This window comes from Arthrobacter sp. 2RAF6 (assembly GCF_052115205.1).
Lineage (GTDB): Bacteria > Actinomycetota > Actinomycetes > Actinomycetales > Micrococcaceae > Arthrobacter.
Window position 1 is genome coordinate 1 of sequence record NZ_JBFRGF010000001.1, and the last position, 227,908, is coordinate 227,908.

Consider the following 227,908-nt stretch of genomic DNA (forward strand, 5'->3'; position numbering starts at 1 on the left):
CCATGACGCCGTCGGACTGGGACAGCGGCTTCGGCCGCTCGGTGGGGGTGTTCCTCAACGGTGACGGGATCCGCGGCCGGGACAACCAGGGGCGCCGCATTACGGACGTCAATTTCCTGCTCTACTTCAACGCCCACGACGACGAAGTCRRKTTCARGSTGCCCTCGGACGAATATGCGCCTGCGTGGGACATCATCATCGACACCGCCGGCGGCGGCGCCAACACCGAGCTCGTTCCGGCGGAAGCAGTCCTCGGTGTCGGGGCCAAATCGCTCGTGGTGTTGAGGGCACACAGCCTCCCGGACACGGAACCGGATCACTCCGTGGCCGCCTCCCTCGCCGCGCTGTCGCAGACAACCACCACCGAAACGGCTTCCCTGACCGCACCAGCCACGCCTGCACGCTCCACCCCGGCTCTCCGGGCTGTACCGGCGGCAGCGCCTGAGGCGGAGGAGCAGCCGGCCTCGGAGACCAAAGCCGCCCCCAAAACCAAACCTGCCGCTGCGCCGAAGAAGCCCAGGAAGCCACGCGCCCACAAGAACGGGGGATCATGAGGACACCCGTCTCCACCTACAGGCTTCAGATCAGGCCTTCGTTCACGCTCCAGGATGCGGCGGCCCTCATGGGTTATCTACGCGAGCTCGGGGTGGATTGGGTGTACCTGTCCCCCATCCTGACGGCGGAGGAGGGCTCGGACCACGGTTACGACGTCACCGACCCCTCCACCGTTGATGCTTCGCGCGGCGGCGCCGAAGGGCTCGTCGCACTCTCCAAGGCTGCACGGGAGGCCGGCCTCGGGGTCCTGGTGGATATCGTCCCGAATCACATGGGCGTTGCGTCGCCCCCGCAAAATGCCTGGTGGTGGTCCCTCCTCAAAGAGGGCAAGGCCTCCCGCTATGCGGAAGCGTTCGACGTCGACTGGGACTTCGGCGGCGGAAAGCTCCGGCTCCCGGTCCTCGGCAGTGACGCCGACGTCGACAAACTGGAAGTGGTCGACGGCGAATTGCGCTACTTCGACCACCGCTTCCCGCTGGCCGAAGGCAGCTACACCGCGGGTGAGAACGCCAGGGACGTCCATGCGCGCCAGCACTACGAGCTGGTCGGCTGGCGCCGGGCTGACGACGAGCTGAATTACCGCCGGTTCTTCGCGGTCAGCACGCTGGCCGGGATCCGTGTCGAAGTCCCCTGGGTTTTCGAGGAAGCCCACGCGGAGATTGCCCGATGGTTCCATGACGGGCTTGTGGACGGGCTGAGGATCGATCACCCGGACGGGCTCGCGGATCCTGCCGGGTACCTGGAGCGCCTCAAGGAAATCACGTCCGGCTCCTATCTGCTCGTCGAGAAGATCCTCGAGCCGGGGGAGGAGCTTCCGGAGAACTTCGATTGTGAGGGGACCACAGGCTACGACGCCCTCGCCGACGTCGACCGCCTTTTCGTGGATCCCGACGCCGAAGTGCAGCTTGACGCCTTGGATGCGAGGCTCCGGGGCGCCGGCTCGGCCGCCGATTACCAAGCCATGATCCACGGCACCAAGCGGCGTATCACGGACGGCATCCTGCACTCGGAAATCCTGCGGCTCGCGCGGCTCGTCGCGGAGTCTCCGGAGCTGTCCAATCCGGCGGTGGCCGACGCCCTCGCTGAAATCATCGCTTCGTTTCACGTCTACCGGAGCTATCTCCCGTATGGCAAAGACACCTTGGTAGATGCCGTTGAACGGGCGGCACGCAGCAGGCCGGAGTTGGCGCAGGTCCTCAAGGCGCTGCTTCCGCTGCTGCTCGACGCCGGCGGTGAACTGGGCCGCCGCTTCCAGCAGACATCCGGCATGGTCATGGCCAAGGGCGTGGAAGACACCGCGTTCTTCCGCTACACGCGCCTTGGCACGCTGACTGAAGTGGGAGCAGATCCCACGGAATTCGCCTTGTCCACGGCTGGATTCCACGAGCGCATGGCGCGTCGCCAGGCACTGCTGCCGCTGTCCATGACCACCCTGACCACACACGACACCAAGCGCAGCGAAGACACCCGGGCCAGGATCTCCGTTATCTCAGAGGCAGTCCCCGAATGGAAAGCGTTCGTGGATCGCATGCAGGAACTGGCGCCGATTCCCGACGGGCCACTCGCTGTCCTCGTCTGGCAAGCCATCGCGGGTGCCTGGCCGGCCAGCCGTGAACGCCTCCAGGGTTACGTCATCAAGGCGGCACGAGAAGCCGGCAACTCCACCAACTGGACCGAGCCGAACGAGGCCTTCGAAGCGAAGCTCGCCTCCGCCGTCGACGCCGTCTTCGACGTGCCGGAGGTGACGTCCGCTCTGGAGGAGTTCGTTGCCCTTGTAGACCCTTATGGGACGTCCAACTCACTGTCGGCAAAGATTGTCCAACTGACAATGCCGGGCATACCGGACGTCTACCAGGGCACCGAGTTTTGGGACCGTTCACTGACTGATCCCGACAACCGGCGCGCCGTCGACTTCGCACGGCGCAGGGCCGCTCTCGCAGCCCTCGACGCCGGTGTCCAGACTGAAGCGCCGGACGAATTGGCCAAGCTGCTGCTGACTTCCCGGGCACTGCGCTTGCGCCGGGACCGGCCGGAGCTTTTCCGTGGTTACAGTCCCATCGACGCCGAGGGTCCGGCAGCCGAACATCTGATCGCCTTCGACCGTGGCGCCTCTGCCGCCGGTGGCGGTGCCATCACTTTGGCCACCAGGCTTCCGCGGAAGCTTGAGCGAAACGGCGGGTGGCAGGACACTTTCATTCGTCCTGGGAGCGCGGTCCAGGATGAGCTCACAGGCAACAGCTACCCTTCGGGCGTGGTTGACCTCGCAAGGCTTCTGCAGAGATACCCGGTGGCCTTGCTCGTACCCATTGGCTAGCCAGAGCACCGACAACTGCGGGCAAACGAAGCCCGGACGAGACGATTGAGGGGGAGCGATGGCAGAGAAGTCCAGCGCGGGGAAACGGTTCGACGTGTGGGCCCCGTTTGCAGAGTCCGTGACTCTGCTCGCGGAGGGTCAGCACCACGAAATGCGGTCGCACGACTGCGGCGCCGCGGGCTGGTGGACGACGGACGTATCCCGGCGGGCAGGGACTGACTACGGCTATCTGGTGAACGGGGAGGGGCCATTTCCCGATCCGAGGTCTCAGCGGCAGCCCGACGGGGTCCATGCTCTCTCCCGCACCTTCGAGGCCTCGTCCTATGCGTGGAACGACGCGGATTGGGAGGGGCGCGGGCTCGGCGGCGCAGTCATTTATGAGCTTCACCTCGGTACCTTCACTCCGGAAGGCACACTGGACGCGGCCGCGGAAAAACTGGACTACCTTGTTGGACTGGGAATCGACTTCGTGGAGCTCCTGCCGGTCAATGCCTTCAACGGTCCCCACAACTGGGGCTATGACGGCGTGCTGTGGTTCGCCGTCCACGAGGCCTACGGGGGACCGGAAGCCTATCAACGATTTGTGGACGCCGCTCATGCTGCCGGACTAGGTGTGATCCAGGATGTGGTCTACAACCATCTGGGGCCCAGCGGGAACTACCTGCCGAAATTCGGCCCCTACCTGAAGTCCGGCGAAGGAAACACATGGGGCGACTCAGTGAATCTGGACGGCCCCGGCTCCGACGACGTCCGTCAGTACATCCTGGACAACGCCGCTATGTGGTTGAGCGACTTCCACGTGGACGGGCTGCGCCTCGACGCCGTACACGCCCTCCGCGATGAGCGGGCCGTCCATATCCTGGAAGACCTGGCCAGCCTCGCGGATGGCATCGAAGCCGAAACAGGCGTCCCCAAGACCTTGATCGCGGAATCGGACCTGAATAATCCGCGCCTCATCTACCGCCGGGACACCAATGGCTACGGCCTGGAAGGGCAGTGGAGCGACGACTTCCACCACGCAGTGCACGTGAACCTCACCGGGGAAACAGCTGGCTATTATGCGGATTTCGATTCCTTGGGCGCACTGGCAAAGGTGCTTGAACACGGTTTCTTCCACGACGGGAGCTACTCAAGCTTCCGCGGCAGGCATCATGGCCGCCCTATTCGGCCGGGGCTCGTTCACCCTGCCGCTTTGGTGGTCTGCAACCAAAACCACGATCAAATCGGCAACCGCGCCGCCGGCGACCGCTTGAGCGCGAGCCTGTCTTACGGAAGGCTGGCGCTTGCCGCCGTACTGACCATGACGTCGCCGTTCACCCCGATGCTCTTCATGGGCGAGGAATTCGGGGCGTCCACGCCTTGGCAGTTTTTCACATCGCATCCCGAGGAATGGCTCGCTGAGGCCACGGCAACGGGCCGGCTCAAGGAATTCGAACGGATGGGCTGGGACCCCGCGTTGGTACCCAACCCCCAGGACCCGGAGACGTTTGAACGCTCCAAGCTCAAGTGGGAGGAAGCGCATGACGGCGATCACGCCCGATTACTGGAACTTTACCGGGGATTGGCGAACCTCAGGCGCTCGACGCCGGAGCTCGCAGACGGCGGGTTCACTGACAGCCACGTCGACTTCAGCGACGAGGACAAATGGCTTGTTCTTAGCAGGGGCGCCGTGAGGGTTGCCTGCAACTTCGGGGACCGGACCCTGACGAAGGCCATGGATGGCGAAGTCTTGCTCGCCACTGACTCCGCGGCTGCCGTCGGGAACGGAAAGCTGACACTCCCGCGGGAGAGCGCCGCCGTCGTACGCCTTAAGTGACCGTACGCCTTAAGTGACCGTACGCCTTAAGTGACCGCGCGCCTTAAGTGATCGCGCCCACATGACGGACATCGGACTTCGAGGCTCGAAGGCGGTGGCAGGATGGTAGGTATGACTTATTCGGCTGCGGAAAACCGCTATGAAACCATGCCCTATCGCCGCGTCGGACGCAGCGGCCTCAAACTTCCCGCGATCTCGCTGGGACTATGGCACAACTTCGGCGACGACAAGCGTTTCGAAGAGCAGCGCGCCATCCTGCGCCGGGCCTTTGATCTGGGAGTCAACCACTTCGACCTTGCCAACAACTACGGCCCGCCGGACGGATCGGCTGAGACGAACTTCGGCCGCCACCTGAAGGACGACTTCAAGCCGTACCGCGACGAGCTCGTCATTTCGACCAAGGCCGGCTACTACATGTGGCCCGGTCCCTACGGAGAATGGGGCTCCCGCAAATACCTGCTCTCCAGCCTGGACCAGTCGCTTGAGCGCATGGGACTGGACTACGTGGACATCTTCTACAGCCACCGTCCCGATCCCGAAACCCCGCTGGAAGAAACCATGGGCGCCCTGGACCACGCAGTCCGTTCCGGCAAGGCGCTCTACGCAGGAATCTCTTCCTACACCCCGGAGCAGACCCTCGAGGCCGCACGGATTCTCAAGGAGATGGGCACGCCGCTTCTCATCCACCAGCCCAGCTATTCCATGCTCAACCGCTGGACCGAGAATGGTTCGCCCAACCTCTACGAAACGCTTGACCAGGTTGGCGCAGGATCCATCGCCTTCTCCCCGCTTGCGCAGGGGATGCTCACCAACCGGTACCTGAACGGCATCCCCGCGGACTCGCGCGCCGCCAAGGAACGGTTCTTGTCCGAATCAGCGCTGACCGAGGAAAAGCTGAACCGGGTACGTGGTTTGAATGCCATTGCCGAAGGACGCGGCCAGACCCTCGCCCAGATGGCTATCGCCTGGATCCTGCGCGATCAGCCCAAGGGTTCGCCTGTGACCTCGGCCCTGGTGGGCGCGTCAAGTGTCACGCAGCTGGAGGACACCGTGTCTGCGATCAACAACCTCGACTTCACGTCAGAGGAACTGACTGCGATCGACGAATTCGCCGTCGAATCCGACATCAATCTGTGGGCGCAGAAGTAGGTTCGGAAACTTAATACACTTACGGGGCCGGCTGGGAACAAAGCCGGCCCCGTTCGGGTTGGTTACAATGCAAAGAGCGCCGAATGGCGCTGTGCCTTTAAGACGCCGTCGTACATTCAGGTACGGACGCGCTAGGCACCTGAGGTTAGTTCTCAAAGGAGTTCCGTGTCTTCACATCCGATTCGTGTCGCCATTGTCGGCGTAGGTAACTGCGCTGCTTCGCTGGTCCAAGGTGTCCACTACTACCGCGATGCCGACCCCCAGGCCACGATTCCGGGTCTGATGCATGTTGAGTTCGGCAAGTACCACGTCAACGACGTCCAGTTCGTCGCTGCCTTCGACGTCGACAGCAAGAAGGTCGGCCTCGACCTCGCTGACGCCATCGGCGCCAGCGAGAACAACACCATCAAGATCGCCGATGTCCCCTCCACCGGTGTGACCGTGCAGCGCGGCCACACCCTGGACGGCCTGGGCAAGTACTACCGCGAGACCATCGTCGAGGCTCCGGAAGAGGCAGTGGACATCGTCGCCGCACTGCGCGAAGCCAAGGCCGACGTCATGGTCTGCTACCTGCCGGTCGGTTCCGAGGAGGCCGCGCACTTCTACGCGCAGTGCGCCATCGACGCCGGTGTTGCCTTCGTCAACGCCCTGCCGGTCTTCATTGCGGGCACCAAGGAATGGGCCGACAAGTTCACCGCGGCCGGCGTGCCGATCGTCGGCGATGACATCAAGAGCCAGATCGGCGCCACCATCACGCACCGTGTCATGGCCAAGCTCTTCGAAGACCGCGGCGTCACGCTGGACCGCACGTACCAGCTCAACGTCGGCGGCAACATGGACTTCAAGAACATGCTGGAGCGCGACCGCCTGGAATCCAAAAAGATCTCCAAGACCCAGGCCGTGACCTCCAACGTCGAGGCCAAGCTCCACGCCGACGACGTCCACATCGGCCCCTCCGACTACGTCGCCTGGCTCGATGACCGCAAATGGGCGTTCGTGCGCCTCGAAGGCCGTAACTTCGGCGACGCCCCTGTGTCGCTCGAGTACAAGCTTGAGGTCTGGGACTCCCCGAATTCCGCCGGCGTGATCATCGACGCCATCCGCGCCGCCAAGATCGGCCTGGACCGTGGCATCGGCGGCCCGCTGCTCTCCGCTTCCAGCTACTTCATGAAGTCCCCGCCGGAGCAGTTCAACGACGACCTCGCCCGCGAAAAGGTCGAGGCCTTCATCCGAGGCGACGTCGAGCGCTAACCCCGCTTCCTCCCTCCCGGACGCCCGCTCACTTATGTCGGGTTTTGGCCGGACGCCCGCTCACTTATGTCGGGTTTTGGCCGGACGCCCGCTCACTTACAAGTGGGCGGGCGTCTGTCGTCTACTACACGGCGCTTGCAAAGCCGGATGCGACGGCGGGATCGACCCACGCTGATCGCAGTGCCTTCTTGATCTTTTTGGTTGCCAGCTCGAAACCATCTGCCAAATCGTCCTTGCGAAAGACGAGGACCGTCCATCCGGCTGCTTCGAAGGCTTTGTTCCGGCGTCGATCGCTGAGTGTCTGGGCCTCCGCGAGGTGATGGCCGCCGTCGTACTGAATGGCGACCCGCCTTTGGCGGAACCCCAAATCCGCCGACGGCGAGAACGGATCGTCACTTCGCAACTTGAGTTGAAGTTCGGGTTCGGGGATTCCAGCGTCCAGCATAGCCAAGCGAAGCAGGGACTCAGGCGCGGAATCCGCGCCTACCCGCATCAGTTCGAGCGCCTGCCGGGCACGCACGACGCCTTGTAAATTTGGATGCCGGTCCACCAGGACACGCAGTTCTTCAAGGGTCGCGAACGGTGTGTCTCGTCCTTCCAGCGCCTGGCGGGGCACGCGAATCAGCTCGTCGCCCATACAGACGAGGTCGTTCAAAGGAAGCAGCCGGGCCATGTCCAGCCAAGTACGGGAGCGCGTGCTGATCCATATTCCATCTACGGATTCGACCTCGTTCACGGCCGTGATCACCCTATGCGCGATCACGCCTTTGCGGCGGGTTCCAGGCAACGATCGCGGCTTGCTGAGGTGCAGCTCCGTCGAATCGGCAAGCCACGGCGGAAGGCAGGAGCAACGAAGGCGCGCTGCCGTCACATGGGAGATCCAGGCCCCGGGAGTAGCCGCCGACAGCGCACGGGCGGCGGACTCAAGATCGAAGTCCCAGCCGATCGGACGGTAGAGGCTACGGCTGACGCGTTCGACGTCGGCGCGAAGGAGGCGGCTGCGCGGCACACCTTGGGCTTGGGCCTCGGCAAGCGTGAACGGTCCTGAAAGCAGTTCAGTGGGAAGGGCAAACTCGTTTCGCATACCCGCATTGTTGCTCAAATGGGAGGGTGCCTGCAGAAGTTATCCACAGGCTCGGGTTTCGGCTCTAGATCTTGTCGTCCTCGGGGGCCGTAGGTGAGCGAGCGTTTCCCGAAAGTGCCCTATAGGTGAGCGAGCGTTCTGCGAAAGTGCCACTTACGTGAGCGAGGGTTTCGTAAATATGGCATATACGTGAGCGAGCGTCAGAAGAGGCCCACCGGATTTCCGTGCTCATCGACATCCATTCGCATCGCGGCGGGCTCCTTGGGCAATCCGGGCATGGTCATGACTGCACCTGTCAATGCGACAATGAAGCCCGCCCCGGTCTTGGGAATCAGCTCGCGCACGTGCACCGTGAATCCCTTGGGGGCACCCAACTGGGATGCGTCGTCGGTGAATGAATATTGCGTCTTGGCCATGCAAACCGGCATTCCGCTCCAGCCGTTTCTCCGGATGTCCGCGAGGCGCCTGAGCGCGGGGACGGAAAATTCCACGCCGTCGGCGCCGTAGATTTCCTGCACGATCGTGCGGATCTTGTCCTCCACAGACAGGCTCAGAGGATACAAATGTCGGAAGTCCGACGGCGCTGCTGCCGCCACCGCCGCGGCGACCTTCGCCGCGAGCTCATCACCGCCGTCGCCCCCTCCACCGCGGCCCCAGACATCCGCGACCGCCGCCTGCACTCCCTCCTGGGCGCACCAAGCCAGCAGCCATTCGAGCTCTTCTGTTGTGTCCGATGCGAATCGATTGACTGCAACAACCGGTGCGACGCCAAACTTCTCGACGTTGTGCACATGCCGTTTCAAGTTCTCGACGCCGGCAGCGAGTGCCTCAACGTTCGGCTCCTTGAGAAGCTCCTTCGGGACGCCGCCCTGCATCTTCAGCGCCCTGATAGTCGCGACCACGACGACGGCGGACGGCGCCACGTCCGCGATGCGCGACTTGATGTCCATGTACTTTTCGGCCCCGAGGTCGGCGCCGAATCCCGCTTCCGTGACCACAATGTCCGCGAGCTGTTGGGCGGTTCGAGTGGCGATGAGCGAGTTACAGCCGTGCGCGATATTGGCGAACGGGCCGCCATGCACCAGAGCCGGGGTTCCCGCGATGGTCTGCACGAGATTCGGTTTAATGGCATCCTTCAGCAGCATGGTCAGTGCACCTTGGACACCGAGATCGGCCACCGTAACCGGCCGCCGATCATAGGTGTAACCGAAAGTGATGCGGCCGAGGCGCTCGCGGAGATTATCCAAGTCCGTCGCGAGGCAGAAGACGGCCATGATTTCGGAAGCCACGGTTATGTCGAAACCGTCCTGCCGCGGCACTCCTTGGGCAGGCCCGCCCAGGCCGATGATGACCTCGCGCAGCGAGCGGTCGTTCATATCGAGGACCCGTTTGAACGTCATGCGGCGTGGATCAATGTTGAGCTCGTTGCCTTGGAAGATGTGGTTGTCCACGAGCGCCATGAGAGCGTTATTGGCCGAAGTGATTGCGTGGAAGTCTCCGGTGAAATGCAGGTTGATCTCGTCCATGGGAAGAACCTGGGAGTAGCCGCCACCGGTCGCTCCGCCCTTCATGCCCAGGATCGGCCCGAGGGACGGTTCGCGCAACGCGATCATCACGCGGTGGCCGGCCCGTGCCAAGGAATCGGCAAGTCCTACCGTGGTTGTGGACTTTCCCTCACCCGCCGGCGTCGGGGACATGGCAGAGACGAGGACTATCTTGCCCGCGCGTTTGACGTCCGGGAGACGGAGCTTGGCGGGATCGATCTTCGCCTTGAACCGGCCGTACAGTTCCAACGCATCGACGTTGATCCCGGCACGCTCCGCGATCTCCTCGATGGGACGTATCGCTGCATTCCGGGCAATTTCAAGGTCGCTCAAGATTTTGTTTTCAGACATCCTTGTCCTCAACTCCGTGGGAACACTGTCCGCGACAATCTACCAGTCACGCCTTTATAGGTGAGCGGGCGTCGTCGGGAATGCCTTCATAGGTGAGCGAGCGTCGTCGGGAACGCCTTTATAGGTGAGCGGGCGTTTCCCGAAAGTGCCCTATAGGTGAGCGAGGGTCGTCGGGAATGCCTTCATAGTTGAGCGAGGGTCTAGCTTGGGCGGACGAGGACAGCACCGATGGCTGCGTGGTAGCTCTCAAGCGTGATGGCCGCGGTCCTCTGCCAGCCGAAGGCCTCCGCGTGCACGGCTGCGGCACGGCCCATGTCTTCGCGGGTGCGGGGATCGTCGTACAGGGCTTCGATGACGTCGGCCCAGCGGGAGGGATCGTGGCCGTCAACCAAAATACCCGTCCGTCCGTCGGCAACGGCGCGGGACAGGCCGCCCACGTTCGTAGCCACCACCGGAGTGCCGCAGGCCTGCGCCTCAAGGGCGACAAGCCCGAACGATTCGCTGAAGGATGGCATCACCACGACGTCAGCTGAACGGAACCAGCCCGCCAGCTTCGGCGCCTTGACCGGCGCACGGTGCGTTACGACGTCGTCGAGCCCTGCGGCCGTGATGAAGGACTGCAGATTGAAGTCCTTGGCGCCGCTCAAGGCGCCAAGGATGGTCAGCTCGAGATCGATGTCGGGCCGCCTCTTGCGGAGGATGCCAACAGCTTCGATAAAAACCTGCGGGCCCTTGAGCCGCTGGATGCGTCCGGCGAAGAGCAGATGGAAACTGACGGGCCGCACGCCAAGCTCGGCGCGGGAGCGGGCCCGGAAGGCTGGAGTGAACACGGTCAGGTCAACGCCGGGGGGAGCGATGTCGATGTGGTCGAAATCGGCGTTGTAGTGCGATACAAGCTCCTGGGCTTCGGCGGGAGTGTTGGCCACGAGGCGCGTGGCTCCATCCACGATCCTCTGTTCGCCGTCTTCGCGCAGTCGCGGTTCGGGTCGCTCGCCCGATTCGAGCACCAGGTTTTTGACCTTCGCCATCGTGTGCATCGTGTGGATCAGCGGCACGTTCCACAATGCGGAGAGTTCAAGGCCGGCCACGCCGGACACCCAGTAGTGCGAATGGATGGCGTCGTAACGGCCGTGCGGTTGCCGCTGCCGGATTTTCTCGATTTCGGAAACCATGGTGTGGAGGAGCTCGGGAAGTTCCTCCTTGGGCAATTTGCGGGGCGGGCCTGCCAGGACGTTATGGACGCAGACTCCGGGACCGGGATGCTCGACGGCGGGCTGCCCGGCGGACGTCGAACGCGTGAAGATCTCTACCTCCACGCCAAGATCCGCCAACGCCATGGCCAGCGCCCGGACGTAGACATTCATGCCGCCGGCGTCGCCCGACCCCGGCTGCTCCATGGGGGAAGTGTGGAGTGACAGGAAGGCCACGCGACGGATCAGCGACACCGCTACCTCCTGTATCCAACGCAATTCAACAAGTACCGCAAAGTGAAAATCCTCTGCGTCCCAGCGAAAACACTACTCCTGACCTCCCTGGCATTGCAGCCGGCCCAATAGGCACATCAGTTCAGGCCGGGCTGATACCGTAACGGACGTGAGCCACTCAAACAGCGAAGCAGGAACGTCGGCGGCCGTTAGCTATGAGATCCGGCCCGCCCGGGCAAGCGACTGGCCCGGGATCTGGGCAGTCCTGGAACCGGTGATCCGGGCAGGGGAGACCTTCACCTGGGACCGCGACACTTCCGAAGAAGCTGCCCGCAGCAAATGGTTCAAGGAAGCGCCCGGCCTGACCTTTGTGGCAGTGCGCGACGGCGAAGTGCTGGGTACCGGTGAACTACACGCCAACCAGGGCGGTGGCGGAAGCCATGTGGCCAACGCCGGCTACATGGTCCATGCTGATCACGGCGGGCAGGGAATCGCCCGAGCACTTTGTGCCTATTCCTTGGTGGCCGCCCGGGAAGGCGGGTTCAAGGCGATGCAGTTCAACGCCGTCGTCGAAAGCAACGTCCGCGCGGTGGGCCTGTGGCAGTCCCTGGGCTTCCGCATCCTGGCGACTATCCCCGAGGCCTTCCAGCATCCGAGCCTTGGCTATGTGGGGCTGCACGTCATGTATCAGGAGCTGTAAAAGCTATGCACAATCGTGGCCGCGGCGTAGTCTGCCGTGCATGGACGCAACGCCCAGGGCACGATTCGACCCCCTTGCCGCTATCCGAGGGGATGTGCTGCTGGACGGGGCCGATTCAGGCTGCGATCTCCTGCTGACAGGCACCGTGTTCCAGGACATTATCTTTACCGGACTGGACCGCAGCCCTGAACCAGGGACCGAAGTGTGGAGCCAAGGCATGGGGACCTGCCCCGGCGGCGTGGCCAACCAAGCCATCGCGGCTGCCCGGCTCGGGCTGCGGACCAGCCTCGCCGCGGCGTTCGGCGATGACGGGTACGGGGACTTCAACTGGCGGATCCTGGAAAGCCAAGAGCACGTGGACCTCTCCCTGTCCAGGCGGTTCGAGGGCTGGCATTCCCCGGTCACCGTCTCCTTGTGCGTCGATCAGGATCGTTCCATGGTCACTCACGGACACCCCTCGCCCATGAGCGCTTCTGAACTGATTGGCGATCCGCCCAAGGCCCTCGCCGCCGTCGCGGATCTCGGCGAGGAGCCGGAGCCCTGGATGCTGGCGGCGAGGAAAGCCGGCGTCAAACTCTTTGGCGATGCCGGATGGGATCCGACTGGAGAGTGGTCGTCGAAGCGGCTGGACCAGCTCAGCAATTTCCACGCCTTCATGCCGAACCAACGGGAAGCAATGGCCTTCACCGGCAAGGACAACCCCTGGTCTGCGCTCTACACGCTCGCCGACCGCGTTCCGGTGGCTGTGGTGACGCTGGGAGCGCAGGGAGCCATGGCCGTGGATTCCGAAACCGGCGAGGAGGAATGGGTGCCGTCCCTTCCCGTGACGGCATACGACCCCACGGGAGCCGGCGACTGCTTCGGTGCGGCGTTTGTTGTGGGCTGTCTGGCCGGATGGCCTTTGGGAGACCGGCTCCGTTTTGCCAATCTTTGCGCCTCGCTGGCGGTGCAGGAAGTGGGTGGCTCGCTTGCTGCGCCTGGTTGGGGAGACATTGCCGATTGGTGGCAGCGAGCCAACGCCCGGAGGGAGCGGCAGTCCAGCCAGTGGCTCAAGCGGTTCGCGTTCCTCGAGGACATTGTGGCGGATGTCCCTCCCGGGGCCCAACGTCGTGCAACAGCCACCATCGCCCACAACTCGGACGCCTGAGAGGGTTCACCCCAGTCAATCCGCCCACCCCCAGTCAACCCGCACGCCGTCGCGGCACTAGAATCGTGAGGGTGACTTACGAAGCAGCTGCCAGTTTCGAACCCTCGACGAAATCGGGTTCGGCAACGGTCCTCGAACGATCAGCCGTCATCGACTTGGACGCCATCCGGCACAACGTACGCCAATTCGTGGCTATCGCCTCGCCCGCGAACGTCATGGCCGTGGTCAAGGCCGACGCCTATGGGCACGGTGCGGTGCAGGTGGCGCGGGCAGCCCTTGAAGCCGGCGCCCGATGGCTTGGCGTTGCCCATATTTCGGAGGCTTTGGCGCTGCGCGCTGCTGGAATTGACGCCCCCATGCTCGCCTGGTTGCACACCACCCAAAGCAATTTCCAGGCGGCAGTTGCCGCGGGCGTCGACGTCGGGATATCCGGCTGGGAGCTGGACGCGGTGGTCGCCGCGGCACGCGAACAGGAACGACCGGCCCGCATCCACCTCAAGGTGGACACCGGCCTGGGGCGCAACGGCTCCACCATCGCCCAATGGGACAAATTGGTGGGCCAGGCCATGGAGTACCAGGACGAGGGCCTCCTGCGCGTGGTGGGTATCTTCTCGCACTTGGCCGTGGCGGATGAACCGCACCGTCCCGAGACCGATGAGCAGTTGGCAGCCTTCCGGGAAGCAATTGCCGTGGCCGAGGACGCCGGAGTGGACACCGAAGTCCGGCATCTGGCCAACACTCCCGCCACGCTTTCGCGCCCGGATGCCCACTTCGACCTCGTCCGCGTGGGGCTCGGGCTTTACGGACTGTCCCCTTTCGAAGGACAAAACTCCGCGGAACTTGGTCTCCGCCCTGCCATGACAGTGCGCACCCTCATTTCCAATTGCAAGCGGGTGCCCGAAGGCCAGGGGGTGTCCTATGGACTCAACTACCGGACGTCCAGCGAGAGTGCCTTGGGCCTGATCCCGCTCGGATACGCCGACGGCGTGCCGCGCGTCGCCACCGGCGCACCGGTGCGGGTCAACGGAGTCAACTACCCCGTTGTGGGCCGGATCGCCATGGACCAGATGGTCATCGACCTTGGGAACGCTGTGACGGACGAGGCCGGCTGGCTGGGTGCCGAAGCCGTCATGTTTGGTGACGGCGCCGACGGCGGCCCGACGGCGGACGACTGGGCCGCCGCCGCGGGGACCAACAACTATGAGATTGTCACCCGGATCAGCCCGCGCGTCCCGCGCATCTACATCAACGAGAACCCGGGGGCGGATGCCCGGTGAGCGGGGCCCCGATTGACAAGTCCCCGTTGAGTGAGGCCTTGTGGGAGCGGACCATCAAGGTCGCGACGGCGGAGCAGACGCACGCCTTGGGCTCGGCGCTTGCCGGGGTCCTTGAGCCGGGTGACCTGCTGGTCCTGACCGGCGAACTCGGTGCCGGCAAGACCACTTTCACCCAGGGTCTCGGCGAGGGACTGGGTGTCCGTGCCGGCGTCATCTCGCCCACGTTTGTCCTGGTGCGCATCCACCCCAACCTGCCGGACGGACTGCGCCCGGGCGGCCCAGATCTGGTCCACGTTGATGCTTACCGGCTGGCGTCCGCAGCGGAAATCGACGACATCGACCTCGAAAACACCATGGACAACTCCGTGACAGTGGTCGAGTGGGGGCGCGAGCGCGTGGAACACCTTTCGGATAGTCGCCTGGACATCGAGATGCACCGGACGGTGGGCGGCGCGGAGAGGGCGGCACCCCGCCCGGAAGCTGGCCAGGATGCCGTGTTGGATTTCGACCCGGAGGACGACGACGAACCCCGCACCATCGTTTTCCGCGGCTTTGGCCCTCGTTGGAGCGCCGTGCCCGAAATACTGGAGGAGGACGCCTGATGCTGATCTTGGCCATTGATACTTCGGCCGTGGCGAGTGCGGCGCTCATCTCGGACGTTGCCATGGAGGGCGTGGTGGAGTCCTTCGCCACGGAGGACACCCGCAGCCATGCCGAGGTCCTGGCGCCCGGCATTGAGAAGCTTCTTGCCGATGCCGGAGTAAGCGGCGCGGACATCGACCTCATCGTCACCGGTGTTGGCCCTGGGCCGTTTACGGGCCTTCGTTCAGGGATTGCAACCGCCCGTACTTTGGCATTTGCCTGGAACAAACCTCTTTTCGGTCTCATGAGCCTGCATGCGATCGCTTTGGAAGTGGCCGGGTCAACGGAGGCGCAGGCCGAGTTTCTCGTGGCCACGGATGCCCGTCGCAAGGAGGTCTACTGGGCGCGCTACACGCTCAATGATGGCCAGCTACCGCAGCTCGTGGACGGTCCGCACGTCGGGTTCGCCTCGGAGTTGCCCGGTCTCCCGGTCTTCGGTGCCGGCGGCGGCATCTACGCGGACGTCGTCAACGCTAACGAAGAATTCAGCACCACCCAGCCCGACGCGGCCTCGCTGGGCCAGTTCGCCATGGCCCTCTTGGCGGCCGGCGCGGAACTGCCGGATTCCACTCCGCTGTATCTGCGGGAATCCGACGCGCAAGTACCCGGCCCTAGAAAGCGTGCCCTGTGAACCCCTCGTACCAGTTCAAGCTCGACGGCGTGACCTTGCGGGACATGACCGCCGACGACGTCACCGTCGTCGAGGTACTTGAACGTCGGCTCTTCCCGGCGGACGCGTGGCCGATGCAGATGTTCTTCGATGAACTTGCCCAGGTTGATACCCGCCGCTATGTGGTGGCCGAAGCCGACGGGCAGATTGTGGCCTACGCAGGGCTCATGTGCATCGAGCCGATCGCGGACGTGCAGACGATCGCCGTCGTGCCCGAATTCGAAGGCAGGGGAATCGGCTCCGCGATCCTCACGGAACTGATCGAAGAGGCCCGGCGGCGCGGCGCCGTGGAAGTGCTCCTGGAGGTCCGTGCCGACAATCCACGGGCGCAGGCACTCTACGTGCGGTTCGGCTTCGAGCAGATCCACGTCCGTCGGCGGTACTACCGCGACGGCACGGACGCCCTCATCATGAGGCTGACATTGACTGAAGGAACACCGGCATGAACCCACCCGGCCCCATGAACCCGCCCAGCCCCGCCCAGCCGCTCGTCCTGGGGATCGAGTCTTCCTGCGACGAAACCGGCGTCGGGATTGTCCGGGGCACCACCCTGCTGACCAACACGGTCTCCTCTTCGATGGATGAGCATGTCCGTTTTGGCGGCGTCATTCCTGAGATCGCTTCCCGTGCGCACTTGGACGCCTTCGTACCCACGCTGCAGGAGGCCTTGCACGAGGCCGGAGTGACACTGCAAGACATCGACGCCATCGCCGTGACCTCCGGACCTGGCTTGGCCGGCGCGCTCATGGTGGGTGTCTGCGCGGCCAAAGCCCTCTCTGTTGCCACGGGCAAGCCGCTCTACGCGATCAACCACTTGGTGGCGCATGTCGGCGTCGGGCTCCTTGACGGCGCCGCTGCCGGCACCCGGGGCGGCGCAGCGGGACTCGGTTCCGGCGGTCGGCTGCCGGAAAATCTCGGTGCGTTGCTGGTTTCCGGCGGACATACGGAAATCCTGCGCATCCGCAGCATCACCGACGACGTCGAGATGCTCGGCTCCACCATCGACGACGCCGCCGGCGAGGCTTACGACAAAGTGGCGAGGCTCCTGGGCCTTGGCTACCCGGGCGGACCGGCCATCGACAAACTCGCCAAGCAAGGAAACGCCAAGGCGATCCGCTTCCCGCGCGGCCTGACGCAACCCAAGTACATGGGGACCGCGGAGGAGCCGGGACCCCATCGCTACGATTGGTCCTTCAGCGGGCTCAAGACCGCCGTCGCGCGCTGCGTTGAACAGTTCGAAGCGCGCGGTGAGGACGTTCCGGTTGCCGATATCGCCGCTGCATTCCAGGAAGCTGTGGTGGATGTCATCACCTCTAAGGCTGTGCTGGCCTGCAAGGAGAACGGGATCAAGGATCTCCTGCTGGGCGGCGGAGTCGCAGCCAACTCCCGGCTCCGTGAGCTGACAGGCCAACGCTGCGAAGCGGCGGGGATCACCCTGCATGTGCCGCCGCTGGCACTGTGCACCGACAACGGCGCCATGGTGGCAGCCTTGGGCTCGCAGCTCATCATGGCGGGAATCGGCCCGAGCGGCGTCGCCTTCGCTCCCGATTCCTCCCTGCCGGTGACGACGGTTTCGGTATAGGCGCGGGAACCCGGCGGGAGGCTAGACGGTCAGAGGCTAGGCGGTCGGAACGGACCGCATTTGCTGTACGAGATCCTGGACGACCGCGTGAAGATCGCCGTCGTGCTGGGCTGCGACGCGGCGCTGGCGCTGGTAGCCGGCTCCGCGGGCAATGATCTTTTCGACGTCGGCCAGTTCCGCCGAGCACCCGAGCTTCTCAGCGACAGGAGCCAAGCGCAGCAGCGTTTCCTTCAGGTGCTCAGTGACGAGCTGCTCATTGCCCTCGGCGTCGAGGATGATGATCGCTTCCATTCCGTAACGGGCGGCGCGCCACTTGTTTTCCTGGATATGCCATGGCGGCATGGTCGGAATGCTGCCGCCGTTGTCCAGGATCGTGGAGAACTCGTCCACGAGGCATTGGGTCAGGGCTGCAACAGCACCGACTTCCTCGAGGGTGGCCAGGCCGTCGCAAATGCGCATCTCGATAGTGCCCAAGTTCGGCACGGGCCGGATGTCCCAGCGGATTTCAGACAGGGTGTCGATCACTCCGGTAGTGAACATGTCCTGGACATAGGACTCGTATTCGGCCCAGCTGGGGAACTGGAAAGGCAATCCGGCCGTGGGCAGCTGCTGGAACATGAGGGCGCGTTGTGACGCATAGCCAGTGTCTTCGCCACCCCAGAACGGGCTCGAAGCGGACAACGCCTGGAAATGGGGGAAATAGTTGACCAGCCCATCGAGGATGGGAAGCGCCTTGTCCCTGCGGTCCAGACCGACGTGGACGTGGACTCCGTAGATGACCATTTGCCGTCCCCACCATTGGGTGCGGTCGATCAGCTTGGCATAGCGTTCTTTGTCCGAGACCGGCTGGAGCTGCGGCGGGCTGAAAGGATGGCTTCCCGCGCAGAAAAGCTCGACGCCCATGGGGTCGGTGACTTCCCTGACGGCTTTCAGCGAGCGGGCCAGGTCTTCCTTGGCTTCCTTGACGGTGTTGCACACGCCCGTGACAAGTTCCACGGTATTCAGGAGCAATTCCCGCTTGATGTGCGGATGCTCGTCGTCTTCGTTCAAGTCGGGATGCCGCGATGCCACCCCCCGCAGGACCTCATTCGCCACCGAGACCAATTCGCCGGTGCGTGCATTGACGAGCGCAAGCTCCCATTCCACTCCCAGGGTCGACTGCCTGGATGAAGCGAAATCAATCTGCACGTGGGTCCCCTCGGTATTTGCCAAAAATGCCCTGAGCAACGCCCGCCGTGGGGCCGTCAGCGGTTGGCTCAAGTCTAATGCAGGGGCGGTACGGTACCGCATGGGGGAATCCTGAGGAAAACGAGTCCGTTTGCTAATGAGAATGATTTGCATCTATGCTGGTTGGTATGCATCTTTCTGTTGTCAGCTCACTGGACAGCCAATGCCGCGAGGCAGCCACCACCAGGCTTGGGCGGACCCACCGTGATTCGGTGGTGGTCCTGCACGACCTTCTGGACGGGTCCATTGTCCTGCGAAGAATCTTCCGCAATGGCGAACTGGTGGAGCAAGCGCAAACCGCTTTGGAGCACGGCTGCCTCAGCTGCACGGTTCGCCTCGATGTTGTCCCGACGGCGGAACGCCTCGCCGTCTCAGGCCATGACCACATCGTCCTGGGCCTGCCGCCGGGTGTCTCCGTGGACATGGCGGTGGCCGAACTCAAACGGGGGCTTGAGCGGCCTGCCGTCATCGACAACGCCGTGTTGGCGATCGATCCTTCCGGGCTGGAAGACCATATCTGGGACAAACACACGCTGTATGAATCCGGGTTTACGGCCATGCCCGAGGATGAGCGCACCAGTGGAGAATTTCTCATCGGGGAATTGAGCCACGCGGATACTGTCATGGTGCACGCCGGTCTTGGGGCAGAGCTCACGGGCTTGCGCCCGGACTCAAGCGAGGCTTGGTCCCAAGGCCTGGAACTGCTTGGGCAGCTTGCTCCGCACGCCGCCGTTTCCGCGAGCGACGACGACTTCCGGCCCGGCTGCTACGACGGCGCCGAGGCTCTCGCGAGAGTCCGTCGTGGCTCCGTGAGGGTGCCGCTTGAGGAGGAGTCGGGGAGTTTCCGGACCGTGCTCCACAAAGTGGAGCGTCCGCTTCATCCGGGGCGCTTCCAGGAGGCGCTCCCCAAGTTGGCCGAGGGATGCCACTGGATGCGGGGCCGCTTGTGGATTGCCTCGGCGGCCAAGGTCCGGATCGCGGTGCAGGGAATCGGGCCACGCGTGTGGCTCGAAAGTACAGGCGAGTGGCTTGCGGACGCCGGCACCGGCCCTGTCCTCGACGGCAAAGCCTTGCAACAAGGAAAGGGACTGCCCGACGTCGACGCCGTCCTCGACTGGCATCCCCGCTTCGGCGACCGGGGGACCGTGCTGGCCGTGACCGGACGAGGGGAGGACCTCGACGCCGCAGAAATCCGGGCCCTGCTGGACGGATGCGCGCTGAGCGAAGCGGAGATGAGGCTCGGCTTCGTTGGACTTGAGGATCCTTTTGAACTCGAATCCACGCTTTAGCCGAGCTCGAGCCTCGGTGGAACAAAGCCCCGATAAAACAAGTCAAAACCCGAGAAGGAGAACCCCATGAAAGTCAGGAATTCGCTGCGTGCCCTCAAGAAGATCCCCGGCGCGCAAGTTGTCCGCCGGCGCGGCCGCACCTTTGTCATCAACAAGCTGAATCCTCGCTTCAAGGCGCGCCAAGGCTAGCTCCCCGTCTAGGCTGGGCAGAGAACCCGCTACGCGAAGGAAACCCCGTTATGCCGATCCTCAATAAAGACATGACGCTCTGCATTTCTCTCTCTGCCCGGCCGAGCAATAACGGAACGCGTTTCCACAACTTCCTCTATGAGGCGCTCGGCCTGAACTGGATCTACAAGGCCTTCGCTCCTACCGACCTCCCGAACGCGATCGCCGGTGTTCGCGGCCTGGACATCCGCGGCTGCGCCGTCTCGATGCCGTACAAGGAAGACGTCATCGCCCTCGTCGACCGCATGGACGCTTCGGCGGCTGCTATCGACTCGGTCAACACGATCGTGAACGACGCCGGCGTGCTGACGGCGTACAACACGGACTACACCGCGATCGCCCAGTTGATCGAGCGCAACGCTATCGACCCGGCGTCGTCGGTGCTGCTCCGAGGTTCCGGCGGCATGGCCAAGGCCGCCGCGGCTGCCTTCCGCGACACCGGATTCTCGCGCGTTACCGTGGTTGCCCGGAACGAAAAGCTCGGGCAGTCCCTTGCCGGGCTCTATGGCTTCGGCTGGCAGGCCGAAGTAGGGGAGTCGACGGCGGACGTGCTCGTCAACGTCACACCGATCGGCATGGCCGGCGGACCTGACTCCGGCTCGCTGTCCTTCCCCGAAGCGGCGGTGGCGGCCGCGCACGTGGTGTTCGACGTCGTCGCCCTCCCTGCAGAGACGCCGCTCATCAAGGCCGGCCGTGCGGCAGGAAAGACCGTGATCAGCGGCGCTGAAGTGGCCACCATCCAGGCACTCGAACAGTTCGTGCTCTACACGGGCATCACGCCGACACCGGAGCAAGTGGCCGCGGCCGAGGAGTTCACGCGCGCACAATAGGGCGCCGCGGTTCAGGGACCAGCTCAGGCGGCTGCTACCGGCTCGACCACAACAGCCACCTTTTCCTCGCCGATCCTGGTGAGGACCAGGGTGGCTGTTTTGTTGCCGCGGGATTTTGCCGAGCCCTTTCCGGCCGGCAGCAATTGTTTCCGCAGCTCTTCGGGGGTAACGGAGGTGCCGCGCTTCTTGATGTCCAGGACGCCGACGCCGTTGGCCTTCACCCAGGCCTTGAGGGCCTTGACGTTCAGCGGCATGACCTCCAGGACTTTGTAGGCGCGGGCGAAGGGTGTCGCCATCAGTTCCGGAGCGCAGATATAGGCAATGTGTTGGTCCACCAGGTGGCCGCCCAGCCGGAGCGCGACCTCGGCAACGAGGCCCGCACGGATCACCGCGCCGTCCGGTTCGTAAAGGTATCCCTCCACGGGCCCGACGTCGGGCACCGGGCCGCCGTCGAACCCTTCGCCGCTGGTGATCTCGGCTGCGCCCTGCGGCCCGAGCACCAGGGCAGCGCGGCGGATGCCGGGACGGGCGACGTCGTTGAACCACAGCGTTACTTCCGTAACGTCCCCTCCCACCGAAACCCACTGTGCCTCGCAGCCGGCCGGAACCGAATCATGGGGAATCCCCGGGCCCATCTTGACCCCGACGGACCGGCCGGTAGCGGCCAATGATTCAACGAAGGACAACGGCGGCGAGAACGCCTCCGGGTCCCAGATCCTTTTCGTTCCCGACGACGACGTCGTGCGGCGCGCCGGATCGAGCCACACGCCGTCGACCCCGTCGAGGGGCACCGACATGGCGTCGGAGTGCACCACCGTTGCGTGCGGGAAAGACATGAGGTTGATCGTGGCGCACGCGGCGGTGGTCTCGTCGAGTTCCACGGCGGTGACCTTGATGTCCATGGAGGCCATGGCCATGGAGTCGGCTCCAAGCCCGCAGCCCAGGTCCGCGACGTGCTGCGTGCCCGCCTTGGCGAAGCGTTCGGCATGCCTGGCTGCAACATTGAGCCTGGTGGCCTGTTCCAGGCCGGCCTGGGTGAAAAGCATCTGCCGGGCGAATTCGCCGAACTTGGCTTCGGCCCGGGTGCGGAGCCTGGACTGGGTGAGGACGGCGGCAACGAGTACGGGGGAGTGGCCGTCCTTGCGCAGGCGCGCATTCAGTGCGAAGGCTTCGCCATCGCTGTACGGTCCCAAGGACGCCAGCAGTTCCCAACCTTCCGTTGTCAGCAAGGGGGCAATCTGGTCCGGGGATGTGTCAGCCATGGGAACTAGCCTAGTGCTCGCCCGTCATACGGGGTCGGGAGGGATCCGGGACCACTCGGGCCGATAGGGTTGATGCCATGGAAGACAACCCAGTACGCCAGCCTGACGACGCCAATGGTTCTCCCTCTGCCCCCGATAGACATCCCTTCCCCGGAAATCTCTCCAAGTATGCCCGCCCCGCGCTCATCGTGGGTGCTTTGATTGCCATTGTCTGCATCGCGCTGTTGATCATTATTTTCTTCCTAGACTCTTTCAACGCGGCCACCTACTCGATGACTGGAAAGAGCGTCCAGGACGCCACGGATGAGGCCCGGGACATCCGTGACACCTACGCCGGTGCCCGCATCGGAGCGATCGTCGGGCTGGTGGTGTTCGGCGTCGTCGCGCTCGCCGGCGGCGTAGTCCTCTACCTGAACCGCGGAACCGGACCGAAGGAAGAGTACGACGACGGCGAGGACGTTGACTTCGACGACCTCACCGGGCAATGAGCGTGTGACCCGGAAGCGGCCCTTCGACGTTCACCCATGACGGAATTCTGGCACTCGCCTTGACCGAGTGCTAATGCTTACATAGAGTCTTGATTAGCACTCTCCCTAGGCGGGTGCTAATCATGCCGCCAGGCACTTACCGGCACCGCGACGACGGTAAGCCCGCCACGGCACCCCTGGTTTGATAGTCCATGTACTACCTCACGTAAAGGAGAGATCCGAGTGTCGGTCTCCATTAAGCCTCTCGAGGATCGCATTGTTGTCCGCCCGCTCGAAGCAGAGCAGACCACGGCTTCCGGCCTGGTCATCCCGGACACTGCACAGGAAAAGCCGCAGGAAGGCGAAGTTGTTGCAGTTGGCCCCGGCCGCTTCGATGACAACGGCAACCGCGTCCCCGTCGACGTAACCGTTGGCGACGTCGTCCTCTACTCCAAGTACGGCGGAACTGAAGTCAAGACCGGCGGCAACGAATACCTCGTTCTATCCGCCCGCGACGTTCTGGCGATCGTCGTTAAGTAATTCCCTGGATCCCGCATCGCAGATCGAGTCGGACTTCTTCCGGTCGGATCAGCGGTGCGGGTTTTCCGTCTTGAAAGGACACAACCATGGCAAAGCAGCTTGCGTTTAACGACGCTGCCCGTCGCTCGCTCGAAGCGGGCATTGACAAGCTCGCCAACACCGTCAAGGTCACCCTTGGCCCGCGTGGCCGCAACGTCGTTCTGGACAAGAAGTGGGGAGCTCCCACCATCACCAACGACGGTGTGACGATCGCCCGCGAAGTCGAACTCGACGACCCGTATGAGAACCTTGGTGCGCAGCTGGCCAAGGAAGTCGCCACCAAGACCAATGACGTCGCAGGCGACGGCACCACCACGGCCACCGTGCTGGCACAGGCACTCGTCAAGGAAGGACTGCGCAACGTTGCCGCCGGAGCCGCCCCTGGCGAAATCAAGCGCGGCATCGAAGTTTCGGTCCAGGCCGTGGCTGCCCGCCTCCTGGAGAACGCCCGCGAAGTAGAAGGCACCCAGGTTGCCAGCGTTGCGGCGATCTCCGCCCAGAGCGATGAGGTTGGCGAGCTCCTCGCCGAGGCTTTCGGCAAGGTCGGCAAGGATGGTGTCATCACCATCGAAGAGTCCTCCACCACGCAGACCGAACTGGTCCTCACCGAGGGCATGCAGTTCGACAAGGGCTACCTGTCCCCGTACTTCGTCACTGACGCGGAACGCCAGGAAGCTGTTCTGGAAGACGCGCTCATCCTGATCAACCAGGGCAAGATCTCCTCGCTGCAGGAATTCCTGCCGCTCCTCGAGAAGGCCCTGCAGGCTGCCAAGCCGCTCTTCATCATTGCCGAGGACATCGACGGCGAGGCACTGTCCACGCTGATCGTGAACCGTATCCGTGGCACCCTGAACGTCGTTGCCGTCAAGGCTCCGGGCTTCGGCGACCGCCGCAAGGCCATGCTGCAGGACATTGCCACACTGACCGGCGCACAGGTTGTCTCCCCGGAGCTCGGCCTGTCCCTGGACCAGGTTGGCCTCGAGGTCCTCGGCAGTGCCCGCCGGATCACCGTCACCAAGGACAACACCACCATCGTTGACGGGGCCGGCACGGCTGAGGACGTCGCAGCACGCGTCGCCCAGATCCGTGCCGAGCTGACCCGCACCGACTCCGACTGGGACCGGGAAAAGCTGCAGGAACGGCTCGCAAAGCTGGCAGGCGGCATCGGCGTCATCAAGGTCGGCGCAGCCACCGAGGTCGAGCTCAAGGAAAAGAAGCACCGTATCGAGGACGCAGTTTCCTCCACGCGTGCTGCCCTTGAAGAAGGCATCGTCTCGGGCGGTGGATCCGCCCTCATCCACGCCCTCAAGGCACTGGACGAGGACGCTGCCGTCAAGGCACTGGAAGGCGACGCGGCTGCCGCCGTCGGCATCGTACGCCGCGCCCTGACCCAGCCCCTTCGCTGGATCGCCCAGAACGCCGGCTTCGACGGCTACGTCGTCGTCGCCAAGGTTGCCGAGCTGGAAGACAACCACGGCTTCAACGCGAAGTCCGGTGTGTACGAGGACCTGATCGCCGCAGGCGTAATCGACCCCGTCAAGGTCACCCGCTCCGCGCTCCAGAACGCCGCGTCCATCGCAGCCCTGGTTCTCACCACCGAGACCCTGGTTGTCGAGAAGCCGGCCGAGGAAGACGAGCACGCAGGCCACAGCCACTAATACTGGTTGATCGATGCAGGAGGCCCGGTCCCCTTTTGGGGGCCGGGCCTCCTGCATTTGCGGTGGTGCGGGATGACGACCGGACGCCGGCAAAACGGCATGGAGGATCGACCCAGAAAACGTTCCGGAAGCTCCCAGCCGCTTGTGTCCTAATGGATCATAGGAAGTTGGTTGAACGCGGTCTCAATTGACGATGAACATTTCGAATCAGTAGGGTAGACGGTTTGAGTAGCACCCTGGAGGCAAGACTTTGACAACCACGCGCCCGATAGCGCCAAGGCGAACTAGCGGCGACACGCAGAATTCGGCACCCAAATCGACGTTCCGTCCTGAAATCCAGGGGCTTCGATCTGTTGCCGTCCTCATGGTTGTCACATACCACATCTGGTTTGGCCGGGTCTCCGGCGGGGTGGATGTCTTCCTTCTGGTCTCGGCATTCCTCATGGCCTTGCAGTTCACTCGGCGGCACGCGAACGGTCGGCAGACTGCCCTTATCAAGCACTACCTCCACCATTTCCGGCGGCTCGTTCCGGCCGCCGTGACCGTTATCGTCGGAACCCTGGCCGCAACCTACCTCTTCATTCCCGGCACGCGCTGGGTGGACACGATCCAGCAGGGCTGGGCCTCGCTCTTTTACGCAGAGAATTTCCTGCTGCAGTCCCAGGCCGTCAATTACTACGCCTCGGACCACAGTGCGGCCAGTCCGTTGCAGCATTTCTGGTCGCTGTCCATCCAAGGGCAGGTCTTCATCATCTGGCCGCTTATTTTTGTCGGGGCCGGCCTCTTGGCGAGGCGCTTCAAGCTCTCATATGTACCCCTTCTTCGGTACTTTTTCGGCGCGATCTTCATCGCTTCGCTCATTTACTCAGTGGGGTTCACCGCAGCCAACCAGTCGCAGGCGTACTTCTCAACCCTGGCAAGGCTGTGGGAGTTCGCCCTCGGCACGCTCCTCGCTCTCTATTTGCCGTCGTTGAAACTCCCCAAGACAGTGCGAATCGTCCTTGGCTGGGTCGGTATCATTGCCATGCTCAGTTGTGGCCTGATCCTCAATGTCGAGGCGGCGTTCCCCGGATGGGTGGCGTTGTGGCCTACGCTGGCGGCAGCTTGCGTTCTCGCGGCTGGCAAGACGGGGAGCCGTTTCGGTGCGGACCGCATCCTTAGTTCCAAACCGCTCGTCCGCATGGGAAACAACTCCTACGCACTGTATCTATGGCACTGGCCGCTCCTGGTCATTTATCTGGCCTGGTCGAACAAAACCCACGCGGGCTGGTTGTCCGGAACCGTGATCATCATCGCCGCCTTCGTCCTGGCAGTCCTGACCACGAGGTTCGTGGAGAAGCCGTGGCGGGAATGGCGCTGGCCCGAGGCGAACCGGCGGCGAAGCGCGATTGCGCTTGTGGTCGCCATGACGGTGGCGATTGTTCCGCTGGCGGGATGGCGCTTCCAAATAGACCAGACCAACAAGACCCTGCTTGCCAACATGGACGCCCGCAACCCTGGTGCGGCTGTCGTTGGCGGGGCCTTCGCCTACACCCCGGATCCGAGTGTTCCCCTCGTTCCGGCCATGACAGCCATCGACGCTGACTGGCCCGTATTCCCGAAGGCCTGCACCGGCGGCGGGGACCCGAACGACTTCGTGAACCGATGCACCAACGGGATTACGAATGGAACCAAATCCGTGGTGGTCATCGGCAATTCCCACGCCCACGTGCTGAACACGCCGCTGCTCACTATGGCCCAGAAGAACAACTGGAACCTCACCTCCATTACCAAGGGCTATTGCCCGCTGAGCGAGAACACCTCGGACGACATCACGCAATCGTGTGTTGACTTCAACAAGGCCACGCTCACGGAGGTCCTGAAGATGAAGCCTGACGTCGTCGTGACCACCAGTACGCGCACGAATGTGGATCCCAAGGTGCCAGAGCGGCTCGATCCCGGCTTTGTGTCGGAGGTCAAGACCCTCAACGACGCCGGAATCGAAGTTGTTGCCCTCAGGGATACGCCACGTCCAGCGCAACCGGTCCCGGCGTGCCTTGAGAAAGACCCGACGGCCTATGTCGCCTGCGGATCGCAGCAGGACCAGAACTATGCCGAGGATTCGCCGACGGCAGCAGTGGCCGCCCAGCTGCCGGACACCAAGTTCCTTGATCTCACGAAGTACTTCTGTCCGGACGCGAATTGCCCTGCCGTGATCGGCAACGTGATTGTCTACAAGGACGACAACCATGTGACGGCCACCTACATGAAGACTTTGGAGCCATACTTCGAGAAGGCGTTCATGACCGCGACCGGGTGGAGCTAGGCGGCCGGGCGGCTCGACGGCGGTTGACGGCTCGAAGGCGGCTGCAGGGTGCTGTTGCTCACATTGCCCTCGCGGAATATGGGGATCGGCGGCGAGGTTCTACTATTTATTCAGAACCTTTCTGCACAGGCCAGTCCCGTAATGACGGGCTGGTCATCAGCTGCAACCCCTACCAGAGCAACCCCCAAGAACCAAGGTAAGAGGCGCACTCATGACCCAGCCCGAACACGATCCCTTTGGCTTTGTCGGCCTGACTTATGACGACGTCCTGCTGCTGCCGGGCCACACCAACGTCATACCGTCCGAGGCTGATACATCCTCCCGGATCTCCAAGCGAATTTCGGTCCAGACGCCGCTGCTGTCCGCCGCCATGGACACCGTCACCGAGTCGCGCATGGCCATCGCCATGGCCCGCCAGGGCGGCCTTGGCGTCATCCACCGCAACTTGTCCATTGAAGACCAGGCCGACCACGTCGACCGCGTCAAGCGCTCCGAGTCCGGGATGATCACCAACCCCCTGACCATCCACCCGGAAGCCACCCTCCAGGAACTGGACGAACTGTGTTCGCGTTACCGGGTTTCCGGCCTGCCTGTCATCGACCCGGACGGCCGTCTGCTGGGTATTGTCACTAACCGCGACACCCGCTTCGTGCCGGAGTCCGACTTCCCGCTGCGGCTTGTCAGCGACGTCATGACCAAGATGCCGCTCATCACGGGCCACGTCGGCATCAGCCGCGAAGAGGCCTCGCACAAGCTGGCCACCAACAAGATCGAGAAGCTCCCCCTCGTTGACGAGCAGGGACGCCTCAAGGGCCTTATCACCACCAAGGACTTCACCAAAGCCGAGCAGTACCCGCTCGCGACGAAGGACGAGGAAGGCCGTCTCCGCGTCGGAGCCGCCATCGGGTTCTTCGGCGACGGCTGGGAACGGGCCATGACCCTGATCGACGCCGGTGTCGACGCACTGTTCGTGGACACCGCCAACGGCCACTCGCAGGGTGTCCTGGACCTGATCACGCGCCTGAAGTCCGATCCCGTTGCTGCGCACGTTGACATCATCGGTGGCCAGGCTGCCACCCGGGAAGGCGCCCAGGCACTGATCGACGCCGGTGCCGACGGCATCAAGGTGGGCGTGGGCCCGGGCTCCATTTGCACCACCCGCGTTGTTGCCGGTGTGGGCGTCCCCCAGATCACGGCCATCTACGAGTCCTCGAAGGCGGCCATCCCCGCCGGTGTTCCGCTGATCGCCGACGGCGGCCTGCAGTACTCGGGCGACATCGGCAAGGCCCTCGTCGCCGGTGCCGACACCGTTATGCTCGGCTCTTTGCTGGCAGGCTGCGACGAGTCGCCGGGTGAACTGATCTTCGTGAACGGCAAGCAGTTCAAGAGCTACCGGGGCATGGGTTCCCTGGGGGCCATGCAGTCCCGTGGGAAGAACACGTCCTACTCGAAGGACCGGTATTTCCAGGCGGACGTTTCCGGCGATGACAAGCTGATCCCGGAAGGCATCGAAGGCCGCGTCGCCTATCGCGGCCCGCTGTCCTCGGTGGCATACCAGCTGGTCGGCGGCCTGCGCCAGACCATGTTCTACACGGGTGCTCCAACCATCGCCGAGCTCAAAGCACGCGGCAAGTTTGTTCGTATCACTGCGGCCGGACTGAAGGAATCCCACCCGCACGACATCCAGATGACCGTCGAGGCTCCGAACTACGGTTCCCGCTAGGCGTAAGTCCCAGGCAGTTTCAAGCGGGCCCGGCACCTTCATCATGAAGATGCCGGGCCCGCTTATTTACGCGGCCAGCCCATCGCCATCCTGTACGTCACCCTGCCGGAACATCGCGCCGCACTGGGATAACCTAGAGCAGTGACTTACGAGATTGAGATTGGCCGTGGCAAGCGTGGGCGTCGTGCCTACTCCCTGGATGACATCGCGATCGTCCCCAACCGCCGGACGCGCGACCCCAAGGACGTTTCCGTCTCATGGCAGATTGATGCCTACAAGTTTGAGATGCCAGTGATCGCCGCACCCATGGACTCCGCGATGTCGCCTGAAACGGCGATCGCCCTTGGCCGGCTGGGCGGTCTGGGCGTTCTGGACCTCGAGGGCTTGTGGACGCGGTACGAGGACCCCCAGTCCGTGCTGGACGAGATCTCTGCCCTTGCGGATGAAACGGCCAGCCCGACGGTCACGCGGCGCATGCAGGAGCTCTACAAGGCCCCCATCCAGCCCGAACTGATCACCACCAGGCTCGCGGAAATCCGTGCTTCCGGTGTGACCGTGGCCGGCTCGTTGACGCCGCAGCGTACGCAGGAGCACTACAAGACCGTGGTGGCCGCCGGCGTCGACATTTTTGTCATTCGGGGCACCACCGTCTCGGCCGAACACGTCTCAAAGAACCATGAACCGCTGAACCTCAAGCAGTTCATCTACGAACTCGACGTCCCGGTGATCGTCGGCGGGGCCGCCGGCTACACCCCGGCCTTGCACCTCATGCGTACCGGAGCGGCCGGCGTCCTGGTGGGCTTCGGCGGCGGCGCAACGACCACCACCCGCCGTGCGCTCGGCATCCATTCGCCCATGGCTTCCGCCATTTCCGATGTCGCTGCTGCTCGCCGCGACTACATGGATGAGTCCGGTGGACGGTACGTGCACGTGATCGCCGACGGCGGCATGGGTTCTTCGGGTGACATCGTCAAAGCCATCGCCATGGGCGCCGACGCAGTCATGCTCGGCAGTGCTTTGGCCCGCGCGGAAGAAGCCCCAGGCAAAGGCTGGCACTGGGGCCAGGAAGCCCACCACCTTGAGCTGCCCCGCGGCGACAGGGTCAACGTCGGCACTGTCGGTCCCCTCGAGGAAGTGCTCTTCGGGCCGGGCCACCACACCAACGGCACGTCCAACCTGATCGGCGCGCTTCGCCGTTCCATGGCGACCACCGGCTATTCGGACCTGAAGGAGTTCCAACGGGTCGACGTCGTCGTCTCGCCTTACTCGGGCCGGTAGCTTACGCTCGGGCCGCTTTAGCGGGCCTGCGAAAACCCTGCCCAAGCCGCTGGACAAGAAGTAGTGTGGGGAACTACGGGCTTTGTGCGATGGGAGGCGTCCAATGAGCAGTGTTGCAGATGGTTCGCAAAGGGATGATGCATCAACCGGTGCGTTGAGTCCGCAGGCACGGGCCAGGTCCATCGAAGTTCTCAAGGGCACCACTGAGCCTGGAAAGGAACTCGACATCCTGATTGTCGGGGGAGGCGTGGTCGGGGCCGGTGCGGCTTTGGACGCGGTGACCCGCGGTTTGTCCGTGGGCATTGTCGAGGCCCGGGACTGGGCTTCGGGAACGTCGTCAAGGTCCTCGAAGCTGATTCACGGGGGGTTGCGATACCTGGAAATGCTGGACTTCGCGCTGGTCCAGGAGGCTCTCCAGGAACGCGGATTGTTGATCCAAGTGATCGCACCCCACCTTGTCCGGCCAGTTCCGTTCCTGTACCCGCTGACCCGGCGATTCTGGGAACGGCCCTACGTTGGTGCCGGGATCTTCCTCTATGACACGCTTGGACTCACCTCCGGCCACAGCCGCGGTGTGCCGATGCACAAACACCTCTTCCGGCGCGGAACACTGAGGGCAGCACCCAGCCTCAAGAGCGATGCTTTCGTCGGCTCCATCCGTTACTACGATGCACAGGTCGATGACGCCAGGCTGGTGGTCAACGTCGTCCGCACTGCGGCACATTACGGGGCGCACGCCGTGAATAGGATGCGCGTGGTGTCGTTCGTCCGCGAAGGCGAACGCGTAGTGGGGGCGAAGGTGGAAAACCAGGAAGACGGCAGCATCATCGAGGTCCGCGCCAAGCAAGTGCTCAATGCCACGGGTGTCTGGACGGACGAGACCCAGGCCATGGTGACGGATCGCGGCCAGCTCAAGGTCCGCGCTTCCAAAGGCATACACCTTGTGGTCCCGCGCGACCGCTTCCAGTCCACGGTGGGATTGATCCTCAGGACCGAAAAATCCGTGCTGTTCGTCATCCCCTGGGGGCGGCACTGGATCATCGGTACAACGGACACCGACTGGAAGCTCGACAAGGCGCACCCTGCCGCGTCCACGAAGGACATCGACTATGTTCTTGAACACGTCAACCGTGTCTTGAAACGGCCCCTGACCCGCGAGGATGTTGAGGGCGTATACGCGGGCCTGCGTCCGCTGCTGGCGGGGGAGAGCGACTCCACGGCCAAACTTTCACGTGAACACGTGGTGGCTCACCCGGTTCCGGGCCTTGTGGTGGTTGCCGGCGGAAAGTTCACCACGTACCGGGTCATGGCGAAGGACGCGGTGGACGAAGCGACCCGGGCCATGGACGAGCGCGTACCCGCGAGCTGCACCGATACCATCCCGCTCCTGGGCGCCGAGGGGTTCAAGGCTGCTTGGAACCGGCGGGCAAGAAGCGCTGATGAGGCCGGGGTCCACGTCGCAAGGGTGGAACATTTGCTCAACCGCTATGGCTCCATGACCCCGGAAGTCCTGGCGATCATCAAGGACAACCCGGCCATGGCCGAGCCGCTGCCGGGGGCCGACGACTATCTTTCAGCAGAAGTCGTGTATGCCGCGACCCATGAGGGTGCCCGGCATGTCCATGATGTCCTGACCCGACGCACCCGTATCTCGATCGAGTCATGGGACAGAGGTGTTTCCGCGGTCCCTGTTGTCGCTAAGCTGATGGGAGAAATTCTTGGCTGGAGCGACGCGCAGCGGGAAAGCGAAATCAAGCACTACCTGGCCCGGGTGGAAGCTGAACGGCTCAGCCAACAGCAGCCCGACGACGAATCGGCCGATGCTGCGCGCATGGGTGTCGATGACATCGTCCCCCTCCGCTAAGCGGCCCGGGTTGGCTGGGCACACTGGAGGGAAAACGACTTGGCGGAACCACTGGACCCGTATGATGCCGAACTAACGACGCCGGAGACCGTCATCCTGGAGATGGAAGCGGTCGACAAAACAGATGCCGCGGGGCAGCTCGCGGAAAGGCTGTACGCCGCCGGGCGCATCACGGACCTTGAAGGCTTCCTCGAAGTCGTCAACTCCCGTGAGCACCAACTTGCCACCGGGCTGCCGGGCGGCATTGGCCTTCCGCATGCCCGCAGCGAGTTTGTCTCCCGGGTCTCCATCGCTGTTGGTGTCACGAAGTTCGGACACTCCTTGGATTTCGGCGCAAGCGACGGACCGGCCACCCTGGTGCTGCTCATCGCTACGCCCGCCAGTTCATTCTCGGACCACTTGGAAGTCCTCGCGACCTTGGCCCGCTCGCTGTCCAAGGAATCGTTCAGGGAATCCCTCCGGCGCGCCCACGATCCCGAAGTCATCGCCGAACTGATCAACTCCAGCCTGGTGTTCTTCGACCACTGATTGGGGCAGGCCCTTTCGTGTTGCGTTCCGCGCCACGTAGGGACCCTGCTGCCTCACTCTAGGGGGCAGGCCCTTTCGTGTCGCGTTCCGCGCCACGTAGGGACCCTGCTGCCCCACTCTAGGGGGCAGGCCCTTTCGTGTCGCGTTCCGCGCCACGTAGGGACCCTGCTGCCCCACTCTAGGGGGCAGGCCCTTTCGTGTCGCGTTCCGCGCCACGTAGGGACCCTGCTGCCCACTCGAGGGAAAGGACCTTTCGTTTAGCTGTTCTACAGCTTGACGAAGTACGGTTAAGGGGTGTTGAAAACCGCTCTGAAGCCCCGCTGGATCGCAGGACTTGTCTTCGCGCTCCTGCTCTCCGGGGTGTTTGTGCTGCTCAGTCAGTGGCAGTTCGGCAGATCCACCCAGAGCGACGTCCCGGTTGACGAACCCGCGGTGGAGCAAGTCAAGCCCCTTACCGGGGAATTGCAGCCTGGAACGTTCTTCCCAGGTTCGGCATCAGACCAAATGGTCAGCGCCAAGGGTAGTTACGACCCCGCCAAGCAGGTCCTTGTGGAGGGCCGGTTGCTCGCCGGGCAAAAAGGGTACTGGGTAGTGACCGCGTTTGCTGTCGACGGCGCCCCCGTCCTCCACGGCGTAGCCGCATCCGCGAAGACCTGGATCCCCGTGGCCCGCGGCTGGGTTGCCGATCCAGCCCAAGCCGGGCCGCCGCCGTCGGGCACGATTGAGCTGACCGGACGGCTCCTGCCGTCCGAGGCACCAGTGCCAAACGTCGACGCCGGAGCGGGCCGCGCGTCTGCGGTTTCGGTCGCGGAACTCATCAACACGTGGGAAGTCTCAAGCTATCCCGGCTTCGTCGCCGCTACCTCGGAAGTATCGGCGGGCAAGACCCTCGCACTTCCCGCGCAGCTGAAGCCCTTGAATATCCCGGCCCAGCCCCCCAACCAACAGATCAACTGGCTCAACCTTTTCTACTCCGTGGAATGGGTGGTCTTTGCAGGATTCGCCCTCTACATTTGGTGGCGCATGGTGGCCGATGACTACCGGCGCACCCTCGAAGAAGACGAGGAAGAGCCCGAAGACGAATTCCCGTCAGACGATTTGCCAGCAATTACCAAGCCAGAACAGGTAAAGCCATGATTGAGCCCAAACCGGCCATCCAGCCCGAACAGTCCGGAGAATCCGCCGCAAAGCCAAGCGCGGCCAAGAAACGCCGTTTCGGCGGAACGACGGCCCAGATCCGTTCGGCCCTGAAGTTCTATAAAGTCATGGCCTACCTCACCGGCACCATGCTGCTGCTCCTGTGCGCCGAGCTCGTTGCGCGCTATGTGTTCGGCGTGTATCTCTTCGCCGGCGGGACCAATGCAATCACTGGTCAGCCGTTCGGTTTCGGATTCGCCGACGCTGAGTCCAAAGCGGTCCTCGGCGGCGTCAACGTCTCCGTGGGCGTCCTGATCGTCCACGGCTGGATGTACGTGCTGTACCTCATCTCGGACTTCCGCTTGTGGTCGCTCATGCGCTGGCCGTTCACGAAGCTCATCCTGCTCGCCTTGGGCGGCGTTGTCCCTCTCATGTCCTTCATTGTGGAGAAGAAGTTCCACTCGGAGGTAGAGATGGAACTCGCCGCGAATCCGCAGGCTTCCAAGCGCTACTGACGGGCGTGTCCCGGCGGGCATTGTGAGATCGCTAACGTCGGACAGTTTCCGGGCTGATTTCGGGGCTTCACGACCGGTTTCAAGGTGCACCGGGGCATCCCGGCAAAGTAGGCTGTTACGGTGACTACTCCCACCGCACCCTTCAGTTCTGAAGCTCAGACTTCCCAGAGGCCGGTGCTGGTTGTTGACTACGGTGCCCAGTACGCGCAGCTGATTGCCCGCCGCGTCCGTGAAGCGAATGTGTACTCGGAAATTGTTCCGCACACGTTCACCACCGAGCAGCTTCTGGCCAAGAACCCGGCAGCGATCATCCTCTCCGGCGGACCTTCAAGCGTTTATGCCGAGGGTGCCCCGAGGGTTGGCGCGGACCTTTTCGAGGCCGGCGTCCCGGTCTTCGGTATTTGCTACGGCTTCCAGGCCATGGCGAATGCGCTCGGGGGCAAGGTCGCGCAGACCGGCTTGCGGGAGTACGGCGCCACCGAGGCCACCACAGTTGGCGAGGCGCGCTCCATCCTTGCGGGGCTTCCGGACTCCCAGAACACCTGGATGAGCCACGGAGACTCCGTTCATGAGGCTCCTGAAGGTTTCGAGGTCCTGGCGACCACTGCGGGCGCACCTGTGGCTGCTTTCGCGAACGAAGAGAAGCATCTCTACGGCGTGCAGTGGCACCCGGAAGTCAAGCACTCTGTCCACGGACAGCAGGTTCTGGAGAACTTCCTGTTCAACGGAGCCGGCCTGAAGCCGAACTGGACCACCGGCAACATCCTCGAAGAGCAGGTGGACCGGATCCGCCGGCAGATCGGCGACTCCAAGGTCATCTGCGGCCTCTCCGGTGGCGTCGACTCGGCCGTGGCCGCAGCCCTCGTGCAGCGCGCCGTGGGCGATCAACTGACCTGTGTATTCGTGGACCACGGCTTGCTGCGCGAAGGCGAAGCCGAACAGGTCGAGCGTGACTTCGTTGCAGCAACCGGCGTGAAACTTTATGTCGCCAACGAGCAGGAGCGATTCCTGTCCGCCCTGGCCGGGGTCAGCGATCCCGAGACCAAGCGTAAGATCATCGGCCGCGAGTTCATTCGTGCGTTTGAGGAAGCAGAGCGGGCCATCATCGCCGAAGCTGCGTCCGAAGGTGAGAGCATCAAGTTCCTCGTGCAGGGCACCCTCTACCCGGATGTCGTCGAATCCGGCGGCGGCGAAGGTGCCGCGAACATCAAGAGCCACCACAACGTGGGGGGCCTGCCCGAGGACCTGCAGTTCGAACTCGTTGAACCGCTCCGCGCCCTGTTCAAGGACGAGGTTCGTGCCGTGGGCGCGCAGCTCGGCTTGCCACAGGAAATCGTCGGACGCCAGCCGTTCCCCGGACCCGGCCTGGGTATCCGCATCGTCGGGGAAGTGAACAAGGAACGACTCGACCTGCTTCGCAAGGCAGATGCCATCGCGCGGGCAGAACTCACTGCAGCCGGACTCGACAACGACGTCTGGCAGATGCCTGTCGTACTTCTGGCCGACGTCCGCAGCGTTGGCGTGCAGGGCGACGGACGCACCTACGGACACCCGATCGTACTGCGTCCCGTTTCCTCCGAGGACGCCATGACCGCCGACTGGTCGAGGCTCCCGTATGACCTCCTCGCCCGGATCTCCAACAGGATCACCAACGAGGTTGACGGGGTCAACCGCGTGGTACTTGATGTCACCAGCAAGCCGCCGGGAACCATCGAGTGGGAATAGTATTCTGAGTGACCGGCCCCTGTCCCAGGGGCCGGTCACTTTGTATTTCCCCTGAAATCAGGGGTAATTTGCCTTTCCACCAGTGTTGCGGTGCGGACTGCCGGTCGATTCCCGCTACCCTCGAAAGTATGCCGATTTGGTCCAAGTCGTCTCGAGCTATAACAGAAAAGAAGGCAGCGGTGTCAGTAGGTCAAAGCCACGAAGAGAGCTCCGTAGAGCTCCGGAAATGGCTGTCCGGGCTCAAGCCCGTGACTGGCGCAGACACCATGCTGCGCTTCGTCAAGACGCCGGAAGGGTCGATAGACCTTAGCAACGGCCACCCCTCAGGCCTGGCACAGCTCCTCGCCGGGCGTCGAACCCGGCTTTCCACTCTGATCCGGGATCGCCAGCAGTATCTTGTTGCCGCGCGTGCCGCCAGGAATCTTCGTTCCAAGATTTTCGAACTGGGAAACGACCGGGGGATCGACGCCGGTTATCTGTCCTGCGGCACGGTCGTGTGGACGTCGGCGGTCGGAGGAAAACCCCAACGAGTCTCCGCGCCTGTTATGTTGGCCGCCATCTCACTCACGGCGCGGCCGGGCGAAGACGACTACGAGCTGCAACTCACCGAGCAGGCGGGCATCAACCCCGCGTTGGTCCGGCACTTGAAGACCGTCCACGGAATTGTCTTTGACGTCAACGCCGTGAGCCGCATGGCGTACAACACCGCGCGGCTTGATCCCCAACCGGTCCTTGAGCGACTGGCCACCTTGGTACAACCGATCCACGGTGCCGAGGTAACCCCCAATCTGCTCATAACGACGTTGGCGGATCTGTCCGGGAACTTGGAAGACCCCTGGATCAACGAGAACAGCAGCGTCGTGGCCTCCCTTTTTGAAGCGGCCAACGGCGGGGACGTGGAACCCGAACCCATCAAGTCCGGACGGTTCCCGAGCCTCGACGAGCGCGACCCCGCCGAAGAATCGCTGCTCCTGGATGCGGACTCGGATCAGCAGTACGTCGTGGATGCCGTGCGGGCAGGCGATTCGCTGGTGGTGAGTACCCCGCCAGGCAGCGGTCAGACCCAGACGGCCCTTAATGCCATCGGGGCCATCGTCAACGAGGGAAAATCGGTGCTTGTAGTGGGCGACCGGCGGGCGAGCCTCAACGGTCTGGCGGCCCATTTTGAAGCCCTGGGCCTTGAATCGATGCTGTTCAGGCCGGGCAATGGTGCCACGCCCCAGCAGCTCAAGGGCCAGCTGGTCAGCGCGATCATCCGCAACGAAAAGTCGCTGGAGCCGCAACTTGGGAATCTCCACAAGACCCTGACCGAGCACCGCCATGCCCTCATGGACCATGTCGCGTCTTTGCACAATGTACGCCAGCGCTGGGGATGCTCGCCCTATCAGGCAATGCAGTCGCTCGCGGAGCTGACCTCGATCCAGCCTGCCCCCGCCACGACGGTGCGCTTGAAGCGCAGCGTGCTGGACAATATCAAAGACCGGGCTGAGCTGGCTGAAAGACTCCGACGCGCTGCCGAGCTTGGCAGTTTCAGCCGTGCATCGACGTCGAGCCCCTGGTACGGGGCGCGTCTGGTCACCCGCAAGGAGACCGAGGAAGCCCAGCAACTGGCCAGTGGTGCCGCCGAACAGCTTCCCCGGTTGCGCGAGCGGATGAACCAGGTTGCGGAGCACTCCGAAATCCGGCTTGGGGCGAACTTCGCCGAATGGGGCGCGCAGCTTGAGCTCTTGATGGCGGTACGGGAGAGCTTGGACAAATTCACCCCGGATATTTTTGACCGGCCAGTCCACGATCTGATTTCGGCCACCGCTACCTCCACTTGGCGTCGTGAGCGGGGAGTCGAGATGCCCTCGATGCAGCGCTCCCGCTTGCGTCGCGTGGCAAAGGAGTATGTCCGGCCCGGTGTCCACATTGCGGATCTCCACAGCTCCTTGGCGCTCGTTCAGGAACAGCGGGCGCTGTGGGCCCAGTACGCGACCACACAGCGCCATCCGGCAGTGCCCTCCGGACTGGCGGACCTGGGCGCCAGCTACCGCGAACTGGACCGGGATCTCCGCCGTCTGGGGGATTGCCTCAAACACACTGCCGGCGGCGGCGACCTCCACGCGACCCGTTACGAAGATCTCATGCAGCGTCTTGAGCGCCTTGTGGCCGACACGGGAACCCTGGAAACGCTCCCGGAGCGCACACTTCTGGTCGAGAATATGCGCGAGCATGGACTCGCCGAGCTTCTCGCTGACTTGGCCGAACGCGAAGTGCCTGCCGAATCCGTTGCCGCGGAACTGGACCTTGCCTGGTGGCAGTCCGCCCTGGAGGCGATGATCAGCGGTGACGACTACCTCGCCATGTCCGACGGCGATTCCCTCCGCCGTCTCGAAGCGGAGTACCGCCTGGCAGACCACGCGCACATTGCCAGCGGAGCCGCCCGGCTGCGTTGGAGACTCGCCGAAATGTGGCGGGCCGGAATCGCTGAACATCCTCGCCAATCGGACCTCCTGCGGAACCTGATCAAGGATGGCCGCGTTACCCTCTCGGCGCTCAGTGCCCAGGCGCCTGCCCTTGTCTCCCGCTTGGTTCCCGTGTGGTCCATCAGTCCGTACCTGCTGACCAGCCTCTTGCCTGCAGAGCAGAAGTTCGATGCGGTGGTGATTCTCGATGCCGAGAGCACATCCTTGCAGGCTGTACTGCCGGCCATCGCCCGGGCCCAGCAAGTGGTTGCCTTTGGCGACGCGAAGACCGCCAATGCCCGTACCTTCAGCGTTGCCGTGGAGCCTCCCATGGCCGGTGCCGCCAGCCAAGACACAGTAGACAGTGCTTTCAGTGCCTTGGCCCGGGTCCTGCCCACGTGGCAGTTGAACTGGGTGTATCGCGCGGTTGACGAAGATCTCGTGCTCCAGCTGAGCAAGAACTACTACAACGGCGGCCTGCGTCGGCTGCCGGACGGCCAATCTGTAACAGGGCTGGACCGCTCGGTGGTAGTTGAGTACATCCCGGATGGTACCGGCCTGCCCGGGGCGGATCACGAAGGGGTTGAATCTGTCGCCGCCGAAGTGAACCGTGTTGTTGACCTGGTGTTTCAACACGCCAGCCTTAGGCCGCGGACCTCGCTCGCCGTGGTCACCGCAAGCCTGCGCCATGCCGCAAGGATCGGCGAAGCCATCAGGCTCCAGCTTCCTAACTATCCGCTGTTGTCGGGTTTTTTCAACGCCGGTGCAGAGTCCTTCCGCGTGGTGGATTTGGAGCGCGCGCAAGGACTGGTCCGCGACCACATCATCTTCTCCCTGGGCTTTGGGCGCACTCCGCACGGCCGGGCGCTGCACAGTTTCGGACCCCTGTCCGTCGAAGGCGGGCGAAACAAATTTGCCTTGGCAATGACCCGCTCCCGGAGATCGTTGCATGTCCTGAGCTGCTTCCGTCCGGAGGACCTCGACCTGGACAGGTTGGCTCACGGCGCCGTTGATTTCCATGAACTCCTTGACCGCGAACTCTCCGGGAATTCGGATCTGGGAACACCGGCCACCAGGGCCGCGGCCAGCGAGCAAGCCCTCGGAGAGGATCCCTTGGTAGCGGATCTGGGCGAGCGACTCCGTGCCCGCGGAGCCCGGGTGTGGCACCACTATGACGGAGCCTTGGACATCGCTGCGGCGGCCGATCCCGTGCACACCATAGGCCGGGATGACACCGAAATGCCCACTCCGGTGGCCATTGAGTCGGATGGCACGGAACGATACCGCCGCATGAGTGTCAGGGAGCGCAGCAGGCTCCGGCCCCAGCTCCTCGAACGCCTTGGCTGGCGTTACATGTCCCTGTGGACCATCGAAGTATTCACGGATCCCTCGTCCTGCGCTGATCGCATCGGCTCCTATCTGGGACTGGAGAAGCCGGTAGCACCCTCGTATGGTGCCGTCCAGGATGGATTCCTGGACATCGATGTTGAACAATTGGAACTGAACAGCCAGGCGGACCCGGCCGCGGCCGGGCCTGGCGGTACGCAAGGCCTTGGCTCGGGACCGGCCATCTCCTAAGGAAGCGCAATGGCGGAAAGCAAAAGCCCTCAATCCAAGCACCCTGCGGACACCGGTGCCGATGCGGTAGGCGTTGACACCGAGTTGGACGAGCAGGAGAAAACAAAAGTGAAGCCCGTGCCGGAGCGGAAGCAGGCGGGAGAAAGCATTCTGCCCAAGAAAGCCTCCGAAGATGATCCACGCCGTTGGGGTGATGAGCCCGGCTACGACCACGACGCCTGGCTGAAGGAGCAAAGGCCCCCGCACTGGGGCTGAGCGTTCCATCATGGTCGTGACTCTCCGGCCGAGGTCTGGATCTGCCGCTTGTCAGGGGGATTGACGAGGACAAAGAACAGTTTCCCGCGAGTCGAAGCTCCGGCGAGAATTTCGGCCTGTTGCGGAGTGGCAGCGACAACCACGAGGCCGTCCGCCTCGTTCGTGCCCAACCATTGGCTGGCCTTGCCTCCTTGCGCTGACGTCCACAGAACCGGGACTGCAGCTGCCAGGAGCTCGGATTTCTTGCCGGGCCCGTCAAGTCCATCGGTTGCGGTGAGCACAACGTTGACCAACTGGCCCGGCGAAATGAGCTGAATTGAAGCGGGATCGGCCATGCGAAGCGGAACGGCCGCCGTCGCGGGTGCGGTGCCGGTCAGCAGGCCCGGTCCCAGAAGTTGGGCGTCCGTGGGGATCTGCCCCTTCTGCAGGGGCGAGGCAAGCTGCTTCCCGCCATATCCAGCCCGGGAGGTGAGTGCGCCGGCTGGAACTCCATCAGGAAGGACTTCGAGGGGTTTGAGGTCGGAATCCGTCAAAGTGGACCCGGCAGGAAGATCCCGCGCGGCGGCCAGGACCGTGGCTCGCTCCTCCGAAGCGGGAGTCAGTTGATGGACGACGATCCCGACGGCCACGCATAGCAGGAGAGTCACTGCGAGGCGGCGGTTGCGGTTCAACCAGTTACCGAAGCTGCGCTGCCTGGATTGTCCTGCGGCAGCGCCCAGGTGCCCGCCAGCCTTGAAGGGACCAGCCTGAAGACGGCGGGTGCGGACCCTGTTGATCGGCGCGAGGAGTTTATCGCGCGGAATCGACGAAGGTCCGGCAGACGTGGAGCCTTTGGATACGTTCGGGGTTGCTGACATGGTGCCACGCTAACCGGGCACGCAGGCCCGTGGCAGGGCAACGTTGGGCTATGTGGAAAACAGTCAGCTATGTGGAAAACCGAGGGCAGTTGGAAACCGCAATCAGCTCGCGGCAGCAGCCGGAACCGATGCTGGAGCGGGAGACGCAGCTGGTGCGGCGGGAGCGGCCGAAACGGTGCTTCCCTTGGAGTCCCGGGAGTCGGTGCGGTAGAAGCCCGATCCCTTGAAGACGACGCCCACGCTGTTGAACTTCTTGCGCAACGACCCTTGGCATTCAGGGCAGTCGGACAGGGAGCTGTCCGTGAAAGCCTGAACGATGTCAAAGGCATGTCCGCAGTCTTTGCAGGCATAGGCATATGTGGGCACTGGTGATCCTCCTCCGGGACGAACTACAGGTCCGGTGCTGCCGAGAAGGATTGTTCCCTCTATTAGCAGTCCCAGGGCCTGAGTGCCAATTCTATCATCCGGAGCCGGGGCCGCTACCACGGAATGTGGCGGAGTAGACAGGCAGGAAACCCCGGTCAATCGACCGGAACCAGTCGGATGATCCGATGGGGGGTCAGTGCCTCCGCCACGGGCTTGTCGAACGGTTCGGCCGGGATCGTCCCCGCGGGCAGCACTTCGTCGTCATATACAACGGCGACAGTCGGCGGACGCTGCCCGTCGGCGTCGAGCTTGTCGAGGAGCCGGTCGTAGTATCCGCCCCCTTGGCCGATACGGTTTCCGCCTTCATCGACGGCGGTGGCCGGGAGGAAGATTCCAGCCGCATCCTTGATGACGTCACTTTCGAATCGTTCGCCCAGGGGTTCGTCAATCGGGGCGTACTTCGAGCGGACAAATGTTGTCTCTGGTGTCCAATAGACCCAGCTCAGACGCCGTTCCGGTTCACAGACGGGAAGAAGGATCCTGTGCCCGGCGGCATGGAGCGCCGCAAGCAAGGGCATCGTCGGCGGCTCGGCGGCCACTCCGACATAGGCCGCGAAGGTCGCCGGTTTCCCCTGGGCGACGGCATCCGCCCATTCGACGCCTCGGCGTGCAATCCTCGTTCCAGCATTAGCGCGCTGTTGGACGGTCAAGGCGAGCCGGCGCTGCCGGTTGTCCCGTCGGATATCGTCTTTCAAAGTCATCTTTGCTCCAGTTCTGACTGCTGCGGCTCGAGACCGGGGAAGGAACGGCGGGTTCCCTTCTGTCCGCTCCGGGTTCGTTTTGCCCAATGTCCAGCTCCTTCCGTTAGATTAGTCCGGTGACTTCCAATAGCTGCGCCGTCCGCAAGGCCGTGATCCCCGTTGCGGGGCTCGGTACCAGATTCCTGCCGGCTACAAAGGCCATGCCCAAGGAAATGCTGCCGGTCGTTGACAAGCCGGCCATCCAGTACGTGGTTGAGGAGGCCGTGGGCGTTGGCCTCAACGACATCCTGATGATCACGGGACGCAACAAGCGCGCATTGGAGGACCACTTTGACCGTGTCCCCGCGCTTGAAGCGACCCTTGAGGCCAAGGGAGACATCACAAAATTGGACTCGGTGCAGGCTACCAGCAACCTCGGCGATATCCACTACGTTCGTCAGGGCGACCCCAAGGGACTGGGGCACGCAGTGTTGCGTGCAAAGCAGCACGTCGGGTACGAACCGTTCGCGGTTCTTCTCGGTGACGATCTGATCGATGCCCGCGACACTCTCCTCAGCGACATGATTGAGGTCCAGCAGAAGACCGGCGGATCCGTTGTCGCCCTCATTGAGGTGGAGCCCGCCCAGATCAGTGCCTATGGCTGTGCCGACATCGAGGATATCGGTGAAGACGGTTACGTCCGGATCAAGCAGCTTGTGGAAAAGCCAGCCGCAGATGAGGCTCCATCCAACCTTGCCGTGATTGGCCGCTACGTGCTTCACCCCGCCGTATTTGACGTCCTTGAGCACACCGAACCGGGACGGGGCGGCGAAATCCAACTGACGGATGCCCTTCAAGTCCTGGCCGCCGGGCAGGGCGAAGGCCGCGGCGTCTATGGAGTGGTCTTCCGCGGCCGTCGGTACGACACCGGAGACAAGCTCAGCTACCTCAAAGCCTGCGTCCAGCTGGCCTGCGACAGCGAAGACCTCGGTCCCGGTCTGCGTGAGTGGTTGCCTGGCTTCGCCGCCGGCCTCAGCAAGTAGCCCATTGTGTGGGGGGCGGCCATTTGGCCGGTGACGCTCGAGTGCGGGGACCTCATCTTGCGTCCCATTCATTATCGGGACAAGAAGGAATGGACCGAAGTCCGCTCGCGCAATAGTGATTGGCTGGCGCCTTGGGAAGCCTCCAACCCGGCCCCAGGTGGTCGACTACCGAACTACCGGCAGATGGTGGCTTCCCTTAACGCGCAGGCTCGTCAAGCGAGTGCCCTTCCGTTTGTGATCACGGAGCGTATTCCCGGGTTCCCGGAGCCCAGGATCGTCGGGCAGCTGACGGTTTCCTCGATTATGTGGGGATCGGCCATGACGGCCACGCTTGGCTACTGGGTCGACCAGGCTCGGGCCGGTCGTGGAATAGCTCCCACTGCGGTTGCCATGGCGACCGACCATTGCTTTGAGGCCCTTGGACTGCACCGTATGGAGATCAACATCAGGCCCGAGAACGGGCCGAGCCTACGAGTCGTCGAGAAGCTGGGATTCCGCGACGAAGGCCGTCGTGAGCGATTCCTTCACATCAACGGAGAGTGGGCTGACCACCGGAGCTTTGCGTTGACCTCGGAGGAGGTCCCCGGAGGCTTGCTGGCTGCTTGGCTGAGACGCGGAGCCAACTAGTTCGTTCGGGTGAATGAGAGTCGGTAAATCCATTGATTTGCCGACTCTCCGACGACACACCGGGGGCAATGCGGTGGCCTCTGCGTATTTGCTTCTACGGTTTTGATTGTGGACTTCCCTCTCAGCAGCTCGGTGATATTGGTCATTGCTGTCGCGCTGTGGATTGTTTGGGTTGCGCCATACATACTGCGGAATCGTCGCCACCATGTCCCAGTGGCCGGTGACATCCCAGCGGATGTTATCGACGAAGACGCTCATGAACTGCAAGCCGGGGTGGTTCTGTCAATCACCCCTCGGCAGGAGAAAGCAATGGAAACCATGCAGAGCACCGCAACCGCATTGCCCGAGGTATCGGCTGACGCCGGCGAACGGCGTGATGCTGCATCGGATGCAGCGGTCTTCAAAGTCAGATATGGGCGCTGCGCTCTTGCTCTCGCCGGCCTCCTCCTTCTGCTCGCGGCAGCCGTTTCCGGCGTGCTGCGCATCCTTGGCCTCGTTTCGGGCTGGCTGCCAGTGGTATCCATCGTCGGCGTGGTGGGGACCGTCTTCCTGCTTCGCGCGCTGGCCATCAGGGACCGCCGGGCGAAGATGAACAGGGCCTTCCGCAGCGCAATGGGTCCCACAGTTGAGAGTCCCCGCGTGAGTCCTCCGTCATCGGACCGCCCGGCTACCAAGATCTTCGACGCGGAAGCCCATGCCCGTGAGGCGACGCGCCTGACCGCCGTCGAACTTCGTCAGGCGGCCCTCAACGTTGCTGTCGCCGCTGGCGACAACACGGTCCGGTTTACGGCGGAATCCAAGGAATCTGAATGGCAGCCGGTGGACGTTCCCAAACCAACATACGTCGACGCCGCCAAGGCGCCCCGGCCGGCACCCGAACCCCTCGACCTGCCTGAGGCTCCCAAGCCCCTCGGCAAGCCGACATTGAAGCCGGCCAGCGCGCCTTCCACGGGCCCGTCGGTCCAGGCGCAGCACGGGAAGCCTCAGAGCGCCCTCAGCAACCTCGACGACGTTTTGCAGCGCCGCCGGGCATAGCCTCCCTTGACTACTGTCTGCGTCGCAGGGGGCACGGGACAGGTGGGCCGTGAAGTCGTCCGTGTGGCGCTCGACGCCGGACTTGATGTGACGGTCCTGAGCCGCCGCCCGCCGTCGGGCACCTCACCAGTCCATCACGACGGCGCCCGCTACTTTCAGGCTGACGTCACCACAGGCGCCGGGCTGGCGGAAGCCCTGCAGGGCGCCGACGTCGTGATTGATTGCTTGGAAGGGCAGTTCGGGAAGGCCCGCAAGAATTTCGCCGACGGCGGCGCGCGCCTGCTCGCCGCGGCGGCCGGTGCCGGTGTCCGCAAGGCGGTTCTCCTCTCGATCATCAACTGCGACCAGAGCAACGCGGCATTCTATGTCTCCAAAGCCCGGAAAGAACGGGTGTATGAACGGTCGGGTCTTGAGACGGTGGTTGTGCGGGCCACCCAGTTCCACAGCCTCGTGACGGCGGTGTTCCAAGCCGGGGCGAAGGTTCGCCTCATCCCGGTCTTCAAGGGGGCACGCTTTCAAACGATTTCACCGTCAGATGTGGCGTCCGAGTTGCTGACCGAAGCGGTGGGGGAGCCTTCAACAGAGCGACACCGGACACGTACCATCGGCGGACCGGACATCCGGACCATGCGTGAACTCGCTGAGATCTGGCAAAAAGTTACGGGACACGCCGGGCGGATCGTGGAGCTGCCGTTGCCGGGAGCGATGGGTAAATATCTTCGGAACGGACTGAATTTGGTGCCAGACCAGCGGACGGGAACAGACACGTTCGAGTCTTGGTTGGCAAAGCGCGAAGATAGTTTGTAGCCTAGGGACACTGGCAACGCACGGTTGACCAGGGGCTATAGCTCAGTTGGTAGAGCGCTTCGTTCGCATCGAAGAGGTCAGGGGTTCGAATCCCCTTAGCTCCACAGTGAAGGCCCTTTGACCTGCGGAAACGCTGGGTGGGAGGGCCTTCGTCTTGTCTAGCGTGGGGTGTACCCATCGTTTACTCATCGTTTTGGCGTTGAAAACGTATGGATGGGCATGAGCACTGGTGGCGTATTTCGGTAGCTGTGGTTCGCGGTGTTCCATACGAAGGTGAGTGGTGCAGCCATGGCATTGGGCAGCTTGGGATGCGGTTGAACGCCACCGCATCCCACCGCGGGGCTGACTGGCTTCTACCTGGTGGGGCCCTCAGGGTGTTCTTGGCCGCCGAACTGCTCAAGCGCTTTTGCGAGGTCAGGGGATTCCGTTGCTTTGGCTATGTAGTGCTTCTCAGCGATGGCAGTGCCCGAGTGACCGAGCTGGGCTGCGGCGTGTTTGGAGTTGTATTCGCGGTCGATCAATGTGGCAACTGACTTTCGGAAGACGTGGGGTGTCACCCATTCGTATGCGGAGCCGGACCGCGCGTCCCGCCATTGGCGCCGGAAGTTGTTCGGATTGCGCACGGTTCCCGCTGAGGATGGAAACAGCATGGCGTCGTTTGCTGAGGTGGCCATCCGGGCGATGTTGCGGTTCTCCTCGCCGGCGCCGTTGGCGTTGCCGAAAACCACTTCGTCGATCCGCTCGGGGTCCAAATCCGGCGTGCGCTTCACGGCCTCGCGCACTACGTGGGCCGCGAGGTCATCCGGGCGTACCCCGGCAGGCCGGAGCCGAACTTCCCGAAAGGCGAACGGCGTCGTACACAATAGCCTGATTCATGGTTCTTCCTTCGTTGGCGCGAACAGAGGTTGCGGGGTCTAGGCTGCCGCAGCCGCGGCCCTGCGCGGAGTCGGCTGGTACGCCAGGAACTTCCAGGTCTCGCCCTCTTTGATCCATACCGAGAGTGCACTGTTGGCAAGTGTCTTGTGGGTTCCGTTGACGGTGAGGTCCGAGTTCATTTGTCCCAGGACGAGCGCGGTGTCCCCAATCAGGACGATGTCTTCGATGGGATGGTCGATCCGGTGGTACCTGTAGAAACCCTTGCGAAGCTTCTCCAGGTAGCTGCTCAGCGTGTCACGATCACCCAGCGAATGGGTGTACACGAGGCGCTGGTGGCACAGGCTCTCGAAGGCGTCGTAATCACCATCGACCACGGCTTGGTAGCGCTTTTCTTCCAAGGCTACGATCTTGTCTTTCTCGGCTTCAATGGCGTTATCCACGGAGCACTCTCCTTGCTCAAAATGTTGGCGACTATAGGCCAGGAGTCTGATTCCGCCTGCTATCCACGCCCAACGCTGCTTCTTCACGACGTTGAGCCGGGCTTCGTTAGGGAAAGCCGAACCTGAGCTAATGATTCTTGGCCCAGCTTCATTCCACGGTAAGGGGCAGCAGGCTTGGCCGTCAACTGATAGTTGACACAATTCGCGGGACTGGTTGCGCGACAGGGCCTGCGTCCAGCATCCTCTTACCGCGTATTCGGCAGAATAACGGCCTTAATCGGTAGGAGAACGCGTTTTCTAAGCACTCCTCCGTGATCCGTTGGCCGACGGCGGTGGTTTACGGGAATAGTGCACGTGTAATCTTTTACTTGACACCTGTGTGTTGGATCACTTAACGTCGTCCTCGAACCAATCAAACGGAATGAGGTCAACGTGGTCCTTAGTACCGAGGTCCTGCTTTCTGTGAGCAGGATCAGCAAAAGCTTCGGCGGGGCGAAGGCGCTCAACGACGTTTCGGTGGACTTCCGGGCGGGCGAAGTGCACGCGCTGCTGGGAGAAAACGGTGCCGGAAAGAGCACCCTGGTCAAAGTGATAGCCGGTGTAGTTACCGCCGATACCGGCGAGGTGACATTCCCGGGAGGCTTCGAATCAACTGATGTCGCCATGGTGTTCCAGGAACTCTCAGTGATTCCCGAGCTCTCCGTCCGGGACAACATGGCTCTGAGCATGCGCCGGACCTCAGGTCTTCTGGTGCGCAGGGAAAAACTGCAGAAACGGATGCAGTCCGCGCTGACTTCTGCGGGTCTTGAAGACCTCGATCTGGACATGCCCGTGGAGGCATTGCCGCTGGCCAAACGCCAACTGCTTGAGATCGCCCGCGGGCTCGTCGCCGACGCCCGCACCCTGATCCTGGATGAGCCCACCGCCACCCTGTCCGACATTGAAATCTCACGCGTTCATCAAGTTGTCAGGTCGCTTGTGTCAGGCGGACGGTCGATCGTCTACATCACCCACCGGATGGGCGAAGTCTTCCGGCTGGCAGACCGGATCACCATCATGCGTTCCGGCAGCGTGGTGGCCAGCGGCCCGACGGCCGAATTCACGATGGATTCGGTTGTCACGCACATGCTGGGCGAAGAACACGCAGCGGGGGAGGCAATCCACGTCGCGGAAAACTTTGCCCCGGAAAAGCGCAGGAGGCTGAACGTGCGCGGACTGGCCTCCGGGCACCGCTTCTCGGACGTCTCTTTCACCGCACAGGCCGGGGAAGTCACCGCACTCTTTGGCCAGATAGGCTCCGGAGCTGATGACGTTGTTCGAGCCCTGGTCGGCCTCATCCCCGTGACCGCGGGGGACATTCAACTCAACGAGATTCAACTCTCAGCCCTGACAAGACCAAAGTCCCAGAAACACGGAATTGCCTACGTTTCCGCGGACCGCGTCCTGGAGGGTGTCTTCCTCAGCGGCAGTGTCGCCCAGAACGTCAGCTCGGGCGCACTGGCCGGCGTGAGCCGGCTGGGCACCATCAGGACAGAACTGGAAACGAAACTCGCCCGCTCCATCGCCTCAAAGGTGGCCTTCGACCCGTCACGCATCCGGGTTCCCGTCGGATCCCTCAGCGGCGGCAACCAGCAGAAGATCGCAATCGGCAGGGCCCTTGCCACTCAACCCGACGTTCTGGTCCTGAACGAGCCAACCCGTGGCGTGGACATCGGTGCCCGCGCGGAAATCTATCGCGCGCTACGGCAGCTTTCCGCGAACAACGTCATCGTCATCGTTTATTCGAGCGACATCGTAGAGCTTCGCGAACTGGCCGACCGTGTCATCACCATGTTCCGCGGCCGCACGGTCAGCAGCCACCGTACGACCGATGTCAAGGACTCCCGGATCCTCACCGAAATCCTTCATGGAGCCAAAGCATGAACACTAAAATCGCGACACGGTCGACAGAGCAAAAGCCGGCAGCACCGGCCAGACCCCTCGCTGCGACCATCAAACGGATCACGACGGACAGCTCAGCCATCATCGCCGTGACCACCGTCCTGTTGTTCATCCTTGCTTGCATCTTCGTCAACGAGTTCGCCACGGTCACCAACCTGCGTGCCCTGTTCCTCTCAGTTGCCCTGGTGGGAATTGCCGCGGTCGGCCTGAGCATCATCACCATCGTCGGCAGACTATTCGCCCTGTCCGTCAGTGCGATGGTCGCGGTGTCCACCATCGTCTTCGCCTCCCTCCTTCACACCGGTCCATGGAGCGCCATGGCGGCCGCTGTCCTGTTCGGGGCCCTCGCCGGTGCAGTGCAGGGGTTCTTCGTTGGGCGCCTCGGCACCGACCCCATCGTCACCACCATCGCAGCCGCAGCGATCCTCATTGGCATCGCGCAAATCATGACCGGTGGACGCAACGTGCAGGGCACAGGCGACGCCAGCGTCTTCGGGCAAACCATCTTCGGCGTCATGCCCGTCCAGGTGCTTGCCTTCTTCGTCCTCACAGCTCTCGCCTGGTGGATGCACCGCTACACCGTGCTGGGCCGGCAGGTAACCCTCGTTGGCCTGAACGAAAAAGCAGCCCTTGTTTCAGGAATGCGCGCCTGGCCGGTGGTCCTGTTTGCCTTTATCGCCTCGGGCGCCATGGCAGGCCTGGCCGGCGGACTGCTGTCCTCCGAGTCGGGGCAAGGAAACCTCCAGCTGGGCGGCACTTTTGGCTTCGACGCCATCACAGCTGTCGTTGTCGGCGGCGTCAGCGTCAAAGGCGGAACAGGCAATCCCGTCGGGGCCGCAACCGGGGCCGTCCTCGTCGGCCTGCTCGGCAACGCACTGGTCCTGCTCGGGCTCAGCTACGAAGTCCAGCTCATCTTCAAGGGCGTCCTCGTCCTGCTGGCCGTCGTAGCAACCGGCATCGCATCCAACCGTCAATCAGGAAGAAAGCGCTGATCCCGTGATCAAACTCTATTGGCACTTCCGGACACTGCTGGCATGGTCGCTGGCAATCCTCGCATTCATCGCCTTCACGGTAACCAACCCGGCCTTCATCAACACCGGCAACCTCTACTCTCTCCTGCAGTCCTTCGCCGTCCTGGCTCTGGTCGCAACCGGTCTTGCGATCGTCATGATCGCCGGTGAATTCGACCTCTCCATTGCCGGGAGCATTCCTTTGGCCGGGCTCATCGCGGTCAAAGTAGGTGAAACCGCCGGGATTCCCCTCGGTGTGGCTGCCGCGGTCAGCGTCGCCGTCGCCGTGGGCACCCTGAACGGCTGGCTGACTGCCCACTACGCCGTACCGTCCCTGGCCGTCACAGTGGGAACGCTGGTGCTGACCATTGGTCTGGGTTTCGCCGTGGCCGGCGGCAAGATCGTCACCCTCAGCGACTTTGAACCCGGGCTCTGGCTGGACCAGGCCGTCGCCGAAATCATCGCGCCCCGTGCACTGATCTACCTGGTTCTCGTCATTGCGGCGGGTTGGTTGATGGCCAAGACGTGGTTCGGCATGAAAATCCGTGCCGTCGGGAGTGATCGCCAGCGCTCCGCAGCGTCCGGCCTTCCGGTGACCCATGTCCTGATCCTGGCGTTCGTTGTCTCCGGTCTTTTCGCCGGAGTGGCAGGCGCCCTTCAGGGACTGACCCTGGCATCAGGGGCGCCCGGATCAGACGAAGCGACCCTCCTGCAGGCCGTCACCGCAGCAATCATCGGCGGTGTCGCGCTGACCGGAGGTAAAGGCAACATCCCCGGTGTCGCCGCCGGAGCGATGCTGCTCGCAGTGGTCGGCAACGGGCTCAGCCTCCAAGGCACATCAACCGCCATCATCCAGCTCATCAACGGCGGCATTCTCCTCTTCATTGTCGTCATCGACCGGCCACTAAACCGCATCGTCAACAAGTCAGTGGAAAACACCATGACGGCATCCAAGCACCCCGTATCAACCACCCACTAAAGGACTCCCAATGAAAACCACCTCAATGAAGAGACTGGCCGTCGCCCTCTCCCTCTCCTCTGCGCTCTTCCTGGCAGCCTGTGGATCGACTCCGACCGCTGCCCCGAACGCCAGCGGCGGGTCTACCGACGTCAAAGGCAAGAAGGTCACCCTGCTGACCGTCGCCCAAAGCTGCGACTACTGCGCCAAACACACCGAAGAATTCAAAAAGGAAGCTGAGGCCGCCGGTATTCAGGTGACGGTCGTCGTCAACGACTTCAACGCCGCCGAACAGGCCCAACAGGTCAACCAGGCCATCAGCACCCACCCGGATGCCGTCGTATTGTGGCCCGCCGACGCGACAGCCATCATGCCCTCCCTGCAGCGGCTCAAGCAGTCCAAAATCCCCGTGGTCGTCACCAACTCCCACCCACAGTCCGACGACGACAACCTCTGGAACACCTTCACCGGGCCTGATGACTATGCCAACGGCCAGGAGGCCGCCAAGGCCATGATCGCCGGTTTCAAAGAGAAAGGCTTCGGCGACTCGGGCTCGGTCGTTATCGTCGAAGGTGTACCCGGAACCCCGCCGGCCATCAACCGCACCAAAGGCTTCAAGGACGAACTGGCAAAGGAAGCCCCCGGAATCACCATCGCCGGTTCACAGCCTGGCAACTGGGACCAGACCCAGGCTACATCCGCAGCTGCCAGCCTCATCACCCAGTTCGGCAACAAGAACCTTCGCGGCATCTACGCCCAGGCAGACAACATGCTCGCCGGCGCCATCGTCGCCGCTGACCGGGCCGGCCTGAAATCCACGGACCTTGCCATGGTCGGATCCAACTGCTCCATCGAGGGCTACACCGGCATTGAAAAGGGAGTCCAGTACGCATCGGTTCTGCAGAGTCCTATCGAGGATGGCGAGTTCGCCGCAAAGGCTGTCATTGATGTCCTCGAAGGCAAGAGCGTGGAGAAGAACAACTACCTGACCCCCAAGACGATCACCAAAGCCAACCTTGCTGACTGCGCCGCAGCAGTAGGCAAGTAACGGAGAAACTTCATGACTGACTGGACACTCACTCTTCCCGACCATGTCATCGTCACGGGCACGGCCAGCGGTTTGGGCCTGGAATGCGCGAAGACACTGCTGTCAGCGGGAAGCCACGTCTTAGGTGTGGACCTCGGGGACAGCCCCGCAAAGCTGAAGGACCACCCCCGGTACCAACACATTGTCGGTAACGTCGCAGAAGAGGCGACCTGGAAAGAAGTAGCCAAAACGGCCGCCGCAGGGGCCAATGGATCCCTGGGGCTGATCGCAGCAGCGGCCATCCTTGGCGTCGGCACGCTCGAGGAAGAAACGTTGGAGTCGTGGAAGCGTACATGGGAAGTGAACGTCCTCGGCAACGTCATCGCCCTCAAAACGCTCATGCCGCACCTGCAGAAAGCAGAGCACGCTTCCGTCGTCGTGGTCACCAGCGTGGACGCGCACTTCGCCGAGCAGCAGCTGGCCTCCTACGCGTCATCCAAGGCCGCCCTGACCGGAGCCGTCCGCACCATTGCTTTGGACTACGCCCGCACAGGCATCCAATTCAATCTGCTGGCACCGGGGCCCATGCGGGCGGGACTTTTTGAACGCCACCTGGCCTCGGCCAGCGACCCGGAGAAATTCCTCGCCACCCGCCAGGCACGCCAGCCCCTCGGACGGATCACCGGAGCAGACGAAGTCGCCAACTCTGCACTATTCCTGCTCTCCAAGGAGTCCTCGGCCGTCTTCGGCACGACGGTCATCGCCGATGGAGGCCTGACCACCGGTTTTGATTTCCGAACCGGCTCAGAAGGTTCCTCCGCCCATCAGAACTAAAGCACCACAGGAACACCGAACCATCGAAAGGTACTACTCATGGAACTGGAACTGAACGGCAAAAAAGCCGTCATCACGGGCGCTGCCTTGGGCATTGGCCGTGCCACCGCCCTGCTGCTCACCGCCGAAGGAGCCACGGTGGCTGCCCTGGACATAGACAAGTCGGCTCTGACCGAACTTGAGGAACTGGCCGCTGACCACCCTGGCCGGATCGTCCCGGCCGTCGTTGACTTCACCCAGGGCGAGGCAACGAACAACGCAGTTACCGAGGCCATCGCCCAGCTCGGCGGCCTGGACCTTCTCATCAACAACGTCGGCTCCGGAGCAGTTCGGACCTTCGAGCAGATCACCGACGAGGACTGGGCGCGGACCATGGAGTTAAACTTCATGAGTTACGTGCGCGCCATCCGCGCCGCCTTGCCTGCCCTGCGCGAGTCAGCGGCCCCGTGCATCGTCAACAATGCATCCGACCTCGCCCGACAGCCTGAGGCCCAGCCTGTCGACTACTCCGCCAGCAAGGCTGCCGTCCTGGCCCTGACGAAGTCCATCGCCCGCGCGGAGGGCCCGAAGATCCGGGTCAACGCCGTGGCACCAGGACCCATCTGGACACCGTTCTGGACCAAGCCGGGCGGATTTGCTGACACGTTCGCAACCCTCCACGGGATGGAACGCCAGTCAGCCGTCGAACACGAAATGAAGCTGCGCCAGCTGCCCCTGGAACGGCTCGGCACCCCGGAGGAAGTAGCACGCGTCATCGCGTTGCTTTGCAGCCCGGTGACCAGCTTCGTCACCGGTTCCGTCTGGGGCGTGGATGGCGGCAGCATCCGTGGACTTATCTAACCTTCAGCCCGACCTGGATCGGAAGGAGCACCACGTGCCCGATCACCATTCTTCAAACGAACAGGAGATCCTGTCCCTCGAAGACCGCCGCTACGAGGCCGTGCTTAGGTCTGACTTCGACGCCTTCGCTGAACTTTGCCATGAGGACCTCGTCTACGCGCATTCAAACGGGGAACGCGATGACCTGAGGAGCTACATCGACAAGTGCCGGCAGGGTGTGTACGTCTATCACCGGATCGATCATCCGGTGGAGCAGATCAAAATAGTGGGCGATGTAGCCCTCGTGATGGGAGAAATGCATGCTGATCTGACCATCCGGGGCACGCATACCACGTTGGACAACACCGCCCTGGCCGTGTGGATCCGCGTGGGTTCATCCTGGAAGCTGCTGGCCTACCAGCCGACGCCCAAGCCTGGGCAGGCTGCCCTCGGTCAGGAAGGCACAATCGCCTCCGCGGGCTCAGCTGTCTAAAGTGCATCGGACCGCAAAGCCAAAAGAGGGCCGGCGACACCCCTCGCCGGCATCTTTTGGCGTCCACCGCGTCCACGTCTTGGCAGGCGGCCCAATGCTGCGAGGAGCGTGCTCACTTGTATTCCCCCGGTTGACACTTACAAACCAAAGCTTCCGCATTGACGGCACGACACTGCGTCAGGACCGGGACGGCGCTAAGAGTGGGAGTGTTCCATCGCCCCGGAGTCCTCACCGTTCGATCCCTGTCCGGCTCTGGCCAGATCCAGGGGATGGGCGAAGCCCTGACGGCCAACCACGGCCCAGATGGCGACACAGTCTTCAGCGGAGGTGTTGCTGAGACGGTGCGGCACGTTCGAATCGAAGTTCATGCTGTCTCCCGGCCCGAGAACATCGCTGTCGAAGGCGACCTGGACGTTGAGCCGGCCGGAAAGGATGTGGAGGTACTCCCATCCGGGGTGGCGCATCAGGGCGTCCGCGGCGCAGGACTCGCTCCCGGGCCCGTACGTAACCCGTAGGAACTCGACCAAAGGGTCGGCCCGTTCCGTGAGCCGCTCCCAGCGGACGCCTCCCATGTTGATCTCGGGACGATCCCCGGCCCTCTGGATTCCCGGAATTGCCGTGCCTGCAGACGGGGCTAAGACGGAAAGGCCCGCCGGCTCGCTGACGGCTCCATCAACGGTCGCGCCATTTCGTTCCGGAGCGGGGGCCGAGTGCTCACCACTCATCAGGGTGTCCAGGGACAGCCCAAGCTCCGAAACGATGGTGTAGAGAGTTCCGATGGAAGGGACGGCACGGCCCAACTCGACCTGGGACATGAAGCTCGCGGAGATACCGACCCTGCGGGAGAGCTCCCTGAGGGATATCTTCGCCTCCGTCCTGGCAGCCCTGAGCTGACTGCCCAGCTGGGCACGACTCTCCGGGGTAACCGGTGCAGTGGCTTGAATGCTCATCCTCGGCCTTTCCGGCGATCCAACCCGGCAAAAGAGGGGACCGCTGATCTGTCTGTCCACCAAAGGGCCGGGGAACCAGCCATAAATGTACAGTGCGCGTACACATCAGTTTAGCTTCTCTACCGCATTATTGCCCAGAACTTCACAGTTATTGCGCCGGAATGGATCATGGAAGGGTGCGGAGAGGCCGAACGTAAAGTGGCATGTGCTGTATTACTTGACAGTGTGCGGTGTATCACTTTACATTTGAAGGGTGCTGAAGCCGCGTGAGCTGATAACGGCGGGGGATCTCCCAGCCAGTCGGCGCATCGGCGGAAGCTTCGGGAAGTGCCGGACTCGAAGTCGAGAACAGGCAGCACCGGAGCAAAAGTTCCACTGTGTATATCTACCTTCTAACTAGGAGCAACTGATGGTGCAGGATCGCAAAGGCGCCTCCTCATTCAAACTGAGCCGCCGCCACGTTGGCGTCGTCGTGCTCGCCGGCGCCGCGTTGGCGCTCTCCGCCTGTTCCGGCGGCGCCTCGGGCAGCGGCGGTGACAAGCCGACGGTTGGTTTCTCCGCTGGCGTCCTTGACAACCCTTTCACCGCCGGGCTCGTGGATTCCGTTGTCAGCCAGGCCAACTCAAGCGGCCTGAACATGCTTCCGGCCTCCAACGCTGAGGGCGACCCGGCAAAGCAGGTCACGGACTTCAACACGCTGATCTCCCAAGGCATCAAGGGCCTTGTGACGATTCCCCGTGACAGCGATGCGATCATCCCCGCCATCCAGGCCGCGAACGCAGCCAACGTCCCCGTCGTGACGGTGGATACCGCGGCTAACGGCGGAAAGATCTACATGAATGTCCGTGCAGACAATGTAGCCATGGGGACCAGCGTCTGCGAGCAGATGGGCAAACTCACCGGCGGGAAGGGAACAGTTCTCGAACTGCACGGTGCCCTCTCTACCACCTCGGGCTTCGACCGCGACAAGGGCTTCAGCGACTGCATGAAATCCAAGTTCCCGGGCATCTCGATTATCAAGAAAGACACAAACTGGGAGTCTGCCAAGGCCGTCGAGAACGCCCAGACCGTGCTGAGCACCTCCAAAATCGACGGCGTATTCCTTGCCAGCGACTCCGTCATGCTCTCCGGGGTCCAGACTGTACTTCAGGGCCAGGGAAAGTGGATTCCGGCCGGACAGCCCGGGCACATTCCGCTCGTGACCATCGATGGTTCAGCCGGTTCGCTGGACGCGATTCGCTCCGGCAATGTCGATGCCGTCATCTCGCAGCCGGTGGATCTCTACGGCAAGTACGGCGTCCAGTACCTGAAGGATGCGATGGCGGGCAAGGTGTACAAGGTCGGCCCGTCCGAGCACGGCAGCCAGATCGTTGACTATAAGGGAAACCTTGCAGACATGCTTCCGTCTCCGGTCATCACCAAGGCGAACGTTGACGACCAGAACCTCTGGGGCAACAAGAAGAAGTGACAGCGGTCCTTCCGGCCGGGCCAGTGCCGACTGGAACTGAACTTGGAAAGGGTGACATCGTGGTCACAGCTGATTCGCAAAATGCCATCGAGATTCGAGGGCTACAGAAGTCCTTCGGATCAACCCAGGCTCTGACAGATGCCAACCTGATCGTCCGTTCAGGTGAGTCCAGGGCCTTGCTCGGCCGGAACGGTGCCGGTAAATCAACCCTCATCGCTATGCTGACCGGGCTGATCCATCCAGACTCCGGCAGCATCCGGATCATGGGCGCAGACGGGGAAATCACCGAGGGGCCAGGGTCTGATTCGATCGCCTGTGTGTACCAGAAGAGCACGCTCGTTCCGGAGCTGACGGTCGCGGAAAACATCAGCCTTGGCGCCTACCCGCGCAAACGGTGGGGAGGCGTCGACTGGCGGGCTATCCGGCGTTCCGCGGCAGAGCAGCTCAGGGAATGGGGCTACGAGGGGATTGTCGATCGGACAGTGGCCGATCTTGAACCCCTGGAGAAAAAGATCGTGGAAGTTTGCCGGGCGCTTTCACGGGGTCCGCGGATCCTGCTTCTGGACGAACCGACCGCCGGGCTCGATGAAGGCGGATCGCACGAATTGTTCGCCCAGATCGACAGTTTGCGAAAACGCGGCGTCACTGTGATCTATGTCTCCCACCACTTGGAGGAAATCTTCAGGGTGTGTGACTCGGTCACGATCCTGCGCGACGGGCGGGACGTGCTGACGGCTCCCACGTCCGAGCTCTCCGTAAGCCGCATCGTCAATGTCATGGCCGGCGTCAGCGACGCAGAAGCAGAAGCAGCCAGGGTGGACTCCGAGAAGGCTAAGCGGAGTCCCGGGAATTTTGGCGACAAACGTCTCACGGTATCGGGCGCCGTGGTGGGATCACGCGTCTCCGACGTCAGCCTGACCATCCGGGCGGGCGAATGCGTCGGGCTGACAGGCCTCGATGGCGCAGGCCACGTCCAGCTCGCCCAGGCCATCGCCGGGCAGATCCCCCTGGATCAAGGAACCATGGAGCATAACGGGCGCCGACTCGGCACAGGCAACGTCATCGAAACCATTAACGCGGGCGTGGGATTCGTCCCGGAAGACCGCCACGTCAATGGTTATGTCCCTGAGCTTTCCGTCGAAGAAAACGCCACACTGACCATCGTGGACCGGCTCCGTGGCGCGGGTGGATTGATTAATCCGGCCCGGCGCCGCAAGCGATTCACGGAACTGTCAGGCGCATGGGCCATCAAGTGCGACGGGCCCACCCAGGCCGTCGAGGAACTCAGCGGCGGGAACCAGCAGAAAGTGGTCCTGGCAAGGGCTTTGGCCTCGAACCCGGACACCCTGGTGCTCGTGCACCCAACCGCGGGCGTTGACGTGACCGCAAAAGAATCGATCTATGAGTCCCTGCGGTCCCTGCGCGAAAGCGGCCGGTCCCTGCTGATCGTCTCGACAGATGACACGGACCTGGAAATCTGCGACAGGGTGATCGTGATGTACAAGGGCGCAGTCCACACCGAATTAAGCGCCGGCTACGAAGAATGGGAGCTTGTCAGCGCAATCCAGGGCGCGGAGGAAGCCGCATGACAACCACCGCAGGCTCCCGCACTTCTGCATCCAGCGAGCAACAAAATCAAGGAGAAGTTCCAATGTCCACGCATACTCCCACCGTTGCGGGTACGCCCACAAGCCGCCGGCCCGTCACCCTGATCGACCAGGTCCGGTCGTCCGGCTGGGCCAGGGAACTGGCACTTTTGCCGGCCATCATCGTGGCCATGGTGATCGGTGCCGTGCTGTCCCCGCAGTTCCTCACCGCGAACAACCTGCTCAACAACGTGCTGGTCACTTCTGCCGTGCTGGGGATCGTCGTCATTGCCGAGAGCATCATACTGATCTCCGGCTATTTCGACCTCTCGCTCGAATCCACGGTCGGCCTGGCGCCCATGCTGGCAGTGTGGCTGGTGCTGCCGGCCTCTGTCGGAGGCTCGGGCTGGGGATGGTCGCCGTGGGCTGCGTTTGCCGCGATGCTGGTTCTGGCCATCATTGTGGGCCTTGTCAACGGTTTCCTCGTTGGCAAGCTGAAGCTGAACGCCTTCATGGTCACCTTGGCGATGCTCACGCTTCTTCGAGGCCTGACCATGGGCCTGTCCGGGGGCAAGACGCTCTCCGGGTTGCCGGCTGAATTCCTGGCACTGGGCAACACCAAATGGTTCGGCATCTCCATCCAGATCTGGCTTTTCGTCATCTTTCTGGTGGCAGCCGCGATCTTCATGCGAAGCCACCCGGTCGGCCGCAAGCTCTACGCGATGGGCGGCAACAACGCCGCCGCAGCCGCAGCAGGCATCAAGACGCTGCGCCTCACCATCGGTATCTTTGTCGCAGGTGCCATCATTGCGGCCTTCGCAGGCCTGATGCTGACCGGCCGCATCGCATCGGTAACGGCGAACCAGGGAGACGGGCTCATCTTCACCGTGTTCGCCGCTGCTGTCATCGGCGGAATCAGCCTCAACGGCGGAAAAGGATCGATGATCGGGGCACTGAGCGGCGTGCTGCTGCTGGGTATTATCCAGAACATCCTGGTCCTGTCCGAGGTTCCTTCGTTCTGGATCAAAGCCATCTATGGACTCATCATCCTCAGCGCACTGATCTTCAACTACTTCGCCGGTTCCCGACGAACCCGCCGCGTAGTGTGACGATCATTTAGTCCGCCAATCCCCGCCGGGCAGCCGGCACAAACCAAGGAGCAAACGGAAATGACTCCACAAAATTTCGCAGGCAAGATCGCGATCGTCACGGGGGCAGCCAGTGGCATCGGCCACGCCGCGGCGGTGGCGCTTGCAGAGCAGGGCGCCACGGTCTACGGAGCGGACATCGCGGCACCAAGCAGCGACAACGCCCACGAATCCGTCCAGTGGCGAAAACTGGACGTCGCCGAAGAAGCAGGCTGGAAAGCCCTCGCCGCGGAAGTGCTCGGAGAGCACGGCCGGATCGACATCCTGGTCAACAACGCCGGTCTCGTCGGCTCCTACGACTCAATCACGGACATCGACATAGCGGACTGGCACCGGATCATTTCCGTCAACCAGACCGGCGTGTTCCTGGGCATGAGGACCGTTGCCCCGCCATGCTCGCTCAAGGCGCAGGGGCTATCGTGAATGTCTCTTCGATTTGGGGCTTGGTTGGGGCAGCCGGCGTCGCGGCATACCAGGCATCCAAGGGAGCCGTCACGCTCATGACCAAGAACGCCTCGGCCACCTGGGCCGGCCAGGGCATCCGCGTGAATTCCGTTCACCCGGGCCTGATCATCACACCGCTGACGGAAAACCAAGATCAGGAGATATCCGACGATCTGATCGCCAAGACCCCGATGGGCCGTGCCGGCAAGGCCTCCGAAGTGGCCGACGCGATCCTATACCTCGCCTCTGACCAAGCCTCCTACATCACCGGCGCACAGCTGGTGGTAGACGGCGGATTCACCAGCGTCTGAGGCCGCAGCATCCAACCCCATCGACTAGAAAGAGATCCTCTCATGACTACGGATTTGGGTCCCGGAACACTAACCAGCGCCGTCATCGACAGCTTCCGGAACACGCCCTACGAGCGGTTGAAGGACATCCTGACCAGCCTCACCCAGCACCTGCACGAATTCGTCCGGGACATCGAACCTTCCATTGAGGAATGGGAGACGGCCATCGATTTCCTGACCGCGACCGGTCAAAAATGCGATTCGGTCCGGCAGGAGTTCATCCTCCTGTCCGACGTGCTGGGCGTCTCCATGCTGGTCGAAACGATCAACGACGCCGAAACTCCGGACGCCACCGACTCCACCGTTCTGGGCCCGTTCCACATGGTCGAATCCCCAAAGCGCGAACTGGGCGAGAACGCCTCCCCGGAAAGCGAAGGAGACATCTGCCTGGTCAGGGGGCGCATCCTCTCTGTCACCGGTGAACCCGTCCCCAATGCCGCCATCGACATCTGGCAGGCAAACACCAAGGGCTTCTACGATGTTCAGCAACCCGGCATCCAAAGCATCGGCAACGGCCGCGGCCTGTTCACGTCCAACACCGCCGGAGAGTTCTACTTCCGCAGCGTCATCCCCAGCTATTACCCGATCCCGACCGACGGACCTGTCGGGGACCTGCTGCACGCCACTGCCCGGCACCCGAACAGGCCAGCGCACATCCACTTCATCGTCACCGCGCCGGGATTCCGGGAACTGACGACCCACATTTTTGTTGCCGGCAGCGACTACATCGACTCAGACGCCGTTTTCGCCGTGAAGCAGAGCCTGATCGCCGAATTCGTGCCCAACACCTCAGAAGCCGACGCGGCCCGCTACGGGCTCACCTCACCGTTCATGGAGGCAGTGATCGACATTGTCATCCACCCCGACCTCGTCGACCCGGACATTATCAACACCGCCGTGATGTCCCCGTCCACCGCACGGATTATCGAAGCACAGGAGAACACCCGATGAAGGATTTTCAGTACCAGGCACTTCCGATGCGCGTCCGCTTCGGAGCCGGCTCACTTGCCTCACTTAACGACGAAGTCGTCAACCTTGGCCTCAAGCGGGTCCTGGTCCTGGCTACACCCTTCCAAGCGGATATGGCCGAAAGGGTTTCGCAACAGCTGGGCGAGCTCAGCGCCGGCGTGCACGCAGAAGCAGAAATGCATGTGCCCATCGAATCAGCCCACAAAGCGCGCGAAGTAGCTGCTGCTGCCCAAGCCGACGGGTACGTTGCGGTCGGCGGCGGGTCCACCACCGGCCTGGGCAAGGCCATCGCGCTGGAGTTCGGCCAGCCCATCATTGCCGTACCCACAACCTACGCCGGCTCCGAAATGACGCCCGTATGGGGCCTGACCGCCGACGGCGAGAAAAAGACCGGACGCGACTCCAAGGTTCTGCCCACCAGTGTCATTTACGACCCCGAACTCACCGTGTCCCTCCCGGTGAAAATGTCCGTCACCAGCGGATTCAACGCCATCGCCCACGCCGTGGAAGCGCTGTACGCGCCGGACGGTTCGCCCATCATCTCCCTGATGGCCGAGGAGGGCACACGCGCCCTCCTCGAAGCGATGCCAAAGATCGTCGAAAACCCGTCCAACATCGACGCGCGCTCCAATGCCCTGTACGGGGCCTGGCTCTGCGGAGCTACTTTGGGTGCGACAACGATGTCCTTGCACCACAAGTTGTGCCACACGCTCGGCGGGACCTTCAACCTTCCCCATGCCGAAACCCACACAGTGGTGCTGCCATATGCCCTGGCCTACAACGCCCAGCACGCCCCGCAGGCGGTCGCGGCCCTGCAGCGCGCCACCGGGGCAGACAACCCGGCGGCCCACTTCCGGAAACTAAGCCTCGCCCTCGGCGCACCGTCGTCCTTGGCTGAGCTGGGCCTGAAGGAATCCGACATCGACAAGATCGTTGAAATCGCCACCAGAAACCCGTATGCCAACCCGCGGGAAGTAACCCCCGAGGGCATCCGCGAACTTGTCACGGCCGCCCTTCACGGCAGCGACGTCTAACAGCGTCCTCATTCCTGCCCGTTTGCCTGAACCTACAGAAAGAACACACCATGTCTGAGACCGTCAACGACGTGCGTTCGGTGCCCGCGGTAAACCCGCTGGGAACTGTCCCGGCAGTCCTGGTCCGGAAAGACGCCGGCGGCACCGTCACAGTCGAACCCGGCACCGCAGCCGTCACTGCACCCAAGCCCAACGAGCTTCTGGTCCGGCCCGCTTACGTGGGGGTGTGCGGCACCGATATCGAAATCCTGCACGGCAGCATGCCGGAATCCTTCAAGATCAATTACCCCCACGTCCTGGGCCATGAATGGTCAGGCATCGTCGTGGAAGCCGGCACAGCTGTAGAAGGATTCCATCCGGGGGACCGCGTTCTTGGGCACGGACACCTGGGCGGCAACGACTGGTTCGGGGTCACCCACGATGGGGCCGCCGCCGAGCTGTTCACCGTCCCGGCCGACATGTGCTTCCACATCCCTGACGAGGTGGACATGCTCACGGCCGCAGTTATTGAGCCTTTCGCCTGCGTATTGAACGGACTTAGGAAGATCGGCGGCATCAGTGCCGCCGACACGGTCCACGTGCACGGGCTCGGAGCAATCGGCCTGAATGCAGTGATCCAGGCTGTCACCGCGGGAGCGGAAGTGGTCGTATTTGATCCCAGCCCACTTCGTCGCGAAACTGCGATGAAACTGGGGGCTGCGGCTGCCGTTAATCCGGTCGAAACCCCGGACACCACCGGTGCTGCGGCAGCAGCCACGGGGCGGCCCTTCGCCGACGTCGTCATCGAAGCCTCAGGAAACTCCGCAGCGCAAGCAGCAGCCCTTGAAAGCGCAGACCACAACGGACGCGTCCTACTCATGGGTGTCTCCACACCAAAATTTGCCCCTGCACGCCTGGGCCTGGTCCAGGAACGAAACCTCTTGATTACCAGCTCCACCGGGGCGCCTGTAGCAGTATGGCCCGCAGCAATCCGCTACGTGGCAAACACCCGCCTCAACCTCGGTGAGATCGTCTCCACTGTCGTCCCGTTCTCCCGCGGAGACGAAGCCCTCCAAAGGGCGCAGGATTCAAGCCGGGAAACGAAGGTCATGCTGGCTCCAGATAGCACTCATCCCGACGACGTGCCTGCCTCCTCAACCCACAAAGCCAACTAACAAAGGACGAACGTGAACGACACGAACATCATTCAGAACCGGGACCTCCTGGCCTCCTGCTGGACCTGGGCAGGAAACGCCGCCCCGCTTCGGGGCGATGAAACGAGCCCGATCGATGTGCGCACCCGGGTTGAAGCTGCCGCCAAGGCAGGCTGGAAGGGACTGGGCTTTATCCATGCCGACCTTCCGGAGATTGAAAAGACCATCGGTCTCAAGGGGCTCCGTCAGCTGCTGGACGACAACGGCATCATCCACGTCGAGATGGAATTCCTCGCGGACTGGTGGAAGACCGGCCCCGAACGCGAAGAATCCGACCGCTGGCGCAAGATCCTGTTCAACGCCGCAGAAATCCTCGGCGTCAAGACCATCAAGATCGGCGCCGAACTCGCCCTTGTAGGCGAGCCGGCGCCTGTCGATGAAACCGCATTCCACCAGGAATTCGACAGGCTTGCCACCCAGGCCGGAAACGTGGGCACGCGCGTGGCTCTGGAACCGATGCCCATGAACAACCTCAAGACCATCGAAATCGGTGCGAAGTTCATCAGCGAGGTCAACAACCCGCACGGCGGGCTCACCGTTGACACCTGGCACACCAGCCGCGGCGGCACCCGATACGAAGACCTGGCCGCCATCCTGCCGATGGACAAAGTCTTCATCGTCGAGATCGATGATGCCCGCAAAGACGTCATCGGTTCACTGTGGGAAGACACCATCAATGAACGTCTATACCCCGGTGAAGGTGACCTCGACACGGTTGCCTTCGTCAAAGCCATTCATGAAGCCGGATGGCGCGGACACTGGGGCGTGGAAATCCTCGCTGAATCACACCGCGTGCTGCCGTTGGATCAGGCGTTGGCACGCGCCCACGATTCCGCCGCGGCAACACTTGAGGCAGCGTCCCAACTGATCGCCGCGGAACAGTCCGAAAAGGTCTAACCCGAGCCGATCCACACTAAGCCTGGCCCACGCGCTACCCGGCAGGGGATGGTGCGTGGGCCGGACCGCACTGAGCACAGAAGAGAAGCGGAACACCATGAGCGCACCAGCCCCCGAGGCACGATCGGATGCTGCCATCCAGCTTGGGATGCGTCTTCGTGGAGCCCGGCAGAGCGCCCGGCTCTCCCTGCGCGAGCTGGCGCGCCGTGTGGACGTCTCCGCCAGCCTCGTCTCACAGGTCGAGCTGGGCCGCACAACACCGTCTGTCGGAACCCTTTACGCCCTCGTATCAGTGCTGGGCTTGTCCCTTGATGCGGTACTGCAGGATGGGGCGCAAGTAAACATTCCGTCGGCAGGCACCGGTCTTCGGGTTGTTGAAACTCCAGCCGTCATTGACGACGGGCGGTCGTGGTCATCCGAAGGTGCCGTGACACCTCTGGTGCCATCTGCAGGGAGCCACGGACTTCCCGGACTCCTGGAAGCGAAGGACCGTCCAAAACTCCGCGTCGACGGTGTCCTCTGGGAGCGGCTCACCGCGGAGAACGACCCCAACGTGGAACTGCTCCGCGTCACGTACCGAAGCGGCACCGAATCATGCCCGCCGGACAACCTCATGCGGCACGGGGGACACGAATACTTCCACATTCTTGAAGGAAGACTCAACGTGGAGGCCGGCTCCTCCGCGGGAACCCTTAGCGCCGGTGACAGCATCAACTTCGTCTCTTCCGCTCCTCACCGGCTCAGCAATCCTTTCAACGAAGATTGCATCGCAATTTGGGTGGTGGTCGGCCGGCGAAGCCATCAGCTGGACAAGTCTGTCTCACCGGTCCCATAACCCTGGCGGAGACTGCCCGTTCGCAGCGGATTTACGCTTTGGCTCTGCATGCATACAACACAAATCAGCAGCTGAAAGAGAACGACACCTGCTCTCACGGATTATGGAACGGAGTCCCCAGTTGAATTCTTCATCCGCTCGCTACCGTTGGCGGGGACGTTCGGGTGAGGCGCAGCCAAGCACTGCGACCACTCCTGTCCACTGGAACGAACTGAGCCCGGGCGACCTTGTGTTGGTGCTGTCCGGGAAGGCTTCGCACACCGGAAAGGTCGACACCGTATCCGCTGACGGCGAGTACCTGTGGCTGCTCCTGAGCGACGGCACGGGCCGCCGACTGTTCACCAAAACCGAGGTTCACAGGACCTACGCCGATCCGATAGACCTGGCCAAGCGCTCAGGACCAGACCTTTGAATTCACTCACTTCACTTTGGGGAGGACGATGAAAATGCTGCTCAACCTCTTTTCGGTTCTGGTCGATGGGGCCGGTTACGGAGGCGACGGCAACGCGTCGTCCCATGACCCGAAAGCGGCGGGGTTCCCCCAGGGAGTCCTTGCTTCCTTCGCTTGGGAAGGCTGGTGGCAGGAGGAGCCGGATAAAGTCCCGACGCCTGGTGGAGCCGCGCCCTGCCACACAGCACTGAAAATCAGCTGCTCACGGAATAGGACACCTCGCCTGGAGCACAATCCGGTGAGCCGCCCGGATCGATCATGACCGATGTCTTGTTACAAGAACCGATAGGAGATAGCCCGTTGGAACCGCTCGTCGTAGGACTCCTGGGAATCACCCACCCGCACGCTTCCGCACGGGTTCGTGCCCTTCGCGAAATCGAGGGCGTCGAGGTGGTGGCCGCCGCAGACGACGATCCGCGGCTGCAGTACTTCACCGACAAGTACGACATGGAGCCCCGCGACATCGACGGTATAATCCAGGACGACCGCATCAACGCAGTCATGGTGCATTCCAAGAGCAAGGACATGGTCGCCCATGCCCTGCGGGCCCTTGCCGCCGGAAAATCTGTGGTCGTAGAGAAGCCGGGCGGCGGAACCGTCAATGACCTGCTGAAGCTGGCCGAGGCGGAGACCCGGGCCGCTCCGGGTTTGGTAATCCAGGTCGGCTACAACGTTCGCCTGGCGCAGTCGGTCACTCGGGCGAAGGAGCTCATAGACGCCGGGACCATCGGGAATGTGGTCAGTGTGTCGGCCCGAGGTGCCGCCCTGGCCGGTGAGCATCTCACTGCCCATCTGAACCAGCCGGCGGACATGGGAGGAGCGCTGTGGATCATCGGGTGCCACATGATCGACTCCCTGGTCAGCATGTTTGGGGTCCCGGAGTCCGTCAATGCGCGGGTGCGCAAGTCCGCGATGCTCTCCGACGAGTCGAGCCGCGAGGACTCCGCGGCTGTGCTGCTGAATTATCCCGACATGTCCGCCACGTTCAGCTTCGACAGCCACGACCGTCTCGAATGGTTTGAAAGCTCCGGTATATCCGTCTACGGCACCGCTGGCATGATCGAAATCGGCGTCCTTCCCCAAAAGCTGAGGGTCTACGTCGAGAAGGACCGGGCCGGTTGGTCAGCTGGCTGGACTGAATGGACGCAGAGCTACTTCACTCCGCCCTTCGCCCGTACTGATGCGAACAAGTTCTCTGAGCTGCCCGAGTTGGAGAACATCAGCAATTTCCGCACGGAAATGCGCGGATGGATCGACAGCATCCGCACCGGTGCACCTGTGGTGGCACCCGTCAAGGATGCCCTTGCCGTGGCGCGGATTATCGACGCCAGCTACCGGTCCGAGAAAGAGCTGGGGGCTTCAGTTCAAATGGCTCAGGATGAGTGAAGGGGCTACGAGCTGTGGCCGATTTGCCGTCAAACCGCCGCGGGGAAACAGCGCCTGCCCGAGTCCGGCCAAGCTGCTGCCTAGACTCACCGTGGGCGACGTGTGAGCGCGGACGTCGACACGGCGATGAAAGCCAGCATGCTCGGCCACCTCATCGCGGTCTCCCGGGCCACGGCTCGGGACAGCGTCGTGCCCAATCAATGTCCGAGCTGGCGGATAGAGTCACCTCATCTGGGTAAAGGAGGAGCAGCATGGCGCTCCCTACATCACTGGCGGGGCGACTCCGCATCATGAGTCTGCTGAAGAGCCACGCCCTCCTGCCTCTCCCGGAGGCCGTCGTTTAGAAGTCTCCAAGCCGCCGTGATCGATAGTGGTCTCGATGCTTGCCCACACGGGATCCCTTACCGCCCGCGGCAGTCCCGGACCTAAGCGGCGGGCTTATCTGAGGTGGAGATGGATTATGAATTTTGATTGTGTGCGCTGGGCAGCGTTGGAACGGCGACGGTGAAGCCGTCACGCTGGGCCGCGATGGCCTTGATGCGGTCCCGGCAGGCGAACCATTCCCACGGTCATGAGGGCTACGGCCACGACAGTGACGAGGAGCGTGTGGGGTGAGTCGATGAAAATTATGATTAGCACGGCGGGCAGGAAGAGAAGCGAGAGGTAGCCCGTGTAGGGTGCGCCGAACATCCTGAAGGAGGTCGGCTGAGCCGGCCTTTATCAGCCCAGCGCTTGAGCTGAATCTGGCACAGGAGGATTGTAGCCCAGGTCGTGATAATGCCCACCGCCGAGACGCTGAGGACGATTTCGAAGGCCTCGCCCGGGACCAAGTAGTTCAGGGGACGCCGAGCAGGGAGACCATCGCGGTGATGGCGGGCGTCCTGGCAATGCACAAGCTGGCAAAAACCGAATCCCAACTTAAGGAAATACCCGTAGTAACACCCATCTAGACCCGCGCTGGCCGGGAGCAGAAGGGGTCTGCTGAAAGACTGCCGGTCCGGCAGATTATGGAAAGCGCATCGCCGGGCCCGCTCAAATCCGACCTTGCATCCCGAATACCAGCCGGAACGCAAAGTGCAAAAGGCCACGAACCCACCGCGTTACTTTGGTCGTGCCAACACCGGCCGGTCGCAGGACGGGTCGATGCTTCCCAGCGCGAGCGGGATATCCAATGCCCTGCCGCTGGCTGCTAGGTCAGGAAACGGCTGCCATGCCCTCCTGTTCCCAGAATTCGAATCCAGTCTCGAACCGGCGTCCTCGTTCGGCCGGGCTCAGCCGGCAGTCATGCGAGTGAAAGCCCGCTTGTAAGCAACGGCCACTGAATCTAGTTGATCGGGACTGAGGGCAGTAGACAGGGCAATGAGTCCCCGTGGCGCAGCGGAAAACGCCCTCCAATAAAAGAGCAAGGTGTAACGCTGCTACGTCAAGCGGGTCCGGCCTGACTTCGCTGGCGTCGGCAGGCCCCTGGTCTTGGAGATGAACATGAAGCATTGACCCGAACCTGGTCACGATCGTAGGAACTCTGCTGTTCCGGCCGACTGCCTCGATGCGATCGGCCAGTTTATCGGCCGATGCGTTCATCTCAACGGGGTTGTCTGCACCGCTGCCTAAGTATGCCACCGTGCTGCCTTTTCGTTGAAGTGAAGGGACCTACAGCGGGAGTCTAGCGCGGCGTAACCTGAACATCGTTCCGCGGCGAGGTCGACGACTTGGTTTCCACGGCCAAAGCCACATAGGGGCATGCTGGTTCGATGATCGGCATGGCCATGTCGCCCTACGGCCCCGAGTTCAACAACCGCCCCTCCCGCAATCAGTCCGCCGAGGGGCGTGTGGAGTCAGGCAAAGTCCGGCGTTGGCCTGGAACCCTTACCCAGCGCCGGCGTAGGCGTCGATGGGGTAACGATGCTTCATTGTAACTTGCGGTACTTGGGTACTTCGAGGATCATGGAGTCATCACCGCGAATACGCAAGTAACGCACATTAGAAAAGACGTGGGTGAAAAACGACATGACGACAACCGCCACACCAATCAAAGTAGACCAGCACACCGACCGCCTTATTTCGCATGCAGCACACTTCTTCGGTAAGACGAAGAAGGCTGTAGTAGACGAAGCAATGCGCGAGTACATCGACAGCCACCGCGCCGAGCTGAGCGCCGCAATTAAGGACACTATGTCGCAACTCGACGGAACCAACACATCCGTTGTGTCAATGATGACCGGACTTTCCGCCGAAGAGCTCGACGAGCTCGGCGGCGTTCCCGAGAAGTAACGAGAGTAAGCACCCATGACCTCTGAGCTTCGAATCGTACGACCTACACTCGAGTGCTTGGAGGTTTTGGCGTTAAAAGGCCACCTTTGAACGTCCAGCTTGAGAATGTTGAACATCCGTTGGTTGCCAAAGCCCAGAAAATCCCGGAGCTGCTTGCTTGCAATGAAGCGGAACCCATTCTTTCGCTTGGCGACCGTCGGTGGCTGAAAGTAAAGGTTGGGGATTTTCGGGGAGGCGTAACCAGTGTTGCCGAGGATCCGGTGTACTCCCACATATGCGATCATGAGTCCTTATGGCTGGGACTGGCAGGCTGGCGCCAGAACGATACCCCTCAAAAAGACTTTTACGCTACGCTCCCGGCAGACACCAGCCCTTTCCTCCCGCAGCCCTTGGATTGGAAACGCTGGTACGCAGAGCAAGCGGTTGCGGCTCAAGAGATCACCCATCGGATGGTCCGGCGCTGCGCCTGGCTGTCCCTGAGCCTGAGTAAAGCATTTTGCTTTCAAATTGGCGAAGCCTTGGTTTGGGTCAGGGTGCGGATGACGGAAAGCAATATCGTCTACATAATGATTGGCGCCCATGGGCGAGCGGATCCGAAGACATGCGCACTCTTGATGAGCTCATTTCCTGATGTCAACGTCGACGACTGGTTGCCTGAGCCCGACGGCGTGGCCGAGATCCCCGTTGAACCCGGGGAAATGGTGTTTTCTGCGATCCTCACTACCGCCAGCCAAGGCCAGTTGCTGGAGGAAGCGGACGAACTCGAGTGGGAACTCGACCCAGCTTGATACGGACCTCTGCTATAGCACTCGGCACCGGGTCACGTCACGCATCTTTTTGGCGCCCAGACTCCTTCGAGACCCCGGAATCCCGGGCTCACAGTCCGTTGGGCGCCCCGAAAACCTGCTCCGCGTGACGCGGCACAGAAGTGGCGAGCGGTGGTGAGTTACGCGATGATTGTTACGCCGCCGCCCTTTCGAGGGCTTCACGGATAGTGGCTGGTGGTTCGGAGTCGGTGATTAGCCCGGTGAGCTCCTGGAGCCCAGCGACTCGATGACGTGCTACCCGTCCGAATTTTGATGAGACCGCCAAGACATACCAAACAGCGGAGTTTTGAATGACGACTTTCCGGGCCGCTGCTTCTTCAATGTAGTACAAGCCTGAAATCGCCTGCTTCGGCGACTATCCCTCCGGTCCCCGCATCATCACCCCGAACGTCAAAGAAAACATCAAGGCCGTTCTCGCATCAAGAACGGCATATTCGCCACGCGCTTCATCGATGACCAAGACGGCGGCGCTCCGGAGTTCCAAGCTTTGCGCAAGAAGGCCGAGTCACACCCGATTGAGGCCACCGGCCGCGAGCTCCGCAGGCTGTTCTCCTTGGTCCAAAGCGACGACGACTACACGGAGGGTACCGGGCCCAGTCGTATGGGCCCGGTAGTGCCTACGAGCGGGTCGCGTCAGTTGATCCGCTCGGCCAGGGCGACGATGATTCCCTCTGGACCTCGCACGTAGGCCATGCGCCAGGCTCCCTCATACTGGCCGATGCCACCGACCAACCCGTATCCGTTAGCGGCCAGCCGGTCGACGTGCGCTTGAAGATTGTCAACTTCGAAGGACAAACTGCGCAGCCCGAGTTCGTTGGCCATGGCGGCGGGCGAGCCGGGCTCGGGGTCCGGCCTGGCGAAGCTGGATAGCTCCACCCCTGTTCCTCCGTCGGGTGTTCGCAACATGACAATCTCCGTACGGGAATCAGGGATCGCTATGACCGTGTCGATGAACTCGCCCTCCACGAACGTCCGTCCCTCGATCTCGAGCCCGAGTCCAACGAAGAACGCCGTCACCGTGTCGAGGTCCTGAACGGTGACGCCGACGTGGTCGAACCGCATGATGCGCGACATGAGAAAACCTCCAAGTGTTCGTTTGCACGGCCCGGGACGGAGCCTACCCCGGACTTTACGGCGGATGCAGGACGGGGGAAAGCGTCCGGCCGCGCGCCGGGCGCTATGCACGGTAGGGATCCAGGCCAAGCGGCCCGGGGGAGGGTCGGCAAGCCTGCCGGTTAGCAGATGGCCCGTGCGTAGGCTTGGGGAGTGACCATGTAAGACTGGACGCATGTGTCCCCTCCCTGTGAAGCCGCGCGCTCTGTCCGACAGCGTTGACAGCGGGAGCCCGACGCTGCCGAGCCGCGCGCGCCGCCATCTCGCCCTGAGACTCGACGATGCCTGGCTCGGGTTCCAGACGCGACTCGCGATCCGGCGCGGTCGGGTGGAGACCGTCATCCCTTACACCGGTTACGGCACCACTTCCTGGGTCCGGGTGTTGGCGCGCGTTGTCCGCAGTGACGCGCGGGACACCGGGACCAGTGCTCAGGCAAGTGGGCTCAAACCATTGCAGGATGGAATGCGCGGCTGGCGCAATTTCACCAGTGCGCCCGTGGCACACGCCGCCGTGCGCGTGACCGTCGCAGGCACCGTCCATGATGTCGAAGCGGACCGAGGAGGCGTGGTCGACGCGCATATCCCCGTAGCCTTCGACGCCGGCTGGCATACGATCACCCTGCAATCCGGGGGATCCAGCATCGTGGAGGCTCCAGTGCAGATCGTCGCTGACGATACAGACTTCGGTGTCGTCTCCGACATCGACGACACCGTGATGGTCACTGCGCTGCCTCGTCCGTTCCTAGCCGCCTGGAACACTTTCGTCCTCGACGAACACGCGAGGACCCCGACGCCGGGCATGGCAGTGCTGTACGAGCGGATCGTAAGGACGGCGCCCTCGGCTCCCGTGGTGTACCTGTCGACCGGAGCTTGGAATGTCGCACCGACCCTATCGCGGTTCCTGTCCCGCAATTTGTATCCAGCCGGTCCCAAGCTCCTGACCGACTGGGGTCCTACGCCCGACCGCTGGTTCCGCAGCGGCCAGGAGCACAAAAGGACATCTTTGGAACGTCTCGCGGCGGAGTTCCCCGGCATCAAGTGGCTGCTGGTTGGTGATGATGGACAGCACGACGAGGCCATCTACGCCGAGTTCGCCCAACGCCATCCGCAGAACGTCAGGGCCATAGCGATCCGCCAGCTCTCCGTCGGTGAGGCGGTGCTCGCCGGCGGGCGGTCGAAGTCCCCAGCCCAGCCGACCCCGGGGGTCCCCTGGATCTACTCTCCGGACGGTGCCGGGATGTCTGCCCAGCTTGAGCAAATGGGCATCATCCGGCGCGGCGACCGGTCCCCAGACGTACCGGAGGCATCCGGCTGAGAAGCAGTTCCAACGCCGGACGACCCGTCCTCGACCGCCGCGGGACCACGGCTCACCGATCGCGTACTCGGATGAGAAGATAAGCATACTGATGGTTTTGTGTAGAATGGCTGTCGGTTTTACTTTGTAGAGCGGTTGGCCCCTTGGGCGATCCCGGATACAGGACAGGAGTCTGCGCCGTGAACGACGTTCATGGGTCAATTAATGTCAACGTTCCGGTTCGGCTGGCCTATGAACAGTGGATACGATTTGAGGAATTCCCGCTTTTCATGAGCGGGGTAGAGTCCGTGGCAAAGGTCGATAACGTTCGTCTCCGGTTCAAAACGGTTGTTGGCGGGGTGCCCCGTGAATACGATGTGTGGATCATCGCCCGCGAGCCGGATGAACAAATTACCTGGGAAAGTGTTGGGCACCCCCTCGCGGGCGGGACCGTGCTTCTGGAGCCGATGGGGCCATTGGAAACGAAGGTACTTTTGCGCCTGAGCTGGGAGCCGGGTTCCCGACATGCAGTAGCTCTGGACGCCTGCCAGATCCGGCAAGACCTGGAGCACTTCAAGGAACTCGTCGAGGGGCGCGAAGCGGAGTCAAGGGATTGGTCCGCCGGAGAAGAGAAGGCGGGCCAGCGTTCCCTTCCCCATTCGTCCTGACGCTCATGGTGGTCGGGACCGGGCACCGGTGCCCGGTCCCGGACAGCACGCCTCCGTCTGGATCAGGCGGGCTGAATCCTGTCCCTGGCCGCTGTGGTGCTGTCGGCTACGTCGGAAACGGCGGTCTGTGATTCTTCCTTGACGTTTTCGACTGCCTCCGAGGCCGCAGATTTCACGTTCTCCAGCGCTTCCTGGGCCGGCTCCTGGAGATCCTGGGCCACGTCCTGCGCCGCCGCGGCAAGTTCGGTGGTCAGGGGTTCGGCCGCTTCCTTCAGTGCCGCGGCTCCCTCCTTTTCCTTCTCACTTGCCGGGATCAGGGAAGCCGCCAGCATCCCGGCCCCGAAGGCTATCAGCCCGGCAGCCAGCGGGTTGCCTTGCGTTTTGCCGGCGAGGCGGTGGGGCACGTCGCCGATCGCCGCCCCGGCGTCGTCGATCGCTGATCGGCCGCCGTGCGCCAGCTCATCAGCTGCGCCCAGAACGTTCTCCTTCGCGCCGAAGACGGCGTCCTTGACTTTCTCGGTTTGGCGTCGGACCACGTGCGACGGCGTCACCTTATCCGCCACCGCATCAACGTTGGTGCCAAGGCGTCGGCGGGTTTCCTCTATCTCGGAACGGATATCATCCGGATTTTCACTCATCGTTGCTCCTCGCGTGGTTTGAGTGTTTCTGGGATTTCCTGGATTGTTTCGGCCGTCTGGGGCATGCCTTTGACGGCTTTGAGTTCCTTGCGGCCAATCGACGCCAGGACAGCGGCCACGATCGCCCAGAGAACAGCCACGACGACGGCGGACCAGCCCAGTCCCGTCAGCTCGCCCAGTGCGCACCAAAGGGCGAGGGAAAGGAAAAGGAGGACAAGATGCCCGGCAACACCGGAGCCTGCCAGCATTCCGGCGCCCTTGCCTGCCTGCGCCGTGGACTGCTTCAGTTCAGCCTTGGCCAGCTCCACTTCCTGGCGCATCAGCGTGGAAATGTCCCGCGTGACCTCACTCAGAAGGTCTCCCAACGATGTCGAGTCCGCTTTGGCTTGTGCGGGCGTCGGCGGGATTTGGCTCTCGGTCATCGCGACTCACCGCTGGCGGGGTCGACGCCGAGCCTGTTTTCGGCGTCGGCTGCGTCACTTCCTGCCAAGGGAGCAGGAGAACCGAGGCGATGCGAACGGTCACGGGTGAATGGATCCTCGGCTGTCCCGCCGTTAGGCCAGGGATCGGGTTCCGGCTCGGTGACCGGTGCGGGTTGGGGCAGGGTGCCGGGCGCGCCGGTGGGCGCAACGGTCCCGTTCCCCGAGAGGTTGCCGGGGTTCGAGTATCCAGCAGTCGTGGTGGTTGGACCGGGGAGCTGGACCGGGGGAGGGGGCACTGTCGTCCCTGGCCCGGGGACGAAAGGTTTCGCTTTGTCGTGGGCGGGTTGGATGGGGGCACGCCCGGTGGTCATTTCTCGTGGTGAACCGTCAGCGCCGGCGCTCAGTCCGCGGCTCAGGCGGCCGGCGAGGACGCCTGCTCCCGCGGCCAAGAGGAGAAACGCGCCAGGACGCTGCCGCGCGAAGGTCTTTACTTCGTCCAGGAGGGAGCCTGGATCCCGGTCCTCCAGCCACGTCGCCACGGATGAAGACCGTTCGGCTGCTTGCCGCACCAAATCCGTAGCGACGCCGGGTTGCTCCGAGGCGGCGGCCATGGATTGCAGTTCCTCCGAGATGGATCGAAGGCCTGCGGCGACCTTTTGCTGCTGCTTGCCGGCCTGGTCCGTGAGGTCCAGCCTGGCCTGGTCCAGCAGATCCCTTGCGCTCGAGTTCACTTCGGAGGCAACGTTCGCGACTTCGGATTTCGCGGTTTCGACGACGTTCTTCGCAGAGTCGCCGGCCTGCGCGGCCACGTGGACTGCTTCGCCCTTGATGGTTTCCGTCGTCGGCGTGCCGCTGTTCTGGGCAAGCGACGGGGGAACTTGTGTATCCGCTAGTTGCTCGGTGGCCGGCGGGGGCGTGTAATTCCCGTCCCATTGGTTCTCTGTCATCTTCGCTCTCTTTCCAAGAAGGTCGGCTGCGGATCAAGAACCAGAAATACTGGCAGTTAAAATAGTAAGCATGCTTATCATCTGGGCGGAACCCCCTGTCGATGAATGTGGCCGGAGAAGTCCACGAACTGCATCGGGGATACGGGATTGGCGCGGGCTCCTCACGGAGCGCTTCGTGGTGGGGGGCCGGGGTGGGCGATCGGGCGATACTTCCTGCGGCGACTATCGCGACGCGTTGTTCTTACGCCGGTAAACACCCTATGTTGGCCATTATCACCACGCGTAGCATCAGGACAGGGCACTTGGCGAAAGCGGGAGCTTGGTTTGTCCCGTCTCACTTAAGTGGCCCAATCTCACGACAAATAGACCATTAGGCCAATGGTTCTATCACCATAATCTGGAGGTTGACGTGACAACTGCAATTATTGGAATCGGCAACATCGGGTCCCGGGTCGCCCGCCATCTTGTTCTGGGAGGCGAGCCGGTCGTCTTGGCGGCCCGCGATCAATCCGCTACTGAATCGTTGGCCGCTGAGCTGGGCGCGTTGGCGAGTTCGGCGAGCGTCATCGATGCCGTGTCACAGGCTGACGCTGTCTTGATGGCCGTGTGGCTGGACACCGAGAAGGAACTCATTTCCCAATTGTCCGAGGCGCTCGTCGGCAAGGTGGTCATCGACCCGACCAACCCGATCGGGCCTGATGGCCGCGGCGGCTATACCACCACGCTGCCGGAGGGCCAATCAGCAGCCTCGATCGTGGCAAATCTGCTCCCTGACGGCGCGCACTTCGTGAAGGCCTTCGGCACGTTGGGCGCCGACGCGCTGGGTTCGGCAGCCAACCGGCCATCCGGCCGGGCAGTTCTGTTTTACGCAACCGACGACGACGCGGCGGCAGAAACGGCGGAGAGGCTCAATGGTGCCGCTGGATTTGATCCTGTCAAAGCCGGAGGAATCGAGGCGGCCGGCAGGCTCGAGCTGATGCGAGGCGACCTTCACCAGAATGGCGGGCTTGGTGGAAGGCTTTTGACCGCTGACGAGGCGCGTGCCGCCCTCTAGCGCAGTGAAGGCCCCCCGAGCTGCCGAAACGCATGATTGGAGGGCCTTCGTCTTGCGAAGGATCAGATGAAAACGGATAGCAGCAGCGTGAATCCGAATCCCACGACGGAAATTATGGTTTCCATGACCGACCAGGTCTTGATCGTTTGCCCTACTGTCAGCCCGAAGTATTCCTTGACCAGCCAGAAGCCGGCATCGTTGACATGGGAGAAGAACAGCGATCCGGCACCGATGGCGAGTACAACCAGCGCTAGCTGAGCCGGCGACAAGCCGGTTGCCAGGGGTGCGATGATGCCGGCCGCCGTCACCGTAGCAACAGTCGCCGAGCCGGTCGCGAGGCGAATCAGCACTGCGATGATCCACCCCAGCACGAGGGCCGACAGACTGGCAGCTACAGCGATCTTGGCGATCGCGGTTCCCGTACCGCCGTCGACGAGTACTTGCTTGAAGCCGCCGCCCGCGCCGACGATGAGCATGACCCCGACAATCGGCAACAGGCTCTCGCCGATCTTCTTCGTCAGGGTCGAGGCGGAGAAGCCTACCCTCGTACCGAAAGTCACCATTGCCAGAAGCACCGCAACGAGCAGCGCAAATACCGGATCGCCGATGAAGTCCAGCAAGGGCCGGAGCGCGGCGCTCTTGTCCATCCAAATGTCTGCCCCGGCTTTGATCAGCATGAGTACCAACGGCGACAGCAGGGTCACCAGGGTCCAGGCAAAGGAAGGGCTGCGCGTGGCCTGCGGATCCTGTGCCTTACCAACGGGCGCCTCGCCGCGTGAACTGGCGGCTTTTGCGCCAGGGCCTTGCGAGCTGTCCGGGTGGGTGCTCTCGCCAGCTCCAACTGTGACGGCCAGGCCTGCGCCCGCGGCTCCGATCGGCACGATCCGTGCGGCGAGACGGCCAAAGAGGGGACCCGCGATGATGACGGTTGGAATGGCTATTAGCAGGCCAAAGGCAAGAGTCACGCCGACATTGGCGTGCAGGATGCCGATCGCGGCCAACGGGCCCGGGTGCGGTGGGATGAACCCGTGGAGCACCGACAAGCCGGCCAGGGCCGGAATGCCAAGACGCATCGCCGGGCCCTTGGAACGGTGCACTGCGAGCATCACGACAGGTATGAGTAGCACGAGCCCGATCTCGAAAAACATGGGGATGCCGATGATGCCAGCGATGAGCGCCATCTTCCAAGGCAGCGTTGCAGGCCGGCCGTGGAGAAGTGTGTCCACGATCTTGTCCGCACCGCCGGAATCCGCCAACAGTTTGCCCAGCATCGCTCCCAATGCGATGAGCACGCCGACGTAGCCCAGCACGCCGCCGACGCCGTTTTCGTAGGACGTGGTCACCTTGTCCAAGGCGATGCCCGAGGCAATGCCGACGAAGAGGGCGCCGATGCTCAAGGCCAGGAAAGCATGCATCTTTGCCCAAACGATCAGCAAGACGACTATCGCGATGCCGATGGCCGCCACCACGAGTACTTGGGTGTCGTGGCCTGTCCACGGTTGATGCATCGCGTCCGTGGTGGCGTCGGTGGCGACCCCGGCGAAGGGCCTGTCGAGGATGGAGATTCCGTTCATGGTTCTCGTCCTGTTCCGCTCGGCCGCAGGCCGAACTGGTCCATGATTTGCTGGGCAATCACCGCTGGACCCGGACCAACGTCGATCCGGATTCCGGGCTCGCCGGGGGACAGTTCCTCAAGGTCCGCGAACTGACTCCCCAGCATACTGGCGGGCATGAAATGGCCATGGCGTTCGGCCAGCCGAGCGCTGATAGTCTCGGGCGTCCCGGACAGAAAAACGAAGACGACACCTGAACCCCGGCGATTAATGATGTTTCGGTAAGACCGTTTGAGCGCCGAACAAGTAAGGACGCCGTTTTCCCCATGATCCAGCCTCCGGTCGACCCACTCGGCAACCTTCTCCAGCCAGGGATATCTGTCCTCGTCCGTGAGCGGATGTCCCGCTGCCATCTTGTCGATGTTTGTTTGGGGATGCAAGGCATCGCCTTCTTCGAAGGGCCAGCCAAGCCGGCCCGCAAGGAGGGCCGCAACTGTGGACTTGCCGGAACCGGAAACGCCCATGACAACCAGCACAACCGGTTCGGCCAGAGGGGGCGCCGCCATGTCCAGGGGGTCCATGGAGCCCATCTTGGCAGCACGCGGGCCTCTGTGCCATAGCGAAGCGCAGCGGATTTCCCCGGGGCCAGGGCCTGAAATGGTTCCTTCAACCGCAGATAGGAAGCATGCTGATGATCTCCCCGTTCCTCTACAACGCGGTGTTCTTCACCTACGCACTTGTGCTGACAAAACTGCTGAACGTCCCCAGCGACGTCGCCCCATGGACGCTGGTTCCGATCGCCGTCGGCAATTTCCTTGGCCCCCTCGTCCTGGGCCGCTTCTTCGACAGCGTCGGGCGCCGCACGATGATCTCCGGCACTTACATCGCGTCGGGTGTCCTGCGTCTGCCGGCGCCAGTTCCGCCTACCTGACGGTGAGCGAAATCTTCCCTATGGAAACCCGGGCGATCGCCATCGCGTTCTTCTACGCCGTGGGCACTGGACTGGGTGGCATTATCGGCCCCATCCTGTTCGGTAGATTCGTTGGAAAGGGAATCCAGTCCGTGGCCTTCGGTTATGTCATCGGCGCCGTGTTGATGGTTGCCGCCGGGATCGTCGAGATCGTGTTCGGAGTTGAGGCTGCGAGACGGTCGCTGGAGGACATAGCTGCCCCGATCACTGCCCAGACCGAGGAAGTGCAGGCCTGACGACGGCTCAGTCCGAGCCCTTTCCGATCGCGGACAACAGCGGCAATTCTCGAACGGCAGCGGAGGCGGCAATCCAGCAAGCTGAAATCACGACGCCGAAGCTCGCGACGGCGAGTACGGCGCCGGTCGGAAGGAACAAGGCCAGAACGCCGGCCAGAGCTGCGCCGATCGGATCGATGCCCCACGTGAGGACCCTGCTGGCGGAAGAGAATCTACCGAGGGCTTCGTGGGGAATAAGAAGCTGTTTGAGTGTTTCCGTTCCGGTGATGTTGACCATCACGCAAGACGCCCAGAAACCGAGCGAAAGCCCGAGGAGAAGTACGTTCGCGACGACTTGTCCAGGCGTGAGTAAGAGCATGCCGAGCCCTGCGAGAGCTGGGAGCATGAAAGTTGCCATGAGTGCCCGGACAGGCCGAAACCTGTCCCACACCCAGGGTGCGACCATCATGGAGAGCAGGCCGACGATTCCACCGAGTGCTCCGGCGATTCCGATCTCGGCCGGTGTCATGGATCCAGTCCGCAGTGCATGCGTGACATAGACCGACTGGATCGCCGTGGTGAATAGGTTGAAATGGGCAATCGACAAGGTGACTGGCCACATCACGCGATCCCGGACGAGAATTGCGAATCCTGAACCCAACGACAAAAAATAATCCCTGAAAGTGAATGTCTCCGACGGCGCCTGCCGATCTTCCCGGATCCGGCCAATCGCCAGCGCTGACGCTATGTACGTGACCGCATCCGAAATAAAGAGGGCCACAGGTGAGAGTAGCTGCAGGAGTATTCCGGCCGTCGCTCCAGCACCAATGTCGCCAGCGGATCTGATTCCCGCGACCCAGGTGTTCGCCGTCGTCAGCTTGGAACGATTGGCGACGCTCGGGAGAAGGGCTGCAAAGGCGCTGTCGTAGAGCCCGGTCAGCCCCGACACCAGGAAAGCCGCAATAACGAGGGCGAGCAGTGACAGGTTTCCCGTGAGAAACAGAACTGCCATCGCGCCGAGGACCAGTGCTCGAAGTCCCGACATCAGGGACATGAACCGCGTCCTGCGCACCTTGTCGGTCCAGGGCCCCAGAAGGCCGAGAAAGACCACGGTTCCCAGTCCTGCTGCCGTGTTTATCCACGCAACGTCCGAGGCGGAAGAGTCAAGGAGCTGGAGCGCCACGATGGGAATCGCGAACAGGGTGAGCTGGCTTCCGAAGAACGATACCGCTTCGCTCCACCACAGCGTGCTGAAGTCGCGATCCCAGAGCTTCGTCTGGCTACGCGCTATTTGATCAGTCATTTGGAAGTCAGCGCTCCGACTTCAACCACATTCCGCCCAGCCAAGTGGAAGAGAACCTCCTTAAGCTCGTTGTCAACCCCAGAACTGAAGGTCACCCAGCGCTCAAGCTCTAGCCGCTCAAGCTGTGTCCCCACCGCCGAATTTCTCTGTCCGGGTTCGACACTACGGACATCGTGATACAAAAACAAACCGGTCGACCTGATTTTTACGACTATACGTGCTATCAGGTGCATCGCGTGCCCGATTGCGCCTGGCACACTTCCGCACGTTGCAAATGTTTGGCAATCGGTTGTCAACCCGGTGCATAGCTGACTAGACTCGAGGCGAACGCATGCCCGCGAACTACCGCTTGGCGCCATATGCTGCCGTGCGGGCGAACGGATCCAAAGGAGATTTCCGTGACTGAAACCAACGCCGTGTGGAGCCTGTCCGGTTTCGGCGACGAAATAGATCCCGATCCCGCGGTCCAGGCCGCCGTACTGCAGGCCCTCGGTGCCGGCCATATCGAAGTGCGCGGCGCGTGGGGCACCAATGTCTCGGAACTCGAGCCGGAAGAGGTCGAGCGGCTCAAGGCGATCCTGGACGAGAAGGGCCTGAAGGTTTCCGCGGTCGCGAGCCCCATCGGCAAGATTGACGTCAGCGTTCCCGTGGAACACGAGCTCGCCCGGATGCGCCAGATCATTTCGGTGGCCAAGAGCCTCGATACCAAATACATCCGCATCTTCTCCTTCTACCGGGCCGAAGGGCAGAGCCACGAGGACATCCGCGACTCAGTCATGGAGCGCCTGACCGCACTCACGAACGAGGCGGCCGCGTCCGGCGTCGTCCTCCTGCACGAAAACGAAAAAGGCATCTACGGCGACACGCCCGAGCGAGTCCTCGACATCATGGAGACCGTCGATTCACCCGCGCTGCGCGTTGCCTGGGACAGCGCCAACTTTGTCCAGGTGGGCGTCAAGCCGTACACGGAGGCTTATGCCGTACTGCGCCCCTACCTGGAGTACTTCCAGATCAAGGATGCAGTCGCCGGGACCGGTCAAGTAGTGCCTGCCGGTGAAGGCGACGGCGAACTGGACGCCACCATCGCCGCGCTCAGGGCCGACGGCTTTGGCGGCTTCGCATCGCTGGAACCGCACCTTGCAAGCACCCACGAACTGGGCGGATTCTCCGGTCCCGTCGCCTTCGGCACTGCGGCGCGTGCCTTTGCGGCACTCACCTCCAGGAACGGTGTTGCCCTCGCCTGAGGGCCTGTAGGTTCAAAGGAAAACATCTTTCGAGGGAGAAGAATGCCTACAGCAGCAGTCATCGGTTGCGGCGATGTATCGAGCGTGCACTTCGGAGCGATCGCCAAGATGGACGACGTTGAACTGGTGGCAGTCTGCGACACCGACGCCGGACGCCTCCAGGCGGCAACGGACGCGTACGGCGTGCCGGGGTACGCGGACTACCTGGAGATGCTCGAGGCGGTGAGGCCCGACGTCGTGCATATCTGCACTCCGCACCACCTGCATGCCTCGCTTGCCGCGGACTGCCTTGAGCGCGGCGTCAGCGTGATCGTCGAGAAGCCGCTCGCCCACACCCTCAAAGAGGGGCGCCGCCTGGTCGAGGCGGCCGAACGGAGCACGGCGAAGATTGCCGTATGTTTCCAGAACCGCTACAACGCGACGTCGCAGGCCATGCGGAGACTGCTCGACGACGGCAGGCTGGGTCAGGTTCTGGGCGCCTCGGCAACCGTGATGTGGCACCGGACGGCCGAGTACTACCGGGACAGGCCGTGGCGCGGGACCTGGGCTGAAGGAGGCGGCGGCCTCATGATGAACCAGGCCATCCACACGGTGGACTTGCTTCAGTGGCTGGTAGGGGACGTGACCAAGGTGGAGGGCCACGCGTCCACGCGCTCGCTGGGCGGCGTGATCGAGGTGGAGGATACGGCGGAATTCATCGCCGGGCACGCAAATGGTGCCACCAGCGTTTTCTACGCCACCTTGGCGAACGCCACCAACGCACCGGTGACGCTCGACATCGTGACCGAAAAGGCAATACTCAGCCTCCGGGGCGACCTTGTTGTCAGCTATGCCGACGGCACCGTGGAAACCATCGCGGAACGTGCCTTGGAATCGGGTGGGCGCGCGTATTGGGGCGTATCCCACGAACTCCTGATCAAGGACTTCTACGCCAAGCTCGGGGATCCTGCTCCGTTCTGGATCAGCCCCGCGAAAGCCGAAAAATCACTCAGGATCGTCAAAGACATCTATGCCCAGAGCTACCCGGAGATCTCCGGGCAGGTGGGCTAACCACGCGGCCCATGAGGGCCCGGAACCAACGGAGGACAAAGTGGCCAGAATTGGCGTGCAGGCAATGATGCTGAAGGGCAGCTTTGCCGAAGCGGGGGCGTTTGAAACGCTCCGCAAGGTCAGCGCGATCGGGTACAACGCCGTCGAGATCTCCCAGATCCCGATGACCCCGGAAAACGTGGCCGAACTGGACCGTTCGCGCAGCGAACTGGACATGGACATCGCGGCCCTTTCGGTCGCCATGGAGACGCCAAAGGGCATGCCCGGCGACTCCCTCAAGGACCACTTCGACAAGATCGTTGACGACACAAAGCGACTGGACACCCACCTCCTGCGGATTGGCATGATGCCGTTCCCGGCCATGAAGTCGATCGACGCCGTGGTGGACTTCGCGAAGCAAGCCAACGAATACGCCGAAAACCTCCGGGAACACGGCATCGGCCTGTACTACCACAACCACCACATCGAGTTCGCGAAGTTCGACGGCAAGTACATGCTGGACATCATTGCCGAAAACTCTCCGGCCATGGGCATGGAGATCGACGTGCACTGGGTGCAGCGCGGCGGACTGGACCCTGTCCGGACCCTGGCCAAATACACCGGACGCACTGCCATGGTGCATTTGAAGGACTACCGGATCGGTGAGTTGCCGGAGCAGGCCTTCGGGCTCCTGGAAACGGGGGACATCGGGGGCTTCATGGCCGAGTTCAAGAACGTGGTCCAGTTCGCCGAAGTGGGGGAAGGCAACCTTGACTTCCCGTCCATCATTCCCGCGGCCCAGGCTGCCGGCGCGGAGTACTTGCTCGTGGAGCAGGACGAGCTCTACGGCCGCACCGTGTGGGAAGCACTGCAGACTTCCCACGACAACCTGGTGGCCATGGGCCACGCAGACCTCTTCTAATCCCACAACAACGGAGATCCACTCATGAGCAAGAAAGTAGGCCTTGGCATCATCGGCCTGGGCCAGCAGGGCGGCACGTACGCCAAGTTCATCACTGACGGAATGGTCCCGAACATGGTGATCGGCGCTATCTGCGACACCGATCCTGCAAAGAAGGAACTGGCGGCCTCCCGGTACCCTGATACCCCTTTCTATGATGACTACATCGCCATGATTGAAAGCGGCGACGTCGATGCGATCGTCACGTGCGTACCCCACTACCTGCACCCGGAAATGGGTATCGAATCGCTCAAGCGCAATGTCCACGCCCTCGTGGAGAAGCCCGCCGGTGTCTACACCAAGCAGGTCAAGGAGCTCAACGAGTTCGCCGCCTCCAAGCCCGAGCTTTCCTTCGGCATCATGTTCAACCAGCGCAACAACCCGCTCTACAAGAAGCTCAAGGAGATCGTCGACAACGGCGAAATCGGCAGCATCCGCCGCACCAACTGGATCATCACCAACTGGTGGCGTCCGCAGGGCTACTACAACTCCAGCGAATGGCGCGCCACCTGGGGCGGCGAAGGCGGTGGTGTCCTGGTCAACCAGGCACCCCATCAGCTCGACCTGTGGCAATGGATCTGCGGCGTGCCCAAGTCCGTCTACTCCAAGGTGGCGTACGGATTCCGCCGGGACATCGCCGTCGAAGACGAGGTCACCGCCGTCGTGGACTACGGCAACGGCGCCACTGGCGTTTTCGTCACGGCGACGCACGACCTCGTGGGCACGGACCGCTTCGAGATCCTGGGCGACCAGGGCAAGATCGTGGTGGAAAACAGCAAGACCGCCACGGTCACCCGACTGGTCAAACCCGAGCGCGAGCTCAGCGACGGCATGGACATGGACGATGTCCGCCAGCTTTTCATGGGCGAATTGAAGGCCGAGGACTACTACACCAGCGAGGTCATCGAGTTCGAGTCGGCTTGGGGCGGACAGCACGCAGGCGTCCTGGAGAACTTCGCGGCCAACATCCTGGACGGCACTCCGTTGTTGGCGCCCGGCTCGGACGGCATCAAAGGCGTCCGCCTGGCCAACGCCATCCACTTGTCGAGTTGGACCGGCAGGGAAGTCTCCCTCGACTTCGACGAGGAGGAGTACATGCGCGAGCTCAACAAGCGCATCAGCGAAGAAGGCAAGTTCGCCGAGCGCTCGTAGATTAGCAGGGCACCTCAGCGCGCCTCAGCAGCGCACTCAAGCAGGGCACTCAAGCAGGGCACTCAAGCAGGGCACTTAAGCGGGGCGGTCGCCGGCCGAATGGTTGGCAACCGTCCTGCTTTTTGTTGCCATGCCAGATTACGATGGAGCCGTGACTGAATCGACGAATTCCGGAGCAGCAACTTTCCCCGCCAAACGTGGACGCGGGGAGAGATCCTCGCCCACCATCTACGACATCGCGAAGCTCGCGGGAGTCAACCCGTCCACGGTTTCGCGCGCGCTGAGCAAGCCGGGCAGGGTCAGTGCCAAGACCCAGAAGATCATCGAGGATGCCGCCGAGCAGCTGAACTACCAGGTGAACCCCTTCGCCCGGGCACTTCCCACCGGCCGTACCCAGACGATCGGACTGATCGTCGCGGATATCACCAACCCGACATTCTTCGACATTATCCGCGGTGCGGAAACCACGGGGTCCGCCCGGGACTACACCCTGGTGCTGGCCGAGTCCGCGGAGTCGCCTGAAACCGAACTCATTGCGGCCCGCAGGATGTTGAGTACGGTGGACGGCCTCATTCTGGCGAGCCCGCGCATGGACGATGAAAAGATCCGGGCCCTGGCCGCGGACAAACCGGTGGTCGTGATCAATCGTGAAATAGAGGGAGTGCCTTGCGTGGTCCCCGACGTCAACAAGGGGATCAGCCAGGCCGTGCGGAGCCTTGCCGCCAACGGCCACCAGCAGCTCGCTTACGTTGCAGGGCCGCCGCAGTCCTGGATGTCCCGCCGCCGTTGGGAAGGCGTCGAAGCTGCCTGCGATTGGTACAAGTTGGGGGCGGTCCGCCTGGAATCGTCCAAGCCAACCGTCGACGGCGGCCGCCAAGTAGCGCGCGACGTCCTGGCGAGCGGTGCGACGGCGGTGATCACCTACAACGATCTCCTCGCCATTGGCCTCATGCAGGAGCTTCAGGCCGCCGGCGTGCACGTTCCGGACCAGATCAGCATTGTGGGCTTCGACGACATCTTCGGGGCAGACTTCACGACGCCGGCGCTCACCACTGTGAGGTCGCCGCTGGGGGAGTGCGGTTCCCGCGCCGCCGGCCTGCTGCTGGACATGTTGCTCGGCAATGAGGGGCCCGAGGGAGCCGTTCGCGTGGACACGGAGCTCGTGGTTCGCGGCTCCAGCGGACGGCTGATCGCTTAGGTTCAAGCGATCTTTGGGAGCAGCTGCAACGGGATGGCAATAGTTGGCAACCGGTTGACAGATTGGTTCTTCCGGCCGAAAATTGAGCTATGTCACAGTCGATCGCAGCCAATCCTGACCGGCTCCTGCCCGCGGATCCCGGGACGCGCAGCATTGCGCGCTCCCTTTTGGAGCGTGTCCAGGACCTGCCCATCATCTCTCCGCACGGCCACGTTGACGCCGCCGTCATCGAGCACAACACCCCGTTCCCTGATCCGGCCGCGCTCCTGGTCAGCCCGGACCATTACGTCACCCGGCTGATCCATGCCAGCGGAGTCCCCATGGGCAAGCTGCTCTCGGGAAGCGCCAACGCTTCCGAATCGCGTGAGATCTGGCGGACTTTCGTCCAGGCCTGGCCCCTCTTCGAGGGCACGGCCTCCGGGTACTGGCTGCGCACGCAGTTCGGGAGCGTGTTCAAGCTCGGCGCGGACCTTGGCGAGATGTCTGCCGATGCCAGCTATGACACCATTGCCGCCAAGCTCGGCGAGCCAGACTTCCGGCCCCGCCAGCTCTTCAAGGACTTCAACATCGAGGTCCTGGCCACCACGGACGATCCCTTGGATAGCCTGGCCAGCCACAAGGCGATCGCTGAGGACCCCTCCTTCAACGGCCGTGTGCTGCCGACCTTCCGTCCGGATGCCTACCTGAACATCGCGCACCCGGCGTGGAGTGCCAACGTTGAGCGGCTTGTCGATTCCGCCGCCGAGGGCGCTACCGGCTACACCGGCTACATCAAGGCCCTGGAAAACCGCCGTCGCTATTTCGTGGACCATGGCGCGGTCTCCGCGGACCACGGCGTCCTCACCCCGGCAACACTCAAGCTGGACCGGGCCGAAGCCGAACGGATCTTCGAGCTTGCGCGTGCCGGCAATGCCACTGCCGAGGACCGCAACACCTTCGAAGCCCACATGATGTACCAGATGGCCCGGATGTCCGTCGAAGACGGCCTGGTCATGACCATCCACCCGGGTTCCTTCCGCAACCACCACCAGCCCACCTTCGAGGCCTACGGCGCGGACACAGGACACGACATCCCGTTCGCCACCAACTACACCGAGGCCATCCGGCCCCTGCTCCAGGACTTCGGCACGGCCAAAGACTTCCACTTGGTGCTGTTCACCCTGGACGAGACCGTGTTCTCGCGCGAACTGGCGCCGCTGGCAGGGTTCTACCCCGCGGTGTACCTCGGCGCTCCGTGGTGGTTCCTCGATGCGCCGGACGCCATGCTCCGCTTTCGCTCCGCCGTCACGGAGACCACCGGCTTCTCCCGGTCCTCGGGCTTCATCGACGACACCCGCGCGTTCTGCTCGATCCCGGCCCGGCACGACGCCTCCCGCCGGATCGAAGCTTCCTTCCTCGCCCGTCTCGTGGCCGAGCATCGTGTCAGCGAAGACCGCGCCCACGAAATCATCGTCGACGTCGTCGACGCCTCACCCCGAAGGGTCTTCAAACTGTGAGCAACGAACCCGGGCAACCCGCGGACCTTCCCCGCTTGAGCCGTGCCATCAGGCCCATCGGCAAAGCCCCGGTGCGCATTGTGCACATGGGACTGGGGGCCTTCCACCGATCCCATCAGGCGTGGTACACCCAGCATGCCGGCGACGCGGCAGAGTGGGGCATCGCCTCCTTCACCGGCCGCCGCCCGGATGCCGCAGAGGTCCTGGCCGCCCAAGACGGCCTGTACACCGTGGTCGAGCGTTCGGACGCCGGTGATTCCTTCGAAGTCATCGGCAGCATTGTCGAGGCCATTGACGGTGCCGACGTCGAGCGTTTTGTCGCACTTGTCGCCGCGCCGCTGACGTCGCTCATCACGCTCACCATCACCGAAGCCGCCTACCGGCTTGGCGCCGACGGCAAGCTGGACAGCCAGGCGCCCGACGTCGTCGCGGACCTCGCCGTGCTCGCTGACGGTTCTGCTTCCGGCAGGCCGACGACGCCGCTGGGCCGCCTCGTGCTCGGCCTCGCCGCCCGCCGCGACGCCGACGCCGGGCCACTCGCCGTCGTCTGCTGCGACAACCTCTCCAACAACGGGACCGTCGCCAGGAGCGCCGTGATGGGGATGGCCAAGGCGTTCGACGCCGGCCTCGCCGCCTGGATCGACGCCAACGTCAGTTTCGTCAGTACTTCCGTTGACCGCATCACGCCGCGTACCACGGACGCCGATATCGACGCCGTCGCTGCCGCCTGCGGATACCGTGACGAATCGCCCGTCGTCGCCGAGCCCTTCCGCAACTGGGTCCTCAGCGGGGACTTCCCCGCGGGACGACCGCATTGGGAAGACGCGGGCGCCGTCTTCGTGGACGAGATCGAGCCGTACGAGAACCGCAAGCTGTGGCTCCTCAACGGCGCCCACTCGCTCCTCGCCTATGCCGGCCAGCTGCGCGGACACAAGACAGTGGCCGAAGCCCTTGCTGACGATTTCTGCCGCCGAGCAGTGGAGGAATTTTGGGACGAGGCCGCCTCCAGCCTGCATGGAGGGGACCTGCGCATCCCCGAGTACCGGGCTGCCCTCCTGGAACGCTTCGGGAACTCCCGGATCGCCCACCACCTGGCCCAGATAGCTATGGACGGCAGCACGAAGCTGCGTATGCGGGCGCTGCCTGTGCTCCGCGCCGAGCGCGGCGCCGGCCGCAGCGGCCAAGCGGCTGCGCGGATGATCGCGGCTTGGACTGCTTACACTGACACGGCAACAGGACTCCAGGACCCGCAGGCGGCAGGCATCGCCGCCGCGAACGCGCTTTCGGGCCGTGCCCGGCTCGAGGCCCTGCTCGGCCTCGTGGATCCGGACTTGGTTGCCGACCCGGCGATCGTGGACCTCGTTGAGGGCATGGCCGAGACCTTCGCAGGTGTCGGCAACCCCAGCTAATCCGACAGGTACTTTCGACGGCGCCCGTTGCCTTCCACGTGAAGGCGACGGGCGCCGTCGTGTGGGCCCGCATATCTGAGCGAGCGTTTGGCGCAACAGGTAATGAATGACTCACAACCAGCTTGACGATGAGGGCACTCGCTATATGTGAGCGAGCGTTTGGAAGGACCGACGCTCGCTCACGTTTGGCGGTCTTTTCGCCGACGCCCGCTCACATATACGGCATTTCTCGCCGACGCTCGCTCACGTTTGGCGGTCTTTTCGCCGACGCCCGCTCAGACGTATGGCAGTTTCCTCGAACGCCCGCTCACATATATGGCAGTTTCCTCGAACGCCCGCTCACATCTTCTGGGCGACGTTGAATCCGCCCTGAAGGGGAACGGTTCATGGAAACATTTGGCAACCGCTTGCCGAATGGTTGCCAGAGTGATTAGAATTACATCAAGCTTCAACAATTTCAGGCCTGGTTCGGCCGAAGCCTTTCCATCATCGCAAGCCGGAACATGGGGTACTGGCAAGGGTAAAGGAGCCCGCAATGCACAAGCTCAGCAAACTCAGCATCCTAGGCTATGGGGCTGGCGACGCCGCCAACAACCTTGCCTTCACTACTGCCACCATGTTCCTGCTCGTCTACTACACCGACGTCGCGGGCATATCCGCGGCGGCCGCCGGGACCCTGTTGCTTACTGTCAGGATCTTCGACGCTTTCGCCGATGTCTTTGCTGGACGGTTGGTTGACCGCGCCTACAGCAAGCGCTTCGGAAAATTCCGCCCATTCATCATGTTCGGCTCCATTCCGTTGCTGCTCCTGAGTGTCGCGGCCTTCTCCATTCCGCAGGTCGGCGAAACGGGGATGTTGCTCTACGCCTACGTGACATACGCGGCGCTGGGCCTGGCCTACTCGCTGGTCAACATCCCGTACGGCTCGCTGGCCGGCGCGATGACCCAAGAACCGGGGGAGCGAGCAAAGCTGGGCTCTGCCCGCATGGTCGGCGCCCTCTTGGTAAGTTCCGCGTTGGGCATTTTCGTAGCTCCGCTGATCAAGCCGGGCGCCAACCTGCAGTCCACGTTCACCATCATCACCCTGGTCTTCGTCGTGATTGGCGCAGCCCTGTACTTCTTCACCTTCCTGACCGCCAAGGAGCGGGTCCACCGGGCGGTGCCCAAGGTTTCGTTCAAGCAAAGCATGGCGACGCTCAAAACAAACCGCCCCTTGCTCATGCTGTGCCTGAGCTCCTTCCTCTTCTTGACCGGCTACATGGCCCTGTCTTCGGTGCAGCTGTACTACTTGCGTGACGTCCTCGGCCGGCTGGATCTCTACGCAGTCCTCTCCGTCGTTCAATTGGCGGTGACCTTTGCCCTCGCTCCGCTCATGCCGAGATTGGTCCGAAACTTCGGCAAGAAGACCATCTACGTGGCCGCCGGGTTCCTCGCCATCATCGGTGGCGCAATCGTCTTTTTCGCTCCGGCCTCCATGGTCTGGATCGGGTTCTCCGGTCTGCTCCTGAGCATGCTTGGCGTCATGGCCGTCAACATCGTCGTGTGGGCCCTGGAAGCCGACACGGTGGAATACGGCGAATGGAAGACCGGTGTCCGGACTGAAGGCATCACGTATGCCCTGTTCTCCTTCACCCGCAAGACGGGCCAGGCCGTCGGTGGCGCCCTTGCCGCATACGCACTCGCGGCCGGCGGCTACAAGTCCGGCACCACGCACACCGCCGAATCGCTGCAGACTATCCAGTTTGCCGCAGGTGCGCTGCCCGCCATCATGACCGTCCTCGCAATTGTTGTCATGGCCAAGTACAAGCTGACCGACGCGCTCCATGCCCAGATCCTGGGCGAAATCAAGGCCCGTCGAGCCCTGGAAACATCTGCCGCGGAGCCATTGGGCGGGGAACGCGCCGTCTCGACTCCCACTGTGAGGGCCACCTTGGAAATCGCCGGGGAAACCGCCGGACCAGAAAAAATCTCCGCGAAATAATACTGCAACCGGTTGCCAATAATTGTCATCCATCCTAAGATCGTCTTTACCCGCCCTGTGGTGTACGTCGCATCCGGGCCAGGCCAGCCCTCGATCAGCAACCCTGAAAGGACCAGCTGTGAAAATCATTGCTGCTGAAGTCTTCGTGACCAGCCCTACCCGGAACTTCGTGACTTTGCGGATCACCACCGAGGACGGCGTGACCGGCATCGGCGACGCGACCCTGAACGGCCGTGAACTCGCCGTGGCCGCGTACCTGAAGGAACACGTTGCGCAGCTACTGATCGGCAAGGACCCGCACCGCATCGAGGACACGTGGCAGTTCCTTTACCGCAGCTCGTACTGGCGCCGCGGCCCGGTCACCATGGCGGCGATCGCCGCCGTCGACATGGCCCTGTGGGACATCAAGGGAAAGGTGGCCGGACTGCCGGTCTACCAACTCCTGGGCGGCGCCTCCCGAAACGGGCTCCGCGCGTACGGCCACGCCTCGGGCGCGGACATTCCCTCCTTGTTCGACTCGGTCCGGGAGCACCTGGAGCTCGGTTACAAGTCCATCCGTATTCAGACCGCCATCCCGGGCATCAAGGCCGTCTACGGCGTCGCCGCCCAAGCACAGGCCTCCGGGGAACGCTACGACTACGAACCCGCCGGCCGCGGCGCGTTCCCGCAGGAAGAGGACTGGGACACCCGCGCCTACCTGCGCCACCTGCCCACCGTCTTCGAAGCGGTCCGCAACGAATTCGGCCCGGAAATCCCGCTCCTGCACGATGGCCACCACCGCATGACCCCCATCCAGGCAGCCAAGCTCGGCAAGGCCCTGGAACCGTACGACCTGTTCTGGCTCGAAGACTGCACTCCGGCCGAAAACCAGGAAGGACTGCGTCTGGTCCGCCAGCACACCACCACGCCGCTGGCCATCGGTGAAATCTTCAACACCGTCTATGACTTCCAGACCCTCATCAAGGAACAGCTGATCGACTACGTCCGGGCCGCGTCCACCCACTTCGGCGGGATCTCCCCGCTGAAGAAGGTCATGGACTTCGCCGCGCAGTACCAGATCAAGTCCGGCTTCCACGGCCCCACCGACATTTCCCCTGTCGGTTTCGCCGCGCAGTTGCACGTGGGCCTGGCCATCCACAACTACGGCATCCAGGAATACATGCAGCACTCCGACAAGACCAACACCGTCTTCGAGCAGTCCATGACCTTCACCGACGGCTATCTGCACCCCGGCGACAAGCCGGGCCTGGGCGTCGAGTTCAACGAAGAAGCCGCCAACTCCTTCCCGTACCAGCAGGCCTACCTGCCGTACAACCGCCTCGTGGACGGCACGGTTCATGACTGGTAGGAACGGGGCCATGACCGGTGACCTGAACACTGAAGCAGAAACGCCGCGCCGCATTGTGGTGATGGGCGTCTCCGGCTGCGGCAAGACCACCATCGGGGACCTCGTTGCCCGGGAACTCGGAGTTCCGTTCCTCGACGGCGATTCACTCCACCCGGTGGAAAACGTCGCCAAAATGGCTGCCGGAACCCCGCTGACTGACGAAGACCGCTGGCCGTGGCTTGCGACGGTGGGCACTGAACTCGCCAACGCCGGAGACGGCGGTCTGGTTCTCGCGTGCTCCGCCCTCCGGCGCAGCTACCGTGACGCCATTCGTGAGAAAGCCCCGGACACCGTCTTCCTGCACCTGCACGGCAGCAAAGAGGTGCTGAGGGAACGGACAGAAGGGCGTTCCGGCCACTTCATGCCGCCCGCCCTCCTTGATTCGCAGCTCGCCACCCTGGAACCGCTCGACGCCGACGAGGCCGGGTTCGTCGTCGACATCGCCGTCCCGGTCAGCGAGGTTGTCTCGGAGGCGTTGGCGAGGATTGCCGCCGTCGCGGGCTCCAAAGCTCCGGCAGCCGACAGCGCCGGTACCGCGGGCACACAGGCGCGCCAGTTCGACGTCGACCTCCAGTCGGCGCCGTTCAACCTCGACGACGACGCCATTGCGTGGGTGGACTCCACCATCCGGGGCATGAGCCTCGAGGAAAAAATCGGGCAGCTCTTCATCAACCACAACAACGATTACTCGCCCGAGTACCTCGACGGCGTGCTGGAGAACTATCACGTTGGCGGGATGCGGTACAGGCCGGGTCCGTCCGCGGCTGTCCAGCAACACATCCGTTATGCCCAGTCCAAAACGCGCATCCCCCTTTTGGTGGCCTCCAACCCGGAAATGGGAGGAGCCGGAAGCTGCGACGACGGAACTTTTGTGTCGACCCACCTGCAGGCCGGTTCCCACCCGGATAAGTCCATCGCCAGGAAAATGGGCCAGGTGGCCGGTGTTGAAACCGCGGCATTGGGCTGCAACTGGGCCTTCGCGCCGATCGTGGACATCCACTACAACTGGCGCAACACGGTCATTTCCACCCGGGCCTTCGGCAACACACCGGAAATCGTGGTGGAGCGCGCCAAGGAGTACTTCGACGGCATCAGCGAATCGCCCACTGTCTGTGCCATCAAGCATTTCCCGGGCGACGGTGTGGACGAACGCGACCAGCATGTGGTCACTTCGTACAACACGCTCGGGTATGCGAAATGGAATTCCAGCTATGGGCATGTGTACCGGGAAATGATCGGCCACGGGGTCCAATCCGTCATGGTCGGACACATCGGGGCGCCGGAGCTCACGCGGCATTTCCGTCCGGGGACGGACGACAGGGACATCCTGCCCGCCACCCTCGCTCCTGAGCTTCTCCAGGACTTGCTCCGTGGCGAGCTCGGCTTCAACGGGCTGATCCTCACTGATGCATCCCAAATGGTCGGCCTCACCCAGGCCATGAAGCGCAAGGACCTTGTTCCGGCCACCATCGCTGCCGGTTGCGACATGTTCCTGTTCTTCCGCAACCCGGCGGAGGACTTCCAGTACATGATGGACGGCTACAAATCCGGCGTCATCACCGAGCAGCGCCTACACGACGCGCTGCGCCGGATTCTGGGGTTGAAGGCCAGCCTGGGGCTGCACAACAAGTTGCGGGAAGAATTGACTCCGCAGCCCGAGGCGCTCCGGCTGATCGGCAGCGAAGCCCACCTCGCCGTCGCCGCCGAAATCGCCGACAAGACCGTCACACTGGTCAAGGACACTGCCGGCAACCTGCCCATCACGCCGGAAACGCATCAGCGCATCCGCCTGTATGGCATCTCCGGCGGTTCCGATTTCACCCGAGCGGATCCGCTGGCCTACCTGGATACGGTCAGGGAGGAACTGGAAAGCGCCGGTTTCGAAGTCCACGTCTTCAAGACCGCGGAGCAGCGCGAAGCTGCAGGGGAGTCCGGGGTGAACTTCATGAGCGTCATCTCTGACGAGGCTACGGGTGACTATGCGGATAAGTACGATGCCGCGTTCGTCTTCGCCAACGTCAAGGGCTTCGCCCAAGAGGCTGCGATCCGCATCAAGTGGTCCAGCCCTATGGCGGCGGAAATCCCTTGGTACGTCACGGAAGTCCCCACGGTGTTCGTCTCGCTGAACCAGCCGAACCACTTGATCGACGTGCCGATGGTCAAGACGGCCATCAACGCCCATGCCGGGACTCGCGAGGCCGTCCGGTCGACCATCCAGAAAATCCAGGGCAAGTCCGGGTTCCAGGGAACGTTCAACGAGAACGTGTTCTGCGATTCGTTCGACACCCGGCTTTAGGCCGGCTTTAGGCTGTGGCGCCACTTCCCAGCGGCATGGGAAGTGGCCGCCGCACGCGCGGTGCCCGAAATGACGGGGTAAGGAGTCCGAATCTCCTGACCTCCATATTGTCGATGCCTCGCAGTAGTATTCGGGCATGCCTGACCAGCCCGAATATCCCGCGCCGTTGAATTCAGTCGGCGCCCCGCCTCCGCGGCAAACGGAACCACTGTCAACCGTTTCAAGGGTGCCCGTTATCGCCAAGCTTGTTTGGCCGAAGTACCTTCAATATGTTCCGGCCATGGTCACCCGGACGTCGGAGGGCAAGGTCCTAGTGCAATGGTGGCCGAATCCCTTTGGATCGACCACCAGATTGACATGGCTAAAGGATACGGACGTGAGGGCCGAGCTGCGCTACGAACGTTGAGTCAGGCGGCCGGGTTCGCGACGTCCACCAACTTGGTGTTGTCCTCCACAAGTTCCACGGGCCTCATCGTCCATGCCGACGCCAAGCCATACGCATCGCCCAGCACCGCGTCCAACAAGGCCTGGCCCCTGGTTTCCTTGGGGTCGATCCAATCGTCGATCATGTCCGGAGAGATCGGAACCGGAATCCGGTCATGCAAATTGTGAAGTCTCTCGTGAACGCCTTCCGGAGGGGAATCCATGGTCAGGATCGAGCAGGACAAGCGCCATGCGCCGGGCACGGACTTGTCCTCGATGCTCTCGTCGCGCCACGGCGCAAACAATCCGGCGAAGGTAATCAGCTCATCCTCAGGTTCGACGATGTAGCGCTGCTTGGGATCCCTGCGGCCAGGCCCCGATTTCTTCCACTCGTAGTAGGCAGAGGCCGGAACGACAGCCCGCCACTTGGGCAGGGACGCCCTAAACACCGGGATTGCCCCGGCAGTTTCCGAGCGCGCATTCCAGGTGGGTACCTTCGAATCGAAGGACTTGGAGAATGTCGGAACCAAGCCCCACCTGCCGGCCGCGAGCTCGCGTCCGACTGAACCGTCTCCAGCCCGTCCCCGCAGAAAGACCACGGGGTCGGTTGGGTTGATTTGGAGCGTTGGGGAGGGATAGTCGGTATCACCGCGCAGCACGGCACCGAGCTTCCTCGAGAGATAGTCTGCTTCGAAACCGACACTGAACCGACCGCACATATCGACATTCTCGCTTAGCCCTTGGGACAACGCCAGTCGCAGAAGCCCATACTGGAGCAAGATGGAAGAACCCGCATCCTGACACCCCGGACATTTGGAGGGCCCCATGAGCAACCCCCGCGGCGAGGACGCGCCGCCGGCCAAGGGCGGCCCCGCCCGTTTGACCGGTCCTGTGCTGGCAGGGGTGCTCCCGCACCAGCCCGCCGGAGTGGTTGAGAAAGCCGCTGAAGTAGCGCTCAGCGCCAGGTTGGAACTGGTCCTGGCCTTCGCTGACGTCACGAGCTTCCCGGCGGCGGGGGACAGGGACGGGCATCTTGCTGCCCAGCCGATCGACCCAGACGGAATCGACGACGACGCCGCGGCCATCTCGGAGTCGCTCCGATCCCGCCTCGCGGAGCAACTCGATGGAACGGGCGTGCGGTGGACCTTTGTGGCGCTCGCCGGCGAGCCTGCCCGGTCATTAGGCCGTTATGCGGCGAGTATCAACGCTTCCATGATCGTCGTGGGAACCAAGGAACATGGACTCGGCCCGAAGTTTGAAGGACTGGTCACCGGATCGGTAGCCTTGCATCTGGCACATCGCCAAAACTGCCCCGTGCTCATGGTTCCCTTGGGCCGTCACGACCCGAGCAGGGATCAATGAAGGAAAGCAGCACCGCCCCGCCGGGAGCCAAATCCCAGACGGTACCCTCGGACCGGCACCCGCACCGCCCGCTCCATCTGCACGGGCGGTTCGTTCTGCTTGTGGCGGCCGGCGGAATCCTGGGGGCTTTGAGCCGCTACGGGTTTGGCATGGCCCTTCCGGCGCCAAACGCGTGGCCGCTGCCCACCCTGCTCATCAATCTGTCCGGCGCGCTCGCGCTTGGCTGGCTCCTCGAAGCACTCTCCCGGAGCGGGCCCGACGCCGGCCTCCGCCGGATTGCCCGCTTGGGCATTGGAAGTGGTTTCCTTGGGGCCTACACCACCTACAGCACCCTGGCGCTGGACTCGGTGCATCTCTTCGGAGCAGGACGCGGGATGGACGCTATGTGGTATCTCGTAGCCAGCCTGCTGGGCGGCGTCGCGGCCACAACCCTAGGGATTTGGCTTGGGGCGCTCCAGCACCGGTCCGCCCGTCAGGGGCAGAAGGCCCAGCCATGACCCTCCTTCTCATAGCGCTCGCGGGTGGCGCAGGCGCGGCCGCACGTTTCGTGGTGGATGGGGTGGTCCGTTCCTGGGCCCGGACTGCGCTGCCGCTGGGAACGATCTTCATCAATCTCTCCGGGTCGCTGCTCATGGGGATCCTGGCGGGACTGGTCATGGCACATCAGGCTCCCGAATCCCTTCAGTTGATTCTCGGAACCGGGTTCCTCGGTGGATACACGACCTTCAGCACGGCAAGCCTGGAGACCGTCAGGCTTGTCCAAAGCGGCCGGACCGGCCTTGCCCTCCTTAACGGGGTGGGCACTATGGCGGCATGTGTCGGAGCCGTGGCGGCCGGCGTCGGGCTGGTCTTGTTGTTCTGAGGCGGCTGTCCGCGGGCATATGCCAAAGGTAGGATCGGGCGCATGGCAAAGAAGACATTCAATGAGCTCCTGTCCGCCCAGGTCGGAAACGAGTTTGCTGCGTCCCAGCAGTACCTCGCGGTGGCGGTGTACTTTGACGGCCAGGATCTGCCGCAGCTGGCAGCACACTTCTACCGGCAGTCACTTGAAGAGCGCAACCACGCCATGATGATGGTCCAGTACATGTTGGACCGCAACCAGCCGGTCGAGATTCCGGGAATTCCGGCCGTCCGCAACGACTTTGCCGACGTGCGGGAGCCGATTGCCTTGGCGTTGGCCCAGGAAAAGGAAGTCACCAGCAACATCGAGGAACTCTTCCGGGCAGCGAGGGAACAAAATGATCCCCTCGGCGAGCAATTCATGTTGTGGTTCCTGAAGGAGCAGGTCGAAGAAGTGGCCTCGATGACTACTTTGCTGAATATCGCGGAGCGCGCGGACAACCTCTTCGACATCGAGAACTATGTCGCGCGGGAGCAAGTCGGCGACGGCGGGAACGACACAGGCGCGCCGCCCACCGCCGGTGGGGCGATCTAGGGTGTCCGGACCCCATATTCTCACCGGACCGATCAGAGTACGGATCCGGGAAGTGCGTCTCGCCGGAGATGTCAGTGCCGGCCCCCATGCCGTTCGGCTTTCGGACGGAGACAGTGGGCTTGGATTTGATGCTGATTGCTATTTGTAGCCGCGTTTCAGGAGGGTCTTAGCTGACTTCGCGAAGTCGCTTGGGCTCGGGATTTCGAAATCCAAGGCATTCGCGTAGCGGGTGACGATGTTAAAGACGGTCGCGACTGCCGCGGCATCGAGTAGCTGATTCCTGCCGACGCCAGCCATGGTTGCTGCCCGCGCATCATCGACCCCCAGCTCCTCAGGATCACGGGTCATCTTCTCAATGAAAGTCAGAGCCGCTCGTAAAACATCAGAAAGCGGGGCCGACCGGTAGTCACCCAACGCGGCCTCGACAACCTCGGCGCCGAGGCCGTGGATGGCGACCGCACCGTGGGCACCAACACAGAACGGACACGAGTTGAATCGCGCCACCATCGCCGCCATCAGCTCCCGCTCACCGACCGACCATTCGCTCGGACCGCGCATGACCTGCTGCGTCCACGCATTGAGGACCGGCCCGGCGAAGCCGCGGTGATAATAAGCGACCCGCGCGGCGTCCGGGAATCGGGTTCCGGAGATGACAGAAATCAATTTGAAGAGCAACCGGCTTGATAACCGGTCCCCTCGCTCGATCTCACGCAGTCGCATCATCAAGACCCTCAATGGCGCGGAACGCTGCGTCCCACCGCGTCAGGCCGGCGCCGACACTGGCCGCTAAAACAACCTCGAACGCAGCCTTATCGCTCCCGGCCGCCAGCCGCACAGCCTCCACCTGATCATCCGTGACCTGATACGACGCTTCCCCAATCTGGCAAGACAACGCGTCGTACGGCTCCGCAATAGGGGGGCCACCTCCCGCACTGCGTGCCATCACATCAGCCCGTAACGTCGGCTCGAGTACCCCAAGCTCGATAACTCTATCGCTGAGCAACTCACGTTCGCCCTGGTAACTCGACTCACTGCCGTCCACCCGTTAAGGATAAGACCGGGACAAAGAACTACCCATGGTTTCGACCAGCGACCGTCCAACGTCCGTGGATCCTCCCCAAGTTGCCGGCAAGGGAAGGCGCGGCTCGTCACTCGCCACTTGTCCCGACAGGCGATGCGTAAGCCGAACGGTTAAACCGCTCGTGGACTCCACCACCATGATGGACCGCCGCAGCGAAACCCTCGCCGCCGCCTTCAACTGCGCCAAATGCGGCGGCGCCCGCGTCATGTCCACCACAGCGGACTTCGTCGCCGCAGTCCGGGCCCGGTCGACACCCTCCGCACTCGGGTACTGCGGTGCCGGCGCGGCTTCCAAACTGAAAAACCGCCCTAACTGACCCACTTACCTTCATTAGTAAGTATACTTAGTAACGAATGCCCGAGGCCGCCGGCCGGGGCACGCAAACAAACAAGGAGGCTCACATGTTGCTTTGGATAGCCATCATTATCGCCGTTCTCTGGCTTCTCGGCTTTATCGGCGGCATCGGCGGTGGGCTCATTCACCTGCTTCTGGTCGTCGCCGTCGTCGTTCTGATTTTCCACTTCATCAGTGGCAGGTCACGCGTGTAGAGGTCCAACCCGGACACCGCCCCCTGCCTGAGCTTAGGTTCCGGAGGGGGCGGATTCCGGAGCCCGCCGCTTCGATGAGACAGCCACGGCCGTATCCGTGTTGGTTGATACCGGACATCGGGTTACGCCTGCCTCCCCGCGGAGAGGCAGGCCTTCAGCTGCCCCCGGCCTCGACCTCGTCAAAAGGCGCCGAGGCTTCCACCCGGCCCAGGAGCGACAAACGGCTCGCGATTCTGGCCAGGTCAACCGGCGGCGTACTGGTTCGGGAAGCCTGATCACCGGCAAGATTCCAGTCCAAGGGGCCGTGACCCACCAGGAACAGCGTGATGTCCTGGTCGTACAAGACATCCACCACCTTGCTGAACCGTTGCCAGGCCGGTGCGTACCCGGCAGTTGATTCGATGGTTGGCGAGGGTACCCCGTCGATCACCCAGGTTCCGTAGTCCTCCGCCAAAGCCAAGTAGTCCGCCGTCGACATGACGCCGCCGCACAGTTCCGTGAAACTGACCCAGAGCGTGTCGCCAGCCATTTTGACGGTGAGCCGTTGCGTCGTTGGGGTGAGGATCCGCGCTTGTGACTTCGCCGGCGGGAACAAACCGAAGGCTCCGAGTTGCGCCGGCGTTCCGGGAGTAATGATCTTGCCCCTGCTGAAGCCCTCCTGTCCAGGAACCACTAGATCCAGTTCTTCCGCTTGAAGATGACATACATGACAAACCCCGCGATGACCATCATGCCGAGCGCCATGGGATAGCCGAATGGCCAATGGAGCTCGGGCATGATATCGAAGTTCATGCCGTAGAGCCCGGTGACGAATGCGGGTGCAAAGAAGATCGCGGCCCACGAGGAGATCTTCTTGGTTTGTTCGTTTTGTGCCGCGCTCGCCTCGTTTTGCCGGTTCGCGGTCAGAGTCCCGTCGAGGGTCAGGGCGTTTTGGAGCAGGTCGCGGAACCCGTTGGCCCGGGAAATTACCTGTTCGACGTGGTCCTCCACATCGCGGAGTTTGCGCTGCAGTTCGATGTCGACTCCGTATTTCTCGAACCCGCGCTTCAGGGAGGCCATCATCTCCGGGAGTGGGTTGATTGCGCGCTGGAACTGGATGACTTCCCGGGCGAGTTCATAAATGCGCCGCGAAACCAGGGGATCGCCGCCGAAGAGCTGGTCTTCGATCTCGTCGATGTCGTTTTCCAGCCCCGAGATCACGGGGCCGTAGTCGTCCACCACCCGGTCCAACAGTGCGTACAGGACGGCTTCGGGACCATGGCGCAGAAGCTCCGGTTGTTGTTCCAGATCGCGACGGACCTTGGCCACCCCGGGTGTCTCCGCGTGCCGGACCGTGACCACGAAGTTCCTCCCGGTGAAGATGTGAAGCTCGCCGAACTCCACGGTCTCTGTAGCGTCTACGTACCGCGCGGGCCGGAGGACTGTGAAGAGGTTGTTGTCGTAGCGTTCCAGCTTGGGCCGCTGGTGGGCGTTGACGGCGTCCTCGACTGCGAGCAAGTGGAGGCCGAACTCGGCAGCCACTGCCGCCATTTCCGTCTCGTCCGGCCGATACAGTCCAATCCACACCATCCCGCCGTGGGCGGCCAGCGTTTCGACGCTTTGCTCGAGGCTCCCGGGAGTAGCGGTCCGGATGCCGTTCACATAGACGGCATTGTCAATGATGGTCACGAGGTTATTCTCCTCCTGTTACTGCAACGCCCCGATGATTGACCCGGCGACAGTCATGGCCACGATGTCATGGCCGGAGTCGATGAGGGTCACGGCAGACGGCCTGCCCGCGAAACCGTTGTGGATGACGTGGCCGCCGACGCGGAAGACGACCGCAACCACCAGCGCAAAGAAACCGGCGTGCAGGCTTCCCTGCACGCCCAGCTTCCCGATGAGGACGGCCAACAGGATGCTCGTGAGCGCAGCGGCCACCATCATGGGAATCCAGATTCCTGCGCCGCCGTCGATCTTCTTGAGGTCTTCCTCGGTCTTGCCAATAGCCTGCATCCACCGTCTCCCGAGGATCGCCGGCATGTACCAGACAAAACCGATGACCATGCTGGAAACGAACGCCAGGAGTATCGCCAGCCAGTTGAGGTGCTGAAGAGAAGAGAGCCAATCCATTCTGGAATCCTAGTCGGCTTCCCTGACTGGAGAATCAGTGGAAACCTGCGTTTTGACCCGTTTCGTGGCGCCGGCGGTCTCGGCAGCGTCTACGAGCCTGCCGATGAGCGGCTCTGTCCGGTAAGGGATATGGGTGTGCAGGGCAAGAACCGTCTCCGTGCGGATGACGCCTTTGGTTCTGAGGATGGAGCGAAGCGCGGTTTGCAGGTTGTGCGTGTCGGTGGCCACGACCCGGCATAAGAGATCTCCCCTCCCTGAAATTTCATGCACCTCGAGGACCTGGGGGATGCGGCGCAGGGCTCCGATCACGCCGTCGAGTTCCCGGTGGGTCACCTCCAGGGTTACGAAGCCTACGACGTCGTAACCCACCTTTTCGAGGTCGACCTCGCGGCCGCCGTCGTTCAGTACGCCCGAGCGGACCAGACGGCGCATCCTCGATTGGGCGGTGTTGCGTGCAATACCCAGGGACTCGCTGAGTTCGCCGATCTGAACCCTGGGATCACGGATCAACTCGAGCAGGATCTTCAGGTCCGTCGGATCGAGGGTATTCAAATCATCACTCCGGCTCATTTGTGGTCATCAGTGGACGTCAATTTTGACTGTTCTGATCAATTCTTTCATGGAGATCTGATCTATCTGGCAGGATTGCGGCATCCTATTGCCATCAATATTTTGGGCCGTCCAGTCCCGGCCCACAAGGCCAGGCTCCGTGATGGCCGCTGAGGCGAAGGCACGGAAATGACTGTCTTTAGCGAACTGCGCATGCGCCAGGCCACGGCCGGGCGCTCGGGCTGGGATGCTTCCACCACGGCACGGCTGGTCCTGGCCGGCGGCGTCATGTTCACACTGCTGGTCGGTGCCAACTTGGCGAGCCCGCTGTATCCGCTGCTTCAGGCAGAACTGGGAATCACTTCACTGGGCGTGACCATTGCCTTTGCAAGCTACGTCCTGGCACTCGTGGCTGTGCTGATGCTCGCCGGCCACTGGTCGGACCATATCGGCAGGCGCGCGGCCCTGGTACTGGCAGTCCTCGTGAGCTTGGTGGGTGGCCTGGTTTTCGCCAACGCCGACAACCTCTTGATACTCTCGGCCGGCCGCATGCTCCAGGGCGTTGCCGTGGGCCTTGCGACCGGAGCGAGCTCGGCGGCGCTGCGTGAATTGCTTCCGTCCCGGCCCGAGTGGGCTTCCCGTTTCACTTTGCTCTCTTCCTCCGGAGGGGTGGCCGCCGGTCCCGCCATCGGTGGACTGCTTTCGCTGCTCCCGGCTGCCACGTCAACGCCGTTCTTCATTCACGCGGCCGCCCTGCTCCTATTGCTGGTCCCGCTGTGGCTTCTCAAAGCACGCCCGGCGATTCGGCCCGCCGAAGGCCCTCGCCCCTACACGGTGCTCGCCCCACGCCGACCCTCCGTATCGCGGGAAGCCAGGGGAGCGTTTTGGCTCGCCTCAAGCGTGGGATTCCTCAGCTTTGCCGTGTTCGGATTTTGCCTTTCGCTCGCGCCCGGCTACTTCGCCGTCGTCGTGCACGCCGATTCCCGCCCCATGACCGGTCTGCTCGCCGGACTGACGCTCGGAGCGTCCGCGCTCAGCCAATTGCTGACCGTCCGCGGCCGTTTCGCCGTGCCCGCCGGATTGGCGGTCCTGGGAGTTTCCATTGTGCTGGTCGGCGCGGCGGCATCCCTGTCCAGTCCGGTGCTGCTGGTGGCAGCGAGTTTGTCCGCAGGGGTAGGGCAGGGGATCGCCTTCCGGCTGGTGTTCAATGACGTAGCCAGCAAGGTTGAAGCGTCCCGGCATGCCCAGATCATCAGCACCGTTTACGTCATCACCTACCTTGGCAGCGCTGTGCCGGTCATCGGGTTGGGCCTGGCTGCCTCGGTCATCGGGCTAGGCGCCGCCGCCAGCTATTTCACTGTGGTGTGCGGGCTGGCCGCAACGGCGCTCGCTGTCGTTTCCCTCCGCAGGGTGCTCCGCAAGGGCTGACCGGCGGTACATCTGACGCGCCCAAGTTCGCAAAGATTGATTTGCAAAGAAACCCTTGCAAAGGTTTCTTTGCAAGGGTAGCGTTTCCGGCATGGACAAGGTTCAAGAGCCGGAATTCCCCGTCCGCAAGGTCGATACGGCATCCCTCAAAGCGCTCGCGCACCCGCTGCGCGTTCAGATTCTCGAGATGCTGTCCCGTTATGGGCCGCAGACCGCCTGCAGCCTGGCCGAACTGCTCGATGAATCCAGTGGCGCTACGAGCTACCACCTGCGGCAACTTGCCAAGTTCGACTTCGTCCAGGAGGTCCAGGGCAAAGGGACGGCACGGGAGCGGTGGTGGGAGCGGCCCAGGGGAGCAATCCAGATCACTTCGCCCGAGTTGGCGCATTCACCGGCAACGCAGGAGGCATCGCGGCTGGTGACCCGCGAGTTCGAACGCAGCAGGCAGGCCGTCCTCGCGGACTTCATGGCACACGGCATGGACTCCTTGGACGAAGACTGGCTCGACGCGGCCATCGTCAACACGGCCAACGCCCGGATGTCAGCCGAGCAGCTCGGCCGCTACGCCCGCTCCATGGAAGCCTTCGCCCGCAATCTTCTGGAGGAGATCCGGAGCGAACCCGAGGCGGACGACGCCCGCCCCGTGCAGATCCATTTCAACGCATTCCCGATCCTGGGCGTCCCGGCGTGGGCCGGAGACAAGAAATCCCGCGACGCCAAGTCGCACGCAGCAGCAACCGAAGGGAAAGAGTCATGAGCACTGCCACCGCATCGCACGGCACATACCGTCGGCCCTCCATGCTTGAGTCGGCAGCCGCCGGAATCGGAACCAGCCTGGTTTCGTGGGCCGAGCGCAGACGCTACCTTCCGCCGGTCGACCTGGCCATGCAGCGAGCGGCACTCACGCGCCGGCAGGAACTCGGTGATTTGCGCCAGGACGCCATTGGGGCCGCACACTCGGGCCTCGAACCACGCCACTGAGCCAGGTCTAATCCAAGCCGGGCCTAAGTCAACCGCTATTCCGGCAGCGGCCCGTGGTTGCCCTGGATGTGGGCGAAGACCAAAGTGGTCTCGGTATGGCCCACCACGGGGTCCGTGGCGAGGTTGTCCAGGACCCAGTCGCGGAGGTCGTCGGTGTTGGCTACGGCGATGTGCAGAAGGTAGTCCACAGAGCCCGAAGTGTGGAACGTGGAGATGACTGCAGGGAGGGCGGGAACCCGGGCCGTGAAGCGGTCGATCTGGTCGCGGTCATGGGCTCGCAGGCGCACGGCGATCAAAGCCTGGACCGATCGGCCGATTGCCGGGAGGCTGAGGACGGCTTCGAAACCTTCAATAATGCCGCGTTCGGAGAGTGACCGCGTCCGCATGAGCGCCGTTGATGGAGCAATTCCGACGAGTTCGGCCAGCTGCTTGTTGGAGATCCGGGCATCGTCAACCAAAGCCGCGAGGATGCGTTCGTCGATCGCATCCAGGGGCTCGCTGATGCCGACGGGCCGAACGTTCTTCGGGGTGGTGGTCACGGATCCTCCTGAAAGTGCTGTCTGTTCATCATAGGTGCCAGTTTCCACTCAATCCATTCATTTGCACTGTCAATCTCCGAATTATTGCCAGATACTGACCGGATTCAACGGTGAATAATTCAAGGAGAGCAGTGACAGCCATAGACACACTCGCAGTCCACGCCGGCCGGACAGGACTCACGGAGCAAGGCGTGCATGCCGTTCCTATTGACCTTTCAACCACTGCGCCTTTGCCTTCTGTTCACGACGGCGGCCTCGCCTACGAGCAGATGGCCACGGGCGGCGTGCCCCTTGACGGTCAGAGCACGGTGTACCAGCGTCTCTGGAATCCTACGGTAGCCAGGTTCGAAGACGGCGTAGCTGCGCTCGAAGGTGCAGCGCAAGCCGTCGGTTTTGCCTCAGGGATGGCCGCCTTCAGCGCAGTGCTGCTCGCCGCCCAATCAGAAGGCAAGACGCACGTGGTTGCGGTGCGGCCCCTCTACGGCGGCACGGACCACGTTCTGGCTAGCGGCCTGCTTGGCAACCAAGTCACCTTCGTCAAGGCCGACGGCGTCCGGGATGCCCTTCGTCCGGACACCGGCCTGGTGGTGGTGGAAACTCCCGCGAACCCGAGCCTTGACCTTGTGGACCTTAACCGCCTGGTGGCCGACGCCGGAGACGTTCCGGTTCTCGTGGACAACACTTTTGCCACGCCGATCCTCCAGCATCCACTCAAGCACGGCGTTGCGATGGTGCTTCACAGCGCCACGAAATTCCTGGGCGGCCACGGCGATGCCATGGGCGGCGTGGTGGCAACAAGCCCGGAGTGGGCCACGCGGCTGCGCCGGGTCCGAGCCGTAACCGGAGGCATCCTGACTCCGTGGCCCGCCTACCTGTTGCACCGGGGCCTGGCGACCCTTCCCATCCGGGTACGTGCCCAACAGGACCACGCCCACAAGATCGCGGCAGCGCTCGCAGGCCACGAACTCGTCACCAAGGTGTACTACCCGGGGCTTCCCGAGTGCGATGCCCTGCATTTGGTGGGTACGCAGATGAGCGGCCCGGGCTCGTTGATCTCTTTCGACCTCGAATCGGCCGAGCATGCGGAGCGCATTCCCGGTGCGGTCCACCTCATCACGCACGCAGTGTCTCTGGGCGGAATCGACACGCTGATCCAACACCCGGCCGGATTGACCCACCGCCCAGTGGCCCCGGAGGCCAAGCCCCGGGCGCGCATGCTCAGGCTTTCCATCGGTTTGGAAGATCCGGCCGATATCATCGATGACCTGGTCCACGCTATCGAGTCCACCCGGTAGCGTCTGCTACTTTCCCTGCCCGGCTGGCTCCAAGGAGCCGACGACGGCGACCCGGCGCGCCGGGGAACGGTGCACGACGGCGGTGATCACCGCCGTCGTGCACCCCAGTGCGATGACGGTCCAGGCGAGTGCACTCCATCCGAAAGCCTGGAAGGCGAGTCCTCCGGCCCAGCCAATAATGCTGGAACCCAGGTAGTAGGACAGGTTGTACAACGACGCTGCTTGCGCGCGGCCGCTCGTCGCGATGGTCCCGGTCCAGCCTGCTCCGATGCTGTGCGCGGCGAAGAAGCCGCCCGTGAAGACAACCAAGCCCGCCAGCACCGCGGCGATGTTGTCCCACAGGGTGAGTCCCAGGCCAGCGGTCATGGTCGCGATTCCGGCGAGCATGACCGTGCGGCGGCCGAAGCGCATGGACAATCCGGCTCCCCAGCGGGAACTCACGGTTCCGGACAAATAGGCCAGGAAAATCAGGCTGACCACGGTGGCGGGCATTCCGAAGGGCGCGGCATGGAGGCGGAAACCGAGGTAGTTGTAGACGGCCACGAAACCACCCATCAACAGGAACGCTTGAACATAGAGGGCAAGCAACCGAGGATTCGAAGAATGGCCCGCCAACGTCTTCATGGCCCCGCGGAAACCTCCAGCGGAACTGGGTGTGAAGCGGCGCGGCTTCGGGACCAGCAGCAGGAACAGGGCTGCCGATGCTGTCGCAAGGATCGAAACTGCGAAGGCCGCGGCCCGCCAACCCCACAATTCACCGATGGGTCCCGCGAGCAAACGGCCGGCAAGTCCGCCGAGCGTCGTGCCTGCTACGTAGCTGCCGGCGGCCAGCGCGGCGTGTACTTTGTTGACTTCTTCATTCAAGTATGCGATGGCGATCGCCGGAATACCGCCGAGGGCCATGCCCTCCAGCGCCCTCAGAGCGAGAACAACCGGGAAGGTGGGGGCCAGGGGTACGAGCAGGCCCAGGACCGTGGCTGCCGCGATACCGATGGTCATCGCACGCACGCGGCCGATCTTGTCGGCGACGAAGGACCAGGGCAACACTGTTGCCGCGAGGCCTACCGTGGCCAAGGAAATGGTGAGCGCTGCCTCTGCCGCCGTGATGTGCAGCTCGTTCGCCATGAGTGGCAGGACGGCTTGGGTGGAGTACAGCTGCGCGAAGGTGGCCACTCCGGCGAGGGCCAAGCCGGCGAGGATCCGCCGGTACGCAGTGGAGCCCTTCAGATGGCCTTCCCAATCGGACTCTGCGGGGCTGGAGGTTGCTGCGCTTGTACTCACCTCTCCACAGTAGGGCGAGCAGAAGTGATGATTCCAATGCATGATTCACTTAAGATTGATAGCCAAAATGGATGATATTGAAGATGGTCAATCTGAGGGTGGACGAGCATGGACATCGAACACAAGCAACTGGTCCAACTGCTGCCATTGCTCCCGCTGCTGGCCGAGCTTGGCCGGACAGAACATGTCACGGAGACGGCCGAGCTGCTCGGAGTACCCCAATCGACGGTGAGTCGGGCGCTGGCCCGCGCAAGCGCCGTCGTCGGGACCGAACTCCTTATCCGTGAAGGCCGCGGCGTCCGCCTGACCCCGGCCGCGAAGACGCTGCTTCCCTACATCGAAGCGGCGCTCGCGGAATTCCAGGCGGGACTGGACGTGGTCCGCCACGAATCCGATGTTGTCCGCGGCCGAATCGGGGTGACCTTCCAGCACACTTTCGGCGAGGCCACCTTGCCGCTGCTCATGAGCGCGTTCCGGAGCCGGCACCCTTCCACGGCCTTCGAGCTCAGCCAGGGAGCGCGTGCCGCCTGCCTTGAATCGCTCATCGCGGGTGAGGCCGACTTCGCCTTGACGGCACCCGTGGCGGCTCCGGGCAGGGGCCTCGGCTCGGCGGCGCTGTACCGCGAGCCGTTGCGGCTGGTGGTCCATCACCGCCATCCGGTGGCCCGGCGGGCCAGTGCGCGGCTCGCCGAGCTCAAGCATGAGCCGTTCGTTTCGATGGGGCCCGGCTTCGGCCTGCGCTCGCTGACCGACGCGATCTTCCGGGACGCGGGCTTTCGCCCGAGGGTCGCTTTCGAGAGCCAGGACTCGCACACCATCCGCGGGCTCGTGTCCGCTGGACTGGGCTACAGCATCCTTCCGCCGGGAGGACTCGGGCCGGGACCTCAAGGGGTCCTCGATTCCACGGACCTGGGGTGGGTGGAGGTATCGCTCGACTCGGAACTCGCATACCGGGAGATAGGGATTGCCTGGCGTGAACGGCGCAAGGAACCCGACCCCGTAAGGCTTTTCCGCGAACTGGTGCTTTCCGAAGGGCCGGGCCTGCTCGCAGGACTTGTCAAAGCGCGATCCGGAACCCAATAGATCCACTCGGTCCGGAACCCAATAGGACCACCCATAGCCCCCGCGCTAGGCTTTTGGACGTGGAGACTGCAGAGAACACAAGCCCCCGGCCCGACGCAACGGTCATCGGACTCGACATCGGTGGCACGAAGACCCGCGGTGTCCGCTTCGAGGACGGCAAGCCGGTCCGCGACGAAAGCACGGGCAGCTCCAACGTCCAGAACGTGAGCCGGGAGACGGCGGCGAAGAATCTTGCCGAGCTCTTCGCCATGATCGGCGGCGGCGACGTGGACCGCGTCCTCGCCGGCGCAGGCGGAATCGACACCGACGCCGATGCCCGCGCCCTGGCCGAATTGATCGAACCCCATGTCCCGGGCGCACAGGTCACGGTGGTCCACGATTCCCGCCTGCTGTTGGCGGCAGGCCGGGCCAGCACGGGAGTGGCTGTCATCGCCGGGACCGGATCCGCGGCCTGGGGAAAGAACGCCGAGGGGGAGGAAGCCCGTGCCGGCGGCTGGGGCTTTCTCCTGGGTGATGAGGGCAGCGGTTACTGGCTGGGCAGGGAGGCAGTGCGTCACAGCCTCCGGCGGATGAACAAAGGGCTGGAACCAGATGGCCTCACAGCGGCCCTCCTGGAATCCTGCGGGGTGGACGACCCCAACAAGCTCATTGCCCTGTTCCATTCGGAGGACACCGACCGGCGGTACTGGGCCCAGCGCGCAAGCGCCGTCGTCGAGACCGCGCGCGAAGGGCTCGAGATCAGCTGCCAGCTGCTGGACCAGGCAGGACGGGATCTCGCGGAGCTGGCGGCGCAGGCCGTTCGCCAGCTTGGTCTCCCCGGGCCGGTGATTCTGGGCGGCGGCCTCGGCATGAACGTCGAGCCCCTGCAGTCCGCTTTCCGGGTGGGACTGGCCGCGCACGGGATCACCGATGTACGGGTCCTGGACCAGGAACCGGTTTTCGGTGTGCTGCGGATTGTTGCGGAGCTTCCCTAGCCGCACACTGACTCATAGGCGACGCGCAAATGACCGGCGGACACGGAGAAAGACTGGCGACCCTCGGATACCGGTGTCCCGGGTCCGGCTGCGTGTCGCCAATCCTTTTGGGTGTCGCCAGCCTTAGTCAGTAGCCCTGTTCCGGGACCTCGGCTTGAGCTGGACGCCCGGCATGGGCGGTGCGGGGATGCGCCCGGCTTCGACTCCGGCATCGGGCCCGTGGCCATGGATCCAGCCGAACCGCGCGGTGCGGGCGTCCTCGTCACTCAGGAGAGCCTGGGCTTCCCAGTCTTCGCGGGCCTGCTCCACTTCCTCGTGCGTACGGCCCACGAAGTTCCACCACATCAGGATGTCCTCTTCGAAGGGTTCACCGCCTAGAAGCATGAAGCATGTTCCAGGAGCCGCCTCAAGGTGGAGCGATTCCCGGCCCATGCCGAGGAATGCCAAGGGGCCGGGGTCGACTTCCTGGCCGTCGATCACGGCGGTGCCGTCCAGGACCAGGACCGCATGCTCGAAGTCGGGGTTCAGCGGCAGCTCGATTGGGCCCGAGGCTGAGATTTCGACGCCGACAATCGGGCTGTACATGATGGCAGGCGAGCGCTGTCCGGCGAATTCGCCCACGAGCACCGTTGCCCTGAAACTGTCCGTGGCGACCACCGGCAGCTCGACGATCTGCTGGAACGACGGCGCCCGGTGCCTTACGGCGTCGGGTAAAGCAACCCACAACTGCAGGCCCCGGGACAGCGGCAGGAGCTGGCCGGCGTCGGGCGCGTCAGGGTGAACTCCCGCCGGCAGCACGCCGAACTCGGAATGCGAAATACCGCGGCCGGCCGTCATGATGTTCAACTGCCCGGGACGGACCACGACGTCGCTGCCTACGCTGTCGCGGTGCCGCACCTCGCCTTGGAGGGGCCACGTGACCGTCTGCAGTCCCATGTGCGGGTGGGGAAGAACGCTCATCGCGACGCGGTCCGGGCCGAAACTGTCCAGGAAGCACCAGGCTCCTACAGTCGGCATTCCGCGCTGGGGGAGGGTGCGGGAGACCGTCATGTTGCGGACACCGCCTAAGGGAACTTCGCGCGCCGGCCAAAGCTGAACAAAGGGTCCTCGCCCGGGGTGTCCGGCCGGGCAGGCTTCCTGCGACGGGGCCGTTTCCAAGTTGGTCACAATACAACTCCATGTGCTGAACAGTGTTCCCTCCAGCTTAGGCCTAGGCTGGCTCCATGAGCATGCAGTTCGACACCCGCCCGGCCGCGTACGGAGTGGTCATTCGCGACGGAGCAATCCTTCTCGCCTATTGGAAGCAAGACGGCAAAGAGGGCTGGACCCTTCCCGGGGGAGGCCTGGACCTGGGGGAACATCCCGTGGACGGTTGCCGCCGCGAGATCCAGGAGGAAACCGGGTACGACGCCGATATCGGAGCGATGCTCGGCATCGACGTCGGCCACTGGCCGGGTGAGGAGCGGCTGGACGGATCCGACCGCGATTTCCAGGCAATCCGGCTGGTGTACGAGGCAAGCATCACGGGCGGCGAATTGACCCACGAGATAGACGGCAGCACTACCCATGCCGCTTGGGTGCCGCTGGGCAAGGTTCCCGGACTGAACCGGGTGTCCCTGGTCGATGTCGGCCTCCGCCTGCACAGTGAGCGGCCCCTCAACGGAAAACTGCCGACGCCCTGAGGATTGCCGATTCATTACGGTCTTCGCGCCTGCGCTGACATCGTCGGTGGTGCTGGTTAGGCTGTAGAACAAAGCTCGCTGTTGATTGATTTCCATCGTTGATATTTGCGGCCCGAAAAGTTAGGTAAGCCCCGGAATGGCTGAAGCCATGATTGAGTTCCAGAGCGTCACCAAGCAGTATCAGGGCGGACAACCCGCTGTTGATGGATTGAGCATGTCCATCGACAAGGGTGCCATCACCGTATTCGTCGGACCCTCGGGCTGCGGAAAGACCACGTCCCTGCGGATGATCAACCGTATGGTAGAGCCGACATCGGGCACAATCACCGTTGCCGGCAAGGATGTTTCGAACGAACCCGCCGCCCAGTTGCGCCGCTCCATGGGCTACGTCATGCAGTCCTCGGGACTCATGCCGCACCGTTCGGTGCTGGACAACATTGCCACCGTTCCGCGGCTCAACGGCGTTTCCAGGGCGGCAGCCCGCAAACGCGCGGAAGAGCTGCTCGACGTCGTCGGGCTGGCTTCGGTGCTCGGCAAACGGTACCCGTCCCAATTGTCCGGCGGCCAGCAGCAGCGCGTCGGGGTAGCCCGCGCGCTCGCAGCGGACCCGCCCGTACTGCTCATGGATGAGCCCTTCAGCGCGGTGGACCCGGTTGTCCGCGACGAACTCCAGCAGGAACTCCTCCGGCTCCAGCGCGAACTGGCCAAGACCATTGTCTTCGTCACCCACGACATCGATGAAGCCACCGTGCTCGGCGACAAAGTGGCTGTCTTCGCCGTCGGCGGCAAACTGGCGCAATACGCAGCGCCCGAAGAGATCCTCCGGGCACCCGCCAATGACTTCGTAGCCTCGTTCGTGGGCCGCGACAGGGGATTCAGGCACCTTTCTTTCAACGGCGCCGATGCCGTTCCGGTGCATCCGGTCAAGACGGTGGACGCTCCGCACGTTGCGGGGGGCAGCAGCGAATGGGCTTTGGTGCTCGACGGCGACTCCCGGCCCATGGGATGGGCCTCGCCGCGCGACGGTGCCGGCCTGATTCCCGGAGGCTCCTTGTTCCGGCGCGGAGATACGCTCCGCCGAGCGCTGGACGCCGCTTTGTCCTCACCTTCGGGCCTAGGCGTGGTGGTGGACGATGCCGGCAGGCTCGCCGGTGTGCTCAAAGCCGATGAAGTGCTGGCGCTCATCGAGAAGACCCGGCACAACCGGGAGGACGCCCCCTGATGGAATGGTTCCTGGCGAACAGCGGCATGGTCTTCGAGCGGGCCGGCGAGCACCTTGTCCTGGCCTTGATTCCCATGGTTTTGGGTCTGCTGATTGCCGTGCCTTTGGGGCAACTGGCCCGGCGGAACCGTACCCTCCGGGCCGTGGTCACCACGGGAAGTTCCCTGCTGTACACCATTCCTTCCTTGGCGCTTTTCATCATTCTGCCGCCGATCCTCGGAACCCGGATCCTGGATCCGCTCAATGTCGTGGTTGCCCTCACCATGTATGCCGTCGCCTTGCTGGTGCGGGCTGCCATGGACGCCTTCGATTCCGTGGACGACGATCTCCGCATGGCGGCAGTCTCCATGGGGTTCAAACCGACCGCACGGTTCCTGCAAATCGACCTTCCGCTTTCCCTGCCTGTGCTTTTTGCGGGCCTGCGCGTGGTTTCCGTCAGCAATATCTCGCTCGTGAGCGTCGCCGCACTCCTAGGGGTCGGGAACTTGGGAATGCTGTTCACCGACGGTCTGCAGCGCTCGTTCGTCACTGAGGTGGTGGTCGGCATCATCGCGATTCTCCTCCTGGCCCTCATCATGGACACGTTCTTGGTCCTGTTGGAGAAGCTGCTGACGCCCTGGACCCGGGACGGTGCGGTTACCGCCAAGCAAGATGCCAAAGCCGGGGAGCTCATCGCAGATGCCCGGATGCACGCGGAGGCAAGCCGATGAGCAATATCTTCGTTGACACCCTCGCATGGCTCACGGATCCGGCTCATTGGTCAGGAAGCGGCGGAATCGCCACGAGGCTCCTGGAACACCTGCAGTACTCCGGGCTGGTCTTGGTGATTGCCGCGGCCATCGCCGTGCCGGTGGGCCTCTTCATCGGCCACACGGGACACGGACGCGTCGTTGCCGTGGCGTTCGCCGGCGCCTTGCGGGCCCTCCCCACCCTCGGCCTGCTTGTCCTCTTTGCGCTGTTGGCTGGGAGCGGCCTCATGCCTCCCGTCTGGGCACTGGTCATCTTGACGGTGCCGCCCCTCCTGGCCGGGACCTACGCGGGGATTTCCAGTGTGGATCCAACGGTTGTTGACGGTGCCCGGGCCATGGGCATGACAGAACTCCAGATCTTGTTCCGTGTGGAGCTGCCCAACGGGCTCCAGGTCATGTTCGGCGGCATCCGCACGGCGGTCCTCCAGGTCATCGCAACGGTTTCCGTGGTGGCGTACCTTCCGCTGGGAGGCTTGGGGCGTTATCTTTTTGACGGATTGGTCCTTCAGGACTTCCCCCGCATGCTCGGCGGGTCACTGCTCATCGCGGCGTTGGCAATCGCCGTCGACCTCATTCTGGCCATGGCGCAGAGGATCCTCCTCCCGCCCGGACTTTCCACCGATTCCAACGGCGGCCACAAGGCCGCCGGAGATCTCGCAGCCGCCGCACCAGCAGGGGCTGCCGTTCAAGGAGGTACCGCATGAAGCAACCCGTCACCCTGACCCGCCGCGGGCTCGGCGGCCTAGCGGCCGGCGTCGGCATTGCGCTTGCTCTGAGCGCATGTGGCGGCAGCCCGCTGTCCACACCGTCCACCAGCGCCCCCTCCGGGGCCGGCGGCTCGCTCACCGTGGGCTCGGCGGATTTCCCCGAGAGCCAGGTCATCGCCGAAATCTACGCCGGAGCACTGAACGCCGCCGGCGTCACCGCTACCACGAAGCCCAATATCGGATCCCGCGAAATCTACTTCAAGGCCGTGCAAGACGGTTCGATCGACCTCGCCCCCGACTATTCCGGCAACTTGCTGTCCTATCTGGATGCCAACGCCACGCAGGTCTCGGCTGACGACGTCTACAAGGCGCTGCCCGGAAAGCTTCCACAGGGCCTGGGAGTGCTCGACCCCGCCAAGGCTGAAGACAAGGACGCCATGGTTGTCACGAAGGCCACGGCGGAGAAGTACCAGCTTAAGTCCATCGACGACCTGGCCAAGGTCTGCGGGGACTTCACGATGGCGGCACCGGCAACCTTTGAGACCCGCGCCTATGGGTTCCCGGGCCTCAAAGCCAACTACAACTGCGTGCTCAAGGGCCTGAAGCCGTTTAGCGACGGCGGCGGTAACCTCACGCTGCAGGCCCTGCTCTCCAACGACGTCCAGGTTGCCGACATCTACACCACCACGCCGTCCATCCAGGACAACGCCCTGGTGGTCCTTGATGATCCCAAGAACAACTTCAAGGCCCAGCAGGTCCTCCCGCTGTACAACATGGCCAAGATGACGGACAAGGCGAAGGCAGCCCTCAACAACGTATCCAAGATCCTCACCACGGACGACCTCATCAACCTCAACCGGGCAGTCAGCGGCAACCAAAAGCAGAACCCCAAGGACGCTGCGGCCGCTTGGCTCAAGGACAAGGGGATCGTGAAGTAAGTCCCCACCGCCTCCCTCGCCTCGCTCCGCTCGTCCAGGGAACCCTCCCCGCTACCTCCCCAATCTCGCAAGCTCTATTGGGGCCCCTCGGTAGCGGGGGCCCAGGCGGCGGAGGCCCCTGCCAAGGCCGACGGCGGCGAGGAACCCTTTTGGGGGCCTCGCCGCCGTCGTCGTGAATGTGAGTGATGTCTCAACTGAAGTACATCCCCGGTGTGGCATATTTGATGAATGGCAGAATTCAAGCAGTCCACCAAGCTTCATAATGTCCTTTACGACATCCGTGGACCGATTCTTCAGGCCGCCCAGCAGATGGAGGCAGAGGGTCACCGCATCCTCAAACTGAATATCGGAAACCCGGCACCGTTCGGATTTGAAGCGCCGGACGCGATATTGGTGGACATGATCCGCCATCTGCCCCATGCCCAGGGATACAGCGATTCACGCGGAATTTTCTCGGCCCGCACCGCCGTCTCGCAGTACTACCAGACCCGCGGCATCCAAAACATCCACGTTGACGACATCTACCTTGGCAACGGCGTCAGCGAGCTCATCACGATGTCGCTCATGGCCTTGCTCGAAGTGGGAGACGAGATCCTCATCCCCACGCCCGACTACCCGCTCTGGACAGCCTCGGTGGCACTGGCTGGCGGACGTCCGGTCCACTATTTGTGCGACGAGGAATCGGGCTGGCAGCCGGACCTTGAGGACATGGAATCGAAGATCACGCCTCAAACCAAGGGCATCGTGGTCATCAACCCCAACAACCCCACGGGTGCCGTGTACCCGGAGGAGACCCTCAAGAAGATCGTGGCCCTGGCCGAAAAGCATGGCCTTGTGGTGTTCGCCGATGAGATCTACGAGAAGATCCTTTACGAAGACGCCGTCCACGTGAATCTTGCCGGACTCACCGGCGACGACGTGCTCTGCCTGACGTTTAGTGGATTGTCCAAGGCCTACCGGGTGTGTGGCTACCGCGCCGGGTGGATGGCCATCTCTGGACCCAAGAAGGACGCCGCAGACTACCTTGAAGGCATCAACCTGCTGGCCAACATGCGTCTGTGCGCCAATGTGCCGGCGCAGCATGCCATCCAGACCGCCCTCGGTGGCCATCAGAGCATCAACGATCTCATCCTGCCCGGCGGCAGGCTCCTTGAACAGCGGAACAAGGCCTACGATCTTCTCAACGCCATCCCCGGCGTAAGCACACAACAGGCCAGGGGTGCCCTCTATCTGTTCCCGAAGTTGGACCCCGAGGTCTATCACATCCGCGACGACGAGAAATTCGTGCTCGATCTTCTCAAGGAGCAAAAGATCCTCGTCTCACACGGACGGGCCTTCAACTGGGTGCGTCCTGACCACTTCCGCATGGTGACCCTGCCGAACGTCAAGGATATTGAAGAAGCGATTGGCCGCATGGCGGACTTCCTGGGACGGTACCAAGGCAACTAGCCTGTTGTGCAAGCCGCGACGAATGCGGTCGGACCAAAGGGGACGTCGAAATGGCCGGGACCAAGGAGTTCACCAAGCAGGTATCCACGATCTTGAAGGCCGGACCGGGATTCTCCCTGGACGCAGTAGATCCCGAATCGACGCCCGGCTACAAGGGGAAGAAGTCCGACGGCGTCGCTTTGCTGACAGCGCAGGACGGTCGTTTGGACGTCCTGCAAGAGATGCTCTTTGCTGAGGGAAAATTTGGCAGCTCCAAACGAGTGCTGTTGATCCTGCAAGCCATGGACACCGCGGGCAAAGGCGGGATTGTTGAGCACGTCGTCGGATCGATGGATCCCCAAGGTGTCAAGGTTGCTCCGTTCAAGGCTCCGACTGACGAGGAGAAAGCCCACGATTTCCTCTGGCGGATCGAGAAGGCCCTGCCCGACGCCGGATTCGTCGGGGTTTTTGACCGATCCCACTACGAGGACGTGCTGATACACCGCGTGCACGGTTGGGCTAATGAAGCTGAACTGGAACGGCGCTATGCCGCCATCAACGAGTTCGAGGCACGCCTCGCCGAACAAGGCACTGCGATCGTCAAGGTCATGCTCAACATCAGCCGCGATGAACAAAAAGCGCGACTGCTGGCACGATTGGATGACCCATCCAAGCACTGGAAGTACAACACGAGCGATCTCACGGAACGCGCGTTTTGGGATTCCTATATGGACGCCTATCGGCTGGTCTTCGAGAAGACCTCAACCGAGGTGGCGCCTTGGTATGTGGTTCCGGCGAACAAGAAGTGGTTTGCGAGGATCGCTGTCCAGGAGCTTCTACTCGAGGCCCTCGGGAAGCTGGACCTGAGCTGGCCGAAAGCCGACTTTGACGTGTCGGCGGAGCGGGCTCTGGCCGTCCAATCCTAGCCGGCCGTCGGGCTGTCCTCGCCGTTGCTTCGGGCCGCGGCCAGCCTCCTGCGGGCGCCCTCCAGCCACTCTTCGCAGCGCTTCGCCAAAGCCTCGCCGCGTTCCCAGAGGGCGAGTGATTCCTCAAGGCTTGCTCCGCCGGCTTCAAGGCGGCCAACCACGGCCATGAGCTGCTCGCGGGCTTCCTCATAGCTGAGAGCGTCCAGGTCCTCAGCGGATGCCTTGGCCGCAGGGGATGTGTTTTCTGCTGTCATTTCTTAGTCCTCATTTTGCTGGTGCTTGCTAGGTGGTCCGGCAGCTGCGGCGGCTCCGGAAGATACGGCGGCAAGGCGGCCTTCCGCCAACCGGAGGGTAAGCTCCGTACCGTCAGGGGCTTGGTCCGGGCTCCGGACGACGTCGTGGCCGACCCCGTCCGCTCCCGCAAGCTGGACCACGGCGTAGCCGCGGTCCAGTGTTTTTTGGGGAGACAATGCCCTTACCTGTGCGCGGAGGTGATGCACCTGGTCAAGTGCGCGGATAACTGCGGAACTTACCGCGGTGTGGGCATGTTTCCGGAGCCGTTCGACGTCCTCTTCCCGTGCGGTGACCATTCCCTCGGGGGAGGCCAGTACAGGGCGCGATCTCAGAGCGTGGAGTCGGTCCGTTTCGCGGTCCACGAGGCGTCCCACGCCGCGGCGCAGCTGCTCGCTGGCCTGGCGTACCCTTGCAAGTTCCTCGACGACATCAGGGACGATCCTCTTCGCGGCGTCGGTGGGCGTGGATGCGCGAAGGTCGGCGACATCGTCCAGGATGGGATGGTCGGCTTCATGGCCGATCGCGCTGACTACCGGGGTGGCCGCTGCGGATACTGCCCGGACGAGGTCTTCGTTGCTGAACGGAAGCAGATCTTCCAGGGCTCCGCCACCGCGGGCGATCACGATCACATCCACGTGCGGATCGGCGTCGAGTTCCTTAAGTGCAGCCAGGATCTGGCTGACCGCGGTGACACCCTGGACTGCAACTTCACGGACGGCGAATTCGACGGCGGGCCAGCGAAGGGCCGCGTTGCGCAGGACGTCTTTCTTGGCGTCGGAATCCCGGCCGGTGATGAGCCCGATTCGGTGGGGGAGCAGGGGCAGCCGTTTCTTCCTCGAGTCTGAAAACAGCCCCTCGGCGCCAAGGGCCTGGCGCAAGCGCTCGATTCTCGCGAGGAGATCGCCGAGGCCGACGGGACGGATGTCCTTGATCGACATGTTGAGCCGGCCGGTTTTGAGCCAGAATTCAGGTTTCACCAGGGCCACGACGCGTGAGCCCCGCTCCAGCGGCATCTTCTGGCGGTCCAGGACGTTTGACCACAGTGACGCGGGCAGGGAGATTTCGGCGTCGGTGTCCCGCAGCGTCAAGAAGGCGCTGCCGCCGCGACGGTTGAGTTCGATGACCTGGCCCTCGATCCACGCGGCCGGGGCCCGTTCTATGTGGGTCTTGAGCTTGCGGGACAGCAGCTGCAGCGGCCAGGGATTGTCGGGACTTGTCTCCGACGCCGTCGCGGGCAGGGTTGACTCTGCCTTCGTGGATTCTCCTCCGGAGGACTCTTCTTCCTGGGCTTCCGGGTTCGGGAATCCTGAAATCGGCAACGCCCGTGGCGCGCCGCCCGGGACAGCATCATGGGACACGCGGGTAGCCTCCTGCTGGTGGCTGGTGCATGGTTCCGTCCTCGCTGGTACTTTGCTAAGGGGGTGCCAGTAGCACCGCTGCTATCAGTGCTACTGGAATTTTGCTACCGAAAAGATTTTGCTACCGAAAAGACAGCGCTATCGAAAAGACGGTGGCAGGCTTCCAACTCTATCCATACCTTGTAGCATGCATGACCGACATTTACTCGTCGTCGCCCCGCCTGGAATTGCTGTACTCCAAACTTGAGGAATCCATTGCGTACGTTCGTCTCTGCAATCGCAGTGATCTTTGCCCTTCTGCTCACAGGAATCGCCATCCCTATGGCATGGACGGACGCCAACATCGTCAGGGAAGACGGATTTGTGGCGCTCACCTCTTCGATCGGGAAGGACCAAGCGTTCCAGCAGCGCCTGGCGGCCACAGCCGTCGCAAGCCTGGAATCCAAAATCAATCTACCTGCGCCAGTGGAGCAACTTGGCGCCGCTTTCCTCAAGGATGCGGCCACCGCAATGTCCACGTGGCCCGAATACCCGCAAGCGTGGAATGAAACCGTACGCCGGAGCCACCAACTGAATTTCGCAGGCAACGCCGGCCCCGGGAACTCGACCGCTGGGACGTCCTTGGTGCTCGACGTCGGCCCCTTGGTCAAGCTCGCCGCCGACCGGCTCCATGCGGCAACCGGCCTCCCCCTTGCGACGCCGGACTCCACCTTGATCAACATCGGCGGCCCCGCCCAGCGCCAGCAGGTAGACGCCATAGCCGCGTACGCGCCGATGTGGTGGATTCCAGGCCTCGGCGCCGTCCTGCTGTTTGTCCTGGGGTTGCTTGCCGCGAAACGCAGGGGCGTGCTTCTCTTGTTCACCGGACTGGGCTTGGCCGCAGTCGCAGCGCTATGGCAAGTGGCTACGACGGTGCTGAAGGGCGCAGGCAATGCGGGCTTGGGCGGAACCGCCACAGGCGGCCTTTTCGCGCGGGAGTTGGTGGCGGCGTCGGTCGACAATTTCACCGGCTGGATCACCAACGCCTGGATTGCCGCGGGAGTGCTTGCGCTTCTTGGCCTGCTCAGCGTGATCTTCTCGCGCAGAGCCAGGCCGAGCGTGCGGTCGAACGCTGCCGGTAGCATGGAGGGATGACCAGCTCAGCAGTTTCCATTCCGATGCCCTCTGTCCCGCGTAGGCGTCGGACGCCGGACGAGGTGCTGGCCGCCGCTCCGGTTTCCGGCGCCAAGCGCGTCTTGCTCGCGGCCCCCCGCGGATACTGCGCAGGCGTCGACCGCGCAGTCATCGCAGTGGAGAAGGCACTGGAACACTATGGGCCGCCGGTATACGTCCGTAAGCAGATCGTGCATAACGTACACGTGGTCACCTCGCTGGAGGAGAAGGGTGCCATCTTCGTCGAAGAGACGGACGAGGTACCTGAAGGCGCCCTCGTGATCTTCTCCGCCCATGGAGTGTCCCCGGCTGTCGTGCAGTCTGCCGAAGACCGCGGTCTGCGCACCATCGATGCCACGTGCCCGCTCGTCACGAAGGTGCATCGCGAAGCCGTACGCTTCGCCAAGGAAGACTACGACATTCTCCTCATCGGACATGACGGTCACGAGGAAGTGGAAGGCACAGCTGGCGAAGCCCCGGACCACATCCAGATCATCAATGGTCCGCACGAAGTGGACAAGGTCACGGTGCGCAATCCGGAGAAGACCATCTGGCTTTCGCAGACCACCCTGAGCGTCGACGAGACCATGGAAACCGTCCGGATGCTTAAGGAGCGCTTCCCCACGTTGCAGGATCCGCCCAGCGACGACATTTGCTATGCCACCACCAACCGCCAAGTGGCCATCAAGAAGATTGCCCCGCAGGCGGACCTCGTGATCGTGGTGGGATCGGCGAATTCCTCCAACTCCGTGCGGCTCGTCGAAGTGGCGCTTGAGTATGGCGCCAAGGCCTCCTACCGGGTTGATTTCGCGAACGAGGTCGACGAGAGCTGGTTCGAGGGCGTTGCCACCGTGGGCGTCACCTCCGGCGCCTCCGTTCCCGAGGTCCTGGTCCAGGATGTTCTTCGTTTGCTGGCCGACTACGGCTACGGTGCGGTTGAAGAGGTAGTGACGGCGGAGGAAGACCTGCTGTTCTCCCTGCCGAAGGAACTGCGCGCCACCCTCAAAGAGGCCGGAGACGTCACACGCGCCTTGGGCGGACGCGGGAACCGCCCAACCTCGTAGTCCGGTCCTAGGCCGCGGATTCTCCTTCGATCAGTTCGGGGGCGGCAAGGGTCCGCGGTACTGCTTCCACTGCGGACGGTGAAACCAGGCCGTCGGTGTCCATGGAATTGAGTTTCCGTGCCGTCGGCAAGACACGTGCCTCGAGCGTTCCGACGAGTGCGTTGTAGCGGTCCACCGAGGTCTTCAGGGACGAACCCAACTTGCCCACGTTGTCACCGAGAGTCCCCATGCGTTCGTACAACTGCCGGGCGAGCTCGAAGAGCTCCCGGGCGTTGTCCGTCAAGACGTCCTGGCGCCAGGTGAAGGCGACGGACTTAAGTACTGCCAGCAAGGTGCCTGGGGACGCGAGCACTACGTTCCGGGACAAGGCGTGATCCAAGAGCGCGGGGTCCGCCTCGAGTGCGGCGGCCAGGATGGATTCCGCCGGCAGGAAGCAGATCACCAGCTCGGGGGAGTTGCCGGGGATGTCCCAGTACTTCTTGGACCCGAGGGCATCCACGTGGGACTTGAGGGCCTTCGCATGTGCGAGCAGCAAAGCGTCCGCGCCATTGCCTACCGACAGCGCGCCGTTCCCAGCCAGATGCCTGGTGTTGCCCTCTTCCTGGGCAGCGAGGTAGGACGCCAACGGGACCTTTGCGTCCACTACCAGCTGCTTTCCACCCGGCAACTGGACAACGAGGTCCGGCCGGATGGCGTTGTCGACGGAAGCAGAATGTACCTGCTCGTGAAAATCGACGTGACGCAGCATACCGGCGGCTTCCACTACCCGGCGCAGCTGGACTTCACCCCACTGGCCCCTGGCGCTGTTGGATCGAAGGGCCGAGGCCAGGGCGTGGGTGGAGCGCAGGAGCTGTTCATCGGACAGCCGCGCTTCCTGGAGCTGCTGGGCAAGCTGGCCGTACTGCTCCAAACGATCCCGTTCCAGAAGGGAGACCTGTTGCTGGACGGCGGTCAGCTTCTCGGCAACAGGAGCGAGCGCGCGCAGCACACTGCCATCCTGGTTCCTGGACTCGTTCAGTTCACGGTTCTGTGACAACAGAAGCCGCCGTTCGGCGTCGGCGGCGGCAAACTGGGCGTTCACCGCGGCAAGCCGGGCCGAGACGCCGTCGAAATCTTCTTCAAGCGCGGCGGTGCGGCGCCGAAACAGGAGGAAGCCAGCCACCACCCCGGCGGCCGCTCCGAGAAGAAGCATGAACAAAGCGAGTATTACTGCAAATCCATCCATGTCTCCAACCTTGGCATAGGGGTCGGACAATATGGCGAAGCCGGCTCACGGCACCCGGCCGTGGGGTCCTGGGCGCTCCCCGCAAAGCGGAGAAGGGCACTCAGCGGGTAGAATCAATGCTCGTGGCTCTTACTATTGGCATCGTCGGACTGCCCAACGTCGGCAAATCAACTCTTTTCAACGCACTGACCCGCAACCAGGTGCTGGCCGCGAACTACCCGTTCGCCACCATCGAGCCAAACGTCGGCGTCGTCAACCTCCCGGACCCGCGCCTGCAGAAGTTGGCGGAGGTCTTCGGATCGCAGCGACTCCTGCCCGCCGTCGTCTCGTTCGTTGACATCGCCGGAATCGTCAAGGGCGCCTCCGAAGGCGAAGGCCTGGGCAACAAGTTCCTCGCGAACATCCGCGAAGCAGAAGCCATCGCCCAAGTCATCCGCGTCTTCGATGACCCCGATGTTGTCCACGTCGATGGCAAAGTCGATCCGCGCTCGGACATTGAGACGATCAACACCGAACTGATCCTGGCCGATCTCCAGACGATCGAAAAGGCTATTCCCCGGATCGAAAAAGAAGTCAAGATCAAGAAGCGTGAAGCCGCGGAACTCGCAGCAATCCTGGCCGCCCAGGCCGTCTTGGAACGTGGCGACACGATCTTCTCCTCCGTTAAGAGCGACAAGCTGGAGATGGAGCACCTCAAGGAGCTCAGCCTCCTCACGGCCAAGCCCTTCATTTACGTTTTCAATTCGGACGAAGGCATCCTGGGCAGTCCGGAAAAGCAAGAGGAACTGCGCGCCATGGTGGCGCCGGCGGACTGCATTTTCCTTGACGCCAAGCTGGAATCCGATCTCGTCGAACTCGACGAGGAAGAAGCCCGCGAAATGCTCGAGATGAATGGCCAGGACGAATCCGGCCTCGACCAGCTCGCACGCGTCGGTTTCCATACGCTCGGACTGCAGACCTACCTCACTGCCGGTCCCAAGGAAGCCCGTGCCTGGACCATCCACCGAGGCGACACCGCGCCCCAGGCCGCAGGAGTCATCCACACGGATTTCCAGCGCGGATTCATCAAGGCCGAAGTTGTCTCCTTCGATGACCTCATCGACGCCGGATCCATGGCCGAGGCCAAGTCCCGCGGCAAGGTCCGTATTGAAGGCAAGGAATACGTCATGGCCGACGGCGACGTGGTCGAGTTCCGCTTCAACGTGTAGCCGCGTTCCGCTACGGAATTACCTCTGCGGCGCAGGGTAAGAAGTGAATGTGATGGTCAAGGGAAGCTCAGAATCCCTCCACAATTTCTTGCCCCTGCGGCCATGCGTGAGCGGTTGCTGAGGTCACATCGGACCTGTTGACGGTCGCGTTCGTGGACGTCACCCCTCATGTCAGTGCCCGCTGATCAACTGCGCTCCCGGAACCTCTCCTCGAGTGCTATCATCATTGATATCAGTTGAGGAGGTGGTTCCGATGGCATCCGTAGTCGTCCGAGGGCTCGACGAGTCCGTAAAGAAGCAACTCGCCGCTCAGGCGAAGGAGCATGGCCGCTCCATGGAGGCCGAGGCCCGCGATATCCTCACGAAGGCCACGCGCAGACCCAACATCGGCCTGGCGCTTATGCAGGCGGCGCAGGAGATCGGCGGGATCGACGATCTCGTCGTCCCCGAACGCACCGACGTCGCGCGGGCGGTGGACTTCGGGTGATCGTCCTCGACACGAACGTCATCTCTGAGGTCTTCCGACCCCGCCCGGACGCCCGCGTCGTGGCGTGGCTGGAGGCTCTCGCCGGCGACGTCGCGATCACGGCCGTCACGCTCGCCGAGCTCCTAGCCGGCGTGCATCGTCTCTCGGACGGCAAGCGCAAGTCGGCGCTGGCGGGGAGGATCGACGCCGCGCTGCAACCCTACCGGGAGACCCAGGCGATACTGGCGTTCGACGACGAGGCCGCCGATTACTACGCAGACGTTGTGGTCGCCCGCGAGCGGGCAGGGATGCCGATCAGCAGTGCCGACGCCCAGATCGCCGCTATCTGCCGGGCCCGCAGAGCCTCCTGCGCGACCCGGAACACCAAGGACTTCGCGCAGGTTGGGATCGAGTTGATCGACCCCTGGAGCGGCTGACCGACGAGCCGGGCTGGTCCCGAGACGGTCCGCACCCTGATTAAGCTCGGAGAAGAGCCGAACGCAAACGTTTCTCACCGCGGCGATGTGGTCGAGTCCCGCTTCAAAGTCTAGTTCCGCTTGGATGTGAGCATAGTCGAGTGAAGGCACGAAGTGAGTCGGGACGACTTCTTCCTCTTCATCGGCTCTTCGGACCGTGAATCTGACCATGGAAACGCCCTCGGCGTTTCACAGGTACGACAGCGTCGATGACTGGCCGGTACCGGGCCATGATGGGAGCGGCTAGCTCCGTAGATACTTTAAGATCCATGCCATCAACGTCACACAGCCCGCGAAGCCCGTAGCTGTAATTCCCTTAGAACAGCGGCCAGGGCACCGCCGACATCTCACCGCTCGGAGCCGGAAACCGCCCTGCCAAGCGCAACCGGGCGCAGCGCGCGGCGAGCGATGCGATTTCTTCGGCGCTGAGCAAGTCCGCCAGGCTTCGGCCCAGCTCACTGCGCAGTCCTTCACTGACACGATCGATGCCCTCGCGTTCCTCGGCGGTCAGAGGGTCTCCCAACCATCCCCACAGCACCGTGCGCAGCTTGTGGTCACGGTGAAAGGTGAGCCCATGGTCCACGCCGTGCCGGTGTCCGTCCGGCATGGCGAGAATGTGGTCGCCCTTGCGGTCGGCGTTGTTGACGACCGTGTCGAACACCGCCATGCGCCTGAGCGCTGGCGAGTCTTCGTGAACGAGGGTGACCATGCGTCCGTTCTCATCCCGTCCCTCGAGAACGTGTTTCCAGCCCGTCTCCGGCATGTGGTCCGTCGCGACCAGATCTACGGCGTTTTGGGCGGGGTCTTGGTCCTGCCAGAGCTGCACCATTCCTTCGCCCATCGGACCATCGCGCAGCCAGGTTTGCGGCACGATGTCCCAGCCGAAGGCCCGTGAGACCAAGTACGCGGCCACCTCCCGGTGAGCCAGGGTGCCGTGGGGAAAGTCCCACAGCGGAGTTTCGCCGGCTATCGGCTTGTAGACGACGACCACGTCGCCGATGCTGCCTAGAAATGTGGCGTTTGAAGCCGTCGTGATGCGGCCGGTGAGCTTCAACTCGGCGGTCACCAGGTCCGGCGCTGGCATCAGACCTCGGGAAGGGTGCAGATGTGCCCGTCGGCGTCGATGGGGTACCCACAGAGCGGGCACGTCGGACGCCCGGCGCCCACGATCTCACGGGTGCGCTTGGCGAAGGCGCGGGCGGTGCCGACCGGCATGCGGACCAGCAGCATTTCGGTCTCGTTAGCGCCGTCGTCATCGTTGGCATTGGCATTGGCATTGGCATTGGCATTGGCATCGGCATCGGCATCGGCATCGGTGATGGGGAAGGCCTCTAGTACGATCTGGGCCGTGGTTGGGTCCCACCCTAAGCTCATGGCGCCGGTGCGGAACTGCTCCTGAACGGCCTCGAGCTGGTCATTGTCGACAAGTTCAATGGGCGTACCCGTGGGGACGCTGAAGGGGTTGCCCTCCACAGCGATGAGCTGGTCGAGAATTTCGTCGATCTTCTCCGCGAGCAGAGCCGACTGCTCTTTCTCCAGGGCCACACTCACGATCTGCGTCGCTGCGCGCACCTGCAGGTAGAATGTGCGCGCCCCCGGAAGGCCAATGGTGCCGACGACGACCCGATCAGGCCAGGCAAACTCGTGAACACGTGTAGGCATGTCAGTATTCTAGGCACATGAGGTTCATGGCGCCTTCCGCCCTGAACCGCCGCCCACCGGCGCATCGCCGGACTGGATGCCGTTCGACAGCCAGGACAGATCACCCGCATCGGTGTTGGTCGCGTAGACGCTCGGCTGGTTACCGCCGTAGCGCACGATCGATACGGAAGCCGGGCCCACGGTAATACGCTGGAACAGGTCAAGGTGCATGCCGAGCGCGTCGGCGAGGATTGACTTGATGATGTCACCGTGACTTACCGCAACCCACACGGCTCCTGGCCCGTACTCGGCTTCGAAGGCTGCATCGTGGCGTCGAATCGCCGCCACCGACCGAGCCTGCATCGCGGCCATGGATTCACCTCCAGGAAAGACGACGGCGGACGGTTGGGACTGCACAACCGGCCACAGATCCTCGGTCGCGAGATCACTGAGCATGCGGCCCTGCCACTGGCCGTAGTCGCACTCGGTGAGATCGAGATCGACCGGCGCGTACGGCGTGCCAGCCTGGCGATCGAGGATGAGCTGGGCGGTCTGCTGACAACGCTCAAGCGGGCTCGACACCACCGCGACCAAGGGCACCGCCGCGAGCCGGTCTCCAGCCAGAGCCGCCTGGTCGCGCCCGACTTGGTCCAGACTGACGCCGACCGCCCGCCCGGCCAGCAGCCCCGTGGCATTGGCTGTAGTGCGGCCGTGCCGTACGAGAATAACTGTCGCCATCCACCCAGCCTAACCACCCGCTCGCTGCGGTGGAGCCGATATTTACGCCGTCCTATCCGGCACGGGGTAGACCAGGGCGACTTCGCCGGCCGGACGCCTGCTGCCCACGGCGAGCACGGCGTCTACATCCTGGTCAGGTGCCCGGTCCTTCGTCGATGGCCGAGCCCCAGCATTCAGCCGGCGGGGAATCGGGGGCTCGGACGGTCCACAGCGAACCGCTTTCCTCCTCCGGATCGTGCGCGCAGCCCAACGTCGTGCCGAGACGCTTCCCTGTGACGGAACGTGGTGGGGCTCCGATTTAACGTCTAGCGTTATTAACGCTGTGCGTTATATCCTGACGTCGTGATCAGGTCGTTCGGGAGCAAAGACACCGAACGACTGTGGCGTCGTGAGCATGTGGCTTCGATGGATTCACGGATCCTTCGGTCCGCCCTCCGCAAGCTTCGCCAGGTGGGGTCCGCGGAGTCGATCGAGGATCTCCGCGTTCCGCCGGGGAACCGGCTCGAAGCACTGAAAGGTGACCGGACCGGTCAATACAGCATCAGGATCAAGGACCCGTGGCGGATCTGCTTCAGGTGGACAGACGCTGGACCAGAGGAGGTGGAGATCGTTGACTACCATTGACTATCTTGCGCCGATTCACCCAGGTGAAGTTCTCATGGAGGATTTCATTGAGGGTTTCGGCATCACGCAGAACAAGCTCGCCGTGGCGATCCATGTGCCGCCGCGCCGAATCAATGAGATAGTGCACGGCAAGCGTGCGATCACAGCCGACACGGCACTACGTCTCGGCAAGTATTTTGGAACGTCGGCTCAGTTTTGGCTCAACCTGCAGACGCATTACGATCTCGACGTTGCCGAAGATCGTGCGGCTGGGCAGATCGCTGCCATCACGCCTCTCAAGGTCGCGTGAACAAATCGGTGCGGCTGGTCATCGACATGCCGGTACAGTTCATCTCGCGAGTTATCCACATAACGCAACTAAGCCGTCCTGCGCAGCTTGCGCTTTGGCAATACTTGGTGAATGGGAATCAGATATTACGCATATGCATTCGACGGCGACCTCACTGAACAGGTGCTTTCCGACCCGATGACCTTCGTGTCGGTTGATCCGCTTGCTGATGCTTGGGGCCTTGACCCTGGTGTCGGGATCAGTGGTACCACCTTCGAACAATTGATATCTGAGCGCGACATGCTCTATCTGGACAAGGCATGGCGGCATCTGCAGGTTCTCACGGCCCCATTGGGGGCGGCCATGGCGGCGCGACCCGCTTTTCGTATGTTTGAAGGCAACGTGACCATGCATGGCGAAGGTTGGGATCCGTGGGTAAAGGCCTTGACTCCGTCCGAGGTTTTGGCGATTGCTCAGGACTTGGACGATATCTCTGATGCGGAGGTGAGGCTGCGGTTGCCGGATTCGCCATGTGTCGATCGGGACCTTGACGCCGAGTATGCCGTTGGCTATCTTCGACGGGCTCGGGTCTTCGCCACCAATCTCGCCGACGAGGGGCGCGGCATGGTCTACCTGATCGGGTAACGATCATCCTGTCTTAACGCCGACGGGCGACATCCCTGCTCAGAATACTCGGCCAGGTTTCGACATCTCCGGGGGTCCGGGCGACCGTCAGCGTTGCTTGCGGGAGCAGTGCGGCAAGGGATTCCGCGGTTGACAGCGGGTGGCCCGGATCATCGACCCACGCCAAGATGGTCGTCGGTACGTCGATTCGCGCGACGGCCTCAAGACCAGGCAGATCGCTAAGTGCCGCGCCTCGAAACAACGACGGCAAGAGGGCGTCGGCGACGTCGGGCACCGTCTCCGGCGCACCAATTGTGGCCGGCGGCGGTGCTGCTCCGCGCGTGGTGGCGAGGAATGCCTCGACACCAACAGATTCGATAAGCGCCGCGGCAACTCGGTAGTTTGCAGCCTGTGCAGTTCGGGTTTCCCACGCCGTCGGTGGCACCATAAGTGTCAGCCCGCTAAAGCGGTCTGGCTCGCGGGAAGCGGCGTGCAAGAGTGTGCCGGTACCCATGGAGGGACCAACTCCGTGGACACGTTCGCCCGGGAACCAATGATCGAGCAGTCGCAGGAGGTCGTATGCGAGGCTTTGCCATTGATAGTCCTCGGGGACCTTCCGCCCCGTCGACAGGCCATGGCCGCGTGCGTCGTACCGCAGCAGTCGAGTTCCACTAAGCCCTCGACCGAGGTCGAGGTTGAGCACCCGATCGTGCGCGCGGCTTGAGGTAAGGCCATGCAGTTGGACAACCGGGTGTCCACCTTCGTCGCTCAAAGCAACCGCAAGCTCGGCTCCGGGAACCTCGAAAGTGGGCATCAGGCTCCTCGTTTCGTGACTGACCGCGCCACCTCGAGCGGCCGCGTTGAGTATTCAGGCTATCTGGGGCGATAGGATACTGCCATGCGGCTGACCAACGTCACCCACCTGCGCCTACCGTTCGGACGACTTTGGGGCTACGACGTCAGTGTGTCTGCGCTCGGCCGGCGTCTTCCAGTGTCCTTTGACCAGCGGCTCCATGTGGGAGCAGGCGACCGCCCCGGCTCCTGGATGGCATTGTCTTTTCGGCTGCCGACACCAACTCGTCGTGAGTCAATTGCCGATGCCTGGCTGGCTGTCGTCGCCCGTCATGGCACACTGCGAACGGCATTCGTGCCCGGTGCGGATGGTGATCCGGAGCTTCACGAAATTGACATTGGTCCGGGAACCTGGGTCGAGCATCATGTATCTTCTGGTCAGGCCGTCAATGACGCGGTGCGGGACATTCTCGATGCAGCATGTTCGCCATACCAACAGCCCTCACACCGGCTGTGCGTATCGGAGACTGCCGCTGGACTCACCGTCGTGATTGCGGCCGATCACGCCCACGTCGATATGTGGTCCATGCTGGTGATCGCGCGAGACCTGCTGTCTGCGCTCGATGCGGGGAGGGCCGGCCGTGAACCGTTACCCGGGGCAGCGCCCGCATTTGTTGAACACACGCAAGCACTGCTGGATCGGGATGCGGCGCCGGACCATGTGCGTCGCCGATGGGAAGACATCATCCGGGACAGCGGCGGCGTCATGCCGCAATTCCCACTGCCCCTGGGTGCGCCAGATCCGCAGCGCGAGCGTGTGGAAGTTCGCGATGTGTTCGATCTCGACGATGGTGCAGCATTTGCTGCGCAGGCCCGCAACGACGGTGTCTCGACGCTTGCACTCGCTGTTGTTGCGATGACAGCGGTGACCCGCGAGTTGGCGGGAACCCCGCTGCGAGCCGTTTTTCCCGTGCACAGCCGCTTCGACGACCGCTGGCATGACTCAGTCGGCTGGTTCATTACTAATTCGGTACTTGAGTCGGCGGTCGCCGAGCCGCGCGCTGCGGCGGCCGCGGTAAAAGAGGCTGTGCAGCTTGGCTCGTGGCCTCTCGCGGACGTGCTGGCTCCATGGGGCGGCATGCCCGTAGCTCCCGGTATGTTCGCGATCTCCTGGCTGGACCTGCGCAGGCTGCCGGTGCGAATCGACTCCGTCGGACTCGACGCCCATTATGTGAGCGCGACAATCGACACCGACGGCGTCATGCTTTGGTTCATCCTGGACGAGTCCGGTCTGCACTTGAGATGCCGTTATCCCGACACCGTTGAGGCGCGAGCCAACGTCGGCGGATGGCTTGATCTGCTGGTCGCTCGTTTGCAGGCAGATGCGCGATCCTCAGTTCGAGGACTGCTGCGGGTGGACGGCCGGACCTTCAGGCTGGAACGGGCGAGTCGCGATGATGTGGAGGCCATCGCCGCGCTGTTGTCTGATGATCAGTTCGGTCCCGATCGTGAGTGCGTCGAGCTCGAACGATACGAGGGGGCCTACAACCTGGTTGTGCGCGACAGTTCCAACTATCTGGGGGTTGTCCGCAATGATGCCGATCGCATCGTTGCGACGATGCAATTGACCGTCATTCCAGGTCTTTCCCGGGGTGGTTCTTCCCGTCTACAGATCGAGGGACTGCGGGTTGCGGCCGCGGAACGCTCACATGGCTTGGGCACCGCGATGCTTGAGTGGGCACACGATTTTGGTCGTGCGCGCGGGGCGCAACTGGCACAGGTGACCACCGACGAAGCACGGGAACGGGCTCGGGCCTTCTACACCCGACTCGGATATCGGACCGCCCACGTAGGACTGAAACGGCGCATATAAAAGCCTTCCCTGCGCGTCGTTGGCGATTTTCGAGTGGCCTGGGAAGTCCGATACCTCGCCCCCTTCCCAGCGTTCCCCGCCTGGAGGGTTCAGTGATGGGGAATTAACTGACATAAGCGCCGATTCGCCTTGAATCGGGCCTTATGTCATGTTGGCGTGGATTACGGAACCACTAGGACGTCCTTCGATGATTGCATCTCGATAACAAACTTTACCGGCGGGAAACTTTGGACCCAAACATCCGTTCCGGGCGCTAGGCTACTGCTCATGTGAGACCAGCCACAAGCCTGCTGAGGGGGTTGTGGCAGTCTGCCGGAGTCAACAGCGCCGGCTTTTTCCACTCAAAAAAATAGGAGGCGGAATGCGTTTCGGACGTACTTCCAAAGCAGTGGGTATTGCGGCAATCGCCGCGATCGCACTGAGCGCCTGTGCCGGCAATTCCGGTGGCAATACCCCATCCACCGGAGCAGCCAAGACGGGTGGCACGGCCACTGTGGTCGAGGTCAACGCTTTCAACACGTTCAACCCCAACACAGCCGACGGCAATACTGACATCAACTCCAAGGTCAGCTACGCCACGCACTCGGGCTTCTACTACATCGACAACAAGCTGAACGTCGTTCACAACGACAAGTTCGGCAAGATGGAGAAGGTCTCGGACAACCCGCTGACCGTCAAGTACACCATCAACGACGGTGTGAAGTGGTCTGACGGCACCCCGGTCTCCGCAGCTGACCTCCTCCTGCAATGGGCGGCCTTCTCCGGTTACTACGACGACGCCGATTCCAAGGCCAAGACGGGTACGTCCTACTTCTCGTACGCCGGTGACAACACGGGCCTCAGTCTGACGGACTTCCCGGAGATCAGCAACAACGACAAGACCCTCACGCTCAAGTACTCCAAGCCGTTCGCCGACTGGGAAATCGTGCTTGGTGGTCCCGGCATTGACGTTCCTGCCCACGTCCTTGCCCAGAAGGCCGGCCTGAAGGACACACAGGCCTTGATTGACTTCTTCAAGAGCAAGCCGCGCGGAGATTCCAAGGCACCACTTCCCGCGGATCCGAAGCTGAAGGCAATGTCGGACATGTGGAACACCGGCTTCGATACGAAGACGCTTCCTGCCGACCCGACCCTGTTCCTCTCAAACGGTCCTTACATCGTCAAGAGCATGAACCAGGACCAGTCCCTCACCATGGTCCGCAACAAAGACTACAACTGGGGACCGACTCCAAACCTTGACGAAATCACCGTCCGATACATCGGTTCGGCGCCGGCCCAGGTCCAGGCCCTCAAGAACGGCGAGGCGGACATCATTGCCCCGCAGGCTTCCGCGGACACCCTCGACCAGTTGAAGGCACTCTCCAGCCAGGGCGTTACCGTAGATCAGGGCAACCAGCTGGCCTTCGACCACTTGGATCTGAACTTCTCGGGTCCGCTGGCCGACCAGAACGTGCGTACCGCTTTCATGAAGACGGTTCCCCGTAAGGACATCGTCAACAAGATCATCGGCAAGCTTGATCCGAACGCGAAGCCGCTGGACTCCCAGATCTTCGTTCCCCAGCAGGCTGCCTACGCTGATTCCGCCAAGAACAATGGCTCCTCGGCTTACCAGGACGTCGACATTGATGGTGCCAAGAAGCTCCTGAACGGTGCTACTCCGGAAATCCGCATCATGTACAACAAGGACAACCCGAACCGTGTTGACGCTTTCTCGCTGATCCGCGAATCCGCCACCAAGGCTGGCTTCAAGATCGTCGACGGCGGCTTGGGCGCCTCTGACTGGGGCAAGGCCTTGGGCAAGGGCGGCTATGACGCAACCATCTTCGGGTGGATCAACCCGGGTGTCGGAGTCTCCGGCGTTCCGCAGATCTTCAAGACCGCCGGTGGCAACAACTTCAACCAGTTCAGCAACACCGACGCCGACAAGCTGATGGAGGAGCTTGTGGTCACCACCGACCGCAGCAAGCAGGACGATCTCCAAAAGCAGATCGACAAGAAGATCTGGGACAGCTCTTACGGTGTTCCCCTCTTCCAGTCAGTGAACGTGGACGCCTACAGCGACCGCATCACCGGCGTGAAGCTCATGCCGAACCAGACCGGTGTTTGGTGGAACTTCTGGGAGTGGGCCCAGAAGTAAACCTTGCTCGCTGAGCTAAATTACCTGCCAAGGCGCCGGGACCGACGTACCATGGTCCCGGCGCCTTGGTTGGTGCACCGGCATATTGTCCGTTTCCCACAACCTCACCAGGGGAACGGGCACGATTCTGCGATGGGCGCCGGCGAACCCGGGCCTGGATTTCGAGGTTCCTCACCATGTTGACCTATATAGTCCGGCGGTTGGTTACCGCCGCATTCATTCTTCTCGGAGCATCGTTCCTGGTGTATCTCCTGACAGCGTCGTCCGGAGATCCCCTGGCAGAATACCGAGCCAGCAGCGCGCCGAACCGGCAAGCGCTGATGGATGCCCGCATCAATCTGCTTGATCTCAACACTCCGCCGCCATTGCGCTACTTCAAGTGGCTTGGCGGTGCGGCCCAATGTGTTGTGCCGTTTGGAAACGCCTGCAACCTTGGCAAGAACATCGCTGGACAGCCAATTACGGAGGCTCTCGGCTTTGCCTTGGTTCAAACCCTGACGCTCGTCACGGGCGCCACAGTCCTAGCTATCCTGATCGGCATCTCCCTCGGCATCGTCACCGCCCTCCGCCAGTACAGTGCGTTGGACTACGGCGTGACGTTCATGGCGTTCCTGTTCTTCTCGCTGCCGATCTTCTGGGTGGCCGTCCTCCTCAAGGAATTCGGTGCCATCGGCTTCAACGACTTCCTTCGAAATCCGGAAATACCGCCTGCCGTGGCCTTGGGGATCGGTGCCGTTCTCGGCGTCATCGCCGCAGTGGTCGTCGGTGGAGCGGCCAAACGCCGACTGATCGTCGGTGGCTCGGTCTTCGCGGCTGTGTCCCTTGTCCTTTTCTACTTCTCCCTGACGCAGTGGTTCCGCAATCCCGGTCTGGGTCCCGTCATCATCGCCATTCTTGGAGTGGGAATTGCCTTCGGAGTCACGGTATTGGTTTCAGGGCTCAAGAACCGCAAGGCCCTGCAATCGAGCCTGATCGTGGTGGGCATCGGCGTGATCGCCTACTTCGCTGTCCAGCCGTTACTCAATGACGCGACCGGGCTCATGATTTTCCTCCTTGCCATCGCCACCATCCTTGTTGGCGTGGCCGTCGGGTACTTCATGGGCGGTTTCGACCGTGGACAGTCAATGCGTGCCGCCGCTATCACCGCGTTCCTGGTCGGAGCGCTCGTGGTCCTGGACCGCTTCATGCAGGCCTGGCCGTCGTACTTCAACAACAGCCGGGTTCGTGGGCGTCCCATCGCGACCATCGGGGCGGGAACCCCGAACATCCAAGGCGACTTCTGGATCATGTCCACCGATACGCTCACCCACCTCGTATTGCCCACGATCGCCCTGATCCTGGTCTCCCTGGCCAGCTATACGCGATTCACGCGCTCGTCGATGCTGGAAATCATGAACATGGACTACATCCGGACAGCACGGGCAAAGGGCTTGAGTGAACGGTCAGTGATCATGGGCCACGCGTTCCGGAACGCCCTGATACCCATCGCGACGATCGTCGCGTTCGACATCGGCGCATTGATCGGTGGTGCGGTCATCACGGAATCGGTGTTTTCCGTCCGCGGGATGGGCTTCCTGTTCATTGACGGACTGCAACGCTCCGATGTGAACCCGGTTATGGGCGTCTTCTTGTGTGTCGCCATCACCGCGATGGTCTTCAACCTCGTAGCGGACCTCGCTTACTCCGCTCTCGACCCACGCGTAAGGATCAAAGCATGAGCCAGCCAACCCAAGAGGAAGAAATTCTGGCACAACAGGCGCTTGCCGAAGCAGCACGCGCCGAGGCCGGCATCGAAGTTACCGGTGGCCTCAGCCAAGGCCAGATTGTCCGTAAACGGTTCTTTGGCCACACCGGTGCCTTGATCGGGCTCGCAGTGTTCGCTGCGATCTTCCTGCTCGCTTTCACTTCAGTGGGTGCTTTTGGCATCCCTGGGTGGTGGAAGTACAACCACGTGGACGTTTCGCCCCTCGTCAACGATGGTGTCCCGACGTCGTCGTTGTGGCCCCTTGCCTGGGGAGAGCACCCGTTCGGCCAGGACCGGATTGGACGCGATCTGTTTGCCATGACCATGCGCGGTGCCCAACAGTCCATCACTGTCATGGTCCTGATCGGCGCCATCGCGGGTGCGGTCGGCGCAATCGTCGGCGGTCTTGCCGGTTATTTCCGCGGCTGGGTGGAAGCCGTCCTCATGCGCCTCACCGACGTCATCATCATCATCCCTGTGCTGCTCCTTGCGGCCGTGGTTGGCCAGATTGCCAACCGCAGGGATGAAGGAAGTTGGATTGCAGGCTTCGCTTCCAACAACGGTGTCGTCATTCTTGGCGTCTTTCTTGGCTTCGTCCTCTGGGTGGGCCTCGCCCGCTTGGTCCGCGGTGAGTTCCTGACCCTGCGCGAGCGGGAGTTCGTAGACGCGGCCAGGATCTCCGGAGCATCCAACGCAAGGATCATCTTTAAACACATCCTCCCCAACGCCGTCGGTGTGCTGATCGTGAACGTGACGCTGACCATGTCCGCAGCGATCCTGCTGGAGACCGCCCTCAGCTACCTGGGCCTCGGCGTGAAGGCTCCCGATACCTCGCTCGGCCTGTTGGTTGCGCAGAACCAAGAAGCCTTCGCTACAAGGCCGTGGCTCTTCTGGTTCCCGGGCCTGTTCATCATCCTCATCTGCTTGAGCATCAACTTCATCGGCGACGGCCTGCGGGACGCGTTCGATCCGCGGCAGAAGAAGTTCAAAGCCAAGACCGCCGTCGAAACAACGCGCCACTCCAGCACGACGGCGCCGGTTGCCGATGCCTCGAAAGGCAGCTGAGTGCTACCCGTGCGGGGAAACCTCCTAAAGGAAGACCGCCCAGTAGCTGGCCGCGGCCAAGGCCACCGTGGCCGCTATCCGGAACCATCCGACGGCAACCGTCACCAAAGCGTCCTCAGCCCGGCCGGGTTCTACGCGTCCGGCTTCTACGAGGTTCTGCCAGCGGGTTCGGACGAGGACTGCTGCGGCACCGGAATCGGTGTTCTTGAGGTCTCCGGGGCGAACCGAGCTGCCGGGGCCGTAGGTGGTGCCCGGAAGTCCTTTGAGGTGCTCGGGGCGGGCATTGCGCCCGCCCCAGATTCCCGGCGCGGGAGCGGCCCACGCCGGGTACTTCTTGCGAGGCGTCACGAGGGTGAGGGCGTAGCGGGTATCAACCTGCACCAGGGCGTCCCACGGAACATCGATGGTCCGGTAAGGATTCTCCAGCGCAACGCCGGAATCCCTGACCACCACTACCGGGCGCCAGAAAAGCAACCAGCCAAGGAACGCTATGAAGAGCAGGGGAGTGGTGCCCGGAAGAGCGCGCGGCCCGGCTGCCACGAGCGTGACGACAACTCCGAAAACGGCAACTACCCAGCAGATCCAAGCAAATATCTTGCTGGTCCGGGCCTTGAAGATTTCGACATTGCCGGCATACGGCTCTCTGCTCATGCCCCTAATAATTCAGGATTCCGGGCTACTTCACTAATCACCCCTTGGAGGGTGGCCCGGATGGAAGGGAAGACCCAACATGACTGACAACGCCAGCCCCGAACCGGAGGCTACCCACCTCGAGACCGAGTCGGACAAGAGCGCGCGCGGGGCCATGGTCCTGGAAGTACGCGATCTCAGCGTCGACTTCGGTGTCGACAAGAAATGGGTGCCTGCCGCCATCGGGCTGAACTACGAGGTCAGGGCCGGCGAGGTCCTCGCGATCGTCGGCGAGTCCGGTTCCGGCAAGAGTGCAAGTTCCATGGCCCTGCTCGGCCTGCTGCCCAGCAACAGCCGGGTTCGGGGGAGTGTCAAGCTCTCGGGCAAAGAGTTACTGGGTGACAAGTCAGGCAATATCCGGGAAGTCCGGGGCAAGGACGTCGCGGTCATCTTCCAGGAGCCCATGACCGCTCTCAACCCCGTGTACACCGTCGGTGCGCAGATAGTTGAGACGATCCGGTTGCACAACTCGATCTCCCCTGATGAAGCCAGGCAGCGGGCCGTGCGCATGCTCGATCTGGTGGAGCTCCCAGACCCGGAGAAGGCCTTCAAGTCCTATCCTCACCAGCTCTCCGGCGGCCAGCGGCAGCGAGCCATGATCGCGCAGTCATTGTCTTGTGATCCCAAACTCCTGATCGCAGACGAACCCACTACTGCCTTGGACGTGACTGTCCAGGCTGAAATCCTGGACCTGATGCGCAACCTGCGCAACAAGCTGGACAGCGCCATCGTCCTGATCACCCACGACATGGGCGTGGTGGCCGACCTCGCCGATCGTATTGCGGTGATGCGCAAAGGCGTCATCGTGGAGAGCGGTACTGCGCAGCAGATCTTCTCCAACCCCCAGCACGAATACACGCAAGCTCTGCTAGCCGCTGTTCCCCACCTGGGGCAGGGGGCGGACAGCGCCGACGTCGACGTCACCGCTGCATTGGCTGCCGCGACCCATGCAGAGCTGGAATCGGTCGATCACGATGAACTGGTGCGACGGGAACTCGAGAACCAGGCTGCTTTGAAGGCAGCTGCCGACGAAGCTGCCAAGCCCAAGGGTGAGGCCGTGCTTGAGCTGATCGACGTGGCTATCGAGTACCCCAAACAGGGCCGGGTTCCCGCCTTCCGCGCTGTCGAGGGCGCCAACCTCGTGATCTACCCCGGTCAGGTAGTAGGCCTTGTTGGGGAGTCCGGATCCGGCAAAACGACCATTGGACGCGCCGCCGTCGGGCTCTTGCCCGTAGCTGCAGGCAGCATGCGTGTGGTGGGGCAGGACATTTCCGCTGCAAAGCGGAATGGAAAGCAACTGCACGAAGTGAGGCGGGACATCGGCATGGTGTTCCAGGATCCGTCGTCGTCGCTGAACCCGCGGCTGCCCATCGGCGAAAGCATCGGCGAACCGATGTACCTCGCCGGGGTCGCGAAGGGCGTCGATCTGCAGAAACGGATTGAGACCCTCCTGGACCAGGTGGAACTGCCGCGCGGCTACCGCAACCGGTATCCGCATGAATTGTCAGGCGGTCAGAAGCAGCGCGTCGGCATTGCCCGGGCGCTGTCCCTGCAGCCCAAGCTCATGGTCGCTGATGAGCCGACTTCGGCGCTCGACGTTTCGGTACAGGCAAAGGTCCTGGAACTCTTCCAGAACCTGCAGAGGGAGCTGGGATTCGCGTGCCTGTTCGTCACGCACGACCTCGCCGTGGTTGATGTGCTCGCAGACCGGATCTGCGTGATGCAGCGCGGCCGGATCGTGGAGCAAGGCACCCGGGAGCAAATCCTTCGCAATCCGCAGGAGCCCTACACCCAGAGGCTGCTGGCCGCGGTGCCGCTTCCGGACCCTGAGAAGCAGCGCGAGCGTCGGGAACTGCGCGCCCAGCTCATGGCCGCCGGGATCGAGTAGCAACCCGGGAGGCATTCCCAACGGCACGTACTCGCCGTCGCAACCGCAAAAGAGTCCCCGTGGCCAGTTCAATTGGCCGGCGGGGGCTCTTTTTCGTGGTTGTTTGAGGCGCTGAGTGTGTCCGTTGCACTCCTTTGGGGTGCCCGAAAAAGCCCTACATTCCGGGGAAAATCAAGGGTCAGGCGTGTCGAGTGTAGCAAGGGGCCGCCTATTTCGTGAAATGACTGCTTCATTTACTTGAAATGACTGCTTCATTACTAAAACTGTCAAGAGCACACTTCGTTGTTCATGCCAATGGGATTCCATATTTCGGACAAGGTGTGGTTAGGATTACACATCCATGTAGGCCGCGTCACAGGATAATTCTGTGCCTGGCCCCGGGGGCAGCTATGAGTTGCCCCGACCCATCCCCCTGAATCCATAGGAGGCGGAATGCGTTTTTCGCGCACTTCCAAAGCTCTTGGCTTGCTGGCAGTCGCCGCACTTGCCCTCACCGGATGCGGCAGCTCTGGCTCCGGAAGCAGCGGCCAGACCGCTGCCGGCGATCCGAACAAAATCATCACCGCATACAGCAATGAACCCCAGCACCCCCTGATCCCTTCCAACACCAACGAGGTGTACGGCGGCCGCGTTGTCGACCTCCTGTTCGAAGGCCTGACCAGCTACGACGCCAATGGCAAGTCCGTGAATGCACTAGCGGAATCCATTGACACGAGCGACGGCCAGAACTACACCATCAAGGTCAAGAAGGGCGCCAAGTTCACCAACGGCGAGGCAGTCACCGCCAAGAGCTTCGTTGATACTTGGAACTTCGCCGCCCTGAGCACCAACGCCCAGGCCAGCAGCAGCTTCTTCGAATCCATCGAAGGCTACGACGCAGTCAGCGCCGTCACGAAGACCAAGGGCGCGGACGGCAAGTCAACGTCGACTCCCGCACCGACCGCCCAGACGATGTCCGGCCTGGTGCTGAAGGACGATTCGACGATCACCGTCAAGCTGGCCCAGCCGGAAGCCGACTGGCCGCAGCGCCTCGGCTACTCCGCCTTCATGCCGCTTCCGGCCGACGCCCTCAAGGACCCGAAGGCTTTCGGCGAAAACCCCATCGGCAACGGCCCCTACAAGATGGCCGCCAAGGGTGCCTGGCAGCACGACAGCCAGATCGCCCTCGTCAAGAACCCGGACTACCAGGGCACCCGTATCGCCAAGAACGGCGGCGTGACCTTCAAGTTCTACACCGACCCGGCTCCGGCCTACACGGACGTCCAGGCCAACAACCTTGACGTTACCGACGTCCTGCCGACGAACGCCCTGAAGACCTACACCACGGACTTCCCGGACCACAGCCTGAACAAGGCATATGCAGGCAACGCAACCCTGAACATCCCGAACTACCTGCCTGAGTTCCAGGGACCAGCCGGCCAGCTGCGTCGCCAGGCCATCTCCATGGCGATCAACCGCGATGAGATCACCAAGGTCGTCTTCAACGGCACCCGTATTCCGGCAAAAGACTTCACGTCTCCGTCCATTGACGGCTACAACGCCAATGTGACCGGCTCCGACGTTCTGAAGTTCGACGCCGCGAAGGCCAAGGACCTGTGGGCAAAGGCAGACGCCATGAGCCCGTGGCCCGCCGACAAGGTTCTTCAGCTCGCGTACAACACCGATGGTGGCAACAAGGAATGGATTGACGCCGTTGCAAACAACCTGAAGAACAATCTCGGCGTCAAGGCAGAAGGCCAGCCGTTCGCCAAGTTCGCCGAGATCCTGAACCTCCGCACGGCCAAGACCCTCCCGGGCTTCACCCGCGCTGGTTGGCAGGCGGACTACCCGTCGCTGTTCAACTTCCTCGGCCCGCTGCTGAAGACCGGTGCCAGCGCCAACTACGAGGGTTACAGCAACCCTGAGTTCGACAAGCTGCTGACCGAGGGCCTGGCATCCAAGTCCACGGACGACGCCAACAAGAAGTTCACCCAGGCACAGGAAATCCTCTTCAAGGACCTCCCGAACCTGCCCCTGTGGTACCAGGCACGCCAGGCTGTATGGAGCCAGAACGTTAGCAACGTTGACTCCGGCTGGAACGGCGTCCTGCTGTACTACAACATCACTGCAAAGTAGTCCTACTGGACTTGTTCCAAGCTCGTTAGCGTATGGGGGTCCGGCTACAAACCGGGCCCCCATGCCTTGATTCGGCACGAAAGCTGTCCCTAATGAATCCCCACATTTTCAAGAGCGCCCAGGAACCGTTGCTGTGACCCAGTACATCCTCCGGCGTTTGCTGCAGGTCATTCCCGTATTCCTGGGAACCACCCTGCTCGTGTACTTCATGGTCTTTGCCCTCCCGGGCGACCCCATCCGCGCCCTGTTCGGCGACCGACCGCCCAGCGAGTCCGTCATTGCCGCGCTGCGTCAGCAATACAACCTCGACCAGCCGTTCTGGGTCCAGTACGGCCTGTTCCTCAAGAACCTCTTCACGTTCAACCTCGGGGTGGACTTCACCGGCCAACCAATCGCAGCCACCCTTGGCCGCGTTTTCCCGGTCACCGCCATGCTCGCCGTCGAGGCCCTTGCCATCCAGGCTGTCTTCGGTGTGGCCTTCGGCCTGATTGCCGGCCTGCGCAAGGGGAAGATCTTCGACTCCACCGTGCTGGTCGCCTCCCTCGTGGTCATCGCCGTCCCGACGTTCGTCCTCGGCTTCGTGCTTCAGCTCGTCGTTGGCGTGCAGCTCGGCTGGGCCAAGCCGACCGTTGGATCCAACGCGGATTGGGGCTCCCTGATCCTTCCGGCCACAGTCCTTGGCCTCGTGTCGTTTGCCTACGTGTTGCGCCTCACCAGGGCCTCGGTCATTGAAAACATGAACGCCGATTACGTCCGCACCGCAACCGCGAAAGGCCTCTCCCGCCCCCGCGTGGTGCTGGCCCACATCCTGCGAAACTCCATGATTCCCGTGGTCACCTATCTGGGCGCGAACCTGGGTGGCTTGATGGGCGGCGCGATCGTCACCGAAGGCATTTTCAACGTGCCCGGCGTCGGCCAGAAGCTCTACCAAGCCGTGATCCGCAGCGAAGGCCCCACCGTCGTCGCCATTGTGAGCGTGCTGGTACTGGTCTTCGTTGCCGCCAACCTGCTGGTGGACCTCCTTTACGCCTGGCTTGACCCCAGGATTCGCTATGAAAAGTAGATCCGTTATGAAAAGTAACCGTCAGATCGAGCACTACGTTGCCCCTATCGACGAGACACCGCTGCTGGCGACCGATACCCTCAAGGTCGACGCAGCACCCCTGAGCCTGTGGGCGGACGCCTGGCGGAAGCTCCGCCGTCGGCCGCTCTTCATCATCTCGGCGCTCATGATCCTGCTGCTCCTCGTCGTCGCGTTCTTCCCGGGTCTGTTCACGCAGACACCCCCGAACGACAACTGCCAGTTGGGCGACTCCCTCGCGGGCCCCTCGGCCGGCCACCCCCTGGGATTCACCTTCCAGGGCTGCGACATCTACTCCCGCGTCATCCACGGCACGCAGGCATCCTTGACCGTCGGCGTCGTCTCCGTCATCTTCGTCCTGATCATCGGAGTTACGCTCGGCGCGCTGGCAGGCTTCTTCGGCGGCTGGGTTGACACCATCATTGCCCGCATCGGCGACATCTTCTTTGCGTTGCCTTTGGTCCTCGGTGCGCTGGTAGTTACCCAGCTCCCCTTCTTCCGCGAGAACAAGAGCGTCTTCACGGTGGTCATGGTCATCGTGATGCTCGGCTGGCCGCAAATGGCCCGTATCACCCGCGGTGCCGTGATCGAGGTCCGCAACGCGGATTTCGTCACTGCCGCACGCTCGCTCGGTGTCTCCAAGATCGGCACGCTGGTCCGGCACGTCGTTCCGAACGCGCTCGCGCCGATCATCGTCCTGGCCACCATGGAGCTTGGTGTCTTCATCGTGACGGAGGCAACGCTTTCCTTCCTTGGCATTGGGCTGCCCGGCAGCATCATGTCCTGGGGTAACGACATTTCCGCGGCGAAGGATACGTTGCGCACCAACCCCGAGGTGCTGATGTTCCCCGCAACCGCACTGTCCATCACGGTCCTGAGCTTCATCATGCTTGGCGACGCGCTGCGTGACGCCCTTGATCCCAAGAGCCGCAAGCGATGAAGGAGCCAATCATGACAACGTCCAACATCACCATCGACGAAGCCGGAACCGAAGATCGTCCACTCCTGGAAATCCGGGACCTCGCCATCTCCTTCCAGACGGCGAGCGGCGAATTCCAGGCCGTCAAGAACGCGCACCTGACCATCATGCCCGGCGAGACCGTCGCCATCGTGGGGGAGTCCGGTTCGGGAAAGTCGACGACGGCGCTTGCCGCCATTGGTCTCCTGCCGGAGAACGGCCGGGTTTCAGGCGGGCAGATCCTGCTCGACGGCGAGGACATTTCGCATGCGCCGGAACGGCGCATGATCGAACTGCGAGGCAACACGATCGGCATGGTTCCGCAGGATCCGATGTCCAATCTCAACCCGGTCTGGAAGATCGGCTACCAGGTCCGCGAGACACTGCGCGCCAACGGCAAGCCCAGCGGTCCTGCCGACGTCGCCCGCGTCCTGGGGGAAGCCGGCTTGCCGGACTCCGCACGGCGCGCGAAGCAGTACCCGCACGAATTCTCAGGCGGCATGCGCCAGCGGGCCCTGATCGCTATCGGCCTGTCGTGCCAGCCGCGGCTCCTGATCGCGGATGAGCCGACGTCCGCCCTGGACGTCACGGTACAGCGCCAGATCCTGGACCACCTCGAAACCATGACCGCGGAGCTCGGTACGGCGGTCTTGCTCATCACCCACGATCTCGGCCTGGCTGCCGAGCGTGCGGACAAAGTGGTGGTCATGTACCGCGGCAACGTGGTGGAGGCCGGCCCTTCGCTCGAATTGCTCCGTAACCCGCAGCACCCCTATACCCAGCGGTTGGTGGCTTCGGCGCCGTCCCTCGCTTCCCGGAGGATCCAGGCCGCCAAGGCCGAAGGAATCCAGACGGAAGAACTCCTGGCGCCCACCGGAGCTGTCGTCGAAAAGGCGTTGTCAGACGACGTACTGAAGGTCGAAAGCCTCAGCAAGGTCTTCAAGCTGCGCTCCGGAGTGGGCAAGGCAACGGACTTTAAAGCGGTTGACGACGTCTCGTTCAACGTCAAACGCGGGACGACGACGGCGATCGTGGGGGAGTCGGGTTCCGGCAAGTCCACGGTGGCCCAGATGGTCCTCAACCTGCTCGCGCCGACGTCGGGGCGGATCGTATTCGACGGCGTGGACACCTCCACCCTGAACAGCCGTGAGATCTTCAAGTTCCGGCGCCGCGTCCAGCCGATTTTCCAGGACCCGTACGGTTCACTCGACCCGATGTACAACATCTTCAGGACCATCGAGGAACCGCTCCGGACCCACAAGATCGGTGACAAGGTCAGCCGCGAGAAGAAGGTCCGGGAGCTCCTGGACCAGGTGGCGCTGCCGCAGTCCACCATGCAGCGGTACCCGAACGAACTCTCCGGCGGGCAAAGGCAGCGCGTCGCGATCGCGCGGGCCCTGGCCCTCGACCCGGAAGTGATCATCTGTGACGAGGCGGTCTCCGCGCTGGACGTTTTGGTGCAGGCCCAGGTACTGAACCTTCTGGCCGAGCTGCAGTCCAATCTCGGACTGACGTACCTCTTCATCACGCATGACCTCGCCGTCGTGCGGCAGATCGCAGACCATGTCTGCGTGATGCAGAAGGGCAAGCTCGTGGAAACGGGCAGCACTGACGACGTCTTCGATTCGCCGCAGCAGGACTACACCAAGGCCCTGCTTCACGCGATCCCGGGTGCCAGCCTGATGCTGCCGCCCGTGGTGGCCTGACGGGCCTGCCGCCCGTCGGCTGAGTAACACTTAGGCGAGCAGAAGAGCCGGGACCACTTCCGTGGGGAAGTGGTCCCGGCTCTTTTGCTGTTCCGTCTTGTCCCGGAACTCGCCGCCGATTGTGATGAAGGGCACAATTCGGCAGCCTTGGGGGTGATTTTTAGGCCAATAAATACCACAGCGTTTAGACTCTATGAAGGTGCCCTGTGTCAAAGGGTCTAATCCGTCGTGCGTTCCGGTTGGAAATGTCGCGATACAACAGCTGACTTCACCACTGAATCGAGCCATTACGCATGTCTGAAACCACCACCAACACCGCCGCGGCCACTGCATCGCGCAGTGATCTGCGCAACGTCGCGATTGTGGCCCACGTTGACCACGGCAAGACCACCCTGGTCGATGCCATGCTCAAGCAGACCAACTCCTTCGCCGAGCACAACCACCTGGAAGACCGCGTCATGGACTCCGGTGACCTGGAGCGCGAAAAGGGCATCACCATCCTCGCCAAGAACACCACGGTTGCCTACAACGGCCCGTCGTCCAATGGCGAGACGATCACCATCAACGTGATCGACACCCCCGGCCACGCCGACTTCGGCGGCGAGGTGGAGCGCGGCCTGTCCATGGTTGACGGCGTGGTTCTCCTCGTCGACGCTTCCGAAGGTCCGCTGCCGCAGACCCGCTTCGTGCTCCGCAAGGCCCTTGCCGCGCACCTGCCCGTCATCCTGCTGGTCAACAAGACCGACCGCCCAGACGCCCGCATCGAAGAGGTTGTCCACGAGTCCATGGACCTGCTCCTTGGCCTGGCTTCCGACCTCGCGGACGAAGTTCCGGACCTGGACCTGGACAAGATCCTGGAAGTACCCGTGGTCTACGCCGCAGCCAAGGTCGGCCGTGCCTCCCTGGACCAGCCGGCTGACGGCTCGGCACCGGACAACGAGGATCTCGAACCTCTCTTCAAGACGATCATCGAGCACATCCCGGCGCCGACCTACAACCCGAACGGCGTCCTGCAGGCTCATGTCACCAACCTGGACGCTTCCCCGTTCCTCGGACGCCTCGCACTCCTGCGCATCTACAACGGCACCCTCCGCAAGGGCCAGACCGTCGCTTGGGCGCGCGCCAACGGCGAACTGAAGAACGTCAAGATCACCGAGCTCCTCGCCACCAAGGCCCTCGACCGCGTTCCGACCGACTCGGCCGGCCCAGGCGAGATCGTGGCTGTTGCCGGTATCGAGGAAATCACCATTGGTGAGACCCTGACAGACGCCGAGAACCCGCAGCCGCTGCCGCTCATCACGGTGGATGACCCCGCGATCTCCATGACCATCGGTATCAACACCTCCCCGCTGGCCGGCAAGGTCAAGGGCGCCAAGGTTACCGCCCGCCAGGTGAAGGATCGCCTGGACAAGGAACTGATCGGTAACGTCTCCATCAAGGTTCTGCCCACCGAGCGTCCGGACGCCTGGGAAGTCCAGGGCCGTGGCGAGCTTGCGCTGGCCATCCTCGTGGAGCAGATGCGACGGGAAGGCTTCGAACTGACTGTCGGCAAGCCGCAGGTTGTCACGCGGACCATCGACGGCAAGATCCACGAGCCGATGGAACACATGACCATCGACGTGCCCGAAGAGTACCTCGGCGCGGTCACGCAGCTCATGGCCGCCCGCAAGGGCCGCATGACGAACATGGCCAACCACGGCACGGGCTGGTGCCGCATGGAATTCATCGTTCCGGCACGTGGCCTCATCGGCTTCCGCACCAAGTTCCTCACGGACACCCGTGGCGCCGGCATCGCTTCGTCGATCTCCGAAGGCTACGAGCCGTGGGCCGGCCCCATCGAATACCGCACCAACGGTTCGATGGTTGCCGACCGCGCCGGCGTCGTCACCCCCTTCGCCATGATCAACCTGCAGGAACGTGGCTCCTTCTTCGTGAAGCCCACGTCCGAGGTCTACGAAGGCATGATTGTCGGCGAGAACTCCCGCGCCGACGACATGGACGTCAACATCACGAAGGAAAAGAAGCTCACCAACATGCGTGCCGCTTCCTCCGACACCTTCGAGAACCTGACGCCGCCCCGCGACCTCACCCTCGAAGAGTCCCTCGAATTCGCCCGCGAAGACGAGTGCGTTGAGGTGACCCCGGAGTCCATCCGTATCCGCAAGCTGATCCTGGACGCCAACGAGCGCGCCAAGGCTACCCGCGCCCGCGCCAAAGTCTGATCCTGCGCTGACTGCGTACTGACGCGCTGAACGGACTGACGCATTGAATAAGGGAGCCACCGGAACAGCACGCGGCATTGCCGCGGCTGTTCCGGTGGCTCTTTTTGCTGCCCTTGCAGGCACCGCACTGCACCGGCAGACGCTCCTCCTTGCCGGCGTCGACGTCTATTGGGGCACCGCAGCGGCATTGCTCCTGCTCGCATCGCTCCAACTCCTGTTGGGTGCGTGGTCGCGGTCTTTGCTCCCGACGGCGGTAGTTGGCATTGTTTGTTACGCGACCATAGGCCTGCTGTCCATGGGCGGAACGGGCAAGCAGCTGATCGTCGCGGATGTGCCCGGAAACGTGTGGGTCTACGGGAGTGCGGGCATCACGTTTGTGATGCTCTTGTGGTGCCGGCGCTATACGCGTCCATCGCGCGGTTAGCTTAGTCGGCGCTCGGGTCCCGGTGGTGGGCGATCAAGAGCGAGGTGGCCTCGCCGTCGTCGTCTGCCGGAAGGCGCATGTATTCCTCGACGACCGCCCGCAGCTTGCCCATCATTTCCTGCTGCCGTGCAGCATTGAACTTCACGCCAAGCCGCCAGACGTCAATGTCCTCGGTCGCGAGCCCGCGGGTTTCCTGGACGAACGTTTCGATCAGGACCGGGGAAATGTCGTTCACGGGAGTGCTCCACGAGGTGCGGGTTGCGATGTACGGCACCTCCTTGGCGCCCCTCTTTCCCTTCCGACCTTCCTGCGGCACGAGAAAACCGGTGCGCACCAAGGTCCGGACATGGTGCAGGCTCGACGCCGGATTGATGTCCAACAGCCCGGCAATCTCTTTGTTGGTGCGCGCGTGGTGCAGGCAGAGCCGGAGAATCCTCAGGCGCAGGGGCGAGCTCAAGGCGCGGCCCTTGGCCACCAGGTCACTGTCCTCCCGCTCGTGTTCCGTCATGGTGGCCAGTGTAGCCACCCCAGAGTGATTGACATATGCCAATCACTGCAGGAAACTGGGCGGGTGAATGCCGGGACCACTGACAATGCTCAGCAAGCTGACACAGCCCAGCATGCTGCGTCGCTTTGGCGGGACCGGAACTTCACGACCTTCTGGTCGGGCCAGGCCGTCAGCCAGCTCGGGGCACAACTGGGGCAACTGGCGTTTCCCGTCCTCGCAGTGACTTTGCTCGGCGCCAGTGAGTTCGAGGTCGGCGCACTCAATGCCGCCGGTCTTGCGGCCTTCCTGCTGATCGGGTTGCCGGCGGGTGCCTGGGTGGACCGCTGGCTCAAGCGTCGCACCATGATTGGGGCGGACCTGGTCCGGACCGCGGCGATGGCGACCGTGCCAATCCTCTGGTGGGCCGACATCCTGCAGATCTGGCACCTGTATGCCGTGGCCGCCGTCGTCGGGGCCGCAACGGTCTTCTTCGACGTTTCCTACCAGAGTTATGTGCCTGTTCTCGTGGATGCCGCGAAAGTGCCACAGGCCAACTCCAAGCTCGAAGCCACCTCCCAGATCGCACGAATCGGGGGTCCTGCTGCGGGCGGTGGCTTGCTGACTGTTGTGTCCGCCCCGGTGTTGTTCGTCGGGGAGGCGGTCGGGTATTTGCTGTCGGCCATTTTCCTGCTCAGAACGCGCGATGCGGAACTGCCCGTGCCCGCGAAGGACCGGCAGCCACTAGCCAGCGAAATCAGGGAAGGCCTGGTCTTCGTGGTCAGGCATCCGTTGATCAGCAGGATTGTGGCATGCACGGGCGGGGTCAACTTTTTCACGACGATCGCTTTCACCTTGATGCCGGTACTGGTCCTTCGCGAACTGGAACTCGGTCCGGAAGGCATGGGCCTCATCATGGCGGTCGGGGCGGTCGGCGGACTGATTGGAGCGGTTGCCGCGCCCAGGTTCGCGGCCTGGATCGGCGAGGGGACCGTCATTCCTGTGGCGTCGATGATCAGCTCGGTCTTCCTTCTCCTGGTTCCGTTGTGCGTGCTTGCCCCGGAACGATGGATGTCCCTGGTGATGCTCATCGTCTCCGAGTTCGGGTTCGCTTTCGGAGTCCTCGTGTACAACATCATGCAGTTGAGCATGAGGCAGCGCGTGTGTCCTCCCTGGCTTCTCGGGCGCATGAATGCGTCCATCCGCTTTGTGGTGTGGGGAGTCATGCCGATCGCAGCCCTTGCCTCAGGCCTCCTGGCCGAGAACCTTGGCCTCGTCCCGACACTCTGGATCGGCTTGGGCGGAAGCATTGTTTTTGTTGCCCCTGTGCTGTTCTCTCCGCTTTGGGGGATGCGCAGGCTGCCGGACGAGGTGCACGGCGCCTGACCGACGTCATTTCAGCGTACGATGGCGTGGCGCGGGCTAAGCATCTCGCCGCGGCCGGGGTCTCGCATTTCCAGCTGAAATCCGCGTTGGCGAGCGGGCGGATTCTCCGCGTGGCAGTCCCTCACAGCCGAAAGTACGAGGGTTTTGTCTGCGGGGGATTACCCGCGGGCTGTGCGCGTCCCCCGGCGTGGCGGCGGAGGGGGGACCTCCTTTGCCGCCACTACAAGGGCCAGCGGGATCTCGACGTCGGACTGGCGGGTACGGATGGTGCACGCACCGTCAGTGACGGAGAGCAGGTAGCCGAGGGCATCGGTGAAGCCGTCGTCCAGCCGGTATCGGACAACTACCCGTGTTCCGGATACGGTATTGAGCAGGAAATCCTGGGGCCGGGGCAGATTCACCAGTTCATAGTAAGACGCCCGGCTAGGTTGCTGAGTTCCGGCTGGGGGATAATAGGCTCAGAATTCGATGTACCGGCCATAGGGTCGGTGGTACAACCCGGAAATTGTCCGGGACAACTGTGGAGAGGCAAGGGACGTGACCTACGTAATCGCGCAGCCGTGTGTGGACGTCAAGGACAAGGCGTGTATTGAAGAATGCCCCGTTGACTGCATCTACGAAGGCGAGCGTTCCCTCTATATCCACCCGGATGAGTGCGTGGACTGCGGGGCTTGCGAACCCGTGTGCCCGGTGGAAGCGATCTACTACGAGGACGACACCCCGGAGGAATGGGCCGACTACTACAAGGCCAACGTCGAGTTCTTCGATGACCTTGGTTCCCCTGGCGGAGCTGCCAAGATCGGCAACACCGGCAAGGACCACCCCTTCATCGCCGCGTTGCCTCCGCAGAACCAAGACCACTAAGAACGGTTGCTTCCTTTGATTTCTGCGGCCCCTGCTTTCGGCCTCAACCTGCCCGACTACCCTTGGGAAGCGATGGCGCCGTACGTGGCCAAGGCTTCAGAACACCCGGGCGGGGCAGTCAATCTCTCCATCGGAACCCCCGTGGATCCTACACCGCAGCTGATCCGCGAGGCGCTCGCCGGGGCAGCTGACGCCCATGGTTACCCGACGGTCCACGGCACGGAAGGTCTTCGCGAGGCCGTATCCAACTGGTTCGCCAGCCGCCGCGGGGTCCCGGGAATCGACCCGAGGGACGTCCTGCCGACCGTCGGTTCCAAGGAATTGGTGGCCTGGCTGCCGTTCCTGCTGGGACTCAGCGCAGGCGACGTCGTGGTCCGCCCCACCGTGGCATACCCGACCTACGACATCGGCGCCATGCTCGCCGGCGCCACTGCCGTCGCCGCGGACAACCTGGACGAACTGGACTCAGCCACCCGCGCGAGGGTCCGGCTCATCTGGATCAATTCCCCGGGCAACCCCACGGGCAGCGTCCGTGACGTCGAGTCCCTCAGGCAGATCGTCGCCCAGGCGCGCGAGATCGGCGCGGTCCTGGCGTCGGATGAATGCTATGCCGAACTCGGTTGGGGCGAATGGGATGCCCAGCGTGGCGGCGAGGCAGTGCCGAGCGTCCTTGACCCGCGTGTCACGGGAGGGTCCACGGACGGCCTGTTGTGCGTCTACTCCCTCAGCAAGCAGTCGAACCTGGCCGGCTACCGTGCCGCTTTCGTTGCCGGCGACCCGTCGATCGTGGCGAATCTGGTCAACAGCCGCAAGCACGCAGGCATGATCGTGCCCTACCCGGTCCAGGAAGCCATGCGTATCGCGCTCGGCGATGCCGACCATGTGCTCGCCCAAAAGGATCTCTACCGCGGCCGCCGTGAACGCCTCCTGCCGGCACTGCGGAACTTCGGCCTGGAGATCCAACAGTCCAAAGCGGGCCTGTACCTGTGGTCCACCGCAGGGGAGGCGACGTGGGACACAGTTGAGCGGTTCGCTGACCTGGGGATCGTCGTCGGGCCCGGAGTGTTTTATGGAGACGCCGGCAATGGTTTCATCCGGGTGGCGCTCACGGGCACGGACGAACGCATCGATGCGGCCGTGGAACGCTTGAACACCACTCGGTAACAATCATGTGACTTGCCGCACAGGGTGCGTCATTCCGCCAGTAACCGTAGCTTGTGAATTAGTTTGTCCCGCTTACTGGCGGTAGCTTTTAACTGACTATCAATGGTGGCTTTCTCCACGAAGGCAGTTCGGCCGATGGTGTCTGCGCCTGCAGACTCCTGGCTGGAGTCACCAGATGTTGGTTGGATCAAGCTTTCGACCGAGGCCAAGAGCCTCATGAAGGGGACTCCATGACTGAGACCACCAGCGCTACCCTGCGCCATGCCGGCGGGGAGCTCGAGCTCCCGCGGATCAAGGTTGTAGAAGGGAACGAAGGATACGACGTTTCCAAGCTGCTGAAGCAGACGGGCGCCGTCGCCTATGACCCCGGCTTCATGAACACCGCCGCCACCACGTCGGCAATCACCTACATCGATGGCGACGCCGGTATCCTGCGCTACCGCGGCTACCCGATCGAGCAGCTTGCCCAGCACTCCAGCTTCCTGGAAGTTTCCTACCTGCTGATCTACGGCAACCTGCCCTCGCCCACTGAGCTGGATGCCTTTGACCAGCGCATCCGCCACCACACGCTACTCCACGAAGAGCTCAAGGGCTTCTTCGGTGGTTTCCCGCGTGATGCGCACCCGATGCCGGTGCTTTCCTCGGCTGTCTCCGCGCTGTCCACGTTCTACCAGGACTCCTTGGACCCGTTCAACCCGGAGCACGTGGAAGTTTCCACTATCCGCCTCATGGCGAAGCTCCCGGTCATTGCGGCCTACGCCCACAAGAAGTCCATCGGCCAGCCCATGCTGTACCCGGACAACTCCATGAACCTCGTGGAGAACTTCCTGCGCCTGAGCTTCGGCCTGCCAGCAGAGCAGTACGAGCTGGACCCCGTCGTCGTCAAGGCGCTGGACCTGCTGCTCATCCTGCACGCGGACCACGAGCAGAACTGCTCGACGTCGACCGTCCGCCTTGTGGGCTCCTCGAACGCGAACCTGTTCGCTTCCGTTTCCGCAGGCATCAACGCCCTCTTCGGTCCCGCCCACGGTGGGGCCAACGAAGCGGTGCTGAAGATGCTGCGCCAGATCCAGGCCGACGGCATCAAGCCCGAGGAGTACATGGAAAAGGTCAAGAACAAGGAGGACGGCGTCCGCCTCATGGGCTTCGGACACCGGGTCTACAAGAACTACGACCCCCGCGCGAAGATCATCAAGGCGACGGCACACGAGATCCTGGGCAAGCTCGGCGGCAACGACGAGCTCCTGGACATCGCGATGCGCCTCGAAGAGAAGGCCTTGGCCGATGACTACTTCATCCAGCGCAAGCTCTACCCGAACGTCGACTTCTACACCGGCCTGATCTACAAGGCCATGGGCTTCCCGGAGAAGATGTTCACCGTGCTGTTCGCGATCGGCCGGCTCCCCGGCTGGATCGCCCAATGGCGCGAAATGATCAACGATCCCCAGACGAAGATCGGCCGTCCGCGGCAGCTTTACACAGGGGAGCCGGAGCGCGACTACCCGGCGATCTAGTCCCCACCGGCTCCCAGGCCTCGCAAGCTCGGCCCGGGTCCCTCGCCGGTGTGGGCCCTGTGAACGCGGGGTCACTTACGGTCCGTCCCAAGGGGCATTATGGGCCGTAAGTGACCCCGCGTTGCTTTAAGAGCTGTAGCCGAGCGGGTTGTTCTTCTGCCAGCGCCAGTGGTCTTCGCACATTTGGTCCACGGTCTTCGTGGTGGACCAGCTCAGATCAGCCAGGGCGGAGGAGGCGTCGGCCCAGAACGCGGGCAGGTCTCCGGCGCGGCGTCCCGTGATTTCGTATGGCAGCGGGTGGCCCACGGCCTGTTCGAAGGCATGGAGCATCTCCAGCACGGACGTGCCCTTTCCGGAGCCAAGGTTCCAGCGGTGTACGCCCGGGCGCTCGGCAACATAGTCCAGGGCGGCGACGTGGCCATCGGCGAGGTCGACGACGTGGATGTAGTCCCGCAGGCAGGTGCCGTCCGGGGTGTCGTAGTCTCCACCGAAGACCATGAGCTTTTCGCGCCGGCCGACGGCAACCTGGGCGATGTACGGTACCAGGTTGTTCGGGATGCCCTGCGGGTCCTCGCCGATCCTGCCGGAGGGGTGTGCGCCCACAGGGTTGAAGTAGCGCAACAAGGCGATGTGCCAGCGCTCGTCCGCGGCGCCGAGGTCCGTGAGGATGTCCTCAATCTGTTCCTTGGTGCGGCCGTAGGGGTTGTTCGCCCCGATCTCCATCTTCTCGATGTAAGGGATGGGGTTGTGCTCGCCGTATACCGTGGCGGAGGAACTGAACACGATGGAGCGGACTCCGTGCTTGTCCATGGCTCGGAGCAGGTTCAGTGTGCCCACGATGTTGTTGTAGTAGTAGTTCAGGGGTTCCTGCACGGATTCGCCAACCGCCTTGAGCCCGGCGAAGTGGATGACGGCGTCGATGCTGTGCTGGTCGAACACAGCCTCAAGCGCGGCCTCGTCCACCAGATCCACCTTATGGAACGCCGCAGTCTTTCCCGCCAGTTCGCCGACGCGGCGCAGGGATTCTTCGCTTGAGTTCACGAGATTGTCCACCACGACTACTTCGTGTCCGGTTTCCAACAGGGACAGGACGGTGTGCGATCCGATGTAGCCGGTACCACCCGTGACAAGAATTCTCATGCAAGCAACGCTAGCCGAACTTGGCATGGCTCCGCTTAGTGTTGCGTAGGCCACAGTCCCGTGGTTCGCGTGCGCCGGACGGCACGGTTCAAGCACGTTCGTGCTAAAAAGATTTGTGCCCAAGATTGTTGATGCCGAAGCCCGGCGCCAGGAAGTAGTCGAAGCCGTCTTCAGGATCATCGCCTCGGATGGCCTTGAGCGAGCCTCCTTGCGGGAGGTGGCCGACGAAGCCGGACTTGCCGTCGGCTCCGTCCGGCACTACTTTGCCAGCAGCGATGAACTGCTGGTCCATTCCTTTGCCGTGGTCATCGACAGGATTGCCGGGCGGCTTGAGGAAGCGTTCGCCGTCGTCGAATCCTTGGAGACGGGCTCGGCGGAACACGACGCCGCCGTGTTAACCCTGCTGGGTCAATTCCTTCCGCTCGACGAGGAACTGGCCGTCGACGCCTGCGTGTGGATGGCATTCCGGCATGCGGCCCGGATCCGGCCCGTACTCGAACAAGTTGCCGCGCGCAGCCACCGAGCCGTGGCCGCCGTCGTCGGCCGCTTGGTGATGCGGCTGATGCCCGACGGCGGATCCGTCCAGGAGCGTCTGGTGACCGAGGCCGAGCGACTCCTGGCGACCCTCGACGGACTGTGCATGCATGCCCTGCTGCAGCCTGAGTGGATGACAGCCGAGGTCTGCCGCGACGTTCTGACCGCGCATCTGGACACTCTTGTTGACCTCCCGTCCAACCGTTAACGTCACGGCCCATCGGGAATAGACTGGAACTCTGAGCGGGCACCTGCCAAGGGAGGCAATCGGATGCATGACACAGGCGGTCAGGGGTGGCGGATCACAATGGACACCTCCGGACCGATGCTCATTGCCTTGTATCTGAGAGACGTTGCTGGATTGGACGGAGCCGGAACGCCAGCCTTGTCCCACGCCACACCCAAAGTCAGACACGCCGACCACACGCACCTCACCGCCGAGGTGGGTGGCGTGAATGCCCTCAAGACGGAGTGGGAAGCCTGGTGGGAGCAGTTGCTGCGGGCATATCCGGAAGCCGCGCCCGAGCTCTCGCCGCCTGGCTTCAATGCGTTCGGGAACTCGCCTGCCCTCCGGCGGGTGCTGCAGGCCCATTTCGGGGCCGCCCTGAGTTGGGCGCGTGAACGCGTTGAAGATTACGAAAAGCTCGAAGCGGAACGCGTAGCCAGCGGCGCCATGTTGCTTCTCGGCGACATGGTGGAGGACCGCCTGCTCGAAGTCGGACGGAGCTCCAGAGACTTCGAGCTGACGATCATCGAGCTACCGCTCAGCGAGCCAAGGGCCTGGTACTTGGAACCGGACAAGATGATCATGAGCCACCAGCTCCTGTCCGAGCCAGACGTCTTCCGCAGCTACGTCCAGCCGGTGGTTGAACTACTGGTCTAAAGCCCGCCGTGAGGCCCAGCCAGGCATTATGTCTTCGGAGCCGAAACCGTGATGGTAACGGTTCCCGAAGCTGCCGTTGAATCCTGCCAGTCCTTGTGGTCCTGCCGGTTCCAGGTGGCGCCGGCCACGTCAACCTGCGTCACGGAGAGGTCTTTGGCGTTAGCCACTGCCCATTGGGCCGCAGCCCACGCCTGCGCACCGGTAATGTTCAACTGGACAGTGCGGCCCTGTGCCACGGCCGGCAGGGCGCCGAACGCCGTCGTCATGGCCGCCACAACGGCGCTCGGGTCACCGGCAGTATCCGCGGCGCGGAGCGTGCAGTCGAGGGCCTTTTCGGAATGTCCCGTCAGCGCCGACGCATACGCCCGGCCCATCGCTTCCTGCTGCGCATATGCCTGCGGGTACGCAGAATGCTGGACCGCTTGAGCCGCATCAGTGATCGCCATGGTTTCGTAACCGGGCACTTTCACCAAGTGGTCATAGAAGGCATTTGTCGCGTAGACAGGGTCCATGACCTCGGCCTCGGTGCCCCACCCTTGGGAAGGTCGCTGCTGGAATAGTCCCCTCGAGTCGGGGCCAACCTCGTCACCGTGGCCGATGTTGCGAAGCTTGGATTCCTGCATGGCGGTGGCCACAGCGATCGTGGCCGCGCGCGGAGGCAGCCCCCGCTGCACCGCAATGGCGGTGATGAGCGCGGCATTCGCGGCTTGGTCCGTTGCCAGCTCGTAGGAGTCCGAGCCGACGACGGCGACGCAGCGCTCCGTAACCAAGGTTTCGGAGCGCTGCAGTACAGTCACCACGGCGTAGATGGCACTAGCCACCAAGGCAAGGGCCAGCAATAAGATGATGGTGCGTCGGAGACGGCGCATCCAGATATCAGCTAGTTGGCGTGCAGGGCTTCGTTGAGTTCCACCGTCTGGCCCTTGCGGGGAAGGACCTCGACTTCACCAGTGGTGGAGTTGCGGCGGAACAGCAGGTTAGGCACGCCAGAGAGTTCAACAGCCTTGATGATGCTGCTCGTGTCCTCGCCGTTGGCGTCCTTCGGGCCGGGGATGCGTACGCGGGTTCCAGCCGTGACGTACAGGCCTGCTTCAACTACGGAGTCGTCGCCGATGCTGATGCCCACGCCGGAGTTGGCGCCCAGGAGTACTCGCTCACCCAGGGAGATCTTTTCCTTGCCGCCACCGGAGAGGGTTCCCATGATGGAGGCGCCGCCACCGACGTCGGTGCCATCACCGGCAACAACGCCTGCCGAGATGCGGCCTTCCACCATGGACGTGCCGAGCGTGCCGGCGTTGAAGTTCACGAAGCCCTCGTGCATGACCGTGGTGCCTTCTGAGAGGTAGGCGCCCAGGCGGACCCGGTCGGCGTCGGCGATCCTGACGCCGGTCGGAATGACGTAGTCCACCATGCGGGGGAACTTGTCCACTCCGTAGACCGTGACGGCGCCGCGCTTGCGCAGGCGGGCACGGGTCACTTCGAAGCCGTCCACTGCGGCCGGACCGAAGTTTGTCCACACAACGTTGGGGAGCTTGCCGAAGATGCCATCCAGGTTGATGCTGTTGGGCTTGACCAAGCGGTGCGAAAGCAAGTGGAGGCGCAGGTAGGCGTCAACGGTGTCCGCCGGGGCCTCGTCGAGGTTGATCTGGGCAAAGACCACTTTCTGCTCAGTCCGGCGATCGGCGTCGTGGCTTTCAGCCGCGAGTGCGGTCAGCGACTCGTCGGCGTGCTCCACGGCCCGCAGGGATGCGGCCGCTTCGCCCAGCGCCGGCGCCGGAAACCATACGTCCAGCACTGTCGCTTCTCCGGCGTCGGAGGCGGCGATGGTTGCCAGGCCAAAGCCATAGGCGGAGCGATCGTTGTCAGAAGCGCTATCGAGAGCGGCAGAGGCAGCGGTTTCAGTCATGGCGCAAGTCTATCGAGAGCCACTGCTTCCCTTGAAACCGTGTGTGGACCGAAGGGGTCGCAATTGGCTCGGGATACAGTGGAGAGGTGACCGTTGAAACTACTCCAATCCTTCTTGACATCAGGCAAGACGTTGCGCTGCTGACCGCCGCGCTGATGGACATCAACAGCGTGTCCGGCAACGAAGCCGCGCTTGCAGACGCCGTTGAATCCGCCCTCCAAACGATCCCGGGCCTGCAGCTTGTGCGGGACGGCGACGCCATCATTGCCCGGACCGAGTTGGGACGCCCGGAGCGGGTGATCCTGGCCGGCCACCTCGATACTGTGCCGTTGCCCACTGTGGAAGGTTCACTCGGCACTGTGCCCGCCACGTGGGAGTCCGGTGTCCCCGGGACGGGAAACTTGTACGGACGCGGAGCCACTGACATGAAGGGCGGGGTCGCGGTGCAGCTTGCGCTCGCCGCAACCATGTTCGACGGCGGCGCCGAGCCAGGCAAAGACGTCACCTTCGTCTTCTACGACCATGAGGAAGTTGAAGCGGTCAAGAGCGGCCTCGGCCGGTTGGTCCGGAACCACGGCCATCTCCTGGAGGGGGACTTCGCGATCCTGCTCGAACCCACCGACGGCACGGTGGAAGGCGGTTGCAACGGCACTAGCCGCTTTGAGGCCACCACGACCGGCGAAGCGGCGCACTCCGCCCGGGCATGGATGGGCAGCAACGCCATCCACGCTGCCGCGCCCATCCTGAGCCGGTTGGCAGCCTACGAACCGCGCACAGTCAACGTGGACGGGCTGGACTACCGGGAAAGCCTCAATGCCGTGAAGATCAACGGCGGCACCGCGGGCAACGTGATCCCGGACCGCTGCGTCGTGGAGATCAACTACCGCTTCGCGCCGGACAAGACCCCGGACCAGGCCGAAGCCCATGTCCGCGAGCTGCTGGAGGGCTTCGACGTCGTCCGCACCGATGCTGCCGCTGGAGCGCGGCCCGGCCTCAACCACCCGGCCGCGGCGTCCTTCGTTGCCGCCGTCGGTGCCGAGCCCAAACCCAAATACGGTTGGACCGACGTCGCGCGATTCAGCGAACTGGGCGTTCCGGCGGTCAACTTCGGGCCGGGCGATCCGCTTCTGGCGCACAAAGACAACGAACACGTCGACGCCGACGCCATCCGTGAGTGCCTCCGTGCACTGCGGTCGTGGCTGGCTGACTGAGATTGACGTCTTTGTTAGCAACCTTTGAAGCGCTCATCACCGGGCGATTGAAAGGCGGAGCGAACAGACGGAAGGATCCCATGGAAAGCATGGTTGTTCCGAGGCCTTTCCCTTGGACACTTTCCGCGCAGCGCTAGAGGGCTGCTGCCTGGGGATTTGGAGATTTCAGGCAGCAGCCCCGCCAAACGTCCAGTTGGACTCAATTCGCTTTTAGTAATAGTAGTAACCGGTGGTGACGAAGCGCTGGCTGGGCTCACCGGAGCCGCTCGAACTGGACAATAGACTGTTGCCTGAGACTCGATAGCCTTGATACCCGGCAAGAGGCCTGGCTGCTAGATAGACGGTGCAACTCCAATTTGTAACCCAGGAGGGTCCGTTTGTGCAGGACGCCGTGTTTGCCTGAGATTGACCTGTGGGGTCGTTTGAATACAGGAGACGTATGTATTGTCCCGAGCTATTTTGGATACCCCCATTGACGAAAACTTGATCTCCTGGTGCTGCAGAGGAACAGCGGTAGGTGATAGATGCGCTGAGCTGTGCGCCGTCCTCGTAGTTTGCGTAAGCGATGGAGCTCGAAGAAAGAATGCAGCCCGAAGCGTTCGGGGTATTCGTTGCAGGTGCGGCCTATGCGGAGGAACCGATTAAAATGGAGCACATTAGGATTGGGAGTAGGGTGAACGTTATCCTTCGGCTGGCTTTCATTTAGCCTTCCTTGTCTTTCCTTATTGAGCTGGAACCGGACGCGGCTAGGGCTGCTCGTGCGCGGCAGTGATGCATCCCTCGCCCTAGCTTCCGCAAGTTCGGAGACAACCGCCACGAAGCGGTGATTTGTGTCCTGTTCCTCATTGAATTTGGATGGTCAGGATCGGCGCCGGTCCTGACTAATCCTAAACACTCGTTTCCACACCTAGGTGGGCGTTCCGTCGAAATGAGTGCCAAAACTGCCAAAATTGAGTGTCGCGCAGAGGCTCGTGTTAGTACTTGGGATAATTCCAACCCGGGACGCCGGTAATCTTGCAACTGGCATGCAGGATTTGGCGGTGGTGAACGACGACAAAACTTAGGGGTCCGCAAGACTTCGCTTGCAGACCCCTAAATTTCGACGTGCAAAACTACTTGGCCGCGGTGGGAATTCCGGTCGGAGCTGCCTTCGCTACGCCGCCCGCCGCCTTTTTGGAGCCGTGCCGTTCAATCCAGATGGCCAAACGGGAGACGGACAGGTTGATCAGAATATAGATCGCGGCAGCGACGAAGAAAACCGGGAAGAGATACTGCGGGCCCAAGAAGTCCGCCATGATTTGGACTTTCCGGAGGAGTTCCTCGTAGGAAACGATGTACCCGAGAGAGGTGTCCTTCAGGAGCACAACGAGTTGTGCCACCAATGACGGCAGCATCCGCCGGATCGCTTGCGGCAGCTCGATGCTGAGGCGGGATTGGAAGCCTGTCAGCCCGATCGCCAATCCAGCCTCTCGTTGTCCTTTAGGGAGCGACTGCACGCCGGCGCGGATGATTTCCGCGAAGATTGCGGCGTTGTACAGCACCAAGCCCGCCACGACGGCCACAAAGGATCCCGTAGCAAAAACCAAGAGGACGAAGAACATCATCAGCACCACGGGCATGCCACGGAGGAATTCGAGCACGATCCGAGTGGGTACCCGGATCCACGCCACGGTGGATATCCGGAAGAGACACAGGAGCAAGCCAAGGGGGAAGGCGATCACGGCGGCCACCGCCGCAGCTGACAGGGTGGCCACGATGCCGCTGCCAATCAGCGCCCAGACGTCCGGGATCCCGAAAACCGCCCACCGCTGGGATTCAAAGATCCCTTGATTGCCTAGTGTCCAGAGGGCGAGGCCCAAGAGGCCCGCGATCAACAATCCGCCGATGATGGAGGCGTACAGCGAAATACGGCGAGCCTTGGGGCCAGGGACATCGTAGAGGACCGAACTCATCGTGCGATCGCCACCTTTCGTTCAACCTGGCTGGCGACATACCCGAGCGGCACGGTAATCAGCAGGTAGAAAACGGCTACCCCGACGAGTACCCACAGGACGCTGTCACCGTGCGAGTTGGCGAGCTGCTTGCCGTAGCCGAAGAGCTCCAGGACAAAGAATGCGCCCGCCACAGATGAGTTTTTTACCAGCGCGATAAGGATATTGATCATGGGCGGGATGACGGTCCGCAGTGCTTGGGGCAGCACGATGTAATTAAGGACCTGGCCGAAGTTCATACCGATGCTTCGGGCGGCCTCGGCTTGCCCGACCGGAACGCTGTTTACGCCTGACCGTACAGCCTCGGCAATGAATGCTGAGGTATAGGAACTCAACGCAATTATTGCCGCGACCTCGAATTGTTCGAAGGTCACGCCCAACCGGGGGAGCACCACCGCGGCGAAGAAGAACGCAATGGTGAGTGGCGTATTCCTGACGATCTCCACGTAGGCCATGCTGAATCCGCGTAGGGCCTTGACCGGCGAGACGCGGGCTGCGGCGAGCAGGGTGCCAACGACCAGCGCAATGATGCCAGAGACCACCGCCAGGAAAAGAGTTCTGAGGAACCCGTCCCAATACTGGGGCAGGCTCTCGATGATGACGTCCATGACTTCCTTTGGCTGCTTCGGGGAAAGGGATCATTGGGCGGTGGTTGTTGGACAGGAAGGAGTTTCCTGTCCAACAACCACCTGGGCATCAGTAGCGGTTGATCGCCGGAAGCTCAGGCACAGTCTTAATGACCGCGCCAGCCGTTGCTTCCCAAGCCTTCTTGTACGTGCCGTCCTTGGCGAAGGCCTCGAGTTGGTCATTTATCCAGTTACGGAAGACAGTGTCGTCTTTCTTCAGACCGATACCGTAGGGCTCTTTGGTGAAGGTTTCCTCGGAGGCGAGCTTGAACGCGTCGGGCTCCTTGTTCACAAAACCAGCAAGGATGACATTGTCCGTGGTGACTGCTTCAACCTGCTTGTTCCGCAGAGGTTCCAGGCACGCGGAGTACGTGGCGGCCGGCACCAGAATCGCCCCATACTTGTCGACGATGGTTGCGGCAGGGGTCGAACCGGTAACCGAGCAGACCTTCTTGCCCTTGACGTCTTCGGGTTTGGTGATCGAGGTGTTGTCCTTGTTGACCATCAGGGCTTGTCCCGCCTGATAGTACGGCCCGGCGAAAGAGACCTCGGTTTTGCGCTTGTCATTAATGGTGTACGTGGCCACGATGATGTCGACGTCGCCGTTCTTGATGAACTGCTCACGGTTGGCCGAGACAGTTTCTTTCCATTCAATTTTGTCCGAACCGATTCCCAATTTCGCCGCGATCGCCTTGCCGATTTCGACATCGAAGCCTACCGGCTTGCCATCCAGGCCCTTCTGGCCGAACAGTGGCTGGTCGAATTTGGTGCCGATGGTGATCTTGCCAGCCTTATTGAGCTTCTCCATCGTCGTGCCCGCCGCGAACGTTGGTTTCTCGACTGGGGTAGTACTGCTTCCGCCGCCGCCGCACGCGCTCAGCGAAAGGGCGAGCGCCGCGCTTGCAGCGACCAAGAGGGATTTCCTCCGGGTGATAAAAGCCTTCATGATATTCCTTTCATTGTGCGGCCACCCCTGCGGCCTGGGTGCGATAAGTGCTAGTGGGTCAGGAGTTTGGAGAGGAAATCCTTCGCGCGGTTGCTCTGGGGATTGGTGAAGAATTCCTCTGGTGTGGCGTCCTCAACGATTTGACCGTCGGCCATGAAGACCACGCGGTCGGCAGCCTTGCGGGCAAAGCCCATCTCGTGGGTAACCACGATCATGGTCATGCCTTCCTTGGCCAACTGGACCATGACATCCAGGACCTCGTTGATCATTTCCGGATCAAGTGCCGAGGTCGGTTCGTCAAACAGCATGACCTTCGGCTTCATGGCGAGCGCCCGGGCAATTGCGACGCGCTGCTGCTGGCCACCGGACAGCTGCGCAGGCAACTTGGGTGCCTGCTGCCCGACGCCAACCCGCTCCAACAACGCCATGGCGTCCTTGTCCGCGGTCGCTTTGTCCAGCTTCTTGACCCTGATCGGCCCCAGCGTGACGTTCTCGAGAATCGTCTTGTGGGCGAACAGGTTGAAGGATTGGAAGACCATCCCGACGTCGGCCCGGAGGAGGGCGAGTTCCTTGCCTTCCTCCGGAAGCTTCTTGCCATCGATCGAAATCTCGCCTGTATCGATGGTCTCCAAGCGGTTGATGGCCCGGCATAGCGTGGACTTGCCCGAGCCCGACGGCCCGATGACAACCACAACCTCACCCTTTTTCACCTGGAGGTTGATGTCCTTCAGGACATGCAGTTGACCATAGTGCTTGTTGACGCCATTCAGGGAGACGAGGGCATCGCTGGCGGCTTGAATAGTCATGGGACGAATCTAGCGAAGAATTGATTCAAGATGAGCCAGCTCACAGCAACTTCCGCAGATCGTGATTCAACAGATACCTGCATTGCAGGTATCTGACAGCAAATGGTGGGCAGGACACCAAACACCGCAAACAAGAGGGCCACGCCGGAACGGCAGCAGCCGCCATCCGCGCTAGCCTAGGTCAATGAGTACCAGCCAGCCCCAAGTTCCTAGTCCAGACGCCAATGGCAAGGCCACGAGCAACGGATCGGCAGCGTCAGCTCCGGCCATAGCCGCAGAGCCGCCCGCCAAGCACAAAGGACCCTTGGAGCTTCGGCGCAAACAGGCCGCCATGCCGATGTCGGACCAGCGACTCCTGGACACGAGGGGAGCCGATCACTTCATTCACACCGACCCGTGGCGGGTCCTGCGGATCCAGAGCGAATTCGTTGAAGGTTTCGGTGCGCTCGCTGAGCTAGGCCCCGCTGTCAGCGTCTTTGGTTCCGCCCGCACCAAGCCGGGCACGGGCTATTACGATATGGGCGTGCAGGTCGGCCGCCACCTCGCGGAAGCCGGCGTCGCCGTCATCACAGGCGGTGGGCCGGGATCCATGGAAGCCGCCAACAGGGGAGCGGTCGAAGGCAACGGCGTTTCCGTTGGACTGGGAATCGAGCTGCCCTTCGAACAGGGCCTCAATCGCTGGGTGGATCTTGGCATCAACTTCAGGTACTTCTTCGCCCGAAAGACCATGTTCGTCAAGTACGCGCAAGGGTTCATCGTCCTGCCGGGCGGCCTCGGAACCCTGGACGAACTGTTTGAAGCCATGGTCCTGGTGCAGACCCGCAAGGTGACATCGTTCCCGATCGTCCTTCTGGGGGTCGACTTCTGGAGCCCGATGATCGAATGGATCAAGGGGACCCTGGTGGCCGAAGGCATGGTCTCCGCAAAGGACCTGGACCTCATCCAGCTTGTGGACGATCCCGCGGACGCCGTTCACCGTGTCCTGCACGGAATCCCGCGCCCACCCTCGACCAACGGCGACCAGCGCCCGGAGTAGCCTTGCCGGCACTGAGCTCTCAGCTGAGTCTGGCACGATGGTTGTTGTGAGCTTTTTTCTGGTCTTTCTCGCGATTGTCGTCATCGGTGCCGTGTTGTTCCTCGGTGCCGGAATGGCGAGGTCCAGCCGCGACTCCGGCGCCGGTTTGGATGAACCCGTTCCGAACCTGCCGCCGGTTCTGTTACCGGCCGGAGCCAAGGCGTCCGACGTCGACCGGGTGCGCTTTGCCCTTGGCCTGAGGGGCTACCGGATGGACCAAGTGGATGAGGTGCTCGATGAGCTGCGGGATCAGCTGACCTCCCAAGAGAGGGAAATCGAACGGCTGAAACTGGCCCTTGAAGCAGCCGGGAACCAGGAAGAACCAAAGGAGTGACCCCGTCAGTCGGAACGCGGTCCCCGAAGGGGTCCCTGGCCCGGAGGCTGCACCGCCTCGGGGCCCACGCCGCGAGCTGGCCGTGGTGGGTCCAGGTCGCCCTTGTTTACATCGCCTCGAGACTTGTCAGCGCTTGTATCTTCATGGCTGCAGCATTGCAGCAAGGCGTCAATCCGTGGTTTCCGCCGGCACCGGACTACTGGAACTTCATCACGATCTGGGACGGGCGCTGGTACGCCGAAGCAGCAAACAACGGTTATCCGTCTGTTTTGCCGGTCGATGCGAACGGCGGTGTCGCCGAGAATTCCTGGGCGTTCTATCCGCTCTTCCCCTACCTTGCCAGGGCCCTCGGTGCTCTCACCGGACTGGCGACTCGGCCGGCCCTGACAGTCATTGCCGCGGTGGCCGGGCTCGGGGCGGCCATGGTGGTCTACAAACTGTTCCGGGAATTCGCCGGGCGAACCACGGCGCTGTGGGCACTGACCTTCTTCTCGATGTTCCCGGTCTCGGCCATCCTGCAGGTCCCCTATGCGGAATCCCTTAACACCTTGCTGCTGGCGGGTTCGCTTCTGCTTGTGGTGCGACGCAAGTATCTTGGCGCGATGCCCGTGGTCTTGCTCATGTGCCTATCGCGGCCCACAGGCGTGCCCTTCGCGGCCATGGCGGGGCTGCTCCTGCTCCACCACCTGTGGAAGAGGTTCCGGCGCCGCCCAGGGCCGGACGCCGTGCCTAAAGACGCCGTGCCGACAGACGCCGTGCCGACGCTCCGTGACCTTGGATCGCTGGCCGCGCTTGTGGTGGTCAGCGTGGCGGGCGCTCTCGCCTGGCCGGCCATTGCGTGGGTGGTCACAGGGGATCCGCTGGCCTACACCAAGACAGAGACTGTTTGGCGCGGGGCCGACCTCATTCCGTTCAAGCCATGGTTCGAGACTGGTCAAATGCTCTTCGGACCAGTACTCGGTATTCTGGCGCCGTTTGTCTTCGTGGCGCTCTTTGCCCTGCTGATGTTGAGCAAACCAGTCCGGGCCCTGGGCACCGAACTGAGGTTGTGGTGCACGTGCTACATGGGCTACCTTCTGGTCTTCCTGCACCCACAGACGAGCACGTTCCGGATGCTCTTGCCCTTGTTCCCCTTGGCGCTCAGTGCGGCCTGGTTGTCCCGCTCGAAGGCCTACCGCGGCACCGTGGTGGTCATGTTCTTCCTCCTCCAGATCGTATGGATCGTCTGGCTGTGGGCGTGGGCGCAGTTGCCGGGCGGCGGCGACTACCCGCCGTGATGTCGCGCGCCCTTTCGCCTGTTCAGGCGCGATCGCGGCCCGCCGGGAAAAGTCCATCAATTAGCTACGGGCGGGTAATTACGAGATAATAGACACAAGCAAGGACAAAAGGCACTCTCGGGTGCCCGGCGACGACGACTGAACTGCCATGACTGTCGACGCCGTATTTTCCACGCGGAGCCAGCCCGGCCGGGTTGGCGGGATTTGGGACAACTGGAGGGGATTTTCCTAATGGCGGCTATGAAACCACGTACTGGCGACGGCCCTATGGAAGTAACCAAAGAGGGCCGCAGCCTGATCATGCGTGTGCCGCTCGAAGGCGGAGGACGGCTGGTGGTCGAGCTCAACGCAGCAGAGGCGGCGAACCTCAAGGAATGCCTCGTAGGCGTTACCGAATAGATTCACTGGGCAGGGCCCGGCGGAAGAGCCGGCGCCCTGCTTTCATGTTTAAGCCTGAAAGCGATGCTGGCCGGCTACTTCTTTACCGCCACCAGCAAGCCGTCACCTGTGGGAAGCATCGCCGAAGAGAGCCGCTCGTCGTCGCGGATGGCCTTGCCGATCTGGCGCAACACGACCGTGGTGCTGTCCCTGGCAGCCGGGTTGGAAACCTTGTCCTTGTCGAGGGCGTCATTGATGACGAGTGTTCCACCTGACTTGAGCAGCCTGATGGCTTGCTCAACGTAACCGGGAAAGTTGGGTTTGTCGGCGTCGATGAATACGAGATCGTAAGCGGAGTCGGTGAGGCGCGGCAAGACGTCGGCTGCACGGCCTGAGATGGTCCGGGTCCGGTTCGCCGGACTGCCGGATTCCAGGAAGGCCTCGCGGGCGGCCTTGAGGTGCTCGACGTCGACGTCGATAGTGGTCAGGACAGCCTGCGGACTGAGGCCGCGCAGCAGGCACACGCCTGAGACGCCTGCCCCGGAGCCGACCTCTACAACAGTCTGGGCTTTCGACGCCGCGGCCAGGACTGTCAGGACGGCGCCGACGCCGGGGCTCACAGGAGTAACGCCGAGCTCGAAGGAGCGTTCACGGGCGCGAAGCAACACGTCGTCCTCGGCAGGCAGATCTTCTGCATAGGACCAGCTGGTTGACTTGTCGGCACTCATGGGGGTTCGCTTTCCAGGCAGAGGGGTATTGCTTCCAGACTACTGGCTACGGGCCGCCCGGCCCGGACGCCTGCGGCCCGCAATTCTGTGTCTTCCCGCGTGTCCTCCGGACGATGTTCGCTCTGCGGGAAAAGCCTGCCTGTGATCAGCAAAATCTCAGGCAAGACTGGGATGATATATATCCAGCCATCCAAGCGAGGGCCGGCAACGAACTCCTGAGTGACCGGCAGGATGACAAACAGTTTGAGGGGAGCGGACGATGCGGGCATCAAGTGCTGCGCCAGTCCAGACAACGGCAGCAGTCCTGGGTTCCACCGACACGGCCCCTCCGGCCGAGGAATGGGTCAGGCCAAGCTGGGAGGAAGTGGTGGAGAATCACTCCGCCAAGGTCTTCCGCCTTGCCTACCGGCTCACTGGAAACAAGTTCGACGCCGAGGACCTCACGCAGGAAGTCTTCGTCAGGGTGTTCCGTTCGCTCGAAAACTTCAAGCCAGGCACGCTCGACGGCTGGCTGCACCGCATCACCACCAACCTCTTCCTTGACCAGGCCCGTCGGAAGAGCCGCATACGCTTCGATGCCTTGGCCGAAGACGCCGAATCCCGGCTGCCCGGGCATGAACCCGGTCCCGAGCAGAGCTTCGAGCTGAACAACCTCGATCTCGACGTCCAGCGCGCCTTGGAGGAACTCCCCCCGGACTTTCGCGCCGCCGTCGTGCTTTGCGATCTTGAAGGCCTTTCTTACGACGAAGTTGCCGAAGCACTTGACGTAAAACTGGGGACCGTCAGGTCCCGCATCCACCGCGGACGGACAATGCTCCGTGAAAAGCTGGCGCACCGCGACCCACGTCCGGTCCAAGCCCGCAAACCGCGGCTCAAGATGCCGCGCATCGCCGGTCTCCTTTAGTCGCCGATGGGTTTGCTGAAAGGACGACGCGGTGCTTTGACTCGGGGAAATATCCGGCACAGCCGCGCCCCGGGCCACCTGCAGGAATGCTCTGAATGCCACGCCGCGGTACAGCGGGAACGCCAATACCTGGAACGGCTTCGCCGTGCCGCAGTCCCCGAGGCCAGCCAGGATTTCACCAATAGGCTGATCGAACACACCCAGCGGTTGGCGCAAGCCGATTTTCCGGAGCGCCCCGCGCCCCAGCGAAGCGTGTGGCACGGTATCCGGCTTGCCAGCACCGCGGCCGGCGGACTCGCCGTGAGTGCCGGAATGCTGGCGGTTGCAGCCTACGCGCTCGGCGGTGAAGTTGCGCCGCAGGCGTCCAACCGCGGAGAGCAGGAAGTCCGGACCCTGGTCAGTTCAACCGTGCCCGGAAACGCCGGAGAGCAACTCCCCGTGACAGGTTCGCAGTTGAGTCTGCCCGTCAGAGTAGCCGGGACGGTGAGCCTGAGCGAGCAGCAATTATCCGAACTGCGGAGAGACGGCTGGGCATGTCCCGAAATGGCGAGCATGGGATACCATGTGGTTTCCGCCCGGGCCTTGATACAGGACGGGCACCCCGCCGTTGAGCTGCACCTCAGCGACGGTGACCACCACGCCACCCTGGTGGAGCAGCACCTGGAGGGCAGCGGCGCTTCGGGAACCCAACTCTCCATCACCCAGGGGGCCCCATGGCAAGCCGTCTACTCCTCGCCGGTGGCCGTGCTGCGTTATTCCTCCGACATGCCTGCCAACCAGGCTGCGGTGGCCGTTCCTGAGCTCGTGAAGGCGGGCGATTCGCTGGTAGTTGGCCGGGCCGCCGAAAACAGTGCGGAGACCTGGAATGAACGGCTGCAACGGGGACTCCAAGCCCTGGCGGGCCTCGCAGGTTTCTGAGCGGACCAACGGACAAGGTAATCTTCGATACGTGTTTGGAATCAATGGCTCGGAGTTTCTCATCCTGCTGATCATCGGCGTCATCGTGATCGGTCCCAGCCGTTTGCCTGAATACACGCGGAAGTTGACGAATCTGGTCAAGGAACTGCGGCGCATGGCGTCCGGTGCCCGTGAGCAGATCAAGGAAGAAGTCGGCATCGACATCGATGAAGTCGACTGGAAGAAGTATGACCCGCGCCAGTACGATCCGCGCCGGATCATCAAGGAAGCACTGCTCGACGACGACACGAAGCCTGTCAGCGATGGTGCGCCTGCCGCTGTTGCAGCCGTGGACACCCCGACGAAAGCTCCCGAGCGGGTTGTTGAGCGCCTTTCCGTCGGTGAAAAGGCGCCCTTCGACGCTGAGGCCACGTAAGAGCTATTTTGGCTGGATCCCGAGGGACATTCCGGCCAGGCCGCGCGGCTTGGCGTTGAGCTTTTCCGCGATGCCCTGGAGTGCTTGTGCGGCGGCCGTCTCCGGAGCCGTCAACACCACGGGGCGGCCCGCGTCTCCGCCTTCGCGCAGACGGATGTCCAAGGGGATCTGTCCCAACAGCGGAACGTCGGATCCGACGGCGGCGCTCAACCGCTCAGCCAGCACCTTCCCGCCGCCGCTTCCGAACAATTCCATCCTGCCGCCGTCGGGCATCTCCAGGAAGGACATGTTCTCCACGACTCCCGCAAGCTTCTGGCCGGTCTGCGTTGCGATGGTTCCGGCCCTCTCTGCAACATCCGCTGCTGCGGCCTGCGGGGTGGTCACCACGAGGATTTCAGCGTTGGGGAGCAACTGCGCCACCGAGATGGCGATGTCGCCTGTACCTGGCGGAAGATCCAGGAACAGGGCATCCAGATCGCCGAAATAGACGTCCGTAAGGAATTGCTCCAGTGCGCGGTGGAGCATGGGCCCCCGCCAGGCCACCGCCTTGTTTCCGGAAACAAACATGCCGATGGAGATCACCTTCACGCCGAAGGCCACGGGCGGAAGGATCATGTCGTCCACCCGTGTGGGCTGCTGCGTGATTCCCATGAGCGCCGGGACGGAGAAACCGTGGACATCGGCGTCGACGATTCCCACGCGCAGGCCCTGCGCAGCAAGGGCACACGCAAGGTTGACCGTCACCGAGGACTTTCCTACCCCGCCCTTGCCGCTGGCCACGGCGAAGACCTTCGTCAGGGAGCCCGGCTCGTTGAAGGGGATTCCGCGTTGTCCGCCGGTGCCCCGCAGCCGTTCCTTGAGGGCGTCGCGTTGTGGCTGCGTCATCACCTTGAGCTCGACCTGGACGTCCGTCACGCCCGGAACCCGCGCTAGGGCAGCCGTGGCGTCGGCCGTGATGGTTTCACGCAGGGGGCAGCCGGCGATGGTCAGCAGCACCGCAACCCGGACGGTTCCGTCCGGACTGGCCTCGACCGAATCCAGCATTCCCAATTCCGTGATGGGACGGCGGAGTTCGGGATCGATGACGGTTGCCAAGGCAGCGTTGAGGGCCTCGACAGATGGTGTGCTCATGGTTTGGATGTTCAGCTTTCAGGCTGGGCAGGGGAACCCGGGCTCGGCGAGGTGCCGACCGTTGAGAGTCCGGATTCTGCTTGGGTGGCGCTGGAATGCGCAGGGTGGATTTTCGGGATCTGCTGTGTGCGGGGATTTCGCTGTTTGTCGCGCTTGTCCTTGGCTTTGTCTTTGGCTTTCTCGCCATTGTTCGAGCCATCGCGATTGTTCGGGCCCATCTCTTCCTGAGCTTCGAGCAGATCCGACAGCAGCGAGCGGAGTTCGGCACGCACGTAGTCCCTGGTAGCGACCTCGCGCAGGGCGATACGAAGAGCCGCGACCTCACGCGTCAGGTATTCGGTGTCCGCCAGGTTGCGCTCGTCACGGGCGCGGTCCTGCTCGATTGTCACGCGGTCCCTGTCATCCTGGCGGTTCTGGGCCAACAGGATCAGGGGTGCAGCGTAGGAGGCCTGCGTGGAGAAGAAAAGATTGAGGAGGATGAACGGGTAGGGATCCCATTGGAAGCCGAACAAGCCAACAACATTGAACGCGATCCAGACGATCACGAAGATCGTCATATAGAACAGGAAATTCGCCGTACCCATGTACCGGGCGAAGCGCTCGGCGAACCGGCCGAAGGCATCGGGATCGCTGCCGAAATTCGGCAGCATGCGGGAACGCAGCTCCAGCGGGGTGTCCAGCCCTCCGCTGGTGGGCTTCTCAGCCAATTCGGCCTCCTAGTTTCCTGATCGGGGCTCCGTCTTCGTGGGTTCGCCAGTCGTCCGGGAGCAAATGGTCTAAGAGGTCATCAACAGTCACCGCCCCGACGAGGCGACCGGCGCTATTCACGACCGGGAGGGAGTTGAGGTTATAGGAGGCCATGGTGTGGCTGACCTCGCTGACGCTGGCGTGATCGGAAACCGGCTCCAGGTTCTTGTCCACGATGCTGCCCAGCTGTTCGGGCGGGGCGCTGCGTAGCAATTGCTGGATGTGCACGACGCCGAGGAAACGTCCCGTGGGGGTCTCCAGCGGCGGGCGGCAGATAAAGATGGCCGAGGCCAGGGCGGGGGAGAGCTCCTCGCTGCGCACATGGGCAAGCGCTTCCGCGACCGTGGCTTCCGGGGGCAGGATGACGGGAACCGGGGTCATCAGGCCGCCGGCAGTGTCTTCGTCATACTGCAGAAGCCTGCGAACGTCGTCAGCCTCGTCGGGCTCCATCAGGAGCAGCAGTTCCTCGGCCTTCGCGGAAGGCAGGTCTGCCAACAGGTCTGCGGCGTCGTCCGGGTCCATCTCTTCCAGTACGTCGGCTGCGCGTTCGTTGTCCAAGGCGGACAGGAGGGTTACCTGGTCCTCTTCCGGCAATTCCTGGAGCACGTCGGCGAGGCGTTCGTCCTGGAGCTCGCTGGCCACTTCGATCCGTCGCTTGTCCGACATCTCCTGGAGTGCGTCCGCAAAGTCGGCAGGTTTGAGGTCCTCGTGCGTGGCAACGAAGTGGCTGGCACCCTGGGGATCGTTCTCGGAGCCCTGCAGCGTCTCCGCCCAGTCCACCAGCAGGGTGTGACCGCGGCGCAGCCCCCGAAGCCTGGAGGTAGACGTGCCGCGTCGAATGAAAAGCTTGGAGACCAGCCAGTCACCGTTGCGCTGCTGGTCCATGGCGATGTCTTCGATGATGGCGTCGCCGCTGCCGTCCTTGAGGGTCACCTTGCGGTCAAAGAGCTCGCCGACCACCAGCTGCTCGGCACCGCGTTGCTGGAAGCGGCGCAGATTGACCAGGCCGGTACAGATGATCTGGCTCTGGTCCATGGACGTCAGCCTCGTCATGGGAACGAAGACGCGCTTCTTGCCCGGAACTTCGACGACGATACCCACTGCGTGCGGGGCCCCGCGCAAGCCGCGGGAGAGCACCACGACGTCGCGCAGCCGGCCCAGGCGATCGCCCAGGGGGTCGAAAACGTCGAGGCCGAGCAAGCGCGCGACAAAGATGCGTGAAGGATTTGTGCTCACCCTTACAGGCTACCGAGTCTGCTCTCTTTTAGCTGAATTTCAGCCGGTTCACATGTGTATGGGACAGAATGGGGGTATGGCGAACATTTTCGGTGCCCCTAAGGCCACGGAGGAATCCCGCAGCGTCCCCAAGGGCGACACCGTGGGCTCTTACACTTCCTATCTCGATGCCCAGAAGGCGGTGGATTATCTTGCCGACCAGCAGTTCCCCGTCCAGCATGTCTCCATTGTGGGAAACGACCTCAAAATGGTGGAGAGGGTAACGGGACGGCTCAGTTACCCTCGGGTCGCGTTGTCCGGTGCCCTGAGCGGTATGTGGTTCGGCCTGTTCGTGGGCGTCATGCTTTCGTTCTTCACCCCGGCCGGTGGCCCCTTCTCGATTGTGACGTCGGTCCTCATGGGTGCGGCATTCTTCATGCTCTTCGGGATCGTCACCTACGCTGCTCAGCGCGGGAAGCGGGACTTCACCTCCACCAGCCAGGTAGTGGCGACGAACTATGACGTCATTGTCGCGCTTGAGGCATCCCACGAAGCCCGCCGTCTCCTTCACCAGTTGCCCATGAATCCTTCCGAGGCAGCCTTCGGCCGGCCGCCGCAGGCATACACGCCGCAGGACTACCGGAACCCGCCGGTCCATCCAAGTGCACCACAGGGTCCGGCCCCGGAACGTCCAGCGTCCTGGCAGGACCCCTATGGCCAGCGTGGACCCGAAGCCGGACAGGGAGCGGCCGGCGAGCCCGCCCAGCCTGTTGCGGATGTCCCGGCCCCAGCCCCAGCCGAGGCCGCGCAGCCGACCGCCGGCGTTCGCTACCCGGACCTTCCCGACGGCCGTCCGCAGTACGGTGTGCGGGTGAACGAACCAGGAAACGGCGAGCAGTCCGGCAACGGTGAGGATCAGGCCAAGCAGTAGTTATTGCAAGGCCTCACAGCTGCAATCTGGAAGGCGTGCGAGCTTTCGGACGCGCCAGTCCAAGGTGAATAGCTCGAGTTCCCGTACCTGCCCGGACAAGGCAAGGGGCAACCCGAGCAGGATCCGCATGGCCTCCCACGCTGTCAGATTCGCCACCAAGCCCGAAATGGCTGCGGTGCTTCCCCCGCTCCTCGCTCTTCCCTTGAGCGGAAGGAAATCGGAGCGGTTGTGATCGTTCATGGTCTGTGAACGAATACATTGCCAGCAAACTGTCTGTCCAGGGATGATGCTGGTGCCTGGCACGCCCAGGTTTCCGCCATACGCGCCACCAACGATGTGGGGAACGCGCGCTTCCGTCGCGGCTTCAGCGATGACATCTGAGATGACGACGACGTCCGGCTCATCCGCGCATCCGACCACGAGGCTCGCGTCTCGCAACGCCGATTCGAGATCAGCCGCGGCAACTACTCGACGACGGTTCGTGATGATCTGGAGGTTCTCGTCGATCGACTTGAATCGGTCGGCAGCGGCATCAACTTTAGCCAGGCCTAGATCGCCGGGCTGATATAGGACCTGCCGGTTCAAGTTTGTGAGTTCAACAATGTCCGGATCGAAAATCTCAATTCTGCCGACACCTGCGGCGACGAGAGATTGCAAAAGCCATGTCCCGGTTCCGCCGACTCCCACGACCACCACTTTTGAAGTACGGAGTTTCTCCTGCAGTTGAGATGGTGAGTTAGCAAGAGCAAACGTGGATGCGAACTCTTGAAACAGCCTTTCTTGGCGTTCGAATCGGTCTTCTCCTGAGTGCTCCGGCTGCGGGTAAAGATCAAGGAGGCGCTCGGCTTCCATGATTGCCAGGACGTTTTCAAGCGACGTGCGAGTAAACCCGGCACTTCCTTCGAGGATCGATTCGATCCTTTCGACGGAATTCGACCCGTCAAGCAAGGGGATCAATTCGATCACAAACGGGGATACATCGAATTCAAGGACCCTGAGTTCCATGGTGCAAATGAACTGCATTCGACAATCGCGGTTGAATACCAGCACGCTGTCCCGCAATCTCAAGGGGCGGAAACCCCTCTTCGCTCCTCCGCTATCGGCCATTACTCAGCCCTCAGGGCAGCTGCGGGCTCTATTCGAGCCGCCCTGCGGCTCGGTCCTATCGCCGCAAGGCATAGCGCCGTCAAGGTGACAATTGCGATTCCACTGAATGCCAGGACGGTAAAAGTAGGGCTTAGCGTCACGCCGAGTGCCCCGGCGACAAGCTGGGTCAGGACCCGCCCAGCCAACTGACCAACGAGAAGACCCCCTGCCAACGCCGCAATTCCGAGCAAAATCGCATCAACGGCAACTAGCCTCGTTATGTCCGCCCGGGTGGCACCAATCGCGCGCAGCATCCCGAACTCTTTCTCCCGACGAGCGACGCCGACTGAGAACAGGCCGGCGGCGCCGACCGCGCCGAGACTGAGTGCAAGCACCACGATGCCGAAGGCAGCTCCGGCGTATGAACCGAGCTCTGATTCTGCGCGCTCCTTCATTTTGGCGGCCGTGATCACCGAGACCCCAGGGATGTCGGCAACTGAATCAGCGATCTGGTCCCGGAGCGCTGTGACGTCGACACCCGGCTTCGCTTCTACATTCCAGCCGTTGGATCCAGTGATTCCCAGCTCGGCAGCCGCGTCACGACTCATCACCACTTGGTTCCCTGTTGCCAAGGACGCAAACGTCCCGACAAGGCGAAGCGAGAGGGTCTTGCCTGCCCGATCTAATCTGACGGTGTCGCCTAAGGAAATATCGCGGCTCACGGCGAGAGCTTCAGGAATGATGACCGCGCCTCCCTTTTCCAGGGCAAGGGGCGCAGTCCCGTCACTTCCCCGGCGCCATGGAAGCTGAGCTGTGGCGAAATAGCTGTTTGGATCGACAGCAAGGATTGCAATCTGGCTCGAGGTCCCCTGGAACTGCAATGCTCCGCGGTCCCAAACGGTGTCTGAAACCCTGTTGATCATTTCAATGGACCCCAGGCGCTCGTCTAATTTTTCAGTGATAGGCGTCGTGGAGGATATTTGAATGTCCGCTCCGAATTGGCGAGCAATCTGCTCCATCATCGCGCTCCTTACCGAGCCGACTCCGATCACAAGGGCGGCACCCAGACAGACGACAACGCCCATGATGGCCGTCGTGGAGTCGAGCGATGCGTGTTTGCGCAGACGCTGGGCCGCAGCCTTGCCTGTCCACCCCTTGAAGATCTGTAGCCTGGCGGTGGCTTCGAGAATTAGCGGAGCAAGGAATCCCACGGCGGCCAGCGATAGGACGAAGCCAACGAGCTTCACGACGGCGACGTCAAGCCAGTAGCTGCCGACTCCGAATACGAGGAGCGTGATGCCGACGGCGGCACGGAGTCTCTGCCCAGACCTGCGCTCTGCGATTTCAGCCGAGATGGCCGTAAGAGGGGCCTGGCGTAGCACTTTCACTATGGCCCGAGCCGCCCCGGCGCAGCCCGCAGCGACCCCGCTCAGGATGGCAAGCAGTACCTGCCAAAGTTCGACCGCCACCGTTGCTGGAGGTATGTTGCCGATCGATGATAGGCCTTGGTTGAGGATCCAGCTGACGCCAAACCCGAGCCCTAACCCGACCACCGAGCACGCGAACGCAAGCATCAGTGCCTCACACAAGACGGCGCCTGCCAGCCAGGAACCGCGGGCGCCGACGGCTCTCATGACTCCGTAAGTCAGCCGGCGGGCATTCACGACGGATTGGAAGGCCGTCGCTGATAGGAGGATCGAGATGCCCAGAACGGTGCAGGAGGCGATCATCAAGATGAGTGAAACAACGGTGATGAGGGGACCGAGGGTCGAATTGAGGGCAGAAGTGTCCTGCACTTTGAACTGAGGAGGCAGGCCGGACGAATATTCGCTCTGCCAGCGTTCCGCGGAGTGTCCTGCCGCCAGCTGGATGTCAACTCTTGATACTTGGCCCTGCTGGTTGAATATCATCTGGGCGTAGGACAAATCGACAAAAATGTTGTCGTATGCCAACGGACCAAGAATCTTGCCATTGAACACGCCTACGACGCGTAGTTGCGTTGCCCCGTCGCTCGACGCGACCACCAGCGAATCGTCTACGTCCACGCCTAAGCGCGAAGCGACGTCAGCCGGAACCAGTGCCTCGGGCTTGTTTACGGCAGGGAGCCCGCCCCTAATCTCGAGCCTCATGCGTTGAAGCTCTGTGTTGAACGTGGTGGGGTAACCCGTAACCGTCAGCGGATGGCCCGTGCCACGGGTTCCCGATGGCCGGACGCTCGAATTCCGTGCCAGAGTCGGGATCGGCGTCGCAACCCCAGGGAGATCCGCTATTGCCCTCACTGCGCTCTCGGGAGCCGTGGTTCCGGGAATAGCAGGCACTACCGCGATGTCGCCTATGCCTGATAACGAACCAACCCCTTGCGAGAGCTGGTCGTTGATGCTTTTCGATGTGAGTAGAGTGCCGAAAATGAGCGCAACGCCGAACACAAGCGCAACGGCTGCGATTCCATATCGGGGAAAATCAAAGCGAAGTTGCCGCAAACCACGAGCGAACGCGCTCGTCATGAGAATCTCCCTCCTGATGTGGTGCGTTGAGGTCAAGTTGATCAATGATCTTCCCGTCCCGCAGCGCAATGATCCGGTCGGCATAACTCGCAGCATGTGGATCATGGGTGACCATCAGCCCGCTTGTACGACGATCGTCGCCAATCGCGTCGCGAATCAGACGGAGAACAATATCCCTATTCCTCGAGTCGAGGCTTCCCGTCGGTTCATCGGCGAGGACGATACTGGGAGTCCCGAATAGCGCCCGAGCTACGGCGACCCGCTGACGTTGCCCGCCTGACAACTGATCGGGAAATCTATCGGCATATTCAAACAGTCCCAGCTGATCGAGCAGCACCAGAGCATCTGCTCGCCAACGAAAGCCTTTTTGACCGGAAACGATCGATGACAACGCGACGTTCTCCACCACCGTCATGCTTGGAACAAGATGAAATGCCTGGAAAATGAATCCAACATTCTCCCGCCGGAAGATTGTCTTCTGTTTTTCGTCCATCCCGGAGACCCGGAGTCCTGCTACGTCGATACTTCCTGCAGTCGGCGAATCGATTCCACCGACCAATTGGAGCAGGGTTGACTTGCCGGATCCAGATGGGCCAATGACGGCAACAAGTTCACCTGGTCGGATCTCCAGTTCAACAATGTCTAGTGCGGCTTTCTCGTTTCCGGCACCGTCGTCATAGTGGCGACGGACGCTTTTGAGGGAAATGGCGGGAAGGTTGCCGGTCATGTCTCGATGGCCCAGACCTGGGGGAGCATCCGGTCAAATTCAAACCACATTTCCCATTCCCCGACGTCCCCGGCGAGAAGCTCCGACTCAATGACATCCCAGACGGCCAGCAGGGAGCGGCGACGTTTATCGGGAGACGCCGGCGGTGGTATAGCAGGATGGTATTTGAGTCGAAAGCGGCCGTTGCCGATGGCACCGAGTGTGAGAGGGACCATAGGGGCACCGGAAACATGGCTCAGGATAATCGGACCGGTGGGAACCATGATGGTCGTCCCCAAGAATGGAATTCGGGCATGGTGCTCGTCCACTCCACGAGGGTCCAGTTCAGGGAACATGGAAAAGATCCGGCCCTCGCGCAAGGCCGTAAGGCCAGAGCGTATCGCCGATGTGCTCCCGAGCTTGATCCCGCGGAAGTCCAAGTCAGGAAAGGAGGCTGTGTGGATCTCGTCAAAATTCATTCGATTGTAGAGCGTCGTCGTCGGCATTTCATAGGCGAGCATGGGAATGGCAGCATATGAGGGTCCCAGATGCAGCGGGAGCGCGATTACCCCTCGGCCACTGGATGCCGCCTCGTGAAGGTACTCGCGTCCATCGACGGCCACAACGTCCCGAAACAGGGTCTCAGGGTCTTTCATCCACAGATTGATGAAAGTCGATTCAAACTGAAGCTTCGGTCCGTACTCAGCAAAGCTCGTGGCGTGCAATTCCTTGTCAAAGCCATCAAGCCCAGGGACCGCATTCATGAAATCCAGGGCCCGGGCCTTCAAGACCTCGAAATTGTCTACGTTCGGTTGCCTTGCCCGGTAGATGGGCCGATCGAGGGCGTCTAGCTCCTTCATAAGGTTCCACGCGCCAACTGGCCCCGCAGCATGGATCGCCTCATAGAAATTCTTGTGCTTCGGAAAGTCGAAAATATTGAACAGTGGCAAGCGCACGCTGTCCCCCCAAATTCACTGTTGTTCGTATCCTTGCTATCTCACCTGGTTCGTTGGTGGCGGAGCACAAGCCTCGCCACCAACGAACCGAGCGCTAGATCAGGTACACATGCACCCGCTGTTACAGGCCAGGGTGGCTCCCGCCTCCAGCACATCTTCCGAGATCATCTCCATGTGTGTTCACCTCCTTGCTTTGACCGATTCGAAGATGGAGAAATGCCACTTCAGGGCATGGCAACAGCACCAAAAAGGGGCTGGTCTATTGGTGCTGCGCCTAGGAGGAGGGTACAAGTGCCGAGGGGCGTCTCCGTGTGGATTTCGTCAATCTCAGTGGTCAAAACGGCAAATCTCAGTGTAAAAAACCCGAAATTAAGTGGAGGCAGCCGGCGTCTACGTGTTTGACCTCCAACAGGACGTGGCACAAGAGCCCCTGCCCGTCGCAGCCCGCCACCACTACTAGGACGGCTCGGCCGCCCCCAAAGCAAAAAGAGGAGGGCTACCGGAAATATCCGGTAGCCCTCCTCTTGCGTTTTGCGTCAGTGGTTACGCTTCGGCGTCCTGGTAAATGCCAGCCATCCAGGATTCGACGTCGTCGGTCTTGCGGGGGAGAGCGGCGCTGAGGTTGACAGGACCGTCTGCCGTCATCAGGATGTCGTCCTCGATCCGGACGCCGATTCCACGATATTCCTCCGGAATGGCAAGGTCCTCGTTCTTGAAGTAGAGCCCGGGTTCGATGGTGAAGACCATGCCCTCGGTGAGGACGCCGTCCAGGTAAAGGTCACGCTTGGCCTGGGCGCAGTCGTGGACATCCAGGCCAAGGTGGTGGCTGGTACCGTGCGGCATCCAACGGCGGTGCTGCTGGCCTTCGGCGCTGATGGCTTCCTCCACGGACACCGGCAGCAGGCCCCACTCGGCGAGGCGTTCGGCGAGGACCGTGGTGGCGGCGGTGTGGATGTCGCGGAACTTCACGCCCGGCTGGGCTGCGGCGAATCCGGCGTCGGCGGCGTCGAGAACGGCTTCATAGACCTTGCGCTGGACGTCCGAGAACTTTCCGTTGGCGGGAATGGTACGCGTGACGTCGGCGGTGTAGAGCGAATCTGCCTCCACACCGGCGTCGAGGAGCACGAGTTCCCCGGCGTTGACCTTGCCCGTGTTCCGGGTCCAGTGGAGCACCGTGGCGTTGTTTCCGGCGGCCGCGATGGTGTCGTAGCCGAGCTCGTTCCCTTCTTCACGGGCACGCGCGAAGAAAGCGCCTTCGATGACGCGTTCGCCGCGGTGGTGGGTCATGGCGCGGGGGAGGGCGCGGACGACGTCGGCGAAACCCTCCACGGTCGCGGACACGGCGATCTTCATTTGCTCGATTTCCCAGGCGTCCTTGAGCAAGCGCAACTCGGAGAGCGCCTCGCTGAGCAGTTCGTCCAGGGCATCGAGTTCGCCGAGGTCCAGGTTCTCCGGATCCTTGGCTGTGTTGTAGCGGGCGGTGTCCACGAGGGCATCGATGTTCTCGTCGACCTTGCGCACCAGGCGGATCGAGATGCCGCCGATTTCCGGGGCACCCACGTTCTTGGTGATGGCCATCTCGAGTTCGTCGAGGTGCGCCGTCCTGAGCCCAAGGCGCGCTTCGAATTCGGCGAGCGTCGGGCGCGCGCCGATCCAGAACTCACCGGAACGCGAGTCGGCGTAGAACTGTTCCGTGTCCCGGCCAGCGAGCGGACGGAAGTAGAGCGTCGCGAGGTGGTTGCCGCCGTCGTCGCCGGTTCCCTCCTCGACAGGTTCCAGGACCAGCACGGCATCGGGCTCGTGGTCCAGGCCCAAGCCCGTGAGGTGGGCAAAGCCGGAGTGGGGGCGGAAGCGGTAGTCGCAATCGTTCGAGCGGACCTTGAGCGGGCCGGCCGGTAGGACGAGGCGTAGGCCCGCGAACTTGTCGGAGATGGCCCGACGACGCGTGGCGGCATGGTCTGCGACGGCGTCACGCGCAGGGGTCACCTGCGGCGCTGGCGCCCAATTGCTGGCCATGAACGCCTTGAAGGCATCGGATGTGGGCCGCTGGGAGCGGTTGTTGACGCGCTCCTCCAGGGGCTGGGAGGCTGTGGTTTCACCGTTTTGGGTGTTATCTGCATCGTTCACCGTCCAATAGTCCCATCAAGGCCGATACTAGGCCAGCGGCGCAACGGTCCAAGCCGTCCCTTATCAAATACGCTTGGAAAGTGAAGATCGACCTGCACGCGCACTCCAATGTTTCCGACGGGACCGAGGCTCCCGCGGGAGTGATCGCTTCCGCATCAGCTGCGGGTCTGGATGTGGTGGCCTTGACCGACCACGACTCCACTGACGGATGGGAGCAGGCCTCCGTCGCCGCCCTCGAATTCGGGGTGGCTTTCGTGCCGGGGATAGAGATCTCGTGCCGCACCCGGGAAGGGATCAGCGTCCATCTCCTGAGCTACCTCCACGATCCCGGACACCCCGGCCTGCTTGAGGAAATCACCAAAGCGAAAGACGCGAGGCTCACCCGCGCCAAACGCATGGTCACGCTCCTGGCAGAGGATTACCCACTGAGCTGGGACGATGTCATCCATCATGTGGCTCCCGGTGCAACTGTGGGTCGGCCCCACATCGCCGACGCCCTCGTGGCGGCCGGTGCGGTGGCGAGCCGCTCCGAGGCGTTCACCGCCATCCTGACATCGCACTCGCGCTATTTCGTGCAGCACTACGCACCGGACCCGGCGCTCGCCGTCGAGCTCGTCCGGTCGGCGGGCGGTGTCCCCGTCTTCGCCCATCCGGTGGCCTCGGCCCGCGGCCGGGTGGTCGGGGAACGGACTTACCGGGAAATGATCGACGCCGGCCTCTTGGGGCTGGAAGTGGAGCACCGCGACAATCCCGAGGAAGGCCGCGTGTTCCTGCGCCGCCTGGCCGCCGAACACGGGTTGTTCATGACCGGTTCGTCCGACTACCACGGAACCGGCAAGCCCAATCTTCTCGGGGAGAACCTGACGTCCCCCGATGTCCTGGCCCGCATCGAGGAGCTGGGCACGGGGAGTTCGGTGGTCCGTTAGTCGGGGTAGAAAGTGGCCTTCCCGTCGAGGCGCTTCCGCATCACTTCGATGGCCGGGGCGTTCTGGTCCACGCACACGAACCTGCGCTCGAGTTTCGCCGCGACTGAACCGAGCGTGCCCGAGCCTGCGAAGAAATCGAGGCACCAGTCTCCTGGCCGGCTCGATGCAGTGACGATCCGCCGGACCAGGCCTTCCGGCTTCTGCGTCGGATAGCCGGTTTTTTCCTTCCCGGTCGGGGAAACGATGGTGTGCCACCAAACGTCCGTGGGGAGCTTCCCGAGTTCGCGTTTGGCGGGCGTCACGAGGCCCGGCGCCATGTACGGCTCACGGTCAACCTCGGCGTTGTCGAAGTGGTATTTGGCGGGGTTCTTGACGTACACGAGGATGTTGTCGTGCTTGGTGGGCCAGCGGTTCTTGGCACGTGCGCCGTAGTCGTAGGCCCAGATGATCTCGTTCAGGAAACACTCCCGGCCGAAGATCGAGTCCAGCATGACCTTGGCGTAGTGCACCTCGCGGTAGTCCAGATGCAGGTACAGGGTGCCGTCGTCGGCAAGCAGGCGCCAGGCCTCCACGAGCCGGGGTTCCAGGAAGGACCAGTAGTCGCTGAAGGCGTCGTCGTAGCGGTGCAGCGCGCCCTTGATGGTGTCGTACGAGCGTCCCTTGAAGCCGACGCGGTCGCCGTCGCCGTCGGCGTTGCGGACCATGCGCGTTTCCTGGCGGCTCTGGACGCGGCCCGTATTGAAGGGCGGGTCCACGTAAATCAGTGTGAAGGCGCCGTCCGGCAGCGTCGGGAGGAATTCCGCGTTGTCCGCGTGAACCACCAAGTTGCTGCCGTCCGGCGCCCAAACAGTGTCAGTCATTGAGGCCGTTAAGCCTCGGTGCTCTCGCCGGATGCACCGGAAGCGGACACCACTTCGCCGTTGCGGCGGCGGGTGCGGGAACGGCGTGCGCGGGACGGCTTGTCCGCGCCCTCGCCGGACTGTGCCTGCCCGGATTGGGGCTCGGCAGACTGAACTGAACCTCCGGCGGGGGCTGCGTCGCCTTCGGAAGTACGACGGCGGCGGGTGCGGTTGCGTCCGCCCTCACCGTCTCCTTCGCGCGACGGAGCGTCGCCTGACTTGGGACCGCGGCGTGCACCTTCACGGCCACCATCACGCCCGCCGTCCCGGCCCGTGCGTCCACGCCCGGAATCGCCGCCGGAACGGGAGTTCTTCTTACCGGTCTCGCCCAGGTCTTCCAGGACCTCAGCGTCGACGCCGGCAAGGGTGCGCTTGTCGCGGGGCAGGCGGCCCTTGGTGCCCGCGGGGATGTCCAGTTCCTCGAAAAGGTGCGGCGACGAGGAGTAGGTTTCCACGGGCTCCGGGTAGCTCAGGCCCAGCGCCTTGTTGATCAGGCCCCAGCGCGGCATGTCGTCCCAATCGACGAACGTCACGGCCGTGCCCTTGTTGCCTGCGCGGCCGGTGCGGCCAACGCGGTGCAAATAGATCTTTTCGTCTTCGACGCACTGGTAGTTGATCACGTGCGTGACGTCATCGACGTCGATGCCGCGGGCGGCGACGTCGGTGGCCACGAGGACGTCCACCTTGTTGTTGCGGAAGGCACGGAGTGCCTGCTCGCGGGCGCCCTGGCCCAGGTCACCGTGGATGGCGGCGGCCGCGAAGCCGCGGTCCACGAGTTCCTCGGCAACCTTGGCTGCGGTGCGCTTGGTCTTGGTGAAGATGATGGTCCGGCCGCGGCCGCGGGCCTGCAGAATGCGGGCGACGACCTCGACCTTGTCCATGCTGTGGGCACGGTAGATGAGCTGCCGGATGTCTCGCTTGGTCAGGCCTTCGTCGTCCGGGTCGGCGGCACGGATGTGCGTGGGCTGCGTCATGTAACGGCGCGCCATGGCGATGACCGGGCCAGGCATGGTGGCGGAGAAGAGCAAGGTCTGGCGGACGGCGGGTGTGCCGGCAATCAGGGTCTCGACGTCCGGAAGGAAGCCGAGGTCAAGCATCTCGTCTGCTTCGTCGAGAATCACCATGCGAACGTTCTTGAGGTTCAGGTGCTTCTGCTTGTAGAGGTCGATCAAACGGCCGGGCGTGCCGACAACAACCTCGACGCCCTTTTGCAGGGCTTCGATCTGGGGCTCGTAGGCGCGGCCGCCATAGATGGTGGCGATGCGGGCGTTGCGCTTCCGGGACGCCGTCTGCAGGTCGTTGGCAACCTGAACGGCGAGTTCGCGGGTAGGAACAATCACGAGGGCCTGGGGTGCACCCGGGACAGCGAGCTTGTCGTGGCCGGCGTCGTCCGGTCCGACGACGCGCTGCAGCGCCGGAATGCCGAAACCGAGGGTCTTTCCGGTACCGGTCTTGGCCTGGCCGATGATGTCGTGACCGCCCAGGGCGACCGGGAGGGTCATGGCCTGGATGGGGAACGGGTGGGTGATTCCGGCGTCGGAGAGGGATTCAACGATGTCGGCGCGGACGTTGTAGTCGGCGAAGGTTTTTTCTGCGATCTCGTGGGGTGTTTCGTCCGAGGAAATGGTTTCCTCGGGTTCGATCGTTTCGGTTCCGTCTGTCAGAACTTCATGGGTGTGCAATTCACTCACAGTGGAGTTTTCCTTATTCATTTGGGCTGCGCTGCGTGCTCAACGGTTGTGGCAGGGCCGTTCCGGAGCACGGATGGGCGCAAGCAAATCCAGTGGAAGCCGATCGCGGGCTATCTAAATACTGGCACTGGGGACCAGCTGGTGTATCTCAAGATCGCGTAGGGGCGGGCTTGTTGATGTCAAAAATTAACTGAATCAACGACCGGGCATCCATTACTACTCACCCAGTCTAGCGTCTGGGGGCGATAATCCCCGGATCGCGGCCCCGGCCTTGCGGACGGAGCGCGCTACGGGAGGAGTTCGAAGGTGATTTGGCGGGTGGCGATCTCCGCATCGAGCAGTTTCACGCGGACCTTCGTGCCGGACTCCATTTCGCCGTCGCAGCGAGCGGTGACCGCGGGCTCGGCGATCTGGACGATGCCGTAGGGGCCGTGCGGGGCTCCGTTCCCATTGCCATTACCGTTGTTGCCGTTGGTGCTGTTCCCGTTGCCGTTTCCGTTGTTTTTGGCGGGCTTCGATCCGGAAATCACTACGGCGTCGAATTCCTGTCCGATGTGGTTGACAAGGAGTGCTGCCTCCACGGTGTCCAAGGCCAGGCGCTCCATTTTGGCGGCAAGCTGGTCGGATGACGCCATGATCTCGGGCAGGCTCGGCAAAGCATGCCGGGCCCATGACGGGATCTCTGTTCCATTGCTCAGTGCTTCGCAGATGACCAGCACAAAACGATCGACAAGCCGGCGCAGCGGCGCGGTGGTGTGGGCATATGGTGCCCCGATGGCTGACTGCATGACGCTGCCCGGTACCTCGCCGTCGAAAGGCGTGTACCCGGCACCGCGGAAAAGCAGCCCAGCGGAATGGAGGATGGCGAGTTGCCGGGGGTCCTTCGCGTCGAGGGTCCGCAGGTACGCTCCATAACTGGTCCCCTCGGTCCAGGGCTTGCCGAGTGCCCCCGTTTGCCGCTTGAAATGGAGCAGTGAGCGCTCGTCGGGGGCGGGCATGGTGCGCAGGATCCCCACTTTGCCATCGAGCATCAACTGGGCGGCGGCCATCCCGGTCATGAGCGAAATCTGGGCGTTCCAATCCTCCACCGGCAGCGAGGGAGCTGCGACGATCCTGTACCCCCCGCCGTCGGGCAGTTGGACGATTTCCTGCTCAGGCATGTTCAGGCTAGCCCCGCCGCGGCGGCGTTCGAGTTCCACCCGCTTGAGCCCGACTTCCTTGAGCAGCTGCAGGACGGGATCAGCCGTTCCGGAATCGATCTCCGACTGGACGCCCCTGTAGTTGAGCTTGGCGCGGCTCCGTACGCTTGCCCGACGCACGGAGACGGTGCGGAACTCCGCCTCGGCATCGAGTTCGAAGTCCCACACGAACGCGCCGCACGTCTGGCCGGCCAGCAAGCTCCCGGCATGCTCGCTGATGATCTCGGGGTGCAGCGGGATGCGGCCGTCCGGGGCATAGTACGTTTGCCCGCGGTGGCGGGTCTCGGCGTCGAGCGCGCCTCCCGGCGGCACAAAGGAGGGCACATCGGAGATGGCGTAGAGAACCCTGTAACCATCGCCGGACCGGTCAATGAAGAGGGCCTGGTCGAGATCCGTGGAAGAGGCCGGGTCGATCGTGATGAAAGGAACGTCCGTGAGATCCTGCGCCGGCAGGGTGTGTCCGGAAACCGCGGCTTCAGCGTCGCGCAGCGCTTCAGCGGGATAACCTGCGGGCAGCTCGAGTTCGGTCCGAAGCGCCGCCAGCGCTTCCGCGAGCTGGTTCGACGTTTCACTGACATTCGGGGCTAACCGCTGATGTGACACGAAAGTCAGGGTAACTCCAAAATCTTCCGGCGTCTCGCTAGGCCGCCGCTGCGTCCAAGGCGGCCAGGAGTGCCCGGGCTGCCGCCGTCGGGTCCTCCGCCTCAGTGATGGCGCGGACCACCACGATGCGGCTGGCGCCGGCCTGCACTACCGCTTCCACGTTGCTGAGATCGATGCCGCCGATCGCAAACCAGGGGAGCACAACCCCGCCGACGGTCTCTTCGTCTGCCTGCTTCACCGCGTTGGCGGCGTACTTCACCAGATCGAGCCCGACGGCGGAACGTCCCGGCTTGGTGGGCGTAGCCCACACGGGCCCGACGCAGAAGTAGTCCAGGCCGCTGCGGCCAGGCGACGCGGCGATGGCTGCGTCAACCTGATCCGGCGTGTGCGTGGAGAGGCCGATGATGGTGCGGTCGTGGAGCAGCTTCCGGGCCGAGCGCAGCGGAATGTCCTTTTGGCCGATATGGAACACCGGTGCGCTGGAGAGGGACGCCACGTCCGCGCGGTCGTTGACTGCCCAGAGACGGCCATGACGGTGCGCCACGGATTGCAGGACCTCCAGGAGTTCCAGTTCCTCGGCGGCTTCAATCGTCTTGTCGCGCAGCTGGATGATGTCCACGCCGCCCTCGAATGCGGCATCGACAAACTGCTCAAAATCACCGTGTTGCTTCCGGGCGTCGGTGCAGAGGTACAGGCGGGCGGTGGTGTGGACATCGTGCGGGGTCATGGAAACAGAGTAGTTCCTCTAAACTGGGCTGGTACCGCGGGAGCCGCGGCGGCAGTCACAATCGCCGCGCGGCTGAGAGGGCTTCAGCGCCGACCGCTTGACCTGATCCGGCTAGTACCGGCGTAGGGAAGGACTCCATGGACGAAGCAAACACCCAGCCCGGACCCCTGAACGCAGATGTGGCGGTGATCGGAGGCGGTGTCATTGGCCTCGGCATCGCGTGGGAAGCCCGCAGGTCCGGCCGCTCGGTTGCCCTGATCGATCCCGCACCGGCCAGCGGCGCCACCTTCGCGGCGGCGGGCATGCTGGCGCCCGTCAGTGAACTGCATTACCAGGAAGAGGACCTCCTGGAGCTCATGCTCGAATCGTCGGCATTGTGGCCGGACTTCGAACGCAATGTGACCGGCTCAAGCACCGGACGCAGCACGGGTTACCGCACGACGCCGACCCTCGCCGTCGGCGCGGACGCTGCGGACCGCCGGGCGCTCGCCGACCTCCGGGATGTCCAGCTGGCCAACGGCCTGGTGGTGGAATCCGTGCCTTTGCGCGAGGCCCGGGAGCGTGAGCCGCTGTTGAGCCCGCAGATTTCCTGTGCCTTCGACATCCCGGGCGACCACCAAGTGGATCCGCGCCGGCTTTCGGCTGCGATTCTAGGCGCGCTTGCAGACCACCAGCCCGGCGATTCCAGCTGGATTGCGGGGGCCGGGGGCGGTTTTGCGGTCCAGGATACCGCGGCAGGCCTCCTGTGGGAGGACGGGCGCGTCGTCGGGGTTCTGCTGGACTCAGGCATCGAAGTGTTCGCCACCGAAACAGTGGTTGCCAACGGACTGGATGCCCCCCGCTTGAAGGGCCTGCCGGATGGATTATCGCTCCCGTTGCGTCCGGTGTACGGCGACATACTGCGGCTGCGCGTCCCGGAGCACCTGCAACCCCTGGTCACGGCCACGGTCCGTGGAATGGTGCGCGGAGTGCCCGTCTACATCGTCCCCCGCGACGACGGGACCGTGGTGATCGGCGCGACGCAACGTGAAGACGGCTTGTCGGCGTCCGGGGGAGCGGCCAACCCGGTGTCAGCGGGCGGGGTGTACCAGTTGCTCCGCGACGCCCAGGTACTGGTTCCGGCTGTGGCCGAACTGGAACTCTTGGAAGCGACTGCGCGCGCGCGTCCAGGCACTCCGGACAATGCACCGCTGTTGGGCCGTGTGAAAGGTGACGAAAACGTACAAGGTTCCGAAGGAACCGTGCGGGGCCTCGTCGTGGCCAGCGGCTTCTTCCGCCACGGCGTGCTCCTCACCCCGGCAGCGGCGAAAATCTGCGTCGGACTCATGGATGGCACCGTCGATCCCCGGTGGAACAGATTCCGCCCGGACCGCTTCTCCCGCCCGCTTTCAGCAGCGAAGGCCTCAACAGGCGGCCCATCTGCCGATACCTCAAATCCCCTTCCGAAGGACCACGCATGAACATCAAATTGAACGGCGCAGACCACACGCTAGGCGACGACGCGTCGGTCACCACCCTCGTCAGCCACATCACCGGACGGGTGGTGGACTCCAGCGGCCAGGCGGCCGACGGACGTAAGATCGGCGTCGCCGTCGCACGCAATTCCGAAGTAGTGCCGCGCAGCCAGTGGGCTGCCACCGCGCTCGCAGAGGGCGACGAACTCGAAATCGTGACCGCAGTACAGGGAGGCTGAACCATGACCACGGCAAGCACTCAAGCAGCAAGCACCCGAACCGACGCGCTGGTGATCGACGGTGTCGAGTTCGGCTCGCGCCTCATCATGGGGACCGGCGGAGCCCCGAGCCTGGACGGCCTGGGGGCAGCGCTTCTGGCTTCCGGCACCGAACTCACCACTGTTGCGATGCGGAGGTACTCGCCGACGGAAACAGGTTCGCTGTTCCAGTTGCTCGTGGACCATGGCATCCGTGTCCTGCCCAACACCGCCGGCTGTTTCACTGCCAAGGACGCTGTCATGACAGCCGAGCTTGCCCGGGAGGCCTTGGAAACGGATTGGGTGAAGCTCGAGGTCATCGCCGACGAACAGACGCTGCTGCCTGACGCCGTGGAGTTGGTGGACGCAACGGAGAAACTCGTCGACCGCGGCTTCAAGGTTTTCGCCTACACCAACGACGACCCCGTGCTGGCGCTTCGCCTGGAAAACCTCGGAGCCACAGCGGTGATGCCCTTGGGTGCGCCTATCGGCACCGGCCTGGGCATCCTGAATCCGCACAACATCGAGCTGATTGTGTCCCGCGCTTCGGTGCCGGTAGTGCTCGACGCCGGCATCGGCACCGCGTCCGACGCCGCACTCGCCATGGAGCTCGGCTGCGACGCCGTGCTTCTGGCCACCGCGGTGACCCGTGCGCAGAACCCCGTGCAGATGGGCGAGGCCTTCAAACACGCTGTCATCGCCGGTAGGCTGGCGAAGCAGGCAGGCCGCATCCCGCGCCGGGAACACGCACTTGCCTCCTCGGCGATGGACGGCCGGGCCGAGTTCCTCTAGCGGCCAATGCTGGCAGCTCCGGGGATTCCTGCGAATTCCACGTCAGCGAAGGAGCACCCCATGGCCGGCAAAGATGACCTCCTCACCAGGTCCGCGATCGACGACGCGCTGGCGGAGCTGCCGGACTGGCGCTACCGCCAGGGCGGCCTCGTCACCGTCTACAAATGCCCGACGTCGGCTGCCGCACTGGAGCTGATCGCCGCCGTCGGGCGCATCGCCGAGCAGCAGAACCACCACCCGGACCTGGACTGGCGGTACAACCGGGTGTTCGTCCGCTACACCTCCCATGACGCAGGGAGCGAAGTGACCCAACGAGACATCCGGGCGGCCACGAGCGCCAGCGAAGCAGCCGCGGAAGCCGGGGCAGTGTCCGAACCGGCTCTATCGGACGGCTGAAGTCGCTACCTAGAGTCGCAGGGCCGCGGTCAGCTGGGCGGTGTCGTGCCGGGTCCGATGGCGGCCCAGGAAATAGGAGGCCACCGCGGCAGCCACGGTACCCAGAATGATGGGCAGGACCCACGGGATCCACGTCACGCCAGGCTGGTAGCCAAAGCCGAGTTGGATGAAGATCATCCAACTCAGCATGGCGACGGCCACCGAAACGCCGGCGGGCAGGGTGATTCCGTACGTGCCACGGTGTTTGTCAGTTCCCCAGACGATGAAGCCTGAGGCGATGGTGGCTAGCGCCACGATGACAAGTGAGAGCATGCGGACTCCTGGCTCGCTGGTGTTCTTGCGTATTGCTTAGAGGGCGCCGAAGCCGACCCGGCGCACTTCCTCGGCGCCGATCTCCACGTATCCGAGGACGTTGCCGGGAACGATGACCTGGCGGCCTTTTTCGTCGGTCAGTCGCAGGTCCGTGCCCTTGGCGATGGCCTCGCTCACGATCTTGGCAACAGCCTCGGCATCGAGAGCGGACTCAAGCGCGATCTCACGGCCAACATTCTGAATGCCGATCTTTACTTCCACAGCGGGGCCTCCCAGCCAATCAAGAAATTACTCAGTCCTCTATTTGTAGTCTAGGACTCTTTCGGGAAGCGACTGATTCCGCGCCAAGCTAAACGGTAGATCAGGTCGCTGGCAACATCGAGGTCCAAATCGCCGTCGGTTTCGAGCCAATACCGGGCGCTGACCTGCGCCATTCCGGCCAGGCCGCGGCCCAGCAGCTGGGCCTCCAGCGGGGGCAGCTTGGTGTCTTCGGCGATGACCTTGGCGACGGCGTCGGCGAAGGTGCGGTTGAAAGTCTCCAGTCGGGAGCTGACGTCCGGGTCATTGATGAGATCGGATTCGAAGACGAGCCGGTGGGCTTGGTCATCGCCCGCGATAAAACGGTAGTAGGCACGCATGACGGCCTGGACGCGTTCCTTGTTGTCCGACGTCGAATTCAGCGCCGTGAGCATCTGGTCCGTGAGCATGGCCAGGTGGCTGTCGAGGAGGGCCATGTAAAGCTCCCGCTTGGACGGGAAATGTTGGTACAGCACCGGCTTGCTGACATGGGCGGTCTCGGCGATTTCGTCCATCGCTGCACCATGGAAGCCGTTGGCAACGAAGACTTCCAAGGCGGCGTTCAGGAGCTGGGCCCGGCGCTCATCGCGTGGCAGCCTCGCCGAGCGTGGGGAACCGGTCCGATCTTGCCTGACCTGCGCCTCCTGTTTGATACGTGCACTCTCAGCCACTTGTCTGCCGCCTTTCCTTTGCAGTTATGACCACAATACTGCGCAGTAATATGACCGGGCGGCAGCGGCAGGCATACTTTGGAGTATGGCCACTATTTTTGCTGCCCAAACGTTGCCGTCTTCTCCTTCTTCAGCGCTGCCGCCACTCGTGGAACCGGCCGCGGAACTGACCACCGAAGAGGTCGAACGGTACTCGCGCCACCTCATTATTCCCGAAATCGGAGCGGCCGGTCAGCGCCGGCTCAAGAATGCGAAAGTCCTCGTGATCGGGGCCGGCGGACTGGGCTCTCCCGCCCTGCTGTACCTGGCCGCCGCCGGAGTGGGGACGCTCGGAATTGTGGACGACGACGACGTCGACCTCAGCAACCTGCAACGCCAGATCATCCACGGCGTGGGCGATGTCGGACGGCCGAAGATCGAATCGGCACGTGACGCCATCAAGGAACTCAATCCGCTGGTCAACGTGCAACTGCACAACGTCCGACTGGACTCCTCCAACGCTTTGGAGATTTTCTCCGGTTATGACCTCATCCTGGATGGCGCAGACAATTTCGCCACCCGATACCTGGTCAACGATGCTGCCGCGATTCTCGGCAAACCGTATGTCTGGGGATCTATTTTCCGCTTCGACGGCCAGGTCAGCGTGTTCTGGGAGAAGCATGGCCCCAGCTACCGCGATCTCTATCCCGAGGCTCCACCTGCCGGCTCGGTCCCGTCCTGCGGCGAGGGCGGCGTGTTCGGCATGCTGTGCGCCGCTGTCGGCTCGCTCATGGTGACGGAGGCAGTCAAGCTGATCACCGGCGTCGGGCGCTCCATGCTGGGACGCGTGGCGCTTTTCGACGCGCTCGGCGGCAGCTGGCGCGAAATCAAGGTCTCGAAAGACCCTGAGGCCGAGCCGATCACCGAATTGACCGATTACGAAGCTTTCTGTGGCATCACCCCGGCGCCCGCAGGGGACTCGGTGCCGACCGTCACGGCCACCGAACTTTCCGGGATGCTCGAGGCCCGCGCGGCGGGGGAACGCGACTTTGAGCTGGTGGATGTCCGCGAGATCGGTGAACACGAGATTGTGAACATCGACGGTTCGGTGCTCATCCCGCAGGGACGAATCCTGGCGGGAGAGGCCTGGACGGAACTGCCGCAGGACAAAGAGATCGTGTTCCACTGCAAGGGCGGCACCCGTTCCGCTGCGGTGCTCGCCGCTGCACAGCGCGCCGGTTACACCCGGGTCAGCCACCTCGACGGCGGGATCCTGGCGTGGGTGCGCGACGTCGAGCCGGGCAAACCGGTCTACTGAACCCAGACGCTGGTGAACGCACCGTGCCGTTGAAACCGTGCCGTTGAATACGAAAGGTCCCGATATGAGCGAGGAATCCATGGCCACACCGCAACACCCCATCGGATCGGGTTTCGGTCACGGCTCCACGGCATCGGACGTTGTGGCGGGAGTGGACCTCCGCGGCAAGACGGCAATTGTCACGGGTGGCTATTCCGGGCTCGGCCTGGAAACGGTGAGGGCCTTGTCTTCCGCCGGAGCCATGGTCACGGTTCCCGCCCGGCGACCCGAACACGCCAAGGAAGTCCTCGCCGCAGCCGGCCTGGCACCGGAGCAAGTGACCGTGGAAGCGTTGGATCTGGCCGACCAGGAAGCTGTGAAGGATTTCGCCGCGCGCTTCCTGGCGTCGAACCCTGCGCTGGACATCCTGATCAACAACGCGGCCATCATGGCCAGCCCGGAACAACGCGTGGGCCCGGGGTGGGAATCCCAGTTCGCCACCAACCACTTGGGCCACTTCACGCTTCTCAACACGTTGTGGCCCGCGCTGGCGGCTGCTGGTTCGGCCCGCGTCGTGTCCTTGTCCTCCACCGGACACAAACTCTCGCCCATCCGTTTCGAGGACATCAATTTCGGGAACGGCTACGACAAGTGGAAGGCCTACGGCCAGGCAAAGACCGCCAACGCGCTGTTCGCCGTAGAGCTGGACCGCCTGGGCCGCTCCTCCGGGGTGCGGGCCTTCGCCGTCCATCCCGGCGGCATCATGACCGAGCTCCAGCGCTACCTGCCCCGCGAAGAGATGGTCGCGGCGGGCTGGATGGACGACGCGGGAAACGTCCGGGAGGGTTTCAAGACTCCGGAGCAGGGAGCCGCCACGTCCACATGGGCAGCCACGTCCCCGGCCCTGGCAGGCATGGGCGGGGTGTATTGCGAAGACTGCGACATCGCCAAGCCCACGGACCCGGCCTCGCCGCTCGCCCGGTACCAGGGAGTGGATGCGCACGCAGTGGATCCGGAAGCTGCAAGAAGGCTGTGGGCTGTGTCTGCAGAAATGACGGGCGTCAACGCCTGGGCATAGGATTCGCGAGACACCACCAGGGGACATGCTCACTCTTGGTTATTAGGACTGGACATAATCCTATTTTGTCCAGTCTTAGTGATCAGGGGAGGGCATGCTCTGAGTGGAGCGTGGACAACGCCACTGGGGCGTGCGAGCACCGCCACCGGGGGAGGGCAGGGTCGCGTGGGCTAGGCGCTTTCAGCCTGCTGGGACGCCTGTTGGTGGTTGACAGGGCACGCGGCTGCGGGTGACGCGGCCGGCTGCTCCACCTGGATGCCATACAAGGCCTCGAGCGCTGCCACGTAATCGTCTTGCTGGCCGTTGGCGGCAAGTTCGCGTGCGCGGACCGTGGGGATGTGGAGCAATTGCTTGACCATGCGGCGGAGCGCGAACTCGACCTCTTCTGCCGCAGCGGTGCAGCCGTGCCGGGCCCGGACTTTCTCCATCTCTGCGTCGAGCACGTTCATGGTGTGGCGGCGCAGCGCCACAATGGCCGAATCCACGGACCGGGCTTCGCGCTCTTGCTCGAAGGCCTCTGCGGCACCGGAAACAATAGTGCTCGCTTGCGCCAGCGACTCCGCTTGTTCCTGCGGCGCCGCGAGCCGCACGGATTCGAGCGTCAGGAGCTCGACGCCGTCGAGCTCGCCCACTGCGGGGTCGAAATCGTGGGTGAGCGCGAGGTCGATCGCGATGAGCGTCTGGGTGGACAAAGTGCGGACCTTGGCAAGCTCTGCGGCCTCAACGCGGGTGTCCGAGCCGCTGCAACCGATCATGACATCGGCGGCAGCGACGGCGGCAGGAAGGGTTTCGGCGTCGAGCGCGGTTCCGCCGCGGGTCGCCACGAAAGCCTCGGCCCGGCCGGAAGACGAGTAGACCGAGACGTCGGTGCAGCCGCGATCGCGAAGCAGGGACATAGTGGCCCCGGCATAGGCCCCGGTCCCGAAGACAACTACCTTCTTGGTGCTCCAGTCGGCATTCTCGGAGAGGTCCGTGGCGAGGTCCAGGGCAACCGAAACGATGGAGAGGCCCCGCGAACCGAGGGCGGTCTGGGCCCCGACGTCCTTGGCCGTCTTGGAAGCGGCCTGGAACAAGCGGACCAGCCCGGAACTCGCGGTTCCTTCGTGCTGGGCAGTGATGAGGGCGCGGCGCACTTGGCCGGCGATCTCGCGTTCGCCGACGACGGCGGAGTCCAGTCCGGCGCTGACGGCGAACAGGTGTCTGCTGACCTCGGGGCCGGTACGGGTGCTGAAGGCGCGCGAGACGAGTTGCTCGTTGAGTCCACTCAGGCCACTGATCTGCGTGACGAGCGCCGAGCGGGCGGCTTCAAGGTTCTCGACATGGGGCGTTTCGCCGTAGATTTCGTAGCGGTTGCAGGTAGCCAGGACCACGGCGCCGGACACAAGTTGGGAATCGGCCAAGGCGGACGAGGCAACCTCGGATGAACCGTTGCTCAACTGAGCGACGGTCTCAAGATCGATGTCGGCGTGTGTAGCCACCAATGAGAAAAGAACCACAGCAAAGCAATCATAGCTTTTTCGGTGCCATGTAGAACAACGCGGGTCAGTGGTTCTCCGCACTGCCGGGAGTGACGCCCGTCACCTTGGATAGTGCGGGACAGGCTGTCGTTATCTTTTGACCCCGATCTTCGGCACAATCGAAGGCATGACTTCCAGTTCCGCACTGCCTCATTCTGTGTCGGCCAGCGGCATTTCCGGCTCCGCCGCCCCAAGCCTTGATGCAAGCCACCCGCTCATGGATGGCCGCACCGCAGACTCGCCGCTGATCCAGGCGTACCGCGGAGGCAAACCGTCCCGCCGTCCGGTGTGGTTCATGCGACAGGCCGGCCGATCGTTGCCGGAATACCTCAAAGTCCGCGAAGGCGTGGCGATGCTGGACTCCTGCCTGCGTCCCGAGCTCGCCTCCGAGATCACTTTGCAGCCGGTCCGCCGCCACGACGTTGATGCAGCCATCTTCTTCTCGGATATCGTCATTCCCCTCAAGCTGGCAGGTGTCGGCGTGGACATCGTCCCCGGCGTCGGGCCCGTCCTGGACAAGCCCGTCCGCACCGCTGCTGACGTGGCCGCGCTTCCGCAGCTGACGTGGGAAGCCCTCGAGCCGATCCGCGAGGCCGTACGCCTGACGGTGGCGGAGCTCGGCACCACACCCCTGATCGGCTTCGCCGGTGCGCCGTTCACGCTCGCCGCGTACATGGTCGAAGGCAAGCCCTCCCGCGACCACCTAGGTCCGCGCACCATGATGCACGCCGATCCGGAAACCTGGACCGCTCTGGCCAAGTGGGCAGCCGACGCCTCCGGCATGTTCCTGCGGGCGCAACTGGAAGCAGGCGCCTCTGCAGGGCAACTGTTCGACTCCTGGGCCGGTTCCCTTGGCTTGGCCGACTACGCCAAGTACGTTGCTCCCGCCTCGACCCGCGCCCTTGACCACGTCCGCCACCTCGGCGCGCCGCTGGTCCACTTCGGTACGGGAACGTCCGAGTTGCTCGTCGCGATGCGCGACGTCGGCGTGGATGTCGTAGGGGTGGACTACCGGCTGCCGCTTGACGAGGCAAACCGGCGACTGGGTGGCACTGTGCCCTTGCAGGGCAACATTGACCCCGCGCTGCTTTCCGCTCCATGGGAGGTCCTGGAAGCCCATGTCCGCGAGGTGATCGCCGCCGGTTCCGCAGCCCCGGGCCACGTCCTGAACCTCGGCCACGGCGTGCCTCCGGAGACGGACCCCGCGGTCCTGACCCGTGTGGTGGAACTCATCCACTCGATCCCGGCAGGGTAGCGGGCATGCGCGGGACACGTGCACAGCCCGAACACGCACTTCCCGAGAATTCAGCAGCTAGGTTGACGGCCGTCGTCGTGGGCGGCGGCATTTCCGGCCTGCTCGCCGCCCGCGGACTGGCCAAGGGCGGGATCGCTGTCACCGTGCTCGAAGCGGCCGACGCATGGGGCGGTTGCGTAGGAAGCCACACTGTTGGCGGCCTTGGGCTGGACAGTGGAGCAGAGTCCTTCGCCACGCGCTCAACCGCCGTGGCCGATCTCGCCCGCGATCTCGGGCTCGGCGGCAACATCGTGGCACCCCATCCTGGCGGTGCCTGGGTGCAGTTGCCCGACGGCCCGCAGGAACTGCCCAAGACCGGAGTGCTCGGAATTCCAGCGAATCCCTGGGACCCCGAGGTCCGCCGGTCCTTGGGCTTCGCAGGCTCCTTGCGGGCTTCGCTTGACCGCTACTTACCCGCATCGATGGGCACCTCCGCCGAGGTCACGAGTGTCTCCTCGCTGGTCCGGGCACGGATGGGCAAGCGGGTGCTCGAACGGCTCGTGGCACCCGTCGTCGGGGGAGTGCACTCTGCCGATCCCGGACTGCTCGACGTCGACATGGTGGCCCCCGGACTACGTGCAGCATTGCGCAAGCATGGTTCGCTGGCCGAGGCTGTGGCCAGCCAGCGCAAGGCCGCTTCGGGGCGGGCTGCTTCGGGCGGAAACGGAAGCGGGACGGCGAAGGCCGGATCCGCCGTCGGCGGCTTGAAAGGCGGAATGAACACCCTGGTCTCCGCCCTCGTGACGGAGCTGCGATCGCAGGGTGTCGCCCTCGTTTCCGGTGCCCGGGTGGATTTGGTTTCCCGCACTGAAAGCGGTTGGCAGGCCATCGCTGCCGGCAAAGCGTACGACGCCGGGCGGCTCGTGGTGGCGCTCGACGGTCCGGCCGCCGTCGGGCTGCTGGAGGGGGCGCTTCCGGCGCTGTCCACGCTGCGTCCCGCCGCGGGCCCCTTGGTGAGCCTGGTAACCCTGGTGGTGGACGTGCCCGAACTGGACCGCCGTCCCCGCGGCACCGGCATTCTCGTCGCTCCGCAAACCGAAGGGATCGAGGCGAAAGCGCTCACGCATGCCACGGCAAAGTGGGACTGGCTGGCGGAAGAAGCCGGACCCGGCACGCACGTGCTGCGCCTGTCCTATGGGCGGGGCGAGGGGGCGGACGCCCTTGAATCGGCGGCCGCGCTGGATGACAATGCCCTGTTTGAGGCTGCGCTCCGCGATGCCTCGGCCTTGTTGACCGTCCCAATCGTCCGCGAAGACGTGCTCGATTGGGACGTCGTCCGCTGGGCGGGCGCCTTGCCGTTCGCCGCCGTCGGTCACAAACAGCGCGTTGCCGAGGTGCGCCGCATCTGCTCGGAAGCCGACGGCGTGTCCGTTGTGGGCGGCTGGCTCGCCGGAAACGGCTTGGCCGCGGTGGTTGCGGACACTTCTGCGCAGATCGACGCAATTTTGTGAAATGCATCACTTCTACGTCTTGTAGAAGAGGCGCATTTCGACTTAGCGGCATCCACGGGGCAGACTTGTACCATGAGCCACACTTCTGCCGAATCTGTCACTAAAACTGCCGAATCCGAAGAGCAGTTCTTTACGCTGTGGACCGTGTTCAAGCGGTCGGGCGATGTCCTGCGCAGCGCCGACGCTGTCCAGGATTTCGAGCAGCTGGCTGCCAAGCTCGCCGAGGACGGCGTGGTCCTCCGCGGAAGCTACGACGTCTCCGCCATGCGTTCCGACGCCGACATCATGGTGTGGCTCCACGGCGCCAAGCCCGAGGCCCTGCAGCAGGCAGTCCGTGACATCCGCCGCAGCGCCCTGTTCGCCGGCACCGAGATCGTCTGGTCCGCCATGGGCGTCCACCGCGAAGCCGAATTCGCCAAGAACCACGTTCCGGCCTACGCCCGCGGCGTCGAGCCCAGCACCTGGCTGTGCGTCTACCCGTTCGTCCGCTCCTACGAGTGGTACATCCTGCCGGCCGAAGAGCGTGGAAAGATGCTGCGCGATCACGGCATGCTGGGCCGCGACTTCCCCCAGGTCATCTCCAACACCGTTTCCTCCTTCGCCTTGGGCGACTGGGAGTGGATCCTCGGCCTGGAAGCACCCGAACTCGTTGACCTGGTCGACCTCATGCGCCACCTGCGGGCCACCGACGCCCGCAACCACGTCCGCGAGGAAATCCCGTTCTACACCGGCCGCCGCATCACCGCAGTGGAGATCGCCGAGGTCCTCGCGTGAGCGGTCGCCACTCCACGGGCCCGGCCAGCCTCACCGAGGTCAATGACGTCACCGAGGCCGGACGCATGGCTCCCAAGGAGTACGACGCCGTCCTCCTCGCCTCTTTCGGCGGCCCGGAAGGCCAGGACGACGTCATTCCCTTCCTGCGCAATGTGACCCGGGGCCGCGGCATCCCGGATGAGCGTCTGGAAGAGGTGTCCCACCACTACCGCGCGTTTGGCGGCATCAGCCCGATCAACCAGCAAAACAGGAACCTCAAGGCGGCCCTTGAAACGGAGCTCGCATCGCGGGGCATCAGCCTGCCTGTGCTGTGGGGCAACCGCAACTGGGATCCCTACATCCCGCAGACGCTCCAGGAAGCCTACGACGCCGGCCACCGCAAGCTGCTGATGGTCACCACAAGCGCTTACTCCTGTTACTCCAGCTGCCGCCAATACCGTGAGGACATCGGCATCGCGCTGACGGAGAGCGGCCTTGACGGCAAACTCGAGGTGGACAAGGTCCGCCAGTACTTCGACCACCCCGGCTTCGTCGAGCCCTTCGTCGAAGGAACGGCCGCGGGACTTGCGGAGGTCAAGGAGAAACTGGCCGCAGCCGGTCTCCAGGACGCTCCGGTCCACATCCTGTTTGCAACGCACTCCATTCCAACCCGCGACGCCGAGGCCGCCGGGCGTTCGGACGCCGAGCCTCGCGAGTTCGAGCAGGACTCGGCTTATGTGGCCCAACACCTGGCCGCCGGCGCCGAGGTGGTTCGGCGGGTTGAAGCCGAGTCCGGGCTCACCGCGCCCTGGTCCTTGGTGTACCAGTCCCGTTCGGGCGCACCGAGTGTTCCATGGCTTGAGCCGGACATCAACGATGCCATCGAGGAACTGGCCGGCCAGGGAATCAAAGGCGTCGTGATCGTTCCCCTCGGCTTCGTCTCCGACCACATGGAAGTGGCTTGGGACCTGGACACCGAGGCCTTGGAAACGTGCAAGAACCTCGGACTCGCCGCGACCCGCGTCCCCACCCCGGGAACCCACCGCAAATTCGTTTCCGGCTTGGTGGACCTCATTTGCGAGCGGACCGTAGCCAACAACGTCGCCGATCGCCCCGCCATGACCGGGCTGGGGCCGTGGTACGACATCTGCCGCCCGGGCTGCTGCGCCAACTTCCGCGCAGAGTTGCCCACGATTGCGGGTGCGGACACCACCGTCGGCACCGGACACGATGCCTACCCCGTAGGAGAAAGCGCGAAATGACCGTTCGGATCGGTACCCGCGCGAGCAAACTCGCGCTCACCCAGAGCCAGCAGGCAGCGGACCAGCTGGCCGCCGTCGGTGGCTTTCCCGTTGAACTGGTGCGCATCAAGACCGAAGGCGATGTCCGGACGGGCTCCCTGTCCCAGATGGGCGGCACCGGAGTGTTCGTCGCCGCCCTTCGCGACGCGCTGTTGGCGAACGTATGCGACGTCGCGGTGCACTCCCTGAAGGATCTCCCGACAGGTGCGGCACCGGGACTCACCATTGCCGCAACGCCCAAACGCGTCGACGTCCGGGACGCCTTGTGCGCCCGTGACGGGCTCAAGCTGGCGGATCTTCCGGCAGGCGCACGGGTCGGTACCGGATCGCCGCGCCGCGCTGCCCAGCTGCGCGCCGCCCGCCCGGATCTCGACGTCGTGGACATCCGCGGCAACGTGGACACCCGGCTGGGCCGCGTTCCCGGGCTCGCCGGCAACGCAGAAGATTCACCCGGCGACCTCGACGCCGTCGTCCTCGCCGCGGCGGGACTGGAACGCATCAGCAGGCTCGACGTCGTGACGGAGTTCTTCGAGACCGACGTCATGCTTCCTGCCCCCGGACAGGGCTCACTTGCTATCGAGTGCCGCACCGTCGACGCTCCCGGGCAGTCCGGCTCGGCCGAAGGTTCCGACGGCGCTCTAGCCCAGGCCCTGGCCGCGCTCAATGATGACGACACCCGGCTGGCCGTCACCGCGGAGCGGGCCGTCCTGGCCCGCCTCGAAGCCGGCTGTGCAGCGCCCGTGGGCGCCTACGCTTTTCGTAAGGGCAGCATGCTGTACCTGGAAGCCGTTGTCTGCGCCGTGGACGGGAGCAAGTCCGTACGCGAGAAGAAAGCCACGGACGGGCTCACTGAGGTGGGCGCCACGCTGCTGGGCATCGAAGTCGCCGAGCTCCTGCTTGCCGCGGGTGCTGCGGACATCACAGATCTTGCAGCCTCCCGATAACCGGAGCCAACAGGAGACCATGGGACGGCACAGCGCAGTGAAGTCGGGGGAGGCCCGGGTCCTTGAAGGCGCCCGGGTTCTCGTGACGCGCAGCCCGGATCGTGCCGCCCCGCTCGTCAGCGCCCTGCGCGAAGCCGGCGCGGAGCCGCTGCTGTTGCCCTTGATCGACTTTGAGCGTGCCCGCGACCAGCATTCCCTCGAGGTCGCCTTGGACGCCCTCCGCGCTGGAGCATACGGCTGGTTGGTGGTCAGCAGCATCACCACGGTGCGCGCCCTGAAGGAAAAAGCAGCCGAGCGTCGCTTGGAGTTGAAGGACCTGATTCCGGACTCCGTCCGGATCGCGACGATTGGCCCTTCGAGTCGGAGGGTCCTCGAAGCCGAGGGCATTCCCGTGGACCTCGCGCCGGAAGACGTCCAGTCGGCCGCAGGACTTGCCTCCGTCTGGCCGACGGGCCCGGCCAATGTGCTGTTGCCCCAAGCGGACATTGCCGACGCCGTGCTGGCGGCGGGGATCGAAGCCAAGGGAGCTGTGGTCCAAGCCGTCACGGCCTACCACACGGTGGACTACCCGGCTGCCCCCGAACGCAGGCTGACTGCTGCCTTGGCGGCGGCGAACGGATGGAAGGCGGGGGCGGGATCCGGGGCGCCGGAGCTCACTCCCGAAGCCGCTAAGGCCGAACTTTCCAGCAGCCGGCTCCACGCCGTCGTCGCCGCTTCACCCAGTGCGGCACGCCGCATCCACGCCTCGCTGGGGCCGCTGCGGGATTGCCGCTTCATTGCGATCGGGCGCTCGACGGCGGCAGAGGCTTCCGCTCTCGGCATTCCGGTCGCGGCAACCGCCAAAGAACCCACACCCGCCGGCATCGTGGCCGCCCTACGCACCGTATTCGCCACCGAAGGGAACGAAAGTTGAGCTTTCCAAACCACCGGCCCCGCCGGCTCCGCACCACCCCCGCCATGCGCCGGATGACCGCCGAACACCGGCTGGCTCCCGCGGACCTCATCCTGCCGGCCTTTATTCGCGAAGGACTCAGCGAACCGGCTCCGATCAGCTCCATGCCCGGCGTCGTGCAGCACACCACGGACTCGCTCAAGCGCGCCGCTGCCGAAGCCGTGGAACTGGGTGTCAGCGGCATCATGCTGTTCGGTGTTCCCGCAGTCCGCGATGCCCGCGGCACCGCCTCCCTAGACCCGGACGGCGTGCTGAACAAGGCCATCCGCGACGTCCGCGCAGAAGTGGGCGACGACCTGGTAGTCATGGGCGACGTGTGCCTGGACGAATTCACCGACCACGGCCACTGCGGTGTCCTGGACGCCAACGGCTACGTGGACAACGACGCCACCCTCGAAATCTACGCTCAAATGGCAGTGGCGCAGGCCGACGCCGGTGCCCACGTCCTGGGGCCGTCCGGGATGATGGATGGCCAGATCGCCGTGATTCGCCAGGCCCTTGAAGAGGCCGGACACCAGAACACCGCGCTCCTGGCCTACGCGGCGAAGTACGCCTCCGCCTTCTACGGCCCTTTCCGCGAAGCAGTGGACTCGCAGCTCAAGGGTGATCGCCGGACGTACCAGATGGATGCCGCCAACCGCCGGGAAGCAATCATCGAGGTGGAACTCGACCTCGAAGAGGGCGCTGACATGGTGATGGTCAAGCCGGCCATGAGCTACCTTGACATCCTCGCCGACGTCGCCGCCATGAGCCCGGTTCCCGTGGCGGCCTACCAAATCTCCGGTGAATACGCCATGATCGAAGCGGCTGCCGCGAACGGCTGGATCGATCGCCGCGGCGCCATCACAGAATCCGTGCTCGGCATCAAGCGGGCCGGCGCCGACATGGTGCTGACGTACTGGGCCTCTGAGCTTGCCGGCTGGCTGAAGGAGTCCTGATGACCGATACCGCTTCCACACCCACGGCCCCCGTCGGAGCTACGGAAATCCTCCTCGGGCTGAATACTTTCGGCGACGCCGGGGTGGACGCCGACGGCAACCCGAAACCGCATGCCCGGGTTTTGCGGGAGCTGCTGGCGGAAGCGGAACTGGCGGACGCCGTCGGGCTTCATGCGTTTGGCGTGGGGGAGCACCACCGGCGCGACTTCGCCGTCTCGGCGCCCGAAGTGTTCCTCGCGGCCGCAGCCGCCCGGACATCGCAGATCAAACTCGGCTCCGCCGTCACTGTGCTCAGCTCCGACGACCCCATCAGGGTCTTCCAGCGTTTCTCCACGGTTGACGCGCTCTCCAACGGTCGGGCGGAAGTGATGCTGGGCCGCGGCTCCTTCGTGGAATCGTTCCCGCTGTTCGGCCTGGACCTGGCAGACTACGAAGTCCTGTTCGAGGAGAAGCTGGAACTCTTCGACAAGGTCCGGGCCCAGAAGCCCGTGCATTGGGAAGGCCGCACCAGGCCGAACGTGAACGGAATGAGCGTCTTTCCGCCGCTGGAACACCACTTGCTGCCAACGTGGATCGGTGTGGGCGGTACCCCTGAGTCGGTGCTGCGCTGCGCCCAATACGGCTACCCGATCATTTTCGCCATCATCGGCGGCGAACCGCGCCGCTTTGCACCGCTCGTGGAGCTCTACCGCGAGGCAATGGGGAAATACGGCCACCCCATGCAGCAGATTGCCACCCACTCGCCCGGCTATGTCGCTCCCACGGACGAGCAGGCCCGGGAGGAACTGTTCCCGCATTGGCTGGCCCAGCGCAACCGCATCGGCGCCGAACGCGGCTGGGGACCGGCGAGCAGGGGCGAGTTCGACGCCATGTGCGGACCTGAGGGAGCCCTCTACGTCGGCTCCCCGGAAACGGTTGCCCGGAAAATCATCCTGCTGAAGCAGAACCTTGGCGTTGACCGTTTCGACCTCAAATACAGCAACGGAACCCTGCCCCACGAATCCATGATGCGCTGCATCGAACTCTTCGGCACCGTGGTGGCCCCACTCGTGGCCGAGCAGCTTGCCGGCGCCTGAACGCTCCTGACCCGCCTTTGCCGGCGCCTGAACCTCCCTGAATCCCTGAAAGAATGGACACCATGACTTCAAACACCCCTGTCTCCGACCAGCTGTTCGACCGCGCCCGTTCCCTGATGCCCGGCGGCGTCAACTCTCCGGTGCGCGCCTTCGGTTCCGTCGGCGGCACCCCGAAGTTCATGGTTTCGGCACAGGGTCCGTACTTGACTGATGCGGACGGCCGCGAATACGTCGACCTCGTGTGCTCATGGGGCCCGGCGCTGCTGGGTCACGCGCACCCGGCCGTCCTCGACGCCGTTCACGCCGCCGTCGACCGCGGCTTGTCCTTCGGCGCCTCCACGCCCGATGAGGCAAACCTCGCCGCGATCGTCAAGGAACGCGTGTCCGCCGTCGAACGCATCCGCATGGTGTCCACGGGCACCGAGGCCACCATGACCGCCGTACGCTTGGCCCGCGGGTTCACTGGCCGTAACCTCATCGTGAAGTTCGCCGGCTGCTACCACGGCCACCTCGATGGTCTGCTCGCCGCGGCTGGCTCGGGCCTTGCGACCATGGCGTTGCCCGGTTCCGCCGGTGTCACTGAAGCGGCCGCCGCTGAGACCCTTGTCCTCCCGTACAACGACCTCGGCGCGGTGGAAGCCGCGTTCGCTGCGCACGGCACCAATATCGCTGCCGTCATCACCGAAGCCGCTCCCGCCAACATGGGCGTCGTCACGCCGAACGAAGGCTTCAACGCAGGACTGTCCCGCATCACCCGCGAACACGGCGCATTGTTGATCCTGGACGAGGTGCTCACCGGCTTTCGCACCGGCTACGCAGGCTACTGGGGCCTCACGGGCCGCCAGGAAGGCTGGACGCCGGACCTGCTGACCTTCGGCAAAGTCATCGGCGGCGGCATGCCGACGGCGGCGCTCGGCGGGCGTGCCGACGTCATGGATTACCTTGCGCCCCTTGGCCCGGTGTACCAGGCAGGAACCTTGTCCGGGAACCCGGTGGCAATGGCCGCCGGCGTCGCCACCCTGACGCACGCGACCCCGGAGGTCTACAGCTTCGTGGATGCCCGCTCGCTTGAACTCTCGGCGGCGCTCTCATCGGCGCTGGACACCGCCGGCGTGGACCACTCGATCCAGCGCGCAGGGAACCTCTTCTCTGTGGCCTTCGGTACTTCGGCCAACGGAGTCCACAACTACGCGGACGCCCAGGCCCAAGACGTCTTCCGCTACGCACCGTTCTTCCATTCCATGCTGGACTCCGGCGTCTACCTGCCGCCGTCGGTCTTTGAGGCATGGTTCCTGTCGGCTGCCCACGACGACGCCGCCATGAACCGGATCTTCGATGCGCTCCCAGCAGCAGCCAAGGCGGCAGCGGAGGCCACCGCGTTGTAGCGGGTCTTTTCCGATGTTTTGCAGCCTGCTCCTTGCACGCACCGCCGGGCCGGGAGCAGGCTGTGCGCAACGATCGAATCGACAAGGCGATGATTTATCTGCTCAAGCCGTCCAGAATTTCACTGCTCGTGCTTTTCGCCCTGATGGCCGGGGCATTTGCCGGTATTGCGCATGCCGACGCCCCTGACCGCGGGGTCACGGCCGCCGGGGACCCGCCCCTGGCGCCAGGCACTCCACAGGCCGCCCCAGCCCCTCGGTTTTCCAACTTTCCGTCCGGGGCATCGCCGAGTGCTTCTGCAACGCCAACCCGGCCTGCTGATCCGCCGCCGCCTCCGCGCCCGACGCCGGAACAGCGGCTTGCGGGCTTGACCCTGGAACAAAGGGTGGGGCAGTTGTTCATGGTGGCCGCCAAGGCCGACGGAAGCGATGCGGGCGCAGTGGCTGGTCTCCTGAACAACCACGTGGGCAACATCTATTTGGCCGGACGCAGCCAGGCTGGCGTTGCGGCGACGGCGTCGGTTGTGGAAAAGCTGACGGCGGCCGTTTCGCCGGCCTCAAGCGGAGGGTTGCCTCTGTCCGTCGCGACGGACCAGGAAGGCGGCTCCGTTCAAGTCCTCAGGGGGCCTGGATTCCTGCCTATTCCCGCAGCCTTGGACCAGGGCAATTCGAGTCCCGAACAACTACGCGCTGATGCCCGGAACTGGGGATCCGAACTCTTGCAGGCCGGAGTGAATGTTGATTTGGCGCCCGTACTGGACACGGTTCCCAGCCCCGAATTTGCGCCCTCGAACAAGCCCATTGGGGCGTTCAAGCGTGAATACGGCTTCACCCCGGCTGCGGTGTCCGAGCACGGGAACGCGATGGCGGCCGGACTGCGGGACGCAGGCGTGGCGCCGGTGGTCAAGCATTTCCCGGGAATGGGGCGCGTCAGCCTGAACACTGACGTGAGCGCGAACGTCCACGACGCCGAAACCACCCGGACGGATCCGTACTTGATGCCGTTCAAAGCCGCGATCGACGGCGGACTCCGGTGGGTCATGATTTCGAACGCCTACTACGACAAGATCGATCCCGACCATGTGGCGCCGTTTTCATCGGTGATCATGCGCACCATGTTGCGGACGGACGCGGGGTTCACCGGCATCATCGTGTCCGATGATCTGTGCAACGCCGTTCAGCTGTCGCCTTGGAGCATGGGGGACAGGGCAACGAATTTCATCGGCGCGGGCGGCACCATGGTTCTGTGTGCAGACACTGCTTCAATTCCCGCAATGTACGCCCAGGTCCTGCAACGTGCGCAGACCGATCCTGAATTCCGCAAATCGGTGGATGCCGCGGCCTTGACTGTCCTTCAAGTGAAGGCAGGGAAGTAAAGCCGACGCGGAAAATCCCCCGGGTTCCGGACGATTCACCACTGTGGGTGTTTCGTCCGGAGACCGGGGATCCTCGTTGCTCAGGCCTAGAGAACGTCCGAAAGGAAACCCTTAAGGCGATCGGTCCGCGGCTCGGTGAAGAGTTGTTCCGGCGATCCGGTCTCCACGACGACGCCTGCGTCCATGAACGTCACTGTGTCGGACACGTTCCTTGAGAAGCCCATTTCGTGGGTTACCACCACCATGGTCATGCCGCCCTTGGCCAGATCGGTCATGAGCGCGAGAACGCCCTTGACCAGTTCAGGGTCCAAAGCCGATGTTGCCTCGTCGAAGAACATCACTTCGGGCTTCATGGCAAGCGCGCGGGCGATGGCCACTCGCTGCTGTTGCCCGCCGGAGAGGTTGGCCGGCCGGGCGTCGGCCTTGTGCTTGAGTCCTACGAGGTCCAGTTGGGCCAAGGCATCTTCCCGTGCTTGCTCCTTGGACATGCCACGGAGCTTCCGCAGGGCGAGGGAGACGTTTTCCGCCACCGTCTTGTGCGGGAACAGGTTGAACTGCTGGAAAACCATGCCGATTCGCCGTCGCAGTTCATCCGGGTTGTCCTTAAGCACCGAACGGCCGTCCAGCAGGATGTCGCCCTGGGCGGGTTCGATCAGCCGGTTCATGACCCTGAGCAACGTGGATTTTCCCGAGCCGGAGGGGCCGATCACTGAAGCCGTGGTGCCCTTCTCGACGTGCAGGTCGATGCCGCGCAGTACATGGTTCGACCCGAAGGACAAGTGGATGTTTTTAGCCGTCAGTGTTCCTGAAGCGAACTCGCTCATGCCTGGGCTCCCTTCCCGACGACGGCGGCTGCCTCGTCCGGCTCTTTCTTTTCAGGTCGGCCTGTCCTCAGGCGGCGGTCAATCCAGTTCACGAAATGCGTCAACGGGATGGTCAGCGCCAGGTAGAAGATTGCCGCCGCTACATAGGGCGACAGGTTTCCGCTCGTGGAGGCCGCATCCTTGCCGATCTGGAAGATCTCGCGCTCCGAGGCCAGCAAGCCAAGGAGGAAGACCAGCGACGACTCCTTGATCAACGCAATGAATTGGTTCACCAGCGCCGGCAGGACCCGCCGGACGCCCTGGGGAACCACCACAAGCCGCATGGCAGGGCCGTAGCCGAACCCCAGGGCACGTGTTGCTTCAAGCTGACCCTTGTCAACACTCTGGATACCGGAACGGAAGATTTCGCCGATGTACGCCGCCGACATCAGGGACAGCGCCGCGACGGCCAACGGATACGGGCTCGTGGAGCCGCTCAGCTGGCGGATGATCGGGCCGAAGCCGAGGCCGATCACGAGGATGGTGAGGACGGGCGGCAGCCCACGAAGGATATCGGTGTATACGCGGGCTATCCACCGGGCCACGGGGTTCCGGGAGATCCCCATCAAGGCGAGCGCCATGCCGAGCACAGTTCCGATCACGCCGGAGGTGACGGCCAAGACAATGGTGTTCGGCAAGCCGACCGCGAACATCTTGGGTATGACTTCGCCTATCGCCTTCCAATCGAGGAAGGTTTCACCGAGTTGCTTGAGGATTTCCTGGAGATCCATGGAACGCCCGGGTTACTTGGCCGGGATCTGGACGGCCTTGCTGCCCGGCTTCCAGCCCTGCGGGGTCTGCTCCGCGGTGGTCGGGCGGTCCTTGTACCACTCGGCCGTCAGCTTGGTCCAGGTGCCGTCTGCGATCACGGCGTCGAGGCCGGAGTTGAGGGCGTCGATCAGGGGCTGGTTGTCCTTGTTCACGGCCCAGGCAGTGAAGTTCTGGGTGTTGACGACCTTTTCGGCGATCTTGGTGTTGTCGCCGTCCTTGACCTGACCGGTTGCCTGCTGCGACGGGGCGACCCAAGCGTCAACCTGGCCGCTCTTCACGTTGGCGTAGACCGTGTTGTAGTCCGGGAAGCGGACGGGTTCCAGCTTGAGCGTGTTGGTGACGTAGTCGTCCTGGACAGTGCCCTGGACGACGCCGATGCGGACGTCGGACTTCAGGTCCGCGAAGCCCTTGACCTTGGAGTCGGTCTTGGTCACGACGGCCATGTAGCCGAAGTCGTAGCCATTGGTGAAGCCGACCGTCTCGCGGCGCTTGTCCGTGGTGGAGATCGAGGAGGATCCGACGTCGAACTGCTTGTTCTTGACCTGCGAGAGCAACGCGGAGAAGTCAGTGGAGGCGAACTCGACCTTGAGGCCCAGCTTGGCGCCAACGGCACGCAGGAGCTCGTTGTCATAGCCGGTGAACTTGCCCGAGGGATCGATGAAGATGTTCGGCGGGGCGTCCGAGAGGGTGCCGACGCGCAGGGTGCCGTCAGTGATGAGGCCCAGCTTGGACTTGTCGATCTTGTCCACCGGAGTGACGTCCTTGGTGGTGTATTTGTCGAGCGTCTTCTGGTCACTGCCCTGGAGGGCGTCGGTCGGCGAGGCGCTGCCGGTGCTGCCCGCTCCGCCACCGCAGGCGGCCAGGGACACGGCGAGAACTGCGGCCACGGGGACAGCAGAGAACCACTTCAGGGCTTTGATTTTCATCAAGCAAATCACTTTCATCGGGGAACACGCGTTCGTATCGAGACGGGCGGGGAACGCAGCCAAAGCTGGTTTGGGCCGCAATATCAGAACTCGACCCGCCAAACTTAATTATGTCATCCGCCCAATCGACGATAAATCGACGGCGATAAGACGTGAAATTCCCGAAAACTCCGAATCAAATTCAGCATTGAGGGGAAACTGTCCCTGAAATGCCGCGCCCTACGGCGTCGAGGGGAATTCATGACTGACGTCCAGCCGGCTTTCAGGCAGCATCTGTCATGTGACGTGCATCCCATCCTCCGGACACTGGAAAAGCGTCCGGTCCGTGGACGGGCGCCCTAAAAGTCCCGACGCTTAGAAGTCTCCGCGGCTGGCATCTTCCGGGGGAAGAACCGGCCAATTGCCTTCGATGACGGCCGTTGGTTTGGTCTTGCGCAGGTAGCTCTGGAAATCGGCGGCCTGTGCAGCCGCCCAATCAACCTGGAGGTGGTGCAGCTTGGAAGCGGGCATCTGCAGCTTCGGGAATTTGCCGGCCATGGCATCCAGGACGCGCAGGGTGGCGAGGGCGTCTGCGGCGGAGGTGTGGGCGTTATCGAGGTTCACGCCGTACTCCTCGCAGAGTGCGGTCAGGGTCCGCTTGCCTTTGCGGTACCGGTCGACCTGCTTATTCATGACGTAGGGGTCAAGCACCGGAAAACGGCTCAATTGCGGCACGCCGTATCGGGCGGATTCGGCGGCCAGCACCGTGAAGTCATAGCTGGCATTGAACGCAATGACCGGCACGCCGTCGTCGAACAGTTCCTGGAGCGCTGCCGCGACTTCGCGCGTCACGTCTGCGGCCGGACGGCCCTCGGCCCGCGCCTTTTCCGTGGTGATGCCGTGGATCTCGCTGGCCTCCAAGGGGATCTCCACCCCGGGATCCGCCAACCATTCGAGTTCCTTGATGATGCCGCCGTCGTCGTCGACTACCGTGACGGAAGCGGTGACGATCCTCGCGGAACGGGAGTTCCGTCCGGTGGTCTCAAGGTCGAACGCGGCGCGGGGGAGGGTGTTCCAGGAGCTCATGCTTCAACGCTACCGGCGCCCTACGACAAGAACCGGACCGACACTCCTTCTGCGCCGATCCGGCGGTCCATGCCGATAGGCTGGTGGCATGCGGATGGAGTTTGTGACGGCGGTGCTGGCCGTCGTGGATCTCATGCCGCCCGGCGTTGCCGTGTCCTACGGGGATGTTGCCGAGCTTCTGGGCTCGGGCGGTCCCCGGCAGATCGGATCGGTCATGAGCCATCACGGGAGCACGGTGGCTTGGTGGCGCGTACTCCGTGCAAGCGGCGAAGCTCCCCTAGGCCTTGAATCGGAAGCGCTGCACCACTACTTGGATGAAGGAACGCCGCTGCACGGCGCCTACGCAGAGTACCTGCGGACTGGCGAGGGCCGCTGGCGGGTTGACCTGGCCCTGGCCCGGTGGGCTCCGACGGACCGCGACTTCGACAGTATCGATGCGATCTCGGAGCAACTCGAGCGTCAGCTCCATAAATTGTCGGTACCCGATGATGAAATGACCGTGTGAGTCCAACACCGACACCTCAAGCAACAACGCAGGAAGCAACACCGGCACCGCGGCAGGAACAGCCGCGACAGGCACAGCCGCGGCAAGCGCCCGCCCGGTTGCGCCTGCTTCCTCCGCGCGAGGTCCACTACGCAGCCCCGGAGTTGTCCGCCGACCAGTCCGCCGTCGTCGGGCTCCCGCACGGATCCGGGCCGGTCCTGGTACCGGGGGCGCCCGGCACCGGGAAGTCCACTGTATTGGTGGAAACCGCCGTCCGGCGGGTTCAGCGTGATGGCGTGGATCCGGAACGGATCCTGATTCTCGCACCCGGCCGGCATGCAGCGTCGGCATTGCGGGACACCTTTACGGGGCGGTTGGACCGTAGCTTGAGTACGACGCCGGCGCGCACCTGGGCGTCATACGCTTTCGATCTGATCCGGCGAGCCAAAGCCGAGGGCGTGCTGCCGCTGCAGCGGCCACCCAAGTTGCTCTCGGGGCCGGAACAGGACCTCATCATCAAGGAACTGCTGGAGGGGCACGGCCGGCCCGGTTTTGAACTTCCGTGGCCGCAGGACTTGTCTGCGGCATTGCCCACACGGGGGTTCCGGCAGGAGATCCGGCAGCTCTTCGACCGGATCATCGAATCCGGGCGCACTGCGGAAGATCTCACGGCGCTTGCTTATGAATGCGGCAGACCGGACTGGATTGCTGCCGCGGACCTCTATTCGGAATACCGCGACGTCCTGGACCTGCGCATGCCGGAGGCCTTTGACCCGGCCGGAATCATTACTGCGGCGCGCCAGATCTTCCAGGACTCTCCCGGGTTCCTGGCGGCAGAGCGCGAGCGGCTGCAGTTGATCCTGGTGGACGACGTCCAAGAGGCAAACCCCGCCGTGTTTGAACTGCTCGCAGACATCGGAGAAGGAAAGGACGTTTTGGTAGCGTCCTCCCCGGACACCGTGGTCCAAGGGTTCCGCGGTGCCCGGCCCGACCTCGTCGCCGAACTGCCGCGGCTTCTCGGAGGCCTTGCGGGGACCGTGCGGGAGCTCCCTCTATGGCACACCCACCGGCACCTCCCCGACGTCGCAAAAGCGTGGACGGGCGTGGCTGCGCGAATCTCGCAGCGTGCGGGAGGCCAATTGGCCCGGCGTCTTGACCCACTTCCTGCATCGGCGGAGGAGGCTCGTTCCGGAGGTAGTCAGGCCGCGGGCCGGGTGGAAGCACATGTCTTTCCCTCCACCGTCCACGAATTGCGCTACGTGGCACAACGCATCCTCGAAGCGCAGCTGCGCGAGAACCATGAGTTCGGCGACATTGCAGTAATTGTGCGCAACGGTGGGCAATTGGCTCAACTGCAGCGCTATTTGAGCGGTCAAGAAATCCCGGTCCGAGTCCCCGTCGCAGATTCCGCCGTCCGCGACGAAGTGGCTGTTCGTCCCCTGCTTGAGGTGTACGGAGTGGTGCTGGACGCCGCCAGACTGACGCCTGAGTCTGCGGTCTCGCTTCTCACGTCGAGGATCGGCGGGGCTACAGCCATCGAGTTGCGCCGCCTGCGGCAATCCCTGCGCAGGGAGGAACTGTTGGGCGGTGGCGGACGGTCCAGCGATGCGTTGCTGGTTGAAGCGTTGCTGGAGCCGGGCGCGCTGGGTTCTTTGGGTATCGAAGGTAGCTCGGCGCGGCGCTTGGCCCGCATGATCGCGGCAGGACGTTCGGCGGCCGCCGAACCCGGAGCCAACGCGGAGACGGTGTTGTGGGCTTTGTGGCAAGCCACCGGGCTGGCTTCGCGCTGGACGGAAATGGCGCTCGACGGCGGCGCGGCCGGCGCCCGGGCAGACCGGGACCTTGACGCCATGATGGCCCTGTTCCACACAGCCGAGCGCTACGTCGACCAGCTCCCTGGCTCCGGTCCCGAACAGTTCCTGGAGTATCTGCTCAGCCAGGAACTCCCCATGGACACCCTTGCCGCCAGGGCCCAGTTGGAGGAAGCGGTGGAGCTCATGACGCCGGCCAGCGCTGCCGGGCGGGAGTGGGCCGTGGTCATTGTCGCGGGCCTGCAGGAAGGCGTCTGGCCCAACACCAGGCTCCGGGGTGAACTCCTCGGCAGTACTTTGTTTGCCGATGCCGTGGAGCACGGAGTTGCACACGCTTTGCAGCGCGGGCCCCTCAGCAGGCTGCGGGATATCCGCTACGACGAACTGCGGAGCTTCTCTACGGCCGTTTCGCGTGCCCGGGAAGTCCTCATCTGCACGGCGGTTTCTTCCGAGGACGAGCAGCAGTCGGCCTTTCTCGACTACGTGGCGCCTTTGGAACCGGGACAGTACCAACGTGAGTACACACCGGTCGGCCGGCCCATGACCCTACGTGCCTTGGTGGCCGAGCTGAGGCAGCGCGTCCAGCCGGACGACGCCGCGCTTGCCCGCCCGGGCGTGGCCGAGGATGCCGCCGAAGCCGCTCGCGTGCTGGCACACCTCGCCACCGCAGAGCCCGCAGTGCCGGGCGCGCATCCGGATTCCTGGTGGGGATTGGCGCCGCTCAGCAGCGAGGCACCGGTTGTCCCGGAGCAAGGCACCGTGTTCGTTTCGCCTTCAAAAGTGGAAACGGTGCACAAATCGCCGTTGGACTGGTTCGTCCAGGCTGCCGGGGGAGAAGCCGCGACCGACTTTGCCCGCAGCCTGGGCACCTTGGTCCATGCGATTGCCCAGGAGTTGCCCGATGCTTCCGGGGCCGAGTATGTCGCCGAGCTCGTACGTCGCTGGCCGACGCTGGGCATGAAAGACAACTGGGAGGGCAGGCTGGACTTCCAACGAGCAGAGCAGATGGTCAGGAAACTCGCCCAATACGTCCTTGTCATGCGGAGCGAAGGCCGAAGCCTGGCCGGGGTCGAAGCGGACTTCGAGGTTCCCCTTCCGGAGGTTCGCCTGGGCCACGTTGCCGAGGATTCCGATCCTGTCCGCAACGCCGTGCTTCGGGGACAAGTGGACCGTTTGGAAATAGACGCAGAGGGCAGGCTGGTGATTGTCGACCTCAAGACGGGCAAACGCCAGCCGGGCAAAGCCGAACTCGCCAGGCACCCCCAGCTCGGTGCGTATCAGGCGGCGGTACTGCACGGGGCATTCCAGCAGCTGCCTGTTCCGGGGCTTGTTCCAGGCGGTGCCGTGCTGGCACAGCTGGGGACCAAGACAAAGACGCCGGCGGTCCAAGTGCAGGAGCCCCTGGACCCGGGGGATAACTGGGCACAGGACCTTGTCAGCGGGGCCGCCATGCTCATGGCCGGAGCAAGCTTCGAAGCACGTCACGATCCCTCCCAAGGCAGCCATGGAGGCCACGGCTGCCGACTGCCCGATATCTGCCCATTGTGCGCCCGGGGAAAGCAGGTCACAGAATGACCGTCCAGACACTCGCCGGAATCGAGGCCGGAGACTCCGCCAAAGCTGCTGCGGTATTGCCGGAACCTCGATTCTCGCCCGGCGAATTGGCCGATATCCTCGGCGAACGGAACCGCCCCACGGACGAGCAATCCGCCATTATCGCGTCACCGTTGACCCCCCGGCTGGTCATCGCCGGCGCCGGATCCGGGAAAACGGCAACCATGGCGGACCGTGTGGTGTGGCTCGTGGCGAACGGATGGGTCCGCCCCGAAGAGGTCCTTGGCGTCACCTTCACCCGTAAAGCGGCCGGGGAGCTGGCCAGCCGTATCCGCGCCAAATTGGCCACCCTGCAGCGCATCGCGTCCTCGGACAACGGGCAGTACGGCTTCCCGGAGGGCGTTGCAGGCTCCGACGAGCTTGAACCCAAAGTGTCCACCTACCACTCCTACGCCAGCGGGATCGTGTCCGACTACGGCCTGCGCCTGGGTATCGAGCGCGATGTGGTGCTGCTCGGCGGCGCCCAGGCCTGGCAGCTTGCGAGCGAAGTGGTCGAAGCGTACGACGGCGACTACGAGCACTTCACCGCTGCAAAGTCCACGTTGGTCAACGCCGTGATGCAGTTGGCCGGCGAGTGCGCCGAACACTCGCGCGAACCCGCCGAGGTTCAACACTGGTTGATGGACCGAGTGTCCGAATTCGCGCAATTGCCCTATATGTCCGCCGCGAAAAAGAACCCGACCCAAGCCGCCGGCGATCTCGGCGCCATGTTGCGGACCAGGGCCAGCGTCGCGGACCTGGTGGGGCGTTACCAGGAGGCCAAGAGGAATCGCGGCGTCCTCGACTTCGGCGACCTCGTTGCGCTCGCCGCGAAGATTGCCCAGGACATTCCCTTGGCGGCTGCCACCGAGCGGGCCCGCTACAAAGTCGTACTGTTGGATGAATTCCAGGACACCTCACACGCGCAACTGGTGCTGTTCTCCCGCCTGTTCGGGGGCGGGCACGCCGTGACGGCGGTGGGGGATCCCAACCAATCCATCTATGGGTTCAGGGGTGCTTCGGCCGGCCAACTATTCCACTTTGTCCAGGAATTTCCCGTCCGGGTCGAAGACAACTTTGGAACGGCATCCCTAGCCACCGCACCCACCTCGTACCTGACCACTGCCTGGCGGAACGGGCGCAACATCCTGGCCGCCGCCAACGTCATTTCCGCGCCGCTTAACAAGGCCGCCGCGAATGACGGAGCCCCGGGCTCCAGGGCCGAAGACAGTTCTGTGGCAGTACCTCCGCTGCAGCCGAGCCCCGCAGCTGTGGACGGCAACGTCGTTCTCGGACGATTTGCCACCGACGAGGACGAAGCCGCAGCGATCGGGCGGGACGTCCGCCGCTACCGGCGCACAGTCTTTGAAACCGCGGCCGACGGTACTCCGGTTTCTCCCACCATGGCAGTGCTTTGCCGCCGTCGGGCACAGATGGAGTGCTTGCGGCGTGAATTCGAGGTCCAAGGGATCCCGTACGAAATAGTCGGCCTTGGCGGGCTCCTCGACACACCCGAAGTAGTGGATCTCGTGGCTGCGCTCCGGGTCCTCGCCGATCCTGGCCGTTCCGATGCCCTGATGCGTGTTCTGGCAGGCGCCCGGTGGCGGATCGGAACCGCTGATCTGATGGCATTCCGCGACTGGTCCCAGTTCCTGGCCCGGCGGCGATCCCACGGCGGTGCGGGAGATAGCGGTGCGGGAACCAGCGGCGCGGGAGACGATGCGTCAAGCGCGGACGAAAGCCCGATGGAGACCGTCGTGGAGAGCGACATCACCGATGCGGCCAGCCTCGTGGAAGCGCTGGACTTCCTGCCACGCCCAGGGTGGACTTCCGGCCACGGACGCTCCCTCAGCACGACGGCCCTGGACCGTCTGGGCCGGCTGTCTGCAGAGCTCCGGAACCTGCGGGGGTTCATCGGAGACGATCTGACCACGCTGATCGGCGAGGTGGAACGTGCCATGCTGCTGGATATTGAGGTCGCTGCCAAGCCCGGGACGAGCATCCACCAGGCCCGCCGGAATCTGGACGCATTCCATGATGCCGCGGCGGGTTTCCTGCAGACTTCGCAGCGCGTGGATCTTTTGGCTTTCCTGGGATGGCTTGAAGCGGCCGCATCGGAGGAAGGCGGACTGGACATGGCCGACGCCGAGGTGAACCACGAGGCCGTGCAACTACTGACAGTCCACGCCTCCAAAGGCTTGGAATGGGACGTTGTCTTCGTCCCCGGTCTCAACGCCGGGGCCTTCCCGAGCAGCCGGGACTCCCGGTGGAGCAGCGGTACCGCGGCCCTGCCATGGCCCCTCCGCGGCGACCGGGCGGATCTCCCTCAATGGGATCTGGACCAGCCGGACCAAAAGGGCTGGCTGGACGCCGAAAAGGACTTCAAATCCGATGTCCAGCACCACGGCGAGGCTGAAGAGCGGCGGCTCGCCTACGTTGCCTATACCCGGGCAAAGTTCGTCCTGTGGGCATCGAGCGCCGCGTGGAATGGTTCCCGGGCGGGCATTGCCGAGACGTCACCTTTCCTTGCTGAGCTGGAAGGCCTTGCTGGCGAGGCGGGCAACGATGCCGGCGGAGCATCGGCCGCTGCCATTCATCCTCAGTCCCTCAGCGAAGACGCGCTCCCCACTGAGAGCCCCCTGACCGTCGGCACGGAGGTGGCGACCTTCCCCTATGATCCGCTCGAAGGTCCCAGCGACCCTCGTACCGGGGAACGGCTCCGCTTGGTACCGGGGCGGCGGGCCGCCATGGAGGCGGCAGCAACCCGGGTCAGGGACGCCGTCGAGGCACTGCGGATGGATTCGCCGCTCGTCATCGATGCTTCGCCGACCTCCCTCCGCGGGGCGGCAGCCGGCTGGGCCGCCGAAGCGGAGCTGTTGTTGGAACGGCAGCTGCGGCGGAAATCCGTCCAGGACGTCCATTTGCCCGGACACATCTCTGCATCGATGTTCGTCGACCTGGGAGACGACCCCACGGCGGTCCTGGCCCAGCTCCGGCGCCCGGTGCCCCGCCAACCCGGGATCTCTGCACGCAAGGGCACCGCCTTCCATTCCTGGGTCGAGGAATACTACGGAACCACCGGCATGCTGGATCTCGACGAAGCCCCCGGCTCTGACTCCCACATCGACGAAGCCTACGGACTTGACGACATGGTGGCGACGTTCAGCAATTCAGAATGGGCGCACCGGTCCCCGGCCTTCGTCGAAGTTCCCGTGGAAACAAGGATCGGGGACGTCGTAGTGCGCGGACGGATTGACGCAGTCTTCCGCGGCACGGACGGCACATGGGAACTGGTGGACTGGAAGACGGGCAAGCGCCCGGCCGGCAGGCAACTCAAGACCCGCGCCGTGCAACTGGCCGTCTACCGGCTGGCATGGGCGCGCCTCAAGGGTGTGCCGTTGGAGCAGGTCAGTGCAGCGTTCTACTACGTTGCCGATGACGCCGTCGTGAGGCCCCACGACCTCGGCGCGGCCGATGATCTGGAGAACATCATCGCTTCCGCACTAGGCAGGCGAAACCGCTAGGCAGCCGAAACCACGGTAGCTACGCCGGGACGGACTAATGGTCCTTGGCGTCCTGGAGCGGTGCCGGCTCCACTATCTGGAGGGCCGTCGTCGAGGTGTCGTCTGCTTCGGACGGCGCCTCCGGCGTGGAGGCGGTCCCGTTCGCCGAATCTCCCGCAGACTCCGGGATGGCCGTAACACTCACCGTGGGCTTTGCTGAGTCGCCCTCTGAGGCCTTGGCTTCCGAAGCCATGACAACTGCCGGTGCTGCCAGCCCGTCCGCAGCGGCACGCTCTGCAGCGGCAAGCTCTGAAGTGGCAAGCTCCGCCGCGGCGGCCTCGGCCTCCTCGGCTGCCAACGCGTTTTGCTCCTCGATGTCGTCAGCGAGGGATTTGAGCATCGCCTCGGCTTCTGCCGTCATGTCACTGTGACCGGCCGCCAAGGCCTTGACGAGATACTGCGCAAGGGCGAACTCGGCAAGAAGTGCCGAGCGTCGCAGCAGATGGCCGTCAGGCGTATCCCGCCGGGCTTCCGTGTAGTGCCGCAGTACGGACTCCACGAAGCGCTGCTCGTTTGACGCCACGAGCCAGGCGAAGTCATCGGCGGGATCGCCGATGCGCAGATCGGTCCACCCCGTCACTGCCGTCACGCTGTCGCCGTCGATCAGCAAATTGTCTTCATGGAGATCGCCGTGGACTACGCACGGGTTGAAGCGCCACAGCGCCACGTCCTCCAGTGCGTGCTCCCAGCGACGCAGCAAGGCGGGCGGAATCTTGCCCGTGGTGGCAGCCTGGTCCAGCTCGTTCAACTTGCGCTGGCGGAATTCGTTGGCCGTGTAGCTGGGAAGATCGGCGTTATTGACGAGGGATTGGGGAAGGTCGTGGACGGCGGCCAGCGCCACACCGATCTCCTTGGCCAAGGCATCACTGCAGCTCGACAACTCTTCGATGCTCCGCGTGGCCCCGGCCAAGTGGGCGTAGACAAACGTGCTCAGCGCGCCTTGGCGCACCGTTCCGGCCACAGTGGGCATCAGAAAAGGCAGCTCGGCCCGGATCGCCGGCGCGAAAGCCCGCAGAATCATGAATTCGGTCTCCAGCCGGGCGCTGGCTTCCGGATGGCGCGGCGAACGGACGCGCCATCGCTTGCCCTCCGAATCCAGCAGAAGCGCCGAATCGAAATCGGCAGCATCGTCCGGGGCGGAGGCGGCAGCCATCGGCGTCAGGCCGGGCACCGCCGCAGTAGCTACAGCGGCCAGTTCGAACGGTGTTCTTCTCACGTCTTCCACGGTAGATTGACAAGCGCCTCTGGCAGCGATGCAGTGCGGCGAGTCTTGAGATCCGCCGGAAAACAGCATCCAGGGGCGTGCATTGCTGAAAGATCCAAATGTCAATTGTCGGTGCGAGTCAGTACGGTAGGTACATGAGTTTCACCGAGTTCCAGGCGCCGGCAAACCACCTTATCGATACCGTTCTTCCGGTGCGCCCTGCCATGGTTGACCGCGGATCTGCCGAACGCCTGAAGCCGGGCATGCTTGGCGAAGTGATCTCCTCAGGTTCGGCCAAGGCAATCGTGTTGTCGCAGCGCCAAGCCCTCGTAGTGGGGGACAAGCTGTGGCTGGGCGACGCCGCGCCGCTCTTCGAAACCCTTCAGGCCGCCGGTGGACCGCTCACTGCCATTTATCTCGGCCGGACCCTTGCTGCTTCCTCTGTCCCGGAGCAAACACCAATCGTCCTCTTTGTGCCCACCGAGCCGGTTTCGCCTGGAGGCGCGGGCCTTCCGGCCGACGGCTCCTGGGCGGGATTCCGGGAGGTCGCCGCCCGCCTCGGTGCCATGGACACAGCCCTGTTTGTCGAGGCCAGCGCCATTTCCAATTGGCATGCCACCCATACCCACTGCCCGCAGTGTGGAACTCCCACGGAAATCGAAGCCGGCGGCTGGATTCGGCGGTGCCCGCGGGACAAATCGGAGCACTATCCGAGGACCGATCCGGCCATCATCGTCACCGTGGTCGGTTCCGACGGCAGGCTGCTCCTGGGTGGAGGAGGGCCGCTTGACGCCAAGAACTACTCCACGCTGGCCGGCTTCGTTGAGCCCGGGGAATCGCTTGAACAGGCCGTGGTTCGCGAAATCGGGGAAGAAGTCGGTGTGCGGGTCACCGCTTGCCAGTACCTTGGCTCGCAGTCGTGGCCGTTTCCGGCCTCGCTTATGCTCGGGTTCACCGCAACAACGGACGACGTCGAGGCCAGGCCCGACGGCGTCGAAGTCACCCGGGCCCGCTGGTTCAGCCGTGCGGAACTCCAGGCAGCAGTGCTCAGCGGCGAGATCACGATCTCCACGAGGCTCTCGATTGCGCGTTCCCTGATCGAGCACTGGTATGGCGGCGTCATCGAGGACCTCCAGCAGTGACAGACGGTATTTTCAGCGACACCGTTTCACTCGAGGACCGGATTCTCGGCGGCCTGGACGCCGAGCAGCGGGAAGTCGCCAGCAACCTTACCGGTCCCATGTGCGTCCTCGCCGGAGCGGGTACGGGAAAAACCCGTGCCATTACGCACCGCATTGCCTACGGTGTGCACTCCGGTGTCTACAGCCCGCAGCGCCTTCTGGCCGTTACCTTCACGTCCCGGGCCGCCGCCGAGATGCGCAGCCGGCTGCGGGATCTCGGCGTCGGAAACGTCCAGGCACGCACCTTTCACGCAGCTGCGCTCAGGCAACTGCAGTTCTTCTGGCCGCAGGCGGTGGGCGGCGTCCTGCCGAACCTGCTGGACCACAAGGCGAACATGATTGCTGAAGCCGCGCGGCGGCTCCGGCTGAGTACCGATCGCGCTTCCATCCGTGACCTTGCGGCGGAGATCGAGTGGGCCAAGGTTTCCATGCTGACGCCGGCCAACTACCTTGAGAACGCCCAGGACCGCGGCACTCCGGGCGGCTTCGACCTCACCGCGGTCGCGCGGGTTTTCCAGTCTTACGAGGACGTGAAGACGGACCGCAACGTGATCGACTTCGAGGACGTCTTGTTGATCACAGTGGGCATCCTTCAGGAAGACCCGAAAGTGGCAGCTACGGTCCGCGAGCAGTACCGGCACTTTGTGGTGGACGAGTACCAGGACGTTTCTCCGTTGCAGCAGCGGCTTCTTGAACTTTGGCTTGGCGGCCGCGACGAACTCTGCGTCGTGGGCGACTCCAGCCAGACCATCTACTCGTTCACGGGAGCCTCTCCCAGGCATCTCCTGGGATTCAAGGGCCGTTACCCGTCGGCGACGGTCGTCAAACTGGTTCGTGACTACCGTTCCACGCCCCAAGTGGTGAAGCTCGCCAACGATCTCCTCGGGTCCCGCCGCAGTGGTGGAACGGTTGCCGACGCCGCCTGGGCCAAACCCCTGCAGTTGGTGGCCCAGCGCCCGGCCGGACCGGAACCGCGGTTCATGGAATGCCCGGACGACGAGGCGGAAGCGGCGGTCGTCGCGGGCCGGACCCGGGAATTGATCGACGCCGGCACCAAAGCGAGCGAGATCGCTGTGCTCTTCCGCACCAACGGCCAATCGGAAGCGTACGAACAAGCCCTTGCCTCGGCTGGCATCGGCTACCAGCTCCGAGGTGGTGAGCGGTTCTTCGCGCGCAAGGAAGTACGGGACGCCATCCTGCAGCTGCGCGCCGCCACACGTGCAATAGCCGAGGATTCCGCCAAGGAGCCACTGGGCCAACTGGTCCGGGACATCGTGGCTTCGCTCGGTTACACGGATGCCGCCCCGCACAGCGGCGGTGCCCTCCGCGAACGCTGGGAGTCCCTGGCCGCGCTCGTGGCCCTCGCGGACGAACTCGCCATTAGCCGCGGGCCGGAATTCACGTTGATGGAATTCGTCAACGAACTCCAGGAGCGTTCGGTGGCCCAGCACGCCCCGACAGTCCAAGGCGTTACCCTCGCATCGCTGCACGCCGCGAAGGGCCTGGAATGGGACGCCGTGTTCCTGGTGGGCTTGAGCGAGGGCCTCATGCCCATTTCCTTCGCCGACACCCCCGAGAGCGTGGACGAGGAACGCCGCCTGCTCTACGTCGGGATCACGCGGGCACGCGAGCACCTGAACCTGTCCTGGTCCACGGCCCGCACGCCGGGTGGCCGCGCGAACCGCAAGCCTTCGCGCTTCCTCGACGGGCTCCGCCCCGATTCCGTGCTCGGCGCCAGCGCGCGCAGCCGCGCCACGCCACGGCGCAAGGCGGCAGCACCGGCGTCGTGCAGGGTCTGCGGCACGATGCTTGCCACTGGCGCCGAGCGCAAAGTGGGTCGCTGCAGCCAGTGCCCGCCCACCTACGAGGAACAGACCTTTGAGGCTTTGCGGCAATGGCGCAAGGAAGAGGCCCTGAGCAACGATGTTCCCGCCTATGTGGTCTTCACGGACGCGACGTTGACGGCCATCGCGGAGGCCCGGCCGGCGTCCCTTGAGGAACTGGCGCAACTCGCTGGTGTCGGGCCTTCCAAGCTGGAAAAGTACGGCGAAGCCGTGCTGGCAGTTCTGGTCGAGAACGGGTCTGCCTAGTGCCGCGGATCGCGGGACAGCCCGCTTTGCCGCTGACCACCGACGACGGCGCGCCCGTCGTCGTTCGTCGCTCGGCCCGCCGCCGTCGTACTGTGGCCGCTTTCTGGGAGGACGGGAACGCCGTTGTGGCGATCCCTGCCCACTTCACGAAGGCGCAGGAGAGCGAATGGGTCCGGCGGATGCTGGACAAGCTCAAGCGTCAAGGGGAGAGAGGTGCCCAGGGCGCCGGCAGGCGGAGACCCGCGAGCGATGCAGCCCTTGCCGGACATGCCGCGGAACTTTCCTCAAGGTATCTGGGCGGGCGTGCTACCCCGACGTCGGTCCGCTGGGTCAGCAACCAGAAGTCCCGGTGGGGGTCGGCAACCCCGGCGGACGGGACCATCCGGCTTTCGGACAAGCTCCAAACGATGCCGCAGTGGGTGATCGACTACGTATTGCTCCACGAACTCGCGCATCTGCTGGTGGCCGGGCACAACGCCGCGTTTTGGCGCTTGCTGGAGGCGTACCCCGAAACGCAGCGGGCCAAGGCGTTCCTGGAGGGCGTCGCTTTTGCGACGTCGCGGGGGCTTGGACCGAATGAAGAAGGCGCCGACGCACCAGCAGGAGGCTGGGACGCCGACGCCGACTAGGCGTTTCAGGAGCGCTAGGCCTTGGGCTCCCCTGGTTCCGTGTTGTCAGGCGAGTCTCCGTCTTCAGGTTTCGGAGCCTCCGGGGTGCCGTCTGTGTTCTCCTCATCCTTCGGAGTGTCGTAGCCACCTTCAAGGAGCTTCTGCAGTGCATCGTCCACTTCGGTGTCGCTGGCTTCAGCCAGGCGGCGCCGTTCGGTGAAGCCCGCAGGGTCGTCGAGGTCATGCGCCGTGGGGAGCAAATCGGGGTGCTGCCAAATGGCATCGCGGCCGGCGATTCCACGTTCGTCCTTCAGCGCCGCCCACAGCGCGGCGGCTTCGCGCAGGCGCCGCGGGCGCAGCTCGAGTCCCACCAGCGAGGAGAACGCGTGTTCAGCGGGTCCTCCTGTGGCGCGACGCCTCCGCACCGTCTCGCGGAGTGCGACGGCGGATGGCAGCACATTCTCGGTGGCTGCAGCCGTGAGTTCGTCCACCCAGCCCTCAACCAGCGCGAGGGCTGTTTCGAGTTTCTCCAGGGCAGCCGATTGTTCGGGAGTGCGCTCGGGCGTGAACACCCCTTGGGAGAGGGCTTCTTGAATGCCCTCAGGGTTGCCGGGATCCAGGTCCCGGGCGAGGTCCTCGACGCGGGACAGATCGATGTGGATGCCGCGGGCATAAGCTTCGATCGCACCGAGGAGATGGCCCCGCAGCCATGGAACCTGCACGAAGAGCCGGGCATGCGCGGCTTCGCGGACTGCGAGGAACAACCGTACGTCATTCTCGGGGACGCTCAGGCCTTCGCCGAACTTCGCCACATTGGCCGGCAGCAATGCCATCTCGAGATCAGCGAGTGGAACGCCGATGTCGGTAGAGCTGACCACCTCTGCGGACAGGGCCCCGATGGCCTGGCCCAGTTGCATGCCGAAGATTGCCCCGCCCATGTTCTGCAACATGGACGAGGTGCCACCCATCATGGCCTTCATTTCTTCCGGCATCTGCTGGGTCAGGGCGTCCGATAGGGCATTGGCGATGCTGTTGGCCACCGGCTCCGTGAGTCGTTTCCACGTAGCGAGGGTGGCTTCCACCCATTCAGCGCGGGACCAGGCGCGGCCGATGAGGCCTGTTGCCTGGAGATCGGTGACCGGATCCAACCAGAGTTCCGCTAGCCGGAGCGCCTCGTCGACTTCGCGGGCCTGCACGGCATTCACCGACGGATCCGTACCCGCAGCGGCAACACGGCGGGCATTCTCGTGGGCGAGCTGCCAATTGACAGGGCCTTCGGAAGTGGAGCTCATCATGGCCTGCACTTGGGCGAACATTTGCTGCAGCATGTTGGGGTCGTTCGGCAGCCCCGCGGCCTTTGCCAATTCGGCGGGGTCAATGTTGCCCATGCCTTGCCCGCCCATCAGGTTCTTCAGCATTTCTGCCAAGGGATCCACGGGTGAATCGTCTCCATTGGAGGGGGTATTGGGGTTGGAGGTCATGGTGCCGCCGATCGTCGGTGTGACTGGTGATCACTTTCAAGGTACCGCGATGCCCGGGGGCTGTCTGCCTCAAGAACGCGTCGTTCGCTCTAGGCAAAGCACGTCTCCCGGGCACAACAAGTAGGGTGGATCGTTGGTATGTTTACCGGCCTCCACCCTGAGGGGGGTCGAAACGGTAGCGTTGGGCACGCAGTTCCCGGCGCGGAGAGGTCTTTCATTGACTAGTTTGCCGAGCCCCGGAGCTGCCGGGGAACCCGGTCAGCCTCTCGGCCCCTCCAACTCCCAGGACGTCCCGACGTCGCAAGGCCATTCCCCGGCCCGGGACTCCGCGCAAACGCAGGAACCAGGGCAGGAACCGCCCGGGGCGCCCCAACCGGCACGGCGCCGCGACGGACGATACGTCGCGATGCTGGTCTCCGGCGCCCTGACCATTGTGCTGGGAATCGCCGCGGCTGTTCTCCCTGTTCCCTACGTCGTGGAATCCCCCGGTCCGACGTTCAACACCCTGGGCACGGACCACAACAAACCGGTCATTAGCATCACTGGGCATGCGACGTATCCAGCCAAAGGAAACCTGGACCTGACCACCGTCTACATCAACGGCGGCCCCAACGGACCAGTCAACATTTTCGAGGCCTTCCAAGCCTGGCTGGACGGTTCCAAGGCCGTATACCCCGAAGAACTTCTCTATCCCAAGGGCGTCACCAAGCAGCAATCCGAACAGGAAAGCGCGCTTGCCATGACTACCTCCCAGGAGAATGCTGTTGCCTCGGCCCTCCAGGAAGAGAACATTCCGTACGGTCAGAAGCTTGCAGTCGCAGGGTTGTCCGACGGCTCGGCCTCCGCAGGCAAACTCCAGACAGGGGATGTCTTTACGTCGATCAACGGCAAGGCGGTCACGTCCCTGAACGTCGTCCAAACCGCACTGGCCGACGGCGCGGGCGCGCCTGCCGCCGTCGTCGTCGATCGGAGCGGCAAGCCCGTGACGGTGAGCATTACCCCGGGCAAGGGCTCAAACGGCAAGTACATCCTGGGCATACTGCTGCAGTACAAGTTCACGTTCCCGTTCGACGTCAAGATCTCACTGGACCAGGTGGGCGGACCGAGCGCCGGCATGATGTTCGCATTGGGCATCATCGACAGCATCACCCCCGGCGACCTCACGGGGGGCAAGCATGTGGCCGGTACCGGCACCATCTCGCCGGACGGCACCGTAGGACCCATTGGTGGAATCGCCCAGAAAATGCGCGGAGCCCGCAGCGGCGGCGCCACGCTTTTCCTCGCGCCTGCCGCCAATTGCGATGAGGTCATAGGGCACGTTCCGGACGGGCTGCAGGTAGTCAAAGTGGACACTCTGGCGGACGCAAAATCAGCCGTGGAGCGACTCGCCTCGGGCCAGGACATGTCCCGCCTCCCGACATGCTCCAACAACTAGACTGATGATGGAACTTAGCTCCACTGCCACTCGTGGCACTAATGACGGCCTCCGCCATTAGCACCCGGCACCGGGGCCGACGAACACACGCACTGATGACCGTTAACTGACGACCAGCGATGAGGTATCGAGTTTGTCCCGTCCAGCCAGCACCAGCCCGCCCGGAAGACCGCAGCGGAGACGGGGTGCACTCACTCCAACTTTGATCATCGTCGCCGTCGCCGTGGTGGGATTTATTTTCTTCGCCAATGTGTGGACAGACGTCCTCTGGTATCAGCAATTGGGCTTCTTCGAAGTCTATTTCAGGGAGAACCTTGCCCGGATCCTGATCTTCCTCGCGGGCTTCGTCCTGATGTTCGCGCCGGTCTTCTACGCAATCCGCGTCGCCTACCATGCACGGCCCGTCTACGCTCCGGACTCCGAGGCCAGGGACAACCTGAACCGTTACCAGGCCCAACTTGAACCCGTACGACGCGTGGTCATGATCGGCATCCCTGTGCTGTTCGGCCTCTTCGCCGGCAGCGCGGCCGCGAGCCAGTGGCAAGCGGTGCTTTTGTTCTTCAACCAGGTGCCGTTCGGCCAGGCCGATCCCCAGTTTGGCCTGGACATCAGCTTCTATCTCATGACTTTGCCGTTCCTTGGTTTTGTCACGGGTTTCCTTATGAGCGTTGTGGTGATTGCCGGAATCGCGGGAATCCTTACCCACTACCTCTATGGCAGTATCCGGCTCATGGAACGCGGCATCTTCACCAGCCGTGCCGCCCAAATCCACCTGGCCGTGACCGGGGCCGTTTTCCTGCTCCTGCTCGGAGCCAACTTCTGGCTTGACGTCTACAGCACCGTCCAGAACAACGGCGGACACTGGGCAGGCGCCCTCTACACCGACGTCAACGCCGTTATCCCGACGAAGACCATCCTGGCCGTTGCTGCGGGTCTGGTGGCTATCCTCTTCATTGTGGCCGCCGTGATTGGCCGTTGGCGCTTGCCCGTGATCGGCACGGCCATGCTGATCATCACGTCCATCCTCGCGGGCGGGGTCTATCCCTGGGTCATCCAGCAGTTCCAAGTCCGGCCCTCGGAGCAGACGCTGGAAAACAAGTACATTGACCGCAACATTGCCATGACCCGGTCCGCCTACGGTTTGGACAAGATCAAGGTTTCTCCCTACAACGCCACCACGGATGCCAAGACCGGCGCTCTTGCCAAGGATGCCCAGACGGCCGCCAACATCCGGCTGTTGGACCCGAACCTGGTTTCCTCGGCGTTCTCCCAGCTGGAGCAGTACCGTCCGTACTACCAGTTCCCCAAGGCTCTTAACGTCGACCGTTACACCGTGGACGGCAAGACCCAGGACACCGTGATCGCTGTCCGCGAATTGAACCAGGACGGGCTGAACGCCAGCCAGCAGACCTGGGTCAACCGGCATATCGTCTACACCCACGGTTATGGCGTCGTGGCCGCCAAGGGCAATACCTTCACCGTTGATGGCAAGCCGGATTTCCTGCTGTCCGGAATTCCATCAATGGGTACCCTTGGCAGCGATGCGAGTTACCAGCCCCGCATTTACTTCGGTGAAGATTCGCCGGACTACTCGGTGGTCGGCGCCCCGGATGGCGCTCCGCACCGTGAACAGGACCGACCGGCCGGCAAGGACACTTCTACTGAAACGCAGTACACCTTTACCGGCAACGGTGGCCCCAACGTGGGCAACTGGTTCAACCGCCTCCTGTACTCCATCAAGTTCCAGTCCTCGGACCTGCTGCTGTCCGACGGCGTCAACGAGAAGTCCCAGATCCTCTATGACCGCACTCCGCGTGAGCGCGTGGAAAAGGTTGCTCCCTACCTGACAGTGGACGGAAGCGCCTATCCCGCAGTGGTCGATGGTCGTGTGAAGTGGATCGTGGACGGCTACACCACCAGCCAGTACTTCCCCTATTCCCAGCAGCAGCAACTGGGAAACGCTACCGCCGATTCGCAGACGACTTCCGGGCGCACGGCTGCCCTGCCGAACAGCACCGTCAACTACATCAGGAATTCGGTCAAGGCCACTGTTGACGCCTATGACGGCTCGGTCACGCTGTACGCGTGGGATGACCAGGACCCCATCCTGAAATCGTGGGAGAAGATTTTCCCGACTACCGTCAAGCCGTACTCGGAGATGTCCGGACAGCTGATGAGCCACGTCCGCTACCCGGAGGACCTGTTCAAGGTCCAGCGTGAGTTGCTTGGGCGTTACCACGTGACCAATGCGGACAGCTTCTACCAGAACAACGACGCGTGGAGCGTTCCGAACGACCCAACGGTCACGGATCCCGTCCGGCAGCCTCCGTTCTACATGTCCCTGCAGATGCCCGACCAGACCAAGCCGGCCTTCCAGCTGACGTCGTCCTTCATTCCACAGGTGGTCAACGGCGCCGCCCGGAACATCCTGTACGGCTTCCTCGCCGCCGATTCCGACGCCGGTAGCCAGAAGGGGGTGAAGGCTGACACGTATGGCCAGTTGCGATTACTCCAGTTGCCAACGGATACGCAGGTTCCTGGCCCCGGTCAGGCCCAGAACAAGTTCAACTCCGATCCTGAAGTGTCGCGGGAACTCAACCTGCTCAGGCAGGGAGCATCCGATGTGCTCAACGGCAACCTTTTGACATTGCCTGTGGGCGGAGGCCTGCTGTATGTCCAACCGGTCTATCTGAAGTCCACCGGTGAGACGTCTTATCCGACGCTTCAGCGCGTGCTCGTGGCCTTTGGCGACAAGGTCGGTTTCGCGCCCACGCTTGACGGTGCGTTGAAGATCCTCTTCGGGGGCGACTCTGGGGCCTCGGCAGGAGACTCGGCCAACAACGGCCAGACCCCCACTCCGCCGGGGACTACTACGCCACCCGCCGCAGCGGATGCGCAGGCCCAGCTGAAGGCTGCGCTGGATCAGGCCAACAAGGCCATCCAGGATGGCCAGGCTGCGCTGGCCAAGGGTGACTTCGCCGGATACGGTGCCCAGCAGAGCCTCCTGTCCGCGGCAATACAAAAGGCGCTCGACGCCGAGTCCCGGTTGGGTGTCACCCCGGCCCCGTCGGCAAGTGCCAGCCCGTCAGCGAGCCCGTTGCCGACGCCCTCGCCTTCGCCGAGCAAGTAGGCAATTCTCCAGCTGGCTGATTTCGGCTTAGCTGGGGTTTCGGAAGACCGGCCCAGCCCTGACCAGGGCTGGGCCGGTCTTTCTTGTGATATGGCAGCCCGTGCAGGGGGCCAGCGGATAGGGGAGACGGAGGTCACGTCGTTTCGATTTGGCCTGACATTCACCTGCAGGTAAAGTAGTTCTTGCGACGCGGGGTGGAGCAGTTCGGTAGCTCGCTGGGCTCATAACCCAGAGGTCACAGGTTCAAATCCTGTCCCCGCAACTG

Annotated in this window: 210 protein-coding genes, 2 tRNA genes, 5 pseudogenes and 1 riboswitch; of the genes and pseudogenes, 148 read left to right on the forward strand and 69 right to left on the reverse strand. The window is 63.2% G+C overall.

Features of this window, described 5'->3' with window-relative positions; translation table 11 throughout:
- From AB4Z38_RS00005 to AB4Z38_RS00025, 5 genes and pseudogenes are all read left to right on the forward strand, one after another.
- A pseudogene (locus AB4Z38_RS00005) lies at window positions 1-554 on the forward strand (glycogen debranching enzyme); the annotation flags it as partial.
- Window positions 551-2,869: a malto-oligosyltrehalose synthase gene (gene treY / locus AB4Z38_RS00010; RefSeq protein ID WP_441427820.1), complete on the forward strand. Its 2,319-nt coding sequence runs from the start codon at window positions 551-553 to the stop codon at window positions 2,867-2,869. The pseudogene AB4Z38_RS00005 and the gene treY, both read left to right, overlap by 4 nt.
- A gap of 58 nt (window positions 2,870-2,927) precedes the next feature.
- Window positions 2,928-4,685 carry a malto-oligosyltrehalose trehalohydrolase gene (treZ, locus tag AB4Z38_RS00015; protein WP_441427821.1) on the forward strand — a complete coding sequence of 586 codons (1,758 nt, stop codon included), beginning with the start codon at window positions 2,928-2,930 and terminating at the stop codon, window positions 4,683-4,685.
- A gap of 111 nt (window positions 4,686-4,796) precedes the next feature.
- Window positions 4,797-5,834: an L-glyceraldehyde 3-phosphate reductase gene (mgrA, locus tag AB4Z38_RS00020; RefSeq protein ID WP_441427822.1), complete on the forward strand. Its 1,038-nt coding sequence runs from the start codon at window positions 4,797-4,799 to the stop codon at window positions 5,832-5,834.
- Between the two features lie 165 nt (window positions 5,835-5,999).
- Window positions 6,000-7,085 (forward strand): inositol-3-phosphate synthase, encoded by a 1,086-nt coding sequence (locus AB4Z38_RS00025; protein ID WP_441427823.1) that lies wholly within the window; start codon window positions 6,000-6,002, stop codon window positions 7,083-7,085.
- A 124-nt stretch (window positions 7,086-7,209) separates the two neighbouring features.
- Here the strand turns inward: AB4Z38_RS00025 and AB4Z38_RS00030 are convergent, their stop codons facing one another.
- From AB4Z38_RS00030 to mshA, 3 genes are all read right to left on the reverse strand, one after another.
- Entirely contained in the window at window positions 7,210-8,169 is a 960-nt protein-coding gene (locus AB4Z38_RS00030) for a DUF559 domain-containing protein (RefSeq protein ID WP_441427824.1), read from the reverse strand.
- Window positions 8,170-8,369: 200 nt separating this feature from the next.
- Window positions 8,370-10,064 (reverse strand): formate--tetrahydrofolate ligase, encoded by a 1,695-nt coding sequence (locus tag AB4Z38_RS00035; RefSeq protein WP_441427825.1) that lies wholly within the window; start codon window positions 10,062-10,064, stop codon window positions 8,370-8,372.
- A gap of 200 nt (window positions 10,065-10,264) precedes the next feature.
- Window positions 10,265-11,509: a D-inositol-3-phosphate glycosyltransferase gene (mshA, locus tag AB4Z38_RS00040; protein ID WP_441427826.1), complete on the reverse strand. Its 1,245-nt coding sequence runs from the start codon at window positions 11,507-11,509 to the stop codon at window positions 10,265-10,267.
- Between the two features lie 148 nt (window positions 11,510-11,657).
- Between mshA and AB4Z38_RS00045 the strand changes: the two genes are divergently transcribed.
- The 7 genes from AB4Z38_RS00045 (at window position 11,658) to tsaD (ending at window position 17,506) form a co-directional block, all read left to right on the forward strand.
- Window positions 11,658-12,188 carry a GNAT family N-acetyltransferase gene (locus AB4Z38_RS00045; protein ID WP_441427827.1) on the forward strand — a complete coding sequence of 177 codons (531 nt, stop codon included), beginning with the start codon at window positions 11,658-11,660 and terminating at the stop codon, window positions 12,186-12,188.
- A 40-nt stretch (window positions 12,189-12,228) separates the two neighbouring features.
- A complete protein-coding gene (locus AB4Z38_RS00050) occupies window positions 12,229-13,335 on the forward strand; it encodes a carbohydrate kinase family protein (protein WP_441427828.1) in 1,107 nt (368 codons plus the stop codon).
- Window positions 13,336-13,406: 71 nt separating this feature from the next.
- Complete coding sequence (gene alr, locus AB4Z38_RS00055) at window positions 13,407-14,612, forward strand: alanine racemase (RefSeq protein ID WP_441427829.1); 1,206 nt, start codon at window positions 13,407-13,409, stop codon at window positions 14,610-14,612.
- 26 nt (window positions 14,613-14,638) lie between these two features.
- Entirely contained in the window at window positions 14,639-15,214 is a 576-nt protein-coding gene (gene tsaE / locus AB4Z38_RS00060) for a tRNA (adenosine(37)-N6)-threonylcarbamoyltransferase complex ATPase subunit type 1 TsaE (RefSeq protein ID WP_441428057.1), read from the forward strand.
- Window positions 15,214-15,885, forward strand: a complete 672-nt coding sequence (tsaB, locus tag AB4Z38_RS00065; RefSeq protein WP_441427830.1) for a tRNA (adenosine(37)-N6)-threonylcarbamoyltransferase complex dimerization subunit type 1 TsaB — start codon at window positions 15,214-15,216, stop codon at window positions 15,883-15,885. The genes tsaE and tsaB overlap by 1 nt, the downstream gene beginning before the upstream one ends.
- 44 nt (window positions 15,886-15,929) lie before the next feature.
- Entirely contained in the window at window positions 15,930-16,370 is a 441-nt protein-coding gene (gene rimI / locus AB4Z38_RS00070) for a ribosomal protein S18-alanine N-acetyltransferase (RefSeq protein WP_441428058.1), read from the forward strand.
- Entirely contained in the window at window positions 16,367-17,506 is a 1,140-nt protein-coding gene (tsaD, locus tag AB4Z38_RS00075; protein WP_441427831.1) for a tRNA (adenosine(37)-N6)-threonylcarbamoyltransferase complex transferase subunit TsaD, read from the forward strand. Before rimI ends, tsaD begins: the two co-directional genes overlap by 4 nt.
- Before the next feature lie 36 nt (window positions 17,507-17,542).
- Here tsaD and AB4Z38_RS00080 read toward each other — a convergent pair whose 3' ends face one another.
- Complete coding sequence (locus AB4Z38_RS00080; RefSeq protein WP_441427832.1) at window positions 17,543-18,694, reverse strand: glutamate--cysteine ligase; 1,152 nt, start codon at window positions 18,692-18,694, stop codon at window positions 17,543-17,545.
- Between the two features lie 167 nt (window positions 18,695-18,861).
- Here AB4Z38_RS00080 and AB4Z38_RS00085 point away from each other — a divergent pair, with 167 nt between their 5' ends.
- The 3 genes from AB4Z38_RS00085 to AB4Z38_RS00095 all read left to right on the forward strand — a co-directional run bounded on the left by AB4Z38_RS00085 (window position 18,862) and on the right by AB4Z38_RS00095 (window position 21,080).
- Window positions 18,862-20,022 (forward strand): GTP-binding protein, encoded by a 1,161-nt coding sequence (locus AB4Z38_RS00085; RefSeq protein ID WP_441427833.1) that lies wholly within the window; start codon window positions 18,862-18,864, stop codon window positions 20,020-20,022.
- A gap of 66 nt (window positions 20,023-20,088) precedes the next feature.
- The gene (ykgO, locus tag AB4Z38_RS00090; protein WP_184740519.1) at window positions 20,089-20,211 is read left to right on the forward strand and encodes a type B 50S ribosomal protein L36; all 123 of its coding nucleotides are present in this window, start codon (window positions 20,089-20,091) and stop codon (window positions 20,209-20,211) included.
- Window positions 20,212-20,261: 50 nt separating this feature from the next.
- Window positions 20,262-21,080: a shikimate 5-dehydrogenase gene (locus AB4Z38_RS00095; RefSeq protein WP_441427834.1), complete on the forward strand. Its 819-nt coding sequence runs from the start codon at window positions 20,262-20,264 to the stop codon at window positions 21,078-21,080.
- Window positions 21,081-21,103: 23 nt separating this feature from the next.
- On the opposite strand, the gene AB4Z38_RS00100 is transcribed toward AB4Z38_RS00095, so the two are convergent.
- Window positions 21,104-22,342, reverse strand: coding sequence for a THUMP-like domain-containing protein (locus AB4Z38_RS00100; RefSeq protein WP_441427835.1), 1,239 nt, complete (start codon window positions 22,340-22,342; stop codon window positions 21,104-21,106).
- A gap of 77 nt (window positions 22,343-22,419) precedes the next feature.
- On the opposite strand from AB4Z38_RS00100, the gene AB4Z38_RS00105 reads away from it, so the two are divergent.
- The 13 genes from AB4Z38_RS00105 (at window position 22,420) to AB4Z38_RS00165 (ending at window position 40,401) form a co-directional block, all read left to right on the forward strand.
- Window positions 22,420-22,830 (forward strand): hypothetical protein, encoded by a 411-nt coding sequence (locus AB4Z38_RS00105; RefSeq protein WP_441427836.1) that lies wholly within the window; start codon window positions 22,420-22,422, stop codon window positions 22,828-22,830.
- 222 nt (window positions 22,831-23,052) lie between these two features.
- On the forward strand, window positions 23,053-23,349 hold the full coding sequence (gene groES / locus AB4Z38_RS00110) for a co-chaperone GroES (protein ID WP_265976870.1): 297 nt from the start codon (window positions 23,053-23,055) through the stop codon (window positions 23,347-23,349).
- A gap of 86 nt (window positions 23,350-23,435) precedes the next feature.
- Entirely contained in the window at window positions 23,436-25,046 is a 1,611-nt protein-coding gene (gene groL, locus AB4Z38_RS00115) for a chaperonin GroEL (RefSeq protein ID WP_234749153.1), read from the forward strand.
- Window positions 25,047-25,296: 250 nt separating this feature from the next.
- Window positions 25,297-27,351 carry an acyltransferase family protein gene (locus AB4Z38_RS00120; RefSeq protein WP_441427837.1) on the forward strand — a complete coding sequence of 685 codons (2,055 nt, stop codon included), beginning with the start codon at window positions 25,297-25,299 and terminating at the stop codon, window positions 27,349-27,351.
- Window positions 27,352-27,562: 211 nt separating this feature from the next.
- Window positions 27,563-29,074, forward strand: a complete 1,512-nt coding sequence (guaB, locus tag AB4Z38_RS00125; RefSeq protein WP_236812187.1) for an IMP dehydrogenase — start codon at window positions 27,563-27,565, stop codon at window positions 29,072-29,074.
- 141 nt (window positions 29,075-29,215) lie between these two features.
- Window positions 29,216-30,352, forward strand: a complete 1,137-nt coding sequence (locus AB4Z38_RS00130) for a GuaB3 family IMP dehydrogenase-related protein (protein ID WP_284980772.1) — start codon at window positions 29,216-29,218, stop codon at window positions 30,350-30,352.
- A gap of 103 nt (window positions 30,353-30,455) precedes the next feature.
- Window positions 30,456-32,216 (forward strand): glycerol-3-phosphate dehydrogenase/oxidase, encoded by a 1,761-nt coding sequence (locus tag AB4Z38_RS00135; protein WP_441427838.1) that lies wholly within the window; start codon window positions 30,456-30,458, stop codon window positions 32,214-32,216.
- Window positions 32,217-32,255: 39 nt separating this feature from the next.
- Window positions 32,256-32,744, forward strand: coding sequence for a PTS sugar transporter subunit IIA (locus AB4Z38_RS00140; RefSeq protein ID WP_236812181.1), 489 nt, complete (start codon window positions 32,256-32,258; stop codon window positions 32,742-32,744).
- A gap of 294 nt (window positions 32,745-33,038) precedes the next feature.
- A complete protein-coding gene (locus tag AB4Z38_RS00145; RefSeq protein ID WP_441427839.1) occupies window positions 33,039-33,881 on the forward strand; it encodes an SURF1 family protein in 843 nt (280 codons plus the stop codon).
- Window positions 33,878-34,396 carry a DUF3817 domain-containing protein gene (locus AB4Z38_RS00150; RefSeq protein WP_284980769.1) on the forward strand — a complete coding sequence of 173 codons (519 nt, stop codon included), beginning with the start codon at window positions 33,878-33,880 and terminating at the stop codon, window positions 34,394-34,396. Before AB4Z38_RS00145 ends, AB4Z38_RS00150 begins: the two co-directional genes overlap by 4 nt.
- Window positions 34,397-34,516: 120 nt before the next feature.
- Window positions 34,517-36,121 carry a glutamine-hydrolyzing GMP synthase gene (guaA, locus tag AB4Z38_RS00155; RefSeq protein WP_441427840.1) on the forward strand — a complete coding sequence of 535 codons (1,605 nt, stop codon included), beginning with the start codon at window positions 34,517-34,519 and terminating at the stop codon, window positions 36,119-36,121.
- Between the two features lie 128 nt (window positions 36,122-36,249).
- Window positions 36,250-40,146 carry an AAA family ATPase gene (locus AB4Z38_RS00160; protein WP_441427841.1) on the forward strand — a complete coding sequence of 1,299 codons (3,897 nt, stop codon included), beginning with the start codon at window positions 36,250-36,252 and terminating at the stop codon, window positions 40,144-40,146.
- Between the two features lie 9 nt (window positions 40,147-40,155).
- Window positions 40,156-40,401, forward strand: coding sequence for a hypothetical protein (locus AB4Z38_RS00165; protein WP_441427842.1), 246 nt, complete (start codon window positions 40,156-40,158; stop codon window positions 40,399-40,401).
- Window positions 40,402-40,409: 8 nt separating this feature from the next.
- Here the strand turns inward: AB4Z38_RS00165 and cpaB are convergent, their stop codons facing one another.
- The 3 genes from cpaB to AB4Z38_RS00180 form a co-directional block, all read right to left on the reverse strand.
- Window positions 40,410-41,258 (reverse strand): Flp pilus assembly protein CpaB, encoded by an 849-nt coding sequence (cpaB, locus tag AB4Z38_RS00170; protein WP_441427843.1) that lies wholly within the window; start codon window positions 41,256-41,258, stop codon window positions 40,410-40,412.
- A 102-nt stretch (window positions 41,259-41,360) separates the two neighbouring features.
- Window positions 41,361-41,624: an FmdB family zinc ribbon protein gene (locus AB4Z38_RS00175; RefSeq protein ID WP_059387425.1), complete on the reverse strand. Its 264-nt coding sequence runs from the start codon at window positions 41,622-41,624 to the stop codon at window positions 41,361-41,363.
- A 155-nt stretch (window positions 41,625-41,779) separates the two neighbouring features.
- Window positions 41,780-42,385: a 5-formyltetrahydrofolate cyclo-ligase gene (locus tag AB4Z38_RS00180; RefSeq protein ID WP_441427844.1), complete on the reverse strand. Its 606-nt coding sequence runs from the start codon at window positions 42,383-42,385 to the stop codon at window positions 41,780-41,782.
- A gap of 116 nt (window positions 42,386-42,501) precedes the next feature.
- Between AB4Z38_RS00180 and galU the strand changes: the two genes are divergently transcribed.
- The 5 genes from galU (at window position 42,502) to AB4Z38_RS00205 (ending at window position 45,980) form a co-directional block, all read left to right on the forward strand.
- On the forward strand, window positions 42,502-43,407 hold the full coding sequence (gene galU, locus AB4Z38_RS00185; protein WP_441427845.1) for a UTP--glucose-1-phosphate uridylyltransferase GalU: 906 nt from the start codon (window positions 42,502-42,504) through the stop codon (window positions 43,405-43,407).
- A 6-nt stretch (window positions 43,408-43,413) separates the two neighbouring features.
- Window positions 43,414-44,034, forward strand: coding sequence for a GNAT family N-acetyltransferase (locus AB4Z38_RS00190; RefSeq protein WP_441427846.1), 621 nt, complete (start codon window positions 43,414-43,416; stop codon window positions 44,032-44,034).
- 309 nt (window positions 44,035-44,343) lie between these two features.
- Window positions 44,344-45,069 (forward strand): hypothetical protein, encoded by a 726-nt coding sequence (locus AB4Z38_RS00195; RefSeq protein ID WP_441427847.1) that lies wholly within the window; start codon window positions 44,344-44,346, stop codon window positions 45,067-45,069.
- Window positions 45,070-45,075: 6 nt separating this feature from the next.
- Window positions 45,076-45,876, forward strand: a complete 801-nt coding sequence (locus tag AB4Z38_RS00200; protein ID WP_441427848.1) for an SDR family oxidoreductase — start codon at window positions 45,076-45,078, stop codon at window positions 45,874-45,876.
- Between the two features lie 31 nt (window positions 45,877-45,907).
- Window positions 45,908-45,980, forward strand: a tRNA-Ala gene (locus AB4Z38_RS00205).
- A 249-nt stretch (window positions 45,981-46,229) separates the two neighbouring features.
- Here the strand turns inward: AB4Z38_RS00205 and AB4Z38_RS00210 are convergent.
- From AB4Z38_RS00210 to AB4Z38_RS00220, 3 genes and pseudogenes are all read right to left on the reverse strand, one after another.
- Entirely contained in the window at window positions 46,230-46,550 is a 321-nt protein-coding gene (locus AB4Z38_RS00210; RefSeq protein ID WP_441428059.1) for a tyrosine-type recombinase/integrase, read from the reverse strand.
- Window positions 46,542-46,752: pseudogene (locus tag AB4Z38_RS00215) on the reverse strand (3-oxoadipyl-CoA thiolase); the annotation flags it as partial. The pseudogene AB4Z38_RS00215 and the gene AB4Z38_RS00210, both read right to left, overlap by 9 nt.
- 38 nt (window positions 46,753-46,790) lie before the next feature.
- A complete protein-coding gene (locus AB4Z38_RS00220) occupies window positions 46,791-47,192 on the reverse strand; it encodes a nuclear transport factor 2 family protein (RefSeq protein WP_441427849.1) in 402 nt (133 codons plus the stop codon).
- A 432-nt stretch (window positions 47,193-47,624) separates the two neighbouring features.
- On the opposite strand from AB4Z38_RS00220, the gene AB4Z38_RS00225 reads away from it, so the two are divergent.
- Genes AB4Z38_RS00225 through AB4Z38_RS00255 form a run of 7 tightly spaced genes read left to right on the forward strand, consistent with a single transcriptional unit; the run spans window position 47,625 to window position 54,274 of the window.
- The gene (locus AB4Z38_RS00225; RefSeq protein ID WP_441427850.1) at window positions 47,625-49,115 is read left to right on the forward strand and encodes a sugar ABC transporter ATP-binding protein; all 1,491 of its coding nucleotides are present in this window, start codon (window positions 47,625-47,627) and stop codon (window positions 49,113-49,115) included.
- The gene (locus AB4Z38_RS00230) at window positions 49,112-50,125 is read left to right on the forward strand and encodes an ABC transporter permease (RefSeq protein ID WP_441427851.1); all 1,014 of its coding nucleotides are present in this window, start codon (window positions 49,112-49,114) and stop codon (window positions 50,123-50,125) included. Before AB4Z38_RS00225 ends, AB4Z38_RS00230 begins: the two co-directional genes overlap by 4 nt.
- A gap of 4 nt (window positions 50,126-50,129) precedes the next feature.
- A complete protein-coding gene (locus AB4Z38_RS00235; RefSeq protein ID WP_441427852.1) occupies window positions 50,130-51,122 on the forward strand; it encodes an ABC transporter permease in 993 nt (330 codons plus the stop codon).
- Between the two features lie 10 nt (window positions 51,123-51,132).
- Window positions 51,133-52,149, forward strand: coding sequence for a sugar ABC transporter substrate-binding protein (locus tag AB4Z38_RS00240; protein ID WP_441427853.1), 1,017 nt, complete (start codon window positions 51,133-51,135; stop codon window positions 52,147-52,149).
- A gap of 12 nt (window positions 52,150-52,161) precedes the next feature.
- Entirely contained in the window at window positions 52,162-52,962 is an 801-nt protein-coding gene (locus AB4Z38_RS00245) for an SDR family NAD(P)-dependent oxidoreductase (protein ID WP_441427854.1), read from the forward strand.
- 39 nt (window positions 52,963-53,001) lie between these two features.
- Window positions 53,002-53,802, forward strand: coding sequence for an SDR family NAD(P)-dependent oxidoreductase (locus AB4Z38_RS00250; protein WP_441427855.1), 801 nt, complete (start codon window positions 53,002-53,004; stop codon window positions 53,800-53,802).
- A gap of 34 nt (window positions 53,803-53,836) precedes the next feature.
- Window positions 53,837-54,274: a nuclear transport factor 2 family protein gene (locus tag AB4Z38_RS00255; protein WP_441427856.1), complete on the forward strand. Its 438-nt coding sequence runs from the start codon at window positions 53,837-53,839 to the stop codon at window positions 54,272-54,274.
- A gap of 194 nt (window positions 54,275-54,468) precedes the next feature.
- On the opposite strand, the gene AB4Z38_RS00260 is transcribed toward AB4Z38_RS00255, so the two are convergent.
- Window positions 54,469-55,224 (reverse strand): helix-turn-helix domain-containing protein, encoded by a 756-nt coding sequence (locus tag AB4Z38_RS00260; RefSeq protein ID WP_441427857.1) that lies wholly within the window; start codon window positions 55,222-55,224, stop codon window positions 54,469-54,471.
- Between the two features lie 409 nt (window positions 55,225-55,633).
- On the opposite strand from AB4Z38_RS00260, the gene AB4Z38_RS00265 reads away from it, so the two are divergent.
- The 11 genes and pseudogenes from AB4Z38_RS00265 (at window position 55,634) to AB4Z38_RS00315 (ending at window position 66,985) form a co-directional block, all read left to right on the forward strand.
- On the forward strand, window positions 55,634-56,692 hold the full coding sequence (locus tag AB4Z38_RS00265) for a sugar ABC transporter substrate-binding protein (protein WP_441427858.1): 1,059 nt from the start codon (window positions 55,634-55,636) through the stop codon (window positions 56,690-56,692).
- A 59-nt stretch (window positions 56,693-56,751) separates the two neighbouring features.
- Window positions 56,752-58,281 (forward strand): sugar ABC transporter ATP-binding protein, encoded by a 1,530-nt coding sequence (locus AB4Z38_RS00270; RefSeq protein WP_441427859.1) that lies wholly within the window; start codon window positions 56,752-56,754, stop codon window positions 58,279-58,281.
- Window positions 58,282-58,343: 62 nt separating this feature from the next.
- Window positions 58,344-59,387: an ABC transporter permease gene (locus AB4Z38_RS00275; RefSeq protein ID WP_441427860.1), complete on the forward strand. Its 1,044-nt coding sequence runs from the start codon at window positions 58,344-58,346 to the stop codon at window positions 59,385-59,387.
- 60 nt (window positions 59,388-59,447) lie between these two features.
- Window positions 59,448-60,181, forward strand: a pseudogene (locus AB4Z38_RS00280) (SDR family NAD(P)-dependent oxidoreductase).
- A 42-nt stretch (window positions 60,182-60,223) separates the two neighbouring features.
- Window positions 60,224-61,171, forward strand: coding sequence for a dioxygenase family protein (locus AB4Z38_RS00285; protein WP_441427861.1), 948 nt, complete (start codon window positions 60,224-60,226; stop codon window positions 61,169-61,171).
- Window positions 61,168-62,223, forward strand: a complete 1,056-nt coding sequence (locus tag AB4Z38_RS00290; protein ID WP_441427862.1) for a maleylacetate reductase — start codon at window positions 61,168-61,170, stop codon at window positions 62,221-62,223. Before AB4Z38_RS00285 ends, AB4Z38_RS00290 begins: the two co-directional genes overlap by 4 nt.
- Before the next feature lie 50 nt (window positions 62,224-62,273).
- A complete protein-coding gene (locus AB4Z38_RS00295; RefSeq protein WP_441427863.1) occupies window positions 62,274-63,377 on the forward strand; it encodes a zinc-dependent alcohol dehydrogenase in 1,104 nt (367 codons plus the stop codon).
- 12 nt (window positions 63,378-63,389) lie between these two features.
- The gene (locus AB4Z38_RS00300; protein ID WP_441427864.1) at window positions 63,390-64,313 is read left to right on the forward strand and encodes a sugar phosphate isomerase/epimerase family protein; all 924 of its coding nucleotides are present in this window, start codon (window positions 63,390-63,392) and stop codon (window positions 64,311-64,313) included.
- 97 nt (window positions 64,314-64,410) lie between these two features.
- Window positions 64,411-65,148, forward strand: coding sequence for a helix-turn-helix domain-containing protein (locus tag AB4Z38_RS00305; RefSeq protein WP_441427865.1), 738 nt, complete (start codon window positions 64,411-64,413; stop codon window positions 65,146-65,148).
- Between the two features lie 121 nt (window positions 65,149-65,269).
- Window positions 65,270-65,560: a hypothetical protein gene (locus AB4Z38_RS00310; protein WP_441427866.1), complete on the forward strand. Its 291-nt coding sequence runs from the start codon at window positions 65,270-65,272 to the stop codon at window positions 65,558-65,560.
- A gap of 339 nt (window positions 65,561-65,899) precedes the next feature.
- A complete protein-coding gene (locus tag AB4Z38_RS00315; protein ID WP_441427867.1) occupies window positions 65,900-66,985 on the forward strand; it encodes a Gfo/Idh/MocA family protein in 1,086 nt (361 codons plus the stop codon).
- 458 nt (window positions 66,986-67,443) lie between these two features.
- On the opposite strand, the pseudogene AB4Z38_RS00320 reads toward AB4Z38_RS00315, so the two are convergent.
- Window positions 67,444-67,859, reverse strand: a pseudogene (locus tag AB4Z38_RS00320) (amino acid permease); the annotation flags it as partial.
- A gap of 1,133 nt (window positions 67,860-68,992) precedes the next feature.
- On the opposite strand from AB4Z38_RS00320, the gene AB4Z38_RS00325 reads away from it, so the two are divergent.
- The 3 genes and pseudogenes from AB4Z38_RS00325 to AB4Z38_RS00335 form a co-directional block, all read left to right on the forward strand.
- Window positions 68,993-69,256, forward strand: a complete 264-nt coding sequence (locus AB4Z38_RS00325) for a type II toxin-antitoxin system VapB family antitoxin (RefSeq protein WP_441427868.1) — start codon at window positions 68,993-68,995, stop codon at window positions 69,254-69,256.
- Window positions 69,257-69,342: 86 nt separating this feature from the next.
- A complete protein-coding gene (locus AB4Z38_RS00330) occupies window positions 69,343-70,044 on the forward strand; it encodes a hypothetical protein (RefSeq protein WP_441427869.1) in 702 nt (233 codons plus the stop codon).
- A 374-nt stretch (window positions 70,045-70,418) separates the two neighbouring features.
- Window positions 70,419-70,672, forward strand: a pseudogene (locus AB4Z38_RS00335) (ketol-acid reductoisomerase); the annotation flags it as partial.
- A 44-nt stretch (window positions 70,673-70,716) separates the two neighbouring features.
- On the opposite strand, the gene AB4Z38_RS00340 reads toward AB4Z38_RS00335, so the two are convergent.
- Window positions 70,717-71,157 (reverse strand): VOC family protein, encoded by a 441-nt coding sequence (locus AB4Z38_RS00340; protein WP_441427870.1) that lies wholly within the window; start codon window positions 71,155-71,157, stop codon window positions 70,717-70,719.
- A 214-nt stretch (window positions 71,158-71,371) separates the two neighbouring features.
- Here AB4Z38_RS00340 and AB4Z38_RS00345 point away from each other — a divergent pair, with 214 nt between their 5' ends.
- Together AB4Z38_RS00345 and AB4Z38_RS00350 are read left to right on the forward strand one after the other, a co-directional pair.
- Window positions 71,372-72,511 (forward strand): App1 family protein, encoded by a 1,140-nt coding sequence (locus AB4Z38_RS00345; protein WP_441427871.1) that lies wholly within the window; start codon window positions 71,372-71,374, stop codon window positions 72,509-72,511.
- A gap of 179 nt (window positions 72,512-72,690) precedes the next feature.
- Window positions 72,691-73,158 carry an SRPBCC family protein gene (locus AB4Z38_RS00350; protein ID WP_441427872.1) on the forward strand — a complete coding sequence of 156 codons (468 nt, stop codon included), beginning with the start codon at window positions 72,691-72,693 and terminating at the stop codon, window positions 73,156-73,158.
- A gap of 62 nt (window positions 73,159-73,220) precedes the next feature.
- Here AB4Z38_RS00350 and AB4Z38_RS00355 read toward each other — a convergent pair whose 3' ends face one another.
- Genes AB4Z38_RS00355 through AB4Z38_RS00365 form a run of 3 tightly spaced genes read right to left on the reverse strand, consistent with a single transcriptional unit; the run spans window position 73,221 to window position 75,165 of the window.
- Window positions 73,221-73,796 (reverse strand): DUF3618 domain-containing protein, encoded by a 576-nt coding sequence (locus AB4Z38_RS00355; protein WP_441427873.1) that lies wholly within the window; start codon window positions 73,794-73,796, stop codon window positions 73,221-73,223.
- Window positions 73,793-74,218: a phage holin family protein gene (locus AB4Z38_RS00360; RefSeq protein WP_441427874.1), complete on the reverse strand. Its 426-nt coding sequence runs from the start codon at window positions 74,216-74,218 to the stop codon at window positions 73,793-73,795. The genes AB4Z38_RS00355 and AB4Z38_RS00360 overlap by 4 nt, the downstream gene beginning before the upstream one ends.
- Window positions 74,215-75,165, reverse strand: a complete 951-nt coding sequence (locus AB4Z38_RS00365) for a hypothetical protein (protein WP_441427875.1) — start codon at window positions 75,163-75,165, stop codon at window positions 74,215-74,217. Before AB4Z38_RS00365 ends, AB4Z38_RS00360 begins: the two co-directional genes overlap by 4 nt.
- Window positions 75,166-75,574: 409 nt before the next feature.
- On the opposite strand from AB4Z38_RS00365, the gene AB4Z38_RS00370 reads away from it, so the two are divergent.
- Window positions 75,575-76,219, forward strand: a complete 645-nt coding sequence (locus tag AB4Z38_RS00370; protein WP_441427876.1) for an NADPH-dependent F420 reductase — start codon at window positions 75,575-75,577, stop codon at window positions 76,217-76,219.
- A 62-nt stretch (window positions 76,220-76,281) separates the two neighbouring features.
- Here the strand turns inward: AB4Z38_RS00370 and AB4Z38_RS00375 are convergent, their stop codons facing one another.
- Both AB4Z38_RS00375 and AB4Z38_RS00380 read right to left on the reverse strand, forming a co-directional pair.
- Window positions 76,282-77,793: a GntT/GntP/DsdX family permease gene (locus AB4Z38_RS00375; RefSeq protein ID WP_441427877.1), complete on the reverse strand. Its 1,512-nt coding sequence runs from the start codon at window positions 77,791-77,793 to the stop codon at window positions 76,282-76,284.
- On the reverse strand, window positions 77,790-78,353 hold the full coding sequence (locus tag AB4Z38_RS00380) for a gluconokinase (RefSeq protein WP_441427878.1): 564 nt from the start codon (window positions 78,351-78,353) through the stop codon (window positions 77,790-77,792). The genes AB4Z38_RS00375 and AB4Z38_RS00380 overlap by 4 nt, the downstream gene beginning before the upstream one ends.
- Before the next feature lie 110 nt (window positions 78,354-78,463).
- Here AB4Z38_RS00380 and AB4Z38_RS00385 point away from each other — a divergent pair, with 110 nt between their 5' ends.
- Window positions 78,464-78,703 (forward strand): hypothetical protein, encoded by a 240-nt coding sequence (locus AB4Z38_RS00385; protein WP_441427879.1) that lies wholly within the window; start codon window positions 78,464-78,466, stop codon window positions 78,701-78,703.
- Between the two features lie 20 nt (window positions 78,704-78,723).
- Window positions 78,724-78,978 carry a hypothetical protein gene (locus AB4Z38_RS00390; RefSeq protein WP_441427880.1) on the forward strand — a complete coding sequence of 85 codons (255 nt, stop codon included), beginning with the start codon at window positions 78,724-78,726 and terminating at the stop codon, window positions 78,976-78,978.
- A 7-nt stretch (window positions 78,979-78,985) separates the two neighbouring features.
- Here AB4Z38_RS00390 and AB4Z38_RS00395 read toward each other — a convergent pair whose 3' ends face one another.
- The gene (locus AB4Z38_RS00395) at window positions 78,986-80,260 is read right to left on the reverse strand and encodes an MFS transporter (RefSeq protein ID WP_441427881.1); all 1,275 of its coding nucleotides are present in this window, start codon (window positions 80,258-80,260) and stop codon (window positions 78,986-78,988) included.
- 359 nt (window positions 80,261-80,619) lie between these two features.
- Here AB4Z38_RS00395 and AB4Z38_RS00400 point away from each other — a divergent pair, with 359 nt between their 5' ends.
- The 10 genes from AB4Z38_RS00400 to AB4Z38_RS00445 all read left to right on the forward strand — a co-directional run bounded on the left by AB4Z38_RS00400 (window position 80,620) and on the right by AB4Z38_RS00445 (window position 94,413).
- Window positions 80,620-81,504, forward strand: coding sequence for a sugar phosphate isomerase/epimerase family protein (locus AB4Z38_RS00400; RefSeq protein ID WP_441427882.1), 885 nt, complete (start codon window positions 80,620-80,622; stop codon window positions 81,502-81,504).
- A gap of 42 nt (window positions 81,505-81,546) precedes the next feature.
- A complete protein-coding gene (locus AB4Z38_RS00405) occupies window positions 81,547-82,554 on the forward strand; it encodes a Gfo/Idh/MocA family protein (RefSeq protein WP_441427883.1) in 1,008 nt (335 codons plus the stop codon).
- Between the two features lie 40 nt (window positions 82,555-82,594).
- Window positions 82,595-83,455 carry a sugar phosphate isomerase/epimerase family protein gene (locus tag AB4Z38_RS00410; protein WP_441427884.1) on the forward strand — a complete coding sequence of 287 codons (861 nt, stop codon included), beginning with the start codon at window positions 82,595-82,597 and terminating at the stop codon, window positions 83,453-83,455.
- Between the two features lie 24 nt (window positions 83,456-83,479).
- The gene (locus AB4Z38_RS00415) at window positions 83,480-84,646 is read left to right on the forward strand and encodes a Gfo/Idh/MocA family protein (RefSeq protein ID WP_441427885.1); all 1,167 of its coding nucleotides are present in this window, start codon (window positions 83,480-83,482) and stop codon (window positions 84,644-84,646) included.
- 151 nt (window positions 84,647-84,797) lie between these two features.
- Window positions 84,798-85,844: a LacI family DNA-binding transcriptional regulator gene (locus tag AB4Z38_RS00420; protein ID WP_441427886.1), complete on the forward strand. Its 1,047-nt coding sequence runs from the start codon at window positions 84,798-84,800 to the stop codon at window positions 85,842-85,844.
- 89 nt (window positions 85,845-85,933) lie between these two features.
- Window positions 85,934-87,340 (forward strand): glucuronate isomerase, encoded by a 1,407-nt coding sequence (uxaC, locus tag AB4Z38_RS00425; protein ID WP_441427887.1) that lies wholly within the window; start codon window positions 85,934-85,936, stop codon window positions 87,338-87,340.
- 86 nt (window positions 87,341-87,426) lie between these two features.
- Complete coding sequence (locus AB4Z38_RS00430) at window positions 87,427-88,749, forward strand: mannitol dehydrogenase family protein (RefSeq protein WP_441428060.1); 1,323 nt, start codon at window positions 87,427-87,429, stop codon at window positions 88,747-88,749.
- A 535-nt stretch (window positions 88,750-89,284) separates the two neighbouring features.
- On the forward strand, window positions 89,285-90,730 hold the full coding sequence (gene uidB, locus AB4Z38_RS00435) for a glucuronide transporter (protein ID WP_441427888.1): 1,446 nt from the start codon (window positions 89,285-89,287) through the stop codon (window positions 90,728-90,730).
- Window positions 90,731-90,848: 118 nt separating this feature from the next.
- Window positions 90,849-92,078 carry a D-mannonate dehydratase ManD gene (manD, locus tag AB4Z38_RS00440; protein WP_059387443.1) on the forward strand — a complete coding sequence of 410 codons (1,230 nt, stop codon included), beginning with the start codon at window positions 90,849-90,851 and terminating at the stop codon, window positions 92,076-92,078.
- A gap of 10 nt (window positions 92,079-92,088) precedes the next feature.
- Window positions 92,089-94,413 carry a gluconokinase, GntK/IdnK-type gene (locus tag AB4Z38_RS00445; RefSeq protein ID WP_441427889.1) on the forward strand — a complete coding sequence of 775 codons (2,325 nt, stop codon included), beginning with the start codon at window positions 92,089-92,091 and terminating at the stop codon, window positions 94,411-94,413.
- Between the two features lie 407 nt (window positions 94,414-94,820).
- Here AB4Z38_RS00445 and AB4Z38_RS00450 read toward each other — a convergent pair whose 3' ends face one another.
- Window positions 94,821-95,555, reverse strand: a complete 735-nt coding sequence (locus AB4Z38_RS00450; protein WP_441427890.1) for an SOS response-associated peptidase — start codon at window positions 95,553-95,555, stop codon at window positions 94,821-94,823.
- Between the two features lie 106 nt (window positions 95,556-95,661).
- On the opposite strand from AB4Z38_RS00450, the gene AB4Z38_RS00455 reads away from it, so the two are divergent.
- Genes AB4Z38_RS00455 through AB4Z38_RS00470 form a run of 4 tightly spaced genes read left to right on the forward strand, consistent with a single transcriptional unit; the run spans window position 95,662 to window position 97,633 of the window.
- Complete coding sequence (locus tag AB4Z38_RS00455; RefSeq protein WP_441427891.1) at window positions 95,662-96,198, forward strand: universal stress protein; 537 nt, start codon at window positions 95,662-95,664, stop codon at window positions 96,196-96,198.
- The gene (locus AB4Z38_RS00460) at window positions 96,195-96,695 is read left to right on the forward strand and encodes a fluoride efflux transporter FluC (RefSeq protein WP_441427892.1); all 501 of its coding nucleotides are present in this window, start codon (window positions 96,195-96,197) and stop codon (window positions 96,693-96,695) included. Before AB4Z38_RS00455 ends, AB4Z38_RS00460 begins: the two co-directional genes overlap by 4 nt.
- The gene (gene crcB, locus AB4Z38_RS00465) at window positions 96,692-97,060 is read left to right on the forward strand and encodes a fluoride efflux transporter CrcB (protein WP_441427893.1); all 369 of its coding nucleotides are present in this window, start codon (window positions 96,692-96,694) and stop codon (window positions 97,058-97,060) included. Before AB4Z38_RS00460 ends, crcB begins: the two co-directional genes overlap by 4 nt.
- A 42-nt stretch (window positions 97,061-97,102) precedes the next feature.
- On the forward strand, window positions 97,103-97,633 hold the full coding sequence (locus AB4Z38_RS00470; protein ID WP_441427894.1) for a ferritin: 531 nt from the start codon (window positions 97,103-97,105) through the stop codon (window positions 97,631-97,633).
- Between the two features lie 138 nt (window positions 97,634-97,771).
- Here the strand turns inward: AB4Z38_RS00470 and AB4Z38_RS00475 are convergent, their stop codons facing one another.
- Entirely contained in the window at window positions 97,772-98,356 is a 585-nt protein-coding gene (locus AB4Z38_RS00475) for a carboxymuconolactone decarboxylase family protein (protein ID WP_441427895.1), read from the reverse strand.
- A gap of 479 nt (window positions 98,357-98,835) precedes the next feature.
- Between AB4Z38_RS00475 and AB4Z38_RS00480 the strand changes: the two genes are divergently transcribed.
- Both AB4Z38_RS00480 and AB4Z38_RS00485 read left to right on the forward strand, forming a co-directional pair.
- Window positions 98,836-99,030, forward strand: a complete 195-nt coding sequence (locus AB4Z38_RS00480) for a hypothetical protein (protein ID WP_441427896.1) — start codon at window positions 98,836-98,838, stop codon at window positions 99,028-99,030.
- A gap of 85 nt (window positions 99,031-99,115) precedes the next feature.
- Complete coding sequence (locus tag AB4Z38_RS00485; RefSeq protein WP_441427897.1) at window positions 99,116-99,262, forward strand: lmo0937 family membrane protein; 147 nt, start codon at window positions 99,116-99,118, stop codon at window positions 99,260-99,262.
- Window positions 99,263-99,416: 154 nt separating this feature from the next.
- On the opposite strand, the gene zapE is transcribed toward AB4Z38_RS00485, so the two are convergent.
- The 4 genes from zapE to AB4Z38_RS00505 are packed head-to-tail and all read right to left on the reverse strand — an operon-like array spanning window position 99,417 to window position 101,944.
- Window positions 99,417-99,935, reverse strand: coding sequence for an AFG1/ZapE family ATPase (zapE, locus tag AB4Z38_RS00490; RefSeq protein ID WP_441427898.1), 519 nt, complete (start codon window positions 99,933-99,935; stop codon window positions 99,417-99,419).
- Window positions 99,935-100,930, reverse strand: coding sequence for a magnesium/cobalt transporter CorA (corA, locus tag AB4Z38_RS00495; RefSeq protein ID WP_441427899.1), 996 nt, complete (start codon window positions 100,928-100,930; stop codon window positions 99,935-99,937). The genes zapE and corA overlap by 1 nt, the downstream gene beginning before the upstream one ends.
- Before the next feature lie 18 nt (window positions 100,931-100,948).
- Window positions 100,949-101,374: a DUF1761 domain-containing protein gene (locus AB4Z38_RS00500; RefSeq protein WP_441427900.1), complete on the reverse strand. Its 426-nt coding sequence runs from the start codon at window positions 101,372-101,374 to the stop codon at window positions 100,949-100,951.
- 9 nt (window positions 101,375-101,383) lie between these two features.
- Complete coding sequence (locus tag AB4Z38_RS00505; protein ID WP_441427901.1) at window positions 101,384-101,944, reverse strand: Lrp/AsnC family transcriptional regulator; 561 nt, start codon at window positions 101,942-101,944, stop codon at window positions 101,384-101,386.
- 168 nt (window positions 101,945-102,112) lie between these two features.
- Between AB4Z38_RS00505 and AB4Z38_RS00510 the strand changes: the two genes are divergently transcribed.
- From AB4Z38_RS00510 to AB4Z38_RS00520, 3 genes are all read left to right on the forward strand, one after another.
- On the forward strand, window positions 102,113-103,351 hold the full coding sequence (locus AB4Z38_RS00510) for an MFS transporter (RefSeq protein ID WP_441427902.1): 1,239 nt from the start codon (window positions 102,113-102,115) through the stop codon (window positions 103,349-103,351).
- A 91-nt stretch (window positions 103,352-103,442) separates the two neighbouring features.
- A complete protein-coding gene (locus AB4Z38_RS00515) occupies window positions 103,443-104,108 on the forward strand; it encodes an ArsR/SmtB family transcription factor (RefSeq protein ID WP_441427903.1) in 666 nt (221 codons plus the stop codon).
- Window positions 104,105-104,332 (forward strand): 2-nitropropane dioxygenase, encoded by a 228-nt coding sequence (locus AB4Z38_RS00520; protein WP_441427904.1) that lies wholly within the window; start codon window positions 104,105-104,107, stop codon window positions 104,330-104,332. Before AB4Z38_RS00515 ends, AB4Z38_RS00520 begins: the two co-directional genes overlap by 4 nt.
- A 35-nt stretch (window positions 104,333-104,367) precedes the next feature.
- Here the strand turns inward: AB4Z38_RS00520 and AB4Z38_RS00525 are convergent, their stop codons facing one another.
- Window positions 104,368-104,871 carry an Lrp/AsnC family transcriptional regulator gene (locus tag AB4Z38_RS00525; protein WP_284980732.1) on the reverse strand — a complete coding sequence of 168 codons (504 nt, stop codon included), beginning with the start codon at window positions 104,869-104,871 and terminating at the stop codon, window positions 104,368-104,370.
- A gap of 131 nt (window positions 104,872-105,002) precedes the next feature.
- On the opposite strand from AB4Z38_RS00525, the gene AB4Z38_RS00530 reads away from it, so the two are divergent.
- On the forward strand, window positions 105,003-106,166 hold the full coding sequence (locus tag AB4Z38_RS00530; protein ID WP_441427905.1) for a trans-sulfuration enzyme family protein: 1,164 nt from the start codon (window positions 105,003-105,005) through the stop codon (window positions 106,164-106,166).
- Window positions 106,167-106,172: 6 nt separating this feature from the next.
- Here AB4Z38_RS00530 and AB4Z38_RS00535 read toward each other — a convergent pair whose 3' ends face one another.
- The gene (locus AB4Z38_RS00535; protein WP_441427906.1) at window positions 106,173-107,489 is read right to left on the reverse strand and encodes an MFS transporter; all 1,317 of its coding nucleotides are present in this window, start codon (window positions 107,487-107,489) and stop codon (window positions 106,173-106,175) included.
- Between the two features lie 66 nt (window positions 107,490-107,555).
- On the opposite strand from AB4Z38_RS00535, the gene AB4Z38_RS00540 reads away from it, so the two are divergent.
- Window positions 107,556-108,530, forward strand: coding sequence for a LysR substrate-binding domain-containing protein (locus tag AB4Z38_RS00540; protein ID WP_441427907.1), 975 nt, complete (start codon window positions 107,556-107,558; stop codon window positions 108,528-108,530).
- Window positions 108,531-108,589: 59 nt separating this feature from the next.
- The gene (locus AB4Z38_RS00545) at window positions 108,590-109,504 is read left to right on the forward strand and encodes an N-acetylglucosamine kinase (RefSeq protein ID WP_441427908.1); all 915 of its coding nucleotides are present in this window, start codon (window positions 108,590-108,592) and stop codon (window positions 109,502-109,504) included.
- A gap of 123 nt (window positions 109,505-109,627) precedes the next feature.
- Here the strand turns inward: AB4Z38_RS00545 and AB4Z38_RS00550 are convergent, their stop codons facing one another.
- Window positions 109,628-110,671, reverse strand: coding sequence for a pirin family protein (locus tag AB4Z38_RS00550; RefSeq protein WP_441427909.1), 1,044 nt, complete (start codon window positions 110,669-110,671; stop codon window positions 109,628-109,630).
- Between the two features lie 56 nt (window positions 110,672-110,727).
- Here AB4Z38_RS00550 and AB4Z38_RS00555 point away from each other — a divergent pair, with 56 nt between their 5' ends.
- The 7 genes from AB4Z38_RS00555 (at window position 110,728) to AB4Z38_RS00585 (ending at window position 117,156) form a co-directional block, all read left to right on the forward strand.
- On the forward strand, window positions 110,728-111,186 hold the full coding sequence (locus AB4Z38_RS00555; RefSeq protein ID WP_441427910.1) for an NUDIX hydrolase: 459 nt from the start codon (window positions 110,728-110,730) through the stop codon (window positions 111,184-111,186).
- Window positions 111,187-111,322: 136 nt separating this feature from the next.
- Window positions 111,323-112,408, forward strand: coding sequence for an ABC transporter ATP-binding protein (locus tag AB4Z38_RS00560; protein WP_441427911.1), 1,086 nt, complete (start codon window positions 111,323-111,325; stop codon window positions 112,406-112,408).
- On the forward strand, window positions 112,408-113,118 hold the full coding sequence (locus AB4Z38_RS00565; protein ID WP_441427912.1) for an ABC transporter permease: 711 nt from the start codon (window positions 112,408-112,410) through the stop codon (window positions 113,116-113,118). The genes AB4Z38_RS00560 and AB4Z38_RS00565 overlap by 1 nt, the downstream gene beginning before the upstream one ends.
- Window positions 113,115-113,861, forward strand: a complete 747-nt coding sequence (locus tag AB4Z38_RS00570) for an ABC transporter permease (RefSeq protein ID WP_284980724.1) — start codon at window positions 113,115-113,117, stop codon at window positions 113,859-113,861. Before AB4Z38_RS00565 ends, AB4Z38_RS00570 begins: the two co-directional genes overlap by 4 nt.
- The gene (locus tag AB4Z38_RS00575; protein ID WP_441427913.1) at window positions 113,858-114,802 is read left to right on the forward strand and encodes an ABC transporter substrate-binding protein; all 945 of its coding nucleotides are present in this window, start codon (window positions 113,858-113,860) and stop codon (window positions 114,800-114,802) included. The genes AB4Z38_RS00570 and AB4Z38_RS00575 overlap by 4 nt, the downstream gene beginning before the upstream one ends.
- Before the next feature lie 228 nt (window positions 114,803-115,030).
- A complete protein-coding gene (locus AB4Z38_RS00580) occupies window positions 115,031-116,251 on the forward strand; it encodes a pyridoxal phosphate-dependent aminotransferase (protein ID WP_059387460.1) in 1,221 nt (406 codons plus the stop codon).
- Between the two features lie 50 nt (window positions 116,252-116,301).
- Entirely contained in the window at window positions 116,302-117,156 is an 855-nt protein-coding gene (locus AB4Z38_RS00585; RefSeq protein WP_441427914.1) for a polyphosphate kinase 2 family protein, read from the forward strand.
- Here the strand turns inward: AB4Z38_RS00585 and AB4Z38_RS00590 are convergent.
- Together AB4Z38_RS00590 and xseA are read right to left on the reverse strand one after the other, a co-directional pair.
- Window positions 117,153-117,410 carry an exodeoxyribonuclease VII small subunit gene (locus AB4Z38_RS00590; protein ID WP_441427915.1) on the reverse strand — a complete coding sequence of 86 codons (258 nt, stop codon included), beginning with the start codon at window positions 117,408-117,410 and terminating at the stop codon, window positions 117,153-117,155. The genes AB4Z38_RS00585 and AB4Z38_RS00590 overlap by 4 nt on opposite strands.
- A gap of 3 nt (window positions 117,411-117,413) precedes the next feature.
- Window positions 117,414-118,688 carry an exodeoxyribonuclease VII large subunit gene (gene xseA, locus AB4Z38_RS00595; protein ID WP_441428061.1) on the reverse strand — a complete coding sequence of 425 codons (1,275 nt, stop codon included), beginning with the start codon at window positions 118,686-118,688 and terminating at the stop codon, window positions 117,414-117,416.
- A 375-nt stretch (window positions 118,689-119,063) separates the two neighbouring features.
- Here xseA and AB4Z38_RS00600 point away from each other — a divergent pair, with 375 nt between their 5' ends.
- Together AB4Z38_RS00600 and AB4Z38_RS00605 are read left to right on the forward strand one after the other, a co-directional pair.
- A complete protein-coding gene (locus tag AB4Z38_RS00600; protein WP_441427916.1) occupies window positions 119,064-119,942 on the forward strand; it encodes a hypothetical protein in 879 nt (292 codons plus the stop codon).
- Window positions 119,939-121,024 carry a 4-hydroxy-3-methylbut-2-enyl diphosphate reductase gene (locus tag AB4Z38_RS00605; RefSeq protein WP_441427917.1) on the forward strand — a complete coding sequence of 362 codons (1,086 nt, stop codon included), beginning with the start codon at window positions 119,939-119,941 and terminating at the stop codon, window positions 121,022-121,024. Before AB4Z38_RS00600 ends, AB4Z38_RS00605 begins: the two co-directional genes overlap by 4 nt.
- A 7-nt stretch (window positions 121,025-121,031) precedes the next feature.
- On the opposite strand, the gene AB4Z38_RS00610 is transcribed toward AB4Z38_RS00605, so the two are convergent.
- Window positions 121,032-122,249 (reverse strand): DNA recombination protein RmuC, encoded by a 1,218-nt coding sequence (locus tag AB4Z38_RS00610; protein ID WP_441427918.1) that lies wholly within the window; start codon window positions 122,247-122,249, stop codon window positions 121,032-121,034.
- A 122-nt stretch (window positions 122,250-122,371) separates the two neighbouring features.
- Here AB4Z38_RS00610 and ychF point away from each other — a divergent pair, with 122 nt between their 5' ends.
- The 3 genes from ychF (at window position 122,372) to AB4Z38_RS00625 (ending at window position 124,360) form a co-directional block, all read left to right on the forward strand.
- A complete protein-coding gene (gene ychF / locus AB4Z38_RS00615) occupies window positions 122,372-123,457 on the forward strand; it encodes a redox-regulated ATPase YchF (protein ID WP_441427919.1) in 1,086 nt (361 codons plus the stop codon).
- 253 nt (window positions 123,458-123,710) lie between these two features.
- Window positions 123,711-123,944, forward strand: a complete 234-nt coding sequence (locus AB4Z38_RS00620; RefSeq protein WP_441427920.1) for a FitA-like ribbon-helix-helix domain-containing protein — start codon at window positions 123,711-123,713, stop codon at window positions 123,942-123,944.
- The gene (locus tag AB4Z38_RS00625; protein WP_441427921.1) at window positions 123,941-124,360 is read left to right on the forward strand and encodes a type II toxin-antitoxin system VapC family toxin; all 420 of its coding nucleotides are present in this window, start codon (window positions 123,941-123,943) and stop codon (window positions 124,358-124,360) included. Before AB4Z38_RS00620 ends, AB4Z38_RS00625 begins: the two co-directional genes overlap by 4 nt.
- 355 nt (window positions 124,361-124,715) lie before the next feature.
- Here AB4Z38_RS00625 and AB4Z38_RS00630 read toward each other — a convergent pair whose 3' ends face one another.
- Genes AB4Z38_RS00630 through AB4Z38_RS00640 form a run of 3 tightly spaced genes read right to left on the reverse strand, consistent with a single transcriptional unit; the run spans window position 124,716 to window position 126,778 of the window.
- Window positions 124,716-125,483, reverse strand: coding sequence for an SCO1664 family protein (locus AB4Z38_RS00630; RefSeq protein ID WP_441427922.1), 768 nt, complete (start codon window positions 125,481-125,483; stop codon window positions 124,716-124,718).
- The gene (locus tag AB4Z38_RS00635) at window positions 125,483-126,061 is read right to left on the reverse strand and encodes a DUF3090 domain-containing protein (protein ID WP_441427923.1); all 579 of its coding nucleotides are present in this window, start codon (window positions 126,059-126,061) and stop codon (window positions 125,483-125,485) included. Before AB4Z38_RS00635 ends, AB4Z38_RS00630 begins: the two co-directional genes overlap by 1 nt.
- Window positions 126,062-126,085: 24 nt before the next feature.
- Window positions 126,086-126,778 (reverse strand): histidine phosphatase family protein, encoded by a 693-nt coding sequence (locus AB4Z38_RS00640; RefSeq protein ID WP_441427924.1) that lies wholly within the window; start codon window positions 126,776-126,778, stop codon window positions 126,086-126,088.
- A 342-nt stretch (window positions 126,779-127,120) separates the two neighbouring features.
- On the opposite strand from AB4Z38_RS00640, the gene AB4Z38_RS00645 reads away from it, so the two are divergent.
- The 3 genes from AB4Z38_RS00645 to AB4Z38_RS00655 all read left to right on the forward strand — a co-directional run bounded on the left by AB4Z38_RS00645 (window position 127,121) and on the right by AB4Z38_RS00655 (window position 128,315).
- Window positions 127,121-127,402 (forward strand): type II toxin-antitoxin system RelE/ParE family toxin, encoded by a 282-nt coding sequence (locus AB4Z38_RS00645; RefSeq protein WP_441427925.1) that lies wholly within the window; start codon window positions 127,121-127,123, stop codon window positions 127,400-127,402.
- Entirely contained in the window at window positions 127,389-127,691 is a 303-nt protein-coding gene (locus AB4Z38_RS00650; RefSeq protein WP_234748386.1) for a HigA family addiction module antitoxin, read from the forward strand. The genes AB4Z38_RS00645 and AB4Z38_RS00650 overlap by 14 nt, the downstream gene beginning before the upstream one ends.
- A 111-nt stretch (window positions 127,692-127,802) precedes the next feature.
- Window positions 127,803-128,315: a hypothetical protein gene (locus AB4Z38_RS00655; RefSeq protein ID WP_441427926.1), complete on the forward strand. Its 513-nt coding sequence runs from the start codon at window positions 127,803-127,805 to the stop codon at window positions 128,313-128,315.
- A gap of 13 nt (window positions 128,316-128,328) precedes the next feature.
- Here AB4Z38_RS00655 and AB4Z38_RS00660 read toward each other — a convergent pair whose 3' ends face one another.
- A complete protein-coding gene (locus tag AB4Z38_RS00660) occupies window positions 128,329-129,108 on the reverse strand; it encodes an alpha/beta fold hydrolase (RefSeq protein WP_441427927.1) in 780 nt (259 codons plus the stop codon).
- 84 nt (window positions 129,109-129,192) lie between these two features.
- Here AB4Z38_RS00660 and AB4Z38_RS00665 point away from each other — a divergent pair, with 84 nt between their 5' ends.
- From AB4Z38_RS00665 to AB4Z38_RS00680, 4 genes are all read left to right on the forward strand, one after another.
- The gene (locus AB4Z38_RS00665; RefSeq protein WP_441427928.1) at window positions 129,193-130,959 is read left to right on the forward strand and encodes a GNAT family N-acetyltransferase; all 1,767 of its coding nucleotides are present in this window, start codon (window positions 129,193-129,195) and stop codon (window positions 130,957-130,959) included.
- 361 nt (window positions 130,960-131,320) lie between these two features.
- Complete coding sequence (locus AB4Z38_RS00670; RefSeq protein WP_441427929.1) at window positions 131,321-133,096, forward strand: ABC transporter family substrate-binding protein; 1,776 nt, start codon at window positions 131,321-131,323, stop codon at window positions 133,094-133,096.
- Between the two features lie 176 nt (window positions 133,097-133,272).
- Complete coding sequence (locus tag AB4Z38_RS00675; RefSeq protein WP_441427930.1) at window positions 133,273-134,814, forward strand: ABC transporter permease; 1,542 nt, start codon at window positions 133,273-133,275, stop codon at window positions 134,812-134,814.
- Entirely contained in the window at window positions 134,811-135,905 is a 1,095-nt protein-coding gene (locus tag AB4Z38_RS00680; RefSeq protein ID WP_441427931.1) for an ABC transporter permease, read from the forward strand. Before AB4Z38_RS00675 ends, AB4Z38_RS00680 begins: the two co-directional genes overlap by 4 nt.
- Window positions 135,906-135,929: 24 nt before the next feature.
- On the opposite strand, the gene AB4Z38_RS00685 is transcribed toward AB4Z38_RS00680, so the two are convergent.
- Window positions 135,930-136,556, reverse strand: a complete 627-nt coding sequence (locus AB4Z38_RS00685) for a PH domain-containing protein (protein WP_441427932.1) — start codon at window positions 136,554-136,556, stop codon at window positions 135,930-135,932.
- Between the two features lie 79 nt (window positions 136,557-136,635).
- Between AB4Z38_RS00685 and AB4Z38_RS00690 the strand changes: the two genes are divergently transcribed.
- The 7 genes from AB4Z38_RS00690 (at window position 136,636) to AB4Z38_RS00720 (ending at window position 146,989) form a co-directional block, all read left to right on the forward strand.
- Window positions 136,636-138,483 carry an ABC transporter ATP-binding protein gene (locus AB4Z38_RS00690; RefSeq protein ID WP_441427933.1) on the forward strand — a complete coding sequence of 616 codons (1,848 nt, stop codon included), beginning with the start codon at window positions 136,636-136,638 and terminating at the stop codon, window positions 138,481-138,483.
- 432 nt (window positions 138,484-138,915) lie between these two features.
- On the forward strand, window positions 138,916-140,598 hold the full coding sequence (locus AB4Z38_RS00695) for a peptide ABC transporter substrate-binding protein (RefSeq protein ID WP_441427934.1): 1,683 nt from the start codon (window positions 138,916-138,918) through the stop codon (window positions 140,596-140,598).
- Window positions 140,599-140,731: 133 nt separating this feature from the next.
- Window positions 140,732-141,661, forward strand: coding sequence for an ABC transporter permease (locus AB4Z38_RS00700; RefSeq protein ID WP_441427935.1), 930 nt, complete (start codon window positions 140,732-140,734; stop codon window positions 141,659-141,661).
- Between the two features lie 7 nt (window positions 141,662-141,668).
- Window positions 141,669-142,619, forward strand: coding sequence for an ABC transporter permease (locus AB4Z38_RS00705; protein ID WP_441427936.1), 951 nt, complete (start codon window positions 141,669-141,671; stop codon window positions 142,617-142,619).
- An 11-nt stretch (window positions 142,620-142,630) separates the two neighbouring features.
- Window positions 142,631-144,343 carry a dipeptide ABC transporter ATP-binding protein gene (locus AB4Z38_RS00710; protein WP_441427937.1) on the forward strand — a complete coding sequence of 571 codons (1,713 nt, stop codon included), beginning with the start codon at window positions 142,631-142,633 and terminating at the stop codon, window positions 144,341-144,343.
- Between the two features lie 293 nt (window positions 144,344-144,636).
- Window positions 144,637-146,565: a translational GTPase TypA gene (typA, locus tag AB4Z38_RS00715; RefSeq protein ID WP_284980702.1), complete on the forward strand. Its 1,929-nt coding sequence runs from the start codon at window positions 144,637-144,639 to the stop codon at window positions 146,563-146,565.
- Window positions 146,566-146,608: 43 nt separating this feature from the next.
- Entirely contained in the window at window positions 146,609-146,989 is a 381-nt protein-coding gene (locus AB4Z38_RS00720; protein WP_441427938.1) for a hypothetical protein, read from the forward strand.
- A gap of 1 nt (window position 146,990) precedes the next feature.
- On the opposite strand, the gene AB4Z38_RS00725 is transcribed toward AB4Z38_RS00720, so the two are convergent.
- Window positions 146,991-147,515, reverse strand: a complete 525-nt coding sequence (locus tag AB4Z38_RS00725) for an ArsR family transcriptional regulator (RefSeq protein ID WP_441427939.1) — start codon at window positions 147,513-147,515, stop codon at window positions 146,991-146,993.
- A 45-nt stretch (window positions 147,516-147,560) separates the two neighbouring features.
- Here AB4Z38_RS00725 and AB4Z38_RS00730 point away from each other — a divergent pair, with 45 nt between their 5' ends.
- Window positions 147,561-148,859, forward strand: coding sequence for an MFS transporter (locus tag AB4Z38_RS00730; protein WP_441427940.1), 1,299 nt, complete (start codon window positions 147,561-147,563; stop codon window positions 148,857-148,859).
- A gap of 158 nt (window positions 148,860-149,017) precedes the next feature.
- On the opposite strand, the gene AB4Z38_RS00735 is transcribed toward AB4Z38_RS00730, so the two are convergent.
- Complete coding sequence (locus AB4Z38_RS00735; RefSeq protein WP_441427941.1) at window positions 149,018-149,260, reverse strand: putative acetyltransferase; 243 nt, start codon at window positions 149,258-149,260, stop codon at window positions 149,018-149,020.
- A 136-nt stretch (window positions 149,261-149,396) separates the two neighbouring features.
- On the opposite strand from AB4Z38_RS00735, the gene fdxA reads away from it, so the two are divergent.
- From fdxA to AB4Z38_RS00750, 3 genes are all read left to right on the forward strand, one after another.
- Window positions 149,397-149,723 carry a ferredoxin gene (gene fdxA, locus AB4Z38_RS00740; RefSeq protein WP_018776555.1) on the forward strand — a complete coding sequence of 109 codons (327 nt, stop codon included), beginning with the start codon at window positions 149,397-149,399 and terminating at the stop codon, window positions 149,721-149,723.
- 15 nt (window positions 149,724-149,738) lie between these two features.
- On the forward strand, window positions 149,739-150,887 hold the full coding sequence (gene dapC, locus AB4Z38_RS00745; protein ID WP_441427942.1) for a succinyldiaminopimelate transaminase: 1,149 nt from the start codon (window positions 149,739-149,741) through the stop codon (window positions 150,885-150,887).
- Window positions 150,888-151,117: 230 nt separating this feature from the next.
- Window positions 151,118-152,401, forward strand: a complete 1,284-nt coding sequence (locus AB4Z38_RS00750) for a citrate synthase (protein WP_441427943.1) — start codon at window positions 151,118-151,120, stop codon at window positions 152,399-152,401.
- A gap of 126 nt (window positions 152,402-152,527) precedes the next feature.
- Here the strand turns inward: AB4Z38_RS00750 and galE are convergent, their stop codons facing one another.
- Window positions 152,528-153,541, reverse strand: a complete 1,014-nt coding sequence (gene galE, locus AB4Z38_RS00755) for a UDP-glucose 4-epimerase GalE (RefSeq protein ID WP_284980695.1) — start codon at window positions 153,539-153,541, stop codon at window positions 152,528-152,530.
- Window positions 153,542-153,656: 115 nt separating this feature from the next.
- Here galE and AB4Z38_RS00760 point away from each other — a divergent pair, with 115 nt between their 5' ends.
- Window positions 153,657-154,283: a TetR/AcrR family transcriptional regulator gene (locus AB4Z38_RS00760; RefSeq protein ID WP_441427944.1), complete on the forward strand. Its 627-nt coding sequence runs from the start codon at window positions 153,657-153,659 to the stop codon at window positions 154,281-154,283.
- A 63-nt stretch (window positions 154,284-154,346) separates the two neighbouring features.
- Window positions 154,347-154,958, forward strand: coding sequence for a hypothetical protein (locus AB4Z38_RS00765; RefSeq protein WP_441427945.1), 612 nt, complete (start codon window positions 154,347-154,349; stop codon window positions 154,956-154,958).
- Between the two features lie 26 nt (window positions 154,959-154,984).
- Here the strand turns inward: AB4Z38_RS00765 and AB4Z38_RS00770 are convergent, their stop codons facing one another.
- Entirely contained in the window at window positions 154,985-155,827 is an 843-nt protein-coding gene (locus tag AB4Z38_RS00770) for a hypothetical protein (protein ID WP_441427946.1), read from the reverse strand.
- 11 nt (window positions 155,828-155,838) lie between these two features.
- The gene (dapD, locus tag AB4Z38_RS00775) at window positions 155,839-156,864 is read right to left on the reverse strand and encodes a 2,3,4,5-tetrahydropyridine-2,6-dicarboxylate N-succinyltransferase (protein ID WP_284980691.1); all 1,026 of its coding nucleotides are present in this window, start codon (window positions 156,862-156,864) and stop codon (window positions 155,839-155,841) included.
- A gap of 86 nt (window positions 156,865-156,950) precedes the next feature.
- Here dapD and dapE point away from each other — a divergent pair, with 86 nt between their 5' ends.
- Window positions 156,951-158,075 carry a succinyl-diaminopimelate desuccinylase gene (gene dapE / locus AB4Z38_RS00780; RefSeq protein ID WP_441427947.1) on the forward strand — a complete coding sequence of 375 codons (1,125 nt, stop codon included), beginning with the start codon at window positions 156,951-156,953 and terminating at the stop codon, window positions 158,073-158,075.
- A gap of 1,112 nt (window positions 158,076-159,187) precedes the next feature.
- Here dapE and AB4Z38_RS00785 read toward each other — a convergent pair.
- The 4 genes from AB4Z38_RS00785 to AB4Z38_RS00800 all read right to left on the reverse strand — a co-directional run bounded on the left by AB4Z38_RS00785 (window position 159,188) and on the right by AB4Z38_RS00800 (window position 162,444).
- Window positions 159,188-160,027 (reverse strand): amino acid ABC transporter permease, encoded by an 840-nt coding sequence (locus tag AB4Z38_RS00785; RefSeq protein WP_441427948.1) that lies wholly within the window; start codon window positions 160,025-160,027, stop codon window positions 159,188-159,190.
- A complete protein-coding gene (locus AB4Z38_RS00790; protein ID WP_441427949.1) occupies window positions 160,024-160,674 on the reverse strand; it encodes an amino acid ABC transporter permease in 651 nt (216 codons plus the stop codon). Before AB4Z38_RS00790 ends, AB4Z38_RS00785 begins: the two co-directional genes overlap by 4 nt.
- 88 nt (window positions 160,675-160,762) lie before the next feature.
- Complete coding sequence (locus AB4Z38_RS00795; protein ID WP_441427950.1) at window positions 160,763-161,638, reverse strand: glutamate ABC transporter substrate-binding protein; 876 nt, start codon at window positions 161,636-161,638, stop codon at window positions 160,763-160,765.
- 50 nt (window positions 161,639-161,688) lie between these two features.
- A complete protein-coding gene (locus tag AB4Z38_RS00800) occupies window positions 161,689-162,444 on the reverse strand; it encodes an amino acid ABC transporter ATP-binding protein (protein ID WP_441427951.1) in 756 nt (251 codons plus the stop codon).
- 184 nt (window positions 162,445-162,628) lie between these two features.
- On the opposite strand from AB4Z38_RS00800, the gene AB4Z38_RS00805 reads away from it, so the two are divergent.
- The 4 genes from AB4Z38_RS00805 to AB4Z38_RS00820 all read left to right on the forward strand — a co-directional run bounded on the left by AB4Z38_RS00805 (window position 162,629) and on the right by AB4Z38_RS00820 (window position 165,529).
- A complete protein-coding gene (locus AB4Z38_RS00805) occupies window positions 162,629-163,480 on the forward strand; it encodes a TIGR00730 family Rossman fold protein (RefSeq protein ID WP_441427952.1) in 852 nt (283 codons plus the stop codon).
- A gap of 37 nt (window positions 163,481-163,517) precedes the next feature.
- Entirely contained in the window at window positions 163,518-163,853 is a 336-nt protein-coding gene (locus AB4Z38_RS00810; protein ID WP_441427953.1) for a DivIVA domain-containing protein, read from the forward strand.
- A gap of 35 nt (window positions 163,854-163,888) precedes the next feature.
- Window positions 163,889-165,130: a hypothetical protein gene (locus AB4Z38_RS00815; protein ID WP_441428062.1), complete on the forward strand. Its 1,242-nt coding sequence runs from the start codon at window positions 163,889-163,891 to the stop codon at window positions 165,128-165,130.
- 231 nt (window positions 165,131-165,361) lie between these two features.
- The gene (locus tag AB4Z38_RS00820) at window positions 165,362-165,529 is read left to right on the forward strand and encodes a DUF3117 domain-containing protein (protein ID WP_009357720.1); all 168 of its coding nucleotides are present in this window, start codon (window positions 165,362-165,364) and stop codon (window positions 165,527-165,529) included.
- Window positions 165,530-165,603: 74 nt separating this feature from the next.
- Here AB4Z38_RS00820 and AB4Z38_RS00825 read toward each other — a convergent pair whose 3' ends face one another.
- Entirely contained in the window at window positions 165,604-166,236 is a 633-nt protein-coding gene (locus AB4Z38_RS00825) for an O-methyltransferase (protein WP_028264931.1), read from the reverse strand.
- 259 nt (window positions 166,237-166,495) lie between these two features.
- On the opposite strand from AB4Z38_RS00825, the gene sigE reads away from it, so the two are divergent.
- Genes sigE through AB4Z38_RS00840 form a run of 3 tightly spaced genes read left to right on the forward strand, consistent with a single transcriptional unit; the run spans window position 166,496 to window position 168,473 of the window.
- Complete coding sequence (gene sigE / locus AB4Z38_RS00830) at window positions 166,496-167,140, forward strand: RNA polymerase sigma factor SigE (RefSeq protein ID WP_234748318.1); 645 nt, start codon at window positions 166,496-166,498, stop codon at window positions 167,138-167,140.
- Between the two features lie 36 nt (window positions 167,141-167,176).
- The gene (locus AB4Z38_RS00835) at window positions 167,177-168,058 is read left to right on the forward strand and encodes a hypothetical protein (RefSeq protein WP_441427954.1); all 882 of its coding nucleotides are present in this window, start codon (window positions 167,177-167,179) and stop codon (window positions 168,056-168,058) included.
- A 31-nt stretch (window positions 168,059-168,089) separates the two neighbouring features.
- Window positions 168,090-168,473: a twin-arginine translocase TatA/TatE family subunit gene (locus AB4Z38_RS00840; RefSeq protein WP_441427955.1), complete on the forward strand. Its 384-nt coding sequence runs from the start codon at window positions 168,090-168,092 to the stop codon at window positions 168,471-168,473.
- Between the two features lie 3 nt (window positions 168,474-168,476).
- Here AB4Z38_RS00840 and AB4Z38_RS00845 read toward each other — a convergent pair whose 3' ends face one another.
- From AB4Z38_RS00845 to AB4Z38_RS00855, 3 genes are read right to left on the reverse strand one after another with little or no spacing between them, the layout of a single operon-like run.
- Window positions 168,477-169,604, reverse strand: coding sequence for an Mrp/NBP35 family ATP-binding protein (locus tag AB4Z38_RS00845; RefSeq protein ID WP_441427956.1), 1,128 nt, complete (start codon window positions 169,602-169,604; stop codon window positions 168,477-168,479).
- Window positions 169,605-169,615: 11 nt separating this feature from the next.
- On the reverse strand, window positions 169,616-170,254 hold the full coding sequence (locus AB4Z38_RS00850; RefSeq protein ID WP_441428063.1) for a DUF1003 domain-containing protein: 639 nt from the start codon (window positions 170,252-170,254) through the stop codon (window positions 169,616-169,618).
- A gap of 49 nt (window positions 170,255-170,303) precedes the next feature.
- The gene (locus tag AB4Z38_RS00855; RefSeq protein WP_284980679.1) at window positions 170,304-171,587 is read right to left on the reverse strand and encodes a magnesium transporter MgtE N-terminal domain-containing protein; all 1,284 of its coding nucleotides are present in this window, start codon (window positions 171,585-171,587) and stop codon (window positions 170,304-170,306) included.
- Between the two features lie 76 nt (window positions 171,588-171,663).
- Between AB4Z38_RS00855 and AB4Z38_RS00860 the strand changes: the two genes are divergently transcribed.
- Entirely contained in the window at window positions 171,664-172,497 is an 834-nt protein-coding gene (locus tag AB4Z38_RS00860; RefSeq protein ID WP_441427957.1) for a general stress protein, read from the forward strand.
- Here the strand turns inward: AB4Z38_RS00860 and AB4Z38_RS00865 are convergent, their stop codons facing one another.
- The 5 genes from AB4Z38_RS00865 to AB4Z38_RS00885 form a co-directional block, all read right to left on the reverse strand.
- On the reverse strand, window positions 172,498-173,520 hold the full coding sequence (locus tag AB4Z38_RS00865; RefSeq protein WP_441427958.1) for a HesA/MoeB/ThiF family protein: 1,023 nt from the start codon (window positions 173,518-173,520) through the stop codon (window positions 172,498-172,500).
- 83 nt (window positions 173,521-173,603) lie between these two features.
- On the reverse strand, window positions 173,604-176,087 hold the full coding sequence (locus AB4Z38_RS00870) for an FtsX-like permease family protein (protein WP_441427959.1): 2,484 nt from the start codon (window positions 176,085-176,087) through the stop codon (window positions 173,604-173,606).
- The gene (locus AB4Z38_RS00875; protein ID WP_441427960.1) at window positions 176,044-176,814 is read right to left on the reverse strand and encodes an ABC transporter ATP-binding protein; all 771 of its coding nucleotides are present in this window, start codon (window positions 176,812-176,814) and stop codon (window positions 176,044-176,046) included. The genes AB4Z38_RS00870 and AB4Z38_RS00875 overlap by 44 nt, the downstream gene beginning before the upstream one ends.
- Window positions 176,811-177,749 (reverse strand): lysophospholipid acyltransferase family protein, encoded by a 939-nt coding sequence (locus tag AB4Z38_RS00880; protein WP_441427961.1) that lies wholly within the window; start codon window positions 177,747-177,749, stop codon window positions 176,811-176,813. Before AB4Z38_RS00880 ends, AB4Z38_RS00875 begins: the two co-directional genes overlap by 4 nt.
- 543 nt (window positions 177,750-178,292) lie before the next feature.
- Window positions 178,293-179,876, reverse strand: a complete 1,584-nt coding sequence (locus tag AB4Z38_RS00885) for an aminopeptidase P family protein (RefSeq protein ID WP_441427962.1) — start codon at window positions 179,874-179,876, stop codon at window positions 178,293-178,295.
- A gap of 80 nt (window positions 179,877-179,956) precedes the next feature.
- On the opposite strand from AB4Z38_RS00885, the gene AB4Z38_RS00890 reads away from it, so the two are divergent.
- Window positions 179,957-180,802 (forward strand): PHP domain-containing protein, encoded by an 846-nt coding sequence (locus AB4Z38_RS00890; RefSeq protein ID WP_234748301.1) that lies wholly within the window; start codon window positions 179,957-179,959, stop codon window positions 180,800-180,802.
- Here the strand turns inward: AB4Z38_RS00890 and AB4Z38_RS00895 are convergent.
- The 4 genes from AB4Z38_RS00895 to thiE all read right to left on the reverse strand — a co-directional run bounded on the left by AB4Z38_RS00895 (window position 180,799) and on the right by thiE (window position 185,921).
- Window positions 180,799-181,662 carry a DNA-methyltransferase gene (locus tag AB4Z38_RS00895; protein ID WP_441427963.1) on the reverse strand — a complete coding sequence of 288 codons (864 nt, stop codon included), beginning with the start codon at window positions 181,660-181,662 and terminating at the stop codon, window positions 180,799-180,801. The genes AB4Z38_RS00890 and AB4Z38_RS00895 overlap by 4 nt on opposite strands.
- Window positions 181,663-181,670: 8 nt before the next feature.
- Entirely contained in the window at window positions 181,671-183,392 is a 1,722-nt protein-coding gene (locus AB4Z38_RS00900) for a DEAD/DEAH box helicase (RefSeq protein ID WP_441427964.1), read from the reverse strand.
- Between the two features lie 287 nt (window positions 183,393-183,679).
- Window positions 183,680-185,194, reverse strand: a complete 1,515-nt coding sequence (locus AB4Z38_RS00905) for an RNB domain-containing ribonuclease (RefSeq protein WP_441427965.1) — start codon at window positions 185,192-185,194, stop codon at window positions 183,680-183,682.
- Between the two features lie 37 nt (window positions 185,195-185,231).
- Window positions 185,232-185,921, reverse strand: a complete 690-nt coding sequence (gene thiE, locus AB4Z38_RS00910; RefSeq protein ID WP_441427966.1) for a thiamine phosphate synthase — start codon at window positions 185,919-185,921, stop codon at window positions 185,232-185,234.
- A 26-nt stretch (window positions 185,922-185,947) separates the two neighbouring features.
- Window positions 185,948-186,067: riboswitch (TPP riboswitch) on the forward strand.
- On the opposite strand from thiE, the gene thiO reads away from it, so the two are divergent.
- The 4 genes from thiO (at window position 186,059) to AB4Z38_RS00930 (ending at window position 188,820) form a co-directional block, all read left to right on the forward strand.
- Entirely contained in the window at window positions 186,059-187,381 is a 1,323-nt protein-coding gene (gene thiO / locus AB4Z38_RS00915; RefSeq protein ID WP_441427967.1) for a glycine oxidase ThiO, read from the forward strand. (Overlaps the previous riboswitch by 9 nt.)
- The gene (thiS, locus tag AB4Z38_RS00920) at window positions 187,378-187,614 is read left to right on the forward strand and encodes a sulfur carrier protein ThiS (RefSeq protein WP_441427968.1); all 237 of its coding nucleotides are present in this window, start codon (window positions 187,378-187,380) and stop codon (window positions 187,612-187,614) included. Before thiO ends, thiS begins: the two co-directional genes overlap by 4 nt.
- Before the next feature lie 3 nt (window positions 187,615-187,617).
- Window positions 187,618-188,424, forward strand: a complete 807-nt coding sequence (locus tag AB4Z38_RS00925; RefSeq protein ID WP_441427969.1) for a thiazole synthase — start codon at window positions 187,618-187,620, stop codon at window positions 188,422-188,424.
- 60 nt (window positions 188,425-188,484) lie between these two features.
- On the forward strand, window positions 188,485-188,820 hold the full coding sequence (locus tag AB4Z38_RS00930; protein WP_441427970.1) for a 4a-hydroxytetrahydrobiopterin dehydratase: 336 nt from the start codon (window positions 188,485-188,487) through the stop codon (window positions 188,818-188,820).
- A gap of 9 nt (window positions 188,821-188,829) precedes the next feature.
- On the opposite strand, the gene AB4Z38_RS00935 is transcribed toward AB4Z38_RS00930, so the two are convergent.
- The 3 genes from AB4Z38_RS00935 to AB4Z38_RS00945 are packed head-to-tail and all read right to left on the reverse strand — an operon-like array spanning window position 188,830 to window position 190,100.
- Window positions 188,830-189,132 carry a hypothetical protein gene (locus AB4Z38_RS00935; RefSeq protein WP_441427971.1) on the reverse strand — a complete coding sequence of 101 codons (303 nt, stop codon included), beginning with the start codon at window positions 189,130-189,132 and terminating at the stop codon, window positions 188,830-188,832.
- A 36-nt stretch (window positions 189,133-189,168) separates the two neighbouring features.
- Complete coding sequence (locus AB4Z38_RS00940) at window positions 189,169-189,393, reverse strand: DUF3107 domain-containing protein (protein ID WP_441427972.1); 225 nt, start codon at window positions 189,391-189,393, stop codon at window positions 189,169-189,171.
- A 50-nt stretch (window positions 189,394-189,443) separates the two neighbouring features.
- The gene (locus AB4Z38_RS00945) at window positions 189,444-190,100 is read right to left on the reverse strand and encodes a TetR/AcrR family transcriptional regulator (protein WP_415983880.1); all 657 of its coding nucleotides are present in this window, start codon (window positions 190,098-190,100) and stop codon (window positions 189,444-189,446) included.
- Window positions 190,101-190,185: 85 nt separating this feature from the next.
- Here AB4Z38_RS00945 and moeB point away from each other — a divergent pair, with 85 nt between their 5' ends.
- Together moeB and AB4Z38_RS00955 are read left to right on the forward strand one after the other, a co-directional pair.
- Window positions 190,186-191,397, forward strand: a complete 1,212-nt coding sequence (gene moeB / locus AB4Z38_RS00950; protein ID WP_441427973.1) for a molybdopterin-synthase adenylyltransferase MoeB — start codon at window positions 190,186-190,188, stop codon at window positions 191,395-191,397.
- 64 nt (window positions 191,398-191,461) lie between these two features.
- Complete coding sequence (locus AB4Z38_RS00955) at window positions 191,462-192,454, forward strand: SDR family NAD(P)-dependent oxidoreductase (RefSeq protein ID WP_441427974.1); 993 nt, start codon at window positions 191,462-191,464, stop codon at window positions 192,452-192,454.
- A 170-nt stretch (window positions 192,455-192,624) separates the two neighbouring features.
- Here the strand turns inward: AB4Z38_RS00955 and AB4Z38_RS00960 are convergent, their stop codons facing one another.
- Window positions 192,625-193,950: a glutamyl-tRNA reductase gene (locus AB4Z38_RS00960; protein WP_441427975.1), complete on the reverse strand. Its 1,326-nt coding sequence runs from the start codon at window positions 193,948-193,950 to the stop codon at window positions 192,625-192,627.
- A 148-nt stretch (window positions 193,951-194,098) separates the two neighbouring features.
- Between AB4Z38_RS00960 and hemE the strand changes: the two genes are divergently transcribed.
- The 10 genes from hemE (at window position 194,099) to AB4Z38_RS01010 (ending at window position 205,438) form a co-directional block, all read left to right on the forward strand.
- Window positions 194,099-195,226, forward strand: a complete 1,128-nt coding sequence (gene hemE / locus AB4Z38_RS00965) for a uroporphyrinogen decarboxylase (RefSeq protein WP_441427976.1) — start codon at window positions 194,099-194,101, stop codon at window positions 195,224-195,226.
- A 5-nt stretch (window positions 195,227-195,231) separates the two neighbouring features.
- Entirely contained in the window at window positions 195,232-196,716 is a 1,485-nt protein-coding gene (hemG, locus tag AB4Z38_RS00970; protein WP_441427977.1) for a protoporphyrinogen oxidase, read from the forward strand.
- A 72-nt stretch (window positions 196,717-196,788) separates the two neighbouring features.
- Entirely contained in the window at window positions 196,789-197,490 is a 702-nt protein-coding gene (hemQ, locus tag AB4Z38_RS00975; protein WP_441427978.1) for a hydrogen peroxide-dependent heme synthase, read from the forward strand.
- Between the two features lie 65 nt (window positions 197,491-197,555).
- Complete coding sequence (locus AB4Z38_RS00980; protein ID WP_441428064.1) at window positions 197,556-198,731, forward strand: ferrochelatase; 1,176 nt, start codon at window positions 197,556-197,558, stop codon at window positions 198,729-198,731.
- Complete coding sequence (gene hemC / locus AB4Z38_RS00985; RefSeq protein ID WP_441427979.1) at window positions 198,728-199,714, forward strand: hydroxymethylbilane synthase; 987 nt, start codon at window positions 198,728-198,730, stop codon at window positions 199,712-199,714. The genes AB4Z38_RS00980 and hemC overlap by 4 nt, the downstream gene beginning before the upstream one ends.
- 19 nt (window positions 199,715-199,733) lie before the next feature.
- Entirely contained in the window at window positions 199,734-200,627 is an 894-nt protein-coding gene (locus AB4Z38_RS00990) for a uroporphyrinogen-III synthase (protein WP_441427980.1), read from the forward strand.
- Window positions 200,624-201,604 (forward strand): porphobilinogen synthase, encoded by a 981-nt coding sequence (hemB, locus tag AB4Z38_RS00995; RefSeq protein ID WP_284751590.1) that lies wholly within the window; start codon window positions 200,624-200,626, stop codon window positions 201,602-201,604. The genes AB4Z38_RS00990 and hemB overlap by 4 nt, the downstream gene beginning before the upstream one ends.
- Window positions 201,604-202,680, forward strand: coding sequence for an LLM class flavin-dependent oxidoreductase (locus AB4Z38_RS01000; RefSeq protein WP_441427981.1), 1,077 nt, complete (start codon window positions 201,604-201,606; stop codon window positions 202,678-202,680). The genes hemB and AB4Z38_RS01000 overlap by 1 nt, the downstream gene beginning before the upstream one ends.
- A 62-nt stretch (window positions 202,681-202,742) precedes the next feature.
- Entirely contained in the window at window positions 202,743-204,065 is a 1,323-nt protein-coding gene (gene hemL, locus AB4Z38_RS01005; protein WP_441427982.1) for a glutamate-1-semialdehyde 2,1-aminomutase, read from the forward strand.
- Window positions 204,066-204,127: 62 nt separating this feature from the next.
- The gene (locus AB4Z38_RS01010; protein WP_441427983.1) at window positions 204,128-205,438 is read left to right on the forward strand and encodes a glycoside hydrolase family 3 N-terminal domain-containing protein; all 1,311 of its coding nucleotides are present in this window, start codon (window positions 204,128-204,130) and stop codon (window positions 205,436-205,438) included.
- An 86-nt stretch (window positions 205,439-205,524) separates the two neighbouring features.
- Here the strand turns inward: AB4Z38_RS01010 and AB4Z38_RS01015 are convergent, their stop codons facing one another.
- The 4 genes from AB4Z38_RS01015 to AB4Z38_RS01030 form a co-directional block, all read right to left on the reverse strand.
- Window positions 205,525-206,262 (reverse strand): amino acid ABC transporter ATP-binding protein, encoded by a 738-nt coding sequence (locus tag AB4Z38_RS01015; protein WP_441427984.1) that lies wholly within the window; start codon window positions 206,260-206,262, stop codon window positions 205,525-205,527.
- Window positions 206,259-207,032: an amino acid ABC transporter permease gene (locus tag AB4Z38_RS01020; RefSeq protein WP_404496289.1), complete on the reverse strand. Its 774-nt coding sequence runs from the start codon at window positions 207,030-207,032 to the stop codon at window positions 206,259-206,261. Before AB4Z38_RS01020 ends, AB4Z38_RS01015 begins: the two co-directional genes overlap by 4 nt.
- Window positions 207,033-207,044: 12 nt before the next feature.
- Window positions 207,045-207,998, reverse strand: a complete 954-nt coding sequence (locus AB4Z38_RS01025; RefSeq protein ID WP_441427985.1) for an ABC transporter substrate-binding protein — start codon at window positions 207,996-207,998, stop codon at window positions 207,045-207,047.
- Between the two features lie 354 nt (window positions 207,999-208,352).
- Window positions 208,353-209,063, reverse strand: a complete 711-nt coding sequence (locus AB4Z38_RS01030; protein WP_284751583.1) for a 3'-5' exonuclease — start codon at window positions 209,061-209,063, stop codon at window positions 208,353-208,355.
- Between the two features lie 88 nt (window positions 209,064-209,151).
- On the opposite strand from AB4Z38_RS01030, the gene AB4Z38_RS01035 reads away from it, so the two are divergent.
- The 3 genes from AB4Z38_RS01035 to AB4Z38_RS01045 all read left to right on the forward strand — a co-directional run bounded on the left by AB4Z38_RS01035 (window position 209,152) and on the right by AB4Z38_RS01045 (window position 216,475).
- A complete protein-coding gene (locus AB4Z38_RS01035; protein ID WP_441427986.1) occupies window positions 209,152-209,568 on the forward strand; it encodes an MGMT family protein in 417 nt (138 codons plus the stop codon).
- Between the two features lie 98 nt (window positions 209,569-209,666).
- Window positions 209,667-212,933 (forward strand): ATP-dependent helicase, encoded by a 3,267-nt coding sequence (locus AB4Z38_RS01040; RefSeq protein ID WP_441428065.1) that lies wholly within the window; start codon window positions 209,667-209,669, stop codon window positions 212,931-212,933.
- Window positions 212,930-216,475 carry an ATP-dependent helicase gene (locus tag AB4Z38_RS01045; RefSeq protein WP_441427987.1) on the forward strand — a complete coding sequence of 1,182 codons (3,546 nt, stop codon included), beginning with the start codon at window positions 212,930-212,932 and terminating at the stop codon, window positions 216,473-216,475. Before AB4Z38_RS01040 ends, AB4Z38_RS01045 begins: the two co-directional genes overlap by 4 nt.
- Window positions 216,476-216,509: 34 nt before the next feature.
- Here AB4Z38_RS01045 and AB4Z38_RS01050 read toward each other — a convergent pair whose 3' ends face one another.
- Window positions 216,510-217,730, reverse strand: a complete 1,221-nt coding sequence (locus tag AB4Z38_RS01050; RefSeq protein WP_441427988.1) for a macrolide 2'-phosphotransferase — start codon at window positions 217,728-217,730, stop codon at window positions 216,510-216,512.
- A gap of 143 nt (window positions 217,731-217,873) precedes the next feature.
- On the opposite strand from AB4Z38_RS01050, the gene nudC reads away from it, so the two are divergent.
- The 3 genes from nudC to AB4Z38_RS01065 are packed head-to-tail and all read left to right on the forward strand — an operon-like array spanning window position 217,874 to window position 221,618.
- The gene (gene nudC / locus AB4Z38_RS01055) at window positions 217,874-218,860 is read left to right on the forward strand and encodes an NAD(+) diphosphatase (RefSeq protein WP_441427989.1); all 987 of its coding nucleotides are present in this window, start codon (window positions 217,874-217,876) and stop codon (window positions 218,858-218,860) included.
- A complete protein-coding gene (locus AB4Z38_RS01060) occupies window positions 218,857-220,989 on the forward strand; it encodes an ATP-dependent DNA helicase UvrD2 (protein WP_441427990.1) in 2,133 nt (710 codons plus the stop codon). The genes nudC and AB4Z38_RS01060 overlap by 4 nt, the downstream gene beginning before the upstream one ends.
- A gap of 8 nt (window positions 220,990-220,997) precedes the next feature.
- Entirely contained in the window at window positions 220,998-221,618 is a 621-nt protein-coding gene (locus AB4Z38_RS01065) for a M48 metallopeptidase family protein (protein ID WP_441428066.1), read from the forward strand.
- A gap of 14 nt (window positions 221,619-221,632) precedes the next feature.
- Here the strand turns inward: AB4Z38_RS01065 and AB4Z38_RS01070 are convergent, their stop codons facing one another.
- Window positions 221,633-223,078, reverse strand: coding sequence for a zinc-dependent metalloprotease (locus AB4Z38_RS01070; protein WP_441427991.1), 1,446 nt, complete (start codon window positions 223,076-223,078; stop codon window positions 221,633-221,635).
- 406 nt (window positions 223,079-223,484) lie between these two features.
- On the opposite strand from AB4Z38_RS01070, the gene AB4Z38_RS01075 reads away from it, so the two are divergent.
- The 3 genes from AB4Z38_RS01075 to AB4Z38_RS01085 all read left to right on the forward strand — a co-directional run bounded on the left by AB4Z38_RS01075 (window position 223,485) and on the right by AB4Z38_RS01085 (window position 227,905).
- Window positions 223,485-224,513, forward strand: coding sequence for a YlbL family protein (locus tag AB4Z38_RS01075; RefSeq protein ID WP_441428067.1), 1,029 nt, complete (start codon window positions 223,485-223,487; stop codon window positions 224,511-224,513).
- 133 nt (window positions 224,514-224,646) lie between these two features.
- Window positions 224,647-227,643: a UPF0182 family membrane protein gene (locus tag AB4Z38_RS01080; protein ID WP_441427992.1), complete on the forward strand. Its 2,997-nt coding sequence runs from the start codon at window positions 224,647-224,649 to the stop codon at window positions 227,641-227,643.
- A gap of 188 nt (window positions 227,644-227,831) precedes the next feature.
- A tRNA-Met gene (locus tag AB4Z38_RS01085) sits at window positions 227,832-227,905 on the forward strand.
- Window positions 227,906-227,908 lie beyond the last annotated feature (3 nt).

What these genes read in the sequence shown, in the direction of transcription:
- treY (WP_441427820.1), top strand. Translation starts at nt 551, where the DNA reads ATGAGGACACCCGTCTCCACCTACAGGCTTCAGATCAGGCCTTCGTTC.
- treZ (WP_441427821.1), top strand. Translation starts at nt 2,928, where the DNA reads ATGGCAGAGAAGTCCAGCGCGGGGAAACGGTTCGACGTGTGGGCCCCG.
- mgrA (WP_441427822.1), top strand. Translation starts at nt 4,797, where the DNA reads ATGACTTATTCGGCTGCGGAAAACCGCTATGAAACCATGCCCTATCGC.
- AB4Z38_RS00030 (WP_441427824.1), bottom strand. Translation starts at nt 8,169, where the DNA reads ATGCGAAACGAGTTTGCCCTTCCCACTGAACTGCTTTCAGGACCGTTC.
- AB4Z38_RS00035 (WP_441427825.1), bottom strand. Translation starts at nt 10,064, where the DNA reads ATGTCTGAAAACAAAATCTTGAGCGACCTTGAAATTGCCCGGAATGCA.
- AB4Z38_RS00050 (WP_441427828.1), top strand. Translation starts at nt 12,229, where the DNA reads ATGGACGCAACGCCCAGGGCACGATTCGACCCCCTTGCCGCTATCCGA.
- tsaB (WP_441427830.1), top strand. Translation starts at nt 15,214, where the DNA reads ATGCTGATCTTGGCCATTGATACTTCGGCCGTGGCGAGTGCGGCGCTC.
- rimI (WP_441428058.1), top strand. Translation starts at nt 15,930, where the DNA reads ATGACCGCCGACGACGTCACCGTCGTCGAGGTACTTGAACGTCGGCTC.
- tsaD (WP_441427831.1), top strand. Translation starts at nt 16,367, where the DNA reads ATGAACCCACCCGGCCCCATGAACCCGCCCAGCCCCGCCCAGCCGCTC.
- AB4Z38_RS00085 (WP_441427833.1), top strand. Translation starts at nt 18,862, where the DNA reads ATGCATCTTTCTGTTGTCAGCTCACTGGACAGCCAATGCCGCGAGGCA.
- ykgO (WP_184740519.1), top strand. Translation starts at nt 20,089, where the DNA reads ATGAAAGTCAGGAATTCGCTGCGTGCCCTCAAGAAGATCCCCGGCGCG.
- AB4Z38_RS00095 (WP_441427834.1), top strand. Translation starts at nt 20,262, where the DNA reads ATGCCGATCCTCAATAAAGACATGACGCTCTGCATTTCTCTCTCTGCC.
- AB4Z38_RS00100 (WP_441427835.1), bottom strand. Translation starts at nt 22,342, where the DNA reads ATGGCTGACACATCCCCGGACCAGATTGCCCCCTTGCTGACAACGGAA.
- AB4Z38_RS00105 (WP_441427836.1), top strand. Translation starts at nt 22,420, where the DNA reads ATGGAAGACAACCCAGTACGCCAGCCTGACGACGCCAATGGTTCTCCC.
- groL (WP_234749153.1), top strand. Translation starts at nt 23,436, where the DNA reads ATGGCAAAGCAGCTTGCGTTTAACGACGCTGCCCGTCGCTCGCTCGAA.
- guaB (WP_236812187.1), top strand. Translation starts at nt 27,563, where the DNA reads ATGACCCAGCCCGAACACGATCCCTTTGGCTTTGTCGGCCTGACTTAT.
- AB4Z38_RS00135 (WP_441427838.1), top strand. Translation starts at nt 30,456, where the DNA reads ATGAGCAGTGTTGCAGATGGTTCGCAAAGGGATGATGCATCAACCGGT.
- AB4Z38_RS00150 (WP_284980769.1), top strand. Translation starts at nt 33,878, where the DNA reads ATGATTGAGCCCAAACCGGCCATCCAGCCCGAACAGTCCGGAGAATCC.
- AB4Z38_RS00160 (WP_441427841.1), top strand. Translation starts at nt 36,250, where the DNA reads ATGCCGATTTGGTCCAAGTCGTCTCGAGCTATAACAGAAAAGAAGGCA.
- AB4Z38_RS00165 (WP_441427842.1), top strand. Translation starts at nt 40,156, where the DNA reads ATGGCGGAAAGCAAAAGCCCTCAATCCAAGCACCCTGCGGACACCGGT.
- cpaB (WP_441427843.1), bottom strand. Translation starts at nt 41,258, where the DNA reads ATGTCAGCAACCCCGAACGTATCCAAAGGCTCCACGTCTGCCGGACCT.
- AB4Z38_RS00180 (WP_441427844.1), bottom strand. Translation starts at nt 42,385, where the DNA reads ATGACTTTGAAAGACGATATCCGACGGGACAACCGGCAGCGCCGGCTC.
- AB4Z38_RS00195 (WP_441427847.1), top strand. Translation starts at nt 44,344, where the DNA reads ATGGAAACCATGCAGAGCACCGCAACCGCATTGCCCGAGGTATCGGCT.
- AB4Z38_RS00210 (WP_441428059.1), bottom strand. Translation starts at nt 46,550, where the DNA reads ATGGCCACCTCAGCAAACGACGCCATGCTGTTTCCATCCTCAGCGGGA.
- AB4Z38_RS00230 (WP_441427851.1), top strand. Translation starts at nt 49,112, where the DNA reads ATGAACACTAAAATCGCGACACGGTCGACAGAGCAAAAGCCGGCAGCA.
- AB4Z38_RS00240 (WP_441427853.1), top strand. Translation starts at nt 51,133, where the DNA reads ATGAAAACCACCTCAATGAAGAGACTGGCCGTCGCCCTCTCCCTCTCC.
- AB4Z38_RS00245 (WP_441427854.1), top strand. Translation starts at nt 52,162, where the DNA reads ATGACTGACTGGACACTCACTCTTCCCGACCATGTCATCGTCACGGGC.
- AB4Z38_RS00250 (WP_441427855.1), top strand. Translation starts at nt 53,002, where the DNA reads ATGGAACTGGAACTGAACGGCAAAAAAGCCGTCATCACGGGCGCTGCC.
- AB4Z38_RS00260 (WP_441427857.1), bottom strand. Translation starts at nt 55,224, where the DNA reads ATGAGCATTCAAGCCACTGCACCGGTTACCCCGGAGAGTCGTGCCCAG.
- AB4Z38_RS00265 (WP_441427858.1), top strand. Translation starts at nt 55,634, where the DNA reads ATGGTGCAGGATCGCAAAGGCGCCTCCTCATTCAAACTGAGCCGCCGC.
- AB4Z38_RS00275 (WP_441427860.1), top strand. Translation starts at nt 58,344, where the DNA reads ATGTCCACGCATACTCCCACCGTTGCGGGTACGCCCACAAGCCGCCGG.
- AB4Z38_RS00285 (WP_441427861.1), top strand. Translation starts at nt 60,224, where the DNA reads ATGACTACGGATTTGGGTCCCGGAACACTAACCAGCGCCGTCATCGAC.
- AB4Z38_RS00290 (WP_441427862.1), top strand. Translation starts at nt 61,168, where the DNA reads ATGAAGGATTTTCAGTACCAGGCACTTCCGATGCGCGTCCGCTTCGGA.
- AB4Z38_RS00295 (WP_441427863.1), top strand. Translation starts at nt 62,274, where the DNA reads ATGTCTGAGACCGTCAACGACGTGCGTTCGGTGCCCGCGGTAAACCCG.
- AB4Z38_RS00305 (WP_441427865.1), top strand. Translation starts at nt 64,411, where the DNA reads ATGAGCGCACCAGCCCCCGAGGCACGATCGGATGCTGCCATCCAGCTT.
- AB4Z38_RS00325 (WP_441427868.1), top strand. Translation starts at nt 68,993, where the DNA reads ATGACGACAACCGCCACACCAATCAAAGTAGACCAGCACACCGACCGC.
- AB4Z38_RS00340 (WP_441427870.1), bottom strand. Translation starts at nt 71,157, where the DNA reads ATGTCGCGCATCATGCGGTTCGACCACGTCGGCGTCACCGTTCAGGAC.
- AB4Z38_RS00345 (WP_441427871.1), top strand. Translation starts at nt 71,372, where the DNA reads ATGTGTCCCCTCCCTGTGAAGCCGCGCGCTCTGTCCGACAGCGTTGAC.
- AB4Z38_RS00355 (WP_441427873.1), bottom strand. Translation starts at nt 73,796, where the DNA reads ATGAGTGAAAATCCGGATGATATCCGTTCCGAGATAGAGGAAACCCGC.
- AB4Z38_RS00360 (WP_441427874.1), bottom strand. Translation starts at nt 74,218, where the DNA reads ATGACCGAGAGCCAAATCCCGCCGACGCCCGCACAAGCCAAAGCGGAC.
- AB4Z38_RS00365 (WP_441427875.1), bottom strand. Translation starts at nt 75,165, where the DNA reads ATGACAGAGAACCAATGGGACGGGAATTACACGCCCCCGCCGGCCACC.
- AB4Z38_RS00375 (WP_441427877.1), bottom strand. Translation starts at nt 77,793, where the DNA reads ATGAACGGAATCTCCATCCTCGACAGGCCCTTCGCCGGGGTCGCCACC.
- AB4Z38_RS00380 (WP_441427878.1), bottom strand. Translation starts at nt 78,353, where the DNA reads ATGGACCCCCTGGACATGGCGGCGCCCCCTCTGGCCGAACCGGTTGTG.
- AB4Z38_RS00385 (WP_441427879.1), top strand. Translation starts at nt 78,464, where the DNA reads ATGATCTCCCCGTTCCTCTACAACGCGGTGTTCTTCACCTACGCACTT.
- AB4Z38_RS00390 (WP_441427880.1), top strand. Translation starts at nt 78,724, where the DNA reads ATGGAAACCCGGGCGATCGCCATCGCGTTCTTCTACGCCGTGGGCACT.
- AB4Z38_RS00395 (WP_441427881.1), bottom strand. Translation starts at nt 80,260, where the DNA reads ATGACTGATCAAATAGCGCGTAGCCAGACGAAGCTCTGGGATCGCGAC.
- AB4Z38_RS00400 (WP_441427882.1), top strand. Translation starts at nt 80,620, where the DNA reads ATGCTGCCGTGCGGGCGAACGGATCCAAAGGAGATTTCCGTGACTGAA.
- AB4Z38_RS00405 (WP_441427883.1), top strand. Translation starts at nt 81,547, where the DNA reads ATGCCTACAGCAGCAGTCATCGGTTGCGGCGATGTATCGAGCGTGCAC.
- AB4Z38_RS00415 (WP_441427885.1), top strand. Translation starts at nt 83,480, where the DNA reads ATGAGCAAGAAAGTAGGCCTTGGCATCATCGGCCTGGGCCAGCAGGGC.
- uxaC (WP_441427887.1), top strand. Translation starts at nt 85,934, where the DNA reads ATGTCACAGTCGATCGCAGCCAATCCTGACCGGCTCCTGCCCGCGGAT.
- AB4Z38_RS00430 (WP_441428060.1), top strand. Translation starts at nt 87,427, where the DNA reads ATGGGACTGGGGGCCTTCCACCGATCCCATCAGGCGTGGTACACCCAG.
- uidB (WP_441427888.1), top strand. Translation starts at nt 89,285, where the DNA reads ATGCACAAGCTCAGCAAACTCAGCATCCTAGGCTATGGGGCTGGCGAC.
- AB4Z38_RS00445 (WP_441427889.1), top strand. Translation starts at nt 92,089, where the DNA reads ATGACCGGTGACCTGAACACTGAAGCAGAAACGCCGCGCCGCATTGTG.
- AB4Z38_RS00450 (WP_441427890.1), bottom strand. Translation starts at nt 95,555, where the DNA reads ATGTGCGGTCGGTTCAGTGTCGGTTTCGAAGCAGACTATCTCTCGAGG.
- AB4Z38_RS00455 (WP_441427891.1), top strand. Translation starts at nt 95,662, where the DNA reads ATGAGCAACCCCCGCGGCGAGGACGCGCCGCCGGCCAAGGGCGGCCCC.
- AB4Z38_RS00460 (WP_441427892.1), top strand. Translation starts at nt 96,195, where the DNA reads ATGAAGGAAAGCAGCACCGCCCCGCCGGGAGCCAAATCCCAGACGGTA.
- crcB (WP_441427893.1), top strand. Translation starts at nt 96,692, where the DNA reads ATGACCCTCCTTCTCATAGCGCTCGCGGGTGGCGCAGGCGCGGCCGCA.
- AB4Z38_RS00470 (WP_441427894.1), top strand. Translation starts at nt 97,103, where the DNA reads ATGGCAAAGAAGACATTCAATGAGCTCCTGTCCGCCCAGGTCGGAAAC.
- AB4Z38_RS00475 (WP_441427895.1), bottom strand. Translation starts at nt 98,356, where the DNA reads ATGATGCGACTGCGTGAGATCGAGCGAGGGGACCGGTTATCAAGCCGG.
- AB4Z38_RS00485 (WP_441427897.1), top strand. Translation starts at nt 99,116, where the DNA reads ATGTTGCTTTGGATAGCCATCATTATCGCCGTTCTCTGGCTTCTCGGC.
- AB4Z38_RS00500 (WP_441427900.1), bottom strand. Translation starts at nt 101,374, where the DNA reads ATGGATTGGCTCTCTTCTCTTCAGCACCTCAACTGGCTGGCGATACTC.
- AB4Z38_RS00505 (WP_441427901.1), bottom strand. Translation starts at nt 101,944, where the DNA reads ATGAGCCGGAGTGATGATTTGAATACCCTCGATCCGACGGACCTGAAG.
- AB4Z38_RS00510 (WP_441427902.1), top strand. Translation starts at nt 102,113, where the DNA reads ATGACTGTCTTTAGCGAACTGCGCATGCGCCAGGCCACGGCCGGGCGC.
- AB4Z38_RS00515 (WP_441427903.1), top strand. Translation starts at nt 103,443, where the DNA reads ATGGACAAGGTTCAAGAGCCGGAATTCCCCGTCCGCAAGGTCGATACG.
- AB4Z38_RS00520 (WP_441427904.1), top strand. Translation starts at nt 104,105, where the DNA reads ATGAGCACTGCCACCGCATCGCACGGCACATACCGTCGGCCCTCCATG.
- AB4Z38_RS00535 (WP_441427906.1), bottom strand. Translation starts at nt 107,489, where the DNA reads ATGCATTGGAATCATCACTTCTGCTCGCCCTACTGTGGAGAGGTGAGT.
- AB4Z38_RS00540 (WP_441427907.1), top strand. Translation starts at nt 107,556, where the DNA reads ATGGACATCGAACACAAGCAACTGGTCCAACTGCTGCCATTGCTCCCG.
- AB4Z38_RS00555 (WP_441427910.1), top strand. Translation starts at nt 110,728, where the DNA reads ATGAGCATGCAGTTCGACACCCGCCCGGCCGCGTACGGAGTGGTCATT.
- AB4Z38_RS00560 (WP_441427911.1), top strand. Translation starts at nt 111,323, where the DNA reads ATGGCTGAAGCCATGATTGAGTTCCAGAGCGTCACCAAGCAGTATCAG.
- AB4Z38_RS00565 (WP_441427912.1), top strand. Translation starts at nt 112,408, where the DNA reads ATGGAATGGTTCCTGGCGAACAGCGGCATGGTCTTCGAGCGGGCCGGC.
- AB4Z38_RS00570 (WP_284980724.1), top strand. Translation starts at nt 113,115, where the DNA reads ATGAGCAATATCTTCGTTGACACCCTCGCATGGCTCACGGATCCGGCT.
- AB4Z38_RS00575 (WP_441427913.1), top strand. Translation starts at nt 113,858, where the DNA reads ATGAAGCAACCCGTCACCCTGACCCGCCGCGGGCTCGGCGGCCTAGCG.
- AB4Z38_RS00580 (WP_059387460.1), top strand. Translation starts at nt 115,031, where the DNA reads ATGGCAGAATTCAAGCAGTCCACCAAGCTTCATAATGTCCTTTACGAC.
- AB4Z38_RS00585 (WP_441427914.1), top strand. Translation starts at nt 116,302, where the DNA reads ATGGCCGGGACCAAGGAGTTCACCAAGCAGGTATCCACGATCTTGAAG.
- AB4Z38_RS00590 (WP_441427915.1), bottom strand. Translation starts at nt 117,410, where the DNA reads ATGACAGCAGAAAACACATCCCCTGCGGCCAAGGCATCCGCTGAGGAC.
- AB4Z38_RS00605 (WP_441427917.1), top strand. Translation starts at nt 119,939, where the DNA reads ATGACCAGCTCAGCAGTTTCCATTCCGATGCCCTCTGTCCCGCGTAGG.
- AB4Z38_RS00610 (WP_441427918.1), bottom strand. Translation starts at nt 122,249, where the DNA reads ATGGATGGATTTGCAGTAATACTCGCTTTGTTCATGCTTCTTCTCGGA.
- AB4Z38_RS00620 (WP_441427920.1), top strand. Translation starts at nt 123,711, where the DNA reads ATGGCATCCGTAGTCGTCCGAGGGCTCGACGAGTCCGTAAAGAAGCAA.
- AB4Z38_RS00630 (WP_441427922.1), bottom strand. Translation starts at nt 125,483, where the DNA reads ATGCCAGCGCCGGACCTGGTGACCGCCGAGTTGAAGCTCACCGGCCGC.
- AB4Z38_RS00635 (WP_441427923.1), bottom strand. Translation starts at nt 126,061, where the DNA reads ATGCCTACACGTGTTCACGAGTTTGCCTGGCCTGATCGGGTCGTCGTC.
- AB4Z38_RS00640 (WP_441427924.1), bottom strand. Translation starts at nt 126,778, where the DNA reads ATGGCGACAGTTATTCTCGTACGGCACGGCCGCACTACAGCCAATGCC.
- AB4Z38_RS00655 (WP_441427926.1), top strand. Translation starts at nt 127,803, where the DNA reads ATGGGAATCAGATATTACGCATATGCATTCGACGGCGACCTCACTGAA.
- AB4Z38_RS00660 (WP_441427927.1), bottom strand. Translation starts at nt 129,108, where the DNA reads ATGCCCACTTTCGAGGTTCCCGGAGCCGAGCTTGCGGTTGCTTTGAGC.
- AB4Z38_RS00665 (WP_441427928.1), top strand. Translation starts at nt 129,193, where the DNA reads ATGCGGCTGACCAACGTCACCCACCTGCGCCTACCGTTCGGACGACTT.
- AB4Z38_RS00670 (WP_441427929.1), top strand. Translation starts at nt 131,321, where the DNA reads ATGCGTTTCGGACGTACTTCCAAAGCAGTGGGTATTGCGGCAATCGCC.
- AB4Z38_RS00675 (WP_441427930.1), top strand. Translation starts at nt 133,273, where the DNA reads ATGTTGACCTATATAGTCCGGCGGTTGGTTACCGCCGCATTCATTCTT.
- AB4Z38_RS00680 (WP_441427931.1), top strand. Translation starts at nt 134,811, where the DNA reads ATGAGCCAGCCAACCCAAGAGGAAGAAATTCTGGCACAACAGGCGCTT.
- AB4Z38_RS00685 (WP_441427932.1), bottom strand. Translation starts at nt 136,556, where the DNA reads ATGAGCAGAGAGCCGTATGCCGGCAATGTCGAAATCTTCAAGGCCCGG.
- AB4Z38_RS00690 (WP_441427933.1), top strand. Translation starts at nt 136,636, where the DNA reads ATGACTGACAACGCCAGCCCCGAACCGGAGGCTACCCACCTCGAGACC.
- AB4Z38_RS00695 (WP_441427934.1), top strand. Translation starts at nt 138,916, where the DNA reads ATGCGTTTTTCGCGCACTTCCAAAGCTCTTGGCTTGCTGGCAGTCGCC.
- AB4Z38_RS00705 (WP_441427936.1), top strand. Translation starts at nt 141,669, where the DNA reads ATGAAAAGTAACCGTCAGATCGAGCACTACGTTGCCCCTATCGACGAG.
- AB4Z38_RS00710 (WP_441427937.1), top strand. Translation starts at nt 142,631, where the DNA reads ATGACAACGTCCAACATCACCATCGACGAAGCCGGAACCGAAGATCGT.
- typA (WP_284980702.1), top strand. Translation starts at nt 144,637, where the DNA reads ATGTCTGAAACCACCACCAACACCGCCGCGGCCACTGCATCGCGCAGT.
- AB4Z38_RS00750 (WP_441427943.1), top strand. Translation starts at nt 151,118, where the DNA reads ATGACTGAGACCACCAGCGCTACCCTGCGCCATGCCGGCGGGGAGCTC.
- galE (WP_284980695.1), bottom strand. Translation starts at nt 153,541, where the DNA reads ATGAGAATTCTTGTCACGGGTGGTACCGGCTACATCGGATCGCACACC.
- AB4Z38_RS00765 (WP_441427945.1), top strand. Translation starts at nt 154,347, where the DNA reads ATGCATGACACAGGCGGTCAGGGGTGGCGGATCACAATGGACACCTCC.
- AB4Z38_RS00770 (WP_441427946.1), bottom strand. Translation starts at nt 155,827, where the DNA reads ATGCGCCGTCTCCGACGCACCATCATCTTATTGCTGGCCCTTGCCTTG.
- dapD (WP_284980691.1), bottom strand. Translation starts at nt 156,864, where the DNA reads ATGACTGAAACCGCTGCCTCTGCCGCTCTCGATAGCGCTTCTGACAAC.
- AB4Z38_RS00785 (WP_441427948.1), bottom strand. Translation starts at nt 160,027, where the DNA reads ATGAGTTCGGTCCTCTACGATGTCCCTGGCCCCAAGGCTCGCCGTATT.
- AB4Z38_RS00790 (WP_441427949.1), bottom strand. Translation starts at nt 160,674, where the DNA reads ATGGACGTCATCATCGAGAGCCTGCCCCAGTATTGGGACGGGTTCCTC.
- AB4Z38_RS00795 (WP_441427950.1), bottom strand. Translation starts at nt 161,638, where the DNA reads ATGAAGGCTTTTATCACCCGGAGGAAATCCCTCTTGGTCGCTGCAAGC.
- AB4Z38_RS00800 (WP_441427951.1), bottom strand. Translation starts at nt 162,444, where the DNA reads ATGACTATTCAAGCCGCCAGCGATGCCCTCGTCTCCCTGAATGGCGTC.
- AB4Z38_RS00805 (WP_441427952.1), top strand. Translation starts at nt 162,629, where the DNA reads ATGAGTACCAGCCAGCCCCAAGTTCCTAGTCCAGACGCCAATGGCAAG.
- AB4Z38_RS00810 (WP_441427953.1), top strand. Translation starts at nt 163,518, where the DNA reads ATGGTTGTTGTGAGCTTTTTTCTGGTCTTTCTCGCGATTGTCGTCATC.
- AB4Z38_RS00820 (WP_009357720.1), top strand. Translation starts at nt 165,362, where the DNA reads ATGGCGGCTATGAAACCACGTACTGGCGACGGCCCTATGGAAGTAACC.
- AB4Z38_RS00825 (WP_028264931.1), bottom strand. Translation starts at nt 166,236, where the DNA reads ATGAGTGCCGACAAGTCAACCAGCTGGTCCTATGCAGAAGATCTGCCT.
- sigE (WP_234748318.1), top strand. Translation starts at nt 166,496, where the DNA reads ATGCGGGCATCAAGTGCTGCGCCAGTCCAGACAACGGCAGCAGTCCTG.
- AB4Z38_RS00845 (WP_441427956.1), bottom strand. Translation starts at nt 169,604, where the DNA reads ATGAGCACACCATCTGTCGAGGCCCTCAACGCTGCCTTGGCAACCGTC.
- AB4Z38_RS00850 (WP_441428063.1), bottom strand. Translation starts at nt 170,254, where the DNA reads ATGCTGCCGAATTTCGGCAGCGATCCCGATGCCTTCGGCCGGTTCGCC.
- AB4Z38_RS00860 (WP_441427957.1), top strand. Translation starts at nt 171,664, where the DNA reads ATGGCGAACATTTTCGGTGCCCCTAAGGCCACGGAGGAATCCCGCAGC.
- AB4Z38_RS00865 (WP_441427958.1), bottom strand. Translation starts at nt 173,520, where the DNA reads ATGCAGTTCATTTGCACCATGGAACTCAGGGTCCTTGAATTCGATGTA.
- AB4Z38_RS00870 (WP_441427959.1), bottom strand. Translation starts at nt 176,087, where the DNA reads ATGACGAGCGCGTTCGCTCGTGGTTTGCGGCAACTTCGCTTTGATTTT.
- AB4Z38_RS00875 (WP_441427960.1), bottom strand. Translation starts at nt 176,814, where the DNA reads ATGACCGGCAACCTTCCCGCCATTTCCCTCAAAAGCGTCCGTCGCCAC.
- AB4Z38_RS00895 (WP_441427963.1), bottom strand. Translation starts at nt 181,662, where the DNA reads ATGACTGACACTGTTTGGGCGCCGGACGGCAGCAACTTGGTGGTTCAC.
- thiE (WP_441427966.1), bottom strand. Translation starts at nt 185,921, where the DNA reads ATGACCCCGCACGATGTCCACACCACCGCCCGCCTGTACCTCTGCACC.
- thiO (WP_441427967.1), top strand. Translation starts at nt 186,059, where the DNA reads ATGGACGAAGCAAACACCCAGCCCGGACCCCTGAACGCAGATGTGGCG.
- thiS (WP_441427968.1), top strand. Translation starts at nt 187,378, where the DNA reads ATGAACATCAAATTGAACGGCGCAGACCACACGCTAGGCGACGACGCG.
- AB4Z38_RS00925 (WP_441427969.1), top strand. Translation starts at nt 187,618, where the DNA reads ATGACCACGGCAAGCACTCAAGCAGCAAGCACCCGAACCGACGCGCTG.
- AB4Z38_RS00930 (WP_441427970.1), top strand. Translation starts at nt 188,485, where the DNA reads ATGGCCGGCAAAGATGACCTCCTCACCAGGTCCGCGATCGACGACGCG.
- AB4Z38_RS00935 (WP_441427971.1), bottom strand. Translation starts at nt 189,132, where the DNA reads ATGCTCTCACTTGTCATCGTGGCGCTAGCCACCATCGCCTCAGGCTTC.
- moeB (WP_441427973.1), top strand. Translation starts at nt 190,186, where the DNA reads ATGGCCACTATTTTTGCTGCCCAAACGTTGCCGTCTTCTCCTTCTTCA.
- AB4Z38_RS00955 (WP_441427974.1), top strand. Translation starts at nt 191,462, where the DNA reads ATGAGCGAGGAATCCATGGCCACACCGCAACACCCCATCGGATCGGGT.
- hemE (WP_441427976.1), top strand. Translation starts at nt 194,099, where the DNA reads ATGACTTCCAGTTCCGCACTGCCTCATTCTGTGTCGGCCAGCGGCATT.
- hemG (WP_441427977.1), top strand. Translation starts at nt 195,232, where the DNA reads ATGCGCGGGACACGTGCACAGCCCGAACACGCACTTCCCGAGAATTCA.
- hemQ (WP_441427978.1), top strand. Translation starts at nt 196,789, where the DNA reads ATGAGCCACACTTCTGCCGAATCTGTCACTAAAACTGCCGAATCCGAA.
- AB4Z38_RS00980 (WP_441428064.1), top strand. Translation starts at nt 197,556, where the DNA reads ATGGCTCCCAAGGAGTACGACGCCGTCCTCCTCGCCTCTTTCGGCGGC.
- hemC (WP_441427979.1), top strand. Translation starts at nt 198,728, where the DNA reads ATGACCGTTCGGATCGGTACCCGCGCGAGCAAACTCGCGCTCACCCAG.
- AB4Z38_RS00990 (WP_441427980.1), top strand. Translation starts at nt 199,734, where the DNA reads ATGGGACGGCACAGCGCAGTGAAGTCGGGGGAGGCCCGGGTCCTTGAA.
- AB4Z38_RS01000 (WP_441427981.1), top strand. Translation starts at nt 201,604, where the DNA reads ATGACCGATACCGCTTCCACACCCACGGCCCCCGTCGGAGCTACGGAA.
- hemL (WP_441427982.1), top strand. Translation starts at nt 202,743, where the DNA reads ATGACTTCAAACACCCCTGTCTCCGACCAGCTGTTCGACCGCGCCCGT.
- AB4Z38_RS01015 (WP_441427984.1), bottom strand. Translation starts at nt 206,262, where the DNA reads ATGAGCGAGTTCGCTTCAGGAACACTGACGGCTAAAAACATCCACTTG.
- AB4Z38_RS01020 (WP_404496289.1), bottom strand. Translation starts at nt 207,032, where the DNA reads ATGGATCTCCAGGAAATCCTCAAGCAACTCGGTGAAACCTTCCTCGAT.
- AB4Z38_RS01025 (WP_441427985.1), bottom strand. Translation starts at nt 207,998, where the DNA reads ATGAAAATCAAAGCCCTGAAGTGGTTCTCTGCTGTCCCCGTGGCCGCA.
- AB4Z38_RS01030 (WP_284751583.1), bottom strand. Translation starts at nt 209,063, where the DNA reads ATGAGCTCCTGGAACACCCTCCCCCGCGCCGCGTTCGACCTTGAGACC.
- AB4Z38_RS01035 (WP_441427986.1), top strand. Translation starts at nt 209,152, where the DNA reads ATGCGGATGGAGTTTGTGACGGCGGTGCTGGCCGTCGTGGATCTCATG.
- AB4Z38_RS01045 (WP_441427987.1), top strand. Translation starts at nt 212,930, where the DNA reads ATGACCGTCCAGACACTCGCCGGAATCGAGGCCGGAGACTCCGCCAAA.
- nudC (WP_441427989.1), top strand. Translation starts at nt 217,874, where the DNA reads ATGAGTTTCACCGAGTTCCAGGCGCCGGCAAACCACCTTATCGATACC.
- AB4Z38_RS01070 (WP_441427991.1), bottom strand. Translation starts at nt 223,078, where the DNA reads ATGACCTCCAACCCCAATACCCCCTCCAATGGAGACGATTCACCCGTG.
- AB4Z38_RS01075 (WP_441428067.1), top strand. Translation starts at nt 223,485, where the DNA reads ATGCTGGTCTCCGGCGCCCTGACCATTGTGCTGGGAATCGCCGCGGCT.